Below are 225417 nucleotides of genomic sequence, written 5' to 3'. Positions count from 1 at the left end.
GAGGACGTCCGGGACTTCTTCCTCACCCTCGCCAAGGACGACCACCGGGTCTCCGCCCGCTGAGACGCCGCCGGCCGCGAACTCCGGCCCGGAGGTTCGCGGCCGAGCGGCAGGCCCCATCTCCGGCCGGCCCTCCCAGCGGTGGCGGTACTCGGAAGGTCAAGGAGACGAACGGAGGCGTTCGGTGAAGATGTGGTTGCGGTCCGCGCGGCTGCCCGGGGTGCGGCCGCGGCCCCAGCCGACGATGCGGCGGTAGTCGCCGAACGCGTCGGCCAACGCGCCCTCGTCGGTGTGCGGGGAGCCCGCCGGTGCCGGGCCGGAGAAGGGCGCGACGTAGAGGGCGTCCGTCGGGCAGTGGGCCTCGCACATGAAGCACGTCTGGCAGTCGCTCTGCCGGGCGATGACCGGAACGCCGTCGGGGCCGCGGTCGAACACGTCCGTCGGGCAGACCTTGACGCACACGTCGCACCGCACGCAGCGGTCCGCGCTCACCACTTCGATCATGCCGGCGACTCCTGGGGTTCGGCGGCCGTCCACGGTTCGTCCAGACCGCCGACGAGGTACCGGTGCTCGTAGCGCGGCAGTTGCGGAAGGTTCTCCAGCCGGTGCATGCCCCGGGACTCGGGACGGGCCAACGCGGCGCGGTAGCTCCATCGGGCGTGCGCCGTCATCGCGGTGGCCGACCTCGCGCGGAGGCGTTCGCGGCCGGTTCCCGCGATGCCCTGGGACGTGATCCGTTCCCACAGCGCGTCGAGGGAGGCGAGGGAGTCGCGAAGCCTGTCACGCGTCCGGAAGAGGTTGCGGTCGAGGGGCAGCACCTCGTCCTGCACGGCACGGATGACCGCCGCCGCGTCGAGCCGTCCCGGGCGCAGGCCCGCGCGTCCGGCCGGGACGGCGTGCGGGCGCGCCCGGCCCACCGCGAACCCTGCGGCGCCGCGGCCGGCCCAGGTTCCCGATGAGATCGCCCATGCCCCGTTGTAGGCGCCCCCTCCGCTGACGGCGCCGGACACCGGTTCCCGCGTCGCGACGTCACCGCCGGCGTACAGTCCGGGGACGGTCGTCGCGCAGTCGTCGTCGACGATCCGCAGGCCGCCCGTCCCGCGGACCGTGCCCTCCAGCACCATGCGCAGTTCGTACCGGTCGCGGAAAGGGTCGATCCCGGCCTTGTCCAGCGGCAGGAAGTAGTTCGGCTGGGCGTGCCGCATCGCCTCGTGGAGCTGCGGGGGCGCCTTGTCCAGCCGCGCGTAGACCTTCTCCCCCGCCGCGAGCCGCTCCGCGACGCGGATCCTGGCGCCGAGGGGATCCGGCACGTCGATCGGGGCGCCACCTTCGGTGTAGTACGTCGCGAACTGCATCATCAAGCCTTTGGTGTGCGAACCGTGCGCCGGGGAGAACGCGTAGGCGCTGGAGAACTCCATGCCGGACAGTTCGGCGCCCAGTTCGGCGGCCATCAGGTGTCCGTCTCCGGTGTCGACGTTGGTGCCGAACGCGCCGGAGAGGAACGCGCAGCCGCCCGTGGCGAGGACGACCGCGCCCGCGCGGACGGTCCAGGTCTCGCCGCCCTTCTGGCGGGCGATGCCGGACGCGCCGGCCGCGACGCCCCAGTCGTCCACGAGCAGCCGCAGCGCGGGATGGTGGTCGAGGATCGTCACGCCCGATCTGTGCACACGACGGCGCATCCGCTTCATGTACTCGGGCCCCTGGAGGCTGCCCCGCCGCTCGACGCCGCCCTCGTCGACGGGGAACGGGTATCCGAAGGAGGCGAGGTCGTCGACGCGGCGGTAGGTCTCGTCGAGGACCCGCGCCATGACGCGGCGGTCGGCGAGCCGGCCGCTCTGCTCGAAGCGCTCGTCGACCGCCCGTGCCCGATCCTCCGCGTCCGGCGGGACGTACCAGAGGTTGTTGCCGCCCGACGCGGTCGGCCCGCTGGTGCCGCAGTAGCCCTTGTCCGCGAGGACGACCCTGGCCCCGGCGCCGGCCGCGGCGAGCGCCGCCCACGCCCCGGCGGGTCCGCCGCCGAGGACGAGGACGTCGGTGTCCAGCCGGGTCACGGCCTGGCCCCGGGCGCGAGCCACGAGTCGAGCGTGTAGCCCTTCTTGATCAGCGCCTGCTGGACGAGGAACGCCTTGGTCCCTTCGAGCAGCTTCAGCCCCTCCGCGGGGAAGGGCTCGTCGGGCAGCTGGTCCTTCAGCGTCGTCTTGATCGAGATGTCGGCGGCGTAACCGCCGGTCTTGGCCACGTACGCGGTGTAGCCGGGCCAGTCGGCCTTGGCGGCCTGCACGGCCTTGGTCTCGGCCTTCTGCCACACCTGGACGATGTCCTTGTGCCCTGCCAGGTACTTCTCCGTCACCACGGTGACGGACGTCCCGAGCAGGTCGGGATGGTCGCGGGACGCGATGTCGATCGACTTGTAGCCCTTCTTCTCCTGCGCGGCCTGGTCGGCGGAGACCAGGCCGCCCGCGTCGATCGAGTTCTTCTCCAGCGCCGCGATGATCGCCGGCGTGTACATGTGGATGATCTCTTTCGGCTTCACTCCCGCCTGCTCCAGCGCGCCGAGCAGGTAGCGGTGGATGTAGGAGCCGGTCTGGACGCCGATCCGCTTGCCCTCCAGGTCCTTGAGGGACGCGGGCCCGCCGTCCTTCTTGGCGACGATCGCGGCGTCCAGTCGGACGGAGTTGAGCGACAGCAGCCGGGTGGGCAGGCCCTGCCCCCGGCCGATCAGGGCGGGGGTGTCGCCGTACTGGCCGATGTCCAGGGAGCCTCCGGCGAGGGCCTGGTTCAGGTCGGGGCCGTTCGGGAACGTCGCGACCTTGATCTTGGTGATGCCGGCGGCCTTCAGCTCCGGCAGCAGCTCGCCGCGCTGGTCGAGGAACCCGACGGCGCGGGTCAGCTTGTTGCCGACCCCCGACCCGATCACTCCGATGCGGAGCGTTCCGGAGCCGCTGTCGGCCTCGGAGGAGCCGCACGCCGTCGCGGCGAGGACGAGGAGGCCGGCGGCCAGAACTCGGGGAAATCTCACGGTGTTGCCTTTCGCGGGGGTCTGTCGGGTCGTGTTTCAGGAGGTGAGGGGGGCGCCCGCCCGGTTCAGCGACGGGCCGATCGCGAGCCTGGCCCCGGGGGTGCGTCCGCGGCCCCAGCCGATCTGCGCGCGGTAGGCGCCGAGGGTCCCGTCCGCGGCGAGCTCCGCCTCGTCCGGAGGCTCCGGCAGCGCGTGCGAGCGCGGGTCGACGAACAGGGCGTCGACCGGGCAGTACGCCTCGCACATGAAGCAGGTCTGGCAGTCGCTCTGCCGGGCGATGACCGGGATGCCGTCCGCGCCGCGGTCGAAGACGTTCGTGGGGCACACGTCCACGCACTTGTCGCAGGCGATGCACCGCTCCCGCGAGACGATCTCGATCACGACGCCACCGCCTCGGCCTCCGGACGCGTCCAGATGTCGTCGAGGCCGCCGGTGACGAGCCGGCGGTGCTGGGCCGGGTCCTGGTCCGGCAGGTCCTGGCGCTTGTGCATGCCCCGCGTCTCGGTGCGGGTGAGCGCGGCGCGGTACATCCAGCGGGCGTGCGCGGTCATCGCGGCGGCCGAGCGCGCCCGGACGATCCCGGCGCCCTCCTCGCGGAGCGTGCCGCGCAGTTGCCGCCACGTCCGGTCCAGGACGTCCAGTGCCGGGGTGAGGCGTCCGCCGTGCCGCAGCAGGTTCTTGTCGTAGGGCAGCACCTCGGCCTGGACGGCGGCGACGTAATCGGCGTGGCCTCCGGCCGCCGGGCCCTCCGGGCGGACGCCCGCCTCGCCGAGGGCGTGCACGGTCCGCGCTCCGGCTCGTCCGCCCAGTCCGGTGGCGTACCGGGCGGCGCCCTGCCCGGCCCAGGTGCCGGACGACATCGCCCACGCGGCGTTGTGGCTCCCGCCGCCGGTGAAGCCGCCGCAGATCAGCTCGCGGGTGGCGGCGTCCCCCGCCGCGTACAGGCCGGGCACCGTGGTGGAGCAGTCGGCGCCGGTGATCCGGATGCCGCCGGTGCCGCGGACGGTCCCCTCGGCGAGCAGGGTGACGGGGAACAGGTCCGTGAACGGGTCGATGCCCTGCCGGTCGAACGGGAGGAAGAAGTTCGCCTGCGCGAGCCGCATCGCCCGCTGGTCCTCGGGCGTGGCCCGGTCGATGCGGCACAGGACGGGTTCGCTGAGCAGCGTCCGGGCGATCACCGACCGCCCCCGCTGGCTGCCCGCCCCTTCCAGGACGGTCCCGTCCGCGTGGTAGAAGGTGGCGAACGAGTAGAACGCCGTCTTGGTCACGGACGTGAAGGCCGGGGCGATCGCGTAGGCGTTGGAGAACTCCATGCCGGACAGCTCCGCGCCCGCCTCCGCCGCGAACAGGGCGCCGTCCCCGGTGTTGACGTCGCAGCCCAGCGCCTTGCTGAGGAAGGCACATCCGCCGGTGGCGAGCACGACGGCGCCCGCCCGGACCCGGAACGGCCGGTCGTCCCGCAGGTGGTACCCGGCGGCGCCGGCGACGGCCCCGGCGCCGTCCGCGAGCAGTTCGGTGACGGGGCTGTGGTCGAGGACCCGCACCCCCGACCGGCGGACCCGCACGCGCATCCGCCGCATGTACTCGGGGCCCTGCAGGCCGCGCCTGATCTGGCGGCCGTTCCCGTCCTCCGGGAACGGGTACCTGGAGATCTCGGCCAGTTCGTTCATGTTGGCGTACGTCTGGTCGAGGACCCGGGCCATCCACCCGCGGTCGGCGAGGTATCCGCCGAGGGCCTCGCGGCTGGCCATGGCCGCCTCCCGGGCCTCCGGCTCCGGCTCGACGTACCAGACCCCGGTCCCCGCCGACGCCGTCGCGCCGCTCGTCCCGAGGTACCCCTTGTCGGCGAGGACGACGTCGGCGCCGGCCTCCGCCGCCTTGATCGCGGCCCACGCGCCGGCGGGGCCGCCGCCCGCGACGAGCACATCGGCGGTCAGGTCGGTCATGATGCCTCCTTGGCAGTCAGACGGTTCGTCGAGCGGAGCTGGTCGGTTGAATGGCGGTGGGTGGGGGCTGGAGGACGGTTCGCACTCCGAGCCCGTCGAGCAGGTCGCGCCGCAGCGCGATGAACCTCGGGTCGTCCAGCGACCGCGGCCGGGGAATCTCCACGGAGTACTCCCGTTCGATCCGGCCGTCCGCGAGCAGCAGAGCGCGGTCGGCGAGCAGGAGCGCCTCCTCGACGTCGTGGGTGACCAGCAGGACCGCCGGCCGGTGCTCGGCCCACAGGTCGGCGACGAGCGCCTGGGCGTTGAGCCTGGTGAGCGCGTCCAGGGCCCCGAACGGCTCGTCGAGCAGGAGCAGGTCGGGCGTCCGCACCAGCGCCCGGGCCAGCGCGACGCGCTGGGACTCGCCGCCGGACAGGGTGAGCGGCCACGCGTCGGCGCGAGCCGTCAGCCCGACCTCGGCCAGGGCCGCCTCGGCCCGCCTGCGCAGGTCGCGGCCTCGCAGGCCGAGGACGACGTTGTCCCACACCCGGCTCCAGGGCAGCAGGCGGTGCTCCTGGTAGACGACGGCGCGCCTGCCGGGGACGTCGATCTCGCCGCTCCCCTCGCCGTCCAGCCCGGCCAGCGCGCGCAGCAGCGTGCTCTTCCCGGAGCCGCTCGCGCCGAGCAGGGCGACGAACTCGCCGGGCGCGATGTCGAGGTCCACGCCGTCCAGGACGGCGCGCTCGCCGAACACCCGCCTGAGGCCGCGGACGCGCACGCCGCTCGCCACCGTCGTCGTCATCGCGCCACCAGCCCCCTCCGCCACGCCAGGGCCCGCCGCTCGACGAGCCGCACCAGCAGGTCCGTCGACACGCCGAGCAGCGCGTAGACCACGAGCACCAGGAAGACCGTGTCCATCTGCAGGAACTGGGTGGCCTGGTTGATGACGAAGCCGATGCCGCTGGCCGTCGCGGACTGCTCCACGACGACGAGCGTCAGCCAGGCGACGCCGAGCGACAGGCGCAGGCCGACGAGGATCTGCGGGAGCGCGCCGGGCAGGATGACCTTCCGGATGAGGCCGAGACGGCCGAGCCCGCAGGTGCGGGCCGACTCCACCAGCCGCTCGTCCACGCCCCGGATGCCATGGAACACGTTGATGTAGAGCGGGAACACGACGCCGACCGCGATCAGGCCGACCTTGGACGTCTCACCGATCCCGAACCAGATGATGAACAGCGGGACCAGCGCGAGGTGCGGAAGCATCCGGACCGCCTGGACGGGTGCGTCGATCACGTCCTCGCTGACCCTGAACAGCCCGGAGAGCAGGCCGAGGACGAGGCCGGCCGGCAGCCCGATCGCCAGGCCCTTCAGAACCCGCGTCAGCGAGACCCCGAGGTTCTGGAGCAGCGCGCCCGACGACACCATCTCCCAGCCGCGGACGGCGACGTCGCTGAGCGGCGGGGTCGTGCTGCCGAGCCAGCCGGCACGGGCGCCGGCCTCCCACAGGGCGAGGATGACGACGAGCCCGCTGACCTTGCGGACCCGGCGCAGCAGGGACAGCAGCACGGCGCCGGAACGGGCCGCGACCGCGGGCCGCGCCGCTTCGGGAATCGCCGAGCGGGGCGGATCGAGCAGATGGGTGGACACTGGGCACCTCCGGAAGAGGGGAACGGAAGGAAGGCGGCAGGGTCCCGGCGCAGGGGGAGGCCGGTGGAAGAAGGGGGCTCGCCGGTCAGTGGCGTCGACGCACGAAAGAGCGGCTCAACAGGACGCGCTGCACACGCGAAGGAGGTCGACGTGGCGTCTCGCCACCAGGACCTTCGCTGCGTTCATGTCCTCAGCATGCACTCGGCATCCGTCCCTGTGAAGCCCCCAAAAGACCGGCTTCACCTGCGAAGACGTCCGTTCGGAAGCGGTTTCCCGATAAAACCTACCGTTTTACCTGGGAATATGCCCGAGACGGACCTCGGCGCCGATCGCCTCCACGGTTACGCAGATCACACCGCCTGGGAAGCCCCGGGCGGGCGGACCGTGACACGCCCTTTACGGACCGTCCACCCGGCCCGCCCGCCTGCGAGCGAGCGCGGCGGACACCTGCGGGGCGACCAGGTCGGCCCATGCGCCGAGCACGTCGGCGGCGTCGGGGACCTGTGATTCCAGGAACGCCAGTCCCGGCGTCGGGACGGTCGCGCCCAGCTCCACCAGGAGCGGCCGCAGGTGCACCTCGACCGCCAGGGAGTGCCTGGGGTCGCCCATCACCAGGAGCGGCAGGGCCACCGTCGACGCGAGCGCGCCGCCGGGGAGGCGGTCGAGGAACACCTTGAGAAGGCCGGTGTAGGTGGCCTTGTAGGTGGGGCTCGCGACCACCAGCACGTCCGTGCCCGCGACGCGGTCCAGTGCGTCCCGCACCTGCGGCGAAGGGGTGGGACTGAGCAGTTCCGGCGCCTGCGACGACAGGTCGACGACCTGTGCCGCGCCCGTATGACCGACCCGCTCCGCGACCGCGGCGGCGGCGTCGAGCGCCACCTGCAGTGTGCGGGACCGCGGTCGCGGATTTCCCACGAGGACAGAGAGGCTCACGGCGACTCCTCCACTCGGATTCATGGCGCGGGGACGACCGCTGATGCGGCGGCCTGTCAGCCCAGTCTGCGGAAGGCGCTGGCGTGGAAGACCAGCGGGGGCACGTCGAGAGCGGCGTCCAGGTCGTGGACGCGGAAGACGACGATGTCGTGGTCGCCCGACCGGACCCGCTGCTCGACGGTGCAGTCGAACCACGCCGACGCGCCCTCGACGAGCACGCAGCCGCCGGCGGTCGAGCGCCACGCGACGCCGGCGAACCGGTCGCCGGTGCGGGCGCCGAGGCGCCGGCCGATGTGCTCCTGGTGGGCGCCGAGCACGCTGATGCCGATGCGGGGCAGCCCGCCCAGCAGCGGCCAGGTCGTGGAGGTGTGCGCGACGCACACCGACACCAGCGGCGGATCCAGCGACACCGGGACGAACGAGCTGGCGGCGATGCCGGCCGGACGGCCGTCCACGAGGCCCGCCACCACCGCGACGCCCGTCGGGTAGGCGCCGTAGACGCGGCGGAGCTCCGGTTCCACGGCCGTCATGCCGATGTCTCCTTGGGCAGGAAGGCGTTGAGCCCCGTGCCGGCACCGCCGGTGTCGTGGAACAGACCGTGCCGGACGAGGCGGGGAAGCACTCCTTCTCCGAACCAGTACAGCTCTTCCAGGTGCGGGTACCCGGACAGGACGAACTCGTCGATGCCGATGGCGGCGTACTCGGCGATCCGGTCGGCCACCTCGGTGTGCGAGCCGACGAGGGCCGTCCCGGCGCCGCCGCGGACGAGCCCGACCCCGGCCCACAGGTTGGGCGCCACCTCCAGCGCGTGGGGGTCGCGCCACGTGCCGTCGGCGCGAGCTCCCGCGTGCAGGTCGCGCATGCGCCGCTGGCCGGTGGATTCGCTGCGGGCCAGGACGGCCTGCGCGGCGGCGACCGTGTCCTCGCCGAGCGCGTCGACGAGGCGTCCCGCCTGCCGCCACGCCTCCTCGGCGCTGTCGCGGGTGATGACGTGCAGCCGGACGCCGAAGCGCGGTTTGCGGCCCCGGGCCGCGGCCAGCTCGCGTATCCGGTCGAGCTTGCGGGCGACGGCGTCGACCGGCTCGCCCCAGGTCAGGTAGACGTCGGCGTGCTCGGCCGCGACCGGCCCCGCCGCGTCCGACGAGCCGCCGAAGTACAGCGGCGGCACCGGGTCGGGCGTCGTCGGCAGGCGGGCCGCGTCGATGTCGAGGTGCGCACCGCGGTGGGTGACCGTCTCGCCGGCCCACAACCGCCGCACGACCGACAGGAACTCCCCGCAGCGGGCGTACCGCTCGTCCTTGGGCAGGTGGTCGCCGTAGGCGCGCTGCTCGTGGGCCTCGCCGCCGGTGACGACGTTCAGCGAGAGCCGCCCGGGCGCGTGCGCGCTGAACGTGGCGGCCATCTGCGCGGCGAGCGTCGGGCTGATCAGGCCGGGCCGGAACGCCACCAGGAACGCCAGCCGCTCGGACTCGCGCGCCAGCATCGCCGTCGTGAGCCAGGCGTCCTCGCACCACGCGCCGGTGGGGGTGAGCGCACCGGTGAAGCCGAACTCCTCGGCGGAGCGCACGATCGACGCCAGGTAGCCGATCGAGGCGCGGCGGTCGCCGGCGGCGGCCCCGGCAGGCTGGCCGTGCCCGCCGCCCACGACGGAGCGCGAGTCGCCGTAGGTGGGCAGGAACCAGTGGAACGTAAGGGTCACAGTGTGCCTTCCTTCTCCCGGCCCGCCTCGGGGGCCGGGCGTGGAACCGGGCTCAGAGCTGGCCGTGACGTGGCGGTGGGGTGCCCGACAGCAGCCAGCGGCCCACGTGCTGCACCTTCCAGCGGGCCGGGTCGTGGAGCGTGTGCGTGCGCGCGTCGCGCCAGTAGCGCGACAGGTTCGGCGAAGCGGCCGCAGAGCGCGTCCCGCCCAACTCGAACAGCGCGGACGACGCCTCCAGCGAGGCGCGGGCCGCGGCGACCCTCGCCACGGCCGTCGCCACCGACGCCCGGGCGGTGGCGCCGCCGGTGGGCTCGCGCTCGGCGGTGTCGACCGCGTCCGCGGCCTCGTGCAGCAGCGCCTCGGCGGCCCGGACGACGATCTCCACCTCGCCGGCCTGCTGGGCGACCAGCGGGTCCCCCGCCGCGGTGCCGGCACCGCTCTCGAACCACGGCCGCGCCTTCGCCACGGCGAGGACCGCGGCGCCGACGGCGCCGCGGGCGATGCCGGCGTCGATCGCCGCGTGCAGCACCTGCGCGCGGGCGCCGTAGGTGGTCGGCCCGTCGAAGAGAGGGCTGTACGGGACGACCTCGCCGTCGTCCACGCGCACGCCGTCGAGCCGGACCGTTCCACTCGCGGTGGTGCGCTGGCCCATGCCGTCCCAGTCGTCCTCGACCGTGACGCCTTCGGTGCCGCGGCGGATGTAGGCCAGCGCCTTGGGCGCGGCGCCGGTCGGCAGGGGCGCCTCGCCGGCGAGGACGGCCCGCACCACCAGCCAGTCCGCGAAGAGGGCGCCGGTGCTGTAGTACTTCTCGCCGTCGAGCACGTACCCGCCGTCCTCGCGGCGGCGCAGTGTCGTCGCGTCCTCGGCCGCGGTCCGCCCGCCCCGCTCGGACTGCGCGTTGGCGAAGCGGGCGCCGTCCAGCGCCTCGGCGAAGTAGCGCGCGTGCTGCTCCTCGGTGCCCTGGCGGCGCAGGGCCTCCAGGAACACGAAGTGGCTGTGCGGGATCTGGGCGATGCTGGCGTCGGCCGCGGCGAGCGTCCGGAACACCTCCGTGAGCGCGGCCACGCTCACCTCCGCCCCGCCGAACCGCGCCGGGACGGTGATGCCGAGCAGGCCGGACTCCGACAGCTCCGCGACCTCGGCGGCCGGCGGGCGCCGCTCGCGGTCGCGGTCGCCCGCCTGCTCGGCGAACGAGTCGGCGAGCTTGCGGGCGACCTCCACGGCCTCCTCGCCGGACTGGATCACGGGCGCGGTCGTCATCGGCCCGGTCCGGGGGAAACGGGTGCGGTCGTCGTCATGGGTCTCCCTTCGCGGGTCCGGTCCCGTGGCGGAGAATGGACGGGTCGCCACGGGACCGGAGTCACTCAGCGGTAGAGCGAGAACTGCGGGGCGCGCCGGTTCAGCGTCCAGTCCCCGACCTCGCGCGCCTTGTAGGCGACGGGGTCGTGGAGCGTGTGGGTGCGCAGGTTGCGCCAGTGCCGGTCGAAGCCGTAGGCGCTGGTGGTCGCCCGCGCGCCCTGGATCTCGAACAGGCGCGAGGCGGCCGCCAGCGCGACCTTCGTCGTCAGGTACTTCGCCTCGTAGACGGCGACGGCTGCCTCGGCGCGCTGCTCGTCGGTGAGCGACGGGCCGGTGTCCAGGGCCGCCTGGAGGGCTTCCCCGGCCCGGTCGGCGAGCAGTGCCGCGGCACGGATCTCGCTGCGGACCTCCCCCACGGTCTGCAGGACGTACGGGTCCTCGGCGGCGCTGTCCACGCCCGAGGTCTCCCACGGGGCCCCGCGCAGGCGCGTCCAGTCGAGGGCCTCGTCGAGTGCGCCCTCGGCCGTCCCTGTGTAGAAGTTGACGAAGGCGAGCTGCCAGTGCGGTGTGACGAGCGTCTGGTAGGCGGTGAGGGTGCGCCCGGTCAGGGGATCGGGACCGAGGATCTCCGCGCGGTCGACGCGGGTGCCGTCGAACTCGACGCCGCCGGAGTCGGTCAGCCGCTGGCCGATGTTGTCCCAGTCGCCGAGGGCGCGGAAGCCCTGCCGCCCGGCCGGCAGCGAGATGAAGACCAGCTCGCCCTCGTGGGCGGCGGTCACCGACAGGTGGTCGCCGAGGCTCGCGCCGGACGCGAACGAACGGCGCCCGTCGAGCCGGAACCCGTCCCCGGAGCGGGTCAGGACGAGGTCCGAGCCGCCGCGCGGGTTCTGCACACCGCCCCAGAAGAGCTTCTCCTGACCGTTGCGGCGCGACAACGCGTCGGCCTGCTCCGGAGTGCCGAACAGCGGCGCGATGCGGGTCTGCGCGTAGTGGTAGCCGATGAGGTGGGCGATCGAGGTGTCGCCGCGGGCGATCCTGCGGGTGATCAGGGACGCCTGCGCGTAGGACAGGCCGTCGCCGCCGTACTCGACGGGCTCCTGGACCTGCAGGAGGTCGTGCGCGCGCAGGAGCTCGACCTCGTTGCGCGGACTCCTGTTGGCGCGGTCGCGCTCGGCGGCGGTGGCGCGCAGCTCGGCGGCGACGAGGTCGGCGCGCCTCAGGGCCGCGGCGAATCGCTCGTCACGGCTCGGGTGGTCGGTGAAGGTCTGCTGCTCGGTGTTGACGGACATGCCTCTGCTTCTCCTCTTGGGATGCGGACCGGTCGTGGACGCGGGTCTCGCGACACAGCGCGCTGCAGGTCCTCAGCAGGTCGATGTGGCGGCGGCTGACCAGGCGCATGGGCGTGTCAGGACCCGGTCCGCGCCGGCTCGCCGCGTTCGGCGTCCGCGGCCTCCAGCTCGCGCACCAGCGGCAGCACGCGCGCGCCGAAGTACTCGACGTCCTCCAGGTAGTGCAGGAACCCGAGCAGGAACAGGTCCACGCCGAGGCGCTTGTAGGCGACGATGCGCTCGGCGATCTGCTCGGGCGTGCCGATCAGCCCGGTGCGGAAGCCGTCGTTGTACTGCACGAGGTCGGCGAACTCGGAGTCCTGCCACATGCCCTTGCCGTCCGAGGCGGACCGGCCCGCCTGCCTGACGGCCGAGCCGAAGCCCTCCACCGCCTCCCGGTCGGCCTTGGCGACGATCTCGCGCAGCACCTCGCGCGCCTCCGCCTCGGTGTCGCGGGCGATCATGAACCCGTTCAGGCCGAACCGCACCCGCCGCCCGTGCAGGACCGCCTCGGCGCCCACGTCGGCGATCTGCTCCCTGACGCCGTCGAAGTCCCTGCCGTTGCTGAAGTACCAGTCGGAGACGCGCCCCGCCATCCGGCGGGCACTGGTGGAGTTGCCGCCCTGGAAGATCTCCGGGTGCGGGCGGCCCGGCCCCGCGACGGGCTTCGGCCGCAGGTCGAAGTCGTGCAGGCGGTAGAAGTCGCCGCGGAACTCGGCGTGCTCGGACGTCCAGATCTCCCGCAGCACCCGGATGAACTCCTCGCTGCGCCGGTAGCGCTCGTCGTGCTCCAGCCAGGGCTCCCCGAGTTTGGTGAACTCGTCCTTGAACCACCCGCTGACGACGTTCACAGCGGCCCGCCCGCCCGAGAGATGGTCGGCGGTGGCGACGAACTTGGCGAGCACGCCGGGGTGCCACAGGCCCGGGTGGATCGCGGCGATCACCTTCAGCCGCTCGGTGGCGAGCAGCAGCGCGAGGCTGAACCCGGTCGACTCGTGCTGGTAGGCGGCCCCGTAGGACGCGATGTAGCGCACCTGGCTGAGGGCGTACTCGAACCCGTTGCTCTCGGCGAGGACGGCCAGCCGCCGGTTGTAGTCGTACCCCCAGTCCGTCCGCTGCTCGATCCCGCTCACGACCAGGCCGCCGCTGACGTTCGGAACCCAGTACGCGAACCTCAGCGGCTCCGCATGATTCTCGATATTCCCTACAGGCATAGTTAGGATTGTGCGCACCGTCCCGCCGCCGGTCAATGTGGCGTTCGCGACGGGGCGATAAGGGAAACCTGTCACCGCCGGAGGGCCCATGCGGATCGAACAGCTGGAATGCGTCGCGGCCGTCACGCGCCTCGGCTCCATGCGCCGGGCCAGCGAGGCGCTGCACCTGTCCCAGCCCGCGCTCAGCCAGACGATCAGCAACCTCGAACGCGAGCTCGGCGTCACGCTGCTCGACCGCCACCGCGCCGGCGCCCGGATCAGCGCCGGCGGCCGGGAGCTGCTGCCCTGGATCGCCGAGGTGCTGGACGCGGTGCACCGGCTCCGCGCGGCCGCCGACGACCAGGCCGGATCGCGGCAGATGATCCGCATCGGCACCGTGAACGCCGCGACCGTCCCGCTCGTCACGCCCGCGATGCGCGAGTTCCGCGCCGCACACCCCGCGACGCAGGTGGAACTGGTCACCGCCCAGCAGGCCGACATCCGCGACGCGCTGCGCGGCGGCGGACTCGACCTCGGCCTGATCAACGTCATCGAGGGCGACGACCCGCCCCCGGACCTCGCCGCCGTCGAACTGCTGCGCGGGCGCGCAGTCGTCTGCTGCCGCACCGACAGCCCGCTCGCCCGGCTGGACGCGGTGCCGCTCGACCGGATGCTCGCCGAACCCTTCGTCGCGATGCGGTCCGGCTATCTCATGCACCGCTACGTCCACCGCCTGCTGCGAGGGCGGGAGCCCGCGTTCGCCTACTCCGTCGACGGCGCCGAAATGGGCAAGGTCATGGTCGCCGAGGGGCTCGGCGTCACGCTGCTGCCCGACTACAGCATCGCCGACGACCCCCTCGAACTCACCGGCGTCATCACCCGCCGCCCCCTGGCCGCCGACGGGCCCGACGTCCTCCTGGCCGCCGAGCACGCCCGCACCCGCCACCTCCCCCACCACGTCCACCGCATGATCCGCCTACTCCGCACCCAGGCCGCCCGCCTCCATCCCGACCGCCACGCCGGATCACCCGGCGGCCGGCCGAGGGGCACCACATCAGACCGACCAGGAACTGCGTAGTTCGGTGGACATTCCTCCCTTTCACGTTAAATGTCAGATCTGAGCTTTTTTCGCCGGACAATGCCACTGTCACCGCAGCCCTGGATTTGGACTCGGATTGGCGATGAACATCTTGTCCGTGCGGTAGATTAATTTCCGCCAGGTGAAGCCAGACACGGCCTCGTGCACTGTCAGGCGGTGTCGAAACAGTTCACAAGGAGAATTTAGCCATGACTCATACCAATGCGTCCGCGCCGGTCTGGAGGAAGAGCAGCCGGAGCAGCGACCCCGACCTCGCGGTATGCGTGGAAGTGGCGTCGATCGGCAGCACCCGCGCCATCCGCGACTCCAAGGACCCCGAGGGCCCGCGGCTGTCGCTGTCCATGGACTCCTGGCGCTCGTTCATGGACGCGGTCAAGTCCGACGCCCTCCAGGGCTGAGCAGACGGAGGCGGAGGCGCGGATCCCGCGATGGACGTCGCGCCTCCAACCGGTGGCGAGACCACGTCACCGCAGGTCGAAGGCCCCGTTCTTGATGTCGTCCAACATCCTGCGTAAGACGGTCTTGGGAAGGACGATGGTCGTCCGGCACGGGTTCCTGCTGTCCCGAATGGCGCCGTACGACGCGGAGACGGCAAGGGAGACGCACCCTCCCGCCCCATCCGAGCCAGATCGCCTGCTCTTGCGCCAAGACGCCTTGTCCCAGTCTCCTTGACCGCCCATTACCTCTTCCGTCCTCGGGAGCATCGCGGTGGTTCTCGGTGAGAGAGGACGGCGCTGTCCGCGAGCCCGATCCCTCGGCGGCCGGATCGGCTGAATTCCCGCGACGCTCACGTGGTCGCCGACAATTACCGAAGATAAACAATCCGTGCGGGCATACAAATTTGCTCCCCTACTATACGTGGGGAGCATAGCCGTGTCCAGATCAAGAACTCTTCGTTCCAACGCCGTTCGAGACGTATCGCCGGGGTTTATCCATACCCAGCTTGACCGGCATTGAAACAGTCCCGAGTCAGGAGCAGGGGAACGTAAGGCGACCACGCTTCCGGCCCCCTGTTCGGTTTCGGCTCAGACCGGAATCGGATAAATATCGCAGTCCGCACGAACTCCCTCTTGCGCGGCCGTGGTGGCCGCATGCTGCGGTCCGTGCACCCTGCGCATGCCGTCGATGGCCCGCGCCGCCAGCACGTCGGCCTCCTGCTCCTCGCCCATGGCGCGCAGATCGAGCCCGAGGTTGAACATGCATGCGAGCGCGGTGGGGTGCTCCTCCCCGAGGACGCGGTGCGCCCGCTCCAGGGTCTCCCGGTCCCTCTCCATGGCCTCGTGGACATTGCCGATCGCGTAGTGGTCGCTGGCCAGGTTGATCGCGCAGACGATGCTGCGCGGATGATCGACACCGAGAACGCGGGCCAGAACGTCCAGTGCCGTCTCGTCCAGTTTCTTGGCCTCTTCGAGCTGCCCGTTCAGCCGGAGGGCGACCGCGAGATTGATGTTCGCGCTCGGTGTGTTGGGGTGGTCGGGGCCGAACATCCGCAGGAAGTTCTGCGCCGTCACGCGCGCGAGGTGAATCGAGTCGCCGAGCCTGCCCACCTGGCGCAGGTTCACCGCGTGATTCAGTGCGGCGGAGATCGAGCCGGGGTGATACCCCCCGTACCGCTCGTTGTAGCGTTCGAGCGCCTCGGTGGAGAGGTCGAGTGCGCGTTCGTGGTCACCCGCCTTGCGCTCCATGACGGAGAACGCCGTCAGGCTCTCGGCGAGACCGGCGAAGCTGCTGCCGAACGCCGACTCGAGACGCTGCGCGTTCTGCCGCGTCAGATCCCTGGCCACGTCGAAGTGGCCCAGCTCCATCTCGTCGACGGCGATCGCCGCCAGGGACGACAGGGTCCGGCCGTGGTTCTCCCCGAAGATGTTCATCAGGTGCCGGTAGGTCTGCCGATCGAGATCGCACGCCGCCCGGAAGTCACCGTTGAGCCGCAGGCTGATGGCGTAGAGATGTGCCTGCTGCAGCGTGATCGGGTCGTCCTCGCCGTACATGCGGCGCAGTGCCTCGAAGGAGCGCTTGTCGTATTCGAGAGCCTGCTGGAACTGCCCCAGGTAGCGCAGGTCGGCCGTCACGAAGCGCTGCGCCTCGATCGTGCGTTCGTCGTCGGCACCGTGCTCCTCGGCGCGCAGGTCGCGGACCCGGACATGGTGGCCGTACGCCTCCTCGAACCGTCCCTGCAGGCGGAGAGCGCGGCCGAGGTGGAGCATGGCCTCCTGCACCTGCTCGTTGCCCTCGCCCAGCGTCTCGGTCCAGGTCTTGACCGCGGTCTCCGCCAGTTCGAGGAAGCCCCGGTGGTCGCCCCACTGGAAGAGGAAGTCGATCTCGTTGAGGACGAGCCGGCGCGTCCAGGGATCGTCGAAGCCGACGATGCCCGAGTAGTGGACGTGCGGCAGCAGATCGGCATAGCGCCGCCAGTTCGCCGGCAGCGCCGGATCGCGCGGGTCGAAGTTGGCCATCAGCTGGTAGCCGCACCGGCGCAGTTCCTCGGCCTCCCCCGGAGGGATCTGCCCGACGAGGACCCGCTGCACCAGGCGGTGCAGCATGATCGTGTTGTGCTTGTGGCTGATCCTGGCCAGCGCGTACCGGTTGATCGCGCGGATCGCACGCCCTCGCCTGACCGGGTCCCCCAGGGCCTCGATCAGCTCCCGAGGACCGTCGACGTTGCGCGCGCCGGACAGCATCCGAAGCGAAATGGGTTCCGGTGCGAAGAAAGCACAGACCTGGAGTAGTTGCAGCGCCGCCGGATCGCTCGTCCGCAACCGGTCCAGCGAGACGTTCCAGGCCGCGGCGACCGGCAGCTCGTTGGCCACCAGTGCGGCGTCCGCCAGCAGCTCGGTCGCCTTCTCGTGCTTCTCCCGGAAGAGCTGCAGGTACTCGTCGACCGGCATGCCCGTCTCGGCGAGCCAGACCCCGGCCTGGGCGATCGCCAGCGGAAGGTCGCCGAGCACCTCGGCGAGCTCGTCCGCCTCGGCGTCGGCGAGCTCGGGCCCCCGGAGGCGGAGCAGTGCCTTGCTCTCCTCCCGGGCGAAGACGTCGACCTCAAGGGAGTTGGCGACCTTCGTCCACTCCTGGTTGCGGGAGGTGACGAGGATCTTTCCCGGACCGTTGGTCGGGAAGAAGTCCCGGACGTCGGGCAATTCCTCGGCATTGTCGAAGACCAGCAGCCAGTTGCGATAGGGGCGGCCCAGGCGCAGCGCCTCGCGGACGGCCGGCACCGCGACGTTGACCTCCTGGCTGACCGGCAGGTCGAGCTCGGCGGCCAGTTCGGCGAGATCCTGCTGGATCTGACCGGGCCTCTCCGATCTGATCCACCAAATAACATCATAATCCGCCATATGGCGATACACATATTCGATGGCTATCTGGGACTTGCCGACTCCGCCCATTCCATGCAAAGCCTGGGGCAGGACCGCCGTCGTTCCCTGCGAAAGACGCTCGTGCAGTTGCTCCAGCAACTCTTCCCGCCCGGTGAAACTGATGTTCTGGGGAGGTACGTTTCCCCAGACGGGCGGCGGCTCGTCCGCCTTGCGCCCGACTTTCTCCGGGATATCGCGAACTGTCACACCGACTCCAAGGTGGGGGGCCTTGACAATGTCCTCAGGTCCGGTGAGCGCGTCGAGAGCGGCGATGTCCAGCGATTGCATGGAGCCAGTCCTTCCCGCTTCCCCGGCGGCTCTATCCTGTCTATCCTGCATTTTCCCATAGTAGTGGTCAACCTTGTCGTGCAGCTTGGCGTCCAGCGCCCTGGCCGGCCTGAGATAGGGCCCCGCGAGAGCCCTGAAAACGTGGAGGACGGGGACGGCGAACGGCACGAGTTCGCGCGTCAATTCCGGCATTTCTCCCCGCTCCGGCGCGGTGACCATTCCGGCCAGATCGCGGAGCCCGGCGATGCGGTCGCCCAGGTGCAGGGCCACCGTCGTCAGCACCCGGGTCGTGTCGGAACGCCGCCCCCCGGCCAGGAGTTCGTCGCGGACCCCGGGAGCGAAGTCGAAGACGACCTCGTCCCGGGCGTCGGCCGCCGGCCCGGGCTCGGGCCCGACCCGGTGCAGCAGCCCGCTGCCGACCAGTTCGACCAGGTCCGAGGGCCGCGACTCCGGGAGCATGGTGCGCTGGACGAGCCGCATCACCGGAGCGTTCAAGGGCGCCGCGGCCAGATGCACCGCCAGCGCGTACACGGTCGGGCTGACCGCGGCGCGGAACCGCCGGACGATCTCGGTCGCCGACTCGTCCGTGGACGAGGCCTCCTCGGTTTCCGCCGTATCCGGTGCCCGGGTGGATTCCGGGGGCGCTCCGCAGACGGCGACCGCGCCGTACCAGTCACCGCGGCGCGCCGCCGCGAACCCCGCCCAGCCTGCGAGCTGCCCGGGGTCGAGCTCGATCACGGGCACATGGACGTGCGAACCGTCCGCGTGCCGGGCGCCGGTGCCGGGGTCGCCGCCGAACGGCGCCGCGGGATAGCGCGCGCGGTAGAGGCGGTTGGCGATCGCGGGGCCCGCCGTGTAGAGCTTGGCCGGCCGGGTGGTGAGGCCCGTACGCCGCCACTGGCGCCGGGCGAGCAGATTGATCACCACGATCGGAGCCTGGCGGCCCCAGCGGGCCAGCAGTCGCTGGGCGGCCCCCGAGTGCCAGGCGTCTCCGATCCCGTCCGTCAGCACGAAGATGAGCCGCCGGTCGCGGCGTCCCCGGGAGGTGAGCCCCTCGGCCGGGCGCGCGGCGGCCAGCGGCCCCGGCTCGCGCAGCGCCAGCGGGCAAGTCTCGCCGGTGTCGGTGTCGAGCAGGTGCGTGCGGATCATCCTGAAGGCGCCGACGGCCCCGAGGCAGTCGATGAACCGGTCGGTCGTCGGGCGGTTGAGGGCGGCCAGGCGCCCGTCGTCCACGACGACGTCGAGATCGAGCCAGCGTTCCGGGACGGGCCGTGTCTGGGGCAGCCAGAGCCCGTCCTGAACCGCGCGGACCGCGGTCGCCTCGGCGTCCAGTTCCACCTCGCCGCGGCGGGACTCGACCGCCCGTTTGAAGGGGCGGAGCGCCTGCTCGAGGCGGCGGCGGTCGGCCAGGGGCCGTACTCCGGCGAACGGGTCGCGCCGGACGGGGAGGAGGAGGCGAGCGGGTCCGGCGTGTCCGTTCAGGCCCGTCGCCTGACGTGGCCAGGGGTCCGGTGGGCCGTCGCTTGGGGACGTCCCGGAACCCGGCGCACGCGGAGTCCTGGTCGCGCTGGGCGGCGTCGCCTGTCCAGTGCCGGCGGGGGAGTCGCGTGAAGGCCCGTCCAAGCCGTCGCCCTCCGGAGGCCCGGCGCGGTCGGCGCCAGAGGATTCACCGCCTGCAGACCGCCCGGGGGCCTCGCGGGGTGGGCGGAGGGCGGCGGGGCCGCCCTCGTCCGCCGCCAGGGCGGCCGCGTTCATCTGCGCGGCCAGCCAGATGGCGTCGGAGACCTCGTGCCAGACGGGAGAACCGGCCGAGGCGTCGGGCCGTCCCGAGCCTCGCGCCGCTGGATCTCCGGTCCGCTCACTCACTCAGGCGCCACTTCCAACCGTTGCCAGATGAGATCGAGGAGCCGTTCCCAGCCGGTATCGGGATCCCGTGCCCCGGAGGTCGCGAGGTAGACGGCGTTGAGCAGTTGGTCCGCGGCGAGCCCGCGGTGGCTGCTGCGGTGCTCCAGGAAACTGCGGACCAGCCGCCGGGTGCGCTCGTCGGACCGCTCGGCGAAATGCGCCGCCACGATGTCGGCGAGCCGGGTCTCGTCGGGCTCTCTCATCGAGAACTGCAGACACCGGCGCAGGAACGCGGGCGGGAACTCCCGCTCACCGTTGCTGGTGATGACCACGATGGGGAACGCCCGGCAACGCACTCTCCCCCGCACGATGTCGGCCGTGCCGTCCGGATCGGCGGTGTGAACCTTCACCACGGGTTCGCGGGCGCTCACGCGGAAGAGTTCGGTGATTCCGTATTCGCCCTCCTCTAGTACGTCAAGAAGGTCGTTCGGTAGGTCTATGTCGCTTTTGTCGAGTTCGTCGATGAGGAGCACGCGGGGCAGCTCATGGGGCAGCAGCGCGGTGCCCAGCGGGCCGAGCCTGAGATAGTGCCCCACTCCGGCGTCGGTCAGCGCGGCGGAATCCGGATCCCCCTCGACCGGCGCCTCCGATAACTCCCCGGCCTGCCGCGCGAGCGCCCCGCGGCCGGTCGCGGCGTCCTGCGCCCGCCCGATCGCGTCGTATTCGTAGAGTCCGTCGCGCAACGTGCTCCGGCTGCCGATGGGCCAGCGCAGCACCCGGCCGAGCCCCAGCTCGCGGGTGATCCGGTAGGCGAGGGTCGACTTCCCGACACCCGGCTCCCCGGTGACCAGGAGCGGCCGCCGCAGGAACACCGCCGCGTTGACGGCGTCGACCTCCGCGGGGTCGGCCGGGCGCGGCCGGGCGCTGACGGGGCCGAGCCGGCGGACGAGGTCGCGCTCGTCACCGGGCGGAGGCGGGAGCGGCGGACCGCCGTCGAAGGCGCGCCACGGGGGCGGCGGGGGCAGCGCCGCGGCGAACCGTCCCTGCGGCAGGGGGCGCCCGGTGCCGCGATAGATCCACCATGCGGCGCGGGCGTCCGGGGCGGCGTCCCCCGGGCCGGCGGGCATGGGCGCGTCACGAGGGGAAGGGACCTCGGGCGGCTCGTCAGCGGCCATCGACGATGTCCCCTTCTGGTGTGGCTATGGGTTCTTGCGATGGATGTTCGAACTCGGGCAGAACCGGTGAGGGCCACCTTAGGTCGAGCATCCCCTCCGGGGCGCCACTTCGCAAGGTTTGGAAGGAGCGTGGAGCGACCACGCCCTTTTACGGTCACATCACGTCGACCGTCACGTCCGGGATGCCGGAGCACGAAGAGCACGGGCATCGTCCAAGAAGTGATTCGGGTCATCCCATAGGAGGGTTAACTCCAGAGCAGAGCGACCATTGCGGTCATCGGACGGCGCGTTTCCCCGGAGCCGTCTGATGTCGGTCGGCAGCGCCCTGATGTCGGGACGATCGACGACCTGCCGCACCGCCTCCCGCATTTCCGAAGCGAGCTGATCCGCCCGGTGCCAGAGCACCACGGGCACCCCCGCGCGCAGCGCCTTCCAGAGTTCGCTCCGGCCGGGCTCGCGGTCGGGCGGACCGCTCAGCACGCACGCGACGATCTCGCGGCTGCTCAGCAGCCGATCGCCCATCGGACGCGGATGGGCGGGCTCCCCCGCGGCGGCCCAGTAGGTGAGGCCGTCGACGGCGTCGACGAGCACCTGCCAGCGCTGACGCCACGCGCGGTGGAGACCCAGGGCGCGCAGCCTCTCCTGACTCCGGACGAGGATCTCGTACTCCGCGCCGAGCGGCGGCGGATCCGGCATCCCGGAGGCGTCGCGCGTCCACTGGTCCACATCGAGATTGATCATGTCCAGCGGCAGCACGAACTCCAGCACCAGGGAGTCGTCGAGTTCGTAGGCCCAGCCCCGCTCGGCCTCGTGGATCAAAGCGCCGACGCGCTCGCGCACCGCGCTCAGCGGGACCACCTGGTCCTCCCCCGGCTCGGGGCGCCATTCGAGCGGATGGATCTGCCGCCAGTGCGAGAGCCGGCACATGACCTCGTCCTCGACGAGATCCGGGAGCGGTTCGAGCTGGATGATGAGGTAGATGGGCTTGTCGGCGCGCGTCGCGAGCACCCCGGAACGGTCGCGCATGCGGTCGAGGTAGTCGGCCTGGGGGACGTCGCCGGCGCCGCGCAGCTGCTCCGTCTGCATCGCCAGCCAGTCGCGCAGCCTCTTGAGGCGCCATGCCTCCTCGGTCCCGGCGCTTCCCGCCGTCTGCCGTGTCTGCATGGTCTGCAGCAGCATCGCGACGAATATCAGGTGCGGCGAGGGTTTCCCGGGCGCCGTGTTGTGGTCGAGGAGCGCGGAGAACGCGTCCCAGGCGTCGGTGAGCCGGAAGGGCACGGTGGCGATGCTGTTTCCGGTCGCGGCCACGTAGAGGCGGGTGAGGGACGGTATCCGCAGGCCGGTCAGCAGGTCCTCGATCTGTGTCTCGACGACCGGCTCCAGGTGGGCGCGGACCGGGCTCAGCATGCGCTTCAGGCGCGCCACGGCCGCGGTCGGGCCGGCCACGAACTCGACCGCGCGGACCAGCAACTGCAGCCCGTCGGGTATCTCCCGGCACGCGAGCACGAGGTGGTAGAGGTGATACCTCGGCTGCGGCAGCTCGGGTAACAGCAGCGGGGCGCGCACGTGCTCACTGATGTAGTGGGCGACGATGGAGCGCCCCGGCGCCTCCCGCATATCCGGTATGTCGGTGAGCAGCGCGACGATCTCGGCGGTGGTCTGCTCCGTGCGGACCTGCTCCTGCGCGTGCCCCAGCGACAGCGCCGCCGGGGGCACCAGGGCGGGTGACCTCGTCTCGTCGTCCGTCATGCGCCGTCACCGCCTCCCCGCCCCCGGCCGTTCCGCCAGTCAATGTAGGCCGCGACCACCCGGTGGTTCTGCGTCGCCGGACACAATGGGATTTACCACACCTCCGCAAGGGGCGCCCATTCGGCGGAGCGGCCGATCGGCACGCTACTTGCCGGAGCGAGCGCCATGCGTGCACCCTTGGGGGCAATCCAATCGTTCAAGGGGCATCACAGGTCATGCGGAACGGCTCCGGCGAAGCGGGGACAGGCTGGACCCCGACCGGCCATTGCACGCTCTTCGTCTGCGACATCATCAGTTTCGGCAAACGCGCCGACCACGTGCAAAGCCATCTGCGAACCGTCTTATACGAGGCCCTCCGGAGCTGTTTCGAGGCGTCGGGCATGCCTCTCGCAGGCTGCTACCAGGAGGACCGCGGCGACGGTGTCATCGTCGTGCTGCCGCCGTCCTACGATCCGGCCCGCCTCGCCCACCCGCTGCCCGACCACCTGCGCGGTTCCCTCCGCAGGCACAACGAACTGTCCGCCGAACACGCCCGGATGCGGCTGCGGATCGCGCTGCACAGCGGGCCGCTCGAATCGGATGCCAACGGGATCGTCGGCACCACCGTCAACCACGTCAACCGGCTCCTGGACGCGCCGTCCTTCAAGGAGGCCCTCGCCGCGATGCCGGCCGACCTGGGGGTCCTGGCGTCCGACGAGTTCTACCGCGCGGTGATCCGGGAGGGTCGCGGCGCCATCGACCCCACGGAGTTCCAGCCGATCGACGTGCGTCTCAAGGAGACGGAGACCACCGCCTGGCTCTGCCTACGGGCAACGCGCTCGCCGGCGCCGGCCGGGAACGCCGCGCAAGCGCCCGCCCCGGTGGGACCGCTTCCGGTCAGCGGCACCGAACCTCCCGCCCCCGGCCTCGGCGCGGGCCCCCGGGCGGATCGGGCGGACGCCAACGGTCTCCCCGCCCTCTTCGAGATCGTCGACCGGCTCATGGACATTCCGCTGCTGACGACGGCCGAGGGCCGGCAGCAGATCGTGGACGCCCTGCGCAAAGAGATCGCGATCCGCGTGCCGCGCCGCACGCAGCCCCATCTGGACGTCCACTCGATCGTCCGCACATGCTCGGAGTTCCCCGGTGGACTCCAGGAGTTCCTCGCGCTGGTCCACGCCTACGCCGGCGAGTCGTCGCAGGTCCAGGCACTGGACGACACGGTCGCGAGGCTGACCGGACGCGCCCCCTGATCTCACCGCGGAAGCCGCCGCTCCCCGCCGAGCGGGCCGCCGGGTCACCAGGTCACGGGCAGCTCCAAGGGGCCGTGGAAGAGGGAGTCCGTCCGCCACTGGACGGCCTCCGGGGGGACGGCCAGGCGCAGGTCGGGGAAGCGCCGCACCAAGGCGGCGAGGGCCGTCCGCATCTCGGTCCGGGCGAGTTGGGCGCCGATGCAGAAGTGGGGGCCGTGGCCGAACGTCAGGTGCTTGTTGTCGGTGCGGCCGAGGTCCGTCACCTCCGGATCGGTGAACAGGGCCGGATCGTGGTTGGCCGCGAGCGCCGACACCGCGACCGTGCTGCCGGCGGGGATCGGCACACCGCCGACCTCCACGTCCCGGAGCGCCAGGCGCGGGGTGCCGACCGGCACCGACGGCACCGTCCGCAGCAGCTCCTCCACCGCCGTCGCCACCAGATCCGGATCGCGGTGCAGCGCGGCGTACATCTCGGGGCGTGTCAGCAGGGCGTACACGCTCCGGGCGAGCTGGTTCATCGTGGGCCCGTGCCCGGCGATCAGCAGGGTGATCGCGAGTCTGACCAGCTCGGGTCCGGTGATCGGCTCCTCGCGGTCGCGCACGGTCAGCAGTTCGCTGACCAGGTCGTCGGCCGGTTCGGCGCGTCTGGCCGCGACCAGTTCGACGAAGTAGCGCTGGATCGCGGCCCGGGCCCGGTCGATCTCCTGGGGGGAGTGACCGCGCAGCGCCATGATCGCCTCGGCCCAGCCGCGGAAGGAGTCGCGGTCCTCGCGCGGGACGCCGAGCAGCTCGCAGATGTCGGTGAGCGGCAGCGGCGCGCACAGGGCCCGGACCAGGTCGGCCGGCGCCCCGTCCGCGGCCATCTCGTCCAGCAGTCCGTCGACGACCTCCGCGATGCCCGGCCGCATGGCCTCGACGCGGCGGCGGTTGAACGCCTGGGCGACCGCCCGCCGAAGCCGGGTGTGCTCGGGCGGATCCATCTCGAACAGGACCCTGCTGGAGCCGACCGGCTCCTGCGGCTCCGCGGGTGTGCGGGGCAGGAACGTCGCGGCACTGCTGAAGGCCGGGTCGCACAGCACGTGCTGCGCCTCGGCCGCCCGGGTCACCGCGTAACCGACGTCGCCCGACAGCATCCGCGCGCGGGCGACCGGGCCGGGGGCGCGGATGTCATTGATCAGCGGCGGCGTCGACCGGTCGCCGGCCTCGTCCAGGTCGGTCGGCTCGATCATCGCTCGACCTGCCCGGTGCTGGACGCCCCGGCCGTCCCGCCGTTCTCGGCCGGGCCTGCGTGGGGGGCGTTGATGCGCGTGCGGGTCGCGCGGACCTTGGCGTCCAGGTCGCGGAGCGCGGCGGCGAGCCCCCGGTGCTCGGGTGAGGCGAGGAAGCGTTCGTGGGCGTCCTCGTCGGCCCAGTCGCTGATCAGGTGGTAGGTGCCGGGGTCGGCGAGGTCGCGCGACAGCGACTGGGTGACGTGCCCCGGGTGGCGGGCGGCGACGGCGGCCATCTGCCGCCAGGTCCGCTCGAACTCCGTGCCGCGCGCCTCGTCCACGCGGATCTCCAGCAGCAGCCGGTACGTCGCCTGCAGCCGGTCGTCCGACCAGTGGTAGAACTCCTCGGCCTGTGCATGGCGCATGGCCGGGCGGTCCCTGTCGTACGGGACGAGCAGCGTGGCGAGTCTGGCGTTGATATCGCGGAACCCGGGGTCGTCGCCGGCGGCGTACAGGGCCTTCTCGAACGACGCGTCTCCTTCGACCAGGTGGATGTACAGGTCGTGGAACGTCAGCAGAGTGCGGCGCGTGACGCCGATGCGGCGGGGCAGGTCGGTGCGGTCGTGCTCGCGGAACACCGCCGCGACGGCGTCCCGGTCGCCGGGCGCGATCTTCCGGATCATGACCGCCCGGTGGGTCGGGGGCGGGGCCTGGAAAAGCATGCTCGTCCTCCTTGACATCGGGGATCGGCGGGCCCGGTTCACCGGCGCCCGGTCACGCGGCCTCCACGGGGCGGCATTCCAGGACGGTCCAGTGGCCCTCCCGGGGACGGTCGACCAGCGCGAACCCGCATCGCGCCAGCAGCCGCCGCCACTCCCCCGGCCGCCGCTCCCGGCCGCCGAACAGCACGAGCATGTCGAGGTCGAGGAACTTGGCGTGGTCCCAGCGGTTCCCCTCCGCCACCACGTGCTCGACGATGAACAGCCGCGCCTCGCGGCGGTCCCCGATCGCCCCGCGCACGGCGGTCAGCAGCTCGGCGGCCCGCTCGTCCGGCCAGTTGTGCAGGACGGCCTTGAGCACGTACGCGTCGCAGTCGTCCGGCAGCGGGTCGGTGAAGAAGTCGCCGGCGATCCGGGTGACGCGCTCGGCGACCCCCTGGGCGTCGAGCACCTCCGCCGCGGCCTTGACGGCGTACGGCCGTTCGAACAGCACGCCCGACGCGTCCGGCGCCCGCCGCAGGGCCGCCGCGAGGAAGTGGCCCTGCCCGCCGCCGATGTCGGCGATCCGGCCGAACCGCTCGGGCCCGACGACGTCCAGGTGCCGTTCGGTCTCCCAGCGGCCCAGCGTGGTCATGGTGCGGTCGAAGCGGGCGCCGTCCTCGGGGTTGTCCTCGAAGAAGCGCCAGATGTCGGTGCCCAGCGTCGGGACCGTCGCGGGCTCGCCGGTGCGGATGCTGTGCGCCAGCGCCCCGAACGGCTTCGTCACGAACGACCGCGTGCTGTGCAGGACCAGAGGCAGCAGGCTGTAGGGGTCGTCGGCGCGCAGGCCGTCGCCCAGCGGTGTGCTCGCGAACCGTCCGTCCGGCTGCTCCTCCAGGATCCCGACGGAGGCGGCGCAGCGCAGCAGGCGGTAGAGCGCGTCCGGAACGGTGTCGGTGGCCGTGGCCAGTTCGGTGACGGAACGCGGCCCGGACGCGGTCAGATCAGCCACGCCCAGTTCCGCCAGCGTGCTCACCACCGCGGCCAGCCGCATCCCGCACGTCAGATACAGCAGGCGTTGCGCGTGGAGGTCGCCGGGCCCGTACCCGCCGGATCCGTCCGTGCCGGGGGCCTTGCGTGCACGGTCCTCCAGGACCGCCTTGATGTGCGCCATCTGCTCGACGGTGCCGCGGTTGATGCGGTCGCGCATCGCGTCCTCGCCGATCGGGGAGTCCGGCCTCATCGCGAACTCCTGCGTCCACCGCATCAGCACGCCGGCCGTCTGCTGGCGGTACTCCCAGGAGATGTTCATGAACACGAACGGCCCGGTCTCCACCCGGTGGGCGCGGACGGTGCGGGTCTCGGGGTCGGGGGTGCGCCGGGACACCCACGACCAGACGTTGCCCTGCTCGTCCGGGTGGGTGGTGAGCCGGAACATCACCGAGGGGCCGTCCCGCTCGATGATCTCCACGGCGGCGTACTCGGTGAACAGGTCCGGCCACCCCGCCACGTCGTTGGTGTGCTCCCACACCAGCTCCATGGGCGCGTCCACCAGGATCTCGTTGTCGGTGCTCACGGTCATCGCCGGGCCTCCCCGTCCCCCGTCGCGGCCTGGTTGAGGCAGCGGAGCATCTCGGCGGGCGTCCCCAGGGCGAACAGCCTGTCCTCGTCGAGTTCCAGGCCGAAGCGCTCGACCATCCGCGCGGAGACCTCCATCATCGCGACGGAGTCGTAGCCGAGATCGGTGAACGCGCGGTCGGCGATGTCGCCGGCGAGGTCGACTCCGTCGACCTCGCCGGCGCAGGCGCGCAGGACGATCACCAGGTCGGTCAGGGTTATCGGGCCGTCTTGGGCCATTTCAGCTCCTGGGGTCGGTTCCGGGAAGGGCATGGGGGGTCCGTGTGTCGCGTGGTTCGGCCGCGGCCGGGGTCACGCGCGGGCAGGCGGCCAGGACGAGGGCGCTGTTGAACCCGCCCTCGCCGCGCGCGAGGATCAGCGCATGGTCGATGCGGGCGGGCCGGGGGCGTCCGGTGACCAGGTCGAGTCCGTAGGACGGATCGGGCCGGACCTCGGCGGTCGGCGGGATCATCCCGTCGCGCATGGCCAGCAGGCAGGTCGCGACGTCGACGGCGGCGCCGCCCGCCGACATCCGCCCGGTCATCGCCTTGGGCGCGGTCACCGGCACGCCGCCGGCGCCGAACAGCCCGGCGAGCACCTCGGCCTCGACGCGGTCGCGCATCGCGCTCCCCGCGGCGTCCGCGAACACCACGTCGATCCGCTCGGGGGCGAGGCCGGCGTCGGCGAGGGCGAGCGCGGCGGCGTTGCGCAGCGTCGCCGGGCGGCTCGACCCCGGCGGCGGGTCCATCGTCGCGGCGTACCCGGCGACCCGCCCGTACCGGTGACGGGCGCCGCGGGCGCGGGCATGGCGCTCGCGTTCCAGCACGAGGATCGCGCCGCCCTCGGCGATGACATGTCCGGAGGCGTCGGCGGCGAAGGGGCGGTAGGCGCCGGCGGGGTCGTCGCCCGCGGACAGCTGCGGAGCGGTCGGCGCGTCCCGGCCGGCCGACATCGCGGTCACCCCCCACGAGCACACCGGGGCCTCGAATCCCCCGGTCAGCACACCGTCGGCGCCCTTGCGCAGCACCCTGCACGCCTGCCCGATCGCGTCCAGGCCGCCGGCCTGACCGCTGATCAGGACGCCGCAGGGGCCGCGCAGCCCGTGGCGGATGGAGATCTGACCGGTGTTGACCGCGTAGAACCACGCGTACGACTGGTACGCGCTGACCTTCTTCGGCCCCATCGACCACAGCTTGCGCAGCTCGTTCTCACCGAACTCGAACCCGCCGGCCGAGTTGGCCAGCACGACGCCGTACCGCAGCGACTCCTCGGGGGACGGTGACAACCCGGCGTCGGTGATCGCCCATTCGGCGGCGGTCAGGGCCAGCTGGGTGAGGCGGTCGGTCTGCGGCAGCAGCCGTCCCGGGAGGTGGTCGCGCGGAACGAATCCGGGGACCTCGCCGGAGAGCCGCACCGGGTAGCCGCTCGGGTCGAACCGGGTGATGGGCCCGATCGCGATGCGGCCGGTGAGCGTCGCCTCCCAGTGCCGCTCGGCGCCCAGGCCGCTCGGCGAGACCACGCCCAGCCCGGTGATGACCGCCTGGTCGTCCTCGGCGGCCGTCGCGGCCCCGGTCATCCCCGCCACCTTCCCGGGGCGCTGAGCACCATCGCGCTCTGGAAGCCGCCGAACCCGCTGCCGACGGTGAGCACCGTGTCGACCCGCTGCTTCCGTGCCGTCACCGGAACGTAGTCCAGGTCGCATTCGGGATCGCGATGCCGGAGGTTCGCGGTGGGCGGGACGAGGTCGTGCTCGATCGCCAGCGCGCTCGCCGCCACCTCGATCGCCCCGATCGCGCCGAGCGAGTGGCCCACCACCGACTTGATGGAGCTGACCGGCAGCCGGTAGGCGTGCTCCGGGCCGAGAGCGAGTTTGAAGGCGGCCGTCTCGTGCCGGTCGTTCTGCCTGGTGCCCGACCCGTGCGCGTTGATGTAGTCGACGCCCTCCACGGGGACGTCCGCCTCGTCCAGCGCCTTTCTGATCGCCGCCGCCATCTCGGCCCCGTCGGGCCGCAGCCCGGTCATGTGGAAGGCGTTGCTCCGGGACGCGAACCCGCGGATCTCCGCATGCACGTGCGCGCCCCGCCCGTGGGCCGCCGCGGCGTCCTCCAGCACCAGCATCGCCGCGCCCTCGCCGAGCACGAACCCCGCCCGGGTGGCGTCGAACGGGCGGCAGGCCCGCTCGGGATCGTCGTTGTCCGGGGACGTCGCCCGGATCGCGTCGAAGCAGGCCACCGTGATCGGGGAGATGGGGGCCTCGCACGCCCCCGCCAGCACCACGTCCGCTGCGCCGTCGCGGATGATCTCCACACCGTGCGCGACGGCGTCCAGTCCGGAGGTGCATCCGGTCGACACCACGCAGGCGGGACCCTCCGCGCCGACGTCCCACGCGACCTCGCGGACCAGGGACGTCGGGACGAGGTAGTCGGGCAGGTGCGGCGAGCCGTAGGACGGATCCACCACCGCGAGACGGCCGCTGTCGCTGACCACGCTGTACTCGCGTTCGAGCGAGACGGTGCAGCCGACCGCGCTGCCGACGACCACGCCGGTGCGGGCCGGGTCGAGGTCGCCGGACCGGAGCCCGCAGCCGGCCAGGGCCTCGCGCGCGGCGACGAGGGCGAACTGGGCGGCGCGGTCCATCCGGCGCCGCTGCCGGGGCGTCAGCCCGTGCCCCGCGGCGTCGAAGTCGATCTCCGCCGCCATCCGGGACCGGTACGGCCCCGGATCGAACACGGTGATCGTGCGGAAGGTGGGCGTCCCGCCGGTGACGGTCTCCCAGAAACCGCTCGTGCCCGGGGCGCCCGGCGTCAGGACCCCGATCCCGATGATCGCCACGGGGCGGGCCGGCCGCCCGCTCATGCCGGCTCCCGCGCGCCCGCCGCAGCGGAGAGGGCCGTGTCCACCGACGGCGGCGGCCCATCGCCGTGCGGCTCCGCGGTCTCCACATGGCCCATGTCGGGGCTCGGGGCCAGCGGCCCGAGGAACAGCACGGCCGTCACCGGACGGTCGCCCCGGTTCTCGTAGCGGTGCCGGGCACCACGGCGGATCAGCACCGACTCCCGGGCGTCCACGACCTGCTCGGCACCGTTGACGGTGAGGACGAGGCATCCGTCGGAGACGTAGACGTGCTCATCCGTGTACGGATGGTAATGCTCGCTGACCCGCTCCCCCGGCTGGAGTTCGAGCAGCGCCATGAGGCCCGCCGTCGTCCGGGCCGTGCCGGGCGACAGGAGCATCCGGATGCTGCCGCCGAGCCGGTGGTTCGGTTCGACCTCGCGGGCGCGGACCTTGACGGCTTCGAGGGCGGTCACGTTCCCTGGCCCCGCCTTCCGCTCAGCATCGGGCCGTCCGGGACGGGCAGCGCGACCGATTCGGCCCGCGTCTGATCGCTCTGCTCGACGGCGTGCGTTTCCTGGGACCTGGGGGTGCGGGTCATAGGGGGTTTTGTCCTTCCTGGTCGGCGCCGGCCCCTCGCCTTGTTCGGCTGCCGAGCGTGACCGGTACGCCTTTGGAGATCGATGGTGAGCGCCGTGTCGGGGCCTTCCCGCCGGGGGAGGCACGTGCGCTCGATCCGGGCTCGCTCCTTTCAGGGAACCGCGCGGACTCTCTTCTTTATAGCCAATAGCCAACGATCAATGACAAGGCATAGGTAGATTGTTGCGAGATCCTCGGAGGGCAGTTCTTCTGAAATCCGGATCGAGCGCGCCATCACGCCCCCACCCCCGAAGGGTGTTCATTTTCGGCCGTTTGCCCTACATGTCCCAGCCGGGCACCTTGCCAGACGACTACAGTTTCGCCGGATATACGGCTGACGGTGTCGCCGATCGCGACTACGTGGATCATCGCCTCTGACCTGGCGAGGAGGTCTCGCGATGGCATGCTGGACACGGGTGGATGCATGAGCCGACTCAAGCATCTCCCCGTAACCCAACGGCATTCGAAGGCACAGAAAGTCACAGGCGCAGGACTTTTGAGGAAATGGTCTCCACGTCACTGCCCAAGAAAGCTCCGCGCAGTGACGAAATACTTGGGTCGGCACGAAACCAGCCGCTCGAATAGGGATGGACGACCGGCTCTCCGCTGCGAGTCGCGGACCGAACGAGCAAGGGCGCCCGCCTGACCGTCACGCGGCGACGGCACACCGATAAGGGTGACCCGAGCGACGGGCGCCGGTGTGAGATCCAGAGTGATCTTGGGCGGCAGCCATGACCGCCGAGGGCCCGGAAATGACCGAAGACCAGGTGGACCTTAAAGCCGAGGCCCCCATTCCGCCCGGCTCTACGACTACATTCCCGGCAGCAAGGACAACTGTCCGGCGGACCGCGAGGCCGCGACGAGCGTCGCCGGACGCAGACGGTGGGCGGCGACGCCGGTCCCCGGTTCGCCGAGCGCTTTCACCGGCGTGGGCCGCTGTACGAGAATCGGGCGACCGCCGTGTGGAGGAGTGATCGAGTGAAGCCGTCCGTCCCGTATGTCATGCCCGAGGCGAGGGCGCAGGCCGTCGCCCTCGTCGCCGAGGGCGACGTGATTCCCGCCGTCAGGCTGATCCGGCAGGCCACCGGGCTGGGCCTCAAGGAGGCCAAGGACTACGTGGACGGTCTCAAGGGGGAGGCGTACGCCCGGACAGTGCCGGGCGACGTCCAGGCCAAGGCCCGCGCGATGATCGCTCAGGGCAGGTGGAAGGACGCGGCGAAGTTCGTCCGGCAGGAGACCTCCCTCGGGCTGAGGGCCGCCAAAGACTATGTCGACGCCGTCCGTGCGGGATGGATCCCCGCAGAGCCGCCCACGGACCGGCCCATGCTCTCGGAGCGGGTACGGGCCTTCAAGACCGCCGGCGACTACGAGTCGGCCTTGGCGCTCGTCTGCGCCGAGACCGGCATGGAGCGGGAGGAGGCGCGACGCTTCATCGACGCTCTCCGCTAGCCGGGACGCGCAACGCAACCCGCCTGGGTCGCCGACGGTCAGGCGGACGTCGCCAGGGTGGAGACGCCCGGTCCGGAGAGATCGTTCAGCGCCACGTTGCGGCCGGAGATCGCCAGGAGCAGCGAGAGGGCGGTTCCGCTCACTTCCGGGCCGTCACCGATCGCGAGGTCGGCGTCCGTCGCCGTCAGGCGGAAACGGGCCGTCAACTCCTTGGCTCCGCCGAAGGACGCCGGCGTGCGGGCCTGCAGGCGGAGCCCCCTGACGACCGCCTGCCGCGGGTAGGCGTGGACGATGCCCAAGGGCCTGCGGATGTCCTCGCCGTGGACGACCTCTTCGACGAGCCGGCTGTCGAGCGGCGCCGGAGGGGTCGCCCTGAGCGTCGCCACCTGGCGGAGCCGTTCCAGAGTCTCCTGGGGTGAGGCACCGCGTTCGCGCTCCACGCCTTGGGTGTTCTGACGGTCGAAGTCGAACCGGGCCCGAGCGAGGCGGACGACGAAACCGAAGCGGGTCGTGCGGGCCGTGTCGACCAGGTGGGCCACCACGTCGTGCACCGTCCACCCGTCGCACAGGGACGGTTCCTCCCACTGATCGGCATCGAGGTGCGAGAGGTCGTCGATCAGCGCCGCACGCTCCGCATGCACCATCGGCCACACATCGTTCTTCACGGCTTCTCCTTCGGTCACCGGCCGGTCCGCAATGAGGACCCGCGGCCCGGCGAGAACTCATCGCTCGGAGAGCCGACACCGCTGAAGCGAGCCGTGGCCTGCGGCTTCGCGGCCGGGCCGGGCGGAAGATGTGTCGCTTGACACACCGGATCGGCCCCGCCTAACCTCCCGTCAACCGACAGGCACAGACGAAGACACCCCTGTCAGTGGTCTTCGTCTGTGCCTTCAGTCATTCCCGGACCGCTGGCAAGGGTTTCAACCCCGAAAGGCGGCGGGCATGAACGACGGCCCTGCGAGCACGAGAACGGCGGTCATCCGCAGCGCGGCGGACGCGGCCGGCCTCATCGACACCCTCACGAGTCTGCGCGGCCGCGCGAACTGGATCTGGTTCCTGGCCCTGTCGGGCCTGTTCCTGGACGCCTACTCCAACGCGGCGCTGGGCGCGGGGCTGTCCCCCATGGTCGAGCAGCTGGATCTGTCGCCCACGCAGGTCAGCGTGCTCACCGCGATGGCCCCGGCCATCGCGATCGTCTCCAATCCCTTCGGCGGCTGGCTCGCCGCCCGGATCGGACGGATCAGGCCCCTGCTGATGACGAAGGTCATCTTCGGGATCGGCGCGGTCCTGACCGCGGTCGGCTCGGACTTCCAGACCGTCTTCGCCGGACGGGCCCTGGTGGGCGTCGCCTACGGCATCGACTTCGCCGTGGCGATGGCGCTGCTCGCCGAGTACACCCCGTCCTCGCTCAAGGGCAGGCTCAACTTCTGGCAGGGCGTCTGGTACCTGGCGACGACCACCAACCTCGCGCTCACGCTGCTGTTCTACAAGCTCGACGTCGGCTCCGACATCTGGCGGTGGTCGGTGGGCTCGGCGGTCGTCTTCGCCGCGGCGCTGTTCGTCCTCCAGATGGCCTTCCTGGTGGAGAGCCCGACCTGGCTGGCGTCCAAGGGCCGGCTGCGGGAGAGCGCCGCGAACCTGCGCCGCCTGTACGGAGTGAAGGCGAAGGAGGGCCCGCTGGACACCCCGCAGGCCCGGGAGGCGCGCCACCAGGTCGGCGTCCGGGACGCGGGGGTGCTGTTCCGCGGCGCTTACCTGCCCCGGACCGTGCTGTCGACGGTGATCTCCCTGACCCAGTCCATGCAGTACTTCGCCGTCGGCTGGTACCTGCCGGTGATCAGCCTGGAGCTGTTCGGCAAGGAGTTCGAGAAGGCGACCGCGGGCTCGATGGCGTTCAACGCGGTCGGCATCGCCGGCGGGTGCCTGTCGGCCTACTTCGGCCGCCGGCTCGGCCTGCGGGTGAGCTCGGCGGCCGGGTACGCCGTAGTGTTCGTCGCGCTGCTGGTCATGGGCGCGACCTTCAAGCAGCTCCCGATCGCGCTGGCCGCCGCGCTGCCGGTGCTGTTCATCTTCTTCCACTCCGCCGGCCCCGGCCCCAACGGCAAGTCGATCGCCGCGCTGTCGTACCGCAGCGACATCCGCACCCTCGGCACCGGCGTGACCGGGATGCTCGGCAGCTTCGGGTCGGTCGCGGGCCTGTACGTGTTCCCGCAGCTCCAGGCCGCGTTCGGGGTCGGCGCCAGCCTGATGGTCCTGTCGGCGGTGCCGCTGGTCGGCCTCGCCACCTGCGTGATCGTCAAGTGGGACCCGACGCGCGTCGCGGTGAACCTGGAAGAGGAGCCCGTCCGGCTGGAGCGGCGCGAAACGGTGCCGGTCTGAGCGCGGGGCCGGTCCGAACGCGCTGACGAGAGGAGTGTTTCGCAGATGATCAGAGAACGCCGGCGCGGCGTGCTGAGCATCGACGAGGGCACCACCGGGACCCGCGCCGCCGTCGTTCTCGACGACGGCGGCGCGGCGGCGGCCGCGTACCTGCCGATCTCGGTGCGCTCGCCCGACCACCTGCGCGTGGAGCAGGACGGGGCGGAGATCTGGGAGAACACCGTCCGGGTCTGCCGGACGGCCCTGGAGCGGGCGGCCGCGGACCGCGTGGAGATCGCGGGGGTGTCGATCTCCACGCAGCGCGCGACCGTGCTGCTGTGGGACGCGGTGACCGGTGAGCCGCTCAGCCCCGCCGTGGTGTGGCAGGACCGCCGCTACGCCGAGCGGCTGCGGGAGTGGGAGCCGGACTGGGACGAGCGTCTCGCCGAGCGCACCGGGCGGCCGGTCGGGTCCCGGGCCCCGCTGCTGTGGGCCGCCGAGGAGGTCGCCCGGAACGAGGAGGCGCGGCGGGCGCACGAGCGGGGCCGGCTTGTGTTCGGATCGATCGACACCTGGCTGGTGTGGAAGCTCACCCGCGGCGCCCGGCACGTCATGTCCGCGACGAACGCCGTCGCCGCCGGCGCCTACGACCTGCGGACCGGCGACTGGTACGGGCCCTGGGCGGACTTTCTCGGCTGCCCGCCCGACATCCTGCCGTCCGTCGTGGACGAGGACGGGGACTTCGGCTTCACCGACCCGTCCGTCCTGGGGGTGCGGCTGCCGATCCTGTCGGTCATGGGCGACCAGCACGCGGCGATGGTCGCGCTCGGCGCGCACCGGCCCGGCCAGGCGATGTGCGTGCACGGGACGGGCACGTTCCTGGACGCGGTCGCGGGCGGCCGCCCGCCCGGCCACCGCGACCGGGTGCCCGGCGTGCTGACCCTGGTCGCCTGGCGCTCGCGCGGCGTGCCGCTGTTCAGCCTGGAGGGGTTCGCCGCGACGACCGGCTCGGCGGTGCGCTGGCTCTGCGAGGAGATCGGGATGTTCGAGTCGCCCCGGCGGCTGACCGAACTGGCCGGCGAGCACTCGGGACCGTCCCGCGTGCGGTTCGTGCCCGCGCTGGCGGGGCTGCGCACGCCGGTCTGGGCGCCGGAGGCCACCGGGCTCCTCGCCGGGTTGAGCCTGTCCACCACCCGGGCCGAGCTCGCCCGGGGCGTCCTCGACGGTTTCGCGCACTCGGTGTGCGACCTGCTGGAAGGCGTGGAAAAGGCCATGGGGCGGCCCGTGACCGACCTCGTCTGCGGCGGCGGCCTGGCCGGCAGCGACGTCCTGATGTCCGCCCAGGCCGACCTGATCGGGCGCCCGGTGCGCCGGGCCCTCGCCCATGAGACCGCCAGCCTGCGCGGCACCGCCTACCTCGGCGGCGTGCGCGCGGGACTGTGGCCCGACCTCGCCTCGGCCGTCGCCGGGCTCGGCACCGACCCGGTGTTCGAGCCCGCGCTCGCCGACGGCGACCGCCGGGAGGCCCGCGCCGCGTGGCGCGACCTGCTGGCCCGCCATGTCCCCACCCACTCAACGAAGGAATCGACGTCGTGATCCGGCTTACCGAACGCAAGGCGAGGTCAGAGACGAGGAACGCGATCCGCCGCACCCCGCTGGCGCTGGACCGCGGCGCGCAGATCGAACGGCTCGCCGCCCAGCGGTTCGACGTGCTCGTCGTCGGCGGCGGCGTCACCGGCTGCTACACCGCCCTGGACGCCGTCAGCCGGGGGCTCCGGGTCGCGCTCGTGGAACGGGACGACTTCGCCTCGGGCACGTCCTCCAAGTCCTCGAAGATGGTGCACGGCGGCCTGCGCTACATCGAGCAGGGCAACCTGCCGCTGGTGCGGCGCTCGCTGCTGGAGCGGCAGCGGCTGCGCCGCAACGCCCCCCATCTGGTGCAGCGGCTCCCTTTCGTGTTCCCCGTGCTCACCCAGGACGGCGTGTTCGACCCGCGCATCGCCAAGGCGTTCGAGGGTCTGCTGTGGACCTACGACCTGGCGGGCGGCTGGCGCATCGGGCGGCTCCACCGGCGGCTCACGGTGCCGGAGGTCCTCGTCCGCGCCCCCCGCCTGCGCGCCGACCGCCTCAGGGGCGGCCTGCTCTACTACGACAGCCGCACCGACGACGCCCGCCTCACCCTGACCATCGCGCGGACCGCCGCGCACTTCGGCGCGACCGTCCTCAACGGCGCCGCCTGCCGCGGCCTGATCCGCGAGGGCGGGCGCGTGCGCGGCGCCACCGTCGGTGTCGACGGCCGCGAGGTCGACGTGCGCGCCGGGGTGGTCGTCAACGCGACGGGGGTCTGGTCCGACACGCTCGACGCGCTGTCGGATCCTGGCCACCGGCCGCGCGTCCGTCCCGCCAAGGGCGTGCACATCGTGGTGCCGTGGACCCGGCTGCCGATCGACGGGACCGTGACGGTGCCCGTCCCCGGCCGGGCCCGCCGCGCCACGTGCACCCGGTGGGGCGACGTGGTCGTGATCGGCACCACCGACACCGACTACGACGGGCCGCTGGACGAGGTGCTGTGCACGCGGGAGGAGATGGAGTACCTCCTCGACGGCGCCAACACGGCGTTCGACGCCGGACTGCGTGCGGACGACGTCGTCGGGTCGATCGCCGGGCTGCGCCCGCTGGTCGGCGGCAAGGAGGGCGCCACCCTCGACATGAGCCGCGACCACCGGATCGCCACCGACGCCCACGGGCTGGTCACCGTCACCGGCGGCAAGCTCACCACCAGCCGCCACATGGGCGAGCTCGTCGTGGACGAGGCACTGAAGGAGCTCGGCCGCAAGGCGCGCTGCCGCACCGTCCACCTCCCGCTGCTCGGCGGGGCGGGCTACGACGCGGAGGCCACCTCGGCGACCGGCGGGCTGGGCGCGCACCTGGGCGAGCGGTACGGCACCGAGGCCCGCTTCGTCGCCGATCTCATCGCCGAGGACGCCTCCCTCGCCGAGCCGGTGGTCGAGGGCGGCGGCCATCTGCGGGCCGAGGTGGTGTACGCGGCCCGGTGCGAACTGGCGCGGACCGTCGACGACGTGCTGTCGCGCCGCACCCGGATGCGGCTCTTCGCCCGTGACCTGTCGGTCAAGGCCGCCCCGGAGGTCGCGCGGCTGCTGCAGCGGGAGCTGGGGCTGTCCGATGAGGAGGCCGGGCGGCAGATCGAGGACTACGTCTCCGGCGTCGAGCGGGAGCGGACCGTACTGATGGAGGAACTCAGTTGATCAGCAGGCAGACCATCACCCACCCCTTCAACCGCGGGGACTACGTCGTCGGGGCGCCCACGCCGCCGCGCTGGGCGGCCGACTGCCCGCCCGGCGACGGCGAGGCGAGCCTGCAGGAGGGCGTGGCCCGGGTCCCCGAAGCGGTCGTCACCGAGCTGCGCGCGGCCGCGGCCGCGGTGCACACCGGCCGGGACGAGGTGGTCCGGCGGACCCGCGACTGGTGGGCGGGCACGTCCATCGGCGAGACCGACGGCCGCCCCGCCACCCCCGACGCGGTGATCGTCGAGGCGGCCGACGAGGAGCAGGTGGCCGCCGTGGTCCGGATCTGCGCCGCGCACCGCGTCCCGCTGACGGTGTCGGCGGGACGCAGCAACGTGCTCGGCGCGGCGCTGCCGGTGTTCGGCGGGGTCGTGCTGGACGTCTGCCGGCTGAACCGGATCCTGTCCTTCGACGCCGAATCGATGATCGTCGAGGTGCAGGCGGGGATGTTCGGCGACCTGTTCGAGAAGGAGCTCCAGGAGGTCCACGGCGCCACCGCGGGGCACTGGCCGTCGGCGTTCGCGATCTCCACGGTCGGCGGCTGGGCGGCCTGCCGCGGGGCGGGCCAGCTCTCCACCCGGTACGGCAAGATCGAGGACATGGTCGTGGGCCTGGACGTGGTCCTGCCCGACGGATCGTCCGCGAGCTACGGGACCTACCCCCGCGCGGCCGTGGGCCCCGACCTGCGGCAGCTGTTCCTCGGCTCCGAGGGCACGCTGGGCGTGATCACCCGGCTGCGGCTGCGGACCCACCGCCTGCCCGCCTACGGGTCGGGCCTGGCGTACGGGTTCGCCACGTTCGCCGACGGGCTGGACGCCTGCCGCGAGATCCTCCAGCGCGGCGCGACCCCGGCGGTGCTGCGCCTGTACGACGCGCACGAGAGCGGCACCCACTTCGGTGAGCCGGACACCAACCTGCTGCTGATCGCCGATGAGGGCGACCCGGTGCTGGTGGACGCGACGCTGGCCGTGGCCGAGGAGGTCTGCGCGGCCCGCGCGCCGGTCACGCTGGACGGCGGCGCGGTCCTGGCGCGCTGGCTCGACGAGCGGATGATCGTGGGCAAGTCGGGCGACGGGTACGCCAAGGGACCCGGTTTCGTCGCCGACACCTGCGAGATCGCGGCGCCGTGGTCGTCGCTCACGGCCCTCTACGACGAGGTGGTCGCGGCCGTCGAAGCCGTGCCGGGGACGCTGCGCGCCTCCGCGCACCAGTCCCACGCCTACACCGACGGGGCCTGCCTGTACTTCTCCCTGCGCGGCGACGTGGAACGCTCCCGCCGACGGGAGTGGTACCGGGCCGCCTGGGACGCCGCCAACGACGTCCTCATCCGGCACGGCGCCGCGATCAGCCACCACCACGGCGTGGGACTGCTCCGCTCGCCCTACGTGAGGCCCTCCCTGGGCAGCGGCTTCGGCACCCTCGCGGCGGTCAAGCAAGCCCTCGACCCGGAGGGGATCATGAACCCGGGGAAGCTGGGGCTGCCCGGGTTCTCCGAGGACCTCTGAGCATAAATAGGGTGATGTGATGGGTCTTCGTCCGAAACGTCCCGTTGACCGGCGGCTGCTGGCCGCGCTGGCCGAGCACCCGGTCATGGCCTCGATCGTCGGGGTCGCCATGGCCGGCCGGTTCGCCTCCCGGTCGGCGCCGCTCGGCATCCTGGCGTCGGTCCCGCTGGGCGATCTGGAGGCCACGGTGGCGGCGACCGTCGCCGCACGCAAGATCGTCTTCGTGAACATGGACTCGACGCCGGGCCTCGGGCACGACCCGGGCGCCCTGACCTACCTCAAGGGGATCGGGGCGATCGGGATCTGCTCCACCCGCGCGGCGATCATCGAGCGCGCGGGCGGGCTGGGCCTGCTGACCATGCAGAAGGTCTTCGTCACGGACCGATCGAACCTGCATCGCAGCGTGCAGTCCATCGGACGGTCACACCCGGACCTCGTCCAGCTCATGCCCGCGGTCATGCTGCGCTACATCGAGCGCGAGGCCCGGGATCTCGGCGTCCCGTACCTGGCCGCCGGTTTCGTCCAGGAGGAGGCGGACGTCTCCGAGGCGCTCCAGCACGGCGCCGCGGGCGTCTGCACCTCCGACGACGCCCTGTGGGACCTGCGCCGGTCCGCCCTGCGCGCGTCCTGATCCCTTTCCATCCGGCCGACGCGCCGGCCCGCCCCTGCCGCCATGCGGCGGGGCGGGCCGGTCGCGTCCGCACGCCCCGTACGGAAGGACCCTCGATGAAGCCGGGGACCCCCATCCCTCCCCCGCCGGCCGACACCGACGAGCCCGGCGTCCCCGCCCGCGGGAGGGGCGACCGCCGGTGGACGCGGGGTGGAGCGGCGCTGGCGCCCGCCCTGTTCGTCGTTCTGTGGAGCAGTGCGTTCGTGGCGGGCGTCCCAGGCGTCAAGGCGGCTCCGCCGTTGCTGCTGATGTTCGCGCGGTTCGCCGTCGCGGGAGTGCTGCTCGCCGCGTACGCCCTCGTCACTCGGGCCCGATGGCCGCGCGGGCGTGCGCTGGCGCACGTCGCCGTCACGGGGCTGCTCATCCAGGCGGTGCAGTTCGGCTGCTTCTACACCGCCCTCTCCCTGCACTACCCGGCGGCCGTGATCTCGCTGGTCCAGGGCCTCAACCCGGTGGTGATCGCGCTGGCGGCCCGGCTGCTCGGCGAGACCGTCACCCGGCGGCAGGCCCTGGGCTTCGCCCTCGGCGCGGCGGGCGTGGTGCTCGCGGTCGCCGACCGGGTGAGCCTGTCGGCCTGGGGCATCCCGCTGTGCCTGGCGGGCCTCGGCGGACTCAGCCTCGGGACCCTCTACCAGAAGCGTTTCGTCCCCGACATGGACGTCCGGACCGGGACCGCCACGCAGGTCCTCGTGAGCGCGGCGGCCGTGGGCCCGCTCAGCCTGGCCCTGGAGACCCCGCGCGTGTCGGACTGGACGGCGTTCGGTGGGTCGGTCGCGTGGATGGTGCTCGTCAACTCCATCGCGGCGTTCCTGCTGCTCAACAGCATGCTGTCGCGTTCGTCGGCGACCCGGGTCAGCACGGTGTTCTTCCTGACCCCGTCGGTGACGGCGGTGCTGGCCTGGCTGGTCACCGGCCAGGCGCTGCACTCGCTCGTGATCGCCGGCCTCGTGCTCGGCGGCGCCGGCGTCCTGCTCGCCGCCGGACGCCCCGACGCGGCGGACCCGCCGCGGCACGCGGGGCTGCGGGCGGCCCGGGGCGGTGCCGACGCCGGCCGGGCCGCCCGCGTGTCGCGGCCGCGGGTCAGCGGTAGTCGTTCTCCTTGAGTTCGACGACCCAGGCACGGCGTTCGGCGATCTTGCCGTCCCGCAGGACGAACACCTCCGCCATGGACATGCGCATCTCGCCGCCCGCGGCCCGCTCCACCGTCCCGGTGAGCTCCGCCATGACCACGTCCCCCTGCTCGACCATGCGCACGACCTCCAGGCGAGGCGGGTCGAGGAGCTCGGGCGGGCCGTCGATGGCCTTGTCGTAGGCCCCCTTGCCGGTCAGGTGGAAGGCGCCGAAGACCGTCCACTCGATGTCGTCGGTCAGGCAGGACAGGATCTGCTCGTGGTCGTTCCTGCGGAAGCCGTCCAGGTAGGTGGTGACGGTCTCGATATTGCGTGACATGGCCTTCTCCTTCGTTCCGGTCGCTGTTCGCAGGAGGCCGCCGTGCGGCCCCCTCGGATGTTGGTCGGAGCCGCCGGAGCGTTCTCGACATCACTCCCCCATCCGGTCGGCGGCCCCACGGTCGCCCGCCACCCGCGCCGCTCCTTCCCCGCGTCCGGACCGGCGCGGTCTCGACCTGTTCCCGCCCGCCATGCTCACACACGGCCCAGTGAAGCGAGCCACTCATACTTAGCCCTTGCGCTAACCATCGCCGGGCCACAATACTTAGCCTCATGGCACAGTATTCGCCAGAGCTGGACGGCGTGTTCGTCGCCCTCGCCGACCCGACCCGGCGCGCCGTGGTCCGGCGCCTCGGGCACGGGCCCACGAGCGTCGGCGACCTCGCGCGCGAGTTCCCCATGACCCTCCCCTCGTTCATGAAGCACGTGCGGACCCTGGAATCGAACGGGCTCATCCGCACCGTCAAGTCCGGCCGGGTGCGCACCTGCGTGCTCAACCGCGAACGGCTCGACCTCGTCGACGACTGGCTCGCCGAGCAGCGCCGCATCTGGGAGGGGCGCACCGACCGTCTCGAACAGTTCGTCACCGACCCGAAGGGGAAAGCCCCATGAATCCCGATCTCGACCTCGGCCTGGAGCGGATCATCCGCGCTCCGCGCGCGACCGTGTGGCGCGCCTGGACCGATCCGTCCCAGCTCGAACAGTGGTGGGTCCCGGCCCCCTCCCGTTGCCGGGTGGACCGTCTGGACACGCGGCCCGGCGGCGCGTTCGTCACGCGGCTGAGCGACGACGGGGCCGAGTTCGTCCCGCACATGGACGCGTGCTTCCTCGCCGTCGAGGAACCCCACCGGATCGTGTTCACCAACGCGATCGACAGCACGTGGCGTCCCGCGCACCCCGCACCGGTCGCGATGACCGCCACGATCACGATGGACGACCATCCGGACGGCACGGACTACAGGCTGGTCGTCCAGCACCGCGACCCCGATGCCCGCGCCCACCACAGCGCACTCGGCTTCGCCGACGGCTGGACGACGGTCGCCGGCCAGCTGGCCGCGTTCACGGAGAGGATCACCACACGATGAAGGTCGCCCTCTCCGAGTTCGTCACGCTCGACGGGGTCAGCCAGGGTCCCGGCTCGCCGGACGAGGACAGCACGGACGGTTTCACCCGCGGCGGCTGGCTCGTGCCCCACATGGACGCGACGTTCGTCCGGCGCGCCTCCGCGTGGCTCGGCCTCGCCGACGGCCTGCTCCTCGGCCGGCGCACCTACGAGGCGTTCGCGCGCGACTGGCCGAAGATCACCGACCCGGCCGACCCCTTCGCCGGACGGATGAACACGCTGCCGAAGTACGTCGTCTCCAACACCCTCACCGAGGGGACCTGGCATCCCACGACCGTGCTCGCGGGCGATCCGGTCCAGACGGTCGCCGACCTCAAGGCACGACCGGGGCGGGAACTCCAGATCCACGGCAGTTCCCGCCTGGCGGATTCGCTGCTTTCAGCGGGCCTGGTCGACACGCTCCGCCTCGTGGTCGCGCCCGTCGTGGTGCGAAGCGGTCGGCGCCTTCTGAACGCGCAGGGCACCCCGAACGGGCTGCGCCTCGTCCGCCACGAGGCCACTCCGGCGGGCCTGCTGCTCCTCGAATACGAGACGACCGGCCAGGCACTCCGAGGCCGGTACGAGGGAGTCGCGGCGTTCACCTAGAACGGAAGAGGACCGACCGCAGGCCGCGGCTCGACGGCCGCTTCGCGCGGGACCGTCGAGCCGCGGCCTGCCCTTTCGCTCAGCTGCTCTGGGAGCGCACGGCGACCCGGCGGATGAGCTGCACGTCGGTGAGCGGGCCCGTGGACGCGGCGAAGCCGAACTTGACGGTGTTCGGGACGGGCCTGGGAGCGGCGAACCTCAGCACCCGCTTGAAGCCGCCGCCGTCCCGGAAGTCGATGTCGACCGTCGCCACCGGATTCGGTCCGCGCGACACCGCCACGCGGACGACTCGCTTCACCGGCTCCAGCAGCCTTTCGGCCCGGCTCGGCGTGACGTTGGCGGGCATCGTCCTCAGGTCGCCGTGGAGGCGCCCGGGAAGCGACGACCGCCAGGGACCCCTGGTCGTCCTGTTCTTGGTGGTCGCGCCGAGCAGGCAGTATCCGGTGATGCCGTTCCCGGGGCCGCGCGCGGTCACGACGTTGGGGCCGGGGGCGGGCGGGCGGAACACCGTCCCGGCCGGGGAACGCCGCTCGCAGCCGTTCCCGCGCCCCTCTCCGTCGCCGAAGTAGTCGCCGAGCACATCGAGTCCGATGCCGAGGTACCCGCCGTCGACTCCGGGGATGAACTGCCCGCCGGCCCTGCCGCCCGGCAGTTTCTGGGCGTAACCGAGGCTTCCGCCGAACGCGCCCGGCGTGGTGAGACTCCGGGCGCCGTCGGTCAGGAAGAACGAGATCCCGTCGGCCGGAGCGCGTGTGGTGTTGCCGTACTGCCATTGCTCGAAGGTGACCTCCAGGCCGCCCCGCGCGGGAATAGGCGAGTCGAACAACGCGGCGCCGGTCTCCTCGAAGTGGGCGTCGGTGAGCTGGAGATATCCGCGCGATGCGGCGTCGCCCGGCGGCACGGGTCCGACCGGGTCCCGGCGGCACCCCCGGAGCGGATGGTTCGTGGCCTCCGCCGCGGCGTTCCCCCGACGCGCGCCCGTCAGGCAGGCCGCCCCGTACCCGACGAAACGCGAATCAGCGGTGGCTCTGGTGAACGATTCCTGGACCAGCACCGATCCCGGACGCCGGTCCGCCGCCGACGCGTGCCCGAATGACGCGACGACCGCGACGACACCGACCGCCGCCGTGATGCAAGCTCCCCGATGCCTCATGCCGTTTGCTCCCCACGGAGATCCGAAGCGATCTTTCTTCCGCGTTCATCTGAACACACGATCACGCCGAGATCTCCGCATTGCCGGTATCGCGGCAATACACGAAGTCATTCTTTACTGAAATGCATGGCATCCCATGAGATGGCCGGGCCTTCGCCACGAAAGCGGCGAACGGCGCACCGTTGAATCGCGCGACGACCATTTAGGCGATGGCCTGACGAAGCGAAGACCGCAGGGGAGGCGGCGGCTCAGGGCTTGCGGGCCAGTCCTCCTGAGCAGGACACCTCAGGGACGTCGTCTTGGCCGGGGTCGGGACGCCATCGCGTCACCGGCACGACCCCGGGTTCCAGCAGTTCCAGACCGTCGAAGTAGCCGACGATCTGCTCCTGCGTGCGGGGAATGTAGGGGACGGCGCCGCTGGCGGAGTTGTAGGTCCGGATGGCCTCGGTGTAGGCGGGGTCGCTGTCGGTGCCGTCGTAGACGGCCAGGTAGCTGCCGGACGGCAGTGCCGCCATGAGCCGGCCGACGATCGAACGGGCCTGGTCGTAGTCGCCCACCAGCCCCAGGATGCCCATGAGCATGAGCGCGATGGGCTTGTCGCGGTCGAGGGTGCGGGCGGCTTCGGCGAGGATGGCCTCGGGCTCGCGGACGTCGGCCTCGATGTAGTCGGTGGCGCCTTCGGAGGTGCTGGTCAGCAGCTTCCGGGCGTGCGTCAGCACCAGCGGGTCGTTGTCGACGTAGACGATGCGGGAGGCCGGCGCGAGCCGTTGGGCGATCTCGTGGGTGTTGTCCATGGTGGGCAGCCCGGTCCCGATGTCCAGGAACTGGCGGACGCCCGCCTCCCCCGCCAGGTACCGCACCACCCGCCGCAGCATCTGCCGGGACTCCCGGGCCATGGCGACCATCCCGGGGAAGACCGCGAAGATCCCCTCCCCGGCCTGCCGGTCGACGGGGTAGTTGTCGGTGCCGCCCAGCAGGAAGTTCCAGATCCGGGCCGAGTGCGGCACGGTGGTGTCGATCTCGGGTTGTGAGCTCATCGCGGACGGCCCCTGGGTTCTCGGGTTCCTTGCAGGCTCTTCTACCCACCTCCGCCCGGCTGAGCGCCGCCCGGAGGCGGAGGTATGTATGAGTGCTGTTATATTAGCGCTGTGACATCATCGGATCCGACCGCGACGCCGGGGCGGTGGCATGCGCTGCACACCCTGCTGACCGGCCTGGACGCCCAGATCGAATCCCTGTACACCGACCGAGGCATCCGGGGGGTCCGCCCCCGCTTCGCCTACCCCCTGATCCGGCTCGCGCATACCGGCCCGCTGACGATCCGGGAGCTGGCCGCCTCGCTGGACCGCTCCCACTCCGCGATGAGCCAGACGATCGCGGCGATGCGACGCGAGGGGCTGGTCGACTCCGAGCCCGGCACGGACGCCCGCACACGGCGCGTCACCCTGACCGACCGCGGCCGCGCCCTCGTCCCGTTCCTCGAGTCCGAGTGGCGCGCGACCGAGGCGGCGGTCGCCGAACTGGACGACGAGGTGCCCCACGCGCTCAGCGCCGTCGTCACCGAACTGGAGCGCGCGCTCGCCCGCCGGCCGATGAAGGAGCGGATCCTCTCCCACCTCGACGCGGCACCTCCCGGTCCGGCGCCCCCGGCGCCCTCCGCCCCGACCGAGCCGTAGCCGTGGCCTTGCGCGAAGGGCTCATCGACGTCCGGCCGCTGCGCGGGAGCCGGACGTTCCGCGACCTGTGGGTCGGGTCGTCGCTCGCCTCGATCGGCCAGCAGATCGCCGTCGTCGCCGTCCTGCAGCAGGTCTGGGAGCTGACCCGCAGCCCGCTGTGGACCGGGGCCATCGGTCTGGCCACTGGCGTTCCGCTGCTCGTCCTCGGCCTGGTCGGCGGATCGCTGGCCGACGCCGTCGACCGCAGGAGCCTCGTCCGCGCGGCCACCGGCGGCCAGGCCCTCGCGGCCCTCGCCCTCATGGTCCAGGCCGCCGCCGGAAACCGGTCGGTGACGCTGCTGCTGGCCCTGGTCGCCGCCGAGGCCGGCTGCGCGGCGCTCGGGGCGCCGGCCCGGCGCACCTTCCCCGTCCGGCTGCTGCCCGCCGACCAGGTCGCCGCCGGGCTCGCCCTGCAGAACGTCGCGTTCCAGGCGGCCATGCTCATCGGGCCCGCCGTCGCCGGGCTCGTGCTCGCGCAGTGGCGCTACCCCGCCGCTTACGCGATCCAGGCCCTGGCCACCGCCGCATCGATGATCGCCGTGATCCGGCTGCCCGCGATGCCCGCCCGGCGCGCCGACGACCAGCCGCCGGGGCGGGGGCGTCGCGGGCCGCTGCCGGGAGGGTGGCGGATCATCCTCCGGCACCCGGTCCTGTGGGGCTCCTTCGGCATCGACCTCGCCGCCACCGTCCTGGCCATGCCCATCGCGCTCTTCCCGATGATCAACGAGATCCGGTTCGGCGGCGATCCCCGGACCCTGGGGCTGTTCCTGTCCGCGATCGCGGTCGGCGGGCTCGGCGCCGGCCTGTTCTCGGGGGCGGTCACCCGCCTCCACCGCGGCGCCCTGGCCCAGCTCGTCGCGGCCACGGCCTGGGGCCTGGCCCTCGCCGGTTTCGGCCTTGCGGGGCCCCTCTGGCTCGCGCTGTCCTGCCTGGCGGCCGCCGGTGCGGCCGACACGGTGGCAGTGATCACCCGCGGCGCCCTGATCCAGATGGAGACCCCCGACCACTTCCGGGGGCGGGTCTCCTCGGTCGAGCACGTCATCGGCGTCGCCGGCCCCGAGATCGGCAATTTCCGCGGAGGGCTGCTCGCGTCCGTCACCTCCGCGCCGCTGGCCCTCCTGGCGGGCGGCCTGGCGGCCGCGGCCGCGGTCGTCTCCGTCGGCCTCGCCGATCCTCCCCTGCGCCGGCACCGGACGGACGCCCGGCACGGGGACGGGGACGGGGACGGGGACGCGCGACCGTCCACCGTGCCGGGCGACACCGTCTCGGCATGAGCCCGGCCCTGCTCGCGCGGGCCCGTGGGCTGCGCTTCCACCGGCGGGTTTCGCCTAGGGTCATGTCCGGTTGGCCTGAAACATGTCCACAACCTCATGGGCGGCGATCAGGGACGGCCGGACGGCGGCACGCGCGCATGCCGGGGCATGCCCCGGGCGGCCACGGAGATCACGGAGAAAGCGGGAGAGGGTCATGGACGTCGAGCGGACATCGCTGCCGGGCATCGGGTTGCGCCACGTGTTCACCACCGGGCGGGGGCGCCAGATCGGAGTGGTGTCGCACCGCACGGGCCGCCGCGATCTGGTGATCTACGACAAGGACGATCCCGACACCTGCGTGGTGTCGGTGGCGCTGGCGGCCGAGGAGGCCAACGCCGTGGCCGAGCTGCTGGGCACCGGCCGGGTGGTGGAACGGCTGGCCGAGCTGAACCGCCAGGTCGAGGGACTGGTGACCGAGCAGATCCTGCTGACGGCCGCCTCGCCGTACGCGGGTCGCAGGCTGGGCGACACCCGGGCCCGCACCCGATCCGGCGCCTCGATCGTGGCGGTGGTCCGCGACGGCGAGGTCATCGCCAGCCCGCGCCCGGACTTCGAGTTCCGCGCCGAGGACGTCGTGGTGGTGGTCGGCACCGACGAGGGCACCGCCGCCGTCGCGACCATCCTGCACGGCGGGTGAGAGGGCGATGCACGCCGCGACACAACTGATCGAACTAGGGGCGATCGTCCTGGCGCTGGGCCTGCTGGGCGCGGTGGCGGTCCGCTTCTCCATCTCCCCGATCCCGCTGTACCTGGTGGCCGGGCTGGCCTTCGGTTCGGGCGGCATCCTTCCGTTCGGCGCCAGCGAGGAGTTCGTCTCGCTCGGCGCCGAGGTGGGGGTGATCCTGCTCCTGTTCACCCTCGGGCTGGAGTACACCGCGGGGGAACTGGTCGGAACGCTGCGCACCTCGGCCCCGGCGGGACTGGCCGACCTGGTGCTCAACGCCGCCCCCGGGGTCGCGGTGGCGCTGATCCTCGACTGGGGGACGGTGGCCGCGGTGGCGCTCGGCGGCATCACCTACGTCACCTCGTCCGGGATCACCGCCAAGGTCATGGGGGACCTCGGCTGGCTGGGCAACCGGGAGACCCCGGCGGTGCTGTCGATCCTGGTGTTCGAGGACCTGGCGATGGCCGCCTACCTGCCGATCCTGACCGCGCTGCTGGCCGGGGCCTCGCTGGTCGCCGGGGCGACCACGCTCGGCATCGCCGCCGCCACCATCACCGCGATCCTGTTCGTCGCGCTGCGGCACGGCCGGCTGGTGGAGCGGTTCGTCGCCAGCCCCACCGACGAGGTGCTGCTGCTGAAGGTGCTGGGGCTGACCCTGCTGGTCGCCGGCCTGGCCCAGCAGCTGCAGGTGTCGGCGGCGGTCGGGGCGTTCCTGGTCGGCATCGCCCTGTCGGGACCTCTGGCCCACACCGCCCGCGACCTGCTGGCTCCGCTGCGGGACCTGTTCGCCGCGGTGTTCTTCGTGTTCTTCGGCCTGCACACCGACCCCGGCCAGCTGCCCCCCGTGCTGGGTGTGGCCGCGCTCCTCGCCGTGGCCGGGATCGCCACCAAGCTCGCCTCGGGCTGGCTGGCCGCCCGCCGTGCGGGCGTGGCCGCCCGCGGGCGCCTGCGCGCCGGCGCGGCGCTGGTCCCGCGCGGAGAGTTCAACATCGTCATCGCCGGGCTGGCCGTGTCCGACGGCATCAACCCCCGGCTCGGGCCGCTGGCCGCCGCCTACGTGCTGATGCTGGCCATCGCCGGGCCGCTGATCGCCCGTGGCGTCGAACCCTTCATCCGCTGGCGCGGCATACGCCCGCCCCGCACCCGGCCGGGCGGCGCACGCCGGAAGCAGGACTTCCCCCCGCCCGACGACGGCGCCGCCGACGACCTGGACGACGGGCAGGGGGACGTGGAGACCGAGGTCCGGCCACCGGTGCCCGGCCAGCACTGAACCGCGAACCGGCGTTTCAGCGCGGGGGCCGCGGAGGGGTGAAGGTGCACGGCAGGCGCTTGTAGCCGTTGATGAAGCCGGACATGAGCCGGTCGGGCTCCCCCGCGGCGATATCGGGCAGGCGGGTGAACAGCTCGCGGAACATCACGGTGATCTCTCGCCGTGCCAGGTTGGCGCCCAGGCAGAAGTGCGGGCCGGGGCCGCCGAACCCGACGTGCGGGTTCGGCGAGCGCGTGATGTCGAAACGGTCGGGGTCGGTGAAGACCGCCTCGTCGCGGTTGGCGGACCAGTAGAACAGCGTCACCCGGTCGCCCTTGCGGAAGGTGTGGCCGTTCATCTCGTGGTCGCGGGTGAGGTTGCGCCGCATGAAGATGACCGGGCTGCTGAAGCGCACGATCTCCTCGACGGCCCCGGCGATGCGTCCGTCGAAGTCGGCCAGCAGCAGTTCGCGCTGGTCGGGGTGCTCGGTGAACAGCTTCAGGCCGTGCGCGATCGCGTTGCGCGTGGTCTCGTTACCGGCCACCACCAGCAGCAGGAAGAACGTGGCGAACTCGCGCGGGGTCAGGCGTTCGCCGTCGACGTTGGCGTTGACCAGCGCCGAGGTCAGGTCGCCGGTGGGGGCGGCCCTGCGCTCCCGTCCGAGCCGGGACGCCAGTCGGTGCAGCCGCCACCCCGCCGACGCCACCGTGCCCAGCATGCGCAGCGTGCCGAGCCGGCCCAGCTTCGGGATGCCGTCCCTGTACTCGACGGTGGCGCCCACGTACTCGGGGTCGCTGTAGCCGACGATGATGTTGGTCAGCTCCACCACCCGCCGGTGGTGCCGGGCGGGGATGCCGAGCATGTCGCAGATGACCTCGACCGGCAGCCGCGCCGCCGCCCCGGACACGAAGTCGCCGCCGCCGGCCTCGACCAGCTCGTCCACGATCCGGGCGGCCCGCCGCGCGATGTCGTCCTCGGCCTTGGCGAGCATCTTGGGGCTGAACGCCCGGGAGACGATCCGGCGGATCTTGGCGTGCCGCGGGTCGTCCATGTCGATCATCGAGTTGAAGAAGCCGTCCATCCAGCGCGGCATGTCGGCCGGGCTGGTGGCGCTGGGCTCGCTGCTGAACACCTCCGGGTGGCGGCTGGCCTCCGTCACGTCGGCGTGGTGGACCAGCGCCCAGGACCCCGGGCTCTGCCCCAGGAAGGGGAGCTTCGGCAGGGTGAAGAACACCCGCCCCGGCTGGGCGCGCAGGAGCGCGAACGCCCGGGCCCGCTCTTCCAGCGGCCGGGTCCAGAACCGCAGATCGCTCAGGTCGATGTCCGCCAGCGTCGGCTGCGGGGGGATCTCCGTGGCCACCGGGCCTCACGCTCCCGTCTCGTCGTGACCAAAGTTCTGGTGAGGCAACACACCAGAAATATCTGGTGTGTACCGTCTCCAGATTCACGGAGGAAGTCAAGGGATGCGGCAGAATCGGGGCTGTGACGTCCCAGCCCCCTCGCGCGCGCCCCTACGGCGGCGTGCCCGCCGACCAGCGCCGGGCCCGCCGCCGGGCCGCGCTGCTGGCGGCCGGGCTGGAGCTGCTGGGCACCCAGGGATGGGCCGCCACGACCGTCCGGAAGGTGTGCGCCGAGGCCGGGCTCAACGACCGCTACTTCTACGAGAGCTTCCCGGACCGCGACGCCCTGCTCCTGGCGATCGTCGACGAGCAGGTCGCCCTGGGCACCGACGTGATCCTGTCCGCCGCCCGCCGGGCGCCCCGCCACCCGCAGGCCCGCACCCGCGCCGTGGTGACCGCCGTGTTCGGCTTCCTGACCACGGACCCGCGCCGGGCCCACATCCTCACCCACGCCTTCCCCTCCTCCCCCCTGCTCCAGCGGCGGCGGATCGAGATCATCCGGACCATGGCCGCGATCTTCGCCGCCCAGACCCACGAGACCCTCGACCAGGTCCCGCTCCCCGACGTCGACGTGGAACTGACCGGCCTGACCCTCACGGCCGGCCTCTGGGAGCTGTTCACCACCTGGTTCCGCGGAGACCTGGACGTCGACCGCGACCACCTGATCGACTACACCGTCGCGCTCGTGCTGAGCACCGTCGAGCTGGCCGCGCCCCTCCACCACCACCTCCGCTGACCCGGAACGGCGCGGTTGTGACGCACCGCACTCGCGCCGGTGTTACGAACAAGCCGCCTGCGGTGTCCTGTGGACGACCCATCCTGACGGAGGAGGCGGACATGAAAGTGATCGTGGCAGGCGCGGGATACGCCGGGACGCTCGACGGCGGCGGGGACGAGCGGGGCCGCGTCATCGTGGACGAGTACCTGCGCAGCGTGACCGACCCGCGGGTCATCGCCGGCGCCCTTCCCGAGGCGAGGTGACCGGCCGCCGGCCCGGGCGCCGAGCGCACAGGAAAGGATGAAGCCATGAGCGACCACCCCGCGGACCCGGCGACCGAGGCTTTCGTCGCCCACCGCAACCTGCTCTTCACCGTGGCCTACGAGATGCTCGGTTCCGCGGCCGACGCCGAGGACGTCCTCCAGGAGACCTGGCTGCGGTGGGTCAAGGTCGACCTTGAGCAGGTGCGCGACCGGCGCGCCTACCTGGTCCGGATCACGACCCGGCAGGCGCTCAACCGGTTGCGCACGATGACGCGCCGCAAGGAGGCCTACGTCGGCCCCTGGCTGCCCGAGCCGCTGCTCACCTCGCCGGACGTGGCGGAGGACGTCGAACTCGCCGAGAGCATGTCGATGGCGCTGATGCTCGTCCTGGAAACGCTGGCGCCGACCGAACGCGCCGTCTTCGTGCTGCGCGAGGTCTTCGACGTCGGCTACGAGGAGATCGCGGCCGCGGTCGGCAAGAGCCCCGCGGCCGTCCGCCAGATCGCCCACCGCGCCCGACGGCACGTCGACGCCCGCCGTCCCCGTGAGGCGGTGTCGCAGGCCGAGACCCGGGCGGTCCTGGAGTCCTTCCGGCGCGCGCTCGACACCGGGGACCTGCAGGGGTTGCTCGACGTCCTCGCCCCCGACGTCGTGATGGTGGGTGACGGCGGCGGCCTCAAGCAGGCGGCGCTGCGGCCGGTGACCGGCGCCGAGAAGGTGGCCCGCTACATCGTCGGCGGCACCGGCAGGGTGCCGAGCACGGTCACCGTCGAGCAGACCGTGGTCAACGGCAACCCGGCGCTCGTCATGCGGCTGGACGGCGAACTCGACGGCGTGCTGGCGGTCCGCGTCGAGGACGCCCGCATCACCGGCCTCTACTACGTCCGCAATCCCGAGAAGCTGACCCGCGTCGAATCCGAGACCTCGCTGACCCTGCGATGAACACCGGCGGCGAGCCGCCGGCAGGGGCTCCGGCGGCTCAGGCCGGCGGCGGGTCGGGGAGCAGCCGGTCGAGGAGGTGCGCGACGGTGATGACGCCGATCATCGGCGCGTCGGTGCGGTCGGCCTCGCCGCTGACCGCGACGACGGGGCTGCGGTCGGCCGCCATGACGCTGGCGATCTCCATGACGGTGGCGTCGGCGTCGACGACGGGCAGCGCCCTCCGCCCCTCGACGAGCAGATCGGCGACGCGCTTCTCGCCGAGCCTGGCGCACAGCATGTCGGCGTGGCGCTCGTCGTAGACCCGGGCCAGGGCGGGGTCGTCCCGGACGTGCGGCGGGATGATGGACCGCAGCAGCTGCGAACCCGGGATCACCGCGACGGGCCTGCGACCGGGGTCGACGACGATCAGCCCGGCGAGCCGGTGCTCGGCCACCAGCCGGGCCGCGTCCAGCGCGCTGCTGTCCGGCGTGACGGTCGGGTACTCGACGGCGAGGTCTCGTGCGCGCACGGCTCCAACGTAGCCGTCATCGCCTCGATCCGGCCGGGGGGCGGGGGTCGAGCGGCGGAGACGCCGCCGTCAGCGTCGCCGGCCGGCGCCTCAGGACGGGCTCAGCGGTCGGGGACGTCCGGATCCTGGGGGGCGGTGTGGAGGTCGAAGACGACACGGCGCAGGTCGTCGATGACGTCGTCCAGGCCGGTCAGAGCCGCCCGGACGCGCTGGGTGGTCCAAGGGTCCTGGATGCGGGCCAGGGCGCCGTTCAGTTCGAGGCCGATGCCGAACAACCGGCGGGTGATCTGGTCGGCCAGGTCTTGGGCGATCCGCTGCGCGTCACGCGATCCGCACAATCGCCCGGGCGCAGGTGACGGATAGGTCATCCCTCTGCCCTCTGCACGGGGAGCGAACGATACACGCAGGATCATTCCCGGAGCCATGCCCCGGACCACGCCCGCGAAGTATGAGTTTGTGGACCTTTTGTCAATTCTGTCTGCATTTGTGAGTTCGGATGGAGTGCCGAAGGTCCCTCGAACCCGGGACAGCGGCCCCTGCCCGTGCCTCCGCGTCCCGGGAAAGGCTGGACACACCGACAGGGGGAGGGATCGGCCATGAACGATCATGAAAGGACGGGCACCGTCCTGGTCGGGTACGACGGGTCGCCCGTCGCGGACGAGGCGATCCGCTGGGGAGTGCGGGAGGCTCTGTTCCGCCGCCTGCCCCTCACGGTCTGTCATGCCTGGCACTGGCCCTACCCGCTGCGCCAGCCGGACAAGGACACGCTGGAGGTCCTGCGCGGCGCGGGCGCGATCGTGGCGGACGAGGGCGTCCGCCAGGCCCACGGCCTCGCCGAGGGCCTGGACGTCCGCTGGCGTCTGGAGCGGGGGTGGGCCTCGGCCGTGCTGCTGGAGGCGTCGCGCGAGGCCGCCCTGGTCGTGCTCGGCTCGCGGGGGCACGGCGGGTTCGAGGGACTGACGGTCGGCTCCACCGCGGTCCAGGTGGCGTCCCATGCCGACCGCCCGGTCGTCGTCGTCCGGCCGGACCTGCCGCCCGCCCCCCAGGGCCGCGAGCGGCTGGTGGTGGGCGTGGACGGCTCGACGGGCGGCGAGTCGGCCATCGGCTTCGCCTTCGAGGAGGCCGCGCTGCGCGGCGCCTCGGTGACGGCCGTGTGCAGCTGGTGGGACCCGGCCGCGTTCCGCGGGCCGGACCGCGTCCCCTTCAGCGATCCCCAGGTGATCAGGCGCGAGGCGAGGGCGCGGTTCGAGGAGGACGTCGCGGCCTGGCGGAGCCGGTACCCGCGGGTGCCGCTCGAGACCGAGTTCGTGGTCGACACGCCGCGGCAGGCCCTGGTCGGCGCCGCCCGCGACGCGGCGCTGCTGGTGATGGGCGTGCGCGGAATCGGCTCGGGACCCCAGACGCTCCTGGGCCCGGTGACCCAGGCCGCGCTGCTGGAGGCGCCCTGTCCGGTGGCGGTCGTGCCCGCCGAGCGAGCCGGGCGGCGGAGGGCCGCGGAAACCGCGGGTGCCTCGGCGCGCGGCGGGACGGGCTGAGGAACGGCAGGCGTCCGTCCGGGCGGCTGGTGGGGATGGTCTCGATGCGCGACCCGCTCGCGCCGGAGACCTGGGCGGCCTGAGGTCCGCGAGACCAGCCGGGCGTGCGCGCGTCATACGGGCCGGGCGAGCAGCCGGCCGGCCCCGGCCTCGGTGACCGGCGCGAAGTCCAGGTAGAAGTCGCTCGCGGTGACGAAGAACACCGGCGAGAGCGGGCACACCACCTCGTCGGCGACGGTCCGCAGATGGTCGACGGTGGCGGGCGACGCCGCGGGCACGGCGAAGACGACCCGCCCGGCGCCCTGGGCCCGGGCCTCCCGGCACGCGACCTCGGCGGCGAAACGGCAGGCCGCGCCGTCGTCGACGACGATGACGTCGCGGCCGGCCGGCGGGGGCCCCAGACGCCTCCCGCGCAGCCGGAGCCCGAGCGCCCGCGCCTCGACGCGGGCGTCCCGCTCCAGCTCCCCGATCTGCGCCTCCCCCGCCCCCGCCCGCCGGACGGCCTCCTCGTCCAGGACGCGCGCCGGGCCCTCCGCGACCGCGCCCACCAGGACACCGGGAGGTCCCGGCACGACGAGCTCGCGCACGACGAGCACGTCCAGCGCGCAGCCGAGCGGCGCGGCGGTCTCGGCCGCCACCGGGACACCGCCCCCGTGCAGCCCCAGGATCCGGACGTCCGCGCCCGTGTACCGCCGCAGACAGGTGACGAGCTGCCGTCCCGCGTCCTGCCGATCGGAGTACATCACCCCACCTCGCTCGCCGACCGTTCACTCACCGGCATTCACGAAGGTCCCGCGAACTGGGCGATGTCCTTGCTCGCGACCCCCTGGAGCCGGTCGGCCAGATCGGCCAGCGCCCGGCTCACGGCGAGCTCGTCGCCGATCTCCGGAACCTCGCGGTCGACCGGGTTCCGGCGCGCGTGCCCGCGCCCTGTGGACTTCCTCTCGCCGCCGCTGAACAGGATCGCCTGCGCGACGGTGTCCATGCCGTCCTCGGTGATGTAGAGCTCGACGCTCCACTCCTTGGCCTTCATGACGAATCTCCTTCGCTCGGCCGTTCACCCTCCATCGTCGGAAGGCGGCCGGAGCCGGCCTAGGGGCGGAAGTCCCGAATTCAATGATCAGACTGTCCGAAGCGTGTCCGCGGACGCCCCCACGCCGGCGCTCTATCGGGGCCCGCCGACGACGGCCACCGGGCACTCGGCGTGGTGGATCACCCCGTGGCCGATGGAGCCGAGCCGGAACAGGCCCCAGCGGTGGTGGTGCGCGCCGACGACGACCAGGTCCGCCGTCCGCGACGCCCTGGTCAGCTCCGACACCGGGTGCCCGACGAGGACGTCGTTGGCCACACCGACCAGCGGATACCTCTCGCGGAGCGGAGCGTAGGCCTCGATGACCCGCGCCCGCCGCTCGTCGTTCAGTCGCTCCTCGTCGAGGGCGTATCCGGGTTCGTCCATGCCCGCGCAGAGCTGCCATGCGTGCACGACGCGCAGCCGCGCCCCGCGGGCGGCGGCCGCGTCGAAGGCGTACCTGAGCGCCTCCCCCGGCTCCTCGGCGACGTCGTAGCCCACGACGACCTCACCGCGGCCGGCGGCGCCGTCACGCACGATCACCAGCGGGACGGCGGCCCGCCCCGCCATGCGCAGGGCGACCGAGCCGAGCAGGAGCCCGGCGAAGCCGCCGTGCCCGCGGTGCCCGAGCACCAGCTCGAACGCCTTCTCCGCCTCGTCGCGCAGCGCGTCCGGCGTCGCGTCGACGACCAGCGCGGTCGTCACCCGCAGCTCCGGCCGGCGCTCCAGGACGCGGCTCTCGGCCTCCAGCAGCACGGCCTGCCCGGCCGGTGAGGTGCGTTCGCCCGCGTCCGGCGGGACGAACCGGTGGACCTGGTACGGCCAGATCTCCGCCGCGTGGACGATGTGCAGCGGCCGGTGCCGCAGCGCCGCCTCGCCCGCCGCCCAGTCGACGGCCCGGTCCGCGGCGGCGGACCCGTCGGTCCCCACGACGATCGGTGCGGACATGGCTCCTCCGAAGATCACGCGTCCTCTCACGGCCTGCTTCCAGCCTTCGCGGACGGTCCGGCACGAGCCAGGGACCAAAGGTCCGCCGCGGCGGGGACCTTCGCCGCCGGAGAGGGCGCCGGTAGCCGCTCCTTGGGCCCAAAGGCCCATAGGGAGGGGAAATTCGCCTCTGCCCCCGGACGGACCCTCGCACGAGCCTGGTGGTATCGGCAGGAGGCTCGCGATGAAGCAGACGTTCAGGCTCGGCACCTTCCGGGGGATCTCCGTCGGAATGCACTGGTCCGTTCTGGTGATCATGTTCTTGATCGCCGAGATCCTCGCGCGCTCGGTGCTGCCCACCGCCGCCCCGGCCGCGCGCTGGACGGCGGCCGTGCTGGTCGCCGTGCTGTTCATGGGCTCGCTGGCCGCGCACGAGTTCGCGCACGCGCTGGTCGCCCGCCGCCACGGCGTGCGGGTCGGCTCGATCACGCTGTGGGCGCTGGGCGGCCTCGCGGAACTGGACGGCGAACCCGCCACCGCCCGCGCCGATCTCCAGATCGCCGGGGTCGGCCCGCTGGCCAGCGCGGCGGCCGGGGCGGCGTTCGCCGGGGCCTGGGCGGCCGGGCACGCGCTCGGCGCCCCCGTCATCGTCACCGCCTCGCTGAGCTGGCTGGCGGCGAGCAACATCCTGATCGCGGTGTTCAACCTGCTTCCGGGAGCGCCGCTGGACGGCGGGCGCATCCTGCGCGCGCTGCTGTGGGGCCGCCGCGGCGATCGCGCGAGCGCGACGCGCAGCGCACAGCGCGCCGGGATGGTGCTCGGCCAGGCCATGATCGGCGCCGGTCTGCTGGTGCTGCTGCTGTCGAGCTGGTTCAACGGGCTGTGGCTGGCCGTGGTCGGCTGGTTCATCGCCGGCTCGGCGCGGGCGGAGGCGCGCTGGACGGACCTCCGCGAGGCCGCGAAGGGCCTCCGGGTCGCCGATGTCATGACGCGCGACCCCGACCACGGCTGGGCCTGGCAGCCCGCGTCCGCGTTCGTCCAGGACGTGGCGGCGCGGTCCCGCCAGACGGTGTTCCCGGTCGTGAGCGTGTCCGGCGACCCCGTCGGCGCCGTCACGGTGGACCGGCTGGCCCGCGTCCCGAAGCAGGAGACCGGCGTCACGCTCGCCGATCTGAGCGTCCCGCTCGGATCGGACCGGATCGTCGGCCCCGAGCAGCCCGTGGACGACCTGCTCCAGATGGCGCCCGTCGCGGGCGGCCTCGTCGCGGCCGTCGCCGCGGACCACCACCTGCTCGGGATCGTCACCACCGACGACCTCCAGCGGATGATGCGCCAGACCGGGCTCCGCCGCGGCAGCCCGGCCCCCGCCTGAGACTCGGGCCTCCGCCCGGACACGGCGATCCCGTCGGCGGCACGCGCCGCCGACGGGATCGGTCGGTATCAGTGGGCGGGAACGACGGCGACGGGGCACTGCGCGTGGTGGATGACCCCGTGGCGGGTCGGGCGCCGGCGTTCTTCGAGCGGAGCCGTCCCGGCCCGCCGGACCTTGGCGGGGGCGACGCAGGACCTAGGTCCCTGGCGGCGGGCCGCCCGAGAAAGGAGCCTTAGGGCATTCGGGAAAGGCCCAGGGGGAAGGCATGAGCACGCAGGGGATCCGGCTGGAAGCGTCCGGGGAGCTCGTCACGTCGATCGAGGACGATGACGGCGGGACGTCGCGCGTGACGGCCCGCGGGGAGCTGGACATCGCCTCGTCCGCCGCGTTCGGGATCGAGCTGGCCAGGCTCATCGGCGAACGGGGACCCGACGTCGTGGTCGACGTCTCCGGCCTGACCTTCTGCGACGCGCGGGGCCTGGCGGCGCTCGTCGCCGCCGACGGGCTGGCGCGCCGCCGCGGCGGCGCCGTCACCCTGACCGGTCCCCGCCCGCAGATGGCGAAGATCCTGCGGCTCACCGACCTCGACCGCCGGTTCGCGCCGGCCTGCACGTCCGTCCGTTGAAGCGGCCCCGCGCGGGGTCCCCGGACGGGCGAGAGAAACCCGGAACGACTGCCGCAGGTACCCCTACCCCGTACTAGCAGGCGCATCGTCCGCCGAGCGAGCAGCACGTCACGGGCATGGTCCCCTTCCTGACGCTTGCGGTTTCGGATATACCCCCCTAGGGTAAGCCGGACTCAGGGATACCCCCTAAGGGTAATTTGTGGAGGGGATATGTCCGCTCGTTCCGTGCCGCCCGCCACCCGCCGGTGGTGGGCCCTGGCACTCATCGCGACCGCCCAGTTCATGGTGATCATGGACACCTCGATCATCGGGGTGGCGCTCCCCCGCATCCAGGACGACCTGGGCTTCTCCCAGGAGGACCTGTCCTGGGTGTTCAACGCCTACGTCGTCGCCTTCGGCGGCCTGCTCCTGCTCGGCGGCCGCCTGTCGGATCTGCTCGGGGCCCGCCGGCTGTTCTCGGCCGGCTGGGTGGTCCTGCTCGCCGGCTCCGCGGTGGCCGGTGCCGCCGGCACCGTCCCCGTCGAGCTGACCGGCCGCGCCCTGCAGGGCGTCGGCGCGGCGCTCATCGCGCCCGCCGCGCTCACCCTGCTGATGATGCTGTTCGGCTCCGAACCCCGCGAGCTGACCAAGGCGCTGTCGCTCTACGGCGCCGCGGCTCCCGCCGGGGGCACCGCAGGGGTGTTCCTCGGAGGCGTCATCACCGAGTACGCGGCCTGGCCGTGGGTCTTCTACATCAACATTCCCATCGCCGTACTCGCGCTGGCCGCCGCGCCGGCGCTGATGCCCGGAGGCGCCGGGAGCGCCCGCGGCTCGGTGGACGTGGTCGGCGCGCTCACCGTGACCGCCGGGCTCGGCGCCCTCGTCTTCGCCGTCGTCCGCGCCCCCGAGGTCGGCTGGGACGCGGCGCCGACCTGGGCCGTACTGGCCGGCGGACTCGTTCTGCTCGGCGCGTTCCTGGCCCTCCAGGCGTCCCGCCGCACCCCGTTGATGCCGCTGTCGATCTTCCGCGCGCCGAACCTGGGCGCCGCGAACATCGCCCAGCTCCTGCTCGGCGGCGCGTGGATCCCGATGTGGTTCTTCCTGAACCTCTACCTGCAGCGGGTCCTCGGGTACAGCGCCTTCCCCTCCGGTGCCGCGCTGGTCCCGATGACCGCGCTGATCATGCTCGGGATGATCGTCCTGGCGCCGCGGGTGCTCGGGCGCATCGGCCCCAAGGCCGCCATCGTCACCGGGCTGCTCGTGCTGGCCGCCGGCATGGGCTGGCTGGCGCTGATCCGCCCGGACGGGAACTACTGGGTGGACGTCCTGCCCGCCTCGCTGGTGGCGGCGCTGGGCATGTCGCTGGCCTTCATCCCCTCCCTGGGCACCGCGCTGTCGGCCGCCCGTCCGGAGGAGGGCGGCCTGGCGTCCGGCATCGTCAACACCAGCTACCAGGTCGGTTCGGCCCTCGGCCTGGCCGCGATGACCGCCATCGCCGCCTCCTTCGGCGCCGACCGGCTCGGCGACGTGCGCGCGCTCACCGACGGCTTCTCGGCGGCGTTCGCCGGCGCGGCACTGGTCGCGCTGGCCGGCGCGGCTCTGGCCGCCGCCACCCTGCGGACCCCGCGCCCCGAGCGTGCGCCCGCGCCGCAGGCGGAGCACGAGAAAGCACCAGGGCACTGACGGGCACGTCCGGGGGCCGCTGAAGGCGGCCCCCGGAGCCCGTTCGGAGAGACCAGGCAGAGGGCGCGCCTTCGCTCAGGTCGCGTGGACGACCGCGACCGGGCAGGGCGCGTGGTGGATCAGGGCGTGGCTGACCGAGCCGAGCAGCAGGCCGCGGAACCCGCCGAGGCCCCGCGATCCGACGACGAGGAGGCGCGCCTCCTCCGCGGCGTTCATCAGGACCTCGCGCGGCGGCCCGATCACGACGTCGAACTCGACCTTCACGTCGGGGTGGAGCTCGCGCGCCGGGATCATCAGCCGGGCCAGCCTGGCCGCGGCGGCGTCCCGCAGCCCGGCCTCGTCCACCAGCGGAGGGACGTCCTTCTCGGGGACCGCCTCCCAGGCGACGACGGCGTGCACGTCCCAGCCGTGCGCGCCGGCCTCGGCGAAGGCCATCGCCAGTGCTTCGCGCGACACCGGCGAACCGTCCACTCCCACGACGACGTGCCCGTGCACCTGCTCCGGCGGCGGGACGAGGTCGCCGCGGACGATCACGACCGGGCAGGGGGCGTGCGCGGCCACCTGCGCGCCGACGGAGCCGAGCACCAGTCCGACGAACCCGCCGAGCCCCCGCGGGCCGAGCACGATCATGTCCGCGCCGTGTCCGGCCTCGATCAGCCGGGCGGCCGCCTGCCCCCGCGCCAGCACCCCCCGCACGCTCAGCTCCGGCGCCGTCTTCCGGACCTGCTCGACCCCGTTGCCGAGGTTCTCCTCGGCAACGGCCCGCAGGTCGACGACCGGCATGGCGATCGGGCCGCCCCCGACGTAGACGTCCCACACGTGGAGCACGGTCAGGGGCAGGCCCCGGGTCCGGGCCTCGGCGGCGGCCCACTCCAGTGCCTGCACACCGCCGGTGGAGCCGTCGTAGCCAACGACCACACCGGTGATCGGCTCGTCGTTCATGTGCGAACTTCCCTTCAAGGTTCCTGCCTGGTCGGCTCCAGCCTCGCCTGCCGGTGACGTCGCTCAGGAGGGGCGACGGTCCGCAGGAGGCGGGACCTTCGGCCCCTCTTCCGCCGCCGGCCGGCACAAGTCAGCGCGGAGACGAGCAGTCGACTTCCCTCAGCGGCGGGAAGCATTTCCCACCGTTTCTCCGCGGTTCTTTCCGCCGCGTCCCGGCGCGATCGAAATAGACGGAGAATGTAGGGCCGGCCGATGCGGGCAGGCGCAGATTCCTCATGCCGGCTGCGTCACCACCGCGATCGGGCAGACCGCGTTGTACAGCAGCCACTGCGCGACCGAGCCGAACGCGGGATGCGCGGCCCCGACCACCAGGAGACGCGCCTCCTGCGCGGCCTCCCGCAGCGCCTCGGGCGGGGGCGCGAGGGGGTTCTCCGGATGCGTGAGGACGTCCGGGTGCCGCTCCTCGATCACCGCCACGGCCCGCTCCACCGGATCGTGGACCGTCGAGCGCCGGAGCGCGGCACCCGGCGACGCCGCGCCCTCGGCGCCCGAGTAGACGATCTTCAGGGGCAGCTGCCGCGACTCCGCCTCGCGGGCGGCGAACGAGAGCGCGCCGTCCGCCGCGGGCGAGCCGTCCACCACGACCACGACCGGCCTCGGCTCCCCGGGCCGGGGCAGCGCGCCGACGCCCCTGACCACGATGACCGGGCAGCGCGCGTGCATGGCGACGTGCGCGGCGACCGAGCCGACCGGCACGCGCGCCAGCCGCCCGAGCCCGCGGGACCCGAGCACGAGGAGCTCGGCGCCGGCCGACAGCTCCGTGAGGCGCTCCGCCGCCGATCCCTCCTCCGACACGGGCCTGACCACGACCCCGGCCGTGCGCTGCCGGGCGCACTCGACGCCGTGGGCCAGCACGTGCTGCGCCGCCTCGTGCAGAGACCGCCGGCCCGCCTCCTCCAGTTCGGGGGCGACTCCCTGGTAGGGCCAGTGCCACGCGTGGCACAGCGCCAACGGCGATCCGCGCAGCTCCGCCTCGTCCAGCGCCCAGTCCAGCGCCTGCATGGCGTGAACCGATCCGTCGAATCCGACGACCACTTCGCGTGCGCCGCCTCGGTCAGACATCGCGAACCTCCGTGCCGGAACCGATGCGCCCGTGAACGCGTTTCCCGGCCAATGGCCGGGAAACGGCGTCCGCACAACGTGAGAGGGGCGGGAGAAGCCCTCCGCCGCTTAGGCAGCGTTTCGAGATGGACGGTGCGTGGTCTCCCACTTCTCCGTCCCTTTCTGCTCGACTTCCCTCGCCCGATTACATTCCACCTCGCCGCGGGCGTCCGGACCAGGGACGAAAGTCCTTCGTTCGCCTCAGGCCCGGGACGTGGGCGGCGAACCGGTCACCGGAGGAGCCGAAGGTCCCCGCGGCGGGCCCGGTCGGCCTCCGCGCCCTCCGCACCCTCCGCCCCGGCGAACTCGCGGCGGGCGACGCGCCGGCGGAGCTCATGGAACTGCCTGTGCTGCATGATGAAGTGCGCCGGCTCGCCGAGGATCCAGGTGAACAGCCGGTTCGCTATTGAAGGCACCCCGCGGCCGCGCGTCCGGACGATCAGCCGCGTGCACCCGTCGGGCAGCCGGCGGAGGTGGAAGGCCCAGATCCCGTCCGCAAACGCCCGCGGCATCGCTCCGCGCGGGTCGAACGACCTCCCGGACGGCAGTTCCAGGTCGCTCCGCAGCACCAGGGTCCTGCCCGGATCGAGGACCTCGACGCGGAAGTAGCTCGCCCCGCTCGGGACCGTGGGCACGCGGTCGCCCACCGCCAGGTCCTGCCACTCGGGGACGATGCGGTCCGTGCTCGAACGCCCGCCGTTGTCGAACAGGTCCCAGCTGTACCAGCCGGCCCGTCCGCATCCCATCTGCACCAGCCACGGCCAGACCGCCTCCGGCGGCGCGGGCAGCGAGGCCGCCATGGTGGACCGGCTCGTCGCGTTCTCGATCAGCTCGTCGCTCGGATACGACGTGGCCGCCTCCGTGTCGGTGGCCCCCCAGGACAGGAGAGCGGGGCGGAGCGCGGCCGCATAGGCGGCGGTCGCGCCGCAGGCGAGCGCGGTACCGCGCACCCTCATGCTCATCACGTTTCCTCCCCTGTCGATGACCGCTCTGTTCCACGCTGGCGAGCAGCGGCCCGGCTCCGCAGAGTCCTTGGCCACGTCGGCCAGGGACGTTCGTCCTTCTGACCCGAGCGCGCTGGCGGCCCGACCCCAAAAAAGGGACCTTTGGGCCGCGTGGCGAGGACATCGGTCCGTGGTGCGCGGCCCATCTCTGGGAAAGGCTGCCGGTATGAGCCGTTCCGGGCGACTTCCGAGGTCGTTCGGTCATCGACCCGGGGAGCAGGCATGAAGGCTCCGGACGCCAGGACACGCGCGGACCGCCTGCGGCGCCGCTGCGGGTTCGACGACAACGCCCTGCGCCGGAAAGTGGATCGGACCCAGTGGCGCGTCGGGCTGCTTCTGCTGCTGCTCTTCCTGGTCGTCACCCCGGTCGCCTGCGCCCACGTCGTCTGGTCCGTCCACGCCGCGGGGGTCCGCGCCGAACGGTACGAGGCCGCGACACGCCACCGGGTCGACGCGACGGTGGTCGGGGCCACGCCGCTGCAGTCCGGGCGCGAGGTCACCGTGATCTGGACCGGTGCGGACGGCGCTCCGCACACCGGCCGGTACACCAGCTGGCGCGCGACCGCGATCGGCGAGCACCGCGTGCTCTGGACGGCCCCCGGCCACAGCCTGGAGGAGGTGGGCCCGCGGAAACACGCGCGGACGGTCGGTGACGACGTGTCTTCCGCCGCGGCGGTCGTGGCGGTGACGGGCCTGCCGTTGCTCACCGTCTACCTCATGGTCCGCTGGGGTTGCGACAAGCGCCGCTACCGGCAGTGGGACGAGGAATGGGCGGACTTCGACCGCCGCTCCCGTTCGGCCTAGCAGGCCCGGGACGCCACGCCGGAGGCGCACGATGCAGCGGATGAACACGCTGGACGCGGGGATGTTCTTCGCCGAGAACGACACCCCCTCCAGATCGGGTGACCGTGTTCGAGCGCCCCGCGCCCGGCCCGGTCGGTCAGGCCCCCAAGGTCACCGGTCGTCGGGACCTTCGTCCCCCGGCCCGGAAGGGCCCGGCGGGGTAGGGCAGAGGGGAAGAACCGGTTCTTCCACCCTGAGGAGCGGCGCTCTCGTGGATCTCAACTCGCCCGGCCGCACGCTGCGGATCGGCGGCCGTCCCCTCCCCGTCGTCGGCCCCGCCCGCATGTACGTCTGCGGGATCACCCCGTACGACGCGACCCACCTCGGCCATGCGCGCACGTTCGTCTGGGCCGACGTCGCCGCGAGGGTCCTGCGGCACGCCGGCGGCGAGGTGCGCGTGTGCCGCAACGTCACCGACGTCGACGACGTGCTGGACCAGGCCGCGCACCGAGCGGGCAGCCCGTACGACAGCTTCGCCGCCGTCCAGCAGTTCTACTTCGAACGCGATCTGGAGGCCCTCGGCGTCCACGCCGTCGACCACCAGCCCCGCGCGCACAACCATGTCGGCGAGGTCGTCGCACTCGCCCAGGGCCTCCTCGCCTCCGGCCACGCGTACATGCGGGACGGCGCGGTCTACTTCCGCGGCGGCGAGGTCCCGGGGCGCGCCGGCCTCGACGCCGGCCGGGCACGCGAACTCCTCGCCGAGTACGGCGACGCGCCCGACGACCCCGGCAAGGAGGACCCGTTCGACGTCGCGCTCTGGCGGCCGTCGCGGTCGGGCGAGCCGGCCTGGCCCAGTCCCTGGAGCGCGGGACGGCCCGGCTGGCACGCCGAGTGCTCCGCGATGGCCATGACGACCTTCGGCCCGGCACTGGACCTGCACGCCGGCGGCGTCGACCTGCGGTTCCCCCACCACGCCTACGAGGCCGCCATGGCCGAGGCGCTGACCGGCGTGCGGCCGTTCTCCCGGGCCTGGCTGCACGTCGGGACGGTCTGCCGGGACGGCGCCAAGATGGCCAAGTCCACCGGCAACCTGGTGCTGGTCTCCGATCTGATCCAGGACCACCCGGCCCCGGCCGTCCGGTTCATGCTCCTCGCCGAGCCCTGGGCGCAGGAGTGGGACTACACGCCCGACGCCCTCGAACGCGCTGCGGCCGCCCTGGACCGCCTCCTCGCCGCGGCGGGGCGTGGCCGCTCCTCCCCCGCGGCGGAGGCCGCCGTAACGCGGGCCCTCCTGAACGACCTCGACGTCGGGACGGCGCTCGACGTGGCGGAGCAGGAAGGCGGCCGGACCGCTCGACTGGTCACGCGGATCCTGGCCCTCGGCTGAGTACGCGGCGACCCCAAGACCGCGTCCGAGGGACCACTCGTTCCGGGTGGACCTCAATGGCCGTCCCGCTCAGGGCCCACGCCGCGGCGGCCTTGATGCCGGAGGCGATCAGCCTGGCCGGCACCCGGCTGCGCGCCCGCGTGGAGAGCACGGCCCGGTAAAGGACACCCGTACGGCGCGGCGGTGATTCAGCGCTGGGGCCCCATCTGCGGGTCTTCGGCCTCCGAGCTCGGAAGGGTCACGCGGAACAGCGTGTGCTCCCCCTCGACGAGTTCGGCGCGGCCGCCGTGGGCGGCGGCCACCGCCTGGACGATGGCCAGTCCGAGACCCGTGCCGCCCGCGCTGCGGGACCGGCCCTGGTCGGCGCGGACGAACCGCTGGAAGATCTCCTCGCGCAGGCCGGCCGGGACGCCGGGACCGTCGTCCTCCACGTCGAGCCCCACGGCGTCCTCCCGGACCGCGAGCCGCACGGTGACGTGGGTACCCGGGGGCGTGTGGGCGCGCGCGTTGGCGAGCAGGTTGGCGACCAGCTGGTGGAGGCGCCGGGCGTCCCCGGTGACGGTCACCGGTTCCTCCGGGAGCACCAGTTCCCAGCGGTGCCGGGGGCCGGCGGCGCGGGCGTCGGCGGTGGCGTCCAAGATGATGCGGGTCAGGTCCACCGGGCCCGTCTCCAACGGGCGGCCGGTGTCCAGGCGGGCGAGGAGCAGCAGGTCGTCGACGAGTTCGGACATCCGGACCGACTCGGCCTCGATGCGCCCCAGCGCGTGCCGCACCCCCGCCGGAACGGGCTCGGTCGTGCGCAGGGCGAGTTCGGCGTGACCGCGGATCGCGGCGACGGGGGTGCGCAGCTCGTGGCTCGCGTCGGCGGCGAAGCGGCGGAGCCGCTCCTCGCCGGCATGCCGGCGGGCCAGCGCGTTCTCGACGTGGCCGAGCATCCGGTTCAGCGCGGCGCCGACCTGCCCGACCTCGGTGCCGGGGTCGGTGTCGGGGACGCGCTCGGGCATCGCCACCTCCCCGCTGGCCAGCGGCAGCTCGGTGACCCGGGACGCGGTCGCGGCGACCCGCCGCAACGGGCGCAGGGCCAGTCCGACCCAGGCCGCCGCCGCGATCCCGGCGGCGGCGAGCACGGCCGCGAAGACGATCGCCTCCACCAGGATGACGCGGTGCAGCGTCTCCTCGGCGGGACGCACCGGCAGCCCGGTGACCAGGACGTCCCCGTCGTCGCCGCGGACCGCCATCACCCGGTACTCCTCCAGACCCGAAAGATCGAGCGAGCGCGCCCGGCCATCGGGCGTGAGGGCGGCCAGGGCGCGCCGGTCCGCCGCGTCGAGCGGCACGGGCTCGTCGGAGCTGTCGCGCACGACCGCGGCCTGCGTCACCGTCCGGCCGAACAGCCGCGCGCCGAACGTCCCCGGCGCCTGCCCTCGGGTGTCCGGACGGTCGTCGGCGTCATGGCGCCGCTCGTGTTCGAGGCTCGCCGGGAACCGCCCGCCGGACGCGGTCAGCTGCTCGTCCAGCCGCCCCATGAGGAACCGGTCGAGCGCGGTCGCGGTGGCGATGCCCACGGCGAGGCAGCTCAGCGCCAGCAGGACGAGCAGCCCGGCGGTGAGCCGGGCCCGCAGCGTGCGCGGGCCCCTCACGAAGCCCCCGTCCCAGGTTTCAGCACGTACCCGACGCCGCGCACGGTGTGGATCATCGGCGTCCGGCCCGCGTCGATCTTCTTGCGCAGGTAGCTGATGTACAGCTCGACGACGTGGGCCTGGCCACCGAAGTCGTAGGCCCAGACGCGGTCGAGGATCTGGGCCTTGCTGAGGACCCGGCGCGGGTTGCGCAGGAGGAACCGCAGCAGCTCGAACTCGGTGGGCGTCAACTCCACGACCTCGCCGTCGCGGGTCACCTCCCGGGCGTCCTCGTCCATGGCCAGGCCGCCGACGGTGAGCAGCCGGCCGGCGTCGACCTGCCGTGCCATGCCCGCCCTGCGCAGCAGCCCCCGCAGCCGCGCCAGGACCTCCTCCAGGCTGAACGGCTTGGTCACGTAGTCGTCGCCGCCTGCGGTGATGCCGGCGATGCGGTCCTCGACGGCGTCCTTGGCGGTCAGGAACAGCACGCACACGTCGGGCGTGTCGGCGCGCAGCCGCCGCAGCACCTGCAGGCCGTCGATGTCGGGGAGCATCACGTCCAGCACGACGGCGTCGGGGTGGAAGTCGCGCGCGGCGGCGAGCGCGCCCGCGCCGTCGCCCGCCGTCCGCACCGCCCAGCCCTCTGAGGCCAGCACGCGCGACAGCACCTCCGCCAGGTCCGGTTCGTCGTCGACGACGAGGACCCGCACGGGCGTCCCGTCGGCCCGCCGCAGGCCCGCGACCGCGGGTTCGTCCTTTGTCATGGTCCGGCCAGCATCCCTCTCCAACCTCTGCCTTCCCTCTGAAAAGGCTCTGAGAGGCGCCTTCTCCCATGCTGTCAGAGGGAACTCAGAAACTGCGCTGGCAGGGTGGCCGCCATGACGACGACCAGGTATGACATCATGCGGCCGTCCCCGCAGGTCAGGCGGCCGTCGTGGCGCCTCCCACACGGGTGGCCGCAGGTGCTGGTCCACGCCGGGGCGGTGGCGGTGCTGGCGCTGTGGTGGCGGAGCACCGGCCCGGTCACCGGCCTGGACGGCTGGCTGACGGAGGCGGGGCGCGTCACCGGGCTGCTGGCGGGATACGGGTGCGCCGTCCTGCTGGCCCTGATGGCCCGCGTGCCGGCGCTCGAACGGGGCGTGGGCACCGACCGGCTGGCCCGCTGGCACGCGATGGGCGGCCGGTACACCGTCTGCCTCGTGCTGGCGCACGCCCTCCTGATCATCTGGGGGTACGCGGTGACGGCCCGTACCGACATCGTCCACGAGACGGCGACGGTGGTCGTCGACTACCCCGAGATGCTCAGGGGCACGGCCGGGTTCCTGCTCCTCCTCGGCGTCGGGATCACCTCCGCCAGGGCGGCCCGGCGGCGGCTGAGCTACGTGACGTGGCACTACCTGCACTTCGCCACCTACCTGGCCGTCTTCCTGGCGTTCTCGCACCAGCTCGCCAACGGCGCCCAGTTCGCCGGATCGCCCTGGGCGAAGGCGGCCTGGTACACCCTGTACATCGGCGTCGCCGTCGTCCTCGCCTGGTTCCGGTTCCTGATGCCCGCCGTGCGCGGGATCCGGCACGGCCTGCGTGTCACCGCCGTCCACGCCGAGGCGCCCGGGATCGTCTCGGTCTACATGAGCGGCCGCCACCTGGACGAACTGCGCGCCGAACCGGGCCAGTTCTTCCGCTGGAGGTTCCTCGCCCCGGGCCTGCGGTGGACGGCCAATCCCTACTCGCTGTCCGAGCCGCCCCGCGGGCACCGGCTCCGGATCACCGTCAAGGCCGCCGGGGGCCACAGCCGGGCGCTGGCCCGGCTCCGCCCCGGGACGCGGGTCTGGGCGGAGGGGCCCTACGGCGGGTTCACCGGGGCGCGGCCGGACCACGACCGGGCCCTGCTGATCGCCGGCGGCGTCGGCATCACCCCGCTGCGGACGCTGTTCGAGACCCTGCCCGGCGACGTGACCCTCGTCTATCTCGCCCGCCGGCCCGAAGATCTGGCCCTGCGCGGCGAACTGGACGAGATCGCCCGCCTCCGCGGCGCCCGCGCCCACTACTTCGTCGACGAGCCGTCCCACTACTCCCTGTCGCTGGACGGCCGTGCGCTCGGCGGCCTCGTCCCCGACATCCGGCACCGGGACGTCTACCTGTGCGGGCCGCCCGGCATGATGGCCGCCGCCCGGCGCGCGCTCAGGCAGGCCGGCGTGCGACGCCGCCACGTCCGATCCGAATCCTTCGAGTTCTGAGAGGACCGGACCACATGCGCCGAGCCCTGTTCACAACGAGCGCGACGATCGCGGGGGTCGTGCTGCTGCTGTCGTTGAAACCGCACCAGCAGGAGGACTCCGCCACGCCGCCGCCCACCGCGGGCGGCGCGACGAGCAGGGGGACGAGCAGCGGCACGAGCGGCGGAGCGAACCCGGCGAACGGGACCTACCGGGGACAGAGCGTCGACACCCGCTACGGCCCGGTCCAGGTCGAGATCACGATGTCGGGCGGGCGCCTCAGCGCCGTCCGCGTCCTTCGCTCCCCGTCGGAGAACGGCCGCGACCGCGAGATCGCGTCCTTCGCCCTCCCGCAGCTCACCGAGGAGGCCCTCGCGGCGGGCGACGCACACATCGACGCCGTCTCCGGCGCCACCTACACCAGCGAGGGTTACATCACCTCCCTGCAAAGCGCCCTGGACCGTGCCCGTGGCTGAGGGGATCCGCCACGTCGAGCACGTGATGGGGACGGCGTTCTCCTTCGACATCCGCACGCCGCGCTCGCCGTCCGTCACCGCGGCCCTCGCGCGGGCCGTCGCCTGGCTGCACCACGTCGACCGCGTCTTCTCCCCCTACCGCCCCGACAGCCAGGTCACGCGCCTGGCGGACGGCCGCGTCGGGGTCGGCGGATGCGATCCCGAGGTCGCGGAGGTCCTGCGCCTCGGCGCGGAGTTCGAACGGATCACCGGCGGCGCGTTCACCTGCGAACCGGGGGGCCGGCTCGACCCCAGCGGCGTGGTCAAGGGCTGGGCGATCGAGCGGGCCTCGACAATCCTCCACGACGCCGGCGCGCACGACCACTGCGTGAACGGCGGCGGCGACGTGCAGGCGCGCGGCGAGGCCGGGCCCGGAGACCCGTGGCGGATCGGCATCGCCGACCCCCGCGACCGGAGCGGGCTCATCGCCGCCGTCTCCGGTCGCGACATCGCCGTCGCCACCTCGGGCACCGCCGAGCGCGGCCGGCACATCCTCGACCCCCGCACCGGCCGTCCCGCCACGGGCCTCGCCTCCGTCACGCTGGTCGGGCGCCACCTCACCGAGGTCGACGCGCTCGCCACCGCGGCCTTCGCCATGGGCGGCGCGGCCCGCGCCTGGGCGGAGGCCCGCCCAGGGATCGAGGCGTTCGGCGTGACATCCGGGGGCCGCCCGTGGTGGACGCCCGGCTTCGAGGACATCGCCCTGCTTCCTTGCGATCTGGCGTGAGGGTCGCGGTCGGGACGAAAGGACCGTCGCCGTCGAGGCGGGGACGAAGGTCCCTACGGTCGAGCGGGCACGCGATCGACGCTGGAGTCGGCACCGTGGCCGCCACCGGGGCGGCTCGCCGAGCTTAAGGAGCTTCGCGATGGCGAGGCAGATCTCCCATGGTTCGTCCGCCCTGGCTCTGGAGCACCGCGTCGCGGTGCTGGAGCGGCAGGTGGCCGCGCTCGCCGAAGCGGCCCGGCTGCTGGCCGCCGCCGTGGAGGACGCTCCCCTGGACACCCCCGACCACGACGAACCGGCGCCGACGGCAAAGCGGGCGCATGAACTGCTCCTGCTCCCACCGCTCACGCCCGCCGCCGGGCACTGACCCCCGATCTGAGGCTCTCGCAGACCGCCGGTGGTCATGGCGAGGGAATTCACGGGCGACACGGTAGAACAACACGCGGTGGCCCTGGTTCAGACGCCGTGAATAGGTGCCCAAATTGTCTTCTCTGCACCTTTTGGGCCACGAAACGAATACCTACGAGTCGATCAGAAGGCGGCGATCCACAGGGCGCGTTTCTCGCGGCGAGGAATACAACCGACACATCCCCCTGACCCGGCGGATCAGAATACTTCCGGCGCGACTTCTAGTTCAGCCCGAAGGTTCCTGCGAGCCTTACCGGACAGGGTTACTGGGTCGGTCAGGCGCGGCGGCTAAGGATGAAACACGTGAAGCTGGAGTACATCTAGCAGCGTCGGTTGTCCGTCCGCCAGCGCCGTCGGTGTGATCGCTTCCGGCATACCCAAGGGCAGTGCGCCCTACAGACAAAGGCGGAGGCGATCCCGTGACGAAAAACCGGAATGCGATCCTGTGGGGGGCCTGCCCGCAGAACCTGTCCGGCTCCGACTTCGCCGCGAAAGACGCCGCGTACGGGCCGCTGACCATCCGCCGCTCCTACGAGCCCGCCGCTGCAGGCATGCCCACGTCCTGGGCGGCGTGCAACGCCGGTGTGGACGTCGGGAAGCGGGCCAGCTGCTGGAGCGGAAAACCCTCGATCACCGCGATGGCCGGCCGAAGCCTGGACGCCCAGACGCTGAGGTTCCTCCGGTCCATCCCCAAGAGCCATGTCGCGTTCGTGTCGATCTGGCACGAGGGCGACGGAAAGATCCGCAACGGCGCCTTCCGCCTCGCGACGTACACGGCGGCCTTGAAACGCTTCTGCCAACTGGTACGTCAGGTGCAGTCGGAGGGCTGGACGCACCTGTACACGATCCAGATCCTCACCACCTGGTCAGGGACCTCACCCAAGGCCGGCAGCACCTATGCCGACACCTGGCCGGGCGGCGGGCTTGTGGACGTCCTCGGCGTGGACGGCTACTCCCACGTCGGCAGCGGCCCCACCCTGTGGGGACCGGCCGTGAGGTTCGCCCGCTCCAAGAACATCCCATGGGCGGTCCCGGAGATCGGCTACGGCAGAACCGGCACACGAAACGTGAACTGGATGAAAGACCAGGTCGCCTACCTGACCACGACGGCGGCCGGCGGCGAGCACACGAGGTGCGCATTCGCATGCTGGTTCGACACCACCGGGCCCATCTCGACCCCCACCCCCGGGAAAGTGCCGGCCTGGACCGCCGCGGCCAAGACCGCCTCGCGGAACTATCACAGCGATCACACCGACTTCGTACTCTGACAGGAATATGAGTGGCTATTCCGCTGCTCGGGGGCGCTGCCAATTGATCTGCTTGTTCAGGCTGTCTCCAGTGTCACCTCGACCATTGGAGCTTTAATGGATCGGCATGACCACTACCAGCGGTTATCACCCCCACTGATCGCGCCTGCTCGTATCGCTCCTTACGGTCGGCTGGAAGCCGGGCTCAACTGGGAGTAGGCGCTCCCCAAGCGCCCGATCGCGATCGGTTCGCGTTCGCGTTCGCCCCGTCCCCGGTCAGAGAACCCCTTGGAGCGACAGGCCATGACCACGCGCATGCCTGCAGGCGACACATACGGCGGCACACCCAACCACAGCGACGAACCCGACCACAGCGACGCGCCCAGCCGAGACGACGCCGGCCGGGCCCGCCGGGGCAGCGACTACGCGGTGCTGTCCCGCGAGGTGAAACGCGCCGGGCTGCTCGCCCGGCGTCCCGGCTACTACGGGATGAAGATCGCGACGAACCTGCTGCTGCTCGCCGCCGGATGGGCGGCCTTCGCGCTGATCGGCCCGTCCTGGTGGCAGCTTCTGGTGGCGGCGTTCCTGGCTGCCGTGTTCACCCAGACCGCGTTCCTCGGCCATGATGCGGGCCACCAGCAGATCTCAGATTCCAAGCGGGTCAACGACCTGCTCGGACGGTTGCACGGCAATCTGCTCGTCGGCCTCGGCTACGGATGGTGGGTCGCCAAGCACAACCGGCACCACGCCCACCCGAACCAGGTCGACCGCGATCCCGACATCGGCACCGGCGCGATCACCTTCACCCGCGAGAGCGCTCGGGCCCGGCGCGGCGCCGGTGCCTGGCTGGCCCGGCACCAGGCATGGCTGTTCTTCCCGATGCTGCTCCTGGAAGGGCTTCACCTGCACCTCGCGGGGGTCCGCTCCCTGTTCGGCCGTGGCCCGGCATCGCACGCGACCACCTCCGGGAGGTCCCGGTCGGTTGAGGGCGGCCTGTTGCTCGCTCACGCGGGCGGGTACCTCACCGCCCTGTTCTGGGTGCTTTCCCCCGCTCAGGCCGCAGGTTTCCTCCTCCTGCAGCAAGGGCTCTTCGGGCTCTATCTGGGCTGCTCCTTCGCTCCCAACCACAAGGGCATGCCGATCTTCGCAAAGGACCACAGGTCCGACTTCCTGCGCCGCCAGGTCCTGACCGCCCGCAACATCCGCGGCGGCCCGCTCACCGACTTCGCGCTCGGCGGACTGAACTACCAGATCGAGCACCACCTCTTCCCGTCCATGCCGCGCCCCAATCTTCCCCGCGCCCAAGCCCTCGTGCGCGCCTTCTGCACCCGCCATGACATCGCCTACTACGAGACGACCCTCACCAACTCCTACGCCCAGGTCTTGCGGCACCTGCACGCCGTCGGCGGCCCCCTACGCCCGGAATCGGAGTACTGATCCAGAAGCCAACGCGTCGCGGCCCCGAAGAGAGGGAGACATTTCATGGACAACGACATGAGGGTCGCCGCCATGGCCTCGCGTGTGCCCACCAGCCCGAACGGCTCGGCACCGCACTGCGAGCACGTGGACGGGTTGACGCCCGTCACTCCACGATCACGCGGCTGCCCGGCGTGCGGGGAACACGGGGGCGGGTGGGAGGCTCTCCGGATCTGCCTGATCTGCGGCTGGGTGGCCTGCTCCGACGACTCGCCGCGCCAGCACGCACAAGCGCACTACCAGGAGACCGACCATCCGGTCACCGCGGCAATGGGTCCGGAACCCACCTGGCGATGGTGCTACGTCCACGAACGCAAGGTCTGACAAATCCGTCCACACCACTTTCACCGGTCGGCGACCCGCCGAGCCGAGCCGCTCAGGATCCTGGGAACCCAACTGCCCGATCAGGCCCTGATCCACCCGCCCCGGACCGCCGCCCTTCACAGGCCACCGCGGCGTCCGCCTGAATTCGGTGGCCAGGGTGCGATTGAGGCTTTCGGTATGGCCGTTGGCAAGGGGCAGCGGGGCCGGGTGGACTTCTGTCGGGCGCCGAGTTGGGTGCAGGCCTGCTGGAACCTGACTTGGCTCAAATTAGTGCGCACCGCGGTCGTGGATGCGGGTGAGGGCATCGCGGAGGTCGTCGGGTAGCGGGTCGACGGCGGTGAGGGTGTGCTCGCCGGCCTGGATGTTGATGGTGCGGTAGCGGCGGGTGGTGCGCACGAACTTCTTGATCGACCAGCCGGTGGTCTGCTCGATCCACCTGCTGACGGCCAGGGCGGCGAACACGACCGTCAGGTGTGCGTCGATCGACTCGCGCTTGTGGTGGTAGATCGGCCGCGCACGTAGGTCGTGTTTAGACGTTCGGAACGACTTCTCGATGTGGAACAGTCGGTGGTAGGCGTCGATCACGAACTCGGCGGTGACGTCCGGGAGGTTGGTGACGTAGCCTTTGAGGCCGGCAAGGGCGCGTGCCTTGGCTTCCAGGGTCCGGTTGACACTCTTGGTGGCGCCGGTGAGCTGGATGAACCGGTTGCGTTTGACCGCGGTCTTGCCGGCGACGGCCTGCTCGGCCTTGGCGACCTGTTCGTCGATGCCGTGCAGGGTGCGCCGAGCCCGGTCCGCCCGGTACTGGTATTAGATGATCTGGTCGCGGCGCTGGTCCTTGGGGCCGGCAGGCCAGGGCTGGGTGAAGATGTGCCCGTCGGGGATCTGCTCATCCGGGTGCTCGTGGCGCCACGCCTGGACCACGTACGGCACGTCGGGTATCCGCGCGCCGAGGATGAACGACAACCCCGCGGCCTCGATGGCCTGCTGGTTGGCCGCAGAGATCATGCCAGCGTCGGCCACGACCGTGACATCAGCCAGCTGGTGGGCATCCATGAACGCACGGATGGTCGGCAGCATCGTAGTGGTCTCGCCCCGGTTGCCCTCGAACGCGTTAGCCATCAACGGAAACCCGCTTGCGTCGGTGAGCAGCCCGATCGTGATCTGCGGCTCCAGGCGGCGTTCTTTGGAGAACCCGGGCTCACGGAACCCGTCCCCGGCATCGGTCTCGAAGTACAAGGTGGACACATCGTAGAGAACCAGTGACGCCGGCCCCAGATCAGCGGTGCGGGCGCACGCCGCGGCCAACTTCTGCCGCCAGGACTCTTTCGCGAACGCGGGCAGACGCCGCTTGAGGGTCGCGTACGCCGGCGGGTCGAAACCTGCCTCCTCGACCACCCGCAGACTGTCCAGCTTGCTGGTCGGCTCGACGATCCGTGCCAGCACCAGTAATCGGAACACCTCGTCACCACCAGCGGCCTCCTCGAACCCCAACAGCTGGTAGGCGTGGCCGAGCGCGTCCCACAGGTACCCCATCCGCGACGACGTGATCGCAAGCGGCCCACCACCAGCACCACTGCCGGCCTGCAACGCCGCGAAGTCCGGGCCAAAGTCGAGCTCGGGCTGCCCCACAGCCAGACGCTGCCTCGCCACCGCCTTGAGCGCCTCCAACGCCGCATCGTCATGCGCCGAGCCGATGTGCTCGATGTCCCGCGACCCGCGACGCGAGGAGTGCACGATCTGCACCGCCCTGGCCCCCGACGCCGTCTTCACCGTGCGCACATACGCCACGAGAGACAGCCTAGAACCGGCCGCTTAGTGCGCAGATTTTCGCCGTTCACACGACGAAACCGCAGCTCAACAGCCAGCACCCTACCCAAGATCAGCGATCTTGAGCCAAAGTCAGGTAAGGTGACGGAATGGTCATGCGGGTGGCGGTTCCCGTGCTGCCGTGCCGAGATGTGCAGGCAGCGCGGTCGTACTTTACGGACGTGCTCGGATTCGACACCATATTCACCTGGGAGACCCCACCTAGCTACGCGGCCGTGATCCGCGACACCGCTGAGTTCCACCTGTACGCCGAAAGCAGCGTCGGCCCGGCCAGGGTGACGGTTGTCGTCGACGACGTCGATTCCTGCCACGACGAGCTGCGCGCCCGCGGCGCCGACATCGTCGAGCCACTGGCTGACCGGCCCTACGGGATGCGCGACTTCAACGTACGGACACCCGATGGGCACTTGTTGATCTTTAGCCAGCCGCTTACCGAGTACGGGTGACCATCAGCGGACCAGCCGGAAGAATGACCGGACCTCGTCGACGAACAACGCCGGCTGCTCGAACGCCGCGAAGTGGCCGCCCTTGCCGGGCTCGTTCCAGTACCGGATGTTCGGGAACCGGCGCTCCGCCCACCGCCGAGACGGGCGCTGCAGCTCCTTGGGGAAGACCGAACAGCCGGTGGGTACGGTCACCGGCGCGCCGGCCGACCCGGAGATCTATCCGTTGACCTGCCGGAGGCTTTCCCAGTACAGCCGGGCGGATGAGGCACCGGTGCCGGGCAGCCAGTAGAGCATCAGGTTGTCGAGCAGCTCATCCCGGGTAATAACCCGATGCAGGTCGCCACCGGAGTCGGTCCACGACCAGAACTTCTCGACGATCCAGGCGCAGAGGGCGGCCGGCGAGTCGACCAGCCCGTAGCCGACCGTCTGCGGCCGGGTCGACTGCTGCGCCGAGTATCCGGAGCCCCATTCGTCCGCCTCCCGCAGTGTCGCGAGCGCCGCCCGCTCGGCACCGGTGAGGTCGTCCAACGTGGCCGGATCGGGCGGTGCGAGCGGCGGCATGAGATGGATGCCGACGACCCGATCGGGTTGCCGTTGACCGATGCTCGTGGCGATGCTGGTGCCCCAGTCGCTGCCCTGGGCGCCGAACCGCCGGTAGCCGAGCCGGGCCATCAGCTCGCACCACGCGTCGGATATCCGCTCGATCCCCCACCCCGGCGCGGCCGGCTTGTCGCTGAAGCCGTAACCGGGAAGCGATGGGCAGACCCCTAGAACCGGCCGCTTAGTGCGCAGATTTTCGCCGTTCACACGACGAAACCGCAGCTCAACAGCCAGCACCCTACCCAAGATCAGCGATCTTGAGCCAAGTCAGGGCGGGGCCGGGTGGACTTCTGTCGGGCGCCGAGTTGGGTGCAGGCCTGCTGGAAGGCGGCCGGGACGCGGTACTTCTCGGCCGGCGAACGTGGGCGGGGCTCAAGTCGAGTTAGGCATCCGGTTGATCGGCGCCCTACAGCAGCAACTCACAGCGGACCCAAGCCCGCCGCTCCTGGCTCGAGTACTACAACACCACATGCCCCCACTCGGCCCTGGGCGGCAAGCCACCCATCACCCGACTGTCACCACCAGCCGGGAGGAGGCTGAAGGACGTGAGCTTTGCCTACCGCCGGGCGGGCCATGGACCGTGGAACAGGTCCTGGCACTGCCCGAGGACCTGAGCAAGCGCGTCGAACTCGTCGGGCCCAACTGAGAGATCTTCATCAACGCGATGCCGCTGATCTTCCTGCCGCTCATCTCCAGCGCGTTCGTTCCGGCTCCAGAGACGGCGCACTCCGACAGCGCGTCGGGGTACGCCGTCCTTTCGGCGTGCTCACCCACGTGAGCGGGAGGTGATGGGGAAATCGAAATAGGTGTCCGGATACGGTTCGTCGGCCAGCGTGTAATGCCACCACTCGCAGTCGTATGCGGTGAAACCGCAGGCCTCCATGAGGGCACGGAGGTGCTGGCGGTTTCTCGCTTCGGCTTGCGTGATCCCTTGTGCTCCATGGTGGGAGAGGGGATCCATCAGGTCATGACCACCGCCCATGGGGACGATCTCCTGGGAAGCGAGGTCGTAGAGCGTGAGGTCGACGGTGCTGCCCCGGCTGTGACCCGACTTGGCGGCGACGTATCCCCGCTCGAACATCTCGGCCCGGCTGATGTTCGGATAGTGCCGTCTCTTCGTGAGGCCGTCTTCCGGCTGCTCTGACCAGCGCACGAAGCAGTCGACGGCGCGCTGCGGGCGGTAACCGTCCCAGAGAAGCAGGCCGAAGCCCTGGGTCTCGGCCTTCTCACGCGCGCGTTCCAGGGCTTCGCACAGCGCCCTCGTACCGACGATCCGATTGGCCAGATACCCGTCCACGGGCTTGCCGGTGAAGTTGTCCCAGGTGGCGTACTTGGCGTCCCAGCGAATTCCGGATGTTCCAGATGGAAGCTCATCGATAAAGACGAAGTCGTCCTTCATGGCTCTTTCCACATTCACCGGCTCTTCCCCGTCAAGGCCAAGGACAGGACCCGGTCGAGGACTTCACCGAGCGGCATTCCTGCGGCCGCCATCATCCGCGGATAACGGCTGTACGACGTCATGCCGGGGAAGGTGTTCACCTCGTTGAGGACCACTGCTCCGTCCTCCGTGAGGAACATGTCCACCCGTGCGAGACCGCTGCACCCCAGGGCGCGATATACAGCCTTGGCCGTTTCCTGGACGAGCAGGCGCGATTCCGCCGGGATGTCGGCGGGAACGATCGCCGTCGAGTTGTCGGAACCGGTCTCCGGTGCGTCCTCCTGATGGATCCGGAAGAATCCGTGGGAGAGCGCGATCCGGTCCACCTCGCCCGCCGTCAGGTCGAGTTCGTTGCCCAGGATGGCGCATCCGATCTCGCTGCCGACGACGGCCTCCTCGATCAGCACCTTCGCGTCGTACCGTCGTGCGGTCTCCACCGCGCTCTGCAGTTCTTCTGGCCGGGACACCTTGGTGACTCCGAAGGACGAGCCCGAACGCGCCGGCTTAACGAACACCGGATAGGTGAACTGCGCGGGGTCGATGTTCTGGGCGGCCGCGACGGTCCAGAAATTCGGCGTGGCGATTCCCGCGCTTCTGGACACGATGTAGGCGAGGGATTTGTCCATGCACAGTGCGGAACTCTGTACATCACAGCCCGCGTAGGGGATGCCGGAGAGATCAAGGAGCCCTTGCATCGCACCGTCCTCGCCGCACTTGCCGTGCAGCACGGGCAGCACGACGTCGAGGGGGATGATCTCGTACCGCTCCTGCCCCTGTTGCTGGACGAGCAGTCCGTGCACGGTGCTGTCCGGTGACAGTGCAGCGGGACGGGAGTCGCCGTTCTCCCACTCCGCGTCGGGGCCGTCGCAGAGCTTCCAGGCGCCGCCCTTCGTGATACCGATGTAGAACGGTTCGTACTTCTCTGCGTCGAGATTCCGGGCGATCTGTTGTGCGGACTTGATGGAAATGGGGTGCTCTTCGGAGCGTCCGCCGAATATGATTCCGACCTTCAGCTTATCCATGCTGGTTCTCGCCTTCGAATTTCAGACAGTTGGCGATGGAATTCTCGACCGTGTCACGCAGGGCGTGGTCCGTGTAATAGGCGGTGTGTGGGCTGATGAGCACGTTCGGCAGCTCTTGCAGCCGCAGCAGCGACTTGCTTTCCATGGGCCTGGTGCGACAGTCGGCGTAGAAGATTCCTTCTTCACCCTCGACGACATCCAATGCCGCGCCGCCGAGCCTGCCGCTTTCCAGTGCCGATACCAGGGCCCCGGTGTCGACGAGCTCCCCACGTCCGGTATTGATGATCAGTGCGCCCTGTTTCATCTGCTCGATACGCTGCCGGTTCAGCAGATGATATGTATCCGGGGTGAGCGGTGTGTGGAGCGTGACCATGTCGCTCTGATGCAGCAACTCCTCGACAGAGACGTATTCGGCAGGGGTCTTGGGGCGATTGTCGTGGGCGAGTATCCGGCAGCCGAAGCCCCGCAGCCTGTCCACCACCGCGGCGCCAATGCTGCCTGTGCCGATCACACCAACGGTCAGATCGCGCAGTTCCTTGCCGCGCACTTCGTTCAGCCGGTAATCATGCGCTTCCACACGCCGGACGATGGATTTCGCGTCGCGCACCGCCATCAGCATCAGCATCAGCGTGAAATCGGCCACGCTGTCCGGCGAGTAGCTGACGTTTCCCACGCTGATGCCGACGTTGCCCGCGTATTCCACATCGATGTGGTTGCACCCGATGCTCCGCGTAGAGATGTACATCACGCCGGCTTGGCCAAGCGCAAGAAGAGTGCCGTTTGTGATGTGAGTCTTGTGGCCGACGCTGATGCATCGGCTTCCGGATGCCAGCGCGCTATTGGCTTCGGAGGCCGGTGCGTCTGTGATGATCAGTGTTACGCCGAAGCGAGGTGCCAGCTCTCGGAACAAGACGGCCTCATCTGGGCCGCACCCATAGATGGTGATTCGAGGCGGTTCCCTGTAGGTCATGCCTGCAGTCAAGACGACATGGTGTTGCCGAAACGTATGCGTTTCTCGATATGCCGGCGATACGCTGCGGCGCCTTGACTGGGGGCATGACCTACAGGGAAACAGCATGATCCCCCTCAGCCTCGCCGAGATCGCCAAGGTCGTCGGCGGCAGGGTCGCGGGAGACGACTCCGTGACAGTGACCGCGCCGGCCGTGCTCGACGGCCGGCAGGCAGAGCCGGGCGGCCTCTTTGTCGCCTTCACCGGCGAGCACGTCGACGGCCATGACTACGCCGGCCAGGCAGGCCGGGCCGGCGCGGTGGCCGTGCTCGGCTCCCGGCCCACGCCGCTGCCCACCCTCGTCGTCGAGGACCCCCAGGCCGGCCTGCAGGCGCTCGCCACCCACGTCGTGGCCCGGCTGCGCGACGGGCTGACCGTTGTCGGACTGACCGGCTCCCAGGGCAAGACCAGCACCAAGGACCTGCTGGAAGCCGTGCTTTCGAGTACGGCGCCGACGATCGCCACGATCGGCTCGCTCAACAACGAACTCGGCGTGCCGCTCACCATGTTGCGCGCCGACGCGGCCACCCGGTTCCTCGTCCTTGAGATGGGAGCCCGCCACATCGGCGACATTGCCGAGCTCACCGGCTTGGTCGCGCCCGACATCGCCATCGTCCTCAACGTCGGCCAGGCCCACCTCGGCGAGTTCGGGTCGCGCGCGGCCATCGCCAGGGCCAAGGGCGAACTGGTGCAGGGGCTGGTGCCCGGCGGCACCGCCGTCCTCAACGGCGACGATCCCCGGGTGGTCGCGATGCGCTCGCTTACCGAGGGTCCGGTGCTGACCTTCGGCCGGGCGGACCGCGCCGACGTGCGGGCGCTCGGCCTGGCCCTGGACCGGCTCGGCCGGCCGTCCTTCACGCTGCGGACCACCGACGCCTCGGCTTCCGTCGCACTGCCGCTCGTGGGCGCCCACCAAGCGCTCAACGCGTCGGCCGCCGCGGCGGCGGGGCTGGTGGCCGGTGTCCCCCTCGATGTGGCCGCGGCGGCGGTGGCCACCGCTTCGCTGTCGAAATGGCGCATGGAGCTGCGCGAACTCGCCGGTGGGGCGATGCTGCTCAACGACTCCTACAACGCCAACCCCGACTCGAACCGCGCCGCCCTGGACGCGCTCGCGGCGATCGGGGGTGGGCGCCGCATTGCCGTCCTCGGGGAGATGCTCGAGCTGGGTGAAGCCAGCGAGGCCGAGCACCGGGCCGTCGGTGAGTACGCCGCCGCCCGGGCCGACGTGGTGGTCGCGGTCGGCGAGGCCGCCCGGCCGATCGCCGACGGCGCGAGAACACGGGCGGTGGTGCCGGCCGATAAGGACGCGGCCGCCGATATCACCGGTGGCGGCGACACCACTCTGGAACTGCTGAACATCAACACCTACGACATCGCTGTCATCGACCGCGACATCCCCGGCCCTCCCGGCGACGAGATCGCCAAACGGCTCGTCCCCTCCGGCAGCGGCATGCCGATCCTCATACTCACCGCCGCCGACCGTCTCGACGACGGGGCCCCCGGGTTCGAAGTCGGGCTGACGACCACCTCACGCAGCCCTTCGAGTTGCAGGAGTTCGTGCTCGGTCTCAGAGCACTCGACCGCAGACGTCCACACACCAGGCCACCCCTGCGAGAGATCTCAGGCCTGCGCCTGGATCCGTTCCGCCGCGAGGTCTGCCGAGACGACCCCTACGTCGCACTCGCCTGGAAACAGATCGCCGTCCTCGAAGTCCTCGTCGCCGCCGAAGGCGGTGTCGTCAGCGCCGAAGAAATCCTGGTACTCGCGTGGGATGAGAACGCAGACCCATTCCCCAACGCCGTACGCGTCACCGCACGTGGGGGCGGATCGTGGATAGGCAGCCCGGGCTGAGCGTTCGACTCAGACTCACCCTCAGCTACGCCGGATTCCTCATGCTGGCCGGCGGTCTACTGCTCGCCGCCATGGGAGTATTCCTCCTACGACAGGGGTGGCTGCAAACCAACACCGAGGGGGCATGGACGGCAACTCCGGGCACCGACTTCGTGCGCGGTTTCGCCCCAATGGCAGCCGCAGTAATGGTATTTCTCCTGGTATTCGGGCTCCTGGGAGGTTGGTTTCTCGCCGGCCGCATGCTCGCCCCGCTGAACTGCATCACCGACGCCACCCGCACGGCCGCGACCGGATCACTCTCCCATCGCATCCAGCTGCCGGGCCGCCAGGACGAGTTCCGTGAACTCGCCGACGCCTTCGACACCATGCTCGCCCGGCTCGAAACACACGTCGCCGAACAGCAGAGATTCGCAGCCAACGCCTCGCACGAACTGCGCACCCCACTCGCGATCTCGAAGGCACTTCTCGACGTGGCCCACAACGATCCGACACACGACTCCGGCAGGCTCGTCAACCGTCTTCGCGCCGTCAACACTCGCGCGATCGACCTCACTGAAGCGCTGCTCCTGCTCAGCCGCGTCGACCAGAGGTCCTTCGCCCAAGCACCCGTCGACCTGTCTCTGCTCGTAGAGGAGGCCGCCGAGACACTCCTCCCGCTCGCCGAGAAGCACGGTGTCATCATTGAGACCTCCGGCGACATCGCCCCGGCTTACGGCTCGCAGGCGCTCCTGCTGCAGCTGACGACGAACCTCGTGCACAACGCGATCGTGCACAACCTGCCCGAGCAGGGCACCGTGTGGGTCACGACCAGCGCCGGCCCCAAGACCGCGGTCCTCACCGTCGAGAACACCGGCGAGAAGCTCTCCCCACATTTGGTCCCGACACTCACCGAACCGTTTCAGCGCGGCACCGGACGCATTCGCGGCGACCACGCGGGTGTCGGCCTCGGCCTGGCCATCGTCAAGACCATTACTCAGGCACACGACGCGACACTCACCCTCACCCCGCGCCCCGCCGGCGGGATCCGCATCACTGTGGAACTACCGGTGGCAGCCCCGCACACGGACAGGTAGCGAGTCAGGGATTTGATCCGAGGATATCGAATCTATTCGGACGCTCCGGAAGCCTTCTCCGGACACCCTGCACGACCAACATTGACACCGCACCGCACCGCCGAAGCAGATGGGATGCTCGTGACCAGCGACATCAACCGTGCCCCGAACACCCCGTTCCGCCTGATCGTGACTGGTGGTGGGACGGGCGGCCACACCTACCCGGCACTCACCGCGATCCGCGCGCTGCGCGAGCGACTCGCCGGTGAGGGGCGCGCTTTGGAGGTGTTGTGGATCGGTACGGCGGAAGGTTTGGAAGCGCGGGTCGCCCCGGCCGAGGGAATCCCGTTCACCACCGTGGCCACCGGCAAGATCCGTCGCTCGTCGAATCCGCTGAAGCTGCTCGGACCGGCCAACGTCAAGGACATGGCGCGCGTGCCGCTCGGGGTCGCCCAAGCCCGATCGAAGATCGCCGAGTTCGCCCCGGACGTCGTCCTGGCCACGGGCGGGTACGTCGCCGTCCCGGCCGGTCTGGCGGCCCGGCTATGTCGTCGGCCGCTCGTGCTGCACGAGCAGACCGTGCGTCTGGGACTGGCGAACCGCAAGCTCGCCGGGGCGGCAACACGGATCGCGGTGTCTTCGGAGTCGACGCTGGAGCTGCTGCCAAGTCAGGTACGCGCGGCCGCCGTGGTCACGGGCAACCCGGTGCGGCCGGAGATTCTCAACGGCAACGCGGACAAGGCCGTCACCGCCTTGGGCCTGAGCGGTTTCGACCGAGGTCTCCCAACCCTGTACGTCACGGGCGGCGCACAGGGCGCACAGCAGATCAACACTCTGGTGGCCCGGGCGCTGCCGTGGCTGCTGGAGCGGGCCAATGTCATCCATCAGTGCGGGCCGGGCCATGTGGAGCAATTGGCCTCCCTCACAGTGCAGTTGCCGCGTCAGGCGCAGGCCCGCTACTACCGGACGGGGTATATAGGCGGCGAGCTGCCGGACGTGCTCGCCCTGGCCGACGTCGTCGTCTCGCGCAGCGGGGCAGGCACGCTCGCGGAGTTGACCGCGCTGGGAAAAGCCGCGGTGTTCCTTCCACTCGCCTCCTCGGCAGGCGACGAGCAGACCCACAATGCCCAGCATTTGGAGGAGGCGGGCGCAGCCGTCACGCTGACCGGCGAGGTGAGTGCGGACAGGTTGCGGCAGGCGCTCGGCCCGCTGCTCACAGACCCGATCCGGCGCGCGGACATGGAGGAGGCCGCCCGCGCGCACGGCCGGCCTGATGCGGCGCAACGGCTCGTTGACGTGTTGCTGGACGCCACGCGTTCTGCCCCATAGGGAGGACGAACGCCTGGCCCGACTCGAAGCCATCGAGCGGATCACACCACAAGCAGCCCGCCGATCGACTCACACAGCGACGAGCCGGACCTATTCCCCACGGAGCTTGGTCATGCCATCGACGTCGGAGGTCAGCATGACTACCGGGCGCTACTGACGCGGTGCGAACGCGGCCAGGGAAGCGTCGATCGCGTACATACGACCGACCAGCCCGGCGTTCATCTATGCCCGGACCGGCGGGTCGGTCAAGACCGAACAGGACCCCCTGGATCGCTCGCCGGTCAGCCGGATGGCCCCGATGATCGCCGCGATCGAGCATCTGGAGAAGGCCGTGCTGGGCGCCGTCTGGACCGAAGGGGTCGTGCTGCGCTACGGGGGCGTTCTACGGATCCGGCACGTCCATGGCACCAGGCTCAGCGCAGCTCAAGGCGCTCTTCCCGCGATCGCCCGCGCCCTCGGCCCGCCCCGCGTCCGGGCCGCCGAGCAGGACGTCCGCACAGTGTGAGGGGTCACACCGCCCGGTCGAGGGTTTCGGGGGCGGCCTCGGCGAGCCGGGTCTGGGTCGCCTCCAGGCGGCCCACGACCTGCTCGGCGAAGCGGCGCGTCAGCTCGTACCCGAGCGACGGGTCGACCGCGCTCAGCGTCCGGACCAGCCGGCCGTCGAACTCGATGGCCTGGACGGGCGTGCTCGCGAACGCGCCGAACCGCCAGCGGTGCGGACGGAACAGCCATGACCAGCCCACCACCGATCCGGGCCCGAAGGTGTCGATGACGAGCGTCCCGCCCTCGGGGACGTGCAGATCGACGGCCACGCTCCCGTCGAGGAGGAGCCAGAACCGCTCCGCCGCGGCGGACTCCGCGAACATGCGCCGTCCCGCGGGGATGTCGGTGTGCCGGGCCGCCTTCGCGAGCCTGGTCAGGTCCAGGCTCCGCATACCGTCGAAGAACGGCTCTCCGGCCAGATCGGCCGCGGTCACCATGCTCACTTGGCTCGCCTACCTTCGGTGTTCTTCGCCGCCCGGCGTCATCCGAACCACTGCGGGACGATCGTGACCGTGCAGGGCGCGTGCTTGAGCAGCGCGTCGCTCGTCGCGCCGAGCGTCAGAGGCCTGACGGCGCCGGTGCCTCGCGCGCCCACCACCGTCAGCGTCGCCTCCTCCGCCGCCTCCAGCAGGGCCTCACGGGGCGATCTGAGCACCAGCGACGTCGTCGCCTGGACGAAGGGGTTCTTGACCAGCCAGGGCGCGACCGCCCGTTCCAGCACCGCTCCGCACACGTGGCGGAGCTTGTCCTCATCGTCGAACAGCGACAGGTCGCCATCGGGGACGGCGCCGGGCTCCCAGCACCCGTACACCGCGCGCAGCCGCCAGCCGCGCAGCACCGCCTCCTCGAATCCGAACGCCAGCGCGGCGTCCGCCCCCGGGGAACCGTCCACGCCCACGACCACCAGACCGTCGCGCGGGGCGGCCGAGCGCACGACCGCCACGGGGCGGTCGGCCCGGGCCGGCACCCGCAGCGCCGTGGACCCGACGTGCATCTCCTCCGGCGGGTGCGAGCCGATGACGATCAGCTCGGCGTCCGGCCCCTCGTTCAGCAGCGCCCCGGAGGGGCCCCCGGTGGCCAGCCGCCTGCGCACCTTCAGAGCGGGAGCCAGGTCATGCGCCAGCGCCACACCGTGGTCGAGCATGTGCTCCGCCATCCGGCGGACGATGGTCACGCCCTCGCGGTCGATGTGACCGACCGGGTACGGCCACCGCCAGGCATGGCACACCGTCAGCGGCACCCGCCGGAGCCGGGCCTCCTCCACCGCCCAGCGCAGAGCACGCTCGCTCTCGCTCGTTCCGTCGTATCCGACGACCACGTGGCTCATGACGCACTCCTCATCGGTCCGCCTTCATTGCACCGCCCGCCGCGCCCCCTCCCCAGGGCCGAACGACCCTCGGCGACGGGACCTCCGGCGCCCCGCTCAGGCGGCCGTGAGCTCGCTCTCCAGGCGCACGCCGATGCGCGGGGTGTCGAGGATCGAGTTGTGGACGGTGCAGGCCATGACGGCCGCCATCAGGCCTCCCACGTCCCGGTCGGGCAGCCGGACGGGAGGCCGCAGGCGCAGCTCCACGTGCGACACCCGGGCGGGGCCCTCCGGGCTCATCGCGTACTCGACGGCGACCTCCAGCCCGTTCGCGGGCAGGCAGCGCGCCTTCAGGTAGCGCCGGGCGTGGTGCGCGGTGCACGCGGCCAGGGACGCCACGAACAACTCGACCGGCGTCGGCCCGGCGTCCATTCCTCCCCCCATGTACGGCTGGTCCACGTGGATCACGTGGTCGCGGACGATCACCGCGAAGGCGTCGTCCTCCCGGTGGACGACCAGCATCTCGCTCATCGGTGCCACCTCCTCTGCTGGCGGTTCCTCGCTTGGCCCCAGTTTCGATTTCGGGAGTCTCCGCAGGTAGAGCCGAAGGTCCTGCCGGAAGTCCCGGGGCCAGGTGAGGTACCTCACGCACAGGCGGATACCCCCTGGGGTATGTTGGGCGCCGGAGGTGGAAGGTGGAGGAGCATCTGGAGATGGACGCGACCGCCCTGGCGGACGCGCTGACCCGGCTCCGGCGGGCGCACGGCCAGCTGGGCGGGGTGATCTCGATGATCGAGAACGCCGACGACTGCGAGCGGGTGCTGACCCAGCTGGCGGCGGTGTCCAAGGCGATCGACCGGGCCGGCTTCAAGATCATTTCAACCGGGCTGCGGCACTGCCAGGCGGCGGCCGACCGCGGCGAGAAGCCGCCGATCAGCGCCGAGCGCCTGGAGAAACTCTTCCTCGCCCTTTCCTGAAGACGGCGGGAGGGCCTCCCCTCATCGGGCGATGAGGGGGTACGACCATGGCCGCGATCTGACCGACGGATACCCCCGGGGTATAAGGAGTGAACGCAGATGGTAGATGTCCAGGTAGTCGAGACCTCGTCCCTGGGCGACCGCAGCTATCTCGCCCACGACGGGCGGGTGGCGCTGGTGGTCGACCCGCAGCGCGACATCGACCGCTTCCTGGCGCTGGCCGGGCGGCTGGACGTCCGCATCACGCACGTGGCCGAGACCCACCTGCACAACGACTACGTCTCCGGCGGGCTGGCGCTGGCCAGGGCGACCGGAGCGGCATACCTGCTCTCGTCCGACGAGGGCGTCGAGTTCGAGCGGACCGCGCTGTCCGACGGCGACGAGGTCGCCCTCTCCGACGCGCTGTGCATCCGCGCCGTGGCCACCCCCGGGCACACCTTCCACCACGTGTCCTACATCCTGTCCGGTCCCGACGGACCGGAAGGGGTCTTCACGGGCGGGTCGCTGCTGTTCGGCACCACCGGCCGCACCGACCTCCTCGGTTCCGAGCACGCCCACCTGCTCGCCGAGCGGCAGCACGCGTCGGCGCGCCGGCTGGCCGACCAGCTGCCCGACGGCGCGCACGTCTGGCCCACGCACGGCTTCGGAAGCTTCTGCTCGGCGAGCCAGTCCGACGCCGCGTCCTCGACCATCGGCCGGGAGCGGAGGGCCAACCCGGCGCTGCGGCTGGAGGCCGACGACTTCGTCACCCAGACCCTGGACGGGCTCGACGCCTATCCCGCCTACTACGCGCACATGGGGGTCCGCAACAGCGCCGGCGCCGGCCTGCTCGACCTCACTCCCGCCCGGACCGCCGACCCCGCCGAGCTGCGCGACCGCATCGCGGCCGGGGAATGGGTCGTCGACCTGCGCTCCCGCAAGGCCTTCGCCCAGCGGCACCTGGCCGGGACCCTCAGCTTCGGCCTGGACGGCGCGATGGCGACGTGGCTCGGCTGGCTGGCGCCGTGGGGCGCGCCCCTCACCCTGCTCGGCGACGGCCCCGAGCAGATCGCCGCCGCCCAGCGGGAGCTGGCGCGCATCGGCATCGACCGCCCGGCCGCGGCCTCCTCCGGGGAGCCCGAGCAGTGGGCCGGCGGCGACGCCGCCCGGCTGCGGGCGACGCCCGTCGCGACGTTCACCGACCTGGCCGCCGTCCGCTCCGGCCGCCTCCCCCGGCACCTGCCCGCGCCGGACGTCGTGCTGGACGTGCGCATGACCAACGAGTGGAGGGCCGGACACATCGAGGGCGCCGTCCACATCCCGCTGCCCGAGCTGACCGCCCGGCTGGGCGAACTGCCCGACGGAACCATCTGGGTGCACTGCGGCTCCGGCTACCGGGCCGCCGCCGCCACCAGCCTGCTCCAGCGGGCCGGACACCGGACCGTGCACATCGACGACGCCTACGCCGAAGCCGCGCCCGCGGGCCTCACCATCACCGACCACTGACCCGCACCGACCAGCACCGACCCCCCATCACCACGACACGCGGGAGAACACTTCGTGACCACCTCGCCCACCGTCGACGTCCCCGCCCTGCGCGAACTCCTGGACTCAGATGACCGGCCGCGGCTCATCGACGTCCGGACGCCGGGCGAGTTCGAGACCGGCCACATCCGAGGCTCCTACAACGTGCCTCTCGACCTGCTGCGCGAGCACCGCGCCGAACTGCGCGCCCACCTCGACGAGCAGGTGGTGCTCGTCTGCCGCTCCGGGCAGCGGGCCGGCCAGGCCTCGCAGGCGCTGGCGACCGCGGGCCTGCCCGGCCTGCGCGTCCTGCACGGCGGCATCGGCGCCTGGCAGGCCGCGGGCCGGCCGGTCGCCGCGGGACGCTCCCGCTGGGGCCTGGAACGCCAGGTCCGCCTGGTCGCCGGCTCGATCGTGCTCGGCTCGGTCCTGGCCAGCACGACCGTCCCGCGCGCCAAGTGGCTCGCCGCGGGCATCGGCGGCGGCCTCGCCTTCGCCGCCCTGTCCAACACCTGCGCCATGGGGATGGCCCTGTCCAGGCTCCCCTACAACCGCGGGCCGAAGTGCGACATGGACGCCGTCCTGAGCGCCCTGGCCTCGGACCGCGCATGACCCGAAGTCCATGTCCGCCAGGGAGATGAGGACATGCTGACCGCGCTCGTCCTCGGTGCTCTCATCGGCATCCTGCTGGGGCTGCTCGGCGGCGGCGGCTCCATCCTCGCCGTCCCCGCCCTCGTCTACGGGGCGGGCCTGCCGCTGGCCTCGGCGGTTCCGGCGTCCCTGCTGGTCGTGGGCATCTCCTCGGCCACGGCCGCACTGCCCCGCGTCCACGCCGGGCAGGTGCGCTGGCGGATCGCCGGCGTCTTCGGCGCCGCCGGAGCGGTGGCCGCCTTCGGCGGCGCCGCCCTGAACCGCCTCCTGCCCGACCAGGCCGTCCTGCTCGGCTTCGCCGCGCTCATGGTGGCGGCCGGCTGGCGGATGCTGGCCGGAGGCGACCGGCTGGGCGGGGCGTGCGCCCTTCCCGGCGGCGGCATCGACTGGCGCTCCTGCCTGCCCAAGTCGATCGGCGCCGGTGCGGCCGTCGGCGTGTTGACCGGTCTGTTCGGCGTCGGCGGCGGCTTCCTCATCATCCCGGCCCTGGTCGTCGGGCTCGGCCTGCCGATGGCCGCCGCGGTCGGCACCTCCCTGGTCATCGTGGTGGTCAACTCGATCGCCGGCTTCGCCGCGCACGCCGGGGACGCGACGCTGGACTACGGCGTCATCGCGGCGTTCACCCTGGCCGCCGTCGCCGGTTCGCTCACCGCCGCCCGCCTCGCCCGGCGCCTGGACGCCGACCGGCTGCGGCGCTGGTTCGCCTACCTGGTCTTCGCCGTCGCGGCCTTCGTCGCCGCGCAGGCCGTCCTGCATCCGGGAGCCACCGGATGATCTCGCCGCACCGAGCGGTGCCCGGATCGGGCCGAAAGTCCCGGTTCGGGGGGACGCTCGGCACTGACCCGCGGAACGTCCCGGGCGGGAGGGTGGGGGTGACTGAGGAGGTCGCTGATGTGGGTCGTGCCCGAACAACGGTCCGTCGTCGTCGGAGTGGACGGTTCCCCCAACTCCATGGCCGCGTTGCGCCGGGCCGCCCGCGAGGCGTCCGAACGCCACGCGCGCCTGGACGTGGTCCGCATCATGGAGCCCGGCGACGCCCCGGCGCGGCGCCCGTTCCACGCGATCCGGGAGTGGCTGCGGCTGCGCCGCCTGGTAGCCCGCCTGATCCCCCGCTCCCGGCACCTGACCACCCGGCTGCGCGTCCTGCACGGGGAGCCGGGCGTGGTGCTGGCCGAAGCGGCCGCGCGTGCCGAGCTGCTGGTGGTCGGCGCCCGGGCGCACTCCGAGCACGGCAACCCGCTCGGCGGCGACACCGTCCCGGTCGTGCGGGAGCGGGCGCGGTGCGAGGTCGTGATCTGCGCGGACCAGGGGGCCACCGCCGGCGAGAACCTCTGAGGCCCCGCGGCGAACCCGGGAGGGAAGTCATGAAACGACGCGCAGTCGGGGACGTCATGACCCGGCGCGTCGTGACGGTCTCCGAGGACACCGGCTCCGCCCCCTGCCCGAGGGCATGAGGCCTATGGAGGACGCCGCCGTCGCCGAGACCCACATCGGCGTGGTCTTCTTCGCCGGAGACCGCGCCTACAAGCTGAAGAAGCCGGTGGATCTGGGATTCCTGGACTTCAGCACCCGTGAACTGCGCGAGCGCGCGTGCCACGAGGAGGTCCGGCTGAACCGGCGGTTCGCCCCGGACGTCTATCTCGGCGTCGCCGACGTGCACGGGCCCGACGGCGGCGCCTGCGACCACCTGGTCGTGATGCGGCGGATGCCCGCCGAGCGGCGCCTGTCCACCCTGGTCAGGGTCGGCGCGCCGGTGCGGGACGCGCTGCGCGACACGGCCCGGATCCTGGCCGCCTGGCATGCCAGGGCGCCGCGCGGCCCCCGCATCGCGGCCGAGGAGACCCGCGACGCCGTCCGGGGCCGCTGGCACGACAGCTTCGAGCAGGTCCGGCCCTTCCAGGGCGCCGTCCTGGACGCCGGGACCGCCGCCGAGACCGAGGACCTCGCGGACGAGTTCCTCGCCGGCCGTAAGCCCCTGTTCGACGCGCGCATCGCCGACGGCCGCGTGGTCGACGGGCACGGCGACCTGCTGGCCGGCGACGTCTTCTGCCTGGACGACGGTCCGCGGATCCTCGACTGCCTGGAGTTCGACGACCGGCTCCGCTATCTGGACGGTCTGGACGACGCCGCGTTCCTGGCGATGGACCTCGAACGCCTGGGCGCCCCCGAGCACGCCGAACGCTTCCTCGGCTGGTACGCCGAGTACGCCGCCGACCCGGCCCCGTCCTCGCTCCGCCACCACTACGTGGCCTACCGCGCCTTCGTCCGCGCCAAGGTGGCGTGCCTGCGCCACGACCAGGGCGCGCCGGACGCGGCCGCCGATGCCCGCGCCTACACCGACGTCGCGCTGCGCCATCTGCGCGCCGGCCGCGTCGGCCTGATCATGGTGGGCGGGCTCCCGGGCACCGGGAAGACCTCCCTGGCCGGCGCGCTGGCCGACCGGCTCGGCTGCACGGTGCTCAGCAGCGACCGGATCCGCAAGGAGCTCGCCGGGCTGGCGCCCGCCGACCCGGCGGCCGCGCCCTACGGCTCCGGCATCTACACGCCGGAATGGGGCCGGCGCACCTACCGCGAGATGGCCGGGCGCGCCGCCCGGCTGCTCCAGTTGGGCGAGACGGTCGTCCTGGACGCCTCCTGGACCTCCACGGCCGACCGGGAACTCCTCGCCGCCGTCGCCGAGCAGGGGCACGCGCACCTGACGGCGCTGCGCTGCGAGGCACCGGAGTCCCTCTGCGCCGAGCGGATGCGGACCCGTCCCCGGGGCCCCTCAGACGCCGACGCGGGCATCGCCGCCGCCATGCGCGCGGACTCCGCGCCCTGGCCCGGGGCGGCCGCCGTCGACACCGGCGGGGCCCTCCCCCGCGCCGTCGACCAGGCCCTCGCCGCCATCCGCGGCGCGGGTCCGCCGGACCGTTCTCCGGCATCGCGTCCTGCCTGACCCGCCCTGCCGCATGACCCGCCCTGCCGCATGACCCCCGTCCGGCCGCCAGGACGGGGACATGCGTACGAGGGGCGCTCGCAGGGAGCGCCCCTCGTCTCGCGGATCAGGTCACTTGAGGAAGGGGAGGCGCTTGACCAGGCGGGTCCCGCCCCACCAGCGGCCGAGGCCCAGGGTGTCGCCTGCGCTGACCAGGGCCAGTCCGACGATCAGGATGGCGTAGACCAGGTGGTCGTCCATGAAGGGGTTGTTCTCCGGGGGCAGGACCGCCGACCACATCATCAGCAGCAGGGCGGCCCCCGCCGCGGCGGCGATCCGCATGCCCACGCCCAGGATGAGGGCGGCGCCGATGCCGCCCAGACCGATCATGAACAGCCAGTCGGCCCAGCCCGCTCCCGCGATGTCGTGGTAGAGGTCGGCGAACGGCCCGGCGGGCGAGTGCGCCAGGAACCCCTCGGTGGGGCTGCCGCCGTCGATCCACGCCTTGGCTGCGGGGGTCTCGTGGCCCAGTCCGAAGGTCTTGTCCACAAAAGCCCACAGGAAGACCCAGCCGAGCGCGAAGCGCGCTGCGGCCCAGGCATAACGGGCGGCGTGCGACTCGGTCAGCGGCCGGGGGGTCACCACCCGGATCAGGGTGTCCCGCCCCACGTGGGTCTTGTGCTCGGAGAGTGCCATCGCCACTCACCTTCCATCGCATCGATGATCTCGTCACCCATGACTCAATCCTGAACCGCCCTTGGCCTGTAGGTACCTTCGGCGCACGATCGGCGGGACCTAGGTCCCGCGTGCCGCGGGCAGAAGGACCCGGGAGGTCCCTCCCGCGAGGGGCTTCCGCCTCTGCGGCCGTCGAGGGCCCGATGCGTAGCGTCGTGATGGAAGGAAGGCGAAGGGACGGCGTCATGGGAGCGACGACCATGCGAACACGGACCGGCCACTGGACAGCACGGATCGACCGCCGGCGTCGCAGTTGCGGCTTCGACCGCAACGACCTGCGGCGCGATGTGGACCGGATCCAGTGGCGGCTCGGGCTGCTGCTGCTCATCGTCTTCCTCAGCGCGACACCTCCGCTGCTCACCCATGCCGTCCAGTCCGCCTACGGCTCGGGGGTGAGGGCCGAGCGCCAGCAGGCCGCCACGCGGCATCGCGTCGAGGCCACCATCGTGAGGGTGCGGGACCCGGGGGGACGGCGCACGGTCACGGTCGCCTGGACCGACCCCGACGGGACGCGGCGGACCGACGACTACACGACGTGGCGGGGAGCCGCTGTCGGGGAGCGCCTCATCCTGTGGGCCGGGCCCGGCGGCGTCTCGATCACGCCGCCCCGCCGGCACGCGCAGACGGTCATCCACACCGCGGTGGCCGGGACGGGCGTCGCCCTCGCCACGGGACTGCCCGCGCTCTGCATCTACGGGCTAGTCCGGGCGTGGTACGACCGGCGCCGCTACCAGCTGTGGGAGGCCGAGTGGGCGCGCCTCGACAACCACCGCATCGGCCCCTGACCCTGTCAGCCGGGCCGCAACGGGGTCAGGCGGGCTTGAGCGGGACGCGCCAGACCAGCACCGTGCCGCCCTCCGGGCGCCGCCCGGCGGTGCACGTGCCGCCCAGGTCCTCGGCACGGGCCTCCATGTTGCGGAGCCCGCTGCGGCGGCCGCCTTCGGTGATGCCGACGCCGTTGTCCTGCACCCGCACCGTGACGTCGTCCCCGACGTCGATGTTCAGGGACGTCTCGGTGGCGTGGGCGTGCCGGGCCACGTTCGACAGGGCCTCCCGCACCACCGCGAGGAGCTGCTCGCCGATCTCCTCGTCGACCGAGGTGTCCAGCAGGCCGTCCAGCCGCACCGAGGGCGCGAACCCCAGGTGCTCCGCCGCCCTGTCGGCCAGGGCGTGCACCCGGCTGCGCAGCGACGTCTCGTCGGTCTCGGGGCCCTGCAGCGCGAAGATGGACGAGCGGATCTGCCGGATGGTGTCGTCCAGGTCGTCCACCGCCCGCTGCACCCGGACGGCGACCTCCCGCTTCTGCGTGATCTTGATCGCCGCCATCAGCCCCATCGCGGTCGCGAACAGCCGCTGGATGACGGTGTCGTGCAGGTCCTTGGCGATCCGGTCGCGGTCCTCCAGCAGCACCAGCCGCTCGGCGTCCCGGCGGCGCTCGGCGAGCTCCAGGGCCACCGCCGCCTGCCCCGCGAACGCCTCCAGCAGCCGCTGCGTCCCCTCCGAGAACAGCGCCCCGCCCGGCGGGTTGACCACCGAGAGGACGCCTCGCGCCGACGAACCGAGCCCGAGCGGCACGACGAGCAGCGGACCGATCGGCATCCGCGTGGGCAGGTTCGCCTCGCGCGTCGCCTTCTCCCCGTCGACCAGCCGCAGGGAGGTTCCGTCGGTGTACACCGGCCCGGCCACCGAGTGCTCCAGCGGCACCCGCAGCCCCTCCACATGGTCGGCGCCCTCCCCGCGTGCGGCCTCGACCACGAACTGCCGGCTGCTCTCGTCCACCAGCGCCACGGTCGCGAGGTCCGCCTCGGCGATCTCCTGCGCCCGCTGCGCGACCAGGATGGTCACCTCGTGCGGGTCGGTGCCCGACAGCAGCGCGGTGGAGATCTCGGCCGACGCCTCCAGCCACCGCTCGCGCCGGCGCGTCTCCTGGTACAGGCGGGCGTTCTCGATCGCGACGCCGGCGGCCGTGGCCAGCGCGATCACCACGACCTCGTCCTCCTCCTCGAACTGGCCGCCGCCGGCCTTCTCGGTCAGGTAGAGGTTGCCGAACACCTCGTCCCGCACGCGGATCGGGACGCCCAGGAACGTCCGCATCGGCGGATGGTTGGACGGGAATCCGCTGGAGGCGGGGTGGTGCCCGAGGTCCGGGAGCCGTAGCGAGCGCGGCTCCCGGATCAGCAGACCCAGGATCCCGTGCCCGTGCGGCCAGTGGCCGATCGCCTCGATCTCCTCGTCGCTGACGCCCACGGTGACGAACTGCACCAGGTGCTCGCCCTCTTCACCGATGACGCCGAGGGCGCCGTAACGGGCGTCGACGAGGGTGGTGGCCGCCTCGGTGATCCGCCGCAGCACCGACTCCAGATCCAGTTCGCTGCCGATCGAGACCACGGCCTCCAGCAGCGCGTGCACGCGGTCACGCGTCGATCGCGCCGCCTCCAGCCTCGACTGCAGCTCCGACAGCAGGTCGTCCAGCTGCAACTGCGGCAGGATCATCCGCGCCTTGTCGGGGCCGGCGCCCGAATCATGAGCCACGGATCCAGTATTACCCTGCGTGCGGCGAGAAGTCAGGTCAGGGACCTTAGTCCCTGATGACCTTGGTCACCGATGCTCCACGCTGGACGTTATGCAACTCGACCACAGCGGCATGGAGATCCTCGGTGACGAGGAGTGCCGGTTCCTGCTGCGCCGATCGAAGATCGGCCGGATCGTGTTCACGCTCCAGGCTCTGCCCACCGTGCAGCCGGTGAACTTCGTCTTCGACGGCGAGCACATCGTGGTGAAGACGTCGACGGCGTCACGGCTGGCCACCGCCGCCTCCGACACGATCGTCGCCTTTGAGATCGACGACATCGACACGGCGGCCGGCAGCGGCTGGTCCGTCGTCACCGTGGGGCCGGCCCGCCGCGCCACCGAGCCCGCCGAGATCGCCCGGCTCTCCGCTCTTCCGCTGCGGAGCTGGGCGCCCGGCGAGCACGACCGGTTCATCGTCATCCGGCCGCAGCTCATCACGGGGCGCCGCATCCCCGAACGCGCCCCGCTCAGGGCTCCACGACCATGACGTCGGCGAGGGGCCGGCGGACGGTGTCCAGGCCCTCCCCCTCCGGTGCCCCGATGCGCAGGAGCATCTGCGGGTAGGCGTCCCGGCAGAACTGGGCGCGGATGAAGGCGCGCAGCTCCGGCACTTCGAGCGCCTGGGTGTGGAAGGCGGCCGCCAGATCGCTCTCGGCCGCCCTCAGCAGCGCCCGCTGGAGCGCCCCGCCCGTGCGCAGCCAGTCGGCGGGACCGTCGCCGTCCGACACCAGGAGCAGCGCCACTCCCGCCGCGGCCCCCTCCTCCGGGTGCGCGGGCTCCGCGCCCCATCCCTGGCCGCGCGCGAAGTCGCGGGCGGCGAAGTGCGGCCTGGTCTCGGGAGCCTGCCTGGGGTAGGCGCCTTCCTGGACGCCGTCCCTGCGGGCCGTCCTGGGCGAGGGCGCCCAGCGGCCGATCTCCGTCGAGTACGCGGGCGTGCGGCGCTGGATGTGCTCGGCCGCGTCGGTCAGGGCGGCCAGGGCCCCCTTGACGTTCCGGTCGACGGCCTCGATCAGCCGGGCGCCCTCGCGCTCGACGTCGTACCGCATGGCCGTGAGGATCCCGGCGGGGACGGTCTCGGGGCGGAACGCGCCCCGATGGCTGCGCCGGCGCCGGATCTGCGCGTGCTCCCGGAGGGTCTGCCGGTCCGCCGGCTCGTCGGGCTCCAGGTTCACGTCGGCGAGCAGGTGCGGGCGGTCCGGATCGGGCAGCAGCAGCACGACGGGGTCGTAGCCCTGCGCGCGCAGCGACAGCTTGAGGTTGTAGAGCGCCGCCCCGCAGCTGATCAGCATTTCCCGGCCGTTCGGATCGGCGACGCCCAGGCGGCGGTCCGGGTCGGCGCGCAGGCTGACCCGCGAGCCGCGTACGCCGAACCGCCATGGCTGGGTGTTGTGCACCGAGGGCGCCCACAGTGCGTCCTCGACGGCCCGCCGCATGTCATCTGCGATGTCCGCAGAGGCCCTGTACCTGGTTTGCATGAATCGCTCCTTTCCTCGCCTTCACCCCACCAGCGATCCCCGCACCCGCGGCAGGGCCGAAGGTCCATCCCGGGCGGGCACAGGGACGCGCGCCGGATCGGGACGTTGGTCCCGCGGGCACGGGACGTCCGCGGGCTGGGGGCCGGTCCGGCGGCGGGGTAGCGTCCATTCCGTCACCGCCGCACGAGGAAACGAGAGCCATGACCGCCCAGACGCCAGCGAACGCGGGTACGATCCGGGTCTTTCTGATGGACGACCACGAGGTCGTCCGCCGCGGGGTGGCCGCGCTGCTGTCCGCCGAGGACGACATCGAGGTCATCGGCGAGGCCGGCACCGCGGCCGAGGCGCTGGCGCGGATTCCCGCCGTCCGGCCCGACGTGGCCGTCCTGGACGTGCGCCTGCCCGACGGGGACGGCGTGAGCGTCTGCCGCGAGCTGCGTTCCCAGCTGCCGGAACTGGCCTGCCTGATGCTGACCTCCTTCGACGACGACGATGCCCTGTTCGAGGCGGTCATGGCGGGGGCGTCCGGCTACGTCCTCAAGCAGATCCACGGCTCGGACCTCGTCGGCGCCGTCCGCACCGTCGCCACCGGGCAGTCCCTGCTCGACCCCCGCAGCACGGCCCGCATGCTCGAACGGCTCCGCACCCGCCAGGAGAAGAACGACCCGCTCAAGGGCCTGACCGAGCAGGAGCGCCACATCCTGGAGCTCATCGGCGAGGGCCTGACCAACCGGCAGATCGGCGAGCGCCTCTTCCTGGCCGAGAAGACGGTCAAGAACTACATCTCGAACATCTTCGCCAAGCTCGGCATGAGCCGCCGCACCCAGGCCGCCGCGCTGGCCGCGCAGCTCAAGGCCGACGGCGCCCACTCCAGGCGCGGGCGCGACTGAGCCCTGGCCCGGCCGGGTCCCTGGGGGGCGGCCGGGCCAGGCTTCTCGCACCACGGACCAAGTCACGATGACCAGCCCGCCCGCGTGGACGGGGACATGTGGTCCGTCCATCGTCTTCCATCTCCGGATCTCCAAGGGTCGCGACCCCGCGGCGCGGCGGTCAGAGGCGTGGGTCCCCCCGCGACGGGACCTTCGGCCCTGATCCGTGCCCCCGCATGCGCGCAATCTTGTGGGGCAGGAGGTGCGACATGAACATCGGCTACGACCTCGCGGCCGCCGTTTCCGGCGGACGGGGCCGCGGCGGAGGCAGCGCCCGGACCGGGCGCTCGGCCGGGCCGCGATGACGACGGCTCCCGCGCCCTACCGCAGGCCGGCCGAAGACGTGGTGCGCGACCTCGGCGGTCACGCCTCCGACGGGCTGACCTCCGCCGAGGCGGCGCGACGGCTGGAGCGGGACGGGCCCAACACGCTTCCCGCCGCGCGCGGGCCCGGCCCGGTCGTGCGGTTCCTCCTGCAGTTCAACAGTCCGCTGATCTACGTGCTGCTGGTGTCGGCGGCGGTGACCGGACTGCTCGGCGAGCACGTGGACGCGCTGGTGATCCTCGGCGTGGTGGTCGTCAACGCCGTCGTCGGATTCGTCCAGGAGTCGCGCGCGGAGAAGGCGCTGGGCGCGCTGGCCGCCATGGCCCCTACCGCGGCGCTGGTCGTCCGGGACGGCGCGGCCCGGCGCGTGCCGTCGGCCGAACTGGTGCGCGGCGACCTGGTCAGGCTGGAGGCCGGCGACAAGGTCCCGGCCGACCTGCGGCTGCTGCGCGCCGACGAGTTCGCCGTGGACGAGTCGGCGCTCACCGGCGAGTCGGTGCCCGTCGCCAAGGACACCGCGGCGCAGGACGAGGCCGCCCTCGCCGACCGCACCGGCATGGCCTTCTCCGGCACGCTGGCGACGGCCGGGAGCGCCGCGGGCCTGGTGGTGGCGACCGGAGCGGACACCGAACTCGGCGGCATCCACCGGCTGGTGCAGGGCACCGGCGCGGTCCAGACGCCCCTCACCCGCAAGATCACCCACTTCAGCAAGATCGTGACGGTGGCGATCCTCGCGCTGGCCGCGCTGACCTTCCTCATCGGCGTGCTCCGCGGGCGCGGCGCGACCGAGATGCTCACCGCGGCGGTCGCCCTCGCGGTCGGCGCGATCCCCGAGGGGCTGCCCGCGGTCGTCACGATCACCCTCGCGCTCGGCGTCTCCCGCATGGTCCGGCGCGGCGCCATCGTCCGGCACCTGCCCGCCGTCGAGACGCTCGGCAGCACCACCGTCATCTGCACCGACAAGACCGGCACCCTCACCCAGAACCAGATGACCGTCACCGCCGTCACCGCCGGCGGGCGCGACTACACCGTCACCGGCACCGGGTACGCGCCCACCGGGACGATCCGGCGGGACGGCCGGGAGGTCGACCCCGCCGCCCACCCCGCGCTCAGGGAGACGCTGCTGGCCGGTCTCGGTTGCAACGACGCGCAACTGCACCGCCGAGACGGCTGGCACATCACCGGGGACCCGACCGAAGGCGCCCTGCTGACCAGCGCGGCCAAGGCCGGGCTCGACGGAGCGCCGGACCGCGTGGCCACGCTGCCGTTCACCGCCGAGCGCCGCTACATGGCCACCCAGCACGAGGACGGCGCCGTCTACGTCAAGGGCCCCGTCGAGCGGCTCCTGGAGCTGTGCGAGGACGCCGCCGGCCCGGACGGCGCGCCCGTCCCGCTCGACCGTGCGGCCGTCACCGCGCGCGCCGAGGCCTACGGCGGTCAGGCGTTGCGCGTGCTGGCCTTCGCCCGGGGACGCGCCGGCGGCTCCGGTCTGGACGAGCCGCCCCCGCTGACCTTCCTCGGCCTGCAGGCGATGTTCGACCCGCCCCGCGAGGACGCCGCCCGGGCCGTGCGGACCTGCCACGACGCCGGCGTCCACGTCAAAATGATCACCGGTGACCACGCCGCCACCGCGCGCGCCGTCGGGGCGCGCGTCGGCCTGGACGGCGAGGTGATGACGGGGGCCGAGCTCACCGAGGGCGTCTCCGCCGAGCGCGTCCAGGACACCACCGTCTTCGCCCGCGTCTCCCCCGAGCAGAAGCTCCGCCTCGTCCAGATCCTGCAGGACCGCGGGCACGTCATCGCGATGACCGGGGACGGGGTCAACGACGCGCCCGCGCTCAAGCAGGCCGACATCGGCGTCGCCATGGGGCGCTCCGGCACCGACGCCGCCAAGGAGTCGGCCGACATGGTCCTCACCGGTGACGACTTCGCCTCGATCGAGAAGGCCGTCGAGGAGGGGCGCGGCGTCTTCGACAACCTGGTGAAGTTCATCGTCTGGGCGCTGCCGTCCAACATCGGGCTCGGGCTCGTGCTGGTCGCCGCCATCGTCGCGGGCACGGCGCTGCCCGTGCTGCCGCTGCAGGTCCTCTGGCTGAACATGACCGCGGTGCTCGTGCTCGGCCTGCCGTTCTCCGTGGAGCCGAAGGACGAGCACATCATGCGCCGCCCGCCCCGCGACCCGTCGCTGCCGCTGCTCACCCGCGCGATGACGCTGCGCATCCTCGTGGTCTCGGCGATCCTGCTCGCCGGCGCGTTCGGCCTCCAGCACTGGGAACGCGCCCACGGCGCCACGCCCCAGGTCGCGCAGACGATCGTCGTCAACGTCTTCGCGCTGACGCTGCTCACCTATCTCTTCAACTGCCTGTCGCTGGACCGGCCGCTGCTGTGGCACGGCGTCCGCCGCAATCCCTGGGTCGGCGCCAGCGTCCTGGCCCTCGTCGCCGTCCAGGCGCTCTACACCTACGCGCCCTTCATGAACGACCTGTTCCATTCCGCCCCGCTCGGCGGCGGCGCCTGGGCGCGGATCGTCGTCATCGCCGCCGTCTCCTACGTGGTGATCGAGATTCTCAAGTACGTCCAGCGGCGCGCCGATCCGGCCCTCCGGCACGGAGGCGGGGGACGTTCGCCCCTGCCGGCGGCCGGCGTCCGGGAGGAGCCTGGAGGCGGAGGCGAGCCTGCCGGCCCGGAGGAGGAGCCATGACGTCGAGCCCAACGCTGGAGCAACGCGCCGTCGCCGAGCTGATGAGCCGCGACCTGCTCACCATCGCCGCGGACGAGTCCGTGATCATGGCCTGGGAGCTGATGTGCCGGGCCGAGATCCACCACCTGCCGGTCACCGACGTCGAGGGCGGCTTCCTCGGCGTCCTGGACGCCCAGACCCTCACCTCGGCCTGGGACGCCACCGTTCTCCGCGAGGCCCGCCGCCCCGTCACGTCCCTCCTGCCGTCCCGGCCGCCCGCGACGGTGCGCCCGTCGGCGACCGTCGCCGAAGCGGCCCTGACCATGCTGGAGTCGGACAGGGACTACGTGGCGGTGACGGACGAGCACGGCGCCCTGGCCGGCCTCCTCACCGCACGGGACCTGGTCTGCGCCCTCGCCGGGGTGCAGCGCGAGATCCCGGCGCGGACCGGAGGCATGCCGTCCCTGTACCGGATCGAGCCCGTGCTCCCCCGCGGGACCCCGGCCCCGCACCCGGGCCGGAGCAACATCGGCCCGGACTGATCCCGCAGGCGGCCGCCCACGGCGAGGTCCGCGAGCGGTCGCCCCCTCAGGTGGCGCTCTGGGCGGTGTGCCGGGGCGCCGGGACGATCGCGACCGAGCAGGGCGCGTGGTGCAGCATGGCCGAGCTGGTCGCCCCCAGCAGCAGCGGGTCCAGGCCACCGGTGCCGCGATCGCCCACCACGAGCAGATCGGCGCGTTCGGCGGCGTCCAGCAGCGCCTCACGGGGCCGCTCCAGTAGCGGCGAGACGTCCACATGGACCTTCGGGTACCGCCGCTGCCAGGGATGGACGACCCGCTCCAGCATCGCGGCCCGCGCCTGGAACAGCTCGGCCTTGTCGGCGAACAGGGGCAGGTCGCTCTCGGGCACGGCGCCCGGCTCCCACGCCCCGTGCACCACGCGCAGGTCGCACTCGCGCAGCGCGGCCTCCTCGATGGCGAAGCCGACCGTCGCGTCCGCGCACTCGGACGCGTCGACGCCGGCCACGACGGGGCCCCGGCCACCCCCGCCCCGGACGGCGACCACGGGACGGCGGGTCCGCGCCGGGAGCTCCATCGCCGTCGAGCCCACGGGCAGCCGGTGCCGCTCGTGCGAGCCGACCACGATCAGCTCCGCGTCGTCGGACTCGTGCACCAGCGTGTCGCAGGCGGGCTCCCGCCTCAGCAGCGTGCGCACCTTCCCCTGCGCACCGAGGTCGCGTGCGCGGCGCGCCCCCTTGCGCAGGAGGTTCTCCCCCGCCCTCTGGAAGATCGCCTGCACACCGGCGTCCACGTGACCGCTCGGGTACGGCCAGTGCCAGCAGTAGCACAGCAGCAGGTCGAGCCCCCGCAGGCGCGCCTCCTCGACCGCCCAGCGCAGCGCGGGGTCGTTCTCCCCGGTCCCGTCATAGCCGAACAAGACGTTCGACCTCTGAGCCCTCGTCAGCGCTGCCATCCGTCCGACCCCCTTCCTCGAGCAGAGGTCCCGACTTCAGTCTCGGCCGGTCGGAGCCCGCGAGGCAGGGGCCGAAGGTCCCGCCGCGCCGGGTCGTCCGGGGCGATGCCACGCCATCTGAGCCTGACCTTTCGAACGGCCCTGCTCGGAGGGGACGGACGGCGTCCGGCCGTGTGACTTTGGCCCCCTGCCTCCCACCGCGGGCGGCGCGGAGGATGGAGACATGAAGGAGGAAGCCATGAGGAGCGAGGGCGAGGCCGCGGACCTCACACGAGCGGAGTGCCTCCGCCTCATGAGCACCGCCACCGTCGGCCGGATCGTCTTCACCGAACAGGCGCTGCCCGCCGTGGCGCCGGTGGGTTTCGTCGTCGACGGCGAGGACGTGGTCATCTCGGTGCCGCGCGGCTCCAGGCTGGTCACCGCGACCCGCGGCGCGATCGTGGCCTTCCAGGCCGATGACCTGGACTCCACCGGCCGCACCGGGTGGTCGGTCACGGTCATCGGACGGGCACGGGTCGCCCGCGATCCCGGCGACCGCGCCCGCGAGGCCCTCCGGCCCTGGAAGGCCGGAACGGGCGCGGAGTTCATCCTGGTCTCCTGCCGAAGGATCACCGGCCAGCGCGTCAGGGCGGTCCCGGCCGGCGACCGCGAGACCGCCGCCTGAACGGCCCTCGCCGCCCGGCATCGGCCGTCCATCGCGAAAGGCCCGGCGGTCGCCGGGCCTTTCGCGATGAACCGTCCGTGTCCGATGTCCCGCTCACGGCGCGGGGGCGCCCGCGGCGGGGACGACGGCGACCGGGCAGTGCGCGTGATGAAGGAGCCCGTGCGTCACCGCGCGCCTGCGCGGCACGGTCAGCCCCTCGCGCGGGTGCGAGCCGGCGACCACCAGGTCGACCTCGCGGGACGTGGCGACGAGCGCGGCGGCGGGGTTGTCCTGGACGATGTCCTCCACGACCTCCACGCCGGGGAAGCGCTTGCGCATCGGCGCGTGCGCCTCGATGACGCGCCACCGGGCCCGCTCCTCGACGCCACGGGCGTCGAGGTCCTCTCCGGGCTCGTCCCGGCGCGCCCCGAACGGCCACGCGTGCACGACGCGGAGCCTGGCCTCCCGTGCCGCGGCGGCCCGGAAGGCGTACTCCAGGGCGGCGGAGTCGTCGCCGAGACCGATGCCCAGGGCGACCTCGCGGCGTTCGGCGTCCGGTTCGCCGCGCACCACCACGACCGGGCAGGCGGAGTGGCGGACCGCGCCCAGTCCCACCGAGCCGAGGACGAGCCCCGCGAATCCGCCGAGACCACGGCAGCCCACCACCAGCTCGAACGCCTCCTCGGAGTGCTCGGCCAGTGCCCGGACGGTGCGCGCGGACGCCAGTTCCACGCTCACCGGCACCTCCGGCCGCCGGGCGTGGGCGACGCGCTCGGCGGAGGCCAGCACCTCCCCGCCCTCTCGTGACAGCGAGACCACCTCGCCGGGGGCGGTGTTGAGCGGGACGTCGAACCCCCACCGCTCCACCGCGTGCACGATCTTCAGGGCGCGCCCGTACCGGGCGGCCTCGTCCGCCGCCCAGGCCACGGCCCTTTCGGAAGGGACGGAGCCGTCGGCTCCGACGATGATCGGATCGGACATGGTCCACTCCTCCTCGCTTGCCCCGGCGGACGTCCCGCCGGTCACCGGTCGATGGGCACCACCACCACGGGGCAGTGCGCGTGGTGCAGGACCGCGTGATTGACCCGGCCCAGCGCCATGCCGATCCGGCCCGTCCGGCGAGCGGCTCCGACCACCACGAGGGCGGCCGACCGCGACGCCTCGACGAGGGCCCGGCCCGCCGCCCGGTCCGAGACGAACTGCTCGACCCGGACGTCCGGATGGTGCTCGCGCAGGCCCGCCAGCGCCTCCGACAACTCCAGGTCCTCCATCACCCGGCGGCGGGGGGACCCGAACTCGCCGCCCGCGGCGTGCAGCGCCAGGATCCCGGCGCCGCGCGAGGCGGCCTCCTCGAAGGCCCAACCGGCCATCGCGCTCTCGCCGGGGCGGTCCTCGATCCCGACCACGATCTGGGCCGGGGCCTCGGCGGGGTGGGGCGCCTCCCGCGGCACCACCAGCACCGGGCAGCGGGCGTGCGCGGCGGTGTACAGCCCGACCGACCCGAACAGCAGGCCCTCGAACCCGCCCAGGCCGCGCGACCCCACGGCCACGAGGGCCGCGTTCCCGCTGCTCTCGACCAGCGCGCCGCCCGGGTCCGTCCGGACCAGCCGCGTCGTGACGTCGAGGTCGGTGTGCGCCTTCAGCATGTACTGCCGCGCTTCGCCGAGCAGATCCTCCCGCTCGGCGACCAGCCGGCGCAGCGCGTCCTTCGGGAGCGTGCCGTCCTCCACCAGCGCGCGGGAGGCGTGCACCAGTTCCAGGGGCCTGTGGTGCCGGACGGCGTAGTCCGCGGCCCAGTCGAGGGCCCGCCAGGCGTGGGCGGACCCGTCGATGCCCACGATGATCTGGGTCGGCATGGCCTTCCTTTCCTGGTCGCCGGGGCGGTCGCGGACGGCCGCACCGGGTTCAGCGGGTCAACACGACTTCGAGCGCGCCGGCCGCCTCGTGCCCGAGGATCCGCCCGTCGGTCACCGCCGGGACGTCTCCCTTGAGGATGTGCAGGTCCGTGCCGCAGATGGTCACCGCGTCCACCCGCACCACGGCGTCGCCGTCCGCGACGATCTCGGGCTTGGGCACGTCCTCCCAGGACTTCCGGCCGGGCCCGTGGTACACCAGAGCTCGCATCGCGAGCCTCCCTCGTCGGTCCTCAGGTTCGTTACCAGAGTCGAACGGGGGCGACGGCGGCGGCAGGGCCTAACGTCCCGGGGCGCGGCCCCAACGTCCCGGCGCGTCCGGCGCCGCGGGCCCGTGGGCCCGGCCGGACCCTTCCACCTGGCCTCGGCCGGCGCGCGAGCTCAGCGGCACATCGCGGCGATGAGGTCCGAGAAGTGCGGGAACTCCGTCCGCGCGGCGGTCAAGATCTCGGCGGGCGCCCGGCGTCCCGGGGCGTGGCGTTCGGCGATCGCGAGGAAGGCGTCGTTCGGCTCCTCGGGAGGGTCGGGGTCCTCGAACGCCTCCGCGGGCCCGAGGCCGGCGGCGAACAGCCAGAGCAGGTCGCCGAGATCGCGCGCGATCACGCCGCGGTCGCCCTCGGAGCCGAGGTAGACCACGGGCTGGCCGACGACCGGCACGCCGGGCCGCACCAGCCAGAAACCGGCGTAGTCGCCGGCCCCGGTCGAGCCGAAGAAGCGGAACTGGCCGCCGTCCGCGTCCGGGTTGCCGGTCCACAGCCGGAACCACCACGCCGTCCTGGCGGGGTCCTCGAAGCGGTCGTACGGTTCGAAGTCGCAGCCGCGCCCTTCGTCGGTCTCGTCGTCCCACTCCCATTCGAAGCCGACCGCGGCCACCTCGGCGAGGGCGGGGGGCAGCGCGAGATCCTCACGCGTATCCGTCACCCCGGCAGACTAGGCGATCTTCGCCGCCCGCGGGTACCGGGAGCCGCGGGTCAGGGCGAAGGCGGCGCCGCGCGGCCGGCACGCGCCCGGAACCGGTCCGGGGCCGGGCGCTCGCCCGACGCCTCCTCGGCGATGACCCGGCCGAGGAGCGGCGCGAACTTGGCGCCGTGCCCGGAGCACGGGGAGGCGACCGTGATCCCGCCGGCGCCGTCGACCACGAAGTCCTCGGTGGGGGTGTTGGTGAACAGGCAGGTCGTCTCCGCGTACGGCTCGGGGACGACGCCGGGCAGGGCCCGCCGGACGTAGGCGACGATCCGTTCACGGTTGGCCGGGTCGATCGCACCGGTCTGCGCGGCAGCGCTCCGGATCGGCCGCCCGCCGTTGAACTCGGCCACCTTCTGTCCGCTCCGGCCGTCCGGGAGGGCCGCGTCGCGGCCACCGGGCAGGCCGTAGACCAGCGTGTCCGAGTCCTTGTGGATGAACGTCGGCCACGGTTCCCCTGGAACGTCACGGTAGGGGAAGTGGTAGGCGTTCTCCTGCATCACCTGGAGTGGCGGGAAGGCCGCCAGCAACGAGTCCGGCAACGCGAGGTCGCCGAGCAGGTCGGGCAGCCAGCCGCCGGCGGCGACGACCACCTTCTCGGCCTGCTCCGCCCGCCCGTCCGAGCTCACCACCCGTTGGCCGGTGCCCACCCGCTCGACCGACACCACCGGACGGCCGGTCTCGACCCGGGCGCCCTCGGCCCGCGCCAGCCGCAGCATGGCCTCCACCGCGGCCTCCGCATCGACAACACCGGCGGCCGGGTGCCACAGCACGTCGCCTCCGCCGTCGCCGAAGCGGAACTGGGGCCAGCGCGCGGCCGCCTCGGCGGCGGTGAGCAGCTCGTGCTCGACGCCGACCCTCGCCAGCACCGCGGCCAGCGCCGCCGGGTCCCGCGCCGCCCCGGCGTCCAGGGAACCCGTGCGGGTGACGAGCCGCTCGCCGGACAGACGCTCCAGCTCCCGCCACTCGCGCCGTGCGTCGACGACCATCTGGACGTAGAACGGGTCGGCGTAGCCGTACCGGAGGATCCGCGCGGATCCGTGGGAGCTGCCCTCGGCGTTGGCCGGCGTGCGGCGCTCCAGCACCGTCACCTCGTGCCCGCGCCGGGCCAGCTGCCAGGCGGTCGCGGCCCCGACGAGGCCGGCCCCGACGACGACGTACGTGCCCATCGTGATGCTTCCTTCCCAGTGCGTCCGGTTGCCGGGAACCCGTTCGCTCCGCTGTCGCATCGAGCCCTCATCGGGTCGCGGTCGCATCACCGTAGGGTTGGTGCGGTGGACAGCGATAGGTTCGTCGCCGGATTCGACTACCCGATGTTCGTCGTGACCACCGTCGATCCCGGCACCGGGACGCGGGCGGGCTGCCTGGTCGGATTCACCACGCAGACCAGCATCGACCCGTTCAGGTTCCTGGTGTGCCTGTCCCGGCGCAACCGGACCTACCGCACGGCGAAGGCGGCGACGGTCCTCGCCGTGCACGTCCTCGGACGCGGTGAGGAGCAGCAGAAGCTGGCGGCCCTCTTCGGAGAAGGGACCGGTGACGAGATCGACAAGTTCGCCCGCTGCTCCTGGCGGCCGGGCCCCGAGGGCGTGCCCCTGCTCACCGGCGCCGACCGCCGCCTGGTCGGCCGCATCGTGGAGCGCGCCGACCTCGGCGACCATGTCGGGTTCCTCCTGGCCCCGATCGACGTGACGATCGGAGCCGAGGCGCCCCCGCTCACCTTCCAGGGCCTGCCCGACCTGGAACCGGGCCACGAGGCCGGTTGACGGGTCGCTTCTCCAGGCGGCTGCCATGGGGCAGGGTGACGGCCAGGATGTTGCTCGGCGTGTCCAGCTCCATGCGGTGCCAGCGTCCGCGCGGGACGATGGCGGCGGTCCCGGCCGTCAGCCTGATCTCTTCCTCCCGCTGCCCCGGTTCGTCCGGACGGAGATAGAGGCGGATCTTCCCGATGAGGCAGGACACGACCTCCTCGGCCTCGGGATGGACCTCCCAGTGGTCGGCGTGGACGTCGGCGTCGGTCTTCGCGTGGAAGGCCGTCAGCCGCCATCCGCCCCGTTCGGGATCGAACGCGCGCGGCTCGGCCTGGATCTCCCCGCCGGGGTGGAGGTGGAGAAAGCAGGAGAACAGATCGATGGGAGTGACGGTCATGCCGGGACGTCCTTTCTGTGGCGATCGGCTGAGCGGCGAGGGCACCACCGGTCAGTCCCGGACGGTCAACAGGTCGCGGGCGTCGGTCTGCTCGGCCTGCTCGGTCTGCTCCGCCTGCGACGGCGCCGCGGTCCGGCGCAGCACGGTGAGGGCGACGAGAGCGGCGGCGGTCAGGAGCACGGCGCCGATGGTGAGGGCGAGCGCGTAACCGTCGTTGAGGGCCCGGGGCGTCGGGACGCCGCCGGTGCGGTGCTGCGCGGCGGTGCCGAGGGCGGCCAGGCCGAGGGAGGCGCCGATCTGGCGCGAGCTGTTGAGCAGCGCCGAGGCGGTGCCGGTCTCGCGCGCCGCGACGCCGGCGGTGGCGATGGACACGAGGGGCGCCAGGCAGAGCCCGAAGCCCACGCTGGCGACGATCGAGGGCCCCAGCACGTCGGTGGCGAAGGCGCCGTCGGAGCTGATCATGCCGAACCAGGCGAACCCCGTCGCCGTGAGCAGCCCGCCGACGACCAGCAGGGTCCTGGGGGCCAGCCGATAGCCGAGTCTGACGGCCAGGACCGAGCCGGCGAGCACTCCCAGCGCGAACGGCAGGAACATGGTCCCGGTCAGCGCGGCTCCGTGCCCGAGGACGCGTTGCAGGTAGAGGGACATGAAGTAGAAGGACGAGGCCATCGCGGCTCCGACCAGGAGGTTGAAGGCGTTGGCGCCGGCCACCGAGCGGTTGGAGAACAGGCTCAGCCTGATCAGCGGGTCGCGGGCGGTGGTCCGCTCCAGTCGGAGGAACGCGGCCAGCAGCGCGGCGGCGACGGCCAGGGTCGTCAGCGTGACGGGCGAGGTCCACCCGTGCCGGTCCGTGCGCACGATCCCGAACACCAGCAGGCTCATGCCCGCGGTGGCCAGGACGGCGCCGAGGACGTCCGGACGGCCGCTGCGGTCCGGGGGCGGGCCGGCCGCGACCCCGCGCCAGGCCAGCGCCAGCGCGCCGGCGGCCATCGGCACGTTCACCAGCATCACCCAGCGCCAGCCCGCGTACTCGGTGAGCACGCCGCCGATCACGACGCCGAGCGCGCCTCCGGCGGCGTTCGTCGCGCTCCAGATCCCGAAGGCCCGGACCCGCTCCCGACCCGAGGGGAACGTCGCGGTCAGCAGCGCGAGCGCGGCCGGCGCCAGCGCCGCGGCGCCGACGCCCTGGGCGGCGCGGGCGGCGACGAGATGGCCGGGTTCCTGGGCCAGCCCACCGGCGAGGGACGCCAGGCCGAACAGGCCGAGCCCGAGCAGGAGGACGGGTTTGCGGCCGTACCGGTCGGCGGCCTTGCCGCCCAGCAGGAGCAGCCCGCCGAAGGAGAGGGCGTACGCGTGGATCACCCAGGTCAGGCCGACCGCGCTGAACCCGAGGCCGGCCGCGATCTGCGGGAGCCCGACGTTCACCACCGACAGGTCCAGCGACACCATGAACTGCACGACGGCCACCGCGGCGAGCGTGACCCCGGGGCGGACTCCGCCCTTGTCTTCGATCGTGTGCATGCCTGACATCGTGGTGTTCGAGGAGGTCAGCGCACATCGGACGCGGGATGGCCTTTCGCCCTGACGCCCGGGGCGTACGATCGGCGCCACTGCACCGCAGGATGTAGAAGTCTCTCCGCCGCTCTGCGGAGGAATCTCACCGGAAACGGTCCTAATCTGCACGGATGAGCTCCATGAACCGATGGCGGCCGGTCGCCCAGGACGGCATGCTCGCCGTGGCGATGGCCCTCTTCCTGTCGGTCGTCGTGGCCATCACACCGCACGCGGGCGCGTTCGACCTCGCCGCCGCCCTGGCCGGCTCGCTCGCGCTCGTCGCCTGGCGGCGGGCGCCCCTGGTGGCACTGGTCGTCAGCGCGGGCTGCATGCTCGCGCTCGCCGCGCACGTCCGGCCGGGCCCGGCCGCCGCCTTCCCGGTCATCGTGGCCGTGTTCGCCGCGTTCAGGGCGGGCCACCGGCTCGCCACGGCGCTGGTGGGCGCCGCCTTCCTGGGCGCCGGCCTGGTGGTGCGGCTGCCCAGCGCCGACGGGTCCCTGCGCGATCTCCAGAGCCTCTCGCTGCTGGTCGGATGGTTCGTGGCGGCCGGCGTGACGGCGACGGTGACCCGGCACCGGCAGGCCTACCTCGAAGAGGCCGAGCGGCGGGCCGCCGAGGCCGAGCGCACCCGCGAGGAGGCGGCCCTGCGCCGTGCCGGCGAGGAGCGGCTGCGCATCGCCAGGGAGCTGCACGACTCCCTCACGCACAGCATCTCGATCATCAAGGTCCAGGCGGGGGTGGCCGTCCACCTGGCGCGCCGGCGCGGCGAGGACGTGCCGCCCGCCCTGCTGGCGATCCAGGAGGCCAGCGGCGACGCCATGCGCGAGCTGCGCGCCACGCTGGAGGTGCTTCGCGACGCCGACCAGCCCGACGGCGAGTCCCTCGCCAGCGGCCTCGACCGGCTCGACGACCTGGTGGAGCGGGCCCGCTCGACCGGGCTGCCGGCGACGGTGACGATCTCCGGCACGCGGCGCGACCTGCCCGCCGAAGTGGACCGGGCCGCGTACCGGATCGTCCAGGAGGCGCTCACGAACGTCGCCAGGCACGCGGGCGGCGCGGCAGCGGCGGTGCGCGTCGACTACGCGGGCGGGGAACTGGTCGTGCAGGTCGACGACGACGGCAAGGCCGATCCGGACGCGCCGCCCGTCCCCGGCACGGGCCTGCTCGGCATGCGCGAGCGCGTCGCGGCGCTCGGCGGGCGGCTGCGGGCCGAGCCCCGTCCCGAGGGGGGCTTCACCGTGCGCGCCGAGCTTCCCCTGGGAGATCCCTCGTGATCCGCGTGCTGCTCGTGGACGACCAGGCCCTCATCCGCGGCGGCTTCCGCGCCCTGCTGGAGATCGAGGACGACATCGAGGTGGTGGCCGAGGCCGCGAACGGCGAGCGGGGCGTCGCGCTCGCCGCCGAGCACCGGCCCGACGTCGCCCTCGTCGACGTCCAGATGCCGGTGATGGACGGCATCGAGGCGACCCGGTTGATCGCCGCCGACCCCCGGCTGAGCGGCGTCCACGTCGTGATCCTCACCAACTACGGCCTCGACGAGTACGTCTTCAACGCGCTGCGCGCCGGCGCCTGCGGGTTCATGGTCAAGGACACCGAGCCCGAGGACCTGGTGCAGGGCGTCCGGGTCGCGGCCCGCGGCGACGCGCTGCTGTCTCCCGCGATCACCCGCCGCCTGATCGGGGAGTACGTCGCGCGCCGCCCCGAGCCCGCACCCGAGGGGCTCGACATGCTCACCAAGAGGGAGCGCGAGGTCACCGTGCTGGTGGCGAGGGGCCTGTCGAACGACGAGATCGCCGCCCACATGGTGATCAGCCCGGCCACCGCGAAGACGCACGTCAGCAGGGTGCTGGCCAAACTGCACGTCAGGGACCGCGCCCAGCTCGTCGTGTTCGCCTACGAGTCCGGCCTCGTCAGCCCGCGGCGCGGCTGACCCCGCCCGGCCTCATTCCCGGCGCAGGGACTTGACGGCCTCGTCGGCGGTGGGGTGGAAGGCGAAGACCTGGTCGAGCCCGGTGATCTCGAAGACCCGGGTGAGGTCGGGGTTCAGCCCGGCGAGCACGATCCTGCTCTGGGCCGCCTGCGCCCGGCGGTAGCCGGCGATGAGCACCGTGATGCCGGTGGAGTCGCAGTAGTTCAGCTCCGTCACGTCGAGCACGGCGCCGCCGCCCGAGGCCAGCGGCAGGGTCTCCAGGGCCTCCCGCAGGCGGGGGGCCGTGTGGTAGTCGAGGTCTCCCGCCACGCGCAGGACGGGGACCTCGGCCTCCTCGGACGGGAGGTTGACGGTGAAGGTGTGGTCGGTCACCGAAGAGGCTCCTGTCCGGACGGTTCGAAGCGGCGGGGCACGGAGAGAGCCAGCAGTGCCGTGTCGTCGCTGACTCCCGCGCCCAGTTCCGTGAGCAGTTTATGGACGTTCGCCAGCAGATTATCCGCTCCTTCGAAGGGCGTGCTGGTCAGATGGGCGATGAGGCCCTCGTCGCCCAGCATCGCCCCGTCTGGGGTGCGGGCCTCGGTGAGGCCGTCGGTGTACAGCAGGAGGGCGTCGCCGGGGGCGAGGCGCAGGTCGGTCTGCGCGAAGTGCGGTTCGGGCAGTATCCCGACGAGCTGCCCGCCCGGTGTGTCGACGGCTTCGACCGTGCCGTCCGCGCGGACCACCAGGGCGGGCGGATGGCCGCCCCCGGCCAGCGTGACGGCGAAGGAACCGTCGGGTTCGGGGGCCAGGACCCCGAACAGCGCGGTGCAGAAGCGGGGGTCGCTCTGGTACTCCCCCTTGAGGACGGCGTCGAGGTTGCCTAGCGCGGCGCAGGGGTCGGGCTCGTAGATGGCGGCGGCGCGCAGGGTGTAGCGGGTGAGGGACGTCAGGGCGGCGGCCTCCGCGCCCTTGCCGCACACGTCACCGAGGAAGAACGCCCAGCGGCCGCCGTCCAGGGGGAACAGGTCGTAGAAGTCGCCGCCGACCTCGTCCTGGGAGACCGGGTGGTACGCGCCGGCGGCGTCGAGGCCGGGGACCCCCGGCAGGGCGGGCGGAAGAAGGGTGCGCTGCAGGGTGCGCACCAGGCGCTCGGCTCTGGTGCGCATGGCCCGCTCGGCCGTGATGGTGCAGATCGACGACAGCCGTCTTTCCAGCTCCTGGGCGACCAGGGTCGCCAGGTCGCCCAGGATGGCGAGCTGCGCCTCGGACGCGTCACGGGGACGGGTGTCCAGCACGTTGACGGTCCCGAGGCGGTGGCCGTCCGCGGTGGTGATGGGGGCGGCCGCGTAGAAGCGCACGCCCATCTCGCCGCGGACGAGCGGGTTGGCGGCCGTCCTCGGGTCGGTGAGCGCGTCCGTGACGACATAGGCGGTGTCGTGCTGGATGGCGGAGGCGCACAGCCCGGGGTCGCGGTCGATCTGCGACACGCCGTGCAGGCCGTGGGCGGCCTTGAACCAGATGCGGTCGCTGTCCACGATGGCCACCGTGGCGACCGGCGCGTCGCAGCTGCGAGCGGCCAGGGAGGCGATGGTGTCGAACGTGCCGTCGGGCGGGGTGTCGAGTATCCGGTAGCGGCGGACGGCCGCGAGCCGCTCCCGTTCGGCGGCGAGAGCGGACACGGGTTCGAGGTGGCGGGCAGGCACCGTCACCGTCACCTCCTCTGGTCGGGGCCGGGCGGCGGCAGTCCCGCCAGAAGCAAGGCTTTACCCTGTTTGGTCTACTTATCACTTTGGTCATGGTCTGGCTGGACGGTGGTGCCAGGGGGAGGCGGCACGCCACGGGCCGCGCGGCCGGACAGACTTCCAGGCGCCGCGAACACGGTTGTTGCCTCCGCGATATCCGGGGTAAAGGCTTGGCCATCCGGGTGCAGGGCGTTTGCGGCGTCCGCCGGATTCGGTCGGTGATCACCTGAGCGAAAGAGGGGTGTGGTGGCGCTTTCGGACGACGCCGGGCGTCCTGAGGAGGCCGGGCGAGAGCCGCGGGCGGGGGTCGGCCTGTTCTCCGCCGACGGCGAGATCGGCCCGGACCTCGCCGCGGTCGACTGGGCGGCGACGCCGCTCGGCCCCCCGGAAGGCTGGCCGCAGAGCCTGCGGACGGCGGTCGACATCCTGCTGTCGTCCAGGTTCTCGATGTGGATGGCCTGGGGGCCGGAGCTGACGTTCTTCTGCAACGCCGCCTACCGCCGCGACACCCTCGGCCGCAAGTACCCGTGGGCGCTGGGCCGACCGGCCCGCGAGGTGTGGACCGAGATCTGGGACGACATCGGGCCGAGGATCGACACGGTGCTCGGGACGGGGGAGGCGACCTGGGACGAGGCGCTGCTGCTGTTCCTCGAACGATCGGGATACCCCGAGGAGACCTACCACACCTTCTCCTACAGCCCGCTGCGCGACGACACCGGCGACGTGGTCGGCATGCTGTGCGTGGTCAACGAGGAGACCGAACGGGTCATCGGCGAGCGGCGGATGACGACACTGCGGGAGCTGGGGTCCGACCCCAGCGTGATCCGGACGGAGGAGGAGACGCTCGCCTTCGCCGACCGGCAGCTCGACCGCAACCGGAAGGACCTCCCCTTCACGCTGACCTACCTGTTCGAGGACGGCGGCACGGCGCGGCTCGCGGGGGCGACGGGCGTCTCCCGCGACCATCGGGCCGCCCGCGCCGAGCTGGCAGCAGACGAACCGCACGAAATCTGGCCCGCGGCGGCGCTCGCGCGGGGAGAATCGGTGCTGATGCAGCTCGATGATCCTCAGTTCGGGGTCCTGCCCTCCGGTGACTGGACCCAGCCGGCCGCCCAGGCGCTGGCGGTGCCGCTGCCGCGGCAGGGCCGCGCGCCGTACGGGTTCCTGGTGGCCGCCCTCAACCCGTACCGCCAGCTGGACGAGGCCTACCGCGGCTTCGTGGAACTGACCGCCGGGCACATCGCGGCGGGGATCGGCAGCGCCCGCAGCTACCAGGTCCAGCGGCGGCGCGCCGAGGAGCTCGCCGAGCTCGACCGCGCCAAGACGACGTTCTTCTCCAACATCAGCCACGAGTTCCGCACCCCGCTCACCCTGATCATGGGTCCGGTGCAGGAGCTGCGCGCCCGCCTGGACGACACCGACGAGCAGGCGCGCCGGGAACTGGACGTCATCCACCGCAACGGGCTGCGCCTCGGCCGTCTCGTCAACTCCCTGCTGGACTTCTCCCGCATCGAGGCCGGCCGGATGCAGGCGCGCTACGAGCCGGTCGACCTGCCCGAGGTCACCGCCGAGCTGGCCAGCGTCTTCCGCTCAGCCGTGGACAGGGCCGGCCTGGGGTTCGACGTCGAGTGCGACCCGCTCCCCGAGCCGGTGTACGTCGACCGCGACATGTGGGAGAAGGTGGTCCTGAACCTGCTCAGCAACGCGCTGAAGTTCACCTTCGACGGGGCGATCCACGTCCGGGTGGGCGTCGAGGACGGGCTGGCGCAGGTGACGGTGGCCGACACCGGGGTCGGGGTCGCCGAGGACGAGGTGCCACGGCTGTTCGAGCGCTTCCACCGGGTCGAGAACACCCGTGCCCGCTCCAACGAGGGCAGCGGCATCGGCCTGGCCCTGGTCAAGGAGCTCGTCGGCCTGCACGGCGGGACCATCACCGCCACCAGCAACGAGGGCGAGGGCACCCGCTTCACCATCCGGCTGCCGTTCGGGGCCGACCACCTGCCCGCCGGCGCCGTCGCTCCGCCGCGCTCCTCCACGGCGGCGTCGGTCACCGCCGACCCCTACGTCCAGGAGGCGCTGCGCTGGCTTCCCGCCGAGCATCCCGGCGGCGGGGACCCGAACTCGACCGACCCGACGCCCGCCGGCCCCGTCTCCGCGCCCGAGGTGGCGGCCCGGGTACTGGTCGCCGACGACAACGCCGACATGCGCGAGTACCTCAGCCGGCTGCTGCGCGGCGCCGGCTACGAGGTCGACGCCGTCGCCGACGGCCGGGCCGCTCTGGAGGCGGTCCGCGAGACCGCCGTCGACATGGTGGTCAGCGACGTGATGATGCCGTACGTCGACGGGCTGGAGCTCGTCGCCGCGCTGCGCGGCGACCCGCGCACCGCCGCCCTGCCGGTGCTGCTCCTGTCGGCCCGCGCGGGGCAGGAGGCCTCGATCGAGGGCCTGCGGGCGGGCGCCGACGACTACCTGCTCAAGCCCTTCGCCGCCGCCGAGCTCCTGGCCCGCGTGCGGGCGAGCGTGGAGCTGGCCCGGCTGCGCGGGCACCACGCCCGGTGGCGCACCGCGCTGGTCGACTCCCTGCAGGAGGCGTTCTTCGTCTGCGACGAGGACGGCGCCGTCATCGAGTTCAACACGGCCTTCACCGACATCCTCGGGTATGACGCCGCCGGGCTCCCCTACCCCCCGCGGCCTCCCTGGTGGCCGGACGAGAAGACCGACCTCGAAGCGCACCGGCAGGTCGCCGAGGACTTCGGCGGCATGCTCGGGCGGGAGCGCGGCACCTTCGACGTCCCCGTCAGACACCGCGACGGCCACCGGGTCTGGGTCAGCGTCGCCTTCAACCACGTCCACGACCCCGAGACCGGGCGGCGGGTCATCGTCGGCACCTTCCGGGACATCACCGCCGACCACTACGCCATCCAGCGCGAGAGCGCCCTCGCGGCCCTCAGCATGCGCCTCACCGAGGCCGTCAACCTGCCCGACACCCTGGCCGGCGCGCTGGAGGAACTGCGGGACCTCTGGCACGCCGAGCGGGTGCTGGCGGCCGTCTTCGCCGGCGGGCCCCCCGGGCTGACCTCGACCGAGCCGGGGCTGACCTGGCAGGACCTGCCCGAGGAGCGCCGCAGGGACCTGGCGGCGCTGCGCGAGCACCCGACCCTCACGCCCGTGGCCGAGCACACCGCCGCGATCACGCTCGAACATCCCCACGGCAACCTCGTCCTCTGGATCGACCTGAACGAGCGGCGCCCCTTCACCGACCAGGACCGGCTGCTGTTGTCCCTGCTCGCCGGGCGTCTCGCCCAGGGGCTGTCCCGCGCCAACCTCATCGACCAGCAGCGCGAGACCGCCCTCGCCCTGCAGCGCTCCATCCTCGGCCCGTCCGAGCTGCCCGTCGGGTTCGCCGTCCGGTACGAGCCCGCGGCGCGGCCGCTGGAGGTCGGCGGCGACTGGTACGACATCTTCGCCCTCCCCGACGGCCGCATCGGCATCATCGTGGGCGACTGCGTCGGCCGCGGGCTGGAGGCGGCCACCGTCATGGGCCAGCTGCGCAGTGCCTGCCGGGCCCTCCTGCTCCAGGACGCCGCCCCCGCGCGGACCCTCACGGCCCTCGACCGCTTCGCCGCCGGCATTCCCGGAGCCCGGTGCTCCACCGTCTTCTGCGGCGTCCTCGACCCGGCGACCGGCGACCTCACCTACTCCAGCGCCGGGCACCCGCCCGCCATCCTCGCCGGGCCCGACGGCACCACCCGGCTGCTCGAAGGCGGCAGGTCCGTCCCGATCGCCGTCGGCTCCCCCCGGCCCCGGCCCGACGCCGCGGCCACCGTCCCCGCCCGGGGCACCGTGCTGCTGTACACCGACGGTCTCGTCGAACGCCGCCGCCACTCCCTGAACGAGGGCATCGAGCGGGTCGGCCACGCCGTGCAGGACGGCGGCGAGCGCGGGGTGGACGAGCTCGCCACCCACATCATGACGAGCCTGGCCCCGCCGGACGGCTACGACGACGACGTCGCGCTGATGCTGTACCGGCACCCCGCGCCGCTGGACGTGAGCTTCCCCGCCGAGTCCTCGCAGCTCGCCCCGCTCCGGGAGGCGCTGCGCGGGTGGCTCGCCCAGTGCCAGCTCCCCCGCCGCACCGCCCAGGGCGTCCTGGTCGCCGCCGGCGAGGCCTGCGCGAACGCCGTCGAGCACGGCCGGCCCGCCGCCGGCGTGCACACCGTCCGGCTGCGTGCCGAGGCCTTCGTCGACCAGGTGCACCTGACCATCGCCGACACCGGCCGCTGGAAGCCTCCCGGAGGCGGCGCCGACCTCAACCGCGGACGCGGCACCGCGCTGATGCGCGCGCTGATGAGCAGGCTCACGATCACGCCCGGACCGGACGGCACCACCGTCCACATGCACACCAGGATTGGCGCATGAGCACTCCCCTGACCCTCACGACCGCCCGGCGCCCGGACGGGGGAGCGCTCGTGACGGCCGCCGGCGAGATCGACATGAGCAACAGCGGGTCCCTCGACGCCGCGCTGGACACCGCGCACGAGAACGGGGGCAAAGTCGTCCTGGACCTCACCGCGGTCGAGTACCTTGATAGCGCGGGGCTGAGCGTCCTGTTCGCCCATGCCGACCATCTCGAACTGGTCGCTCCGCAGCTCCTGGAACCGGTGCTGACCCTCTCCGGGCTCCCGGAGCTGGCCACCGTCCACCTCACCTCGCCCGACGCCGCACAGCCCGGGGCCGACCACGCCTGATGGCCGCGGCGCACCGGCGGCGCCGGGCCCCGACCCACACAGAAAGCGGAACGACGTGGAGGCAACGCCATGGCCGAGGTGACCGGCCACGCGCGGGACGGCTGGACAGTGATCACGATCACCGGGGATCTGGCACTGGACACCGCGCAGCAGGCCGAGCAGCACATGCGGCGACTGCGCAGCGAGCACGGCGAGCACCTGGTGCTCGACCTGAGCGGCCTGCGGTACGTCGACTCGGTGGGCCTCAGCCTGCTGATGCGGTTCTACCTGGCCGCCGAGGGACGCGGGGGCAGCGCCGTGCTGGCCGGCCCGCTGCAGGACGCGGTGCGGCGCGTCCTGCAGATCACGCACGTCGACGAGCGCCTGACCATCCACCCGACCCTCGACGCCGCGCTGGCCGAGTCGCTGCCGCCGGGCGCCGGCCTGCGGAACGGCTGAGCCCGGAGTCAGGCGCCGGGAACGATAACGCACCAATATTGTTACAGGAAATTTTATTCCGCAAAGACTGCTCGTATGATGTCGCCCTGAGCACGACCTGCCCCTCTGGCGGCGGAGCCCGCCGACCGGCGGCTCCCGCGCCCCCCGGCGGGGAGAAGGCGGACGCGGGAAGGCGAGGCGGGCGGATGGAGAGCGCACCGAGACGGCGCGACGACAAGCCGTGGACGTTCCTGACCAACCACGCACGGGTTCTGATCGCCATCGCGCGCGACCCGGGCCTGCGGGTCCGCGACGTCGCCCAGGACATCGGCATCACCGAGCGCGCGGCCCAGCTGATCATCACGGATCTGGAGGAGGCGGGGTACCTCACCCGCACCCGGATCGGACGCCGCAACCGCTACACCGTCAACGCCGACCGCCCCTTCCGGCATCCCGCCGAAGCCGACCACGACGTCCAGGCCCTCATCGAACTGTTCACAGGCCGTGGCGCGTCCCCCGGCGCGGCCCGGCCTTCGCGCGGCGCCACCGGCGCTCCCGCGCCGGCGCGGAGCCTGTAGAAAGTGCGGAGCGGCAGCAGAGCCGGCCGGACGGGCCGCGGGCTCCGGTGCGTTCCGGTCGCGGCCGGGCAGGTCACGCGGGACTCGGATGCATCGCGGAGCGAGGCGCCGCGGTCGCATATTTGCCATAAGGCAACTACTATCGGCGCGGCACCGGCGGGGCGGAGGGGGAAGGGTGGTGGACGGACTGATGTCGCAGGGTCTTGAGACTACCGGCCTTGAGCCGACCTCTTCCGCGCCGTCCGGACCGCGCGCGCCGCTCGCGATCACCGGCGCCGCCGACGGCGGGCCGGAGCTCGGGCCGCTGCGGGTGCTGCTGGTGGAGGACGACGCCGCCGACGCGCTCCTGGTGGAGGACACGCTCGCCGACACCGGACTGCGGGCGTCGCTGCAGTGGGTGCGTTCGCTTCCCGAGGCGCAGGGCCCGTTGTCGGCGCACTCCACGCCCGACTGCGTGCTGCTGGACCTGCACCTGGGCGAGTCGCAGGGCCTGGCGGTGCTCCGGCAGGTGCTGGAGTGGGCGCCGGGTGCCGCGGTGGTGGTGCTGACCGGGCTCGCGGAGTCGCAGGCGGGCACCGCGGCGATGGCCGCCGGCGCGCAGGACTACCTGTCCAAGGACCAGCTGGAGGCGGATCGGCTCGGGCGGGCGATCCGGTACTCGGTGCAGCGGCGCCAGGTCCAGCAGGCGGTCGCGGCACTGCAGGTCCAGCGGATGCGGGCCCAGGAGAACGCCCGGCTGGAGCGCGGGTTGCTGCCGCGCCCGAGGGTGTCCAATCCGCGCCTGCGGGTCGTCTCGCGGTACCGGCCGGGACGGGCGCACTCCCTGCTCGGCGGCGACTTCTACGACGTGGTGGAGACCGGCGACGGCCTGGTGCACGCGGTGATCGGGGACGTGGCGGGGCACGGTCCCGCCTCGGCGGCCCTGGGCGTCAGCCTGCGGGTGGCGTGGCGATCGTTCGTGCTCGCCGGGACCCGTGGAGCGCGGGTGGTCGAACTCCTGGAAGAGCTGCTGGCCGGAGAGGACGGCGGCTCCGAGATGTTCGTCACCCTCATCACGGCGACCCTGTTCCCCGACCGGCCCGTGGCGCGGGTGGTGCGGGCCGGGCACCACGGGTTCCTGCTGCACGGGAACGGCGAGGTCCGGCTGATCGAGCCGCCGGGAGGGCTGGGTGTGGGCATGGTGCCCGGGCTGGCCGGCTGGCGCGAGCACGAGGTCCCGCTGCCGCCGGGGGGCTCGCTCGTCCTGTTCACCGACGGCCTGTTCGAGGGCCAGATCGACGCCGAAGGCCGGCGCCTCGACCTGACCGGCCTGCTCCAGCTCGCCCGGGGCCACCGCACGCTCTCCCCCGACGACTTCGTCGACACACTCATCACCGACGTCGAGGCGGCTTCGCTCCAGCACGGGGGCCTGGCCGACGACGTCGCCGTCATTCACCTTGGATGGACCCCCACATGAGCACACCGCCCCCGACGGTGCGGGACGCCGAGACGGCCGAATCCGCCGATCTCGCCGCACCGGCGCCGGCGAGCGGCCCCCCGCAACGGCGGGGACTGACCGTCCGGACATGGTTCATGCTGGCCGCGCTGCTGATCGTCGCGCTCACCGTCACCGGCGCCGTGGTGGTCCACACCTTGCTGGAGGACACCGCGCGGGCCTCGGACCGGCTGGTGGACAGGATCGCACCGGCACAGGTCGAGGCGAGCCGGATGCAGATGGCCATGCTCAACCAGGAGACCGGCGTGCGGGGCTACGCCCTGGCGGGCGACCGGCAGTTCCTGCAGCCCTATACCGACGGGCTGGCCACCGAACAGGAGTCCTTCGCGCGGCTGCAGCGGCTGCTGGCCGACGAGCCCGAACTGCGGGCCGACCTCGACGCGATCCAGCGGGCCATCGGCGCGTGGCGCCGCGACTACGGCGGCGTCGTCATCGACCAGGTCCGTGAGCAGGGGCCCGGCGGCGAGGCCGCCGCCATCGCGGCCCGGGGCAAGCCCGCCTTCGACGAGGTCCGCGCGACCTGGGCGGTCCAGACCCGCCACCTGAGCCAGGTCCGCGCCGAGAGCCGCGCCGACCTGCGCCACACCCGCATGATGCGGGACTGGACGCTGACCGCCCTGTTCATCGCGCTGCTGGTGACCGCGGCGCTGCTGGCGCTCCTGCTGCACTACGCCGTGGACCGGCCGCTGCGCATGCTCCGTTCCGCTTCACGGCGGGTCGCCGACGGCGACTTCACCCATGTCATCGGTGCGCACGGCCCCGCCGACGTGCGCGATGTGGCCCACGCCGTGGAGGCGATGCGCGGCCGGATCACGATGGCGCTGGAGCAGTCCACCGAACGCGAGCGCCTGCTCCAGAGCCAGACCGCGGAGCTGGACGCGCAGACCGTGGAGCTGCGCCGCTCCAACGCCGAACTGGAGCAGTTCGCCTACGTCGCCAGCCACGACCTGCAGGAGCCGCTGCGCAAGGTCGCGTCGTTCTGCCAGATGCTGGAGCGCCGCTGCTCCGACCAGCTCGACGACCGCGGCCGCCAGTACATCGCCTTCGCGGTGGACGGCGCCAAACGCATGCAGGTGCTGATCAACGATCTGCTGACCTTCTCCCGGGTCGGCCGACTGCACCAGCACCAGCGGACGCTCCCGCTGGGCGAGCCGCTCGACCAGGCGCTGGCCAACCTCGACGGAGCCGTCAGCGAGGCCGGCGCCCGCATCGAGAGACCCGACGATCTGCCGGAGCTCACCGCGGATCCCACGCTCATGGTGATGCTGTGGCAGAACCTGATCGGCAACGCGGTCAAGTTCCGCTCCCCCGACCGCGACCCGGTCGTCCGCGTCACCTGCGAGCGGGAGGACGGGCACTGGCACCTGACCGTCACCGACAACGGCATCGGCATCCCCGCCGAGTACGCCGACAAGATCTTCGTCATCTTCCAGCGGCTGCACAGCCGCGACGCCTACGCCGGCACCGGCATCGGCCTGGCCCTGTGCAAGAAGATCGTCGAGTACCACGGCGGCCGGATCTGGCTCGACCCCGACCGCGAGGAAGGCTCCCGCTTCCACTTCACCCTCTCGGCCGAGGACGAATCCGCCGCGCCCGCCGACGCGGCGACCCTCGATGACGCCCCGGCCGGCGGGCCCTCGGACGGCGCCGGCGCATCCGCCGCCGGCACGTCCGACGGCGACGTTCCCTCCTCGACCACCGACCTCCAAGGAGCCAGTTCGTGACCAGCACCGCCGTCCAGCCCATCACCGTCCTGCTGGTCGAAGACGACCCCGGTGACGAGCTGATGACCCGCGAGGCCTTCGAGCACAACAAGGTCGGCAACACCCTGCAGGTCGTCCGCGACGGCGCGGAGGCCCTGGACTTCCTGTACAAGCGGGGGGACCACGCCGGCGCGCCCCGCCCCGACCTGGTCCTCCTCGACCTCAACCTGCCCAAGCGCGACGGCCGCGAGGTCCTCGAAGAGATCAAGTCCGACCCGGAGCTGGCCTCCATCCCGGTGGTGGTGCTGACCACGTCGTCGGCGGAGGAGGACATCCTGCGCAGCTACAAGCTGCACGCGAACGCCTACGTCACCAAGCCCGTCGATTTCGACCAGTTCATCAAGGCCATCCGGCAGATCGACGACTTCTTCGTCACCGTCGTCCGCCTCCCCACCCGCCACTGACCCCGCCCCCCGCTCCCTCGCCGCACGTCGAGACCGCCGCGTGATTGGCGGGGCGCGGCGGGGGTAACGGGCTCGGGTGTTCTTCGACGGCTTCACGTTGGATCAGGTCGACGTCGGCGAGGTCACGCTGAGGGTGCGGCACGGTGGGACGGGGCCGCCCGTGCTGCTGTTGCACGGCCATCCCCGCACGCACGCCACCTGGCACAAGGTCGCGCCGCTCCTCGCGGACCGGTTCAGTGTGGTGTGCCCGGACCTGCGCGGATACGGGAAGTCGTCCAAGCCGCCGACCGACGCCGACCACTCGCCGTACTCCAAGCGCGCGATGGCCGGGGACATGGTCGCCCTGATGCGGGCGCTCGGCCACGACGCGTTCGCCGTCGCGGGCCATGACCGCGGGTCCCTCGTGGCGTTCCGGACGGCGATGGACCATGCGACCGCGGTCACCGCGCTGATCCCCATGGACGGACTGCCGGTGGTCGAGCACCTGGAGCGCTGCGACGCCCGTTTCGCCGCGCAGTGGTGGCACTGGTGGTTCTTCGGGCAGACGGACCGACCGGCGGAGCGGATCATCAGCGCCGACCCCGACGCCTGGTACTCCGCGACCGGCGAGCACATGGCCCCCGAAGCCTGGGCCGACTTCCGCGAGGCGATCCACGACCCGGCGACCGTGCACGGCATGCTGGAGGAGTACCGGGCCGGTCTGGGCATCGACCGGAGGCACGACGAGGACGACCGCCGCGCCGGCCGCCGCGTCCGGTGCCCGACGCTGGTGCTGTGGTCCGCCCGGGACGACCTGGAGGAGCTCTACGGCGATCCGGTGCGGATCTGGCAGGCGTGGGCCGACGATGTCCGCGGCAGTCCCATCGACTCCGGCCACCACATGGCCGAGGAGGCCCCCGAGTCCGTGGCCGGCGCGATCGGCGCCTTCCTCGACCGTCATCTCCGCTAGGACCCTCGCGCGGCGCATTGCGATGTGCTTGCGGCCCGTGGGCGAGACCGGTCAGGAATCGAGAAGCGCGGCTGAAGGAGCCGCGGCTAGCGTGATCGGCATGGACATCACCATTCACACGAGCTTCCTCCCGCACGACGACCCGGACGCCTCGCTGGCCTTCTACCGCGACGCGCTCGGCTTCGAGGTCCGCAACGACGTCGGCGGCGGCAGGATGCGCTGGATCACGGTCGGTCCGCCCAAGCAGCCCGACACCTCCATCCTGCTGGCGCCGCCGGCCACCGATCCCGGCATCACCGACGACGAGCGCCGCACCATCGCCGAGATGATGGCCAAGGGGACCTACGGCTGGATTCTGCTCGCCTCCCCCGACCTCGACGACACCTTCGACAGGGTGCAGGCCGCGGGGGCCGAGGTCGTCCAGGAGCCGGTCGAGCAGCCGTACGGGTTGCGCGACTGCGCGTTCCGCGATCCCGCCGGCAACCTGATCCGCATCCAGGAGCTGCGCTGATCCCTGCGGAACCGCGGCTCCGGACCGGGTGCGCTGTCCGGTCCCGCGTGTTCCCCGCCCGCTCCAGAGCGCTGAATCCGAGTCGGGTGGTTGAGGCCTGTTCATAGAAACTTGGCGGCTTTGTATCGACTACGCCGATTCGCAAGGTCATCATGACGGCTGGTCGCCCTCGATCCCGGCGCGCTCCGGGTCCGGGGGAAATCGTCCCCTTCGGGACGCACTCGTTCGTAGGAGGTACCTGTGCTCATGCAGCGCTCCCGGCCGTCCTGGACGAAACGAGCCGCCGTCACCCTGGTGGCCGCGACGTGCGCGACGGGCGTCACCGCCACCGTCCCGGCAAGCGCGACGGTCTACGGCTCCTGCACGATCTCACGCTGCTCCGACGGCCGGTACGCCGCCTCGGTGTGGGGCGGGAAGGGATGGCCGTCCAGCTCAGGCTGGTACTCCTGGCCGGACGGCCTGTACAACTACACCGGCGGCGTCTACCACAACTACGACGGCCAGCTCCCGGCCGGCGCGTCCTACCACGAGTACGACGTCTACTCGCGGACGAAGGGCTCCTCGCGCGACGCCTACCGGATCGTCCACAGCAGTACCGGCACCGTCTACTTCTCGCCGGACCACTACTCCAACTTCTACAAGCTCTCCTAGCGACGGGACCCGTCCGATGACCTCGCTGCCACCCTGGCTGACGCTGACCAGCGATCCGGTGCGGGCGGGCGTCGACGGGCACGCGTGCCGGACCCGCGCCGCCTTCTTCCACGAGGCGGCGCGGGCCCTCGGCTTCCCGGACTACTTCGGGCACAACTGGGATGCGTTCCTGGACTGCCTGCGCGACCTCGACCGTCCCGCCCTCACCGTGGAGCGCGCCGACGAACTCCTGTCGGAGGAGGACCCGCGGCAACTCGCGATCCTTCTGGAGATCCTGGCCCGGAGGAAGGTGCCCACGACCCTCGCGGCCGCCTCCGATCGCATGCCCGCCCTGCGCACCCGCCTGGCCGCCACCCTCCCCTGACCTGGTTCCGCCTCATGGGCGGAGCAGCCGGCCGACGCTCCCGCGGGCCAGGAAGGCGAACGGGCGAGAACCTCCCCGTCGCCAGAATGGATAGGGTTCCTCACTGCTGCACTTCCGGCCGTCGAGATGGTAGGAGCGTCGCTGGTGCGAACGCGTCTGCTCGCACAGGTACGGGATCGGGTCAACCGGTTCAATGCCGAGCGTGATGCGACTCTGGTCCTGGCCCCCCGAGCCGTCGCCGACGCGGTGGATCTGATCTGCTCGGTCCCGGACCCGGTGGACGACGTCGAGGTCGCGCAGGCGGCGGGATGGCTGTTCTGGCTCCGCTTCGCCGCCCGCGGTTCGGCCGAGGGCGAGTCGGACCTCACCGTCGCCCTGGAGCTGCTCAATCCGGTGTACCGGCAGGTTCCGGCCGGGGTCCCCCCGTTGATCGGCGAGCTGTTCGACGGCGAGCCCCCGTCCGCCCCGGACGGCGGCGGGCTGCTGGCCCGCCTCGGCCGCATGCTCTACCGGGACACGCTCGCCGCGGAGGACGCCGGCGTCCTGGACCGGGCCGTCGCGCTGTTCCGGCTGGCGGCCGCGGCCACCGGGCCGGAGCACGCCGAGTACGGCCGCTGCCGGACCAATCTCAGCAGCGCGCTGCTGACCCGGTTCGAGCGGACCGGAGCGCCGCCGGACCTGGAGGAGTCGATCACGTTCGGCCGGGCGGCGGTCGAGGGCGCCGGACCGGGCGAACCCGATGGCGCCCTCTACCTGTCCAACCTCGGCAACGCCCTGCTGACCCGATTCGAGTACCTCGGCGGCGAGCCTGACCTCGACGCCGCGATCGCGGCCGGTAGGGCCGCGGTCACCGGCTGGCCCGACCACCCCGACCGCGCCGCCATGGCGTCCAACCTCGACCTTGCCTTACGGACCAGGGAGGCGCTGCTCCACCGGGTGACCGGCGCGGACGAGCTGATCGACCTGGCACGGGACGCGGTGATCACGACCTCGCCCGACCACCCCGCGCACGCCGGGCAGCTGTCTCAGCTCGGCCACGCGCTGCTGGCCCGGTTCGAACGCGCCGGGGACCCGGCGGATCTGGACGAGGCGGTCGAGGCCCATCGGGAGGCGGTGGCCGTCGCCGCGCCGCAGGACGCCGAGCGTGCCGCCTCGCTGTCCGACCTCGGCGACGTCCTCCGGATCCGGTTCGTCCAGACGGGCGATGAACTGGACCTGGCAGACGCGGTCGAGGCGGGACGAGCCGCAGTGGCGGCGACCCGCGCCGACGACCCCGATCTGTGCGGACGTCAGTCCAACCTCGCCAACGCCCTGTGCGAGCTGCACCGGCGCACCGGCGGCCGGAAGGAGCTGGACGAGGCGGTCGCGCTCGCCCGGCGGGCCGTGGCCGCCACTCCGGCGGATGGTCCCGAACGTCCCTCGTACCTGTCGAACCTGTGCGACATCCTCCGCATGCGGTTCGAGCGCACCGGGCAGGAGGCCGACATCGACGAGGCGGTCGAGGCCGGCCGCGCCGGGGTCGCCGCCGCGCCGCCCGGCCATCCGCACCTCCCGGCCTACCTCGGCAACCTCGGGGCGGCCTCGCTGTCCCGGTTCCGCGGCACCGGCGGGCAGGCGGACCTGGACGAGGCGGTCGACGCGCTCCGGATGGCGGTGGCCGCCGCGCCGGACGCGAGCCCCCACCGCGGGACGATGCTGGCGAACCTGGGCGGCGCGCTGCAGGTCCGGTTCGACTCCGTGCGGCGCCGCGAGGACCTCGACGAGGCGATCGACACCTGTCGCGAGGCGGTCCTCGCCACTCCGGCGGACCATTCCAGCCGGGGCGTGCGCCTGTCCAATCTCGGCGCGGCCCTGCAGGCCCGGTTCTCGATCAGCGGGGAGCGGGCCGACATCGACGAGGCGGCCGAGACCGCCCGGGCCGCCGCCGCGGCCGTCCCGGACGGCCACCCGCGCCGTGCCGGCGTCCTGTCGAACCGCGCGATCGTCCTGCACCGGCGGTACGAGCACACCGGAGAGGCGGCGGACGTGGACGCGGCGATCGGCGCCGCCCGCGCCGCGGTCGCCGCCATCGCCCCCGACCATCCCGACCGCGCCGGCTACCTGGCCAACCTGGGCGGGGCGCTCGGCGCCCGGTCCACCCTGACGGGCGCCGGACCGGATCTGGACGAGGCGATCGCGGCGTGCCGGGAAGGAGCGGCGACCGAAGCCGCCCCGCCCCGCGTCCGCGCGGTCGCGGCCGCTCGCTGGGCCAGGCTCGCCGCCGAGGCCGGACGGTGGGAGGAGGCCGTAGTCGGTTACGCGGCGGTCGCAGACCTGATGGGGCGCACGGTCCCCCGGGGCCTCGACCGCCGCGACCAGGAGATCCTCCTCGGCGACATGGGCGGGATCGCGTCGGACGCCGCCGCCTGCTGCGTGCGCGCCGGGCAGGTCGAGTCCGGAGTCGAACTGTTCGAGCAGGGACGCGGGCTGCTGCTCGGCCAGGCGCTCGACACCCGCACCGACCTCACCGCGCTCTCCGAGCGGCACCCGGACCTGGCCGGACGGTTCACCGCCCTCTGCACGGAGCTCGACCGTCCCGCGCCCGCGGCGGGGGTCCCCGGCAGCGGCGCCGTCCCTGCACCCCAGGGATCGGTGGAACGCCGCGCCACGGCCGCGGCGTTCGACCGGCTCGTCGCGGAGATCCGGGAACTGCCCGGATTCGATCGCTTCCTGCGCCCGCCCACCGTCCCCGACCTCGTTCCGGCCCGCGGTCACATCGTGATCGTCAACGTGTCGGACTTCGGATCGCACGCGCTGGTCCTGCACGCCGACACCGGCGCCACGGCCGTGCCGCTGCCCGCGCTCACCCCTGACGCGGTGGTGGCGGAGGTCGGCGCGTTCCTGGCGGCGGTCGAGGAGATCGGTGCCAAGGAGGTCCGGTCGTGGGCGGCCGGGCAGCGCCGGATGTCGCGGACGCTCGAATGGCTGTGGGACGCGGTGGCCGGTCCGGTGCTCGACCACGTCGGTATCGGCGGGCCGCCCCAGGACGGCGCACCGTGGCCGAGGCTGTGGTGGTGCCTGTCAGGGCTGATGTCGTTCCTCCCGGTGCATGCGGCGGGGTACCACGGCACCATGGCCGACGCGGCCCCGGAAACGGTCGTCGACCGGGTCGTGTGCTCGACGGCCCCGACCGTCCGGGCCCTGGCCCACGCGCGCCGCGGCTCGACGGACGCGGTGCGGCCCGGCGATGACCGGGCGGTCGCCGTGGCGATGCCCCGCACGCCCGGTACTCGGTCCGACCTGCCGGGGGCGGAGTCCGAGGCGGCCCTGATCGGCCGGCGCTTCCCGGGCCCGGTCGACGTCCTCACCGGCTCGTCCGCCACCCACGAGGCGGTGCTCGCGGCGCTGCCGAAGGCCCGGTGGGCGCATTTCGCCTGCCACGGGCACAGCGACCTCGCCGACCCGTCGTCCAGCCACCTCCTGCTGGCCGACCACCAGACCCGGCCGCTGACGGTGACGGACCTCGCCGGGCTCCGCCTGGACGGCGCCGAGCTCGCCTTCCTGTCGGCCTGCTCGACCGCCCGGCCGGGTGCACGCCTCGCGGACGAGGCGATCCACCTGGCGTCGGCGTTCCAGCTCGCCGGCTACCGGCATGTGATCGGCACCCTGTGGCCGATCGGTGACCGGCACGCCGTCGACATCGCCGACCTCGTCTACACGGCCGTCGCCGACGGCGGAGACGTCGCCGGCGCGGTCCACGCCGCGACCCGCCAGATGCGGGACCGATGGCCGGACTACCCCTCGGTGTGGGCGTCGCACGTCCACGTCGGCGCCTGACCGGGCCGTCCGTACTACGGAGCGGGCCTCCCGAAAGGGCGGCCCAGCAGGATCTCCGCCGCCTGCCGCGGGTAGTCGTCGTCGTCCGGCACCATGAGCAGGTCACGTGACGTGCCCGGTCTTCTGCCGGGAAGGCCATGGCAGTGGACGACGAAACGCGACGGGCCGGAGCCGGCGCTCTCCTCGACCGGCATGTTCTCCCTCGTCTCGAAGAGGAACCGGCCGTCCGTGACCGTCACGAGAGCGATGCCATGCGCTCGCGCGAAGGCCACGGCGCCGCTCTGGTACGTGGCGGTGGACACCATGACGCCCTTGTGCGCGCCGATGCTCTGGACCTTCTGGTGGAGCACCTGCACCAGCTCGCGCTTGATCGGGTTCCGGTGGTGCTTGGCCTCGACCACGACCAGGAAGTCCATGCCCGCGAACCGGTAGCGGACGGTCGCGTCGAGATCGTAGGTCCCGTCGGAGCCGGCCACCTTCTCATGCAGCGTGACGGTCAGCCCGCTCACGTGCGGGGCGGCCGGTCCGAGCAGCCGATCGGCGACGAACTCCTCGAATTCCGCAGGGGTGATGTCGGGCCGGGGGCGGGCCGCGGTCGGCGGCGCCGTCCGGATCTCCTCCTCGCTCACGGTCGGATCCTACGAGTTCACCGCCCCCGCTCGCTGATCCACGCGGCGATCGGGGCGCGGGAGGAGTGGGCGAGCTTCGCGAGGATGTGCTCGACGTGCGCGTCGGCGGTCCGTTCCCCTGGGACGGCGGACGAGTCAGGCGTCCCGTTCGACCAGGAAGACGGGACGGTCGGAGTCGGGGGACGCGGTCGCCTCCGGGCCGGTGTCGAAGGCGTCGCGGACGAACGGCACGACACGGTACTTGTGGCGGTAGGCACTGACGATCCGGTGCTTGCGGTCGTCGTCGATCTCGGTGAGGCGCACCTTGCGGAAGCGTCGCCCGCGACCGAGTTCGGCCCGGCCGCCGGAGCGGGCGTTGCGGACCCAGTGGGTCTCACCGAAGGGCGAGACGAGCCACTGCCGGCCGTCGAGTTCCAGAAGCGCCACCGGAGTGGTGCGGGGCAGGCCGCTGCGACGTCCGCGAGTGCGCAGCAAGACGAGGGGGCCCATCGGAAGGCCCCAGGCCAGCAGCCGGAAAGGCACCCGGTTCATCCGCGCCAGCCGCGGCGGAAGGGCGGCACCGGTCATGATCGCTCCCGAGCCGGTGCGATGCCGCCCGGCCGCCGCCGCGCCCCACCGCTCCGCCAGGACGCCCGGCCCGGTCCGCGGTTCGCCGTCTCCGCACGCATCGCCCACCTCCACGTTCCACTTTAACCGGTGAAATTTCCTCCGTTTAATCATGGCATGCCGAGGAGCTCCCACGCAAGAGTAAATGGAGGCTGTATCTCCGTTTGCGGGTGACACTCCGACCTGCCTGGAGCCGCTTCGCGCGGGTCGAGGCCGCTCGAACCGGTTTCGGCGGCGTGCTGGACGGCCGGCTCGGAGGTCCGCATCACCGGTAGCGTCGGGGCATGCGGCTTCATGTGGGGTGCGCGATGTGGGCTCACGCGCGGTGGCAGGGACGGTTCGTCCCTCCGTCGCTGCCTTCGGGCGAACGGCTGCGGGCCTATGCGAGCTGGTGCAACGCGGTGGAGGGCAACACCACCTTCTACGCGACGCCCGCGCGGAGCACCGTGGAGTCGTGGGCGGAGCAGACCGGGCCCGGCTTCCGGTTCGTGATCAAACTCCCGAAGACGGTCACGCACGAGCGGCGGCTCGCCGGGGCCGAGGAGGAACTGCGGGCGTTCCTCCACGCGATCGAGCCGCTCCAGTCGCGGGCGCACGCGTTGTGGGTGCAGCTCCCAGGCTCCTTCGGCCCCGGTGACCTCGGGACGCTGGCGACGTTCCTGCGCAGGCTGCCCACGGCGCACAGGTACGCCGTCGAAGTGCGTCACCGCGCGTTCTTCGAGGACGCGGGATCCGTGCGCGACCTTGAGCGGGTCCTGTCCCGCGCCGGGGCCGAGTGGGTCCCGTTCGACACGACCGCGTTCTTCCAGAGCCGTCCGACCAGCGACGCCGAGCGGGACGCCTGGACGAAGAAGCCGCGGGTGCCGCGCAGGGCGGAGGCGCTCACGGAGCGTCCCATCGTCCGCTACCTCGGACGGGACGACACCGAGCGCACCGTCGAGGGCTGGCGGTTCTGGGTCGGGCGCGTCGCCGGATGGCTGGCCGAGGGACGCTCGCCGACCGTGTTCGTCCACACGCCGGACAACGCCGACGCGCCCGAGCTCGCCCGGCGCTTCCACGACGAGGTGAGGGCCCGCGTCCCCGGGTTGGAGCCGCTGCCGGAGCCCGTCCCCGCGGAGCCGCCGACGCTGTTCTGACCGGTCAGCCGGGCTCCAGCATCGCCCGGGTCGCCTCCTCGACGATGTCGCGCATGGCGCGTTCGGCGTCCTCCGCGTCGCCGGACTGCACGGCCTGCGCCACCTCGGCGTGCCAGCGGATCGCGACCGGCTCGGGGTGCGCGGGCATCAGGTCGTGGTGGGTGCGGCCGGCCAGGACGGCGGCGACCACGCCGCTCAGCGCGCCCATCATCTCGTTGCCGGACGCCTCCAGGAGCGTCCGGTGGAAGCGGATGTCCGCGGCCAGGTAGGCCTCCAGGTCACCGGACCTGCCGTGCACCGCCATCTCCATGACCGCGCCGGTCAGCGCGCCGCACTGCGCCGGCGTCGCATTCCGGGCGGCGAGCGCGGCGGCCACCGGCTCCAGCCCGCGGCGCAGCTCGCCGAGGGAGCGCAGCTGCTCCTCCCGGCCGTCGCCCTCGAGCCGCCAGCCGATGATCTGCGGGTCGAAGACGTTCCAGTCCGGGCGGGCGGCGACCGTCACACCGACCCTGCGGCGGCTCCTCACCATGCCCATGGCCTCCAGGACGCGGATCGCCTCCCGGACCACCGACCGGGACACCGCGAACCGCGCCTCCAGCTGCTCGATCCGCAGCACCTCGCCCGCGGGCAGCGCGCCGGACGTGATCAGCATGCCGAGCCGATCGAGGACGCTGCCGTGCAGGCCCGCCGAGGGGGTCTCCACCATGCGCCAATCATCACACGAAGCCAGACAAGCCCCGACAAAGATACGATTTTATGGAGCTATCCCTTGTTAACGGCAGGTTATAGCGGCCACACTCGGGCGACCATCATCGTTCACTCCGGCTCCCAGGAGGATGACGCATGCACCCGATCGTGCTGGCCGCGGCGCCGGCGGCGTCGAGCGGGAGGCTCGTGCCGGCCGCGCTCGCCGGCATCGCCCTGATCGTCGTACTGATCACCTACTTCAAGGTGCACCCGTTCCTGAGCCTGACCCTCGGCTCGCTGCTGGTCGGGATCATCGCGGGGCTGCCGGTCGCCGACACCGTCGACGCCTTCGTCAAGGGGTTCGGCGACACCGCCGCCGGGGTCGGCGCGCTGATCGCGTTCGGCGCGATGTTCGGCAAGCTCCTGGCGGACTCCGGCGGCGCCGACCAGATCGTCGACACGATCATCGGGCGTACCGGGCGCCGGTTCCTGCCGTGGGCGATGGCCCTCGTCGGGGCGCTGATCGGGCTGCCGATGTTCTTCGAGATCGGGCTCGTCCTGCTGGTGCCGGTCATCCTGCTGGTGGCGCGCCGCGCCCAGATGTCGATCATCGCGGTCGGGATCCCCGCGCTGGCGGGCCTGTCCGCGATGCACGGGCTGGTCCCGCCGCACCCGGGGCCGCTCGTCGCGATCGACAACCTCAAGGCCGACCTCGGCCTCACGCTCGCCCTCGGCATCGTCGTCGCGCTCCCCACCATCGCGCTGTCCGGCCCGGTGTTCGCCCGGTTCGCGTCCCGGTGGGTGGACGTCCCGGCGCCGGAGCTCTACGTCACCGGCGCCGACGAGCGGGACACCGAGGACCACGCCGCCGTGGACGGCAAGCCGCGGCGGCGCCCGTCCTTCCCCGTCACCCTGTTCACCGTGCTGCTCCCGGTCGTGCTGATGCTGGGCAAGGCCGTCGCCGACATCACCCTGGACGAGGGCGGTCAGGTGCGCACCGTCCTGGACAACCTCGGCACCCCGCTGGTGGCGCTGATCATCGCGGTCGTCGTCGCCATGTTCACCTTCGGTCTCGGCTCCGGCATGGACCGGGAGGGGATCGCCTCCTCGCTTGCCGGGTCGCTGCCGCCCATCGCCGGCCCGCTGCTGATCGTGGCCGCCGGCGGCGGCTTCAAGCAGACGCTCGTCGACACCGGGATCGGCGATCTGGTCGCCGACTGGGTCAAGGACAGCGACCTGTCGGTGCTGTTCCTGGCGTGGCTGGTCGCCGTGCTCATCCGGCTCGCCACCGGCTCGGCGACGGTCGCCACGGTCACCGCGGCCGGGATCCTCGCGCCGCTGGCCACCACGCTCGACAGCGGTCAGACGTCGCTGCTCGTCCTCGCGATCGGGGCCGGCTCGCTGTTCTTCTCCCACGTCAACGACGCGGGATTCTGGCTGGTCAAGGAGTATTTCGGGCTCAGCGTCGGGCAGAACATCAGGACCTGGTCCTTGATGGAGACCGTGATCTCGGTGTCCGGCCTGGTGTTCGTCCTCCTGCTGAACCTGGTGGTGTAGCCATGACCTATCCCGATGCCCGCTACTTCGGGGACGGCGGCGAGAACAGCGGGACGTTCCGTCCCGCCGGGGCGGCGCCCGACCTGCTCATCGGCGCGGCCGACAGCGACCGCGTCCACCGCGGGACGCGGGTGCACTATCTGGGCACCGGCGGCTCGACGAACGGCGCGTTCGGCCTGTACCGCTGGGAGATGGGCCCGAAGCCCTCCGGTCCGATGCCGCATTTCCACCGGACGATCACCGAGTCGTTCTACATCCTGTCCGGGACCGTCCGGCTGCACGACGGGACGGGCTGGAAGGACACCTCGGCCGGCGACTTCCTCTTCGTCCCCGAGGGCGGCGTGCACGGCTTCCGCAACGAGTCGGGCGAGCCTGCGGCGATGCTCCTGCTCTTCACGCCGGGGGCTCCTCGCGAGGCCTACTTCGAGGAGCTCGCCGAGATCGCCGCGACCGGGCGGCGGCTCGGCGACGAGGAGTGGACGGACCTCTACCGGCGCCACGACCAGTACATGGTGTGACGCCGGTCCGGGCGGCCTGAGAGCCGCCCGGACGATCCGTCCCTCCCGCGGCTACCCGCCGATGAAGCCCTTGGACTTCAGCCACGTCTCGGCGACCTCCTCCGGCTGCTTGCCCCTGATGTCGACCTCGCCGTTGAGCTCCCGCAGGACCGAGTCGGTGAGCGCCGCGGCGATCGGGTTCGCGATCTTCTCGATGGCGGGATCGTCCCTGTAGACGGACTCGCGGACGGTGAGGGCGGGGTTGTAGACGGGGAAGAACTTCTTGTCGTCCGGTACCGGGGTCAGGCCGAGCGCCTTGATGCGCCCGTCGGTGGTGGCGACCTCGCCGAAGGCGCACGGCTCGCCCTTCCCGACGGCGTCGTAGATGGCGCCTTCGGCCAGCGTCGCCACGTCCGACTTCGGCAGGCTGAACCCGTAGGCCTTCTGCAGGCCGGGCCACCCGTCGCTGCGTCCCGCGAACTCGCTCGCCACGCACGTGGACGCCTTCGACGGGTCGGTCTTCGCCAGCCTCGCGTAGCCCGACAGGTCCGCGATCCCGAGCTGCCGCATCGTCGTCGTCTTCACCGCCAAGGCGTAGGTGTTGTTGGCGGGCGCGGCGGCCAGCCACTTCACCTTGTTCTTCGCGAGATCCTGCTCCGCGACGGCCGCGTACTGCCGAGCCGGGTCGCCGATCGGCTCGGTCTGCTTGAGGTAGTTGACCCAGGCGGTGCCCGTGTACTCCCAATAGAGGTCGATGCTGCCGGAGGTCAGCGCGGCCCGCGTGGTGTTGCTGCCCTGGAGTCCGCACTTCTCCTTGACGGTCGCGCCCGCAGAGCGCAGCGCGAGGGCGGTGACCTGGCAGAGGACGAGCTGCTCGGTGAACTCCTTGGACCCGACGGTGAGGGTGACGCCCTTGAGCGAGTTGCCCTCGGCCAGGCTCCCGGCCTTGGCGTCGGTGCCGGTGGAGCTGAAGCAGCCGGCGGTCAGGGCGACGGCGGCGAGGGACGCGGCGAGGGACGCGGCGGCGGGGAGCTTGCGCATGGTGGATCTCCTGGTGGGGTTCAGAGGCCGCGGGGGCGCAGGACGAGCTCGACGATGCCGATCAGCCAGTCGGCGGCCATCGCGAGCACGGCGGTCAGGACGCTTCCGGTGAGCAGGATCGGAGTCCGGTTGAGGGAGATGCCGGTGTTGATGAGGTCGCCGAGCCCGCCCGCGTTGGTGAACGCGGCCAGCGTCGCGCTGCCCACGTTGAGGATCACCGCGACCCGGACGCTGGCGAGGATCACCGGAACGGCGAGCGGCAGCTCGACGCGGAACAGGACCGCCGTCCTGGACAGGCCGATGCCGCGCCCCGCCTCGATGAGGGACCGGTCGACGCCCTGCAGGCCGACCATCGTGTTGCGCAGAACCGGCAGAGCCGACACCAGGATGAGCGCGATCACCGCCTTCTGGAAGCCGATGCCGACCGTGACGGCGAGCAGGACGAGCACCCCGATCGACGGGACGGCCTGGCCCACGTTGGCGAGCGCGAGCAACGGCGCCGACAGCCGGTTCGGCCCCGGCCGGGTCACCAGCACGCCGAGCGGGATCGCGATCGCGAGGACGAGCGCCGTGGACACCGCGACCAGCTTGATGTGCTGGAGGAACTGATGGGTGATCTCGGACCGGTCGAGGGATCTGCGCTCGATCGCGTCGAGGTCCAGGCCTCGCACGTAGAGATAGAGCGCCGCCGACACGGCGACGAGGAAGACGGGGGTGACCAGGAGCCCGGCGAGGGAACGCCCGGCGGCCTCGTCGCCGGGCCTCGTCCGCTCCGGCACCGCCGCGACGGTCATGACCGCGGCTCCGGGGTCCGCCGGACGATCGCCGACCACGAGACCGCGCCCGCGGGGCGTCCGTTCTCGTCCAGGACGGTGGCGGTCTCCGCCCCGGCGCGGAGCATCGCATCGAGGGCCTCGTACAGGGACTGGTCCGCGCGCACGGTCGCGGCCGGAGCGCCTTCCGCGGCGGGCGCCAACTCGATCGAGCCGACCTCGACGAGCCGCAGCCGCCGCATCGCGGCGCCTGCCCCGACGAACTCCGCGACGAACCCGTCGGCCGGCTCGGCGAGGATCGCCGCGGGCGTGTCGTACTGCACGAGCTTCGCGCCCTGTCCGAGGATCGCGATCCGGTCGCCGAGCTTCAGCGCCTCGGTGAGGTCGTGGGTGACCAGGACGATCGTCTTGCCGATCCGGGCCTGCAGTTCCAGGAACGCGTCCTGGAGCCGCTCGCGCGTGATGGGGTCGAGTGCGCCGAACGGCTCGTCCATCAGCATCGCGGGCGGGTCGGCGGCGAGAGCACGGGCGACCCCGACGCGCTGCTGCTGCCCGCCGGACAGCTCCTTCGGGTACCGGCCGCGGTACGTGCCGGGATCGAGGCCGACCATGTCGAGCAGCTCGTCGACACGGGCGCGCACGCGCCTGCCGTCCCAGCCGAGCGTCCGCGGGATGAGCCCGACGTTCGCGGCGATCGTCATGTGCGGGAACAGCCCGACCTGCTGGATCACGTAGCCGATCCGGCGGCGCAGCCGGTCGGCGTCGACCCGGGTGACGTCCTCCCCGTCGAGCAGGATGCGGCCCGAGGTCGGTTCGATCAGCCGGTTGATCAGGCGCAGCGTGGTCGTCTTGCCGCAGCCGGACGGGCCCAGCAGCACGACGATCTCCCCGTCCCGGACGCTGAGCGTGAGATCGCCGACGGCCGGGGCGTCCTGCCCGGGGTACCGCTTGGTGACGCCCTCCAGCCGGATCATCTCCCGTCCGGGCGGGGCGGCCTGCGTGGTCTCGGTCGCGGCGGGTTCGGTCATCGCAGCCCCCTGGAGGTGGTGAGCCGGGACAGCAGGACGAACAGCGCGTCCAGGACGAGCGCCAGGACGGCGACGCCGAGCGTTCCGGCGAGAGTGTCGTTCAGCGCGTTGGCGCCGCCGATGCGGGACAGCCCCCCGAAGATCAGCTCGCCCAGCCCGGGCCCGGCCACGGCGGCGGCGATCGCCGCGATCGCCACCGTCATGATCGTGGCGACCCGGACGCCGGTGAGCAGGACCGGCCAGGCCAGCGGCAGTCTGACCCGCAGCAGCCGGCTCAGCGGGCTCATCCCCATCCCCCGCGCCGCCTCCTCCACCGCGCTCGGCACGCCGTCCAGCCCGGTGATGGTGTTGCGCAGGATCGGGAACACCGCGTACAGCGCCAGCGCGGTGATGGTGGGGGCCAGGCCCAGCCCGAACAGCGGGATGAGCAGGCCGAACAGCGCGAGCGAAGGAACGGTCAGCATGGTGCCGGTGACGCCGAGGGCCAGCCCCTTCGCCCTCGGCCGCCCCTCCACCGCGACGCCGAGCCCGATCCCGACCACGGCCGCGATCGCGACGGCGATCAGGACGACCTCGGCGTGCTCGCCCATCATCCGGGCGATCGTGGGCCAGCGTTCGGAGAGGTACTCGGAGAAGCTCATCGCCGCCTCCCGTCACCGCGCGCGGCGGCAGGAGCCCGGGCAAGGACGGTGGGTTTCGCGTCTCCCATACCTCAGAGGCTGCCTACGGATGATCAGTCTGGCAATAACAGATCGGTGAGACCGAACGCTCGGACGCCTCCGCACCGCCGCGGCACCCGCCCGACGGCGGCCCTCACCATCGCCGTGCCCGGGCACCGACCCCTTCACGACGAAGTGGATTCAGCTGGGCGGTCCCCGCGGCAGGCGGGGGCTGGGCAGGCGGCGCGGGCCGTCCGACACTGGTGACGCCCCACCGAAAGGAGCCCCAAGTTGCCCTACGCCTACGATCCGGAACTCCTCCCGTGGATCCCGCGGATCCCGCGTCTGTCGATCGTCGACATCGAGCAGACCCGCCGGGACGAAATGGACATGTTCGCCGGCATGCCGAAGTACGTTCCGCCCGCTCCGTTCGAGACCCGCGACCTCACCGTTCCCGGACCGTCGAACGCACCGGACGTCCTCATCCGCGTCTACGCGCCGGCGAACCGGGCGGGCGTCCTCCCGGGGCTCGTCTACATCCATCCAGGCGGATTCGTCCTGGGCGGCATCGGCATGTCCACTGACGACGCGGCCGCCATCGCGGTAGAGGTGGGCGCCGTGGTGGTGTCCGTCGAGTACCGGCTCGCTCCCGAACACCCCTTCCCGGCCGGGCTTGAGGACTGCTACGCCGCCCTCACCTGGACGGCGGCGAACGCCGCCGACCTCGGGATCGATCCGGACCGACTGGCGGTGGGCGGCGAGAGCGCGGGCGGCGGGCTGTCCGCGGCCGTCGCCCTGCTCGCCCGCGACCGGGGTGGTCCCCCCTTGTGCTTCCAGCTCCTCGGCGTCCCGGAGCTGGACGACCGGCTCGACACCCCCTCCATGCGCGCCTTCACCGACACACCGATCTGGCACCGCCCCAACGCCGAGCTGAGCTGGGACTACTACCTGGGCAAGGGCGTCCGCGGCACCGACGGCGTCTCCCCGTACGCGGCTCCCGCCCGCGCCGAGGACCTCTCGGGGCTGCCGCCCGCCTACGTCACGGCCTGCGAGTTCGACCCGCTGCGCGACGAGGGCCTGGCCTACGCGCAGCGACTGATCCAGGCAGGCGTCCCGACCGAACTCCACCACTACCCCGGTACCTTCCACGGCTCCACCGTGATCACAGACGCCCGCGTGACACAACGCATGACGACCGCCCGCACAACCGCCCTCCGCCACGCGCTACACCCCACCCCGTAACCCCAGCACCAAGCACCCCTTCCCGGCACCACCCACAGAGCCCACAAGCCACCACCCCACCCGACACGCGTGCGCAGACGACGAACTCCACCGCCTCAAAACGCGACCTCGCCATCGACTCCCTCACCGTCGCCCCCTCACCGTCGCCCCCTCACCGTCCGCCTCGGCGCCTACCTCCTCCACGCCACCGACAGCCCCTTCCGCAGAGCGGAAGAATCCCCCTCGCCCATGAGACCAACCCGCAAGGATCCAAGACCCCGCCCCGCAACGCCCCGCGAGCGCCCCTTCCTTCGCCCAAGCATCAAGCGCCGACAACCAGCAAGCTCCGTCCGAACCCCCGGGATGGACGCGGCCCTCCGCTTCCCAGGGCCGCGCCCATCCCCGGCCCCACAAACCAAGCAAAATCAACGCCAGGCCAGTAGTCGCGCGTTGTGCGGGGCGGGGGTGAGCCCGAGGGGCGCGCTTTGGCGTGCGCTCTCGGGAGGGGCGCGACTGCTTGGCTTTTCTGCGGCGTCACACCCTGCGGCTAGCCTCTGGGCATGGCATCGCGCCCCTACCACCTGGTCATAGACTCTCGGGAGCCGTCCGCGCTCGCCGAGTTCCGCGCGGGTTTCCTCGATCAGCCGGTCCTCTTCCGCCCGAACGACGTGGTGATGGTCGGCGCGACCGCTCACGCCCGTCCCGGGCTGAGCCTCGTCCGCGATGCCAGCACGAAGACCGCGAAGAACCGGTTGCAACGAGAGCTTGACCCGGACGACCGAGAGGCCGAAGTGCGGCGCATCCTCGCCCTTGGTGCTCGCAGCGCCGGCGTCGGCCAGTCCACCGACCTGCCGTGGGCCGTGCTTGCGGGCCCCGAAGGCAATGAGTTCCATGTGTTGCGCCCTCACGTCTCCCCCATCGAATAGCTTTCCCGTGTCCGCCTACAGAATGCGAAATTTGCGATGAACGACTTTGATGCTTTGAATCGGATCCGAGAGATCTGCATGTCGTTGCCAGAGGCGACCGAGAAACCTTTCGGCGGTCACACGGCGCCCTCCTTCCGTGTTCGCGACAAGCTGTTCGCGATGACCTCCGAGGACGGCCTGTCTCTGACGTTCAAGGCCGGGCCCGGCGTGCAGGACGCTCTGGTCGCAGAGGCGCCCGAGCGTTTCTTCGTCCCGAAGTACGTGGGCGTCAAAGGCTGGATCGGCGCACGGCTCGACGTCGACCATGACTGGGACGAGATCGCCGAACTGATCCAGGACAGTTACCGTCTCATAGCCCCCAAACGCCTGGTGAATCTCCTCGACAACGGATAGCCCCTGCCAACTTGATGAATGCCGGCAACTTCTGGCGTTCAGCGTGGTCGGCGTTCCAGGCGCGCCAGGCGGGCGGCCATGTGCTCCATCGTGGCGTTGTCGGGCTGCCAGCCGCGCTGGAGCAGCGCTGTCAGAAGGGCGCCCAGGTAAGGGGCGGGGCGGGTCAAGAAGCTCTTGGTGACGGGGATGACGTCCCAGCCCATCTCTTTGGCGAGCCAGTCTCGGCGGCGTGCGTCGTGGGTCCTGGCCACTCGGCCGGTGTGGTGGCGTTCGCCGTCGTATTCGAGGCCGACGCGAAATTCGCGGTAACCGAGGTCGATGTAGAGCCAGCGACCTTGCGCGCCCAGCACGGGAATCTGTGTCTCAGGGAGCGGGAACCCGGTGTCCACGACGGCGACGCGGATCCAACTCTCTCCGGGGGAGGCCGCGCCACGGTCTCCGAGGCGGAGAATCTGGCGCAGCCGTTTGTTGCCGCGATATCCCCGAAGCGTCCGGGCCATCGCGGCGAGTTCCTCAACGTCCACGTCTCGCCGCAGGAACTGGTCAAGGGCAGCGACCGCCTCATAGCGAGGGAGCCAGCGGGCGCAGTCGAGTGCAGTGCGGGTCGGGGATGTGAGGCGTACATCGGATTCCTTCACTACGTGTTCGGGCGGCACTTCGACGCTGTCGGCGGTGACAGGGGACGGCTCCGGTGGAGCCTCGGGGGTTCGGGGAGTGATGAGTTCGACGTCCCAGTCGAGCTCGTTCACTCCCGGAGGTAAGACGTCCAGGCCCCATATCCATGCAGCCGTTCGCCGCGCGATGACGACTTCCTGGGGAAGGAGACTGCTCAACGCTGCGGCGCGTGCGGCAAGGCCGCTCCCCCTGACGGGTACGACATAGGCGTCTGGTCCTATGGGGATGATCGAGTCGGCGGCCGTTCGTTTCCAGGTGAGGGTGAATCCGTCCATGGGACTGATGATGCCTGGCCCGGCGGTTCCGGACGGGCCACCGCAGGAATGTGGATAACTTTGAGTTATCCCAGTTCAACGCATTAGTCGCGGTGCTCGCGGCCTGGCGGTTCTTCGTCCGGGGCGAGTGGCGCCGGCGTTGCGGAGACCGCCTCCGTCGCCCACACGGCCATGCGGTTGACCAAGTCAGGAGTGGCCGCCACCTCGGCGTGGCCGAAGGACGGTTCTATCCACAGTTCCTTCGGATCGGACGCCGCCTCATAGAGCTGGTGGCCGTGTTCGACGGGAAAGAACGGATCCGCGGCCCCGTGGACGACCAGCAGCGGCACCGGCGCGATCCGTCCGGCGACCTCGTGTGGTGCCTCGGGAACCGGATCCCAGCCCTTGGACGAGATTCGTGTGCGGCGCGCCAAGCGGACCGCCATCCGTCCCGCGCGTCGTTCGATCACCCAGTGCACCCGCCGCATCGGCACCGTCCCGCGGTAGTACCAGCGTGCGGGCGCACTGACCGAGACCACTGCGTCCACCCCGCCGTGCAGGGCCGCATACCTGACGACGATGGCACCGCCCATGGAGAACCCCGTCAGGACGATCCGCTCGTATCCCCGTCGGCGGGCCGCCGCGACCGCCGCGGCGACGTCGAGCACCTCGCGGTCGCCTACCGTGGAGTGGCCACCGGACCGGCCGTGCCCGCGGAAGTCGAGCCCGATCACGCCGCCGTGCCGGCCGAGGGCCGCGGCGATCCGGCGTAACGCGGGCTGGCGCCACGAACAGGTGAAACCGTGCGCCAGGATGAAGCAGACCTCACCGTCGAAAGACGTGTGACCTGCGTCGATTCGGACACCGTCACCGGTGTAGAGGGTGAGCGGTTCGGGAGTCACCACGCCTCAATGATCGCGCATCGGCTGCGAGGGCTCGAAAAAACGTGGCCAGGCCCGTCGGAGAAGCGGCCCGCCGAGCGATGGAGGGGTATGAACCACCCGGGACAGCTGGAGCCCGACCCGGGGCCGGCCCTGCTCGATCTCTACGACACGGCCCTGCCCGAGGTCTACGGCTACCTGCTGCCCCGGTGCGGCCGGCGCGCCCTGGCCGAGGACCTGACCGCCGAGACCTTCCTGGCCGCCGTGGAGGCGCTGCGCAAGGAGCCTCCCCCGGTGCTGTCGGTCGCATGGCTCGTCGGCGTGGCGCGGCACAAACTGGCCGACCACTGGCGCCGGGCGGCGCGGGAGCAACGCGGTCTCCAGGCCTTGGACGGGGGCGTCCTGGACGCCGCGGAAGACCCGTGGGACGAACGCCTGGACGCCCTCGTCGCCCGAGACGTCCTCGACACGCTGGCGCCTCACCACAGGGCAGCCCTGACGCTGCGCTACCTCGACGGGCTGCCCGTCCCGCAGGTCGCCGAACATCTGGGCCGGACGCTTCACGCGACCGAGGCGCTGCTGACACGGGCGCGCAAGGCCTTCCGGCGGGCCTACACCGACCACTGTCCACCAGGGAGACGGGTCCCCGGGCACCCCGGCGGAAAGGAGGGCCACGATGACTGATCCGCTGGAGGCTCTCCGCACGCCGGTCGTCCCAGTCGATCCCGACCCGGCCTTCGCGGCGCGGCTGCGTGAACGCCTGCGGCGCGCGCTGCTGCAACCCACAGGAGAAACCATGACGACGACCACCGTTCGTGAAACGCAGGCCGAGGTGCGGTCGCTCACCCCCTACCTGTGCGTCGACGACGGCCGGCGCGCCCTGCGCTGGTACGCGGAAGCGTTCGGTGCCGAGCTCCGGGGCGAGCCGATGGTGATGGAAGACGGACGTGTCGGTCACGCCGAGCTCGTCATCGGCGACTCCGTCCTGATGCTCGCCGACGAGTGGCCGGAGAGCGGCCTGCTCGGGCCGAAGGCACGCGGCGGCCCCAGCCAGTCGCTCTACCTGAACGTCCCCGACGTGGACATCGTCTTCTCCCACGCCGTCGAAATGGGGGCCGTCGCCCATCGCCCCGTGGCCGACTACCCCTACGGCCGCAATGGCGTTGTGATGGACCCGTTCGGCCACCGCTGGGTCATCGCAGGCCCCCCGCTGCCCGCACGTCCGCGGCTACGGCACGGCGACGTCGGATACGCCTCGGTCTGGGTCCCCGACGTGGACCGCGCCGCCGCCTTCTATGGCTCCGTCCTCGGCTGGCACACGGTCCCCGGAGGCGCGGAGGCCGGTCGTCGCGTTGAAGGACTGCCCGAACAGCACATCGGTCTCTTCGGCGGGCAGGAGCACCGCACCGTCTACCTGGCCTTCGCGGTCGAGGACGTCCACGGAACCGTCCGGCAGATCCGCGATGCCGGTGGTGACGCCCAAGAGCCGACCGACGAGCCTTTCGGTGTCAGCGCCATGTGCACGGACGACCAGGGCCTGCGCTTCTCGGTCTACCAGCCCGCGGAGGCGGTCAGTCCCGTCGAGGGCCGGCTCGCGGAAGCAGCGGGGCTCACCGCTCACCACGGCGAGATCTCCTACCTCACCATCGGCGTCCCCGACATCGCCCGTGCACGCTCCTTCTACGGCGAGGTGCTGCACTGGGAGTTCACGCCGGGCCACACGCCGGGCGGCTGGAGCGTCCGCCTCGGCGGAACGGAGGTCCGCCCCATGACGGGTATGTACGGTGGCGCCGACCATCCCGTGGTGGTCCCGATGTACACGGTCGACGACATCGAGCCCGCCGTCGCCCGCGTCCGCGAGGCCGGCGGCACCGCTACCGACCCCGCCCGACAGCCCTACGGCGTCACCTCCGAATGCACCGACGATCAAGGGAGCCGCTTTTACCTGGGCCAGCACTGACGTCCCGCCCCGAACGCGATTCCCTTCCCTCCTCCCTCACTACCGACGCCTTACACCACCTCTCGCCCGGGCGCGAAGTCCGAGTTCAGCGACCCATGGGTGTCCCTAGGGAAATGACGGGTTAGGTATGTGTCCGCCGGACTGGGCTGAAAGGACAGGGTGCTGGGTAGAAATCGAATGTGTCTGGTGGGCTGGTTGGTCGACGGGCTTTAGCGTCGGATTGGCTGGTATGGACAGCGAAGAGCGCGCGCTTGGGGTGAAGGCACGCCGTACGCGGCGAGCCTCCGAGCGCGCAGCGACAACGCGGCTGCCTGAAGGTCCCGAAGCCCCTGCGACGGCCTCGGAGTGCAGGCCCGGGGCCGAGGAGTACGCGCGGCAGGCGATGGTCTCATCGGCGGGAGCCCACGACCGCGCCGCGTTGCTCCTGGAGGAGATGGCCACCGTCCACCCCGAAGAGGCCGAGTTGCACCTCCAGTCAGCCGCGCGCCACCGCCGATGGGCAGACAATGACAGGAGACTGGCCCGGCAACACGCACCAGGCGGCAGCGAAATCGACGCCACCTGACCACAGGCTTTTCCGTTGGCAGCACGCCCTTACGGCGGCACGGCGTCGCAGGGGGCCAAGGTATCTCGGCGCTCCACCGCACCGCCGTCCCGCACGACTTCACCTGGTCCGATCGTCTGGCTCGCGCCCCGTGTCTCGGCGATCGAGTGCGCGACCTCCGCCGTCCTCCACGCCGATCCGGTGATCAGCGCCGCGACGACCTTGGCGACGGCGATACCGAGGTTGGCGACGGCGATGCCTGGTCTTTCGGCTTGCCGGGGTCCGCCTTGTGACGGTCGGGGGTAGAGCGCTTAGGTAGGGAGGGGTCATGTAAGGATCCGGTTATCTCTCTGGGAGGTCCTGGTGCGGGTTGGGGTTCTGCTCAACGAGCGGGGCGGCGTCGAGGCGCTGGGGAAGCTGGCGGACGATGTGCGGCGTGCGGTGGACGACGGGTTCTCCTCGGCGTGGATGTCGCAGATCTTCGGGTTGGACGCGCTGACCGCGCTGGCCGTGGCGGGCAGCGGGGTGTCCGGCATCGAGCTCGGGACGGCGGTCGTGCCCACGTATCCGCGGCATCCGGCCGTGCTGGCGCAGCAGGCGAGGACGACCGCGCTGGCGCTGCGGGGGCGGTTCACGCTCGGCGTCGGGCTGTCCCACCAGATCGTCATCGAGGAGATGTACGGATACGACTTCGGCAGGCCGCTGCGGCACATGAACGAGTACCTGTCGGTGCTGGCGCCGCTGCTCGAAGGGGAGAACGCCTCCTTCACGGGCGAGACGCTGCGGGGCAACGTCGGGTTGAGCGTGCCGAACGAGGGGCGGGTGCCGCTGCTGCTGGCGGCGCTCGGCCCGAAGATGCTGAAGCTGGCGGCGGAGCGGGCGGACGGGACGGTGCTGTGGATGACCGGTCCTGGCACCGTCCGCGAGCACATCGTGCCGACCATCACGGCGGCGGCCGAGGCGGCCGGACGGGACGCGCCGCGCGTCGTGTGCGTCCTGCCCGTGTGCGTCACCGGTGACGTGGAGCGCGCGCGGGAGCAGGCCGGGGAGACGTTCGAGGTGTACGGGGTGCTGCCGTCCTACCGGGCGATGATGGACCGGGAAGGCGTGGCGGGGCCGAAGGACCTTGCCGTCGTCGGGGACGAGGACGCGGTCGCGGCGAAGCTGGAGGAGCTGTCCGAGGCGGGCGTCACCGACTTCGTCGCCGCCGAGTACATGCCCGGCGACCGGCGCACCCGGGAGTTCCTGAAGACGGTCACGGCGAAATGACCTCGTAGAGGTTGCCGCTGGCGTCAGAGAAGTAGAGGCCGCGGCCGCCGAGCGGGTGGTTCTCGTCGACACGGCCGTTGTCGGCGTGGGCGGGGCCGTCGCCATAGGGGATCTCACGGGCGTCGAGGCGGTCCACGACCGTGTCGAAGGTGACGGCGTCCACGTCGAAGGCCAGGTGGTGGCCCTGCGGGTAGGCGACCGTCATGAAGTCGAGGGTGAGGCCCTCATTCACCCGGATCGGGACGAAGTGGCGCGCGTGCGGGTGCGGGCCGGTGTACTCCAGGCCCATGACGGCGGCGAAGAAGCGGGCGGCCTCGTCGTTGTCTGCGGCCGTCACGATCGCGTGGTTCAGGGTGATCGTCATGCTGTGTTTCCTTCCTTGAGAGCGCCGTGCAGGAAGACGTCCAGGTACTCCTCGACGGAGAGGGGCTGCGCGTCGGGGGCGGCGGCGGGCCGGGCGCGGCTGAACACGAAGCCCAGGAACAGGCTCGCGATCTGCTCGACGGGTAGGCGCAGCCGGTCCCGTTCGGGTTCGAACAGCTCGGCGAGCGCTTCGCAGGTGCGGGTCATGGCGGCGGCACGGTCGGGGCCGGGCTCGCCGGAGCCCGGCACGCGGCGCTCGCGCCGGCCGGTGGCGTGCAGAGCGCCGATCACCAGGCCCATGCGGGCGAGGTAGGCGTCGATCGCGGCGGCGGCCTCGGCAAGCCGCGCGGGCAGCGGCTGGTCGAGCGGGATCGCGCCGATCTCGGCGAGGACGAGGTCGGTCCGCAGTGCCTCGGCGACGCAGGCGTCCAGCAGTTCGTCCTTGTCGGCGAACACGCGGAAGATCGTCGCCTCGCCGATGCCCGCGGCGCGGGCGATCTGGGCGGTGGTGACGGCCATGCCGTGCTCGGCGACGAGCGGCAGCGCGGTCCGGATGATCATTTCGCGGCGCTGTTCCGGGCTCATCCCGGGGGCGCGCCGGCGGACCTTCTCCTCCATGTCCGCCACCGTACGGAGTGAGTACTCACTCCGTCAAGACCGAAGTGAGTACTCACTCCGCACAATCCGACAGATCAGCATTCGGTGGCTGATACCGTTGCGATGCTGCGCGCCAGGAGCGAAGTCCGGTGGAAAATCCGGCGCTGTCCCGCAACTGTGGTGCCCCTCTCGAAGTGGCCGAGCCAGGTCGCCTCCTCGCGCGCCGACGATTGTCGACCTCGTGGAAGGGCGATCCGTCCTGACGGGCCGCGGCTTCCCTGCAACCAGGAGGCTCCTGTGAGACCCGTACGCACCTTGGGCGCGGCGATGGCGATCGGCATCGTCACGTTCGCCGCCACCGCATGCGGCGGCGACGACGGCAAGACCGGCGGCACGCCGGACGGGAACACCATCACCGTTCAGGCCGCCAACGGAGCCGTGGCCGTCCCGGCCAAGCCGAAGCGCATCGTCTCCCTGTCCCCCACGCACACCGAGACGCTCTTCGCCATCGGCGCCGGACCGCAGGTGGTCGCGGTGGACGACTACTCCAACCACCCGGCCGGCGCCCCGCGGACGAAGCTGTCGGGCTTCAAGCCGAACGCCGAGGCGATCATCGCCTACAAGCCGGACCTCGTCGTGCTGTCCGACGACCTGGACGGCATCGTCAAGTCGCTGGAGAAGGTGAAGGTCCCCGTCCTGCTGGAGCCGGCGGCGACGAACCTGGACGAGGCCTACGACGAGATCGGCGACCTCGGGCAGGCCACCGGGCACCAGGCCGAGGCCAAGAAGGTCACCGACGGCATGCGCGCGGACATCCAGAAGACGGTCGCCGCGTCGTCCAAGGCCAAGGGCCTCACCTACTACCACGAGCTGGACAACCAGCTCCACTCGGTGACGTCCAAGACCTTCGCGGGCCAGGTGTACGCGCTCTTCGGCCTGCAGAACATCGCGGACAAGGCGGACAAGGCGTCCGGCGGCTACCCGCAGCTGTCCCGCGAGTACCTGCTCAAGCAGGACCCCGACCTGATCTTCCTGGCCGACACCAAGTGCTGCGGGCAGAACGCCGCGGCCCTCACCAAGCGCCCCGGCTGGTCGGACCTGGACGCCGTCGGCCACGGCGGCGTGGTGGAACTCGACGACGACATCGCCTCCCGCTGGGGGCCGCGCCTGACGGAGTTCGTCAAGGCGATCGGCGACGCGGTCCAGAAGGTTCAGTGACCGCTGCCGCCGAGGACGCCCGCCCGTGAGCAGGCGCCGACCGCACACCGGGGACGTCCCGGCCGACGCCGAGGACGCGGACGGGACGTCCCCGGACGTCCGCACAGGTCCCAAGGACGTCTCCAGGCAGGGGCGGGCACCCGAGGTCTCCTGCGACCGCGGCGATGCGCCGCCCGAGGCGACGACGCACCCCGGGGGCGTCGTCCCCTCGGGCCTTGACGGCTCACCCCCCGGCCGGCAGGGCCAGGCCAGGCTGCGGCCACTGCCGCTGGCGGTGGCGGTCGGGCTGCTGCTCGCGACGCTGCTGGCGGGGGTGCTGGTGGGGTCGGCCGGGCTGCCCGTCGGCGGGGTCCTGAAGGCGCTGGCCGACAGGATCCCGTTCGTGCACGCCGACAGCGGGTTCGGCGTCATCGACGAGAACGTGCTGTTCCAGCTGCGGGTGCCGAGGGCCCTGATGGCGGCACTGGTCGGCGGGATGCTCGCCGTCGCGGGCGCCGGGTACCAGGGAGTGTTCCGCAACCCGCTCGCCGACCCGTACCTGCTGGGCGCGGCGGCGGGGGCGGGGGTCGGGGCGACGCTGGTCATCGCGCTCGTGCCGGGCGACCCCGGGTACACGGTGCCGCTCGCGGCGTTCGTCGGCGCGATCGGCGGGGTGGCGCTGGCCTACGTGCTGGGCAGCGTCGCGACGGGGCGCGGGAACGGGACGGCGACGCTGGTGCTGGCCGGCGTCGCGGTGTCGTCCTTCCTCGCCGCGGTGCAGACGCTGATCCAGCAGATGAAGTCGGAGGAACTGCAGCGGATCTACTCGTGGATCCTCGGCGGGGTCGGATCGGCCGACTGGCACCAGCTGGCGCTCGTCTTCCCGTACGCGCTGGTCTCCACCGTGGTGCTCCTCGCCCACGGCCGGCTCCTGGACGTGCTGAGCGTCGGCGACGAGGAGGCGGCCTCGCTCGGCCTGTCGGCGGCGCGGGTCCGGCTGACGGTGCTGGTGGCGGCGTCGCTGGCGACGGCGTCGGCGGTCGCGGTGAGCGGGCTGATCGCCTTCGTCGGCATCGTCGTCCCGCACGTGGTGCGGCGGCTGGCGGGCGGGTCGTACCGGATCGTGCTGCCGCTGTCGCTGCTGGGCGGCGCGGCGTTCCTGGAGGTGGCCGACCTCGTGGCGCGGACGGTCATCAGGCCCGGGGAGGTCCCGCTGGGCGTGGTGACGGCGTTCGTCGGCGGGCCGTTCTTCGTCGCGGTGCTGCGCGCGTCCCGCCGGCAGGTGGAGACGTGACCGTCTCGGTGCGGGGCCTGGACGTCGCGCTCGGCGGGCGCCGGGTGCTGAAGGGCGTGTCGCTGGAGGTCCCGGCCGGGTCGTGGACGGCGGTCATCGGGCCGAACGGCGCGGGGAAGTCGACGCTGCTGCGCGCGGTCCTCGGCCTGGTGCCGTCCCATGGCGAGATCAGCCTCGCGGGCGCGGACCTGCAGTCGCTCAAGCCGAGGCAGCGCGCCCGGCTCGTCGCCTACGCCCCGCAGAGCCCGAGCCTTCCAGTGGGCATGACGGTGTACGACTACACCCTGCTGGGGCGCTCCCCCTACATCCCGCATCTGGGCCGGGAGAGCGCCCGCGACCGGGCCATCACCGGAGAGGTCCTCGACCGGCTAGGCCTCACCCCCTTCGCGTCACGCCCCCTGGACCACCTCTCCGGCGGTGAGCGGCAGCGCGTGGTGCTGGCCCGCGCCCTCGCGCAGCAGACCTCGGTGCTGCTGCTGGACGAGCCGACGACCGCGCTCGACATCGGCCACCAGCAGCAGGTGATGGAGCTGATCGACCGGCTGCGGCTGTCGGACGGGCTGACCGTGGTGACCACGATCCACGACCTGACGCTCGCCGGGCAGTACGCCGACGGGCTCGTCCTCATCTCGGGGGGACGGGTGGCCGCGTCGGGCCCGCCCGGCCTGGTCCTCACCCGCGACGCGGTCGAGGAGCACTTCGACGCCCGCGTGAGCGTCACCCCCGGGCCGGGCGGCCGGCCGATCCTGTCGCTGGAGCGTCCGTGAACCTCGAAACGGTGTGGCGGGTGGAGGACGGCAGGCGGCTCGCCTCCACGGTGTGGCGGGCCGGCCGCGGCCATCGGATGATCTCCTCGGCGATGCTGGGCGGCGGCATCGGCCCGGCCCGCTGGGTGCTGAACGCCCAGGTGCCCGGCGCCTACGCGCGCACCGACCCGGTCGCGCACCTCGCCGAACTCGCGGCGGCGGGCGGGCTGGAGGGCCCCGGCGTCGGGATGCTCACGGCTGCCTCGGTGGCGCGAACGGTGCGGCGGGACGGGGAGGGCGTGCGCGTGTCGGCGACGGTCGGGCTGCGCGTCCCGACCTGGGCGGCCTCCCCCGCCGGGGCGCCCGATCCCGAACTGGCCCCGCTGGACGGGGACGCGACGCCGGCCTGGAAGCCCGGGACGATCAACATCGTGGTCGCAGTCCCCGTCCAGCTGAGCGACGCGGCGCTGGTGAACGCGGTCGTCACCGCGACCGAGGCCAAGACGCAGGCGCTGCTCGAAGCGGGCTTCCCCTGCACGGGCACGGCGTCCGACGCGATCTGCGTCGCGGCCGCGGCCGGCGGAACGCCGGAGGTCTTCGCCGGGCCCCGCTCCACCTGGGGCGCGCGGATCGCACGGACCGTGCACGCCGCCGTCCGCGCCGGGGCCCTGGACTACGCCTCCCGTCTGGAGGCACGCGGCTAGCCGGCCGCCGTACCACCCCGGTGCGGTACGGCGGCCGGTCTCAGGGCCAGTGCAGTGTGGGGGTTGGGCCTCACCTCCTACCTGTGCGTCGCGCCTCCGGCATGACGGTCAGCCGGCGTGGGGAAGGCGATGCCCGTTGTGTCCACCGTGCCCGTTGCGGCGCAGGGGGTCGGTGGCGAGCGGGTCGCCGCCGTCCAGCAGGGACCCGTTCATCGGCGGCAGGGAGTGCAGGCCGGTCGGCGGCTCCCGGTCGACGGCGGGGCGCGGCCCGGCCGGGCCGGGGTCCGCGCGCCCCTCCGACAGCGCGGTGAGCGCGTCGACGCGGCGGCGCGCGCGCTCGGCCTCGGCGCGGGCGGCGTCCCGCTCGGCGGTCAGCGCCCTCACCGTGGCGCGCAGCTCCTCGACCGCGCGGGCGAGCTGCCAGTTGTGCCGCTCCAGCTCGCTGGCCCGTGCCTGGATCTGGTCGCGGTCGGCCACGGCCTGCCCCCGCTTGGCCTCGGCGTCGCGGACGGCGGAGCGCAGGTCCTCGGCGGCACGGGTGGCGGCGGCGGCCTCGACGCGCTGCCCCTCGACGAGGGTGTCGGCCTCCGACAGCCGCCCGTGCAGGGTGACGAGTTCGGCGCGGGCGCTCTCCAGGGAGGCGAGCAGCTCGCCCTCCCGGGAGGCCATGCGGTCGCGGTCGCGCTCGGCGGCGATGCGGGCGGCGCCGGCGCCGTCGGCGTCGTCTTCTGCCTCCTGGCGCTCCCGCCGCGCGGCGTCCCGTTCGGCCGCGAGCCGTTCGGCCTCGGCGCGGGCGGACGCCGCCTCCTGCTCGGCGGCCTCGGCGCGGGCGCGGGCGGTGGCCGTCTCGCGCCACGCCACCTCGGCCTGCCGCTGGGAGGCGTCGCGCTCCCGCTGGGCGATCGCGACGAGCCCGGCGGCCTCGGCGCGGGCCTCGGCGATCCGCCGCTCGACGCCCGCCACGCTCAGCTCGGAGATCAGCGACCCGGCGAGCCGGTCGGCGAGGCCCTCCAGCCGGTCGACCATCTCCCACGTCCAGGCGACCTGGCCGGTGAGTCCGGGCGCCTCCAGCCCGCGCTCCCGGCTCTCGCGCGCCGCCCGCTCGCACGTGCCGTCGCCGTCCTGGCAGTAGCGGACGGTGCGGGCGCCGCGCACCGGCTGCGGCACGGGCCGTCCGCAGCCGGCGCACGGCCAGACCGCGACCGGGTCACCGAGGCGTGCGATCCCGGCGCGGTCGTCTTCGGGGGCCGGCGGCTCCCCCGCGCCGCCCGGCGGGACGTCCGGCAGCGCACCCGAGGACCCGCGCGGACGCGCCGGGTCGTCCCCCTCGGCGTAGGCGGCAGGGTCGGTGATGACGGGAAGGTCGGTCTGCGTCGGGGCGGCGGGGGTCGGGGCGACGTTGTCGAACGGGGCGACCTTCTGGTCTTCCATGTGCGGTTGTACGCACCATGGCCCGGAGGCGTTCGACGTTCCCGGCGACGAGTTGACTCCCGGCCGTCCGGCAGGCTCAGTCCGCGCGTTGGCCCAGGTAGGCCTCCCGCACGCGGCGGCGGCTGAGCTTGCCGGACGGGGTGCGCGGCAGCGATTCGCGGAATTCCAGGCGCCGGGGGTGCTTCAGTTTCGCCAGCCGGGGGGCGCAGTGCGCGAGCAGTTCGGCGGCGAGCCCCTCTCCCGGTTCGGCGTCCTCGGCGGGCTCGACGAGCGCGACGACGCGTTGCCCCCAGTCGTCGTCCGGGACGCCGATGACGGCGACGTCGGCGACCGCCGGGTGCTGGAGCAGGACGGACTCGATCTCGGCGGGATAGACGTTGACCCCGCCGGAGATGATGAGGTCGGTGCGGCGGTCGCTCATGTAGAGCCAGCCGTCCTCGTCGAGGTGGCCGAGGTCGCCGGGGGTGTAGTAGTCGTCCCGCATGGCGGCCGCGGTCTTGGCCGGGTCGCCGTGGTACTCGAAGCCGGGCTGCCCCGTCGCGTAGATGAGGCCGGTCTCCCCCGGCGGCAGCTCGGCCCCCTCCGGATCGAGGATCCTGATCCGCACGCCGTCGACCGCGCGCCCGACGGTCCCGGGACGGGCGAGCCACTCGTGCGGGGTCGCGACGACGACCGGGCCGCTCTCGGTGGAGCCGTAGTACTCGTAGAGGACGGGCCCCCACCACTCCATCATCCTCTGCTTCGTCTCCACGGGGACGGGTGCGGCGCTGTGGTACACCTGGCGCAGCGTCGACAGGTCGTACCGGGCGCGGACGCCGTCCGGCAGGGCCAGCATCCGGTGGAACATCGTCGGCACCATGAACGTGTTGGTGACGCCGTGCCGCTGGACCAGTTCCAGGGTGTGCTCGGGATGGAACCGCGGGGCGACGACGACGGCGTGTCCGAGGTTCAGCGCCATCATCGCGTGGACGCAGGGCGCGGAGTGGTAGAGCGGTCCAACGGCGAGGTGCACCTCGTCGCCGGGCTCCAGCCCGAGGTGCCTCCCCAGCGTCCGCCGCATGATGTCCATCAGCACCTCGGGCGCGATGTCGAGCAGCGGCCGCCGGACCCCCTTCGGTCGCCCCGTCGTCCCGGAGGTGTACAGCATGACCGAGCCCATGCGCCGGCGGGCGGGCGGTTCCGCGCTGCCCGTCGCGCAGAGCGCGGCCATCGACCCGTACCCGTCGCCGGCGTCGACGCTCACCCGTCCCTCGGCCGGGACGCCCGCCTCGTCGGCCGCGCCGGACACCGCCTCGGCCAGCGCGCTCTCGGTGATGACGGCCTTCGCGCCGCTGTCGCCCAGGATGTAGCCGATCTCGGGCGCGGTCAGGTGGCGGCTCACCGGGACCAGGTACAGGCCCGACTGGACCGCGGCGAGCAGGACGGTGAGGAACTCGGGCCGGTTGCCGAGGACGGTCGCCAGAGTGTCGCCGGGGCGCAGCCCCATCCCGGCCAGTGCGTTGGAGAGGCGGTTGACCTCGGCGAGCAGTTCGCCGTAGGAGATCGGTACGCCCGGGGCCAGCACGGCGGGACGGTCCGGGTCGTTGCGCGCGATCTCGTAGAAGCCGACACCCTCGACGCCCATGCGGGTCTCCTCCGTGCGGGACCTGAAACCGAATCCTGTTCGACCATCTGATCCGGGGGGCGCCGGGAGAGTCAAGGTCATCCGCGGCCGGGCCGCCCGCGGCGGGAAAGATCGTCCGATGCAGGACAGGCCTTTTCCATGACCTTGCTCGTCCCGGCAATTATCATTGGCCGTCAGATCGAAGGACGATACATCGTGCTTTCCGCGGCGACGGAGCCGGAATGAGTGAGTCGGGCAACGGGAACTCTGACGCGCCGCTCGACCGGCTCGTGCGCGCGGCGGTTCCCGGCCTGATCGTCGGCGTGGTCTCCGGGCTGATCGCCAACCAGGTGCTGAAGCTGGTCGACGCGGTCGGCTGGCTGCAGACCGTCCTGCCGCTGACCGTCCTCGCCCTGGTGATCGTGGCGGTGTCGGTGGCGCTGTTCCGCTCCGAGCGGGCGGGCGCCGCGCTGAAGCGGCTCTCCAGGACCCTGCCCTGGAACGCCGAGGCGGTGGCGTGGGCGTGCGCCGGCGCGGCGGTCATGGCGGCGGTCCTGCTCGCGTGGACGGGCGTCGCCTCGCTGGCGGAGCACGCGCGGCCGTGCGGGCAGCCTCTGGAGCTGCGGGTCGTCACCACGCCGGAGACGCTCACCTCGCTGCGCGACGCCGCGAAGGGCTTCGAGGAGGACAGCGAGGAGCGGGGCTGCCGGGAGTACAGCGTCACCGTCGCGCCGGAGCCGGAGTTCGTGCAGCTCTCCGAGGCGTTCGGGCGGTTGTGGCGGCGCAGCGAGCCTCCCGGCGGCGAGGCGGCGCCGGCGCCGCAGGACGAGCGGCTGTACGGCCCGCAGCCCGACGTCTGGATCCCGTCGTCGACGGCCGAGTTCGACTACGTGGAGAAGAGCCCGGACCAGGTCCGCAGGGCGCAGGGCGCCGGTGCCCCGAGCCCGGGCCCGCCGGCAAAGGCCGATCCGGTGTTCACCACGCGCGGCTCGCTGGGGTCGTCGCCGATGGTGCTGGCCCTGTTCGGCGGCGACCACGCCCAGGTGGAGGACACGGCCATCAAGCCGCCGCAGCAGCGCACCACCGACCTGCTGCGGCGCTTCGCCAGGGCGGGCGTGGAACTGCGCGAGATCGCCCGTCCCGTCCCGGAGACGTCGGCCGCCGCCCTGGCGGTGACGCCCGTGCTCTACGGCGCCCTTCCGGGCAAGGACCAGCAGGACGAGGAGTTCGCCGAGCCCACCGACCTGGTGGCGCCGGACGCGGTGACGCTGCTGTGCAAGGCCCGCCAGGGCGCCCACCCGCCGGACCGCGTCGCCTTCGCCGTTCCCGAGCAGGTCGTCAGCGACTACGACGCGGGACGGCTCAAGAAGCAGTGCGGCGCCGCGGACGCGCCCGGCGCCGGGGGCGAGTGGACGCTGTACCCCTACTACGCCGAGGACCTGCCGTCGCTCGACCACCCGTTCATCCAGGTGACGTGGCGCGGCCAGGACACGCGGGAGCGCGACGCGGCCGTCACCGCGTTCCGCCGGTGGCTGACCCGCCATCCGCTCACCCGGCAGGGCCTCCGGGACGACAAGGGCGCCATGCCGTCCGCGCATGAGGGCGACTCCGCCCGCCACGACCTGACGGCGCTGTGGACCCTGCTCGGCCCCAACATCATCCCGAACCGGATGGAGCCGAATCCGCTGAGGCCGGCGGCCGGCGACCGCAGCGGGAAGTACGTGGCCGAAAGCCTCCAGCGCGTCGCCGCGGCCCGTCCCCCGGCCTCGGTCTCTCTCATGCTGGACGTGTCGGGGTCGATGGGTCGTCCGGCCCGGGGCCGCGACACCCGTCTGTCGCGAAGCGTCTCCTTCCTGCAGAGCCTGGTGGCCCAGCTGCAGAGCCGCGACAGCGCGGGACTGCGGGTGGCGTCGAAGAAGAAGCCGCCCGACAGCCCGTACACCTTGGAGAACGTGCGGCTCGCCGGGACGGGCCCCGTCCAGAAGAACCGCATCACGAGCCACCTCCAGGCGGTCGCGACCGCCGGTGGCGACGTCGCGCTCGCCGACATGATCGGCAAGGCCGACGTGGACCCGGGGTCGAACCTGGTCGTCGTCACCGACGGGCAGTCCCCCGGGACCAACGGCCCCGGTTCGTCCCCCGGCGAGGCGGCCGCGAAGTTCCGTGACCGGCACCGGGACGTGCGGGTGACCGTGGTGCTGACGGGCCCGTCGGGCTGCGGCGCCTCCCCCGTCAAGGAGATCGTGGACGCGTTCGGCCCCTCCGGCGGCAAGGGCTGCGTGTCGCTGACGGGCGCGCCGGAACCGCAGCAGGCCGCCCAGCTCCTCTCCGACCTGCGATGAACGGAGGGCCATGACGCGACGGCGGCGATGGTCCTTGCCCCACGGGCGGACGGCCTGGCTGAGCGCCGTGGGCGGGGCCGCGGCGACGCTGGTCTGCGCCCAGGCGCTGGCCTTCTGGCCGGGCTCCTCCTACGAGGCCCTGCCGTCGCACTGCGACCGCTCGGAGCTGGTCGTCGCGGGCGGCACCGACGTCAGCCTGAACAGCCAGCGCCGCCAGCTGATCCAGAAGTGGAACACCGGCGGCAACCCGCACGCCACGCTCGTGGAGATCGCGGAGTCCACCGACTCCCAGCACAGCCAGATCAAGGCGATGCAGGAGTCGCGCGGCTGCGGCTACGACGTGCTGATCATGGACAACACCTGGACGGCGGAGTTCGCCGCGGGCGGCTACCTCCGGCCGCTCGACGACATCGGCAACCGGAGCGACTTCTTCCCCGCCGCACTGGAAACCGGAAAGTGGCACGGGAAGCAGTACGCCGTCCCGTTCAACGTCGACGTCGGGCTCCTCTACCGGCGTGACGGCGCGCAGGCCCCGCGCGACTGGCCGCATCTGCTCGGCTCCGGCGTCGCGATGCAGCTCGACGACTACGAGGGGCTTACGGTCAACGCGCTCGAAGCCGTGTGGAACGACGGTGGCGGCGAGCTGCTCACCGGTGAGAGGCGCCCGGATGAGAAGACGTTGCGGACGAGAGTGTTCCCGGCGTTGAAGAGAATGGCGGCGCGCGCCTCCGACCCGGAGCCCGGCACGCGTACGGGCGGCCCGTTGACGGCGTCGCGCTCCTACGACGAGCAGAAGAGCATGGAGGCGTTCATGGCCGGGGCGCCGCTGATGCGGAACTGGCCGTACGCGTTCTCCACGCTCGCGACGGAACCGGGGATGCGGGACGGGACGCGCCTGCGGTACGCGGTGGCCGCCCTGCCCGGCCACACCGTCCTCGGAGGCCAGAACCTCGCCGTCTCCAAGTACTCCCCTCACCCGGACACCGCGCTCAGGCTGGTGGAGTATCTGAGCGGGACCGAGAGCCAGAAGCTGCTGTTCTCGTGCGGCGGTTTCGCGCCGGGACGCTACAGCGCGCTCGGGCTGCGCCCCGGGCGGCACGCCGCCGCCGACGTGCAGGTGCGGAGCTGCTCGGCCTTCACTCAGGAGCGCCTCGATCCCGGCGACGTCGAACTCGACCAGGCGCAGCTGACCGAGCTGGGGACGGCCGTGGTGAACGCCCTGGACAGGGCGCGGCCCCGTCCCGCCACGCCGCACTACAGCACGTTCACCGGCACGTTCCGCGGGTGCGTGCAGAAGCTCTTCGACCGGACGGGGACGGACGCCGAGACGTTCGCCAGGGCCGTGGGGCGCTCGCTCGACGGGCGCACGGCGTCCTGCTGACCGTGCTCGGCTAGCGGACGCCTTCGAGTGCCGCGCGGGCCATGCCGTGCAGGAGGCCGGCCATCGCTGCGCGGTCGAGCCCCTGCACGGCGCTGCGCGGGGTGGAGTTGAGCAGGCCGAAGCAGGCATGGACGGCGGCGCGGGTGCGCTCGTCCGGCGGCCGGGGGCTGAGGCGGCGCAGGACGGCGACCCACTCCTCGACGTAGGCGCGCTGGAGCCGGCGGATGCGGTGGCGCTGCGGCTCGGGGACGTTGTCCAGTTCCCGCTCCTGCACGGTGATCAGCGCGGGGTTGTCGAGGGCGAACGCGATGTGCCAGCTCAGCAGCGCGTCGAGGGCGCGCCCGGGGTCGGGGTCGGCGGCGCGGCGCAGGCCCTCGGCGAGCAGCCGCTCGCTGATGTCGAGGAGCATCTCGGCGAGCACCGCCTCCTTGCCGCTGAAGTGGCGGTAGAGGGCGGGGCCGGTGAGCCCGACGGCCCGGCCGAGGTCGCCGATGGACGCCCCGTGGTAGCCGCGGCGCGCGAACAGCTCGGCGGCGGCGCCGAGGATCTCGGCCCTGCGCGGGTTGGGCGGGCCCGGCGGCGCCTCGGCGGGGTGGGACGTCATGCGGCCCAGTCTAGACTAGAGTTGTTAACGACCGTTAACATCAGCATTGTTAATGAACGTTAACTGGGAAGGGGGGTCATGAGCGGACCCGAGATCGGCTCGCGCGCCGACGTCGCGGGCGAGGCGTTCAAGGCGAGCGCCGCGCACAACGAGGCGCTCGTCGCGGAACTGCGCGACCGCGTCGACCGGGCGGGCCGCGGCGGACCCGAGCGCGCCCGCGAGCGGCACGTGGCGCGCGGCAAGCTGCTGCCCCGCGACCGGGTCGACACGCTCCTGGACCCCGGCTCGCCCTTCCTGGAACTGTCGCCGCTGGCCGCGAACGGCATGTACGGGGACGAGGCGCCGGGCGCGGGGATCATCACCGGCGTCGGGCGGGTCTCCGGCCGCGAATGCGTCGTCGTCGCCAACGACGCCACCGTCAAGGGCGGCACGTACTACCCGGTCACGGTGAAGAAGCACCTGAGAGCGCAGGAGGTGGCGCTGCACAACCGCCTCCCCTGCCTCTACCTGGTCGACTCCGGCGGCGCGTTCCTGCCGCGCCAGGACGAGGTGTTCCCCGACCGCGAGCACTTCGGCCGCATCTTCTACAACCAGGCCACGATGTCGGGCCGCGGCATCCCGCAGATCGCGGCGGTGCTGGGCTCCTGCACGGCGGGCGGCGCCTACGTCCCGGCGATGAGCGACGAGGCCGTCATCGTCCGCGGCCAGGGAACGATCTTCCTCGGCGGGCCGCCGCTGGTGAAGGCCGCCACCGGCGAGGTCGTGACGGCGGAGGAGCTGGGCGGCGGCGAGCTGCACGCGCGCACGTCCGGCGTGACCGACCACCTCGCCGAGGACGACGCGCACGCGCTGCGGATCGTCCGGGACATCGTCGCCACGCTGGGTCCGCGCGAGCCGCGCCCGTGGGAGGTCGCGCCGCCCGAGGAGCCGGCCGCCGACCCGTCCGAGCTGTACGGGATCGTCCCGCCGGACTCGCGCACCCCCTACGACGTGCGCGAGGTCATCGCCCGGATCGTGGACGGCAGCCGCTTCCAGGAGTTCAAGAAGGAGTACGGCGCGACGCTCGTCACCGGGTTCGCGCGCGTCCACGGGCACCCGGTCGGGATCGTCGCCAACAACGGCATCCTGTTCGGCGAGTCGGCGCAGAAGGGCGCGCACTTCATCGAGCTGTGCGACCGGCGCAGCGTCCCGCTGGTGTTCCTGCAGAACATCACCGGGTTCATGGTCGGGCGCGAGTACGAGGCGGGCGGCATCGCCAAGCACGGCGCGAAGATGGTGACCGCCGTCGCGTGCGCCCGCGTCCCGAAGTTCACCGTCGTGATCGGCGGCTCGTTCGGCGCCGGCAACTACGCGATGTGCGGCCGGGCCTACTCGCCGCGCTTCCTGTGGATGTGGCCGAACGCCCGCATCTCGGTCATGGGCGGCGAGCAGGCGGCGAGCGTCCTCGCCACCGTCCGCCGCGACCAGATGGAGGCGCGCGGCGAGGAGTGGCCCGCCGAGGAAGAGGAAGGGTTCAAGGCGCCGATCCGCGAGCAGTACGAGGCGCAGGGCAACCCGTACTACTCGACGGCGCGGCTGTGGGACGACGGGGTGATCGACCCGCTCGACACCCGGCGCGTGCTCGGGCTCGGGCTGTCGGTCGCGGCCAACGCACCGCTGGAGCCGGTCGGCTACGGCGTCTTCCGGATGTGAGGGTGTTGATGTTCGACAGCGTCCTGGTCGCCAACCGCGGGGAGATCGCCGTCCGCGTGTTCCGCACGCTGCGGCGGCTCGGCATCCGGTCCGTGGCCGTGCACACCGGGGCCGACGCCCTGGCGCGCCACGTCCGGGAGGCGGACGAGGCCCTGCTGATCCCGTCGTACCTGGACATCGAGGCGGTCATCGCGGCCGCCCGCGACGCCGGCGCGTCGGCCGTGCACCCCGGATACGGGTTCCTCGCCGAGAACACGGCGTTCGCGCGGGCGTGCGGCGAGGCGGGGCTGGTGTTCATCGGACCGCCGGCCGGGGCGATCGACGCCATGGGCGACAAGATCCGCGCGAAGCGGACCGTCGCGGCGGCCGGCGTCCCCGTGGTCCCCGGGCGGGACGAGCCCGGCCTGTCCGACGCCGAACTGGAGGCGGCGGCCCTGGAGGTCGGGCTGCCGGTGCTGCTCAAGCCGTCCGCGGGCGGCGGCGGGAAGGGCATGCGGCTCGTCCGGGACGCCGCGGACCTGCCGGAGGCGATCGCCTCCGCCCGGCGGGAGGCGCGCGGCTCGTTCGGCGACGACACGCTGCTCGCCGAGCGGTTCGTCGAGAACCCGCGGCACATCGAGATCCAGGTCTTCGCGGACGCGCACGGCGGCGCCGTCCACCTCGGCGAGCGCGAGTGCAGCCTCCAGCGCCGGCACCAGAAGATCGTCGAGGAGGCGCCGTCCCCGCTGCTGGACGCCGCCGCGCGCGAGCGGATGGGCGCCGCCGCCGTGGCCGCCGCGCAGGCCGTCGGGTACGTGGGGGCCGGGACGGTCGAGTACATCGTCTCGGCCGACCGCCCCGACGAGTTCTTCTTCATGGAGATGAACACCCGGCTCCAGGTCGAGCACCCCGTCACCGAGCTCGTCACGGGGCTCGACCTGGTCGAGCTCCAGCTCCGGGTGGCCGCGGGAGAGCCGCTGCCGTTCACGCAGGACGGGGTGCGCCTCGACGGGCACTCCATCGAGGCCCGCGTCTACGCCGAGGACCCGGCGCGCGGCTTCCTGCCCACGGGCGGACGGGTGCTCGCCCTCGGCGAGCCCGAGGCCGCGCGGGTCGACTCCGGGCTGGACGTCGGAACGGAGGTCGGCGGCTCCTACGACCCCATGCTCGCCAAGGTCATCGTCCACGGCGCCGACCGCGCCGAGGCGCTGCACAGGCTCGACCGCGCGCTCGCGTCCTACACGCTGCTCGGCGTCCCGACGAACGTCGCGTTCCTGCGCGCCCTGCTGCGGCACCCCTCGGTCGTGACGGGCGACCTGGACACCGGCCTGGTCGAGCGCGCCCTGGACGAGCTGGTCGCGGGCGCGTCCGTTCCGCCCGAGGTGCTCGCCGCCGCCGCGCTGGAGCGGATGCTCGACCTGGAGTCCGGCGACGACCCGTGGGACGTCCCGGACGGCTGGCGGCCCGGCGCCCACGCCTGGGCGCCGTGGATCATCACCCCGTCCGGCGGCGACCCGGTCGAGGTCCGCGTCCAGGGCAGGGCGGGGTCCGCGCGCGTCGCCGTCGGCGGTGAGCCGCCGGTCGCCGCCTCGCTCACCAGGCCGTTCACGCTGACCTACGGTGGAAGGACGACCTCGTTCGCCGGCGCCCGGGACGGGCGCACCCTGTGGCTCGGGCGCGACGGGCACGCGTGGGCGCTGAGCGAGCACGTCCGCGCCGAGGGCGGGGCCGACGCCGCCGCCGCGGGCGACGGCGTGCTGCGCAGCCCGATGCCGGGCACGGTCCTGGCGGTCAAGGCGGCCGAGGGCGACCGCGTCGAGGCCGGGCAGCCGCTCGTGGTCGTCGAGGCGATGAAGATGGAGCACACGGTCACGGCGCCGCTCGCCGGCGTCGTGGCGAAGCTGCCGGTCCGCGCGGGCGCGCAGGTCGCCCTGGACGCGGTGCTGGCCGTGATCGAGGAGGCATGACGGTGCCGGTGGTTCCCCTCTCCGGCCTTCCCGAGCGGGTCACGATCTACGAGGTCGGGCCGCGGGACGGGCTGCAGAACGAGAAGGCGATCGTCCCCGCCGAGGTCAAGGCGGAGTTCGTGACCCGGCTGGCGGACGCGGGGCTGCGCACGATCGAGACGACCAGCTTCGTCCACCCCAAGTGGGTGCCGCAACTGGCGGACGCCGAGCAGTTGCTCGACATCCTGCCGCGCTCCCCCAGGCTGCGGTACCCCGTCCTCGTGCCGAACGAGCGGGGCCTGGACCGGGCGCTCGCCAACGGCGTCACCGAGATCGCGATCTTCGGCAGTGCCACCGAGACCTTCGCCCGCCGCAACCTGAACCGCACCGTGGACGAGTCCCTCGCGATGTTCGCCCCGGTCGTGGAACGGGCGCGCGCCGAGGGCCTCTGGGTGCGCGCCTACGTGTCGATGGTGTGCGGCGACCCGTGGGAGGGCGACGTCCCCGTGGAGCAGGTCGTGTCCGTCGCGTCCCGCATGATGGACATGGGCTGCTCCCAGCTCAGCCTCGGCGACACCATCGGCGTCGGCACGCCCGGCCAGGTCACCGCGCTCATCGAGGCGCTGACCGAGGCGGGCGTCGGCACCGACCGGCTCGCCGTCCACTTCCACGACACCTACGGGCAGGCGCTGGCCAACACCCTCGCCGCGCTCCGCGCGGGCGTCACCGTCGTGGACGCCTCGGCGGGCGGCCTCGGCGGCTGCCCGTACGCCGAGAGCGCCACCGGCAACCTGCCCACCGAGGACCTCGTCTGGATGCTGAACGGCCTCGGCGTCGAGACGGGCGTCGACCTCGCCGGGCTCGTGTCCACGAGCCGCTGGATGGCGGGCCGCCTGGGCCGTCCCAGCCCGTCCCGCGTAGTGCAAGCCCTGTCACCTGAATCGGAGTAACCAATGATCGACTTCACGCTCGGCGAGGAGCAGGAGGAACTACGGCGCACGGTCGAGCAGTTCGCCCGCGAGAACGTCGCCCCGGTGATCGGGGACCTGTACGAGCGCGGCGAGTTCCCCTACGAGATCGTCGCCGCGATGGGGAAGATGGGGCTGTTCGGGCTCCCCTTCCCGGAGGAGCACGGCGGCATGGGCGGCGACTACTTCACGCTCTGCCTCGCCCTGGAGGAGCTGGCGCGCGTCGACTCGTCCGTCGCGATCACCCTGGAGGCCGGGGTGTCGCTGGGCGCGATGCCGATCTACCGGTTCGGGTCCGCGGAGCAGAAGGAGCGGTGGCTGCCGCCGCTCACCTCCGGCGAGCGGCTGGCCGGCTTCGGGCTGACCGAGCCGGGCGGCGGGTCGGACATCCCCGGCGGCATGCGCACCACCGCCCGGCTGGACGGCGACTCCTGGGTGATCAACGGGTCCAAGGCGTTCATCACCAACTCCGGCACCGACATCACCGCGTTCGTGACCGTGACCGCGTTCACCGGCGACGGCGAGATCTCCACGATCCTCGTCCCGAACGGGACCCCGGGCTTCACGGTCGGGCGCAAGTACTCCAAGGTCGGCTGGGCGGCGTCCGACACGCGGGAGCTGTCGTTCGACGACGTCCGCGTCCCGGCCGAGAACCTCGTCGGCGAGCGGGGCCGGGGGTACGCCCAGTTCCTGCGGATCCTGGACGAGGGGCGCATCGCGATCGCCGCGGTGTCGGTCGGCCTCGCCCAGGGCTGCGTGGACGAGTGCCTGCGCTACGTCCGCGAGCGGGAGGCGTTCGGCAAGGAGATCGGCCGCTACCAGGCGATCCAGTTCAAGGTCGCCGACATGGAGACCCGGGCGCACACCGCCCGGCTCGCCTACTACGCGGCGGCCGCGAGGATGCTGGCGGGCGAGCCGTTCAAGAAGGAGGCCGCCATCGCCAAGCTGGTGGCCTCCAACGCCGCCATGGACAACGCCCGCGACGCCACGCAGGTCTTCGGCGGTTACGGCTTCATGAACGAGTACGCCGTCGGCCGATTCTACCGCGACGCGAAGATCCTGGAAGTGGGCGAGGGCACCTCGGAGGTGCAGCGCATGCTGATCGCCCGCGCCCTCGGCCTCCCGCCGTCCTGACGCGCACCGCGCCCGGCGGCCCCCGATGCCGCCGGGCGCGCCTCTCCGCGCAACGCCGGGTTCCCGCCGGTGGCGGAGCCCGGCGCGGTAAGGTCGGCGGATGCTGCTGCGCGCCTACGGGATCGCTCGCTCACTGGTCATGTACCACGGAATTCCGGGCAGGCACCGGCGCGCGTCGCGCCTCTACGGAGAGTTCCTCGGGCCCGACGACATCGCGTTCGACATCGGCGCGCACGTGGGCGGCCGGGTGCGGGTGTGGCGGGGGCTCGGAGCGCGCGTCGTCGCGGTGGAGCCGCAGCCCGACTGCCTGCGCGTCCTGCGCCTGTTCTTCGGCCGCGACCGCGGCGTCGTCCTCGTGCCGGGCGCCGCCGGCGCCGAGCCCGGACGGGCGCACCTGGCCCTGTCCACCGCGACGCCGACGGTGTCCTCGATGTCGCCCGGCTGGATCAAGGCGGTGACGACGGACCGCGGCTTCGCCCGCGTCCGCTGGGACCGCTCGATCGGCGTCGACGTGACCACGCTGGACGAGCTCATCGCCGTCCACGGCGTGCCGGCCTTCTGCAAGATCGACGTCGAGGGCTTCGAGGCGGACGTGCTGGCGGGGCTGTCCCGGCCGCTGCCCGCCCTGTCGTTCGAGTACGTGCCGTCCGCGCACGACGCCTCCCTGGAGGCGTTGGACCTCGTGGACCGGCTGGGCGACTACGTCTACAACTACTCCCCCATCGAGACGATGCGGCTGGCCAGCCCCCGCTGGCTCGATGCGGCCGAGCTGCGGCGGCGGCTGGAGAGGATCCGCCCGCGCGGGCGGTCGGGTGACATCTACGCGCGTCTCCGCGAATCCGGCAGGCCCTGAGCCGCGGTCCGGCTCAGCCGGAGGACGTCACGAAGGCGGCGAGCCGGGCTTCCACATCCTCACGAGGCAGCTCGCGAAGGCTGACCCTTGATTCCAGCGCCTCGTGCAGGACCGGGTACATGTTCGTCGGGGACCACTGGGCGTGGATCGATCTCTCGTCCAGGAACAGGGTGGGAAGGCCCCCGACCACGGGGACCGCTTCGAAGGGTGCGGAACCGGGGAAGAACATCGCCGGCGCCCCGCCGGCGCCCGGGTAGTGGAACCCGATCCGCTGGTGCTCGATCAGCTCTTGCGCCTCCTGGTGTTCCTGCGGGGTCAGGCCCTGGTTCCGCGCGTACCGCACGAGCGCGGGGTCGGTCGGCTCGGCTCCGAGGTAGCCGGGGCCCGCATGGCGTTCGAGAGCGTCCTGGGCGAGCGCGAAGAAGTGGTACATCCGGTCCTGGACGCCGGTCAGGCCGACGACGAAGCCGCGCCGGCCGCGCGGGTCGAGCAGCAGGATCTCCCGGCCGTCCAGAAGGGCGAGCACCTCGCGGACGTAGTAGAGGGTCTCGTAGTGCTCTTCCAGTTCGTCCACCAGCGGCGCTACGTGGGGCCGGGCGCGCAGACGCCGCCGCGCGCCCTCGTCGCGGCTGAGCATCGTCATGGCCGCAAGGAGGACGAAGGGCAGGGTGTGGTGGGCGCGGACGAGGTCGGGAGACACCCGGAACAGCTCGTCCTGCGCGCTCACCCCGCCCTGCACCACGAACTCCTTCGCCAGGCCCAGGTAGCGCTCGGTCATCTCCATGACCGCGTCGACCGGGACCGTCACCGAGCCGCCCCGCTCGACGAGCACCCCGCACACGAAGGCCATCATCCCCGCGCGGAAGACGTCGCCGGCCCCGAGCGAGGCGGCCAGTTCCGCCATGGCGGCGTCGACGTCGGTGATGGACCCGAGGAACGCCTGCACCTCGTCCCGGCCGATCAGGTCGGTTCCGGCCCGGCATTCGCCCAGGTCACTCGACTGCCGGACGAACTGCGCGATCCCCACCGTCTGCGACATTCGATCATGCTAGCGGCGGACGGGCCCCGAGCGCCGCGCCTTCGGCGAGGGGCCGTTCTCCTTCGCGACCGCTTCGCGGACGGCGGGGGCGATCTCCTGCCCCCAGCGGGTGACGGAGGCGAGGTCCTGCGTCCCGCCGCTGGGCGAGAAGAGGGTGAACCCGGACGCGCCGTGCTCCAGGACCGCTCCGGTCAGCTCCTCGGCCCACTGCTCGGGGGAGCCTCCGATCCAGCGTCCGTCGCGGTCGCGCGTGGCGGGCAGCGGCCGGTCGGTCACGCGTCCGGGCAGATTGAAGATCGTGCGTATCTCGCGCGGGTCGCGGCCCACAGCCGCGGCGGCCTCGTCGATCACCGGCCGCGACGTCCGGTAGCGCTCGCTGAGCCAGTCCGCGGCGTGGCCGGGGATCCAGCCGTCGGCCACCCGGCCGGTCGCGGCGAGGGACCTCGGGCCGACCGACCCGGTCCATACGGGCGGCGCGGCCACGGGAGCCGGCTCGATCTCCTCCACCCGGTAGTGGCGGCCATGGTGGGTGACGGGCGGGCCGCCGCCGGCCAGCTTCCTGACCAGGACGATCGCCTCTTCGAAGGCGTCCACCGCCGCACCCGGCGACAGCCGCGGCACGCCCATGTCGGAGATCCGATCCCACAGCCCGCCCGCGCCCATGCCGAGCACGACGCGGCCGCCGGAGAGCGCCGACAGCGACGTCACCGTCCGCGCGAGCATGGGAGCCGGCCGGGTCGGCAGGTTCGTGACGTTGGCGAAGCCCGCGATGCGCTCGGTGCGGCCGAGGACGAAACCGATGGCGGCGTAGGCGTCCAGGCGTTCACCGAGGTAGGGGTGGTCCGACAGGGAGAAGTGGTCCAGGCCGTCACGGTCGGCCTGCTGGGCCATGCGCAGCAGGCCGGCCACGTCCTCGACGCCGGAGTGCGCGCCGAACCCGAACAGGGGCAGGCCCTCGCCGCCGGCCGCAATCGAAGTACTCATCATTCCGCGCTCCGCACTACAGAGTTACAGTTCGTATCACGAACCATATTAGTTCGTAGCGCGAACTGCAATCCTTCCGGCGGAAGGCCTCAGCGCCTGCGGGCCGCCCCATCGTCGGGTTCGGCGAACACCACCGGGACCTGGTTGTCCAGCACGACGCGGCCGAGCAGATCGGCGAGGGCGCCGCGCTCGGCGTCACTGAGCCCCTTCGGCAGCCGGTCGATCCGCCGGCAGGTCTCGGCGTAGAAGTCCTCGACGAGCCGGCTCCCCTCGGGGGTCAGGGCGACCCTCACCGCGCGCAGGTCCCGCGGGTCGGGCTCGCGCCGGACCAGGCCGTTGCGCTCGGTGCGGTCCACCAGGCCGGTGAGGCTCGACTTGGCCAGCCCCAGCGTCGCGCCCAGTTCTCCCATCCCCAGCGGCCGCGCCATCAGCACGCACAGCAATTGCCCCTGCTGCGACGTGATGCCGTACTCCCGCGCCGACTCGCCATAAACGGCGTTCACGAGAAACGCGCCTCGCACCAGCGCCGCCACGACACCGATCCGGCCCTCGTCTTCTTTGCCCACGCGACCAGGGTATCCCGGCAGTTCGCGCGACGAACTACCGCGCCGCCACCCCGCGCGCCCCGTCGGCCCCCACGCGACCGTCAGACGATAGCTTGACAGCTAAGGCTCTTAGCTTTAAGTTGGCTAACGTCGTTAGCCAACGTTCGGAAGGGCCGTCATCGTGAGCGCAGCCGCCACCCGGGGCAAGGTCTCCGGCATCCGCACCGTCCGCCGCGCCGCGTGGTCCGCCGGCGCGCTCTTCTGGACGGCCTTCGCAGTCCTCGAAGGCGTCAACCACGGGTGGCTCGCGGCGATCCTGGCGGTCGCCTTCTTCATCGCCCCCGACCTGACCTTCCTCGCCGGGCTGCGGGACGCCGCCACCACCGAGCGCGGCCGGCTCTCGCCGCGCGCCGTGCCGTACTACAACGCCGCGCACCGGGCCCTGGTGCCGTTCGCGCTGATGGTGGTCTACACGGTCACCCCTGTGACCTGGGCTCCGCTGTTCGCGGGCCTGTGCGGCTGGATGGCCCACATCTCCGTCGACCGCGCCTTCGGCTACGGCCTCCGCACCAAGGAAGGCTTCCAGCGCCACTGACCCCAGGCCCGGGTCGACGAAGATCCGGCCGGCGGGTTCCCCCTCCCGGGAGAGCCGGCCGACCGGCAGGGTTCATGCCGTGCGTCACACCGGGTTCGAGGCGCTGTCGAAGGAACACTCGCGTCTGCTAGAAAATCCCGGACCCTTCCAGGCCCGACGACGGGTGGCACATGGAACCCCTGCATCCCGGAGATCCCCGGCGGATCGGACCGTACGAACTGGAGGCACGGCTGGGCGCCGGCGGCATGGGGCAGGTGTTCCTCGGGGTCTCGCCCGGCGGCCGCGGCGTCGCCGTCAAGGTCATCCGCGCCGAGCACGCCGAGGACGAGCGGTTCCGGAGGCGGTTCGCCCGCGAGGTCGAGGCGGCCCGCCGGGTGGGCGGGTTCCACACCGCGCAGGTCGTCGACGCCGACCCGGAGGCCGACCCGCCGTGGCTGGTGACCGCGTTCGTCCCCGGGTCGACCCTCCGGGAGGTGGTCGCCGAGCACGGGCCGCTCGATCCGGACGCGGTCCGGGCGCTCGCGGCGGGGCTGGCCGAGGGCCTGGCCGCGATCCACGCGTGCGGGCTCGTGCACCGCGACCTCAAGCCCGGCAACGTCATCATGGCGGCGGACGGGCCCCGGATCATCGACTTCGGCATCGCCCTCGCGACCGACGCGACCGTGCTGACCTCGCACAACGTGGTCGTCGGCACCTACGCCTACATGTCGCCGGAGCAGGTGCTCGGCGAGATGCCCGGCCCTCCCGGCGACGTGTTCTCACTCGGCTGCGTGCTCGCCTACGCGGCGACCGGCGGCGGCCCTTTCGACGCCACGTCCATCCCGGCGATCGTCCACCGCGTCCTGCACGAGGAGCCCGACCTGCCGGGGCTGCCCGGCGACCTGAGCAACATGATCGCCGCGTGCCTGGTCAAGGATCCCGGGCGGCGGCCCGCGCTGGACGCGCTCATCAGCGCGCCGCAGAGCATCGAAGCCCCCGCTCCTGCACCGGCGGGCCCGTCCCTCCCGGACGACGACGCGGTCGGCACGCACGCGAACGCGACGCGCGTCGCGACCCGGCAGCAGGACGCCCCGGCCGTCGCGCCGGCCGGCCCGGCGCCCGTCCGCCGGCGGGCGCTGCTCATCGGCGCGGGCGCCGTCACGGCGGTCGCCGCCGCGGCCGTCCCGGCCGCGCTGTTCCTGACGAGGGGGGACGGAAGGCAGGAGGCGGCGCCCCCGGCGCCCGCCCCCCGCCCGAAGGGCCTGGTCTCCCCCAGCGGGTCGCTCACCGCCCCCGGTGTCAAGACCCTCAACGAGGTCGCCATCACCGCCGACGGCCGGACCGTCGCCGCCGGGGGCCTGGACTCCACGATCACGCTGTGGGACGTCGCGACCGGACGCGTCCTCCGGACGATCGAGAAGACGGGATGGGTGAGCGCGCTGGCGTTCAGCCCGGACGGCCGGTCCTTGGCGAGTTCCTGCAGCACCCCCGGCCTCCTGCTCGTCTGGGACGCGGCCACCGGCCGCCTCAAGGTGAACGTGCGGAGCGGCGAGTTCGGCCTGAACTCGCTGGACTACAGCCCGGACGGCCGCACGATCGCGGGCGCCAACCCCGACGCCCGGCTCTTCGACGCCGCCACCGGCCGCGGGCTGGCGTCGTTCGACCTGCGCCACAGCGGCGTCAACGCGATCGCCTACAGCCCGGACGGCGGGCTCGTCGCGGTCGGCGTGGACGGGTACCACGACAAGCCGCCCGGCAAGACCGTCCAGCTCCTCGACGGCCGGACGCTTCGCAAGCGCGGTCAGCTGGTCGGCCACACCTCGAACCTCACCGGCGTGGCGTTCAGCCCCGACGGGAAGCGGCTGGCCAGCAGCGGCGCGGACAAGACCGTCCGCCTCTGGGACCTCGCGTCCCGGCGCGCCGTGCGCGTCATCAAGGCGGGCGAGGCGACGGTGAAGGACACGAGGTTCTCCCCGGACGGCTCGTCCGTCCTCGCCGCCTGCTCGGACCGGACCATCCGGATCTGGAACGCCGCCACCGGCGTGCTCACCGCGACGCTCGTCGGCCACTCCCAGCCCGTCGAGCGGATCGCCCTCACCCCGGACGGCCGGACCGTGGCCGGCGTGGGCGGCACCAAGGCCGACGGCACAGTGACCCTTTGGAAGGTCTGACCCTTGGATCCGCTCCGCAGTGACGACCCCCGCCAGGTCGGCCCCCACCGGCTGGACGGGCGGCTGGGCGCCGGCGGCATGGGCGAGGTGTTCCTCGGCTCCTCACCGAGCGGGCGCAGGGTCGCGGTGAAGGTCGTCCGCGCCGAGTACGCCGCCGATCCCGGGTTCCGCAAGCGGTTCGCCCGCGAGATCGAGGCCGCCCGCAAGGTCGGCGGGTTCCACACCGCGCAGGTCGTCGATGCCGACCCTGAGGCCGTGTCGCCCTGGATGGCGACCGCGTTCGTGCCCGGCCCGTCCCTGAGGCAGGTGGTGGCGCGCCAGGGGCCGCTCGCGCCGCCCGCGGTCCGCGAACTGGGCCGGGGGCTCGCCGAGGGCCTGGCCGCGATCCACGCGTGCGGGCTGGTGCACCGCGACCTCAAGCCCGGCAACGTCATCATGGCCCCGGACGGCCCCCGGATCATCGATTTCGGCATCGCCCGCGCGTCCGACGCGACCGCGCTGACCTCGACCGGCGCGGTCGTCGGCACGTTCTCGTTCATGTCGCCCGAGCAGGTGCGCGCCGACGCCACCGGCCCGGCGAGCGACGTGTTCGCGCTCGGCTGCGTGCTCGCCTACGCCGCGCTCGGCCGCGGCCCGTTCGACGCGCCGACCATCCCCGCGATCGTCCACAAGATCATCGGCTCGCCGCCGAACGTCGCCGGCCTCACCGACCCTCCCCTGCGCGACCTGATCGTCCGATGCCTGGAGAAGGAACCCGCGCGGCGGCCGTCCGTCCAGGAGATCCTGACCGGGCTCCCCACCGAACCGTCGCGCCGGGTGCCCCGCCGCGCGTTCCTTCTCGGCGGAGCGGCGGTGGCGGCGACCACCGCCGTCGCCGTCCCGGCCGTCCTGCTGTGGCCCTCGGACGTGCCGGCCGAGCGGAACGTCCCGAAGACCCCGATCGGCGTCCCCACCGGCCTCGTCCTGCCGAGCTCGGAGGTCGCGCTCTTCGACGTGGCGTTCTCCCCCGACGGCAGGTCCCTGTGGGGGGCGGGCTTCTCCTCGATCCTGCGCTGGGACCTCGCAACTGCCCAGGTCACCAGCCGTGAGATGAAGGACACCGACCAGACCTACCGGCGGCCCATGGTCTTCAGCCCGGACGCCGGGACCCTCGCCACCGGCGGCGCCGACGGAGCCGTCCACCTCTGGGACGTGGCGTCCGGGCGCATCCGCAAGACCTTCACCGGAGCGCGGGGCGTCCAGGCGCTCACGTTCGGCCCGGACGGCCGGTCGCTCGCCGTCAGCGGCGGAAACGGCCCCGGCCACGTGCAGATCTGGGACACCGTCACCGGGAAGACCGTCCGGATGAAGGCCGACTACTACGCCAACGCCCTCGCCTTCTCCTCGGACGGCAGGACACTCGCCGGCGGCCGGTCCTACTCCGGACGCTTCACCCTCTGGAACGTCTCGGACGGCGGCGGCACCGAGGTCTCTCCCCTCAACGCCACCGAGGTTCCGTGCCTCGCCTTCAGCCCGGACGGAGAGGTCGTCGCGGCCTCCACCGGCGGCTACTACGGCTACGAACTCCGCAACGCGGACGACGGACGGCTCAAGACCAGCATCAGGGACCTTAAGGGCGAGGTCCAGGCCCTCGCCTTCAGCCCGGACGGCGGCACCCTCGTCACCGCCGACAAGAAGAACATCCGCCTGTGGCACGTCCCGACGGGCCGCAACACGGCGACGCTCCCGGGCGACGCCGACGAAGAGCAGTCCGTGACCTTCTCCCCCGACGGCCAGAGCTTCGCCACCACCAGCGGCGCCGGCACGACCCACCTCTGGACCTTCGCCCCCGCCTGACATCCGGGAGCGTGCCGTGACCGTCCTCATGGCTCACCGACGGGCGCTGGCAGGGGGCGGCGCCCCTGGATGGCGACCCGCCGCAAGCCGATCGCGGCCGCGATCCCGGCTACCGTCGCCGCCCCTGCCAGGAAGCGCCATTGGTGCTTCGCGCGGCGTTCTACCCGTGCATAGGGCTTGGTGGAGAACGAGACGAGTTCGTAGCGGGACGCCCACACCCCGGGCAGGGCCTTCTGCAGCGCGAGCTCGGTCTTCCGGGTGAACGTGAACACCGGGGAGGCGACCCTGTCGCGCATCTCGACGAAGTTGTCAAGCGCCATCCGCGCGATGGCGTCGGCGTTGTCCTTGCGCTGCTTCTCGTACCGCGGCAGGGCGAGTTCCCAGGTGCCGGCGGTCTCGGTGAGGCAGCGGTCGAGTTCGACGACGTCCTCGAAGGCGCAGTTGGCGCCCTGCCCGTAGAACGGGACGATCGCGTGGGCGGCGTCGCCGATCAGCGCCGTCCGGCCGCCCGGCACGTGCCATGTGTCGCACCGGACGGTGCCGAGCCTGCCCACGGGATTGCCGAGATAGTCCTCCACCAGGCCGGGAGAGAGCGGCGGCAGGTCCGGATAGCGGGCTTCGAAATGCTCCTTCACGGCGGCCGGGGTGTCGAGCGAGGCGAAGCCCGACGGGCCCCTGTACGGCCAGAACAGCGTGCAGGTGAACGACCGGTCGGGGTTGGGGAGGGCGATCATCATCGCGTTCCCGCGCGGCCAGATGTGCAGCGCTTCGGGGTCCAGGGCGAACGCGCCGTCCACCGCGGAGATGGTCAGTTCCTTGTATCCGTGGTCGAGGAACTCGACGTCCTCCCGGATCACGCCGGCCGCCACCAGTTGCGCGCGGGTGGCCGATCCGGCGCCGTCCGCGCCCAGCACCACCGACGCGCTGACGCCTACCGTGCCCTCGGAGGTCTCGAACCGGAGCTCGCCGGTCACGGGGGCGAGGCCGGTGAGCCGGTGGCCGAAGTGCAGCGTCACGCCGTCCGCCGCCTCGGCGGCGTCGATCAGCGCGTTGTTGAGCGCGCCCCGGCTGATCGAATTGATCGCCTTGTCGCCGTCCCGGCTGTACGGCTGGAAGTCCCGGGGCCCGGCCACGGGGTGGATCATCCGTCCGCGCATCGGCAGGGCGTCCGCCATGACCTGCTGCTCCAGGCCGACACGGCGGAGGGCGTCCAGGCCGCGTTCGGACAGGGCGAGGTTGATGGAGCGTCCGCGCTCGCCGTCGCCGACGCGCGGGTCGGGCCTGCGCTCGTATAGGGAGACCTGATGGCCGCGCCTGGCGAGATAGCAGGCGAGGAGGGATCCGGTGAGCCCGGCTCCGACCACGGCGATGTCGACCTTCGTCATCCTTGCTCCCCTACATGTACGTGCGGGCCGACCACAGCTCCGGGAAGACCTCCCTGGCCATGCTGCGCTGGAGCCATTGGATCCCGTTCGAGCCGCCGCTGCCCGCCTTCGCGCCCATCGCGCGGCGGACCGACATCAGATGCTGGTAGCGCCAGTCGCCGAAACGCTCGGCGACGTCGGTCAGGGCCTCGCCGAGCATGCGGAGGTGGTTGTCGGGTCCGGTGTCCGTGTAGACCTCCACCCAGGCGCCTTCGACCGCCGGGTGCGGCTGGTGTTCCTGGGAGTGGTCCCGGCCGAGCAGGTCGGCGGGGATGTCGTGGCCCTTCCGGGCGAGCAGGGCGACGGTGTCGTCCCAGAGGCTGGGTGCGCGCAGCGCCTCCGTCAGTTCCGCGTGGACGTCGGGCTGCCGTCTGAACGGCCGGACGAGAGACGCCGTCCTGAGCCCCAGCAGGAACTCCAGGTGCCGGTACATCGCGGACTGGAAGCCCGAGCCTTCGCCCAGCTTGTCGCGGAAACGGTTGAAGTCGGTCGGCGTCATCCAGCGCAGGCCGCGCCAGCCCGCGTTGAGCCCCTCCAGGTGCAGGGAGGCCCTGCGCAGCGGCGGGAGGGCGCCCCACACGTCGTCCTCCCGGATCAGGCGCTGCCCTTCGCGCAGTTCATGGCGGAGGAGCCCGAAGTACAACTCCATCACCTGGCTGATCACCAGGAACGACATCTCTCCGGGATCGTCGCTCAGCGTCTGCTGAAGGGTGTGCAGGGTGCCGGCGTGGATGTAGGCGTCGTACGGCACCCGGCCGGTGAACGCCAGGGTGGGCTCTCCCCCGCCGGCGGCGGCGCGGTCGACGCGCTCCTGCTCCGTCACCGGGCAGACGGAGGGTTCGAGGTCGGTGTTCACCGGTGTCCCTTCTGCGAGTCTCTGCGGTCTGCGCCGGCGTCAGCCGGCCTGGGCGGCGGCGGGCTGCGGCTCGCGCAGCGGGAAGTGGCACGCGGCCGAATGGCCCGGATCGAAGCCGCGCAGCACCGGTTCCTCCTCGGCGCACCGGGCCTGCGCGCGCGGGCAGCGGGTGCGGAAGCGGCAGCCGGACGGCGGGTCGAACGGGCTGGGCATCTCGGCGTCCATGCCGTCCTGGTCGCCGGGAGGTTCGGCGGCCGGGTCCGGTTCGGGGATCGCGGCGATCAATCCGGCGGTGTACGGGTGCGCGGAGCGCAGGTAGATGTCGTCCGGGGAGCCGATCTCGACCAGCTTGCCCAGGTACATCACTCCGACCGTGTCCGCCAGGTAGCGGACGACGGTCAGGTCGTGGGAGATCACCACGTAGGTGAGCCCGTGCTTCGCCTGGAGCCGCCTCATCAGGTTGAGCACCTGGGAGCGGATCGAGACGTCGAGCGCGCTCACCGGCTCGTCGGCCACGATCACACGGGGGTTGAGCGCCAGCGCGCGGGCCAGCGCGATGCGCTGCCGCTGTCCGCCGGAGAACTCGTGGGGGTAGCGCTCCAGCACGCTGTGCGGCAGGCCGACCTCGTCCAGCAGGTCGCGGATCGCGGCCGACTGCTCCCTCGCCGAACCGATCCCCTGGGCGGCGAACGGCTCGCGCAGGATCGCGCCGATCCGCATGCGCGGGTCGAGCGCGTCGAACGGGTCCTGGAACATCATCTGGAGGTTGCGGCGGTGTCGGCGCAGCCCCCGCCCGCGCAGCCCGCCGAGCTCGGCTCCGAGGGCGGTGACACCGCCGGACGACGGCTTCTCCAGCGCGACGATCATCCGGGCGAGGGTGCTCTTGCCGCAGCCGGACTCCCCGACCAGCCCGAACGTCCGGCCCGGCTCGACCTCGAACGACACCCCGGACACGGCCTTGACGCCGCGCCGCGCACCGCCCCGCAGCGACCTGCCCGCGGCGTACTCCCTGGCCAGGTCGTCGACGGCGAGCACCGGTCCGGCCGGCCGTTGCGGCGCGTCCGCGGTCTCCGGCGCGGTCTCCGCGTCGGGCGCGGCCGGCGCGGTCGCGCCGAGCGGTCCGTCGACCGGGTTCCAGCACGCCAGCGCGTGCCCCGGCCGCTCCTCGGCGAGCACCGGCTCCTCGCTCCGGCAGCGGTCGGTGGCGTGCGCGCACCGGGCGGCGTAGCGGCAACCCGCGGGCGGGTGGGCCAGGTCCGGCGGGGAGCCGGCGATGGAGTAGAGGGCCTGCCCGCGCGGCTGGGTCAGCCGCGGCGTGCAGGCCAGCAGGGCCTGCGCGTACGGGTGCCGCATGCCCGTGAACAGCTCCCCGGTGCGGGCGCTCTCGACGATGCCGCCGGCGTACATGACGCTGACCCGGTCGGCCCACTGCGCGATCACGCCCATGTCGTGGGTGATCAGCAGCATGGCCATGCCGAGCCGGTCCTTCAGATCGTGCAGCAGCCGGAGGACCTGCGCCTGGACGGTCACGTCGAGCGCCGTCGTCGGCTCGTCCGCGATCAGGACCTTCGGCTCGCAGGACAGCGCCATGGCGATCATGACCCGCTGCCGGAGCCCGCCGGACAGCTCGTGCGGGTACTGGCCGAGCCGTTCGGCGGGCCGGGCGATGCCGACCAGCGCGAGCATGTCCAGCGCCCGGTCTCGGGCCTCCTTCGGGCTCGCGCCGCGGTGCAGCCGGACCGGCTCGGCGACCTGGTCGCCGATCGTCTTGGTGGGGTTGAGCGACGTCATCGGATCCTGGAAGATCATGGCGACCTCGTTGCCGCGGATCCGCTGGTAGTGCTTCTCCGGGAGGCCGACCAGCTCCCGTCCGGCCAGCTTGATCGACCCCCCGGCGACGCGTCCGCCGGGCGGCAGGAGGCCCATGACTGAGAGCCCGGTCATCGACTTCCCGCATCCGGACTCCCCCACCAGCCCGAGGGTCTCGCCCCGGCGCAGGCGCAGGTCGACGCCGCCGACCACGCCGACGTCCGACTTGCGCAGCCGGATGGTGGTGGACAGGCCCTCGATCGCCAGGACGCGGTCGTCGTCGGGTGCCGGACGGATGTCGGGGTTCATGTGCGACCTTCCTGCGTGGGCGGGCATCAGCGCCGCCTCAGCCGTACGTCGATCGAGTCGCGCAGCGCGTCCCCGACGAAGTTGAACGCCATGACCACCAGGACGAGGCAGGCGCCGACCGGGTAGATCAGCCACCAGGAGCCCGCCAGCAGGTAGGACACCCCCGCGGACAGCTGCGTCCCCCACTCGACGTCCGGGTAGTTGAGCCCGAAGCCGAGGAAGCCCAGCAGCGAGACCGCGATGATCGCGTCCGCGACCTGGAAGGTGATGTTGACGATCACCACGCCCAGCGCGTTCGGGATCAGGTGCCGGGCGACGATCCGCGCCTTGGTCGCCCCCATCACCGTCGCCGCCGCGACGAACCCGCGCGAGCGCAGCGTCAGCACCTCGGCCCGGACGAGACGGGCCGGCGCGAGCCAGGAGAACGCGCCCAGGATCAGGCTCAGCGACAGGACCGTGGAGCTGAACCGGGTGGCGACGATCAGCACGATGAACAGGAACGGGATCGACAGCAGCGTGTCGACCACGCGCATCATGAACCCGTCCACGACACCGCCGGCGAGCCCGGCGATCGTGCCGTACAGCGTGCCGATCCCGGTGGCGATCAGCGCCGCGAACAGCCCGATCTGGAGCGACGCCCGGCCGCCCAGCATGATCCGGCCGAGCACGTCGAAGCCCTGCGCGTCGGTGCCGAGCGGGTGCCCGCCGCCCGGCGCCAGCAGGCTGCTCACCGGGTCGACGGTGACCTGGTCGGTCGCGTACAGGTACGGCCCGGCGCCGCAGAACAGGACGAAGAAGACGATGATGCCGAGGCCGATGACGGCGAGCCGGTTCTGCAGGAACGCCCGCGCGGTGAGCCGCCATCCGCTCGTGGTCTCCGGGAGGCGCGCTCCGCGGTCGTCCCGCACGGTGCGGGGCGCCGTGCCGCCGGTCTTGTCGGTCACGGATTCGGTCATGCGCGCCGCGTCCTCGGGTCGGTGGCCGCCACCAGCAGGTCCGCCACCAGGTTCCCGAGGACGGTCAGGGTCGCGGCGACCAGCGTGTAGCCCAGCAGGACGGGATAGTCCTGGTTGTTCAGGCCGTTGAAGAAGAGCAGCCCCAGTCCCGGGTAGTTGAAGACGGACTCGACCACCAGGTTCCCCGCCAGCAGCAGCGGGATCGACATGCCGATCAGGGTCACCAGCGGCACGCAGGCGTTGCGCAGCAGGTGCCGGGTGAGCACCAGGCGCATGGACAGGCCCTTCGCCCGCGCCACCCTGATGTAGTCCTGCGCGAGCTGGTCGAGCGCCGCGGACCGCTGGTACCGGGAGTACATCGCGACCGTGACCCCGGTCAGCGTCAGCACCGGGAGCAGCATGGCGCGCGGCTCGGTGAAGATGACGAAGTTGGAACTGGACTGCGCCGCCTGGGCCGGCAGCAGGCCCAGCCCCATCGCGAAGAGCTGGATCAGCAGCATCGCGAGCAGGAACACGGGCATCGAGTAGGTGACGAAGGTGATCGTGGTCAGCACGTTGTCGCCGACGCTGTTGCGCTTCACCGCCTGGAAGACGCCGAGCGGGACGGCCACGCAGATCGCGAGGGCGAGCGCGACCGCCGACAGCATCGCCGTCCGGCCGGCGTTCTCCGCCAGCAGCGCGTTCACGCTCTGGTTCAGCTTGTAGGAGTGGCCGAGGTCGCCGTGGAGCAACCGGCCCAGGTAGTCGAAGTACTGGATGGCGAGCGACCGGTCGTAGCCGTGCTCCCGGTCGAAGGCGGCCACCGCCTCCGCGCTCGCCTGGACGCCGAGGATCGCCCGGCCGGGGGAGCCCGACATCCCGTGCAGCAGCAGGAAGGTGATCAGTGAGACGCCCAGGATCACGATCGCCGACGTTCCCAGCCGCCGCAGCACATACTGGACCACGCCCTTGCCTCCTTTCTCTCGATGGCCGTCTCCGGCTCCGGCGGGCCCGGCTACTTCAGGTACCAGTACTCGGGGGTGAGCACGCTGGCCGGCAGGTTGGCGAAGGAGTCGGACGGGCCGGACAGCGTGTCCTTCCAGGCCCAGATGGTGTGGGCGTTCGGCAGCCACAGCACCGGCAGGTCGGTCCGCAGATGCTCGATCTCGGCCTGGACGGCCTTGCGGTCGGCGCCGTGCACCGAGTCCCGGATCAGTTCGTCGGTCTTGGGGTCGCTGTAGGCGCCGACGTTGCCCGAGCCCTTGGTGTCGAAGACGCCCGACATGGTCGGGTACGGCTTCGTGCTGAAGCCGCCCCAGGTCGACATGGCCCACTCGCCGGCCTTCGAGGGCGCCGCGGGCACGTTGAAGTTCTGGATCAGGAAGCTGAACGTCTTCGGCGCGACCGTGACCGTCACGCCCAGCTTGCGGGCCGCCGAGGCGAACGCGGTGCTCACCGCGCTGTGCAGCTGCGGCTCGCTGCGGTAGAAGAGGTTGAACTTCAGCGTCTGCCCCCGCGGGATCCCGGCTCCGCACTGCGACGGCCCGGTGCCGGGGCGCTCGCACGTCGTGCCCCCGTCCGGCACCACCTTCCAGCCGTGGTCTTCGAGGAGCTTGCGGGCGGCGGCCGGATCGTAGGGGTACGGCGCGGTGGCGACGTTCCCGGACACGTAAGGCGAACTCGCCGGGGCGGGGCCGTAGCTCTCGACGGCCGCGCCGTTGTACATCCCCTTGCTGGAGATGTACCCGGGCTGGTCGATCAGATGCTGCAACGCCTGCCGGATGTAGTGCTGGGCGTAGAGCTTGTCGACGTTGCCGGTCGTGTCCTTGAAGTTGAGCATGATGAAGCTGAAGCCCAACCTGGGCGCACCGTAGACGTGGTAGCCCGCGGCCTTGAGCGCCGCCACCTGCCCGACATTGTTCTGGTCGACCGTGGCCACGGTCAGTTTGCCGCTGAGGAGCTGGTTGAACTTGGCCGTCTCGGAGGTGAACGGCCGGAAGTTCAGCGTCTTGATGTGCGGTCTCTGCGGCCCGGCGTACGCCTCGTTGGCGGTCATCGAGTACGCGTTCGTGGTCACGTCGAAGCTGCTCAGCCGGTACGGGCCGTTCACCGTCCGCCACAGCGGGTTCGTCGCGAACGTGGCCGGGTCCCGCGACGCCTTGTCGAGGTAGGCGTAGATCGCCTTGGCGTTCTCGGGCGAGGAGTGGTCGAGGATCGGCCCATCGGCCGACGTGCGGGACCACTGGTCGGCCGGGAGCGGGATGATGGAGGTCAGCTGGTTGGCGGTGAACCATTCCGGGTTGTACGCCTCTTTGAGCTTCAGCGTCACGGTGCTCTTCGAGGTCGCCTCGACCCCGGCGATGCTGTCGGGGAACTGGCCCGGGGTGTAGTCGGCCCAGTTGGCCGGGCTCTTCTTGAGCGCCGCCTTCACCAGGTCGATGAAGAAGACCACGTCATCGGCCTCGACCGGGTTGCCGTCGGACCACTTGTAGCCATCGCGCAGCTTGATGGTCACGGTCTTGTTGCCGTCGGAGAACTCCGGCAGGGCGGCCAGGCTGAGCGATTCGTCGACCTTGTGGCTCGCGCCCTGCGGGAACCAGTAGAGCGGCCGGTACATGAGCCGCTGGAACTGGTAGGTCACGAAGGTCGAGTTGAACGCGCCGGGCACGACCGGCAGCATGTAGAACGGTCCGGCCCCCGGCTGCTGCCCGATGTCGATGGCGCCGCCGTCCTTGGGCGTGCCGGTCTGCGCGGGCAGCGACCCGAACGTCTTGGCCCCCGGCTTCTGGGCGGTGGACGTCGCGCCGCCGCTGCACGCCGCGAGCGGCAGGAGCGCGACCAGCGCCCCGGCGAGGAGCGGGAGGCGCCGCATGGCTCCGCCTCTCGTGAAGAGTGTCATCGGCCCCAGACCGCCTTTGCGTAGTGGTGAAAGTTCAGGCCGAGGATCTTTTCGATCCGGCTCGCGGAGTAGCCGCGCTCCGTGAGCAGCCGCGCCAGCTCCCGGAACTGGTCGACGCCGCGCAGGTCGACGACGAACGGGTAGGTGTCGCTCCGCTCGCCGGCCGCGGACGCGCCGGCCGCCCGGCGCCGCGCCACCTGCTCGGCGAGCCGGTCGCGGTAGGCGTCCAGGTCGTCGATGGCGGTGATCGTCCCGTCGGTGCCGATGCCGACGTGGTCCTCGCCGCAGACGTTGACCGCGTGCGCGATGTGCTCCACGACGTCCGCCGCCGTGGCGTGCCCGGACGCGTTGAGGAACGGCATGAAGTAGATGCCGACGAAGCCGCCCCGCGAGGCGACCAGCCGCAGTTCCTCGTCGGTCTTGTTGCGCGGCAGGTCCACGAGCGCGCGGCAGCCCGTGTGGTTGATCGAGACGGGCTGCGCGGAGATCCGCGCCGCCTCCAGGCAGGTCCGTTCGCCGCTGTGCGAGAGGTCGACCATGAGGCGGTGCTCGTTGAGGGCGGCCACGACGTCGCGCCCGAGCGGCGTCAGCCCGCGGTTCTCCGGCGCCATCGAGCCGTCGCCGATCTGGTTCGCCTGGTTGTAGGTCAGCTGGACGACCCGGACGCCGAGCCCGGCGAACGTGCCGATCCGCTCGGCGCGGTCCTCGACGGCGGCGGCGTTCTGGAAGCCGTAGATGATGCCGATCCTGCGTTGCCGCTTCGCCTCGGCGAGGTCCGCGGCCGTGTCGATCCGCATCAGGTCCCGCGGGTGGGAGCCGATGATCGCGTCCCAGGTGCGGATCTCGTCCAGCGTGTGCTCGTAGGGCGGAAGGTCGCCCATCGTGTAGCCCAGCGTCACGTTGATCGCGGTCACGCCGGAGGCGTGCGCGTCCGCCAGCGTGCGCGCGTCGACGGTCAACTGCTCGCTGGTCTGGACGAGCGCACCGGACGCGGTGAGCGACGCCGGGGCGTTCGGGTTGTCCAGCCCGCCCAGCGCGTTGACGACGATGAAGTCCGCGATGTCGACGCTCACGCCGGCGTCCCCTCCTCGATGGTCGCGCCGGCCCTGGTGGCGGACGCGCGGTCGTAGTCGGCCCGGTCGTGGCGCCGTCCGCGCTTGACCGTCGTGATGACGCCGCGGAGATGGTCGATGTCCTCGTGCGGGTCGTCGGAGACGATCAGGAGGTTGGCGAGCATGCCGGGACGGACGGCGCCCATCGTGTGCTCCAGCCCCACGCCGGCCGCTCCGGCGAGCGTGGCGGCGCGGATCACCTCCCGCGTCGGCATGCCCATCGCCTCCACCAGGTAGCGGAGCTCGTCGTGGAGAGACGGGTACGGATCGCTCGGCGGGGACTCGTAGTCGGTGCCGGTGCAGATCGTGACGCCCGCCGCCCGCGCGCGGCCGATCAGCCGCCGCATGACGTCCGGCGCGAGTTCGGCCGCGCCCGGCGCGCTGGACGGGATCCTGGCCGTGAGGCTCGCGGTGGCGTCGAGGATCGTGCCGCGGCGGCGCATGTCGTCCAGCAGCCCGTCGACGGCGTCCGCCGGCGCGGCCATGAAGCGCTCGTAGGCGTCCGCGAGGTGCTCGCGCTGCTGCCGGTACGCCACCGGCCGGTCGCCGGCGAGATCGTAGGCGAGGTAGTGGGCGTGCGACACGACGTCGACCCCGGCCGCGACGACGTCGCGGGGCATCGCGGGGAAGACCGCCGCGTGCGCCCACACCCGCATGCCCTGCCGATGCGCCTCCTCGGTGATGCGGGCCACCAGTGCCGGCGCCAGGTCGGCGTAGACCTTGATGGCCGTCGCCCCGGTGCCGCGCGCCATCGCGACGGCCAGCCGAAGGTCGGTCCCGTCGTCGATCGCCTGCATCCAGGCCGTGGCGCCGGGGGTCGCCCCCTGCGACACCTGCCAGGTGCGCGGGTCGTCGAAGAAGCCGGGACCTGCCATCAGCGCCGCGTTGTGGACGTCGGGGCCGGGGATCTCGCCGACCAGCGCGGCGCGCGCCAGGTCGGCCATCTGCCGCAGGTCGCCGGCCATCTCGCGGATCGCGGTGACGCCGCCGTACAGCTGCCGCCTCATCAACGCCTCGGCCTGCTCGCGGTTCGGCGGCGTCGACAGGTGCTGGTGGGTGTCGATCAGGCCCGGCAGCAGGAACGCGCCCCGCAGGTCGACGGTCTCGGCGCCGGACAGGTCCGAGGAGCGGAGTTCGCCCTCGGGCGCGACCGCCGCGATCGTCGGGCCGTCCGTCACCACCGCCATGCCGTGCCGCGCGGGGGCGCCGGTCCCGTCGATCAGCGACACGCCGCGGTAGAGCACGACCTGCCCTGGTACGGCGGCGGCGAAGGGGGTGGGGGCCGGGTCGTTGCCGGCGATCGGTCGTTCGTCTCTGTCCACCATGGCGATCGCCCTGTCTCCGTTCTCGAGCCTCGCGAGGTGAGGGGGGTGCCTAGTCGATGTGTTACATACACCGTAACAACTGTTACAACATTAGCAACGTCTGATAATGTGCGTCAAGCATCGGAAAACGCTCAACGCCAGTGGAGGGAAGTTGCCCAGACCGGCCAGCTCTGCCGTGGACAAGGCCCTGGACCTCATCGAGACCGTCGTCCGGGCCGACCGCCCGCTTCGACTCAGCGAGCTGGCGAACGAGGCGGGGATGCACCGCGCCACCGCCTACCGCATCCTTCTCGAGCTGGTGCGGCGCGGCTGGATCATGCGCAGCGAGGACCGCTACCTGCCGGGCCCCGTCGTGCTCCAGTTCTCCCAGGCCGCGGCCGCGAACTCACTGGTGGTGCTGAGCCGGCCGGTGCTCCAGGCGCTGTCCGACCGGACCGCGATGATGGTGAACCTGCAGGTGCTCGAACCGGACGGCGGCCGGGTGATCGACGTCGTCCGGCCGCCGCGGCTCGCGATGATCACCGATCTGCTGGGCGAGCTGCTGCCGATCCACAAGTTCGCCGGCCCCCTCGCCCTGGTCTCCGCGCTGGACGAGGCCGCCCGGATCCCCTACCTGCGGGCCGCGGAGGAGCAGGGACACCCGGCGGCCGCCAGGGCCGACCTGCTGAAGGAGATCGACCGGACCCGGCGCACCGGCTTCGCGCTGGAGCGCGGGCGCAACGAGGAGGTCATCGCCTCGGTGAGCCGCGCGGTGCTCGCCGGCGGCGGGCGGCCCATCTGCGCCGTCACGATCGTCGGCCTGGACAGCGAGTTCGACGACGCCACCCTCGAGAAACTGCAGGACGACCTCACGTCCGCCACGGCCGAACTGGAGGGCGCGCTGAGCGGCACGGGCGACGGAGCCGGCGATGACTGACCCCGCGGGCGGCGGAGTCCTCGTCCTCGACCGGGAGCAGACCAGGGCCGCGTCGCCGCCGGACGCGGTGCTGGCGGCGGTGCGCACCGCGCTCGTCGCCGTCAGCCGGGGCGACGTCTCCGCCCCGGCGCGCGTCGCGGCCCGCTCGGCGCATGGGCTGCTGGGCGCGATGCCCGGATACGTTCCGCAACTCGGCCTCACCGCCAAGCTCGTGTCGGTCTTCTCCGCGGGCGGCCGCGGCTCCCACCGCGGCATCGTCGCCCACTTCGACGCGGAGACCGGCCGCCCACTGGCGATCATGGACGCCGAGGCGATCACCGCGGTGCGCACCGCGGCCACCGCGACCGCCGCCATGCTGGCCCTCGCCCGGCCCGGCGCCACCCGGTTCGCCGTGATCGGCACCGGCGCGCAGGCGCGGGCCCAGCTCGCCGTCCTCGCCGCGATGGACGCCGCGGAGGTCGTGGTCGGCGCGCGCGACCAGGAGAAGGCGGAGCGGCTCGTCGCGGACCTGTCCGCCGGCTCCGCCACCGGCATCGAGGCGGCGGTCAAGACGGCCGACGTCGTCTTCTGCTGCACGTCCAGCCGGGAGCCCGTGGTGCGCCGGTCCTGGCTCGCCGACGGAGCGCATCTCAGCTCGGTCGGCGGCTCCGACGGCCCGGAGTTCGACGCCGAGACCCTGCGGTCGTCATCGCTGTTCGTGGAATGGCCGGGCGCCGTGACCGAACCTCCACCGGCCGGCGCCTGGGAACTGCAGGGCACCGACCCGTCCGCGGCCACCCTGATCGGCGCCGTCCTCGACCGCCGCCACCCGGGCCGCCGCTCCGCCACGGAACTGACGCTCTTCAAGTCGACCGGACACGCCGCACTCGACGTCGCCGCCGCCTCGGTCGCCTACCGGGGAGCCCGCGACCGCGGACTGGGCATCACCGTCAACCTCTGACCCGGTGAGCGGCGAAGTACTTCCTCCCGGGGGCGATGAGTTCGGGGACCGGCGACGGTCTGCCTCTCCGACTCGCGAAGGAAGGAGTGCGGTGTCGCGTCTGTCACACTTGGTCGGCCTCGGGGACGGTGGAGGCGGGAGCGCGGACGGCGCGGAGCAGGGCGGATTTGTCGGACCCCGCTGGAATACTCCCGGAGCGCTCGAAGTTTAATCGTTCGCGAAAGTGTCAGTCGCTGCAGTATTTTGCGGCAGTACCCAGGCGAGCCATGAGCGAGCCCTGACACCCCTGAGCAACGAGACCACGGCCCCCGCGTGCCCACATGCGGGCCTGACGATTGGAAGAGAGTTGACCGCTCCCGCATCTCCCAAGGTGGCGGACGGCCCGCTGAAGGAACCCGGCGCCGGAGGAGGACTGGACCGCGGTGTGCTCGCCACGGCCATGGTGGTCGTCCTCGGGGCGATCATGTCCATCCTGGACGTGACCGTCGTCAACGTCGCGATCAACGACCTGGCGAAGGAGTTCGAGACCTCGCTGGCGACGATCCAGTGGGTCGCCACCGGCTACACCCTGGCGCTGGCCACCGTGATCCCGATCACGGGATGGGCCTCGGCCCGGTTCGGCACCAAGCGCCTCTACATGGTCTCGATCGGGCTGTTCGTCATCGGTTCGATGCTGGCGGGCCTCGCCTGGTCCGCCGAGTCGCTGATCGCCTTCCGGGTGCTGCAAGGCCTGGGCGGCGGCATGATCATGCCGGCCGGCATGACGATCCTGACCCAGGCGGCGGGGCCGCAGCGGGTCGGCCAGGTGATGAGCATCGTCGGCGTGCCGATGCTGCTCGGCCCGATCCTCGGCCCCATCATCGGCGGCTACCTCGTCGACGATGTGTCGTGGCGGTGGATCTTCTTCATCAACCTGCCGATCGGCATCGTCGCGCTGGCGCTGGCGGCACGGATCCTCAAGCGGGACGAGCCGAAGCCGGCCGAGCGCCTCGACTTCATCGGGCTGCTCCTGCTGTCCCCCGGCCTGGCCTCGCTGATCTACGGCGTGGCCAAGGGCGCCGAGATGAAGGACTTCCTGAAGACCGGCTCTCTCGGCTTCTGGGCGGTCGGCGCCGTGCTGGTGCTCGGCTTCGTCGTCCGCGCGCTGAAGGCCGAGAACCCGCTGATCGACCTGCGGCTGCTCAAGCGGCGCTCGGTGGCGGCCGCGTCCGGCACGATGCTGCTGTTCATGATGGCGTTCATGGGCGCGATGCTGCTGCTGCCGCTGTACTACCAGACCGTCCGCGGCGAGGGCGCCCTGCAGTCCGGCCTGCTGCTGGCCCCGCAGGGCCTCGGCGCGATGATCACGATGCCGATCGGCGGCAAGCTGACCGACCGGATCGGCCCCGGCCGGGTCGTGCTGGTCGGGATGGTCGTCGTGGTCCTGTCGGTGTCGGGCTTCGCCTCGATCCTGGAGGCCGACACCTCCTACTGGGCCCTCGGCGGGACCCTGTTCGTGATGGGCCTCGGCATGGGCATGACGATGATGCCGACCATGGCGGCGGCCATCCAGACGCTCGTCCACGACGAGGTGCCGCGGGCGAGCACGATGCTGAACATCATCCAGCAGGTGTCCGCGTCCATCGGCACCGCGATGATCTCGGTGCTGCTGGCCAACCGGCTGACCTCCGAGCTCGGCGGCGGGGGCGGCGGCGAGATCGGCAGCACCGAGAAGGTGCCGCCGGCGATCATGCAGAAGATCGCCGGGCCGATGGCCGACGCGTTCCAGCACACCTACTGGTACTCGGCCGGGCTGCTGCTGCTGGCGTTCCTGCCGGCGCTGCTGCTGCCGCGCAGGAAGCCGGACACCCCCGCGGTGGACGCGCCGATGCCGATGCACTAGAACGCCCCTGGCGCGTTCCAAACCCCGGTCGGCCCCTGAGGGGGCCCGGCCGGGGTTTGGCCGTTCAGGGCCGTCTCAGGCCGTGGCAGGACGTTCGTCCGCCCAGTACTCGTCCTTCAGCAGCCGCTTGTAGAGCTTGCCGGTCGGGTGCCGGGGCAGCTCGGCGCGGAAGTCGACCGAGCGCGGGCACTTGTAGTGGGCCAGCCGGTCGCGGCAGTACGCGATCAGCTCGGCCTCCAGCGCGGGGCCGGCGTCGTCCATGGACGGCGGCTGGACGACGGCCTTGACCGCCTCCCCCATCTCGGCGTCCGGGACGCCGAACACCGCGACGTCGGCGACCTTCGGATGCACCGCGAGGACGTTCTCGGCCTCCTGCGGGTAGATGTTCACCCCACCGCTGATGATCATGTAGGCGCGGCGGTCGGTGAGGTAGAGGAAGCCGTCCCCGTCCACGTGGCCGACGTCGCCGAGGGTGGTCCAGCCGCGCCCCCGGGGATCGCGGGACGCGGCGGTCTTGGCCTCGTCGGCGTGGTACTCGAACTCGGGGCCGTTGCCGAAGTAGAGCGTGCCGGGCTCCCCCGGCGGCAGTTCCCGGCCGTCCTCGTCGCAGACGTGGACCTCGCCGAGGATGGGGCGACCGACGGTGCCCCTGTGGGCCAGCCAGTCCTCCGAGTTCGTGTAGACGAAGCAGTTGCCCTCGGTGCCGGCGTAGTACTCGTGCAGGATCGGCCCCCACCAGGCGATCATCTGCTCCTTGACCGGGACGGGGCAGGGCGCGGCGGCGTGCACGGCGCAGCGCAGCGACGACACGTCGTAGCGGGCGCGGGTCTCCTCCGGGAGCTTGAGCATCCGGATGAACATGGTCGGCACCCACTGGCTGTGCGTGACGCGGTACTTCTCGACGGCGGCGAGGGCCTGCTCGGCGTCGAACTTCTCCATCACGACGACGGTGGCGCCGAACCGGTGGAAGTTGAGCGAGTACCGCAGCGGCGCCGCGTGGTAGAGCGGCGCCGGGGAGAGGTACACCGAGTCCGCGTCGGGCTGGAAGAGGAACGACAGGAGCTGGTACAGCGTCCCGCCCTCGCCCATCGGGGCCTTGGACAGGGCCGGTTTCACGCCCTTGGGGCGGCCGGTCGTGCCGGACGAGTAGAGCATGTCCGCGCCCTCGCACTCGTCCTCGATCGGCGTGGGCGGGTGCTGGGCGACGCGCTCCTCATAGGAGGCGTAGCCGGGGGCCGTGCCGCCGAGCATCAGGCGCAGCGGGACGTCCGGCGGCGACTGCGCGGCGGCCTCCATCGCGGCGCTGGTGATGAAGACCTTCGCCTCGCAGTTTCCCGCGATGTAGGCGAGCTCGTCGGGCTGGAGGCGCGAGCTGATGGCGGTGTAGTACAGCCCGGACCGCTGCGCGGCCCAGGCGACGGCCAGGTAGAGCGGGTGGTTCTCCAGCATGAACGCGATGTGGTCCCCCGGCCGCAGCCCCTCCGCGCGGAGCAGCTGCGCGAGCCGGTTGGACTCCTCGTTCAGTTCCCGGAAGGTGACGACCCGCCCGGAGCCCGCCATGACCACAGCGGGCTTGTCGGGCGTCCGAGCGGCGATCTGCCCCAGGTACATGGCCGCAACCTACCTGGCCGGACCGGTAAATGGAATCCCGTTCGGTTTGCCGGCCGGTCAGACGAGCATGTGGTCGAAATCACCGTCCTTGGCTCCCCCGACGAACGCCTCCACCTCCTCGCGCGTGTAGACGAGGATCGCTCCCTCGGGGTCCCTGGAGTTGCGCACGGCGATCTCCCCGTTGGGGAGTTCCGCCATCTCGACGCAGTTGCCGGATGGGTTGCTTCGCCGGCTCTTCTGCCAGACGAGCCCGCCGCACCGGACGTCCGACATCTGGTGGCCGTCCATCATCGCCCCCTTTAGGCGTCTCGGTCCCCCTGTCCCAGGAGACCGCGATCTCGCCCCACCCCACACCATGGTACGAGATGCACGTGCATTCGTTCTTGCATTGGTTCATGCAGACGGTCTTGCATCTGCACGACTTGGGGAGCAAGATAGCGAACGCTCGCCGGTGACCAACCCGCACGCCTCTGAGGTTTGACCATGACCGTTGACCAGGCAGACGACGTCGCAGCCCCCGCCACCATGGGGGGCGGGCGGCCACGGCACTTCTCGGCCGTCCACTCGCCCTGGCCGGACGCCCCGCAGATGACGCTCGGCCCGAACGTTCCCGCGGGGGCCGCGCGCGGCCCGGCCGCGGCCCCCGGTCTCGCCGGGCTCTGGCCCGCCCCGCACGCGGGCGCGCCGCGCACGGCCCGCCGGGTGCTCCCGGCGGAGATCACCGCACCCCGGTCGGCTCGCGAGTTCACCCAGGTCACGTTGGACGCCTGGGGCATGACCGACGACGCCGGGGACGTGGTCGTCGCCGTGTCGGAGCTGGTGACCAACGCGCTGCGGCACGGCCTGGAGGGCCTTCCCCAGCCGCTGCCGCTGTGCCCCATCCAGCTCGTCCTGATCGGCCATCCGAGGCGGCTGGTCGTGTCGGTGACCGACCCGGGCGCACGCGCGCCCGAGCCGGTGCCGACCGAACCCGACCGCTGCGCGGAGGGCGGCCGGGGCCTCGTCGTCGTCGGCGCGATCAGCGACTCCTGGGGCTGGGCGCGCCTGGCGACCGGGGGGAAGGCGGTCTGGGCCGCCTTCGACCTGCGGTTCAGCCCTCCAGGGCAGTAGGAGCCTGTTCGGCGGCGGCCGAGCGCGCCGGGTTCTCCAGCTCGCTGAGGAACTCCTGCGCCCACCGGTCCACGTCGTGCTCGATGACGCGGCGGCGCATGACGCGCATCCGCCTCGCCTGCTCGGCGGGCTCGGCGTTCAGCGCGGCCATCAGAGTGCCCTTCAGGCCGTCGATGTCGTACGGGTTGACCTGGAAGGCGCCGCGCTTCAGCTCGGCGGCGGCCCCGGTGAACTCGCTGAGCACGAGCGCGCCCCGCAGGTCCTTGCGGCAGGCCACGTACTCCTTGGCCACCAGGTTCATGCCGTCGCGCAGCGGGGTCACCACCATCACGTCCGCCGCGAGGAACAGCGCGGCCAGCTCGGCGCGGTCATACGAGCTGTGCAGGTAGTGGATGACCGGAAACCCGATCTCGCCGTGCTCTCCGTTGATCCGCCCGACGAGCTGCTCGATCTCCTCCCGGAGCAGCTGGTACTGCTCGACGCGCTCCCGGCTCGGCGTCGCGATCTGCACGAACACCGCCTGCCCGGGCTTGATGTGGCCCTCTTCGACCAGCTCCCCGAAGGCCTGGAGCCGCTGCGTGATGCCCTTGGTGTAGTCGAGCCGGTCGACGCCCAGCAGCACGGTGGCGTCGCCGAGGTCGGTGCGGATCTCCTGCGCCCGCTCCAGCACGTCCTCGCGCCCGATCAGGTCGTTCAGCTCGCCCACGTCCACCGAGATGGGGAACGCGCGGGCCCGCACGACGCGGTCGTCCCAGAAGACGTCCTGCTTCGCGAAACGGGCGTCCAGAAGGCGCCGGCAGAGCCGCACGAAGTTCGCCGCCGCCCCGGGGAGCTGGAAGCCGACCAGGTCGGCGCCGAGCAGCCCCTCCAGGATCCGCCGCCGCCACGGCAGCTGCCAGAACAGCTCCACCGGCGGGAAGGGGATGTGCAGGAAGAAGCCGATCCGCAGGTCCGGACGCAGCTCGCGGAGCATCTGCGGGACGAGCTGGAGCTGGTAGTCCTGCACCCAGACGATGGCGTTCTTCGAGGCGACCTTCGCCGCCGCCTCGGCGAAGCGCCGGTTGACGCGGACGTAGGCGTCCCACATCGCCCGGTCGTAGACGGGCGTGGCGACGACGTCGTGGTAGAGCGGCCACAGCGTGGCGTTCGAGAAGCCCTCGTAGTAGAGCTCCACCTCCTGCGCGGACTGCGCGATGGGGTGCAGCGACATGCCGTCCTCCTCGAACGGCTCCAGCTGCTCGTCCGGCGCGCCCGTCCAGCCGATCCACGTGCCCTTCCTGCGCCTCATCACCGGGGCGATCGCGCTGACCAGTCCGCCCGGACTGCGCCGCCAGCGCGGGACGCCGTCGGCTCCGACATTCCGGTCCACCGGCAACCGGTTGGCCACCACAACGAACTCACTACCGCGCGACACTTTGCGACCCGCCTCTCCAGGACACTCTCAGCGCTCACTCATGCCCACATACGGTCAACGGGAACATCTTGTCATTTCGACGCAAAGGACCCGAGACCGAAAAGGGGGATGTCAGGCGCGCGGGGCGGCCTGGAGGAGGGATTGGATCGGGCCATATTCCTTTCCCGGCAGGTGACCCCTGTTGAACCACGAGTCACGCGGCGCCGGCGGCGGAGAGAAAGAGTTACCCAGATCACACTCGCGGGCACCGTCCGCGTCGTGGCAGGTACCCCGTGGGGGCATCCGCCGTCTCCTTCGCCGAAAACTAGAATCGCGGCATGGACAGTGCGGGGGACCCGCTCGACCCACGGGAGCTGCGCGCCTGGATCGCCTTCCTGACGGCCGGCCACCTGATCGACCACGAGATCGAACGCCAGCTCAAGCGGGACGGCGGGCTGTCGCACCCCGAGTTCGAGGTGCTGGTGCGGCTCCGGTCCGCCGAGGGCAACCGGCTGCGCATGTCCGACCTCGCCCGCGAGGTGATGGTGTCCAAGAGCCGCCTCACCTACCAGGTCACCCAGCTGGAGCGGGCCGGGTTCGTGAAGCGCACGGCCTGCGAGTCCGACCGCCGATCGGTGTGGGCGGAGCTGACCGACGAGGGCGCCGCGGCGCTCGGCAGGGCGCGCCCGGGGCACCGGCGCGTCGTCCGCGAGGTCTTCGTCGAGGTCCTCGCGCCGGAGGAGATCGAGCTGCTCGGCGACGCCCTCGGCCGTGTCGCCGACCGCCTGCGCCACCGGTAGGTCGCGCCGGGCTAACGTGACCGGAGGCGGAGACCACCAGCGGGGGGACCATCGCATTGCGCGACTTCGGGGGGATCGTCGAACGCTCGCCCGCGCGGGTCGTCCGGCCCGCGTCGGCGCGGGAGGCCGCGGCCGCGATCCGCGAGGCCGCCGCGCAGGGCCTGGAGCCGGTGCCGCGCGGCCTCGGGCACTCCACCTACGGGCAGTCGCTGACCTCGGGCGTCTCGCTCGACCTCGGCGGGCTGGCGGGCGTGCGCGAGGTCGGCGCGGACCGCGCGGTCGTCGGCGCGGGGACGAGCTGGCGCGCCGTCCTGGCGGCGACGCTGCTGCTCGGGCTGACCCCGCCCGTCCTGACCGACCTTCTCGACGTCACGGTCGGCGGGACGATCTCCGCGGGCGGCCTCGGCGGAACGTCCCACCGGTACGGGACGCAGGCCGAGAACGTCCTCGCGCTGGAGGTCGTCGTCGACGGGGAGCCCGTGATCTGCTCCCCCGACGTCCGCCCGGACGTCTTCGACGCGGTGCGCGGCGGGCTCGGCCGGCGCGGCGTCATCACCGAGGCGACGCTGCGGCTCGTGCCGGCACCGGATCGGGTGCTGAGCTGCTCGGTCCCGTGCCGGGACGCCGCGGACCTCCTGCGCTTCCAGCGCGAGACGCCGGCTGAGCACATCTCGGGCCAGGTCAAGCCCTCGGAGACCGGCTGGACGTACGAGGCCAAGGCCGTCCTGTACGGGCCGGGCGAGCCCCCTGCCGGCACGGCGGAGACCGAGGAGCTCTCCTACGCCGAATTCGCCGACCGGATGCGTCCCGACGTGGAGGAGCTGATCTCGCTCGGCGAGTGGGCGCGCCCGCACCCGTGGGGCATCGTCCTGCTTCCCGGCTCCGCCGCCGCGGCGGTGATCGGGTCGACGGTCGCCGGCATGACCGTGGCGGATCTCGGCCTCAGCGGAGCCATCGTGGTCAAGGCGCTGCGGGTCGGCCATGTGCCGATGCTCGCGGCGCCTGACGACCCCGTCCTGTTCGGCGTGCTGCGCGCCGCCTCGCCGGGGTGCGCGTCCGTCGCGGAGATGCTCGCCGCCAACCGGGCCCTGCTCGACCGCGCCGAGGCGGTCGGCGGCGTCCGCTACGCGATCGACTCCGTCCCGCCCGCCGCGGGGTAGGCCGACTGGAAGGCGAGCCGACCGTCGGCCCCCGCGGCGATCCGGTCGCAGATGTCGTCGAGGTCCATGAAGGCCTCCCATTCCGCCTGGCCGGACGCGGCGGCGAGCACCTCCACGAGGCGCTGTTCGAGGCGGGTGACGCGCTCGGCCTTCCAGATCGCGTCGGCGAGGCTGACGAGCAGGTCGTCGACGCCGATGCCCGGGTCGTCCCAGGACGCGTGGGTGCGGGCGAAGCGCGCCAGGCGCTCCTCGACGCCCCGCTCCCGGAGCAGACCGTGCCCGGCGCGCTCGTGCTCGGCGCCCGGGCCGGACAGCTCGGCCGGGTGGAGCGCCTTGCCGATGTCGTGGGTGGCCGCGCCGAACAGCACGGCCTCCGCGTCCACGGCGAGTCCGGGGTGGCGCCGGCTCATCCAGTCGACCAGCTCGGCGGCCACGTCGTGGACGGCCCGCAGGTGGGCGGCCAGGCGGGGCGGGGCGTCGAGGTCCTCCAGGAGGCGGGCGGCCCGTTCCGGCAGCGGACGGAGCCCGGGTTCGGTCAGCGCGCGGCGCAGGATCGGTGACGGCATCCCGGCACCGTAGCGGCTCCCAGTACGCCCCCTACCGCGCCAGCGCGATGACCTCCGCCCCGGGCAGCCCGGCGAGGGCCTTGCCCGGAAGGAGGATCTTCGATCTGCGCAGGCCGCTGCCGATGACGACGTGCGGAGCGGCGGCGACGGCCTCGTCGACGAGGAGCGGCCAGCCCGCGGGAAGGCCGATCGGCGTGATGCCGCCGTACTCCATGCCGGTCAGGGACGTGGCGTCGGCCATCGGCGCGAAGGAGACCTTCCGGGCGCCCAGGTGCTTGCGGACCACGCCGTTGACGTCGGCGCGGCCGGTCGCGAGGACCATGCAGGCGGCGTGGGCGACCTCGCCGCCGCGCTTGGCGGCCACGACCACGCAGTTGGCGCTGACGTCGAGGGGGACGCCGTAGCGCTCGCAGAACGCCGCCGTGTCGGCGAGGTCCGGGTCGATCCCGGCGGTCTCCGCGCCGGGAAGACCGCCGATCGCCGCGGCCACCGGATCGGCCAGCAGATCGCGTCGTTCGTTCGCCGGTTCCCAGTCGAGCGTGCCGACCATGTCTCGTCCCCTCTCGTGATGCCCCCACCCTGCCACGGTCTTGACGGCTGGGCCGCGCGCGTGGTCCAGTGGCTCATCCACTCAGCCTCTGGAGGTTACCGGTGCCGTCCTCCCCGATCCCCCGCGACACGGTCGTCGACGCGCTCGTCGACCGGCTGCGCGACGACGTGCTCGGCGGCCGCTACCCGCCCGGCTCCTACCTGCCGCCGGAGCGGGACCTGGCCGCCGGCTACGCGGTCACCCGGACGTCGCTGAAGCACGCGATCGTCCGGCTCGCGCAGGCCGGCCTGCTGGAGACGCGGCACGGCGTGGGGACGCGGGTCCGCGACTACGAGCGGCTGGGCGGGCCCGAACTGCTGCCGATGCTGGTCAGCACCGTCGGGACGGCCTGGATGGCGGAGATCTTCGAGGTGCGGCGCGAGGTCGGCGCGCAGGTCGCGGCCAAGGCGGCGGTCCACGCCACCGGCGAGCAGCGGGCCCGGTTGCGGGAGCTGGCCGCGCGGGTCGGGGACGCCGCCGGAGGCGACGAGGCCCAGCTGGCCGAGTGCGAGGTCCACCGGGTCATCGCGGCGGCCACCGGCAACCGGGTCTACGGGTTCATGGTCAACGCCCTGCTGAACGCCTACCTCGCCGTCCGGGAGGCCTTCACGCACGCCTTCGCCGACCCGGCGGCGGCCGCGGACCGGCTCGCGCCCCTGGTCGAGGCCCTGTGCGACGGCGACGCCGCGCGGGCGCGCGAGGCGGCGGGCGCGTACTTCACCGAGACCGAGTCGATCATGCGGGGCTCGCGATGAGCGCGCGGCGCACGGTCTTCGGCGAGGTGATGGAGGGGTCGCTGCGGCTCGCCGGAGAGGACCGCGACCGTCCGATGCGGCTGGAGCTGGCCGCCGACCTGCCGGGCGTGCTGCGTCCCTGGGGCGATGTGGAGGGGGCGCTGACCGGACGCGTCCGTGTGCCGGACTGGGCGGACGACCCGGGGGCGTCCGGACGGCTGCGGGTGGCGCCCGTCGCGGCGCGCCGGATCCGCTACACGCTGGGCTTCACCGCCGGCGACGGGCGGCGGCTGCGCCTGGACGGCTGGAAGACCGTCAGCCCGCGGCGCCCCGTCCGGTCGATGACGCTCCTGCCGCTCACGGTGACCGACGAGGACGGGGCCGTGGTCGGTGAGGCTCGGCTGCGCTTCGACCTGCGCCGCGATCTCGTCCGCTTCCTCGGCGGCTTCCGTTTCCCCGGGCCCGACCCCCTGCGGTCGCGCTGGCGCGGACAGCCGGGGCGGCTGGAGGTCTGGTACACGACGCTGACCGACCCGGTGACAGGGACGGGCGTCTGGCTCCACCACGAACTGGTCGCGCCGGCCAAGGGCGCGGCGGACGCGGGCACAGCGCGGGCGCACGGCTGGGCCGCCGTCTTCCCGCCCGGCGAGGCGCCGGTGCTCGCGCGGTTCGGCCCGGAGCGGTGGAGCCCGCCGGAGGACGCGGCGTTCGCCGCCGGGCCCGTCGAGCAGGCCGACGGGCGGCTCACCGGCACGGCCGGGACCGTCACCTGGGACCTGCGCGAGTCGGGTGGCGGCCGGCCCCTGTACACGTTCCCGCGCTGGGCGTGGGAGTCGGAGCTCCTTCCCGCCGCGCAGATCGTCCCGAGGCCGGCCGCGACGTACGACGGCGTGGTGCGGTTCGGCGACCGCGTCCTCGAACTGGAGGCCGCGCCCGGAGCGTCCGCCCGCATCTACGGCCACGGGAACGCGCGCCGCTGGGCGTGGCTGCACGCCGATCTCGGCGGCGGCGACGTGTGCGAGATCGTGGCGGCGGTGTCGACGCGTCCGGGGATGGACCGGCTCCCTCCGCTGCCGTTCGTCCGGCTCCGGGTCGACGGCACCGACCTGGCCTCCGGCGACCCGCTGCTCGCGGCGATGCGGTTGCGCGCCGACATCGGCCTGCCGGCCTGGACGGTCCACGGCCGCATCGGCGACCGGCGCGTGCACGTGCGGGTGACGCTGCCGCCCCGGGAGACCGTCTCCGTCGACTACGCCGACCCGGACGGCGCCCCGGCCGTCTGCCACAACTCCGAGCGCGCCGACGTCCGGATCGTGTTGGCCCGGCGGGCGGGGCGCGGCTGGGAGACCGAGCGCGAATGGCGGCTGGACGGCACCGGGCACGCGGAGGTGGGGCTGCGATGAGCGCGATGACCGGAACGGTCGCGGCGCTGCTCGGCATCGAGGACCCCGGCGACCTGGCGCGGGTGTCCGCCCGCGCGGAGGCCGTCGGCCGGGCGCTCCCGGCGCCCGCGCGGCTCGGCCTGCGCGCCGGCGCGGGCACGCTGGACGCGCTGTCCCGGCTCGCCACCGGACACCCGCTGGACGGCCTGGACGCCGACCGCCGCGACGCGTTCTGCGCCCTGCTGACCTCCCGCGAGCCGGCGGCGCGGCTCGTGGAGGCGCTGAAGATCCCCCTGCTGCTCGCCGCCGGCACCGAGCTGCTGCCGCTCCCCCGGCCGGCCGGCGACCCGCGCCCCGACGCGCCGCTGGACTGCACGCCGTCGGAGGGCTGGCCGGCGTGCTCGACCGCCGACGCCGTCGTGATCGGGTCGGGCGCCGGCGGCGCGATGGCGGCGCGGACCCTCGCCCGGCGCGGCATGTCGGTGGTGGTCCTGGAGGAGGGGCGGAGGTTCACCGTCGCCGAGTTCCGCGACCGCCCGCCCCTCGACCGGTTCCTCGACCTGTACCGGGACGGCGGCTCCACCGTCGCGTTCGGCCGCCCGCCGGTGCTGCTGCCCCAGGGCCGCGCGGTCGGCGGGACGACCGTCGTCAACAGCGGGACCTGCTACCGGACGCCGGACCGCGTCCTGCGCCGGTGGGCGGGGCTGGGCGTCCCGGTCGGGGACTTCGGCGACCACCTCGACGAGGTCGAGGCCACGTTGAGGGTCGCACCGCAGCCGATCGGGCCCCTCGGCCGCAACGGCCTGCTCGCGCTGAAGGGCGCCGAGCGGCTCGGCTGGCGCGCGGGGCCGCTGCGCCGCAACGCTCCCGACTGCGTGGGCAGCGGGCAGTGCGCCGCCGGTTGCCCGCACAACGCCAAGTACGGCGTCCATCTGAACGCGCTCCCCCAGGCCTGCGAGGCGGGAGCGCAGATCGTCTCCCGGGCCCGGGTCGAACGGATCCTCGTCGAGCGCGGCACCGCCACCGGTGTGCGCGCGCGGCGCCCGGACGGAACGGCCTTCGAGGTCCTCTCGCCCCGCGTCGTCGTCACGGCCGGCGCCCTGGAGACGCCGCTGCTTCTGAGGCGGTCGGGCATCGGCTCGCATCCCGGGTTGGGACGCGGTATGGCCGTCCACCCCGCGACGAACATCGCCGGGAGGTTCGCCGAGCCGGTCGTTTCCTGGTCAGGGGTGATGCAGAGTGTCGGCGTCGAGGAGCTGCACGCGGACGGGATCCTCATCGAGGCGACCGCCAGCCCGCCCGGCATGAGCTCGTTCCCCCTGCCGGGCGCGGGACGGGCGCTGCGCCGCGCGCTGGAGGGCGCCGACCGCCTCGCCGTGCTCGGCGCGATGATCGCCGACGCCCCGTCCGGCCGCGTGCACGGCGCCCGGCACCGCGCGCTCGTCCGCTACGACCTGGCCCGGGAGGACGCGGCACGGCTGCGCCGGGCGCTCGTCGCGATGGGCCGGATCCTGTTCGCGGCGGGCGCCGAGGAGGTCCTCACCGGCCTGCCCCGCCGCCCGGTCGCCCGCGACGAGGCCGAGCTCACGCACGCCGTGGCGATGGCGTCCGCCGGCGACCTGCACCTGGCCGGGTTCCACCCGACCGGGACGGCGCGGCTCGGCGCCGACGCGGCGAGGGCGCCGGTGGACCCGTCCGGGCGGCTGCGCGGCGTCCGGGGCGTGCACGTGGCCGACGCGTCGGTCCTGCCGACCTGCCCCGAGGTGAACCCGCAGCTCACCATCATGGCGATGGCGCTGCGGATCGCCGAGGGGATCGGGTAGGCGCCGCCGTCAGGAGCCCAGGTACCGCAGGACGGCCAGGACGCGGCGGCTGTACCCGGTCGCGTGCGACAGGTCGAGCTTGTCGAAGATCGCGTTGACGTGCTTCTCGACGGCGCTCTGGGAGATGTGGAGGTGGGCGGCGATCGAGGCGTTGGTGTGCCCCTGCGCCATCGTGTCGAGGACGTCCCGCTCGCGCGGGGTGAGGCGCGCCAGCGGGTCGCCCTGCGCGCCGTGCGCGGCCAGCAGCCGGCGCACCACCTCCGGGTCGAACGCGGCGCCGCCCCCGCCGACGCGCTCCAGTGCGTCGAGGAACTCGTCGACCTGCGCGACCCGGTCCTTCAGCAGGTAGCCGACGCCCGCGGTGTCCGCGATGATCAGCTCGGCGGCGTAGCGCTTCTCCACGTACTGCGACAGGACGAGCACCCCGACGTCCGGCCAGCGCCGCCGGATCTCCAGGGCGGCGCGCAGGCCCTCGTCGGTGTGGCTGGGCGGCATCCGGACGTCGACGACCACGACGTCGGGCGGGCCGGCGGCCACCGCCGCGATCAGCGCGTCGCCGTCGCCGACCGCCGCCTCCACCCGGTGGCCCTCCTCGGCGAGCAGCCGCACCAGGCCCTCGCGCAGCAGCGTGGAGTCCTCGGCCAGCATCACCCGCACGGCAACTCCGCGGTGATCACGGTCGGGCCGCCGCGCGGGCTGTCCACGGCGAACGTCCCGTCCAGCGCGGCCACCCGGCGGGCCAGCCCGGCGAGCCCGCCGCCGCCCGGGTCGGCTCCCCCGCCCCCGTCGTCCTCGATGCGCACGCCGATCATTGTCGCCGATCCCGCCACGGCCACCCGCACCGACGCGGCACCGGAGTGCTTCGCGGCGTTGGTGACGGCCTCGCAGACGACGAAGTACGCCGCGGTCTCGACCGCGTGCGGGGGCCGGCCGGGGACGTCGTACTCGATCGCCACCGGCAGCGCGGACCGCTCGGCCACGGTCTCCAGCGCCGCCCGCAGCCCCTCGCCGTCCAGCGCCGCCGGGTAGACCCGCCAGGTGACCTCCCGCAGGTCCGCGAGCGCCCGCTGCGACTCCTCGTGCGCCTGCCTCAGCAGCTCGGCCGCCCGCTCGTCGTCGCCGGCGCGGCGGGCCCGCCCGATCAGCATGCCGAGCGCCACGAGCCGCTGCTGGACGCCGTCGTGCAGGTCGCGCTCGATGCGGCGGCGCTCGTCGTCCACCGCGTCCACCACCTGCGCCCGCGTCACCGACAGCTGCGCGATGCGGCGCTCGTACTCCTCCAGCGGGCTCGGCCCGAGGCAGCGCCTGGCCACGCTCCGCTCCATCGCCGCGACCCCGACCAGGCCCTGGACGGCGAGGAAGAGCAGCACCACGCCCGCGACGGCCGTGTAGAGGACGATCCACCAGGTCGGCGGGATGTCGTCCATGTGGTCGCCGGTGATCCACCAGCCCACCGCCAGCCGGACCGCGGCCGCCGCCCCGTAGGCGAGCAGCAGCAGGATCACGCCGCCGAGCAGCCCTACCGGCACCCGCAGTACGAGGTAGGCGAGCGCCTTCAACGGGCCGTACCGGACGGCCCGGTCCTCGCCGAGGAACGCCCGGAGCCTCCAGAGCTCCAGCTCGGCCAGGAGTTCGGCGCCGTCCGCGACGGCCGCGGGCACCTTCCGGCGCCCGCGCGAGAACGCCATCGAGTACGCCATCAGGACCGCCGCCACCGCCAGCAGCACCAGTTCCGCCCCGGCCGTGACCGCGCCGAGCAGCAGGCCCGCCGCGGCCCGCGCCGCCGCGCGCGGGCCGCCGCGCGGCACCTCAAAAGTTGCGATCACGTTCGAGTTCTCTCGCCTCCACTCGACGACCCTCTCGCCTCCGCTCGGTGCACCCCCGGCCCCGGGCGCCGCGCGGACCTGCGCGACTTCACGATACGTACGGCGACGAACGCCAGCGCCGCAAGCCCGACCAGCACGACCACGGCCTTGGAGTAGACGCCGACGTACTCCTCCACCGTCCGCCAGTTGTCCCCGAGCCCGTACCCGGCCAGCACGAACACCGTGTTCCACAGCAGGCTGCCGAGGGCGGTGTAGAGCAGGAACGTCGCCATCCTCATCCGCTCCACCCCGGCCGGGACGGAGATCAGGCTGCGGAAGATCGGGATCATCCGGCCGAAGAACACGGCCTTGGCGCCGTGCCGGGCGAACCACGCCTCCGTCCGGTCCAGGTCGTCGAGCTTGAGCAGCGGCAGCCGCGCCACCAGCGCGCGGATCCGGTCCCGTCCGATCAGCGCGCCGATCCCGTACAGGGCCAGCGCCCCGGCCACGCTGCCGGCCGTCGTCCACGCCAGCGCCGCCACCAGGCTCATCCGGCCCTGCGCGGAGGCGAACCCCGCCAGGGGGAGGATCACTTCGCTCGGCAGGGGCGGGAACAGGTTCTCCAGCGCGATCGCCAGCCCCGCCCCGGGCGCGCCCAGCTTGTCCATCAGGTCCGTCGCCCACCCCGCGACACCCCCCGCGGGCCCGCTCCCGGACGCCGCGTACATCGTCTCGATCATGTACACGACGCTAGGAACCGGGGCGCCGCGCCGCCATGGAGCGCACCGCCGGGCGGTCCGGCCGCGTGCCGCACCCCCTGCCCTGCGGAAAACCGCACCCCGACCGCGCCGAAAGCCCGGACGGGGAAGGGGATCCGTCCTACTGTTGGATCACCGCCGTCGCCCGTTCAGGGGATCAGGGCGCACAACAGAAGGAGCCGCGCGCGTGGCCGACGACCTCCCCGAGAACGCACCTCCGGGCATCGACCCCTCCACGCCCACCTTCGCGCGCGTGTACGACTACTTCCTCGGCGGCAAGGACAACTTCGCCGCCGACCGCGAGGTGGCCGACATGGTGATGCAGCTCGTGCCGGAGGCCCCCGTCGTGGCCCAGGGCAACCGGGTCGCCATCGAGCGAGCGGTGACCTACATGGCCCGCGATCTCGGGATCGACCAGTTCGTCGACATCGGGTCGGGGCTGCCCACGTCGTCCAACGTGCACCAGTTCGCCCGGGCGGCCAACCCGGACTCGCGGGTGGTGTACGTCGACAACGACCCGATCGTGCTGGCGCACGGGCGGGCCCTGCTGACCGAGACCGGCGTCGCGACGTTCATCCAGGGCGACCTGTACGAGCCTGAGAAGATCTTCACCGACCCCGCGCTGACCAGGCTGCTCGACCTGTCGCGCCCGGTGGGCATCGTGCTGGCCGCGATCATCCACCACGTACCGGACGAGCGCGACCCGGCCGGGGTCGTCCGGGAGCTGCTCCCGTTCCTGGCGTCCGGCAGCCACGTCGTGCTCACCCACCTGCACGACTCGGGTGACGACCCGCGCGTCGAGGAGGCCAAGCGCATCCTGCAGTCGGGGCTCGGCGGGTCCTACTTCCGGCACTCCTCCGAGGTCGAGCGGTTCATGGAGGGCCTCACGATCCTGGAACCGGGGGTGGCCCACGTGACCGAATGGCGGCCCGCCGGGCCCGCCGGGCCGCTGGAGCACCCGCTGCACACCCAGATGGTCGCGGTGCTCGGCCGGAAGGACTGATCAGCGGATTCAGCGGAGAGTGAAACCGGTTCCGCCGGCGGCCGCCGGCGGAGGAGGCTCGGAGGCCCGATTCCCGCAGGCTGCGCGGTTACGGACGGCCTCGCCCCCGGTTTCGGACCCGAGCCCGGTCATGATCCAGGTAAAATGATCTTTTCGATCGACTTTTCCGTTGTTGTGCCTTTCTTGTAGCGTTCGCAGCGCTTTGTGAAGTGCATTCATGATCGGACTTTCCCGCCACAAGATCATCTGAGGACGCCGCGATGCCCCTGGCGACAGGCCTGGCCGCGGCCGCGCTCGTGGGCCTGCTGACGCTCCTGGCCACCGCGCGGCGCGGCAGGTTCCGCGACCGATCGAACGATCGGCACCCCGAGTCGCTGACGGCCGTCCTCGACCCGGGGGACGAGGAGTACCTCGCCTGGCTGGCCGACCACCACTGGCCGGCGGACGAGTACCTCGACCTGGAGCACGAGTGGCGGATCGAGCTGGAGTTCGGCGAGCCGGCGGCCCACTACGAGTCGCCGCTGTGCCCCCGGTGCGACCTGCGCCGCGAGGACGTCTGGCCGTGCCCCGCGTGCGGCAGGCTCCTGCACTCCTCCTGCGGCCACGGCATGCGGCGCCGCGCCGTCGAGCGCCCCTACCGGACGCACGGCACCAACTCCGAGGCGGTCGTCGCCGAATGGATCTGCACGGACTGCACGGCCGTCGTCGGCCTGGACGTGGACCACGGCGGTGAACCGGACGGGGGCATCTTGCGGTGAATCGCCCCTGATTGCCCGAGCTTCGGGGTGTTCACACGTGGCCGAGGGTAAAAATCTCGCCATCCACTTGCATATTTCGGACGCGGCGCGGCAGGCTGCAATATGTCCCTAATCACGTGGGACACCTGTGGAGGAACCCTGTGACCGCCGAACACCACACCATCTGCCAGCACGAGCCGCCCTGTCCGCAGCCGGACGACCTCGACCGCGAGGCCGCGCGCATCATCGCCGCCCACCCCGAGCAGGGGTGGAACCTTCTGTGCAACGGCGTCGTCGTCTTCGACGACACCGGCGAGCTCCTTCCCGACGGGCGCGTCATCGCCCCGCACCGCCCCACCACCGCCGCCTAGAGCCCACGCCCCGTCCCGGCACGATCGTCCGATCATGTGCCGGTCGTCCCCGACGCCGGGCGAGCTCCCGCCGCCCGGGACGCCGCGGGCACGCCGTGCGGACGCCTCTGGCCCTCCGCGGAAACGGCCATCTGCCGCAGGTCCCCCACGTCAGCGATGAACCGCTGCTCGTCCTCGACCGCGCCGTCCCTCCGCCCGGGAGCCGAGATCCTCCACTCCCCTCGGGCCACCGCCGCCGCACCACTCCGGCGGCCGCCGGGCTCGGTGACGCTCTCCCGGCCCCGGCCCATGCCGAGACCACCTTTCCCCGCCTTCGTGAGGCGACCACCACCGGACTCCAACCCGCGTGCCAAACCCTGGCAGCGCGCGACGAAAGCCCGCGTGTCGTGGCGCCCCCGCGCGAGGATCGCGCGCAGCCTTGGAGAGGCGATCGACAGGGCGAGGCGATCCCAGGTGAACCTCGCCCGCTCGCGCGGGCGACCGCATGAGACGCCATGCACGGTTCGTCTCCATCGATTCGCCTGTCGGACTCCCATCCGGCGGGCGATCCCGGTAGCGTTCAACTGTTTTGCTACTTACGCAACAATCATGCGGAACTCGACCGCGGAAGGACGGTGTGGTGTGGTCACAGTCCTGGTCCTCGCGTCCCTGGTCGCCCTGTTCGGCCTCTTTCTACCGAACATCCTCCACCCCATGCCGCCGCGCCCCGCCCCGGAACCGCCGCGGCCCGCCCCGGAGCCGCGGCATCCCGCCCCCGAGGCGCTGCGCACCGTCCCGCCCCCTGCGCCCGCCGCCGGCCCTCCCGGCCACCCGGAGTCCATGACCGCCGAGCTGGACCCGGGCGACGAGGAGTACCTCGCCTTCGTGGCCGACGAGCTCTGGCCCGACGACGAGTACCTGGAGCTGGAGCACACCACCGACGGCGAAGAGGAGTCCGGCGGCAGCAGCATGCGCATGTGAGCGGGCAACCGGTGGTGGACCGTTCCGAAAGTACAGCGGGACGGTGCCCGGGCCGGGGCGCCGGTGAACGCGCGACCGGCTACGGGGTGGGGAGGGGAGCGCCGGTCTCCAGAAGCGTCTTGAGGCCGGACAGGACGTGCGGCCAGCCGTGCCGGGACATGCCGAGCAGCACCTCGCCGCTCTGGTGGACGACGGTCAGCCTCACCGCCTCCCCGACGGGTTCGAGCTCGAACGCCACCGCGGAGCGGGGTTCCCGCAGGAGCCGGGCGCGGGTCTCCTCGTCCACGCCGGTGGACCGCGCCCACTCGGGCGTGAAGGTGTGCCAGGTGTAGGCGAGGCGCCGGCCCGGCTCGGCTTCGAGGACGACCTGCTCGGGGTCGGACGTCGTCGCGCCCTCCTCGTGCCAGGTGACGGCGGATCCGGGCCTCCAGTCGGTCTCGAAGGCGACGCCCCAGTAGCGGCGGGTGAAGGCCGGGTCGGTGAGCGCCTCCCAGAGTCGCTCCGGCGTGGTCTTGATGTAGGTCGTGTAGACGAACTCGTTCCCGGTCATCGCGTCCTGTTCCAGCTGGCCTGGCGTCTTCTAGGGCTTGCGGCCTACGGCGCCGTAGGCGTCCACGGCCTCCGGCTCGGCCGCGTCCGGCCGCCAGTGCGTCACCGGGACGATGCCGGGCTCCACGAGTACCAGACCGTCGAAGAAGCCCCCGATCTCCTCGGGCGTCCGCAGGACGAGCTGCGCGTTGCCCGAGGCGTTCCAGACGTCCACGATGCGGTCGGACGCCTCTCCGTGCACGACGTTCGTCCCGTCGTACATGGCGAAGTAGCTGCCGGAGGGCACCGCGTCCATGAGCCGCCGCACGATCCGGTACGCCTGGTCGTCGTCGGGGACGAACTCCAGGATGCCCATCAGCGTGAACGCGACCGGACGGCTGAAGTCGATCGTCTCGGCGGCGGCCTCCAGGATCGCGTCCGGGTCGCGAAGGTCCGCGTGGATGTAGGCGGTGCTCCCCTCGGGCGTGCTGGTGAGCAGGCCCTTCGCGTGCTCCAGTACCAGGGGGTCGTTGTCGACGTAGACGATCCTCGACTCGGGGGCGGCGCGCTGGGCGACCTCGTGGGTGTTGTCCACCGTGGGCAGCCCGGTGCCGATGTCGATGAACTGGCGGATCCCGGCCTCGGCGGCCAGGTGCCACACCACCCGGTTCAGGAAGAGCCGGGAGGCCCGGGCCAGGCGCGCGACGTCCGGCAGCATCCCGAGGATCTGGTCCCCTACCTCGCGGTCCACCGGATAGTTGTCCTTGCCGCCAAGCCAGTAGTTCCAGATGCGCGCCACATGCGGGACGCTCGTGTCGATGCCGGGCCCGGGTCGCTGCTCGCTCATGCGCCACCCCCTCGGCCGATCCCTTCCCGCCAGGGGCGAAGGTCAGTCATCGTCGTCCGCCTCCTCGGCGACGACCCTGCCGGTCGCGGCGTCCACGACGACCTCGTGCTCGGTCCCGCCGGCACCGGTCACGTCGACCTCCCAGACCGCCCTGCCGCCGTCGCGGTCGAAACCGACGGAGGTCGCGTGGCCGGGAACGGCCTTGAGCGCCGCGGCCGCCGCGCCCGCCACGGTGGCCTTCGCGTTGCGCAGCGCGGCGGCCTCGCCCCTGTCGTCCTCGTCCTGCTTCTCGGGGCGGTCGGCCACGACCTTGCCGCTGCCGGAGTCGATGACGACCTTGCGCGCGGCGCCGTCACCGGTGAGGACGTCGACCTCCCAGACGGTCGTGCCGTGCTCGCCGTCCAGCTCGATCTCCTGGACCTTCCCGGGGACGGCCCTCAGCGCCGTGTCCGCGGCCTGCGTCAGCGAGACGGCCGTCCGCGCGGGGCTGTCGCCGGACGGCGAGCCGCCCTCGCCGCCGTCCGCGGCGGCGATCGCGGCCGTGGCTCCGCCGGCGGCGAGCGCGCCCGCGGCGACCAGTGTGACCAGCAGGCCGCGGCCCGCGACCATGCGCCGTGCGTCGAACCTCATCGGAACTCCCATCTCCGGGTGTCGTGCCGGCCTCTCCGGCCGCACCTTCCGCCCTGACGATGCCGGGCTTTCCTGTAGCGCCGCTGAAGCAACCTGAAGCCGTCTTCAGGTGGGGTTTGGCAGGCTGTGGGGATGCGCCTGCTGATCGTCGAGGACGAGAGACGCCTGGCCGCCTCGCTCGCGCGGGGGCTGACGGCCGAGGGGTTCGTGGTCGAGACCGTCCACGACGGAGCCGAGGGGCTGCACCGGGCGCTCGGCGGCGGGTACGACCTGATCCTCCTCGACATCATGCTGCCCGGGATGAACGGCTACCGGGTGTGCGCGGCGCTGCGCGCGGCGGGCGACGAGACGCCGATCCTGATGCTGACCGCCAAGGACGGCGAGTACGACGAGGCGGAGGGCCTGGACACCGGCGCGGACGACTACCTCACCAAGCCGTTCTCCTACGTGGTGCTGGTGGCCCGCGTCCGCGCGCTGCTGCGCCGCCGGACGCGGGGCGCGGCGCCCGCCATCGTGCTCGGCGACCTCAGGGTCGACCCGGCGGCGCGGCGCGTGTACCGGGGCGAGGCCGAGGTGGAGCTGACCGCCAAGGAGTTCGCGGTGCTGGAGCACCTGGCGGCGAACGCGGGCCGGGTCGTGTCGAAGGCGCAGATCATCGAGGCGGTCTGGGACCTCGCCTACGACGGTGACCCCAACATCGTCGAGGTGTACGTGAGCGCGCTGCGCCGCAAGCTCGACCTCCCGTTCGGGCGCCGGTCGATCACGACGGTGCGCGGCGCCGGATACCGGCTGGCCCGGGACGGGGGCGCCTGAGATGGCCCGCCGCCCGGCGTCCGTCCGCGCCAGGACGACCCTGGGCGCGACCGCCGTGGTGGCGGTCGCGCTCGTCGCCGCCGGGCTCGCGGTGGTGCTGCTGCTGCGCTCGAACCTCGGCGGGCAGGCCGACCTCAAGGCGGAGGTGGCGGCGCGCGAGGTGGCCTCCCAGCTCGCCGCCGGCACCCCGTTCGCGGCGCTCGACCTGCCGGACGGGGAGGACCGGCCCGTGCAGGTCGTGGACGAGGAGGGCCGGGTGCGGGCGGCCAGCGAGGACCTGCGGCGGATTCACGGGACCGGCTCCCCCGGCGTGCGGCCCGGGCGGCCCCCGTCGGGCGACGATGACGACGGCGATGACGACGATCCGGCGCGCGGGGAGGTGTCGGGCGGCGACCCGGAGTTCTCCACGGGCCGCGCGACCGTCGACGACCGCACGGCCGACTACCGGTTCGCGGCGGTCGAGGTGACGACGCCGCGGGACGAGACCGTGACCGTCTACGCGGGCGCCGACCTGGCCGCCGCCCGGGACGCGGTGGGCACCGCCGTCCGGGCGATGCTCGCGGGACTGCCGCCCCTGCTCGCGGTCGTCGCGGGGGTGACGTGGCTGGTCACGCGGCGGGCGCTGCGTCCGGTGGAGGCGGTCCGGGCGGAGCTGGCCGAGATCACCTCCTCCGGCGACCTGGCCCGGCGGGTGCCCGTGCCGGAGGCGCGGGACGAGATCGCCGGGCTGGCCGCCACGACGAACGCGACGCTCGCCGCGCTGGAGGAGTCGGTGGCGCGGCAGCGCGGGTTCGTCGCGGACGCCTCGCACGAGCTGCGCAGTCCCATCGCCTCGCTGCGCACCCAGTTGGAGGTCGCCGCCGCGCATCCGGAGCTGCTGGACGTCGGCGGGCTTGTCGAGGACGTCCTGCGGCTCCAGCGGCTGGCCGCCGACCTGCTGCTCCTCGCCCGCATCGACGCCGGGGACCGTCCGCCGGCCAGGCCCGTCGCGCTCGGCGGGCTCGTCGGGGAGGAGCTGGAGCGCCGCGCGGCGGGCGACCGGATCACCGTCCAGGCGTCGATCGAGGCCGATCCGCGGGTCATGGGCGTGCCCGGGCGGCTGTCGCGGGTGGTCGGCAACCTGCTCGACAACGCCCAGCGGCACGCGTGCTCGGCGGTCCGGCTCTCGGTGGGCGAGGAGGCGGGCACGGCGGTGGTGCGGGTCGCCGACGACGGGCCGGGGGTGCCGCCCGCCGACCACGAGCGGATCTTCGAGCGGTTCGTGCGGCTGGACGACGCGCGCAGCCGGGACGAGGGCGGCGCGGGTCTCGGGCTGGCCATCGCCCGCGACCTGGTGCTGGCGCACGGCGGGGACCTCGCCGTGCGCGAGGCCCCCGGCGGCGGCGCGCTGTTCGAGGTGCGGCTGCCGGCGGTCTGAACCGGCTCCGAGGGCCGGTCGCCGCCGGGGGCTACTTCAGGAGCTGGCGGGCCATGACCATGCGCTGGATCTGGTTGGTGCCCTCGTAGATCTGGGTGATCTTGGCGTCGCGCATCATCCGCTCCACCGGGAACTCCCGCGTGTACCCGTACCCGCCCAGCAACTGCACCGCATCAGTGGTCACATCCATCGCCACATCCGAGGCCAGCGTCTTGCACGCCGACGACACGAACGTCAGATCCGGCACACGCTCACCCCCCATCGCCCGCTCGGACTTCACCGCCGCGTGATACGTCAACTGCCGCGCACCCTCCAACCGCATCGCCATATCGGCCAGCATGAACTGCACACCCTGGAAATCAGCGACCGCCCGACCGAACTGCCGCCGCTGCTTGACATACCCCACCGCGAAATCCAGCGCCCCCTGCGCGATCCCCAACGCCTGCGCCGCGATCGTGATCCGCGTATGGTCCAACGTCGCCAACGCCGTCTTGAACCCCGTCCCCTCAGCCCCGATCATCCGATCCGCCGGAACCCGCACCCCCTCCAGGACCACCTGACGCGTCGGCGACCCCTTGATCCCCAACTTGCGCTCCCTGGCCCCGAACGACACCCCCGCATCGGTCTCGGAATCCACCACGAACGCCGAGATCCCCCGCGCCCCCGCACCCGGCTCGGTCACCGCCATCACCGTGTAGAACCGCGACACCCCCGCATTGGTGATCCACATCTTCGCGCCGTCCAGCACCCAGTGATCCCCATCACGCACCGCCCGCGTCCGCATCCCCGCCGCGTCCGACCCCGCATCCGCCTCCGACAACGCATACGAGAACATCGCCTCCCCCCGCGCCACCGGCCCGAGAAAACGCTCCCGCAACCCCTGCGACCCCGCCAGCAGAACCGGAACCGTCCCCAGCTTGTTCACCGCCGGAATCAACGAAGAAGACGCGCACACCCGCGCCACCTCCTCGATCACGATCACCGTCGCCAACGCATCCGCCCCCGCACCCCCGTACGATTCGGGCACGTGCACCGCATGCAGACCATTGGCCACCAGAGCGTCCAACGCCTCCTGCGGGAACCGCGACTCCTCATCCACCTCCGCCGCGAAAGGAGCAATCTTGGCCTCGGCCAGCTCACGCACCGTCCGCCGCAACAGCTCATGCTCCTCAGACGGCGCGTACGCGGGAAAGTCGCTCATCGTTCCTCCAGGGGTGCCGGGGGTGCGGGGCCGATGTTTTGACGGCCAATATTTGGACGCCAAATTAAGCGAGCGGGCGGGCGCCGTCAAGGCGGTCGCAGGTGGTCACAGGTGGCGCAGCAGCAGGGCGAGCGCCGGGTTGTCGTTGCCGCGCCGCCAGGCCAGGCTCAGCTCCACCGGGGCCGGATCGGGCAGCTCGACGGGCCGGAACACCACGCCCGCGTAGCGGAGGCGGGCCGCCGCCGCGGGCACGAGCGCCAGCCCCCAGCCGCAGTTGACCAGCGCGAGGATGCTGTGCACCTGGCTGAGGTACTGCGCGTACACGGGCGAGACGCGGGCCTCCCGGAACAGGCTGACCAGCAGTTCGTGGAAGTAGCGGGCCTCGACGGGCGAGTACATGAGGAACCGCCGCCCGTCGAGGTCGGCGAGGGGGACCGGGCCGTCCCCCACCGCCAGGGGATGGCCGCGCGGAACCGCGGCGAGCAGGGGCTCGCGGTCGGCGGGGCGCTCCTCCAGGTCGGGGTCGCTCACCGGCGGCCGGACGAGCCCGAGGTCCAGACCGCCCTCGGCGAGGGCGCGCACCTGATCGCGGGTGACCATCTCGCGCAGCACGATCTCCACGTCCGGCAGCGCCGTCCGGGCGGCCTCCAGCACCCGGCCGAGCGTCGCGTGGGCGCTCGCGGCGGTGAAGCCGAGCGTGATCGTCCCGGCCTCGCCCGCCGACACCTGCCGGACGGACATCGCGGCGTGGTCTGCCTGCTGGAGCAGCCGTCGGGCCTCGACGAGGAACGCGCGCCCGGCCGGGGTGAGGCGCACCGAGCGGTTCGTCCGGTCGAACAGCCGCACCTTCAGCTCGTTCTCCAGCAGCTGGATCTGGCGGCTGAGCGGCGGCTGCGTCATGCGCAGGCGCCGGGCCGCGCGGCCGAAGTGCAGTTCCTCGGCGACGGCCACGAAGTTCGCGAGCTGGGTGAGCGTGAACATCGATTCGCTTCGGGTATCAGTGGATGCGTTATCTGTGTTGGACCTGGATCGATCGACCATCCTAGCCTCGGGGCATGAAGCAGACCGCGCCCGACGAGATCGCCCGGCGGCTCGGGTCCGGGCTCCTGTCGTTCCCCGTCACCCACTTCCGCGACGACCTGTCGTTCGACGAGGACGCCTACCGCGCGAACATCGCCCGCCTCGGCGGATACGACGTGGCGGGCCTGTTCGCGGCGGGCGGGACGGGCGAGTTCTTCTCGCTGACGCCGGACGAGGTCGGCCGGGTCGTGCGCGCGGCGGCCGCGGAGGCGCCGGAGGGCGTTCCGGTGGTCGCGCCCGCCGGGTACGGGACGGCGGCGGCGGTGCGGATGGCCGAGGACGCCGAGCACGCGGGCGCCGACGGGATCCTGCTGTTCCCGCCCTACCTCACCGAGGCGCCGCAGGAGGGTCTGGCCGCGCACGTCCGGGCGGTGTGCCGGGCCACCCGCCTCGGGGTGACGATCTACAGCCGCGGCAACGCCGTCTACCAGGACACGACGGTCGCCGAACTGGCCGACGCGTGCCCGAACCTCGTCGGGTTCAAGGACGGCGTCGGCGATCTGGAGCTGATGACGCGGATCCGGTCCCGTCTCGGCGACCGCCTCGTCTACGTCGGCGGGCTGCCGACCGCCGAGACGTTCGCCCTCCCCTACCGGGAGATGGGCGTCACGACGTACTCGTCGGCGATCTTCAACTTCGTCCCGGAGTTCGCGCTGGCCTTCCACGCCGCCGTCCGCGCCGGCGACCGGGAGGGCGTCCACCGGCGGCTGGCGGAGTTCGTCCTGCCGTACTGCGAGATCCGCAACCGCCGCATGGGCTACGCGGTGAGCATCGTCAAGGCGGGCATGCGGGTCACCGGTCGGCCCGCCGGACCCGTCCGCCCTCCGCTGACCGACCTGACCGGGGACGAGACCGCACGGCTCGCGGAACTCGTGAAGCGGGTGCGCTGAGATGGCGGGCTCCCCCGCCGGTGAGGCCGTCCTTGACCGGGTCGCCTGGATCGAGCTGTCGTCGGTCACGCTGCCGCTCGCCGCCCCCGTCAGCGACGCGAAGGTGCTCACCGGGCGGCAGCGCCCACTGACCGAGGTGGTGTTCCTGTTCGCCGAGATCGGCACCGAGCAGGGCCAGGAGGGCATCGGCTTCGGGTACTCCAAGCGCGCCGGCGGCCCCGGCCAGTTCGCGCACGCCGCCGAGATCGCCCCCGCCGCCGTCGGCGAGGATCCGAGCGACATCGGCAGGATCGGGACGAAGCTGGCCTGGGCGGGGGCGTCGGCCGGGCGCGGCGGTCTCGCCGCGCAGGCGATCGCCGCCATCGACATCGCGCTGTGGGACCTGAAGGCCAGGCGCGCGGGCCTGCCGCTCGCCAAGCTCCTCGGCGCGCACCGCGACTCCGTCCGCTGCTACGACACCGCGGGCGGGTTCCTCAGCGCGCCACTGGAGGAGGTGCTCGACCACGCGACCGCGTCCGCGCGGGCCGGGATCGGCGGCGTCAAGATCAAGGTCGGGCATCCCGACCACGCCGAGGACCTGCGCCGCGTCGCGGCCGTCCGGGAGAGGCTGGGCGACGGGTTCCCGCTCATGGTGGACGCCAACCAGCAGTGGGACCGGCCGGCCGCGCGCAGGATGGGACGCGCGCTGGAGGAGTTCGGCCTCACCTGGATCGAGGAGCCCCTGGACGCCCACGACGCCGAAGGCCACGCCGCGCTGGTGCGCACGCTCGACACCCCCGTCGCGACCGGGGAGATGCTGACCAGCGTCGCCGAGCACTGCGAGCTCATCGACAGGGGCGCCGCCGACGTGCTCCAGCCGGACGCTCCGCGCATCGGCGGCATCACCGGCTTCCTGAAGGTCGCCGCGCTCGCCGACCACCGGCATCTCCAGCTCGCCCCGCACTTCGCGATGGAGATCCACCTCCATCTGGCCGCAGCGTACCCGTCCGAGCCGTGGGTGGAGCACTTCGACTGGCTCGGCCCGCTGTTCGACGAGCGGCTCACCATCGAGGGCGGGCGGATGCACGTCCCGCCCCGTCCCGGTCTCGGCATCACGCTCAGCGAGCAGGCCCGCGCCTGGACGACGCGGCGGGCCCTCGTGGGCGCCCGTCCCTGACGCACACCGCCGAACGAGCTGCTGGAGCAGGGGTCGAACCTGCATGACGTGATCCAGAATCACGCATCCTGCCCTTGGATGATCCAGCACGGGTGCCCGCCGGCGGGCGGTGGCGTCCGCCCGCCGTGGGCACGGGGAGGACCGGCCGGGGGTCGTTACTCCCGCCGGTCCAGTCCAGAGCCGCACCCGGGAATCGAACCCGGTTCTGCTGGTTGGAAGCCAGCCGCCTCACCATTCAGGCCTGTGCGACGCGCGGAGCCCGAAAAAGGGGCTCCGTTCGGTGGCCATCCGAGGAGTCGAACCTCGTCCTCCCGGGTTTCGACCGGGCGCTCATCCGCATGAGCCTGAAGGCCGTGGATCGGGCCGGACTCGAACCGGCATCCTCCCGCTTGCAAGGCGGGCGCTCTTCCCATTGAGCTACTGACCCTGAGGAAAACGAAAGGCCGCCGGGATCTCTCCCTGACGGCCTCCGGCGGAGCCTGACGGCCCTATCCAGAGGCGTTTCCGATAAAGGCGGAGCCCTGACCCGCCCCGGACCCGAGGGGCTGCCGGGCCTGCCGGGCGATGGTCGTGACCATGGCCGCCGCCCCCTCTCGTCCGCTTCCGATCTTTTCCATGCCCCTATGGTGCGGGGCGCCGCTCGGGCACGCAACGCTTTTTCCATGCGACCGCCCCGGGCCGTTCGGGGAGAATCGGCCCGGGGCGAGTCGGATATGCGTCACGCCGCCCCGCGGCGGCTGCGGCCGCGACCGGGGGTCAGCAACCGCCCCAGAACACGGAACGGCAGGGTCACGACGCTGATGATCGTCCCGACAATGGCGCTGATCGCTGCGCTGATGCGGCGCATCTGGCTTCACTCCTTCGGCTCGGTCCTGACCGACCGATACCCGCCTGGGGAGTTTTACACCGGCTTTGCTCCGACAATGACGGTGGCAGAGAACCTCTCGGACGTCGCGACCGCGGCCGCGAGGCCGCCGGCCTCCACGGCGGCGACGGCGGCGACGGCCTGCCGCTCGCTCGTCTCGAACAGCAGGCGGCCGCCCGGGGCGAGCCACCGCGAGGCCCCGGCGGTGACGCGGCGCAGCACGTCGAGGCCGTCCGGCCCGCCGTCGAGCGACGAGCGCGGCTCGTGGTCGCGCGCCTCCGCCGGCATGAGCGCGACGTCCCCGGTCGGGACGTAAGGGACGTTGGCCAGCAGGACGTCGACCCGTCCGCGCAGCTCGCCCGGGACGGGGTCGAAAAGGTCGCCCTCGTGGGCCGTGCCGCCGTACGGCGCGATGTTGCCGCGGGCGCAGCGCACGGCCGCGGGTTCGATGTCGGCCGCGTGCAGGACGCACTCGCCCACACCGGAGGCGAGCGCGGCTCCGAGCGCGCCCGAACCGCAGCACAGGTCGAGTATCACCGGCTGGGGCGGCGCGAGGGCGTGGGCCCGCCGGACGAGGAACTCGGTGCGGGGCCGGGGCACGAAGACCCCGGGTCCGACCGCGATCCGCAGCCCGCAGAACATCGCCCAGCCGAGGACGTGCTCGAGCGGCTCGCCGGCCGTGCGCCGCTCCACCATGGCGGCGGCTTCGCCGGGGGTGCGGGCGGTGGAGAGGATGAGCCGCGCCTCGTCCTCGGCGAACACGCAGCCGGCGGCGCGGAGGGTGGAGACGATGGCGGGCTCGGTGAAGGGTTCTGTCATAGGAGTCCGCAACTTTATCCGGACACCGCGACGTTCCGCGCGTTCGCGGCATCGCCGGCCCAGCGCGACAATGGAGCATCGTCCAGGAGCCGGGGGGCAGGAGTGTCGGACAGATCGGATCTGAGGGCCGACTGCGCCAGCTGTTTCGGCCTGTGCTGCGTGGCGCTCCCGTTCGCCAGGTCCGCCGACTTCGCCATGGACAAGGACGCGGGCGAGCCCTGCCGCAAGCTCCTGGCCGACTTCCGCTGCGGCATCCACGCCGACCTCCGGCGGAACGGTTTCCCGGGCTGCACGGTCTTCGACTGTTTCGGCGCCGGTCAGAAGGTGTCGCGGAAGACCTTCTCCGGTCGGGACTGGCGCGGGGACCCGGAGGTCGCGCGCCGCATGTTCGCGGTGTTCCCCGTCATGCGGCAGCTCCATGAGCTGCTCTGGTACCTGGACCAGGCCGCGGCGATGCCGTCCTCCGGCCCGATCCGCGACGAGCTGCGGCGGGCGTCCGGCGAGGTCGACCGCCTCACCGGGGGCGGCCCCGGCGAACTCGCCGAGGTGGACGTCCAGGCCGTCCGGGAGAGGGTGAACGGCCTGCTGTCGCGGGCGGGAGAGCTCGCCAGGGCCGGTGTCCCCGGACGCGGGAAGAACCGGCGGGGGGCGGATCTGATGGGGGCGAGACTCAAGGGGGCCGACCTGCGCGGCGCCGATCTGCGCGGCGCGTACCTGATCGCCGCCGACCTGCGGGGCGCGGACCTGCGGGTCGCGGACGTGACCGGTGCGGACCTGCGGGACGCCGATCTGCGCGGCGCCGACCTCACCGGGTGCCTCTTCCTGACCCAGGCGCAGCTCGACTCGGCGCGCGGCGACGCGGCGACGCGCCTGCCGCCTGCCCTGGCGCGGCCCGCGCACTGGATGACTCCCACCGCCTGATCTTGTTTAGCCGCCCCGTCAAGGGGCATTTCCGCCTCCCAAAGGGCATTTTCCGCAGCGCACGTCGTCGGGGGGTCGCGTGGTGCGGGTCACATGGTGGGGCACGGGCGCCGTGGCGCTCGTGCTGCTGGTCCTCGGCGCCGGGCTTCCCCTGTTCGACCGGGCCCTCGGGACCCGCGGGCAGCCGCTGGCGCCCGGCACGGTGGTGTCGGTCGGGACGGAGCGCGACGGCGTCCGCCCGGTGACGTTCTCGGTCACCTCTCCCGGCTGGGTTCTGAACCGGGGCGCCACCTCCCTCGCCAGCAGCGCCGAACTGCTCAGCGGCGACGTGGTCTTCGATCTCAGCGTGGTGGTCCCGCTGGGCTCGGCGGACGCGCGGGCGCTGTGGGGCGGCCTCGGGCGCATCGTCGCCGCGGGCGGGCGCACGCGCCTCGGGACGGGGCCCGTCCCGTTCACGACCGCGCAGGGCCTGACCGGGCTGACGGGACGGCTCGCCGGGCGCGAGCGCGTCGGCACGGCGACCGTCTTCGCCAAGGGGACGCTCGGCGCGGCGGTCACGGCGACGGGCCCGCCGCAGACCTTCGGCGACGCGGCCCCGCAGGTCGAGGCGATGGTGCGGTCGATCCGGATCACGGCGCCATGGGGATGACCCGCGGCGGCCTGGCGTCCCGTCCCGCGTTCTGGCTGTGGGCGGCGGCGTGCCTGCTCGGCGCCTGGATCGCGCTGCGCGGGATCGGCGCGCACGTCGCGGCGTTCCCCGGCGGCGCGATCGCCGGGGTGGTGCTGCTCGCGCCGGCGCTGGCCGGCGGGGTGTGGTCGGTGCGGCGGTTGCATCCCGTCCGCTCGCCGCCGCTCGGCTACGCGCTGATCGCGGTGGCCTGGGGCGGGCTGGCCGCGTTCGGGACGGCGCTGCCCGCCAACGCGGCGTTCCAGGCGATCGTCGGGAAGACGGCGGGGCCGGGCTTCAACGCGGCGTGGGGCGCGTCGATCGCCGCTCCGGTGGACGAGGAGATCCTCAAGCTGCTCGGCGTCGCGGCGCTGGCGCTGATGGCGCCGGCCGCGGTCCGCGGGCCGCTGGACGGCTGGAGCTACGGCGCGCTGTCGGGGCTGGGCTTCCAGTTCGCGGAGAACTTCCTGTACGTCCTGAACACGATCGTCCTGACGGGCGCCACGCACGACGCGAACGCGGCGTTCTTCTCGTTCGGCACCCGGGTGGTCTGCGGGGCCTGGTGGAGCCACTGGGCGATGACCGCGGTCGGCGGCGCGGGCCTCGGCCTCCTGATCGGGCGGGCCTCCAGAGCGCACCTGACCGCCGCGGTGGGCGCGTTCGTCCTGGCGATGGCGCTGCACTCGTGGTGGGACGCCCCCGTCCTGTCCGGGCTGGCGCTGATGCCGGTGAAGGGCGCGCCGATCCTGGTGGCGGCGGTCGTCGCCTACCGCCTGTCCAGGCGCCGCTACCTCTCGCACTTCCGCCGCACGGTGCACGCCGAGACGAGGAACGGCGTCCTCGTGCCGGGCGAGGGCCATGTGCTCGCGTTCCGCAAGTGGCGCAGGAAGGAGGAGTGGGGCGTGCCGGCCGGGGAGTCGCGCCGGCTGCTGGAGCGGCTCCGGGCCGCCGAACTCGCCCTCATCGAGGACGGCCTCGGCGGCCTGGAACCGGACCCGCTGGCCGCCGAGCGGCTGCGCACCGACATCCGCGCCCTGCGGGGCGACCTCAGGGCGTCCGGCGCGAACGTGCGCGTGGCCTGACGGCCAGGACGCAGGCGCAGACGGCCGCGCAGACGGCCGCGGCGACGAACAGCGCGTAGGCCGGGTCGCGGGAGCCGTCCCCCGCGCCGACCGGCGCGAACGCCCCCATGATCGCGACACCGAGGGTGGCGCCGAGCTGCCGGACGGCGTTCAGCAGGCCCCCCGCCGCGCCCGCCGCGCCCTCGGGGGCCGCGGCGACGACCATCGTCGCGAGCGCGGGCAGCGCGAACGACACGCCGAAGCCGGTGCACAGCAGGCCCGCGACGAGCGGCGGGTAGGACGCGCCGCCCAGCAGCACGGCGCCGAACAGCACTCCCCCGGCGGTCAGCAGGCCAAGGCCCGCGAGGACGGGGCGGCGCGGACCGGTCCGCGCGACGATGCGCCCGGTGAGCAGCGGGTTGAACGCGAACGGCAGGGTCATCGGCAGGAACGCCAGGCCGGTCTGGAGCGGCGTCAGCCCGAGGGCCTGCCGGAACACCAGCGGCAGCACGAACAGCACGCCGGTCATGACGAAGTTGACCGCGGCGCCGGCCGCCAGCGCGGCGGGCATCCCGGGCGCCCGCAGCACCGCCGGGACCAGGACCGGCGCCGCGCTCCCGCGCTCGCGGACCGCGAACGCCGCGCCGGCCGCGACCGCGCCGGCCGCCGAGACGGCCGCGTGGACACCCGACCCGCCGCCGAGGGCGATGAGGGCGTCGGTCAGGAGCCCCAGCGCCGCGCACGCGAGGAGCTGGGCCGCCGCGTCGAGGCGGCGGGTTCCGCGCGGGCAGCGCACGGCCCGTCCCGCCGCGAGCGCGAGGACGGCGGCGGCGAGCGGAACGTTGACCAGGAAGATCGCGCGCCAGCCGGCGAGGCCGACCAGGGCGCCGCCCGCGACGGGCCCGGCCGCGAGCGCGGCGCCGCTGGTCGCCGCCCACGTCGCCACGGCCCGGGCGCGCTCGGCGGGCGCGGGGTACAGGCGGACGATCATCGCCATGGACGCGGGCACGCAGGCCGCGGCGGCGGCGCCGAGGAGCGCGCGCAGCGCGACGAGCGTCCACAGGTCCGGTGCCGCGGCGCACAGCAGCGACCCGGCGCCGAAGGCCGCGACGCCCGCGCGGAAGACGCGGTGCGCGCCGTACCGGTCGGCGACGGCGCCCGCCGACAGCAGCAGCGCCCCGAACACGACGGTGTAGCCGGTGACGGCCCACTGCAGGCCCGCGACCGTCCCGTGCAGCGAGTCGGCCAGGTCGGGTTCGGCCACCGACAGGACCGTCGTGTCGAGCAGCACCATGAAGTAGCCGAGTGAGATGCCGAACAGGGCGGGGCCGCGACTCCTGGGGGCCGCGTCCGCCGGTGCGGGTGAGAGAACCGAGCTCATGGCGCCCCAGTCTGGGAATCCGCGCCGCCGGGCTCCACCGGCGGAGCCGCACGCCGCGTTCGGAATATCCGAACGGACGGCCCCTGTTGCCACCGGCATGGAACTGCGCCAGCTGCGGACGTTCGAGGCCGTCCTCACCCACCGGACCGTCACCGACGCCGCCAACGCGCTCGGCCTCGCGCCGTCGTCGGTGTCGGAGCAGATCCGCGCGCTGGAGGCGTCGCTGGGCGTCCCGCTGTTCCACCGCGGCCCGAAGGGCATGCGGCCGACCGAGGCGGGCGAGCGGATGCGCGGATGGGCGCGGCGCCTGCTGCGGCAGGCCGAGGAGGCCCGCCGCGAGGTGACCGGGGAGCAGCCGGTGCTGCGGCTCGGCGCGCTGGAGTCGATCGCCGCCGCGCACGTCCCCGGCGTCCTGGCCAGGCTCGCCGAGCGGCGGCCGGGGCTGCGGGTCGAGGTCCGGTCGGACGCGGCCCGCGACCAGCTCCTGGACGCGGTCGCCGCCGGGGACCTGGAGGCCGCACTGCTGCTGGACGCCGGCGAGGACGTGGGCGGCCTCGGTTTCACGCCGCCGCCGGCGCCACTGGACTTCGTCGACGTGGAGCCGGTACCGCTCGCCCTCGTCGCCGCGCCGGACCACCCTCTCGCCAGGGCGCCGCGCCTGGCCGCCGGCGACCTGCGCGGCGAGAGGCTGCTGGTCAACGTGCCGGCGTGCTCGTTCTGGATGGCCGGCGAGCGGCTCCTCGGCTCCGCCGTCGAGCGGGTCAGGGCGGGCAGCGTCACCGTGATGGCGTCCTGGGCCGAGCAGGGCCTCGGCGTCGCGCTGCTCCCCGAGTTCGCCGTCCGCGACCGGCTGGCGGCCGGAACCCTCGCCCGGCTCGCGTTCGACGCCCCCGACCTCGGCCTTCGCCTCGTCTGGCGGGCCGACCGGGAGGCCGTCCCCGGCATGCGGGAGATCCTCTACGCGGCCAGTGCCTGACCGACCGCACCGCCGCCGCGCGGCGTTTGCCCCCACCCGCCCCGGGTAGCCGCCCAGGGGGGAGATCATTGTTCGGCCGGGGAGCACGCTATGGCAGGACGAAACGGGCGCGGAACCGCGAAGGCCGAGCGGGTGCAGAAGCTCTTCTGGGGGGTCAACGACCGGCTCGGGTCCACCGAGTTCCTGGACCGGAACATCCGCAAGGCGTTCCCCAAGCACTGGTCGTTCCTGCTCGGCGAGATCGCGCTCTACTCGTTCGTCGTCCTCGTGCTCACCGGCGTCTACCTGACGCTGTTCTTCCACCCGAGCGGCAGGGAGATCGTCTACGACGGCTCGTACGGCCCGCTGAAGGGCGTCAGGGTGAGCGAGGCGTACGCCTCCACCCTGCACCTGTCGTTCGACGTGCGGGGCGGGCTGCTGATGCGGCAGATCCACCACTGGGCGGCGAACGTCTTCGTCGCCGCGATCTGCGTCCACCTCATGCGGATCTTCTTCACCGGGGCGTTCCGCAAGCCGCGGGAGATCAACTGGGTGATCGGCACGACGCTGTTCGTGCTGGCCGTCGCCGAGGGGTTCGCCGGGTACTCGCTGCCGGACGACCTGCTGTCGGGCACCGGCCTGCGGATCTTCCAGGGCATCCTGCTGTCGGTCCCGCTCGCCGGGACGTACGCGGGCCTGTGGGCCTTCGGCGGGGAGTTCCCCTCCGCGGAGGAGTTCATCCCGCGGCTGTTCACGGTGCACATCCTGCTCGTCCCCGGAATCCTGCTGGCCCTGATCACCGCGCACCTGATGATCCTCTGGCACCAGACCCACACGATCTTTCCGGGCAGGGGGCGGCGGGAGCGGGCGGTGACCGGGGAGCCGACCTTCCCGCACTTCGCCGCGCAGAGCACGGCCTACTTCCTCTACACGTTCGGCGTCCTGGCCGGACTGGCGGCGTTCTTCCAGATCAACCCGGTCTGGCTGTACGGCCCCTACGACCCGGACCAGGTGTCGTTCGGCTCCCAGCCCGACTGGTACGTCGGGTTCCTCGAAGGCTCGCTGCGCATCATGCCGCCCCTGTCCACGACCGTCGCCGGGTACACCGTCTCCTGGAACGTACTGGTCCCGGCCGTCCTCCTGCCCGGCGTGTTCTTCACGCTCATCGGCCTGTACCCGTTCGTGGAGCGCTGGGCCACGGGGGACGAGCGCCTGCACCACCTGCTGGACCGGCCGCGCAACGCCGCGACCAGGACCGCGATCGGCGCCGCCGCCATCGCCTGGTACGGCGACCTGCTGGCGGCCGGCGGCAACGACTACGTCTCCGCGACCTTCAAGATCCCGCTGTTCTGGACGACCTGGTTCTTCCGCGCCGGGTTCTTCGTCCTCCCGATCGCGGCCTTCGTCGTCACCCGCCGCGTCTGCCTGAGCCTGCAGCGCCGCGACCTGCGGACGCGCGAGGAGGGCGTGGAGAGCGGCCTGATCTCGCTGACGCCGGACGGGGGGTTCCGGGAACGGCGCGAGCGGCCGTCCGAGGAGGCTGAGGCGCTGCTGGAGGCCCGGCGGCCGGGCGAGCTGGTCGCGCCCTACCCGCACCACATGATCCCGCTGCCGACGCCGGACCGGGCCCGTACGCAGCTCCGGACCCGCGCCAACCGCTTCTACCTCGACTACCAGGCCGAGTCGCACGGCGGCGGCCAGGGCGACCTGCGGAAGGACTCCTCGGAGGACGGCCACGGCGAGTGACCGGCGCGCCCCCTCAGCCGGACCATCCCGGCGGGGGAAGCGCCGGCTCGGCCGCCTGTGGCGGTTCCTTCGGCGGGTAGTGCAGGTCGAACGCGGGGCGCGAGGAACGGATGTGCGGCATCGCGGTGAAGTTGTGGCGGGGAGGCGGGCAGGAGGTCGCCCACTCCAGCGACCCGCCCGCGCCCCACGGGTCGTCGGTCTCGACGCGCTCGGCGTGCCGCCAGGACCACAGCACGTTCCACAGGAACGCGAACGTCGAGGCGCCCAGGACGAACGAGCCGATCGACGAGACGAGGTTCAGCGTCGCGAACTGGTCGGGGTAGTCGGCGTAGCGGCGCGGCATGCCTTCGGCGCCCAGCCAGTGCTGGACGAGGAAGGTGGTGTGGAACCCGGCGAACAGCGTCCAGAAGTGGATCTTCCCCCAGGTCTCGTTCAGCATCCGTCCGGTCATCTTCGGCCACCAGAAGTAGAACCCGCCGAACATCGCGAACACCACGGTGCCGAACAGGACGTAGTGCAGGTGGGCGACGACGAAGAAGGAGTCGGTGAGGTGGAAGTCCATGGGGGGCGAGGCGAGGATGACCCCCGTCAGACCGCCGAACAGGAACGTCACCAGGAACCCGACCGCGAACAGCATGGGGGTCTCGAAGGTCAGGTGCCCCTTCCAGAGCGTCCCGACCCAGTTGAAGAACTTCAGGCCGGTCGGCACGGCGATCATGAACGAGGTGATGGAGAAGAACGGCAGCAGCACGCCGCCGGTGGCGAACATGTGGTGCGCCCAGACCGTCATCGACAGCCCGGTGATCGCGATGGTGGCTCCGACCATGCCGAGGTAGCCGAACAGCGGCTTGCGGCTGAACACCGGGATGATCTCGGTGACGATGCCGAAGAACGGCAGGGCCGCGATGTAGACCTCGGGATGGCCGAAGAACCAGAACAGGTGCTGCCAGAGCAGCGCCCCGCCGTTGGCGGGGTTGTAGATGTGGGCGCCCAGCCTGCGGTCGGCCTCCAGCGCGAACAGCGCCGCGGTCAGCACCGGGAAGGCGATGAGGACCATCAGGCTGGTCAGCAGCACGTTCCAGGTGAAGATCGGCAGCCGGAACATCACCATGCCCGGGGCGCGCATCGCGATGATCGTGGTGATCATGTTCACCGAGGTCAGGATCGTCCCGAGGCCGGACAGGATCAGCCCCATGGCCCACATGTCGCCGCCCTGGCCGGGCGAGTACGTCTGGGCGGACAGCGGGGTGTAGGCGAACCAGCCGAACGCGGGGGCGCCGCCCGGCATGACGAACGAGGCCAGCACCATGAGGGCGCCGAACAGGAACAGGTAGTAGGTGAGCGCGTTCATCCGTGGGAAGGCCACGTCCGGCGCCCCGATCTGCAGCGGGACCAGCACGTTGGCGAACCCGGCGAACAGCGGGGTGGCGAACAGCAGCATCATGATCGTGCCGTGGACGGTGAACAGCTCGTTGTAGGCGTGGTTGCTCACCACCTGCCTGCCGGGCTCCAGCAACTCGGCCCGCATCACCATGGCCATCAGCCCGGCGGCGAGGAACATCGCGAACGACGTCCCGAGATAGAGGTAGCCGACCATCTTGTGGTCGGTCGTCGCCAGCACATGGCCGACCCTCGTTCCCTTGCGATGCCGCGCGAGCGCGTCGGCGACGCTGGTCTCCTGCCGCCCCTGGACGGTCGTCATCCACCCCTCCCCCCACGTCCGACCCCATCCGGCCACTTGCCGCGCACACCGGTTTCAAACGCGGCGTGAAGGGACCCGGGCCATGGCGCGGTGCTCCATGTCAAGAGCGCCGAAAGGTGTGAACCGCAAATCCACGGGCCGATGGCCTGGGGATCGTGCGAGGGATGAAGGCGCGAACTTCGGGAAGGCGCACCGGAAAGGCACGTTCAAAGGAGCTCCCCCCGGTGCGAAACGAGAAGCTCACCCCTCGGGCCCGCGAGCCCGCCGAACCCGCGCGCGTGCAGGACGTCGACAGGCGGGCAGGTGTCGCGGCCGCACGGGACGAGGCCGCCCGCGCGCTCGACCGGCTGGACGCCGCGCGCAGGAGGACGGCGCGGGCGCGCCGCAGGACCGGCGCCGGCACGCCGCCGCCCGCGGACGAGCAGAGGCTCGCGGAAGCCGCGCACGCGCTGGCGGAGGCCGCACGCGAACTCGCCCGGCTCGTCCGCGACCACGCCCCGCGGCCCGCCACCGGAGCGGGGACCGGGGAACGGACCGGGCGCCCGGTCGGCGACGGGCCGCTCGTGACGCTCGACCTGGCCCACCGCGTCGGGCCCGGCTGGCGGCTGTACCAGTTCTCGACCGCGGACCGGGACGCCCACCGCTGGCATCTGCGGCACGACGGGCACGCCACCGGGATCGTGACGCACGTCCTGAACCTGCGCGGCCACAGGGCGGGCTGGGAGGCCCACGACGCCCGCGGGTTCCGGCTGCGCCCGGAACCGGGGCCGGACGCCTACCCGCCCGCCGCGCCCTCCCTGTGGTCGACCAGGACGGCGGCGGTCCGCGCCGTCGCGCAGGCCCACCGCTGCCCCTGACGGCCGGCGCGGACGTTTCGCCCCAACCGCCCGGGTAGGGCCGCCTGCGACGGAGTCGGTCCCACCGGAGGAGCACGATGAAGGCTGTCACCTGGCACGGCAAGCGCGACGTCCGCGTCGACGAGGTCCCCGACCCGGAGATCAAGGAGTCGAACGACGCGGTCATCCGGGTCACCTCGACCGGCATCTGCGGTTCGGACCTGCACCTGTACGAGGTGCTCGGGCCGTTCATGAGCGAGGGCGACGTCCTCGGCCACGAGCCGATCGGCGTCGTCGAGGAGACCGGGCCGGACGTCACGCACGTCAAGCCCGGCGACCGCGTGGTCATCCCGTTCAACATCTCGTGCGGGCACTGCCACATGTGCGGCCTCGGGCTGTACGCCCAGTGCGAGACGACGCAGGTCCGCGAACAGGGCACGGGCGCGGCGCTGTTCGGCTACACGCGGCTGTACGGGCAGGTGCCGGGCGGGCAGGCCGAGTACCTGCGGGTGCCGCAGGCCCAGTTCGGGCCGATCAAGGTGCCGGAGGGGCCACCGGACGAGCGGTTCGTCTACCTGTCGGACGTGCTGCCCACTTCCTGGCAGGCGGTGGCCTTCGCCGAGATCCCCGAGGGCGGCTCGGTCACCGTCCTCGGGCTCGGCCCGATCGGGCAGATGTCGGCCCGCGTCGCCCGGCATCTCGGTCACCGGGTGATCGCGGTCGACCTCGTCCCGGAGCGGCTGGAGATGGCGCGCCGGCACGGCGTCGAGGTGATCGACGCCTCCGACGCCGACGACGTGCCGGACGCGGTCCGGCAGCTCACCGGGGGGCGCGGCACCGACTCGGTGATCGACGCGGTCGGGATGGAGGCGCACGGATCCCCCGGCGCCAAGCTCGCGCAGGCCCTCGCCGGGCTCATGCCGGGCGACTCCGCCGCGCCGCTCATGACGCGCGTCGGGGTGGACCGGCTCGCGGCGCTCACCACCGCCGTCGAGGTGGTGCGGAGGGCTGGGACGATCTCCATCAGCGGCGTGTACGGCGGCATGACGGACCCGCTGCCGATGATGCGGATGTTCGACAAGGGCATCACCCTGCGGATGGGCCAGGCCCACGTCAAGCGCTGGATCGACGATCTGATGCCGCTCGTCGCCGACGACGCCGACCCGCTCGGCGTGATGGACCTCGCCACGCACCGCTGGCCGCTGGAGAAGGCGCCGCAGGCGTACGAGATGTTCCAGAAGAAGCGGGACGGCGCCATCAAGGTGCTGCTGCGGCCGGGCACGTGAAGCCGCCCGCGAGGTGATCGCGGACCGGGGCCGCCCGCCCTAGGCTTTCCGGCACGTCTTCGGGCGTGCCGATGACCGAGGCTCTGGAGGTGGACCCGATGCACCCGTTCCGCGCCGCCATTGAGACAGGCGACCTGGACGCCCTCCCGGCGCTGCTGGCCGAGGACGTGACGTTCCTCAGCCCGGTGGCGTTCGCGCCGTACGAGGGACGTGCGACGGCCACCGCGATCCTGCGCGCGGTGACCCGGGTCTTCTCCGACTTCCGCTACGTCCGCGAGATGGCCGACGGCCGCGACCACGCGCTGGTGTTCAAGGCGCGCGTCGGCGACCGCGAGGTGCACGGCTGCGACTTCCTGCATCACGACGACGCCGGGCTCATCGACGAGTTCTGCGTCATGGTCCGGCCGCTGTCGGGCGCGCAGGCGCTCTCGGACGCGATGGCGGTGCAGTTCGAGACCGTCAGACGCGAAATGGGCCTCACCTGACACCCGAATCCCACCAGGCGTTCCCGAACTGCACACGGGTCTCCTTCAGGCGCTCAGGGGCGGGGGGAGGGGGGCGTCCTCGGCGCGGCGGCCTTCGTGCTCCAGGCGCGTCAGCCTGGCCGAGGTGAGGGCGGCGCGGAACAGCTGGAGGCCGCGCGCGGAGCTGGGGTCGACGCCGGACAGGTCCCGGATGCGGTCCAGGCGGTAGTGCAGGGTGCGGCGGTGGATCCACAGCTCCCGCGCGGCGCGCTCGCGGTCGAGGTTGCAGGCGAGCAGGACCTCCAGCGTCCGCCGCAGGTCGGTTCCGGCGTCGAGCGGGAACAGCACGGCGGCGAGCCGGCCGCGGATCGCGGGCTGCCCGAGGATCGCCAGCTCGACGAGCAGTTCGTCGGCCCGGTAGGGGCGGTCCTCGGCGTCCGGGATCGCCTTGGCGATCGTCAGGACGCGGGAGGCCTCCTCCAGCGCGGCCGGGATGTCGGCGATGCCGCGCCGGTAGGACTCGGCGGCGTGCACCGGGCCGCGCGAGCGGGCGGCGAGGCCCGCGGTGAATTCGGCGGCCAGGTTCTCGGCGTGCAGTGGTTCGGCGGCGGGGAACAGCACGACGAGCCCCGCCGGATCACCCGAGTACAGCACGCCCTCCCAGGACTCCAGGCGCTCGCTCTCCCGCTGCCAGTCCTCTGCCGCGAGCGCGGGTGCCTCGCACCGCAGGACGAGGTAGGCGGGCGCGAGACGGACGCCGGCCGCGTCGGCGATGGCGCCGGCGGGCGCGCCGTCGATCAGGGTCTCGGCGAGGAGCCGGCGCAGCGGGCGCGACCTCGTCCCCTC

General features: G+C 72.6%; 217 protein-coding genes, 3 tRNA genes and 2 pseudogenes (2 of these 222 cut by a window edge). 114 read left to right on the top strand and 108 right to left on the bottom strand.

Features of this window, described 5'->3' with window-relative positions; translation table 11 throughout:
- Positions 1 to 63: the 3' portion of an epoxide hydrolase family protein gene (locus BJ999_RS16960; protein ID WP_179834194.1), read on the top strand. The gene continues 1044 nt to the left of window position 1, outside the view; 63 of the gene's 1107 nt are visible here — the last part of the coding sequence; its start codon lies off the left edge, out of view; the stop codon is at positions 61 to 63.
- A 96-nt stretch (positions 64 to 159) separates the two neighbouring features.
- On the opposite strand, the gene BJ999_RS16955 is transcribed toward BJ999_RS16960, so the two are convergent.
- The 13 genes from BJ999_RS16955 to sfnG all read right to left on the bottom strand — a co-directional run bounded on the left by BJ999_RS16955 (position 160) and on the right by sfnG (position 13065).
- On the bottom strand, positions 160 to 504 hold the full coding sequence (locus tag BJ999_RS16955) for a 4Fe-4S dicluster domain-containing protein (RefSeq protein WP_179834193.1): 345 nt from the start codon (positions 502 to 504) through the stop codon (positions 160 to 162).
- Positions 501 to 2075, bottom strand: coding sequence for an FAD-binding protein (locus BJ999_RS16950; protein WP_229810448.1), 1575 nt, complete (start codon positions 2073 to 2075; stop codon positions 501 to 503). Before BJ999_RS16950 ends, BJ999_RS16955 begins: the two co-directional genes overlap by 4 nt.
- Positions 2048 to 3019 (bottom strand): ABC transporter substrate-binding protein, encoded by a 972-nt coding sequence (locus tag BJ999_RS16945; protein WP_179834192.1) that lies wholly within the window; start codon positions 3017 to 3019, stop codon positions 2048 to 2050. The genes BJ999_RS16950 and BJ999_RS16945 overlap by 28 nt, the downstream gene beginning before the upstream one ends.
- A 36-nt stretch (positions 3020 to 3055) precedes the next feature.
- Positions 3056 to 3400 carry a 4Fe-4S dicluster domain-containing protein gene (locus BJ999_RS16940; RefSeq protein ID WP_179834191.1) on the bottom strand — a complete coding sequence of 115 codons (345 nt, stop codon included), beginning with the start codon at positions 3398 to 3400 and terminating at the stop codon, positions 3056 to 3058.
- On the bottom strand, positions 3397 to 4965 hold the full coding sequence (locus BJ999_RS16935) for an FAD-dependent oxidoreductase (RefSeq protein ID WP_179834190.1): 1569 nt from the start codon (positions 4963 to 4965) through the stop codon (positions 3397 to 3399). The genes BJ999_RS16940 and BJ999_RS16935 overlap by 4 nt, the downstream gene beginning before the upstream one ends.
- 16 nt (positions 4966 to 4981) lie before the next feature.
- On the bottom strand, positions 4982 to 5746 hold the full coding sequence (locus BJ999_RS16930) for an ABC transporter ATP-binding protein (RefSeq protein WP_179834189.1): 765 nt from the start codon (positions 5744 to 5746) through the stop codon (positions 4982 to 4984).
- Positions 5743 to 6591, bottom strand: coding sequence for an ABC transporter permease (locus BJ999_RS16925; protein ID WP_229810449.1), 849 nt, complete (start codon positions 6589 to 6591; stop codon positions 5743 to 5745). Before BJ999_RS16925 ends, BJ999_RS16930 begins: the two co-directional genes overlap by 4 nt.
- 396 nt (positions 6592 to 6987) lie before the next feature.
- A complete protein-coding gene (locus BJ999_RS16920; protein WP_179834188.1) occupies positions 6988 to 7524 on the bottom strand; it encodes an NADPH-dependent FMN reductase in 537 nt (178 codons plus the stop codon).
- Between the two features lie 56 nt (positions 7525 to 7580).
- Positions 7581 to 8054: a flavin reductase family protein gene (locus tag BJ999_RS16915; RefSeq protein WP_179834187.1), complete on the bottom strand. Its 474-nt coding sequence runs from the start codon at positions 8052 to 8054 to the stop codon at positions 7581 to 7583.
- The gene (locus tag BJ999_RS16910; protein WP_179834186.1) at positions 8051 to 9223 is read right to left on the bottom strand and encodes an LLM class flavin-dependent oxidoreductase; all 1173 of its coding nucleotides are present in this window, start codon (positions 9221 to 9223) and stop codon (positions 8051 to 8053) included. The genes BJ999_RS16915 and BJ999_RS16910 overlap by 4 nt, the downstream gene beginning before the upstream one ends.
- A gap of 52 nt (positions 9224 to 9275) precedes the next feature.
- Positions 9276 to 10484 (bottom strand): SfnB family sulfur acquisition oxidoreductase, encoded by a 1209-nt coding sequence (locus tag BJ999_RS16905; protein ID WP_179834185.1) that lies wholly within the window; start codon positions 10482 to 10484, stop codon positions 9276 to 9278.
- A 104-nt stretch (positions 10485 to 10588) separates the two neighbouring features.
- A complete protein-coding gene (locus tag BJ999_RS16900) occupies positions 10589 to 11812 on the bottom strand; it encodes an acyl-CoA dehydrogenase family protein (protein ID WP_179834184.1) in 1224 nt (407 codons plus the stop codon).
- Between the two features lie 116 nt (positions 11813 to 11928).
- The gene (gene sfnG / locus BJ999_RS16895; RefSeq protein ID WP_179834183.1) at positions 11929 to 13065 is read right to left on the bottom strand and encodes a dimethylsulfone monooxygenase SfnG; all 1137 of its coding nucleotides are present in this window, start codon (positions 13063 to 13065) and stop codon (positions 11929 to 11931) included.
- An 88-nt stretch (positions 13066 to 13153) separates the two neighbouring features.
- Between sfnG and BJ999_RS16890 the strand changes: the two genes are divergently transcribed.
- Positions 13154 to 14122, top strand: a complete 969-nt coding sequence (locus BJ999_RS16890) for a LysR family transcriptional regulator (protein ID WP_179834182.1) — start codon at positions 13154 to 13156, stop codon at positions 14120 to 14122.
- 209 nt (positions 14123 to 14331) lie between these two features.
- Positions 14332 to 14541, top strand: a complete 210-nt coding sequence (locus BJ999_RS16885; RefSeq protein ID WP_179834181.1) for a DUF397 domain-containing protein — start codon at positions 14332 to 14334, stop codon at positions 14539 to 14541.
- Positions 14542 to 14607: 66 nt separating this feature from the next.
- On the opposite strand, the gene BJ999_RS43995 is transcribed toward BJ999_RS16885, so the two are convergent.
- The 4 genes from BJ999_RS43995 to BJ999_RS16865 all read right to left on the bottom strand — a co-directional run bounded on the left by BJ999_RS43995 (position 14608) and on the right by BJ999_RS16865 (position 22556).
- Entirely contained in the window at positions 14608 to 14823 is a 216-nt protein-coding gene (locus tag BJ999_RS43995) for a DUF397 domain-containing protein (protein ID WP_420838224.1), read from the bottom strand.
- A gap of 345 nt (positions 14824 to 15168) precedes the next feature.
- On the bottom strand, positions 15169 to 19653 hold the full coding sequence (gene fxsT, locus BJ999_RS43570; protein ID WP_179834179.1) for an FxSxx-COOH system tetratricopeptide repeat protein: 4485 nt from the start codon (positions 19651 to 19653) through the stop codon (positions 15169 to 15171).
- Positions 19650 to 20807, bottom strand: coding sequence for an AAA family ATPase (locus BJ999_RS16870; protein WP_229810450.1), 1158 nt, complete (start codon positions 20805 to 20807; stop codon positions 19650 to 19652). Before BJ999_RS16870 ends, fxsT begins: the two co-directional genes overlap by 4 nt.
- 171 nt (positions 20808 to 20978) lie before the next feature.
- Positions 20979 to 22556, bottom strand: coding sequence for a VMAP-C domain-containing protein (locus BJ999_RS16865; protein WP_179834178.1), 1578 nt, complete (start codon positions 22554 to 22556; stop codon positions 20979 to 20981).
- A 380-nt stretch (positions 22557 to 22936) separates the two neighbouring features.
- On the opposite strand from BJ999_RS16865, the gene BJ999_RS16860 reads away from it, so the two are divergent.
- Positions 22937 to 23788 (top strand): effector-associated domain 2-containing protein, encoded by an 852-nt coding sequence (locus tag BJ999_RS16860; RefSeq protein WP_179834177.1) that lies wholly within the window; start codon positions 22937 to 22939, stop codon positions 23786 to 23788.
- A gap of 44 nt (positions 23789 to 23832) precedes the next feature.
- On the opposite strand, the gene BJ999_RS16855 is transcribed toward BJ999_RS16860, so the two are convergent.
- Genes BJ999_RS16855 through BJ999_RS42980 form a run of 8 tightly spaced genes read right to left on the bottom strand, consistent with a single transcriptional unit; the run spans position 23833 to position 30744 of the window.
- Positions 23833 to 25017, bottom strand: coding sequence for a cytochrome P450 (locus tag BJ999_RS16855; RefSeq protein WP_179834176.1), 1185 nt, complete (start codon positions 25015 to 25017; stop codon positions 23833 to 23835).
- The gene (locus tag BJ999_RS16850; protein ID WP_179834175.1) at positions 25014 to 25718 is read right to left on the bottom strand and encodes a TcmI family type II polyketide cyclase; all 705 of its coding nucleotides are present in this window, start codon (positions 25716 to 25718) and stop codon (positions 25014 to 25016) included. The genes BJ999_RS16855 and BJ999_RS16850 overlap by 4 nt, the downstream gene beginning before the upstream one ends.
- Before the next feature lie 52 nt (positions 25719 to 25770).
- Positions 25771 to 27276, bottom strand: a complete 1506-nt coding sequence (locus BJ999_RS16845) for a methyltransferase (RefSeq protein ID WP_179834174.1) — start codon at positions 27274 to 27276, stop codon at positions 25771 to 25773.
- Positions 27273 to 27551, bottom strand: a complete 279-nt coding sequence (locus tag BJ999_RS16840) for an acyl carrier protein (protein WP_179834173.1) — start codon at positions 27549 to 27551, stop codon at positions 27273 to 27275. Before BJ999_RS16840 ends, BJ999_RS16845 begins: the two co-directional genes overlap by 4 nt.
- A 1-nt stretch (position 27552) precedes the next feature.
- Positions 27553 to 28887, bottom strand: coding sequence for a ketosynthase chain-length factor (locus BJ999_RS16835; RefSeq protein WP_179834172.1), 1335 nt, complete (start codon positions 28885 to 28887; stop codon positions 27553 to 27555).
- Complete coding sequence (locus BJ999_RS16830; protein ID WP_179834171.1) at positions 28884 to 30167, bottom strand: beta-ketoacyl-[acyl-carrier-protein] synthase family protein; 1284 nt, start codon at positions 30165 to 30167, stop codon at positions 28884 to 28886. Before BJ999_RS16830 ends, BJ999_RS16835 begins: the two co-directional genes overlap by 4 nt.
- Positions 30164 to 30619: a cupin domain-containing protein gene (locus BJ999_RS16825; protein ID WP_218935092.1), complete on the bottom strand. Its 456-nt coding sequence runs from the start codon at positions 30617 to 30619 to the stop codon at positions 30164 to 30166. The genes BJ999_RS16830 and BJ999_RS16825 overlap by 4 nt, the downstream gene beginning before the upstream one ends.
- Positions 30616 to 30744 carry a hypothetical protein gene (locus BJ999_RS42980; protein ID WP_268247833.1) on the bottom strand — a complete coding sequence of 43 codons (129 nt, stop codon included), beginning with the start codon at positions 30742 to 30744 and terminating at the stop codon, positions 30616 to 30618. Before BJ999_RS42980 ends, BJ999_RS16825 begins: the two co-directional genes overlap by 4 nt.
- 1016 nt (positions 30745 to 31760) lie before the next feature.
- Between BJ999_RS42980 and BJ999_RS16815 the strand changes: the two genes are divergently transcribed.
- A complete protein-coding gene (locus BJ999_RS16815; protein ID WP_179834170.1) occupies positions 31761 to 32231 on the top strand; it encodes a hypothetical protein in 471 nt (156 codons plus the stop codon).
- Positions 32232 to 32269: 38 nt separating this feature from the next.
- On the opposite strand, the gene BJ999_RS16810 is transcribed toward BJ999_RS16815, so the two are convergent.
- Positions 32270 to 32896: a maleylpyruvate isomerase family mycothiol-dependent enzyme gene (locus BJ999_RS16810; RefSeq protein WP_218935091.1), complete on the bottom strand. Its 627-nt coding sequence runs from the start codon at positions 32894 to 32896 to the stop codon at positions 32270 to 32272.
- Positions 32897 to 33173: 277 nt separating this feature from the next.
- On the opposite strand from BJ999_RS16810, the gene BJ999_RS16805 reads away from it, so the two are divergent.
- From BJ999_RS16805 to BJ999_RS16780, 6 genes are all read left to right on the top strand, one after another.
- Positions 33174 to 34610: an MFS transporter gene (locus tag BJ999_RS16805; protein ID WP_179834169.1), complete on the top strand. Its 1437-nt coding sequence runs from the start codon at positions 33174 to 33176 to the stop codon at positions 34608 to 34610.
- 45 nt (positions 34611 to 34655) lie between these two features.
- The gene (locus BJ999_RS16800; RefSeq protein ID WP_179834168.1) at positions 34656 to 36185 is read left to right on the top strand and encodes an FGGY family carbohydrate kinase; all 1530 of its coding nucleotides are present in this window, start codon (positions 34656 to 34658) and stop codon (positions 36183 to 36185) included.
- Positions 36182 to 37855: a glycerol-3-phosphate dehydrogenase/oxidase gene (locus BJ999_RS16795; protein ID WP_179834167.1), complete on the top strand. Its 1674-nt coding sequence runs from the start codon at positions 36182 to 36184 to the stop codon at positions 37853 to 37855. The genes BJ999_RS16800 and BJ999_RS16795 overlap by 4 nt, the downstream gene beginning before the upstream one ends.
- A complete protein-coding gene (locus BJ999_RS16790) occupies positions 37852 to 39399 on the top strand; it encodes an FAD-binding oxidoreductase (protein ID WP_179834166.1) in 1548 nt (515 codons plus the stop codon). Before BJ999_RS16795 ends, BJ999_RS16790 begins: the two co-directional genes overlap by 4 nt.
- 19 nt (positions 39400 to 39418) lie before the next feature.
- Positions 39419 to 40030: a glycerol-3-phosphate responsive antiterminator gene (locus BJ999_RS16785; RefSeq protein ID WP_179834165.1), complete on the top strand. Its 612-nt coding sequence runs from the start codon at positions 39419 to 39421 to the stop codon at positions 40028 to 40030.
- A 95-nt stretch (positions 40031 to 40125) separates the two neighbouring features.
- Positions 40126 to 41172, top strand: a complete 1047-nt coding sequence (locus tag BJ999_RS16780) for a DMT family transporter (protein ID WP_179834164.1) — start codon at positions 40126 to 40128, stop codon at positions 41170 to 41172.
- On the opposite strand, the gene BJ999_RS16775 is transcribed toward BJ999_RS16780, so the two are convergent.
- A complete protein-coding gene (locus tag BJ999_RS16775; RefSeq protein ID WP_179834163.1) occupies positions 41150 to 41518 on the bottom strand; it encodes a nuclear transport factor 2 family protein in 369 nt (122 codons plus the stop codon). The genes BJ999_RS16780 and BJ999_RS16775 overlap by 23 nt on opposite strands.
- A 272-nt stretch (positions 41519 to 41790) precedes the next feature.
- Between BJ999_RS16775 and BJ999_RS16770 the strand changes: the two genes are divergently transcribed.
- Genes BJ999_RS16770 through BJ999_RS16760 form a run of 3 tightly spaced genes read left to right on the top strand, consistent with a single transcriptional unit; the run spans position 41791 to position 43225 of the window.
- The gene (locus BJ999_RS16770) at positions 41791 to 42129 is read left to right on the top strand and encodes an ArsR/SmtB family transcription factor (protein WP_179834162.1); all 339 of its coding nucleotides are present in this window, start codon (positions 41791 to 41793) and stop codon (positions 42127 to 42129) included.
- Positions 42126 to 42602 carry an SRPBCC domain-containing protein gene (locus BJ999_RS16765; RefSeq protein ID WP_179834161.1) on the top strand — a complete coding sequence of 159 codons (477 nt, stop codon included), beginning with the start codon at positions 42126 to 42128 and terminating at the stop codon, positions 42600 to 42602. Before BJ999_RS16770 ends, BJ999_RS16765 begins: the two co-directional genes overlap by 4 nt.
- A complete protein-coding gene (locus BJ999_RS16760; RefSeq protein WP_179834160.1) occupies positions 42599 to 43225 on the top strand; it encodes a dihydrofolate reductase family protein in 627 nt (208 codons plus the stop codon). Before BJ999_RS16765 ends, BJ999_RS16760 begins: the two co-directional genes overlap by 4 nt.
- A 79-nt stretch (positions 43226 to 43304) precedes the next feature.
- Here the strand turns inward: BJ999_RS16760 and BJ999_RS16755 are convergent, their stop codons facing one another.
- On the bottom strand, positions 43305 to 44378 hold the full coding sequence (locus tag BJ999_RS16755) for an L-type lectin family protein (RefSeq protein WP_179834159.1): 1074 nt from the start codon (positions 44376 to 44378) through the stop codon (positions 43305 to 43307).
- A 248-nt stretch (positions 44379 to 44626) separates the two neighbouring features.
- Positions 44627 to 45415 carry an SAM-dependent methyltransferase gene (locus tag BJ999_RS16750; RefSeq protein WP_179834158.1) on the bottom strand — a complete coding sequence of 263 codons (789 nt, stop codon included), beginning with the start codon at positions 45413 to 45415 and terminating at the stop codon, positions 44627 to 44629.
- A 111-nt stretch (positions 45416 to 45526) separates the two neighbouring features.
- On the opposite strand from BJ999_RS16750, the gene BJ999_RS16745 reads away from it, so the two are divergent.
- The 4 genes from BJ999_RS16745 (at position 45527) to BJ999_RS16730 (ending at position 49340) form a co-directional block, all read left to right on the top strand.
- Complete coding sequence (locus BJ999_RS16745) at positions 45527 to 46054, top strand: MarR family winged helix-turn-helix transcriptional regulator (protein ID WP_229810451.1); 528 nt, start codon at positions 45527 to 45529, stop codon at positions 46052 to 46054.
- A 2-nt stretch (positions 46055 to 46056) separates the two neighbouring features.
- Positions 46057 to 47367: an MFS transporter gene (locus tag BJ999_RS16740; RefSeq protein WP_179834156.1), complete on the top strand. Its 1311-nt coding sequence runs from the start codon at positions 46057 to 46059 to the stop codon at positions 47365 to 47367.
- Between the two features lie 193 nt (positions 47368 to 47560).
- A complete protein-coding gene (locus BJ999_RS16735; RefSeq protein WP_179834155.1) occupies positions 47561 to 48043 on the top strand; it encodes a cation:proton antiporter regulatory subunit in 483 nt (160 codons plus the stop codon).
- A 7-nt stretch (positions 48044 to 48050) separates the two neighbouring features.
- Complete coding sequence (locus BJ999_RS16730; protein ID WP_179834154.1) at positions 48051 to 49340, top strand: cation:proton antiporter; 1290 nt, start codon at positions 48051 to 48053, stop codon at positions 49338 to 49340.
- A 16-nt stretch (positions 49341 to 49356) separates the two neighbouring features.
- Here BJ999_RS16730 and BJ999_RS16725 read toward each other — a convergent pair whose 3' ends face one another.
- Positions 49357 to 50679 (bottom strand): cytochrome P450, encoded by a 1323-nt coding sequence (locus tag BJ999_RS16725; RefSeq protein WP_179834153.1) that lies wholly within the window; start codon positions 50677 to 50679, stop codon positions 49357 to 49359.
- A gap of 122 nt (positions 50680 to 50801) precedes the next feature.
- On the opposite strand from BJ999_RS16725, the gene BJ999_RS16720 reads away from it, so the two are divergent.
- From BJ999_RS16720 to BJ999_RS16710, 3 genes are all read left to right on the top strand, one after another.
- A complete protein-coding gene (locus BJ999_RS16720) occupies positions 50802 to 51455 on the top strand; it encodes a TetR/AcrR family transcriptional regulator (protein ID WP_179834152.1) in 654 nt (217 codons plus the stop codon).
- Between the two features lie 101 nt (positions 51456 to 51556).
- Positions 51557 to 51700 (top strand): hypothetical protein, encoded by a 144-nt coding sequence (locus BJ999_RS16715; RefSeq protein ID WP_179834151.1) that lies wholly within the window; start codon positions 51557 to 51559, stop codon positions 51698 to 51700.
- A gap of 45 nt (positions 51701 to 51745) precedes the next feature.
- Positions 51746 to 52642 carry an RNA polymerase sigma-70 factor gene (locus tag BJ999_RS16710; RefSeq protein WP_179834150.1) on the top strand — a complete coding sequence of 299 codons (897 nt, stop codon included), beginning with the start codon at positions 51746 to 51748 and terminating at the stop codon, positions 52640 to 52642.
- Between the two features lie 37 nt (positions 52643 to 52679).
- Here BJ999_RS16710 and BJ999_RS43565 read toward each other — a convergent pair whose 3' ends face one another.
- A complete protein-coding gene (locus BJ999_RS43565) occupies positions 52680 to 53150 on the bottom strand; it encodes a CBS domain-containing protein (protein WP_179834149.1) in 471 nt (156 codons plus the stop codon).
- Positions 53151 to 53251: 101 nt separating this feature from the next.
- Positions 53252 to 53488 (bottom strand): histidine kinase, encoded by a 237-nt coding sequence (locus BJ999_RS16700; RefSeq protein ID WP_179834148.1) that lies wholly within the window; start codon positions 53486 to 53488, stop codon positions 53252 to 53254.
- Positions 53489 to 53746: 258 nt separating this feature from the next.
- On the opposite strand from BJ999_RS16700, the gene BJ999_RS16695 reads away from it, so the two are divergent.
- A complete protein-coding gene (locus BJ999_RS16695; protein WP_179834147.1) occupies positions 53747 to 54685 on the top strand; it encodes a universal stress protein in 939 nt (312 codons plus the stop codon).
- 113 nt (positions 54686 to 54798) lie between these two features.
- On the opposite strand, the gene BJ999_RS16690 is transcribed toward BJ999_RS16695, so the two are convergent.
- The 3 genes from BJ999_RS16690 to BJ999_RS16680 all read right to left on the bottom strand — a co-directional run bounded on the left by BJ999_RS16690 (position 54799) and on the right by BJ999_RS16680 (position 56702).
- On the bottom strand, positions 54799 to 55428 hold the full coding sequence (locus BJ999_RS16690; RefSeq protein ID WP_179834146.1) for a phosphoribosyltransferase: 630 nt from the start codon (positions 55426 to 55428) through the stop codon (positions 54799 to 54801).
- 38 nt (positions 55429 to 55466) lie between these two features.
- Positions 55467 to 55718: a DUF1876 domain-containing protein gene (locus BJ999_RS16685; protein ID WP_179834145.1), complete on the bottom strand. Its 252-nt coding sequence runs from the start codon at positions 55716 to 55718 to the stop codon at positions 55467 to 55469.
- Positions 55719 to 55850: 132 nt separating this feature from the next.
- Positions 55851 to 56702: a universal stress protein gene (locus BJ999_RS16680; RefSeq protein WP_179834144.1), complete on the bottom strand. Its 852-nt coding sequence runs from the start codon at positions 56700 to 56702 to the stop codon at positions 55851 to 55853.
- A gap of 223 nt (positions 56703 to 56925) precedes the next feature.
- On the opposite strand from BJ999_RS16680, the gene BJ999_RS16675 reads away from it, so the two are divergent.
- The 3 genes from BJ999_RS16675 (at position 56926) to BJ999_RS16665 (ending at position 60340) form a co-directional block, all read left to right on the top strand.
- Entirely contained in the window at positions 56926 to 58053 is a 1128-nt protein-coding gene (locus tag BJ999_RS16675) for a site-2 protease family protein (RefSeq protein WP_179834143.1), read from the top strand.
- 265 nt (positions 58054 to 58318) lie between these two features.
- Positions 58319 to 58678 (top strand): STAS domain-containing protein, encoded by a 360-nt coding sequence (locus tag BJ999_RS16670; protein ID WP_179834142.1) that lies wholly within the window; start codon positions 58319 to 58321, stop codon positions 58676 to 58678.
- A gap of 210 nt (positions 58679 to 58888) precedes the next feature.
- Complete coding sequence (locus BJ999_RS16665) at positions 58889 to 60340, top strand: MFS transporter (protein WP_179834141.1); 1452 nt, start codon at positions 58889 to 58891, stop codon at positions 60338 to 60340.
- Positions 60341 to 60415: 75 nt separating this feature from the next.
- On the opposite strand, the gene BJ999_RS16660 is transcribed toward BJ999_RS16665, so the two are convergent.
- The 3 genes from BJ999_RS16660 to BJ999_RS16650 form a co-directional block, all read right to left on the bottom strand.
- Positions 60416 to 61282: a universal stress protein gene (locus tag BJ999_RS16660; protein ID WP_179834140.1), complete on the bottom strand. Its 867-nt coding sequence runs from the start codon at positions 61280 to 61282 to the stop codon at positions 60416 to 60418.
- Between the two features lie 273 nt (positions 61283 to 61555).
- Complete coding sequence (locus BJ999_RS16655; RefSeq protein ID WP_179834139.1) at positions 61556 to 62404, bottom strand: universal stress protein; 849 nt, start codon at positions 62402 to 62404, stop codon at positions 61556 to 61558.
- A 269-nt stretch (positions 62405 to 62673) separates the two neighbouring features.
- Positions 62674 to 63405: a hypothetical protein gene (locus BJ999_RS16650; protein WP_179834138.1), complete on the bottom strand. Its 732-nt coding sequence runs from the start codon at positions 63403 to 63405 to the stop codon at positions 62674 to 62676.
- 264 nt (positions 63406 to 63669) lie between these two features.
- On the opposite strand from BJ999_RS16650, the gene BJ999_RS16645 reads away from it, so the two are divergent.
- Together BJ999_RS16645 and BJ999_RS16640 are read left to right on the top strand one after the other, a co-directional pair.
- Positions 63670 to 64251, top strand: a complete 582-nt coding sequence (locus BJ999_RS16645) for an Rv1733c family protein (protein WP_179834137.1) — start codon at positions 63670 to 63672, stop codon at positions 64249 to 64251.
- A 250-nt stretch (positions 64252 to 64501) separates the two neighbouring features.
- Complete coding sequence (locus BJ999_RS16640; RefSeq protein ID WP_229810452.1) at positions 64502 to 65620, top strand: class I tRNA ligase family protein; 1119 nt, start codon at positions 64502 to 64504, stop codon at positions 65618 to 65620.
- A 188-nt stretch (positions 65621 to 65808) separates the two neighbouring features.
- Here BJ999_RS16640 and BJ999_RS16635 read toward each other — a convergent pair whose 3' ends face one another.
- The gene (locus BJ999_RS16635; RefSeq protein WP_179834136.1) at positions 65809 to 67260 is read right to left on the bottom strand and encodes a sensor histidine kinase; all 1452 of its coding nucleotides are present in this window, start codon (positions 67258 to 67260) and stop codon (positions 65809 to 65811) included.
- Complete coding sequence (locus BJ999_RS16630) at positions 67257 to 68003, bottom strand: response regulator transcription factor (RefSeq protein WP_276514110.1); 747 nt, start codon at positions 68001 to 68003, stop codon at positions 67257 to 67259. The genes BJ999_RS16635 and BJ999_RS16630 overlap by 4 nt, the downstream gene beginning before the upstream one ends.
- Positions 68004 to 68117: 114 nt before the next feature.
- On the opposite strand from BJ999_RS16630, the gene BJ999_RS16625 reads away from it, so the two are divergent.
- From BJ999_RS16625 to BJ999_RS16595, 7 genes are all read left to right on the top strand, one after another.
- Positions 68118 to 69476 carry a ferredoxin reductase family protein gene (locus tag BJ999_RS16625; RefSeq protein ID WP_179834135.1) on the top strand — a complete coding sequence of 453 codons (1359 nt, stop codon included), beginning with the start codon at positions 68118 to 68120 and terminating at the stop codon, positions 69474 to 69476.
- Between the two features lie 14 nt (positions 69477 to 69490).
- Positions 69491 to 69931: an FMN-binding protein gene (locus BJ999_RS16620; RefSeq protein WP_179834134.1), complete on the top strand. Its 441-nt coding sequence runs from the start codon at positions 69491 to 69493 to the stop codon at positions 69929 to 69931.
- A complete protein-coding gene (locus tag BJ999_RS16615; RefSeq protein ID WP_229810453.1) occupies positions 69924 to 70697 on the top strand; it encodes an FAD:protein FMN transferase in 774 nt (257 codons plus the stop codon). The genes BJ999_RS16620 and BJ999_RS16615 overlap by 8 nt, the downstream gene beginning before the upstream one ends.
- A 139-nt stretch (positions 70698 to 70836) precedes the next feature.
- Positions 70837 to 71061 carry a hypothetical protein gene (locus tag BJ999_RS16610; protein ID WP_179834133.1) on the top strand — a complete coding sequence of 75 codons (225 nt, stop codon included), beginning with the start codon at positions 70837 to 70839 and terminating at the stop codon, positions 71059 to 71061.
- Positions 71062 to 71521: 460 nt separating this feature from the next.
- A complete protein-coding gene (locus tag BJ999_RS16605) occupies positions 71522 to 72370 on the top strand; it encodes a glycoside hydrolase family 26 protein (RefSeq protein WP_179834132.1) in 849 nt (282 codons plus the stop codon).
- A gap of 282 nt (positions 72371 to 72652) precedes the next feature.
- A complete protein-coding gene (locus tag BJ999_RS16600) occupies positions 72653 to 73786 on the top strand; it encodes a fatty acid desaturase family protein (RefSeq protein WP_229810454.1) in 1134 nt (377 codons plus the stop codon).
- Between the two features lie 45 nt (positions 73787 to 73831).
- Positions 73832 to 74149, top strand: a complete 318-nt coding sequence (locus BJ999_RS16595) for a UBP-type zinc finger domain-containing protein (RefSeq protein ID WP_179834131.1) — start codon at positions 73832 to 73834, stop codon at positions 74147 to 74149.
- Between the two features lie 267 nt (positions 74150 to 74416).
- On the opposite strand, the pseudogene BJ999_RS16590 reads toward BJ999_RS16595, so the two are convergent.
- Positions 74417 to 75940, bottom strand: a pseudogene (locus tag BJ999_RS16590) (IS1634 family transposase).
- A 128-nt stretch (positions 75941 to 76068) separates the two neighbouring features.
- On the opposite strand from BJ999_RS16590, the gene BJ999_RS16585 reads away from it, so the two are divergent.
- Complete coding sequence (locus BJ999_RS16585) at positions 76069 to 76425, top strand: VOC family protein (protein WP_053731577.1); 357 nt, start codon at positions 76069 to 76071, stop codon at positions 76423 to 76425.
- A gap of 3 nt (positions 76426 to 76428) precedes the next feature.
- On the opposite strand, the gene BJ999_RS41295 is transcribed toward BJ999_RS16585, so the two are convergent.
- The 5 genes from BJ999_RS41295 to vanH all read right to left on the bottom strand — a co-directional run bounded on the left by BJ999_RS41295 (position 76429) and on the right by vanH (position 80455).
- Complete coding sequence (locus BJ999_RS41295; RefSeq protein ID WP_207709950.1) at positions 76429 to 76617, bottom strand: alpha/beta fold hydrolase; 189 nt, start codon at positions 76615 to 76617, stop codon at positions 76429 to 76431.
- Between the two features lie 24 nt (positions 76618 to 76641).
- Entirely contained in the window at positions 76642 to 77262 is a 621-nt protein-coding gene (locus tag BJ999_RS16580) for an alpha/beta fold hydrolase (protein ID WP_218935090.1), read from the bottom strand.
- 529 nt (positions 77263 to 77791) lie between these two features.
- Positions 77792 to 78424 (bottom strand): D-Ala-D-Ala dipeptidase VanX, encoded by a 633-nt coding sequence (gene vanX, locus BJ999_RS16570; RefSeq protein ID WP_179834130.1) that lies wholly within the window; start codon positions 78422 to 78424, stop codon positions 77792 to 77794.
- 14 nt (positions 78425 to 78438) lie between these two features.
- A complete protein-coding gene (gene vanA / locus BJ999_RS16565; RefSeq protein ID WP_179834129.1) occupies positions 78439 to 79485 on the bottom strand; it encodes a D-alanine--(R)-lactate ligase in 1047 nt (348 codons plus the stop codon).
- Entirely contained in the window at positions 79478 to 80455 is a 978-nt protein-coding gene (vanH, locus tag BJ999_RS16560; protein WP_179834128.1) for a D-lactate dehydrogenase VanH, read from the bottom strand. Before vanH ends, vanA begins: the two co-directional genes overlap by 8 nt.
- On the opposite strand from vanH, the gene murF reads away from it, so the two are divergent.
- The 4 genes from murF (at position 80454) to BJ999_RS16535 (ending at position 85231) form a co-directional block, all read left to right on the top strand.
- A complete protein-coding gene (gene murF, locus BJ999_RS42965; protein WP_218935089.1) occupies positions 80454 to 82331 on the top strand; it encodes a UDP-N-acetylmuramoyl-tripeptide--D-alanyl-D-alanine ligase in 1878 nt (625 codons plus the stop codon). The two genes, vanH and murF, sit on opposite strands and share 2 nt — an antisense overlap.
- A 55-nt stretch (positions 82332 to 82386) precedes the next feature.
- On the top strand, positions 82387 to 83418 hold the full coding sequence (locus BJ999_RS16545) for a sensor histidine kinase (protein ID WP_218935088.1): 1032 nt from the start codon (positions 82387 to 82389) through the stop codon (positions 83416 to 83418).
- A gap of 114 nt (positions 83419 to 83532) precedes the next feature.
- Positions 83533 to 84726 carry a UDP-N-acetylglucosamine--N-acetylmuramyl-(pentapeptide) pyrophosphoryl-undecaprenol N-acetylglucosamine transferase gene (locus BJ999_RS16540; protein ID WP_179834126.1) on the top strand — a complete coding sequence of 398 codons (1194 nt, stop codon included), beginning with the start codon at positions 83533 to 83535 and terminating at the stop codon, positions 84724 to 84726.
- Between the two features lie 298 nt (positions 84727 to 85024).
- Positions 85025 to 85231 carry a hypothetical protein gene (locus BJ999_RS16535; protein ID WP_179834125.1) on the top strand — a complete coding sequence of 69 codons (207 nt, stop codon included), beginning with the start codon at positions 85025 to 85027 and terminating at the stop codon, positions 85229 to 85231.
- Between the two features lie 4 nt (positions 85232 to 85235).
- Here the strand turns inward: BJ999_RS16535 and BJ999_RS16530 are convergent, their stop codons facing one another.
- From BJ999_RS16530 to BJ999_RS16520, 3 genes are all read right to left on the bottom strand, one after another.
- Positions 85236 to 85706 (bottom strand): Crp/Fnr family transcriptional regulator, encoded by a 471-nt coding sequence (locus BJ999_RS16530; protein ID WP_229810471.1) that lies wholly within the window; start codon positions 85704 to 85706, stop codon positions 85236 to 85238.
- Between the two features lie 44 nt (positions 85707 to 85750).
- Positions 85751 to 86596 (bottom strand): universal stress protein, encoded by an 846-nt coding sequence (locus BJ999_RS16525; protein ID WP_179834123.1) that lies wholly within the window; start codon positions 86594 to 86596, stop codon positions 85751 to 85753.
- A gap of 96 nt (positions 86597 to 86692) precedes the next feature.
- On the bottom strand, positions 86693 to 87106 hold the full coding sequence (locus tag BJ999_RS16520; protein WP_179834122.1) for an OsmC family protein: 414 nt from the start codon (positions 87104 to 87106) through the stop codon (positions 86693 to 86695).
- A 182-nt stretch (positions 87107 to 87288) separates the two neighbouring features.
- Between BJ999_RS16520 and BJ999_RS16515 the strand changes: the two genes are divergently transcribed.
- The 6 genes from BJ999_RS16515 (at position 87289) to BJ999_RS16490 (ending at position 92644) form a co-directional block, all read left to right on the top strand.
- Positions 87289 to 87552 (top strand): metal-sensitive transcriptional regulator, encoded by a 264-nt coding sequence (locus BJ999_RS16515; protein WP_173392307.1) that lies wholly within the window; start codon positions 87289 to 87291, stop codon positions 87550 to 87552.
- Between the two features lie 99 nt (positions 87553 to 87651).
- Positions 87652 to 89037: an MBL fold metallo-hydrolase gene (locus BJ999_RS16510; protein WP_179834121.1), complete on the top strand. Its 1386-nt coding sequence runs from the start codon at positions 87652 to 87654 to the stop codon at positions 89035 to 89037.
- A gap of 54 nt (positions 89038 to 89091) precedes the next feature.
- Complete coding sequence (locus BJ999_RS16505; RefSeq protein ID WP_179834120.1) at positions 89092 to 89667, top strand: rhodanese-like domain-containing protein; 576 nt, start codon at positions 89092 to 89094, stop codon at positions 89665 to 89667.
- 33 nt (positions 89668 to 89700) lie between these two features.
- Complete coding sequence (locus tag BJ999_RS16500; protein WP_179834119.1) at positions 89701 to 90480, top strand: sulfite exporter TauE/SafE family protein; 780 nt, start codon at positions 89701 to 89703, stop codon at positions 90478 to 90480.
- A gap of 117 nt (positions 90481 to 90597) precedes the next feature.
- The gene (locus BJ999_RS16495) at positions 90598 to 91041 is read left to right on the top strand and encodes a universal stress protein (RefSeq protein ID WP_179834118.1); all 444 of its coding nucleotides are present in this window, start codon (positions 90598 to 90600) and stop codon (positions 91039 to 91041) included.
- A gap of 124 nt (positions 91042 to 91165) precedes the next feature.
- Positions 91166 to 92644 carry a bifunctional aminoglycoside phosphotransferase/ATP-binding protein gene (locus BJ999_RS16490; protein WP_218935087.1) on the top strand — a complete coding sequence of 493 codons (1479 nt, stop codon included), beginning with the start codon at positions 91166 to 91168 and terminating at the stop codon, positions 92642 to 92644.
- A 111-nt stretch (positions 92645 to 92755) separates the two neighbouring features.
- Here BJ999_RS16490 and BJ999_RS16485 read toward each other — a convergent pair whose 3' ends face one another.
- Complete coding sequence (locus BJ999_RS16485; protein ID WP_179834116.1) at positions 92756 to 93319, bottom strand: DoxX family membrane protein; 564 nt, start codon at positions 93317 to 93319, stop codon at positions 92756 to 92758.
- Positions 93320 to 93558: 239 nt separating this feature from the next.
- On the opposite strand from BJ999_RS16485, the gene BJ999_RS16480 reads away from it, so the two are divergent.
- The gene (locus BJ999_RS16480; RefSeq protein ID WP_179834115.1) at positions 93559 to 94143 is read left to right on the top strand and encodes an Rv1733c family protein; all 585 of its coding nucleotides are present in this window, start codon (positions 93559 to 93561) and stop codon (positions 94141 to 94143) included.
- Between the two features lie 25 nt (positions 94144 to 94168).
- On the opposite strand, the gene BJ999_RS16475 is transcribed toward BJ999_RS16480, so the two are convergent.
- Positions 94169 to 95890: a sensor histidine kinase gene (locus BJ999_RS16475; protein ID WP_229810455.1), complete on the bottom strand. Its 1722-nt coding sequence runs from the start codon at positions 95888 to 95890 to the stop codon at positions 94169 to 94171.
- A gap of 91 nt (positions 95891 to 95981) precedes the next feature.
- Between BJ999_RS16475 and BJ999_RS16470 the strand changes: the two genes are divergently transcribed.
- The gene (locus BJ999_RS16470) at positions 95982 to 96416 is read left to right on the top strand and encodes a pyridoxamine 5'-phosphate oxidase family protein (protein ID WP_179834114.1); all 435 of its coding nucleotides are present in this window, start codon (positions 95982 to 95984) and stop codon (positions 96414 to 96416) included.
- Here BJ999_RS16470 and BJ999_RS16465 read toward each other — a convergent pair.
- A complete protein-coding gene (locus BJ999_RS16465; RefSeq protein ID WP_229810456.1) occupies positions 96397 to 97404 on the bottom strand; it encodes an Acg family FMN-binding oxidoreductase in 1008 nt (335 codons plus the stop codon). The two genes, BJ999_RS16470 and BJ999_RS16465, sit on opposite strands and share 20 nt — an antisense overlap.
- Before the next feature lie 200 nt (positions 97405 to 97604).
- Here BJ999_RS16465 and BJ999_RS16460 point away from each other — a divergent pair, with 200 nt between their 5' ends.
- The 3 genes from BJ999_RS16460 (at position 97605) to BJ999_RS16450 (ending at position 101879) form a co-directional block, all read left to right on the top strand.
- Positions 97605 to 98294: a response regulator transcription factor gene (locus BJ999_RS16460; RefSeq protein WP_179834113.1), complete on the top strand. Its 690-nt coding sequence runs from the start codon at positions 97605 to 97607 to the stop codon at positions 98292 to 98294.
- A 340-nt stretch (positions 98295 to 98634) separates the two neighbouring features.
- A complete protein-coding gene (locus BJ999_RS16455) occupies positions 98635 to 101358 on the top strand; it encodes a cation-translocating P-type ATPase (protein WP_179834112.1) in 2724 nt (907 codons plus the stop codon).
- Positions 101355 to 101879, top strand: a complete 525-nt coding sequence (locus BJ999_RS16450) for a CBS domain-containing protein (protein ID WP_179834111.1) — start codon at positions 101355 to 101357, stop codon at positions 101877 to 101879. Before BJ999_RS16455 ends, BJ999_RS16450 begins: the two co-directional genes overlap by 4 nt.
- 46 nt (positions 101880 to 101925) lie before the next feature.
- On the opposite strand, the gene BJ999_RS16445 is transcribed toward BJ999_RS16450, so the two are convergent.
- Positions 101926 to 102810, bottom strand: coding sequence for a universal stress protein (locus tag BJ999_RS16445; protein ID WP_179834110.1), 885 nt, complete (start codon positions 102808 to 102810; stop codon positions 101926 to 101928).
- 238 nt (positions 102811 to 103048) lie between these two features.
- Between BJ999_RS16445 and BJ999_RS16440 the strand changes: the two genes are divergently transcribed.
- Positions 103049 to 103474, top strand: a complete 426-nt coding sequence (locus BJ999_RS16440) for a pyridoxamine 5'-phosphate oxidase family protein (RefSeq protein WP_179834109.1) — start codon at positions 103049 to 103051, stop codon at positions 103472 to 103474.
- 93 nt (positions 103475 to 103567) lie between these two features.
- Here BJ999_RS16440 and BJ999_RS16435 read toward each other — a convergent pair whose 3' ends face one another.
- The 5 genes from BJ999_RS16435 to BJ999_RS16415 form a co-directional block, all read right to left on the bottom strand.
- Positions 103568 to 104434 (bottom strand): universal stress protein, encoded by an 867-nt coding sequence (locus tag BJ999_RS16435; protein WP_179834108.1) that lies wholly within the window; start codon positions 104432 to 104434, stop codon positions 103568 to 103570.
- 41 nt (positions 104435 to 104475) lie between these two features.
- Entirely contained in the window at positions 104476 to 105309 is an 834-nt protein-coding gene (locus tag BJ999_RS16430) for a universal stress protein (protein ID WP_179834107.1), read from the bottom strand.
- Between the two features lie 49 nt (positions 105310 to 105358).
- Complete coding sequence (locus BJ999_RS16425; protein WP_179834106.1) at positions 105359 to 105577, bottom strand: alcohol dehydrogenase catalytic domain-containing protein; 219 nt, start codon at positions 105575 to 105577, stop codon at positions 105359 to 105361.
- A 170-nt stretch (positions 105578 to 105747) separates the two neighbouring features.
- Positions 105748 to 106287 carry an SMI1/KNR4 family protein gene (locus tag BJ999_RS16420; protein WP_229810458.1) on the bottom strand — a complete coding sequence of 180 codons (540 nt, stop codon included), beginning with the start codon at positions 106285 to 106287 and terminating at the stop codon, positions 105748 to 105750.
- Positions 106288 to 106337: 50 nt separating this feature from the next.
- Positions 106338 to 107498: an FAD-dependent oxidoreductase gene (locus BJ999_RS16415; RefSeq protein ID WP_179834105.1), complete on the bottom strand. Its 1161-nt coding sequence runs from the start codon at positions 107496 to 107498 to the stop codon at positions 106338 to 106340.
- Between the two features lie 105 nt (positions 107499 to 107603).
- On the opposite strand from BJ999_RS16415, the gene BJ999_RS16410 reads away from it, so the two are divergent.
- Positions 107604 to 108095, top strand: a complete 492-nt coding sequence (locus BJ999_RS16410) for a flavin reductase family protein (protein ID WP_218935086.1) — start codon at positions 107604 to 107606, stop codon at positions 108093 to 108095.
- Here BJ999_RS16410 and BJ999_RS16405 read toward each other — a convergent pair.
- Both BJ999_RS16405 and BJ999_RS16400 read right to left on the bottom strand, forming a co-directional pair.
- On the bottom strand, positions 108046 to 108477 hold the full coding sequence (locus BJ999_RS16405; protein ID WP_179834104.1) for a cupin domain-containing protein: 432 nt from the start codon (positions 108475 to 108477) through the stop codon (positions 108046 to 108048). The two genes, BJ999_RS16410 and BJ999_RS16405, sit on opposite strands and share 50 nt — an antisense overlap.
- A gap of 51 nt (positions 108478 to 108528) precedes the next feature.
- Positions 108529 to 109998 carry an MFS transporter gene (locus tag BJ999_RS16400; protein WP_229810459.1) on the bottom strand — a complete coding sequence of 490 codons (1470 nt, stop codon included), beginning with the start codon at positions 109996 to 109998 and terminating at the stop codon, positions 108529 to 108531.
- 164 nt (positions 109999 to 110162) lie between these two features.
- Between BJ999_RS16400 and BJ999_RS16395 the strand changes: the two genes are divergently transcribed.
- Entirely contained in the window at positions 110163 to 111305 is a 1143-nt protein-coding gene (locus BJ999_RS16395) for a sensor histidine kinase (RefSeq protein WP_179834102.1), read from the top strand.
- Positions 111302 to 111961 carry a response regulator gene (locus BJ999_RS16390; RefSeq protein ID WP_179834101.1) on the top strand — a complete coding sequence of 220 codons (660 nt, stop codon included), beginning with the start codon at positions 111302 to 111304 and terminating at the stop codon, positions 111959 to 111961. Before BJ999_RS16395 ends, BJ999_RS16390 begins: the two co-directional genes overlap by 4 nt.
- 12 nt (positions 111962 to 111973) lie before the next feature.
- Here the strand turns inward: BJ999_RS16390 and BJ999_RS16385 are convergent, their stop codons facing one another.
- Positions 111974 to 112333, bottom strand: a complete 360-nt coding sequence (locus BJ999_RS16385; protein ID WP_179834100.1) for an STAS domain-containing protein — start codon at positions 112331 to 112333, stop codon at positions 111974 to 111976.
- The gene (locus BJ999_RS43555) at positions 112330 to 113649 is read right to left on the bottom strand and encodes a PP2C family protein-serine/threonine phosphatase (protein ID WP_218935085.1); all 1320 of its coding nucleotides are present in this window, start codon (positions 113647 to 113649) and stop codon (positions 112330 to 112332) included. Before BJ999_RS43555 ends, BJ999_RS16385 begins: the two co-directional genes overlap by 4 nt.
- 279 nt (positions 113650 to 113928) lie before the next feature.
- On the opposite strand from BJ999_RS43555, the gene BJ999_RS16375 reads away from it, so the two are divergent.
- From BJ999_RS16375 to BJ999_RS43550, 12 genes are all read left to right on the top strand, one after another.
- Positions 113929 to 118101 (top strand): SpoIIE family protein phosphatase, encoded by a 4173-nt coding sequence (locus BJ999_RS16375; RefSeq protein ID WP_229810460.1) that lies wholly within the window; start codon positions 113929 to 113931, stop codon positions 118099 to 118101.
- Positions 118098 to 118430 carry an STAS domain-containing protein gene (locus tag BJ999_RS16370; RefSeq protein WP_179834099.1) on the top strand — a complete coding sequence of 111 codons (333 nt, stop codon included), beginning with the start codon at positions 118098 to 118100 and terminating at the stop codon, positions 118428 to 118430. The genes BJ999_RS16375 and BJ999_RS16370 overlap by 4 nt, the downstream gene beginning before the upstream one ends.
- Positions 118431 to 118499: 69 nt before the next feature.
- Positions 118500 to 118868: an STAS domain-containing protein gene (locus BJ999_RS16365; RefSeq protein ID WP_179834098.1), complete on the top strand. Its 369-nt coding sequence runs from the start codon at positions 118500 to 118502 to the stop codon at positions 118866 to 118868.
- Positions 118869 to 119053: 185 nt separating this feature from the next.
- The gene (locus BJ999_RS16360) at positions 119054 to 119425 is read left to right on the top strand and encodes a helix-turn-helix transcriptional regulator (protein WP_179834097.1); all 372 of its coding nucleotides are present in this window, start codon (positions 119054 to 119056) and stop codon (positions 119423 to 119425) included.
- 178 nt (positions 119426 to 119603) lie between these two features.
- Positions 119604 to 120881, top strand: a complete 1278-nt coding sequence (locus tag BJ999_RS16355) for a PP2C family protein-serine/threonine phosphatase (RefSeq protein WP_229810461.1) — start codon at positions 119604 to 119606, stop codon at positions 120879 to 120881.
- Positions 120878 to 122644, top strand: a complete 1767-nt coding sequence (locus BJ999_RS16350) for a sensor histidine kinase (protein WP_179834096.1) — start codon at positions 120878 to 120880, stop codon at positions 122642 to 122644. The genes BJ999_RS16355 and BJ999_RS16350 overlap by 4 nt, the downstream gene beginning before the upstream one ends.
- Positions 122641 to 123087 (top strand): response regulator, encoded by a 447-nt coding sequence (locus tag BJ999_RS16345; protein WP_179834095.1) that lies wholly within the window; start codon positions 122641 to 122643, stop codon positions 123085 to 123087. Before BJ999_RS16350 ends, BJ999_RS16345 begins: the two co-directional genes overlap by 4 nt.
- Positions 123088 to 123163: 76 nt before the next feature.
- Positions 123164 to 124036: an alpha/beta fold hydrolase gene (locus tag BJ999_RS16340; RefSeq protein ID WP_179834094.1), complete on the top strand. Its 873-nt coding sequence runs from the start codon at positions 123164 to 123166 to the stop codon at positions 124034 to 124036.
- Positions 124037 to 124136: 100 nt separating this feature from the next.
- Positions 124137 to 124547 carry a VOC family protein gene (locus BJ999_RS16335; RefSeq protein WP_179834093.1) on the top strand — a complete coding sequence of 137 codons (411 nt, stop codon included), beginning with the start codon at positions 124137 to 124139 and terminating at the stop codon, positions 124545 to 124547.
- Between the two features lie 246 nt (positions 124548 to 124793).
- Positions 124794 to 125198: a ribonuclease domain-containing protein gene (locus BJ999_RS16330; RefSeq protein WP_179838591.1), complete on the top strand. Its 405-nt coding sequence runs from the start codon at positions 124794 to 124796 to the stop codon at positions 125196 to 125198.
- Positions 125199 to 125214: 16 nt separating this feature from the next.
- Positions 125215 to 125562: a barstar family protein gene (locus BJ999_RS16325; protein WP_179834092.1), complete on the top strand. Its 348-nt coding sequence runs from the start codon at positions 125215 to 125217 to the stop codon at positions 125560 to 125562.
- A gap of 144 nt (positions 125563 to 125706) precedes the next feature.
- Positions 125707 to 129378, top strand: coding sequence for a CHAT domain-containing tetratricopeptide repeat protein (locus BJ999_RS43550; RefSeq protein ID WP_218935083.1), 3672 nt, complete (start codon positions 125707 to 125709; stop codon positions 129376 to 129378).
- A gap of 14 nt (positions 129379 to 129392) precedes the next feature.
- On the opposite strand, the gene BJ999_RS16315 is transcribed toward BJ999_RS43550, so the two are convergent.
- Both BJ999_RS16315 and BJ999_RS43545 read right to left on the bottom strand, forming a co-directional pair.
- Positions 129393 to 130007: a restriction endonuclease gene (locus BJ999_RS16315; RefSeq protein ID WP_179834090.1), complete on the bottom strand. Its 615-nt coding sequence runs from the start codon at positions 130005 to 130007 to the stop codon at positions 129393 to 129395.
- Positions 130008 to 130142: 135 nt separating this feature from the next.
- Positions 130143 to 130688, bottom strand: coding sequence for a nitroreductase family deazaflavin-dependent oxidoreductase (locus BJ999_RS43545; protein WP_218935082.1), 546 nt, complete (start codon positions 130686 to 130688; stop codon positions 130143 to 130145).
- Positions 130689 to 130897: 209 nt separating this feature from the next.
- On the opposite strand from BJ999_RS43545, the gene BJ999_RS16305 reads away from it, so the two are divergent.
- A complete protein-coding gene (locus BJ999_RS16305; protein ID WP_179834089.1) occupies positions 130898 to 131749 on the top strand; it encodes a DUF72 domain-containing protein in 852 nt (283 codons plus the stop codon).
- 4 nt (positions 131750 to 131753) lie between these two features.
- Here BJ999_RS16305 and BJ999_RS16300 read toward each other — a convergent pair whose 3' ends face one another.
- Positions 131754 to 132455 carry a FadR/GntR family transcriptional regulator gene (locus tag BJ999_RS16300; protein WP_179834088.1) on the bottom strand — a complete coding sequence of 234 codons (702 nt, stop codon included), beginning with the start codon at positions 132453 to 132455 and terminating at the stop codon, positions 131754 to 131756.
- A 137-nt stretch (positions 132456 to 132592) separates the two neighbouring features.
- On the opposite strand from BJ999_RS16300, the gene BJ999_RS16295 reads away from it, so the two are divergent.
- Positions 132593 to 133993, top strand: coding sequence for a GntP family permease (locus BJ999_RS16295; RefSeq protein ID WP_179834087.1), 1401 nt, complete (start codon positions 132593 to 132595; stop codon positions 133991 to 133993).
- A gap of 2 nt (positions 133994 to 133995) precedes the next feature.
- Positions 133996 to 134511: a cupin domain-containing protein gene (locus BJ999_RS16290; protein WP_179834086.1), complete on the top strand. Its 516-nt coding sequence runs from the start codon at positions 133996 to 133998 to the stop codon at positions 134509 to 134511.
- Between the two features lie 51 nt (positions 134512 to 134562).
- Here the strand turns inward: BJ999_RS16290 and BJ999_RS16285 are convergent, their stop codons facing one another.
- From BJ999_RS16285 to BJ999_RS16270, 4 genes are read right to left on the bottom strand one after another with little or no spacing between them, the layout of a single operon-like run.
- Positions 134563 to 135531, bottom strand: coding sequence for a glycine betaine ABC transporter substrate-binding protein (locus BJ999_RS16285; RefSeq protein ID WP_179834085.1), 969 nt, complete (start codon positions 135529 to 135531; stop codon positions 134563 to 134565).
- 20 nt (positions 135532 to 135551) lie between these two features.
- Positions 135552 to 136325 (bottom strand): ABC transporter permease, encoded by a 774-nt coding sequence (locus BJ999_RS16280; protein ID WP_179834084.1) that lies wholly within the window; start codon positions 136323 to 136325, stop codon positions 135552 to 135554.
- Complete coding sequence (locus BJ999_RS16275) at positions 136322 to 137332, bottom strand: ABC transporter ATP-binding protein (RefSeq protein ID WP_218935081.1); 1011 nt, start codon at positions 137330 to 137332, stop codon at positions 136322 to 136324. Before BJ999_RS16275 ends, BJ999_RS16280 begins: the two co-directional genes overlap by 4 nt.
- Positions 137329 to 137973: an ABC transporter permease gene (locus BJ999_RS16270; protein WP_179834083.1), complete on the bottom strand. Its 645-nt coding sequence runs from the start codon at positions 137971 to 137973 to the stop codon at positions 137329 to 137331. The genes BJ999_RS16275 and BJ999_RS16270 overlap by 4 nt, the downstream gene beginning before the upstream one ends.
- 309 nt (positions 137974 to 138282) lie before the next feature.
- Here BJ999_RS16270 and BJ999_RS16265 point away from each other — a divergent pair, with 309 nt between their 5' ends.
- From BJ999_RS16265 to BJ999_RS16255, 3 genes are all read left to right on the top strand, one after another.
- Complete coding sequence (locus BJ999_RS16265; protein ID WP_179834082.1) at positions 138283 to 139233, top strand: alpha/beta hydrolase; 951 nt, start codon at positions 138283 to 138285, stop codon at positions 139231 to 139233.
- A 539-nt stretch (positions 139234 to 139772) separates the two neighbouring features.
- Positions 139773 to 140138, top strand: coding sequence for a VOC family protein (locus tag BJ999_RS16260; protein ID WP_179834081.1), 366 nt, complete (start codon positions 139773 to 139775; stop codon positions 140136 to 140138).
- Positions 140139 to 140174: 36 nt separating this feature from the next.
- Positions 140175 to 140531, top strand: a complete 357-nt coding sequence (locus tag BJ999_RS16255) for an MmcQ/YjbR family DNA-binding protein (protein ID WP_179834080.1) — start codon at positions 140175 to 140177, stop codon at positions 140529 to 140531.
- Positions 140532 to 140569: 38 nt separating this feature from the next.
- Here BJ999_RS16255 and BJ999_RS16250 read toward each other — a convergent pair whose 3' ends face one another.
- Complete coding sequence (locus tag BJ999_RS16250) at positions 140570 to 141481, bottom strand: hypothetical protein (RefSeq protein WP_179834079.1); 912 nt, start codon at positions 141479 to 141481, stop codon at positions 140570 to 140572.
- Between the two features lie 83 nt (positions 141482 to 141564).
- Complete coding sequence (locus BJ999_RS16245) at positions 141565 to 142365, bottom strand: alpha/beta hydrolase (RefSeq protein WP_179834078.1); 801 nt, start codon at positions 142363 to 142365, stop codon at positions 141565 to 141567.
- Positions 142366 to 142452: 87 nt separating this feature from the next.
- Here BJ999_RS16245 and BJ999_RS16240 point away from each other — a divergent pair, with 87 nt between their 5' ends.
- The 3 genes from BJ999_RS16240 (at position 142453) to BJ999_RS16230 (ending at position 146114) form a co-directional block, all read left to right on the top strand.
- Positions 142453 to 143025, top strand: a complete 573-nt coding sequence (locus BJ999_RS16240; protein ID WP_179834077.1) for an RNA polymerase sigma factor — start codon at positions 142453 to 142455, stop codon at positions 143023 to 143025.
- Positions 143018 to 144301, top strand: coding sequence for a VOC family protein (locus BJ999_RS16235; protein ID WP_179834076.1), 1284 nt, complete (start codon positions 143018 to 143020; stop codon positions 144299 to 144301). The genes BJ999_RS16240 and BJ999_RS16235 overlap by 8 nt, the downstream gene beginning before the upstream one ends.
- Positions 144302 to 145208: 907 nt before the next feature.
- On the top strand, positions 145209 to 146114 hold the full coding sequence (locus tag BJ999_RS16230; protein WP_179834075.1) for an LLM class F420-dependent oxidoreductase: 906 nt from the start codon (positions 145209 to 145211) through the stop codon (positions 146112 to 146114).
- Here BJ999_RS16230 and BJ999_RS16225 read toward each other — a convergent pair.
- Entirely contained in the window at positions 146101 to 146478 is a 378-nt protein-coding gene (locus BJ999_RS16225; RefSeq protein ID WP_179834074.1) for a VOC family protein, read from the bottom strand. The genes BJ999_RS16230 and BJ999_RS16225 overlap by 14 nt on opposite strands.
- Complete coding sequence (locus BJ999_RS16220) at positions 146475 to 147095, bottom strand: TetR/AcrR family transcriptional regulator (protein ID WP_229810462.1); 621 nt, start codon at positions 147093 to 147095, stop codon at positions 146475 to 146477. Before BJ999_RS16220 ends, BJ999_RS16225 begins: the two co-directional genes overlap by 4 nt.
- 276 nt (positions 147096 to 147371) lie before the next feature.
- Here BJ999_RS16220 and BJ999_RS16215 point away from each other — a divergent pair, with 276 nt between their 5' ends.
- From BJ999_RS16215 to BJ999_RS16200, 4 genes are all read left to right on the top strand, one after another.
- Positions 147372 to 148292, top strand: coding sequence for an ABC transporter substrate-binding protein (locus BJ999_RS16215; RefSeq protein WP_229810463.1), 921 nt, complete (start codon positions 147372 to 147374; stop codon positions 148290 to 148292).
- A gap of 253 nt (positions 148293 to 148545) precedes the next feature.
- Positions 148546 to 149565, top strand: a complete 1020-nt coding sequence (locus tag BJ999_RS16210) for a FecCD family ABC transporter permease (RefSeq protein WP_179838586.1) — start codon at positions 148546 to 148548, stop codon at positions 149563 to 149565.
- Positions 149562 to 150332, top strand: a complete 771-nt coding sequence (locus BJ999_RS16205) for an ABC transporter ATP-binding protein (protein WP_179834073.1) — start codon at positions 149562 to 149564, stop codon at positions 150330 to 150332. Before BJ999_RS16210 ends, BJ999_RS16205 begins: the two co-directional genes overlap by 4 nt.
- Positions 150329 to 151015, top strand: coding sequence for an adenosylcobinamide amidohydrolase (locus BJ999_RS16200; protein WP_229810464.1), 687 nt, complete (start codon positions 150329 to 150331; stop codon positions 151013 to 151015). The genes BJ999_RS16205 and BJ999_RS16200 overlap by 4 nt, the downstream gene beginning before the upstream one ends.
- A 108-nt stretch (positions 151016 to 151123) precedes the next feature.
- Here the strand turns inward: BJ999_RS16200 and BJ999_RS16195 are convergent, their stop codons facing one another.
- A complete protein-coding gene (locus BJ999_RS16195) occupies positions 151124 to 152446 on the bottom strand; it encodes a chromosome segregation ATPase (RefSeq protein ID WP_179834072.1) in 1323 nt (440 codons plus the stop codon).
- A gap of 76 nt (positions 152447 to 152522) precedes the next feature.
- Positions 152523 to 154070: an AMP-binding protein gene (locus BJ999_RS16190; RefSeq protein ID WP_179834071.1), complete on the bottom strand. Its 1548-nt coding sequence runs from the start codon at positions 154068 to 154070 to the stop codon at positions 152523 to 152525.
- A 221-nt stretch (positions 154071 to 154291) separates the two neighbouring features.
- Here BJ999_RS16190 and BJ999_RS16185 point away from each other — a divergent pair, with 221 nt between their 5' ends.
- Positions 154292 to 156391, top strand: a complete 2100-nt coding sequence (locus tag BJ999_RS16185) for a vWA domain-containing protein (protein ID WP_179834070.1) — start codon at positions 154292 to 154294, stop codon at positions 156389 to 156391.
- 10 nt (positions 156392 to 156401) lie between these two features.
- Positions 156402 to 157772 (top strand): extracellular solute-binding protein, encoded by a 1371-nt coding sequence (locus BJ999_RS16180; RefSeq protein WP_179834069.1) that lies wholly within the window; start codon positions 156402 to 156404, stop codon positions 157770 to 157772.
- Between the two features lie 10 nt (positions 157773 to 157782).
- Here BJ999_RS16180 and BJ999_RS16175 read toward each other — a convergent pair whose 3' ends face one another.
- Positions 157783 to 158376, bottom strand: a complete 594-nt coding sequence (locus tag BJ999_RS16175; protein WP_179834068.1) for a TetR/AcrR family transcriptional regulator — start codon at positions 158374 to 158376, stop codon at positions 157783 to 157785.
- Between the two features lie 78 nt (positions 158377 to 158454).
- Between BJ999_RS16175 and BJ999_RS16170 the strand changes: the two genes are divergently transcribed.
- From BJ999_RS16170 to BJ999_RS16150, 5 genes are all read left to right on the top strand, one after another.
- Positions 158455 to 160068 carry a carboxyl transferase domain-containing protein gene (locus BJ999_RS16170; RefSeq protein ID WP_179834067.1) on the top strand — a complete coding sequence of 538 codons (1614 nt, stop codon included), beginning with the start codon at positions 158455 to 158457 and terminating at the stop codon, positions 160066 to 160068.
- Positions 160069 to 160076: 8 nt separating this feature from the next.
- On the top strand, positions 160077 to 162014 hold the full coding sequence (locus tag BJ999_RS16165) for an ATP-binding protein (RefSeq protein ID WP_179834066.1): 1938 nt from the start codon (positions 160077 to 160079) through the stop codon (positions 162012 to 162014).
- Positions 162011 to 162943 carry a hydroxymethylglutaryl-CoA lyase gene (locus BJ999_RS16160; protein ID WP_179834065.1) on the top strand — a complete coding sequence of 311 codons (933 nt, stop codon included), beginning with the start codon at positions 162011 to 162013 and terminating at the stop codon, positions 162941 to 162943. Before BJ999_RS16165 ends, BJ999_RS16160 begins: the two co-directional genes overlap by 4 nt.
- Before the next feature lie 3 nt (positions 162944 to 162946).
- A complete protein-coding gene (locus BJ999_RS16155; protein ID WP_179834064.1) occupies positions 162947 to 164095 on the top strand; it encodes an acyl-CoA dehydrogenase family protein in 1149 nt (382 codons plus the stop codon).
- A gap of 100 nt (positions 164096 to 164195) precedes the next feature.
- Complete coding sequence (locus BJ999_RS16150) at positions 164196 to 164948, top strand: FkbM family methyltransferase (RefSeq protein ID WP_179834063.1); 753 nt, start codon at positions 164196 to 164198, stop codon at positions 164946 to 164948.
- Positions 164949 to 164961: 13 nt separating this feature from the next.
- Here BJ999_RS16150 and BJ999_RS16145 read toward each other — a convergent pair whose 3' ends face one another.
- The 3 genes from BJ999_RS16145 to BJ999_RS16135 form a co-directional block, all read right to left on the bottom strand.
- On the bottom strand, positions 164962 to 165987 hold the full coding sequence (locus tag BJ999_RS16145) for a hypothetical protein (protein WP_179834062.1): 1026 nt from the start codon (positions 165985 to 165987) through the stop codon (positions 164962 to 164964).
- A 9-nt stretch (positions 165988 to 165996) separates the two neighbouring features.
- Positions 165997 to 166971 (bottom strand): LLM class flavin-dependent oxidoreductase, encoded by a 975-nt coding sequence (locus tag BJ999_RS16140; RefSeq protein WP_179834061.1) that lies wholly within the window; start codon positions 166969 to 166971, stop codon positions 165997 to 165999.
- Positions 166972 to 167060: 89 nt separating this feature from the next.
- Positions 167061 to 167537: a MarR family winged helix-turn-helix transcriptional regulator gene (locus BJ999_RS16135; protein WP_179834060.1), complete on the bottom strand. Its 477-nt coding sequence runs from the start codon at positions 167535 to 167537 to the stop codon at positions 167061 to 167063.
- 160 nt (positions 167538 to 167697) lie between these two features.
- Here BJ999_RS16135 and BJ999_RS16130 point away from each other — a divergent pair, with 160 nt between their 5' ends.
- The 3 genes from BJ999_RS16130 (at position 167698) to BJ999_RS16120 (ending at position 172097) form a co-directional block, all read left to right on the top strand.
- Positions 167698 to 168111, top strand: a complete 414-nt coding sequence (locus tag BJ999_RS16130) for a DUF4260 family protein (protein ID WP_218935080.1) — start codon at positions 167698 to 167700, stop codon at positions 168109 to 168111.
- A gap of 170 nt (positions 168112 to 168281) precedes the next feature.
- Positions 168282 to 170261 carry a WD40 repeat domain-containing serine/threonine protein kinase gene (locus BJ999_RS16125; protein WP_179834059.1) on the top strand — a complete coding sequence of 660 codons (1980 nt, stop codon included), beginning with the start codon at positions 168282 to 168284 and terminating at the stop codon, positions 170259 to 170261.
- Positions 170262 to 170264: 3 nt separating this feature from the next.
- Positions 170265 to 172097, top strand: coding sequence for a WD40 repeat domain-containing serine/threonine protein kinase (locus BJ999_RS16120; RefSeq protein ID WP_179834058.1), 1833 nt, complete (start codon positions 170265 to 170267; stop codon positions 172095 to 172097).
- Positions 172098 to 172123: 26 nt separating this feature from the next.
- Here the strand turns inward: BJ999_RS16120 and BJ999_RS16115 are convergent.
- From BJ999_RS16115 to BJ999_RS16080, 8 genes and pseudogenes are all read right to left on the bottom strand, one after another.
- Positions 172124 to 173509: pseudogene (locus BJ999_RS16115) on the bottom strand (FAD-dependent oxidoreductase); the annotation flags it as partial.
- Entirely contained in the window at positions 173493 to 174377 is an 885-nt protein-coding gene (locus BJ999_RS16110) for a tryptophan 2,3-dioxygenase (protein WP_179834056.1), read from the bottom strand. The pseudogene BJ999_RS16115 and the gene BJ999_RS16110, both read right to left, overlap by 17 nt.
- Positions 174378 to 174416: 39 nt before the next feature.
- Positions 174417 to 176495: a dipeptide ABC transporter ATP-binding protein gene (locus BJ999_RS16105; protein WP_179834055.1), complete on the bottom strand. Its 2079-nt coding sequence runs from the start codon at positions 176493 to 176495 to the stop codon at positions 174417 to 174419.
- 26 nt (positions 176496 to 176521) lie between these two features.
- Complete coding sequence (locus BJ999_RS16100; RefSeq protein WP_179834054.1) at positions 176522 to 177451, bottom strand: ABC transporter permease; 930 nt, start codon at positions 177449 to 177451, stop codon at positions 176522 to 176524.
- Entirely contained in the window at positions 177448 to 178395 is a 948-nt protein-coding gene (locus tag BJ999_RS16095; RefSeq protein ID WP_179834053.1) for an ABC transporter permease, read from the bottom strand. Before BJ999_RS16095 ends, BJ999_RS16100 begins: the two co-directional genes overlap by 4 nt.
- A gap of 50 nt (positions 178396 to 178445) precedes the next feature.
- On the bottom strand, positions 178446 to 180302 hold the full coding sequence (locus BJ999_RS16090) for an ABC transporter substrate-binding protein (RefSeq protein ID WP_179834052.1): 1857 nt from the start codon (positions 180300 to 180302) through the stop codon (positions 178446 to 178448).
- 23 nt (positions 180303 to 180325) lie between these two features.
- On the bottom strand, positions 180326 to 181402 hold the full coding sequence (locus BJ999_RS16085; protein WP_179834051.1) for a dipeptidase: 1077 nt from the start codon (positions 181400 to 181402) through the stop codon (positions 180326 to 180328).
- Positions 181399 to 182766: an amidohydrolase family protein gene (locus BJ999_RS16080; RefSeq protein ID WP_179834050.1), complete on the bottom strand. Its 1368-nt coding sequence runs from the start codon at positions 182764 to 182766 to the stop codon at positions 181399 to 181401. Before BJ999_RS16080 ends, BJ999_RS16085 begins: the two co-directional genes overlap by 4 nt.
- 175 nt (positions 182767 to 182941) lie before the next feature.
- Here BJ999_RS16080 and BJ999_RS16075 point away from each other — a divergent pair, with 175 nt between their 5' ends.
- The 3 genes from BJ999_RS16075 to BJ999_RS16065 all read left to right on the top strand — a co-directional run bounded on the left by BJ999_RS16075 (position 182942) and on the right by BJ999_RS16065 (position 186504).
- Positions 182942 to 183682, top strand: a complete 741-nt coding sequence (locus BJ999_RS16075) for an IclR family transcriptional regulator (protein ID WP_218935079.1) — start codon at positions 182942 to 182944, stop codon at positions 183680 to 183682.
- Positions 183675 to 184622 (top strand): ornithine cyclodeaminase family protein, encoded by a 948-nt coding sequence (locus BJ999_RS16070; protein ID WP_179834048.1) that lies wholly within the window; start codon positions 183675 to 183677, stop codon positions 184620 to 184622. The genes BJ999_RS16075 and BJ999_RS16070 overlap by 8 nt, the downstream gene beginning before the upstream one ends.
- 346 nt (positions 184623 to 184968) lie before the next feature.
- Entirely contained in the window at positions 184969 to 186504 is a 1536-nt protein-coding gene (locus BJ999_RS16065; RefSeq protein ID WP_229810465.1) for a DHA2 family efflux MFS transporter permease subunit, read from the top strand.
- 75 nt (positions 186505 to 186579) lie between these two features.
- Here BJ999_RS16065 and BJ999_RS16060 read toward each other — a convergent pair whose 3' ends face one another.
- Both BJ999_RS16060 and BJ999_RS16055 read right to left on the bottom strand, forming a co-directional pair.
- A complete protein-coding gene (locus tag BJ999_RS16060; RefSeq protein WP_179834047.1) occupies positions 186580 to 188115 on the bottom strand; it encodes an acyl-CoA synthetase in 1536 nt (511 codons plus the stop codon).
- A gap of 57 nt (positions 188116 to 188172) precedes the next feature.
- Positions 188173 to 188403, bottom strand: a complete 231-nt coding sequence (locus tag BJ999_RS16055; RefSeq protein ID WP_179834046.1) for a DUF397 domain-containing protein — start codon at positions 188401 to 188403, stop codon at positions 188173 to 188175.
- Between the two features lie 195 nt (positions 188404 to 188598).
- On the opposite strand from BJ999_RS16055, the gene BJ999_RS16050 reads away from it, so the two are divergent.
- Complete coding sequence (locus BJ999_RS16050; RefSeq protein ID WP_179834045.1) at positions 188599 to 189225, top strand: ATP-binding protein; 627 nt, start codon at positions 188599 to 188601, stop codon at positions 189223 to 189225.
- Here BJ999_RS16050 and BJ999_RS16045 read toward each other — a convergent pair.
- A complete protein-coding gene (locus BJ999_RS16045) occupies positions 189206 to 190612 on the bottom strand; it encodes an alpha,alpha-trehalose-phosphate synthase (UDP-forming) (protein ID WP_444541853.1) in 1407 nt (468 codons plus the stop codon). The genes BJ999_RS16050 and BJ999_RS16045 overlap by 20 nt on opposite strands.
- A gap of 344 nt (positions 190613 to 190956) precedes the next feature.
- Between BJ999_RS16045 and BJ999_RS16040 the strand changes: the two genes are divergently transcribed.
- Together BJ999_RS16040 and BJ999_RS16035 are read left to right on the top strand one after the other, a co-directional pair.
- Positions 190957 to 191418, top strand: coding sequence for a MarR family winged helix-turn-helix transcriptional regulator (locus BJ999_RS16040; protein ID WP_179834043.1), 462 nt, complete (start codon positions 190957 to 190959; stop codon positions 191416 to 191418).
- Positions 191419 to 191474: 56 nt separating this feature from the next.
- The gene (locus tag BJ999_RS16035) at positions 191475 to 192578 is read left to right on the top strand and encodes an FAD-binding protein (RefSeq protein ID WP_179834042.1); all 1104 of its coding nucleotides are present in this window, start codon (positions 191475 to 191477) and stop codon (positions 192576 to 192578) included.
- Here BJ999_RS16035 and BJ999_RS16030 read toward each other — a convergent pair.
- On the bottom strand, positions 192542 to 193144 hold the full coding sequence (locus BJ999_RS16030; RefSeq protein WP_179834041.1) for an HDIG domain-containing metalloprotein: 603 nt from the start codon (positions 193142 to 193144) through the stop codon (positions 192542 to 192544). The genes BJ999_RS16035 and BJ999_RS16030 overlap by 37 nt on opposite strands.
- A 31-nt stretch (positions 193145 to 193175) precedes the next feature.
- On the bottom strand, positions 193176 to 193694 hold the full coding sequence (locus BJ999_RS16025) for a YbaK/EbsC family protein (protein ID WP_179834040.1): 519 nt from the start codon (positions 193692 to 193694) through the stop codon (positions 193176 to 193178).
- A 101-nt stretch (positions 193695 to 193795) separates the two neighbouring features.
- Here BJ999_RS16025 and BJ999_RS16020 point away from each other — a divergent pair, with 101 nt between their 5' ends.
- The 3 genes from BJ999_RS16020 to BJ999_RS16010 are packed head-to-tail and all read left to right on the top strand — an operon-like array spanning position 193796 to position 197672.
- Positions 193796 to 194488, top strand: a complete 693-nt coding sequence (locus tag BJ999_RS16020; protein WP_179834039.1) for a FadR/GntR family transcriptional regulator — start codon at positions 193796 to 193798, stop codon at positions 194486 to 194488.
- A complete protein-coding gene (locus BJ999_RS16015; protein WP_218935078.1) occupies positions 194485 to 195870 on the top strand; it encodes a hypothetical protein in 1386 nt (461 codons plus the stop codon). Before BJ999_RS16020 ends, BJ999_RS16015 begins: the two co-directional genes overlap by 4 nt.
- Positions 195867 to 197672: a GMC family oxidoreductase gene (locus BJ999_RS16010; RefSeq protein ID WP_179834038.1), complete on the top strand. Its 1806-nt coding sequence runs from the start codon at positions 195867 to 195869 to the stop codon at positions 197670 to 197672. Before BJ999_RS16015 ends, BJ999_RS16010 begins: the two co-directional genes overlap by 4 nt.
- Before the next feature lie 9 nt (positions 197673 to 197681).
- Here the strand turns inward: BJ999_RS16010 and BJ999_RS16005 are convergent, their stop codons facing one another.
- Genes BJ999_RS16005 through BJ999_RS15995 form a run of 3 tightly spaced genes read right to left on the bottom strand, consistent with a single transcriptional unit; the run spans position 197682 to position 200217 of the window.
- A complete protein-coding gene (locus BJ999_RS16005; protein ID WP_179834037.1) occupies positions 197682 to 198329 on the bottom strand; it encodes a response regulator in 648 nt (215 codons plus the stop codon).
- A complete protein-coding gene (locus tag BJ999_RS16000) occupies positions 198320 to 199498 on the bottom strand; it encodes a sensor histidine kinase (RefSeq protein WP_229810466.1) in 1179 nt (392 codons plus the stop codon). Before BJ999_RS16000 ends, BJ999_RS16005 begins: the two co-directional genes overlap by 10 nt.
- A complete protein-coding gene (locus tag BJ999_RS15995; RefSeq protein ID WP_229810467.1) occupies positions 199495 to 200217 on the bottom strand; it encodes a DedA family protein in 723 nt (240 codons plus the stop codon). Before BJ999_RS15995 ends, BJ999_RS16000 begins: the two co-directional genes overlap by 4 nt.
- Positions 200218 to 200422: 205 nt before the next feature.
- Here BJ999_RS15995 and BJ999_RS15990 point away from each other — a divergent pair, with 205 nt between their 5' ends.
- From BJ999_RS15990 to BJ999_RS15975, 4 genes are all read left to right on the top strand, one after another.
- On the top strand, positions 200423 to 201238 hold the full coding sequence (locus BJ999_RS15990) for an SAM-dependent methyltransferase (protein WP_229810468.1): 816 nt from the start codon (positions 200423 to 200425) through the stop codon (positions 201236 to 201238).
- Between the two features lie 260 nt (positions 201239 to 201498).
- Positions 201499 to 201996, top strand: a complete 498-nt coding sequence (locus tag BJ999_RS15985) for a hypothetical protein (protein WP_179834035.1) — start codon at positions 201499 to 201501, stop codon at positions 201994 to 201996.
- A 161-nt stretch (positions 201997 to 202157) separates the two neighbouring features.
- Positions 202158 to 202346: a DUF5999 family protein gene (locus BJ999_RS15980; protein WP_179838579.1), complete on the top strand. Its 189-nt coding sequence runs from the start codon at positions 202158 to 202160 to the stop codon at positions 202344 to 202346.
- A gap of 621 nt (positions 202347 to 202967) precedes the next feature.
- Positions 202968 to 203306 (top strand): hypothetical protein, encoded by a 339-nt coding sequence (locus BJ999_RS15975; RefSeq protein ID WP_229810469.1) that lies wholly within the window; start codon positions 202968 to 202970, stop codon positions 203304 to 203306.
- Between the two features lie 79 nt (positions 203307 to 203385).
- Here BJ999_RS15975 and BJ999_RS15970 read toward each other — a convergent pair whose 3' ends face one another.
- From BJ999_RS15970 to BJ999_RS15960, 3 genes are read right to left on the bottom strand one after another with little or no spacing between them, the layout of a single operon-like run.
- Entirely contained in the window at positions 203386 to 203856 is a 471-nt protein-coding gene (locus BJ999_RS15970; RefSeq protein ID WP_179834034.1) for an SRPBCC family protein, read from the bottom strand.
- A 30-nt stretch (positions 203857 to 203886) separates the two neighbouring features.
- Complete coding sequence (locus BJ999_RS15965; RefSeq protein ID WP_179834033.1) at positions 203887 to 204681, bottom strand: SAM-dependent methyltransferase; 795 nt, start codon at positions 204679 to 204681, stop codon at positions 203887 to 203889.
- 42 nt (positions 204682 to 204723) lie between these two features.
- Positions 204724 to 205311: a PepSY domain-containing protein gene (locus tag BJ999_RS15960; protein WP_179834032.1), complete on the bottom strand. Its 588-nt coding sequence runs from the start codon at positions 205309 to 205311 to the stop codon at positions 204724 to 204726.
- Between the two features lie 132 nt (positions 205312 to 205443).
- Here BJ999_RS15960 and BJ999_RS15955 point away from each other — a divergent pair, with 132 nt between their 5' ends.
- Together BJ999_RS15955 and BJ999_RS15950 are read left to right on the top strand one after the other, a co-directional pair.
- Complete coding sequence (locus BJ999_RS15955) at positions 205444 to 206124, top strand: response regulator transcription factor (protein ID WP_179834031.1); 681 nt, start codon at positions 205444 to 205446, stop codon at positions 206122 to 206124.
- Position 206125: 1 nt separating this feature from the next.
- Positions 206126 to 207541 carry a sensor histidine kinase gene (locus tag BJ999_RS15950; protein WP_179834030.1) on the top strand — a complete coding sequence of 472 codons (1416 nt, stop codon included), beginning with the start codon at positions 206126 to 206128 and terminating at the stop codon, positions 207539 to 207541.
- A gap of 31 nt (positions 207542 to 207572) precedes the next feature.
- Here the strand turns inward: BJ999_RS15950 and BJ999_RS15945 are convergent, their stop codons facing one another.
- Both BJ999_RS15945 and BJ999_RS15940 read right to left on the bottom strand, forming a co-directional pair.
- On the bottom strand, positions 207573 to 208742 hold the full coding sequence (locus BJ999_RS15945) for an acyl-CoA dehydrogenase family protein (protein WP_179834029.1): 1170 nt from the start codon (positions 208740 to 208742) through the stop codon (positions 207573 to 207575).
- A gap of 105 nt (positions 208743 to 208847) precedes the next feature.
- A complete protein-coding gene (locus BJ999_RS15940) occupies positions 208848 to 209723 on the bottom strand; it encodes a LysR substrate-binding domain-containing protein (RefSeq protein WP_179834028.1) in 876 nt (291 codons plus the stop codon).
- A 74-nt stretch (positions 209724 to 209797) separates the two neighbouring features.
- On the opposite strand from BJ999_RS15940, the gene kdgD reads away from it, so the two are divergent.
- Together kdgD and BJ999_RS15930 are read left to right on the top strand one after the other, a co-directional pair.
- On the top strand, positions 209798 to 210712 hold the full coding sequence (gene kdgD / locus BJ999_RS15935) for a 5-dehydro-4-deoxyglucarate dehydratase (RefSeq protein WP_179834027.1): 915 nt from the start codon (positions 209798 to 209800) through the stop codon (positions 210710 to 210712).
- A gap of 1 nt (position 210713) precedes the next feature.
- Positions 210714 to 211868: an L-talarate/galactarate dehydratase gene (locus BJ999_RS15930; RefSeq protein ID WP_179834026.1), complete on the top strand. Its 1155-nt coding sequence runs from the start codon at positions 210714 to 210716 to the stop codon at positions 211866 to 211868.
- 18 nt (positions 211869 to 211886) lie between these two features.
- Here BJ999_RS15930 and BJ999_RS15925 read toward each other — a convergent pair.
- The 5 genes from BJ999_RS15925 to BJ999_RS15910 form a co-directional block, all read right to left on the bottom strand.
- Positions 211887 to 211957 (bottom strand) — tRNA-Gln (locus BJ999_RS15925).
- Between the two features lie 89 nt (positions 211958 to 212046).
- Positions 212047 to 212118 (bottom strand) — tRNA-Gly (locus BJ999_RS15920).
- 104 nt (positions 212119 to 212222) lie between these two features.
- Positions 212223 to 212295, bottom strand: a tRNA-Ala gene (locus tag BJ999_RS15915).
- A 291-nt stretch (positions 212296 to 212586) separates the two neighbouring features.
- Positions 212587 to 212715, bottom strand: a complete 129-nt coding sequence (locus BJ999_RS42955) for an LPFR motif small protein (RefSeq protein ID WP_258939140.1) — start codon at positions 212713 to 212715, stop codon at positions 212587 to 212589.
- 54 nt (positions 212716 to 212769) lie between these two features.
- Positions 212770 to 213552, bottom strand: a complete 783-nt coding sequence (locus BJ999_RS15910) for a putative protein N(5)-glutamine methyltransferase (RefSeq protein WP_179834025.1) — start codon at positions 213550 to 213552, stop codon at positions 212770 to 212772.
- Positions 213553 to 213711: 159 nt separating this feature from the next.
- On the opposite strand from BJ999_RS15910, the gene BJ999_RS15905 reads away from it, so the two are divergent.
- The 3 genes from BJ999_RS15905 (at position 213712) to BJ999_RS15895 (ending at position 216222) form a co-directional block, all read left to right on the top strand.
- Positions 213712 to 214473 carry a pentapeptide repeat-containing protein gene (locus tag BJ999_RS15905; protein ID WP_229809933.1) on the top strand — a complete coding sequence of 254 codons (762 nt, stop codon included), beginning with the start codon at positions 213712 to 213714 and terminating at the stop codon, positions 214471 to 214473.
- 79 nt (positions 214474 to 214552) lie between these two features.
- Entirely contained in the window at positions 214553 to 215122 is a 570-nt protein-coding gene (locus BJ999_RS15900; protein ID WP_179834024.1) for a hypothetical protein, read from the top strand.
- Positions 215113 to 216222 (top strand): PrsW family intramembrane metalloprotease, encoded by a 1110-nt coding sequence (locus tag BJ999_RS15895; protein ID WP_179834023.1) that lies wholly within the window; start codon positions 215113 to 215115, stop codon positions 216220 to 216222. Before BJ999_RS15900 ends, BJ999_RS15895 begins: the two co-directional genes overlap by 10 nt.
- On the opposite strand, the gene BJ999_RS15890 is transcribed toward BJ999_RS15895, so the two are convergent.
- The gene (locus BJ999_RS15890) at positions 216188 to 217582 is read right to left on the bottom strand and encodes an MFS transporter (RefSeq protein ID WP_218935077.1); all 1395 of its coding nucleotides are present in this window, start codon (positions 217580 to 217582) and stop codon (positions 216188 to 216190) included. The two genes, BJ999_RS15895 and BJ999_RS15890, sit on opposite strands and share 35 nt — an antisense overlap.
- 97 nt (positions 217583 to 217679) lie before the next feature.
- Between BJ999_RS15890 and BJ999_RS15885 the strand changes: the two genes are divergently transcribed.
- Both BJ999_RS15885 and qcrB read left to right on the top strand, forming a co-directional pair.
- Positions 217680 to 218558, top strand: coding sequence for a LysR family transcriptional regulator (locus tag BJ999_RS15885; RefSeq protein WP_179834022.1), 879 nt, complete (start codon positions 217680 to 217682; stop codon positions 218556 to 218558).
- Between the two features lie 90 nt (positions 218559 to 218648).
- Complete coding sequence (qcrB, locus tag BJ999_RS15880) at positions 218649 to 220283, top strand: cytochrome bc1 complex cytochrome b subunit (RefSeq protein WP_179834021.1); 1635 nt, start codon at positions 218649 to 218651, stop codon at positions 220281 to 220283.
- Between the two features lie 13 nt (positions 220284 to 220296).
- Here the strand turns inward: qcrB and ctaD are convergent, their stop codons facing one another.
- Positions 220297 to 221985: an aa3-type cytochrome oxidase subunit I gene (gene ctaD, locus BJ999_RS15875; RefSeq protein WP_179834020.1), complete on the bottom strand. Its 1689-nt coding sequence runs from the start codon at positions 221983 to 221985 to the stop codon at positions 220297 to 220299.
- Positions 221986 to 222209: 224 nt separating this feature from the next.
- Here ctaD and BJ999_RS15870 point away from each other — a divergent pair, with 224 nt between their 5' ends.
- The 3 genes from BJ999_RS15870 (at position 222210) to BJ999_RS15860 (ending at position 224592) form a co-directional block, all read left to right on the top strand.
- A complete protein-coding gene (locus BJ999_RS15870; RefSeq protein WP_179834019.1) occupies positions 222210 to 222842 on the top strand; it encodes a hypothetical protein in 633 nt (210 codons plus the stop codon).
- Positions 222843 to 222919: 77 nt separating this feature from the next.
- Positions 222920 to 224107 (top strand): zinc-dependent alcohol dehydrogenase, encoded by a 1188-nt coding sequence (locus tag BJ999_RS15865; RefSeq protein WP_179834018.1) that lies wholly within the window; start codon positions 222920 to 222922, stop codon positions 224105 to 224107.
- A 98-nt stretch (positions 224108 to 224205) separates the two neighbouring features.
- Positions 224206 to 224592: a nuclear transport factor 2 family protein gene (locus BJ999_RS15860; protein ID WP_179838575.1), complete on the top strand. Its 387-nt coding sequence runs from the start codon at positions 224206 to 224208 to the stop codon at positions 224590 to 224592.
- A 45-nt stretch (positions 224593 to 224637) separates the two neighbouring features.
- Here the strand turns inward: BJ999_RS15860 and BJ999_RS15855 are convergent, their stop codons facing one another.
- Positions 224638 to 225417, bottom strand: the 3' portion of a protein-coding gene (locus tag BJ999_RS15855) for a PucR family transcriptional regulator (RefSeq protein ID WP_179834017.1). The gene runs 426 nt beyond the window's last position; 780 of the gene's 1206 nt are visible here — the last part of the coding sequence; its start codon lies beyond the right edge, outside the window; it ends in the stop codon at positions 224638 to 224640.

The sequence above is a fragment of the Actinomadura citrea genome (assembly GCF_013409045.1).
In the GTDB taxonomy this organism is placed as follows: domain Bacteria; phylum Actinomycetota; class Actinomycetes; order Streptosporangiales; family Streptosporangiaceae; genus Spirillospora; species Spirillospora citrea.
The sequence above is the reverse complement of the archived record's forward strand: the minus strand, read 5'-3'. Positions and strand labels throughout refer to the sequence as shown.

Bases quoted from the DNA above. Each gene is read 5' to 3' on its own strand.
- BJ999_RS16865 (WP_179834178.1), bottom strand. From the start codon at position 22,556: ATGACGGACGACGAGACGAGGTCACCCGCCCTGGTGCCCCCGGCGGCG.
- BJ999_RS16735 (WP_179834155.1), top strand. From the start codon at position 47,561: ATGGACGTCGAGCGGACATCGCTGCCGGGCATCGGGTTGCGCCACGTG.
- BJ999_RS16830 (WP_179834171.1), bottom strand. From the start codon at position 30,167: ATGAGCGGGCGGCCGGCCCGCCCCGTGGCGATCATCGGGATCGGGGTC.
- BJ999_RS16915 (WP_179834187.1), bottom strand. From the start codon at position 8,054: ATGACGGCCGTGGAACCGGAGCTCCGCCGCGTCTACGGCGCCTACCCG.
- BJ999_RS16300 (WP_179834088.1), bottom strand. From the start codon at position 132,455: ATGGTGGAGACCCCCTCGGCGGGCCTGCACGGCAGCGTCCTCGATCGG.
- BJ999_RS15985 (WP_179834035.1), top strand. From the start codon at position 201,499: ATGCCCCTGGCGACAGGCCTGGCCGCGGCCGCGCTCGTGGGCCTGCTG.
- BJ999_RS16190 (WP_179834071.1), bottom strand. From the start codon at position 154,070: ATGGGCGTCGAGGGTGTCGGCTTCTACGAGATCGCGCGCAACGACCCG.
- qcrB (WP_179834021.1), top strand. From the start codon at position 218,649: ATGGCAGGACGAAACGGGCGCGGAACCGCGAAGGCCGAGCGGGTGCAG.
- BJ999_RS16125 (WP_179834059.1), top strand. From the start codon at position 168,282: ATGGAACCCCTGCATCCCGGAGATCCCCGGCGGATCGGACCGTACGAA.
- BJ999_RS16510 (WP_179834121.1), top strand. From the start codon at position 87,652: ATGGTAGATGTCCAGGTAGTCGAGACCTCGTCCCTGGGCGACCGCAGC.
- BJ999_RS16525 (WP_179834123.1), bottom strand. From the start codon at position 86,596: ATGAGCCACGTGGTCGTCGGATACGACGGAACGAGCGAGAGCGAGCGT.
- BJ999_RS16595 (WP_179834131.1), top strand. From the start codon at position 73,832: ATGGACAACGACATGAGGGTCGCCGCCATGGCCTCGCGTGTGCCCACC.
- BJ999_RS16360 (WP_179834097.1), top strand. From the start codon at position 119,054: ATGGAGAGCGCACCGAGACGGCGCGACGACAAGCCGTGGACGTTCCTG.
- BJ999_RS16800 (WP_179834168.1), top strand. From the start codon at position 34,656: ATGATCAGAGAACGCCGGCGCGGCGTGCTGAGCATCGACGAGGGCACC.
- BJ999_RS16665 (WP_179834141.1), top strand. From the start codon at position 58,889: ATGTCCGCTCGTTCCGTGCCGCCCGCCACCCGCCGGTGGTGGGCCCTG.
- sfnG (WP_179834183.1), bottom strand. From the start codon at position 13,065: ATGCCTGTAGGGAATATCGAGAATCATGCGGAGCCGCTGAGGTTCGCG.
- BJ999_RS15865 (WP_179834018.1), top strand. From the start codon at position 222,920: ATGAAGGCTGTCACCTGGCACGGCAAGCGCGACGTCCGCGTCGACGAG.
- BJ999_RS43995 (WP_420838224.1), bottom strand. From the start codon at position 14,823: ATGGGCGGTCAAGGAGACTGGGACAAGGCGTCTTGGCGCAAGAGCAGG.
- BJ999_RS16450 (WP_179834111.1), top strand. From the start codon at position 101,355: ATGACGTCGAGCCCAACGCTGGAGCAACGCGCCGTCGCCGAGCTGATG.
- BJ999_RS16670 (WP_179834142.1), top strand. From the start codon at position 58,319: ATGAGCACGCAGGGGATCCGGCTGGAAGCGTCCGGGGAGCTCGTCACG.
- BJ999_RS15940 (WP_179834028.1), bottom strand. From the start codon at position 209,723: ATGTTCACGCTCACCCAGCTCGCGAACTTCGTGGCCGTCGCCGAGGAA.
- BJ999_RS16645 (WP_179834137.1), top strand. From the start codon at position 63,670: ATGAAGGCTCCGGACGCCAGGACACGCGCGGACCGCCTGCGGCGCCGC.
- BJ999_RS16755 (WP_179834159.1), bottom strand. From the start codon at position 44,378: ATGAGGCATCGGGGAGCTTGCATCACGGCGGCGGTCGGTGTCGTCGCG.
- BJ999_RS16930 (WP_179834189.1), bottom strand. From the start codon at position 5,746: ATGACGACGACGGTGGCGAGCGGCGTGCGCGTCCGCGGCCTCAGGCGG.
- BJ999_RS16765 (WP_179834161.1), top strand. From the start codon at position 42,126: ATGAATCCCGATCTCGACCTCGGCCTGGAGCGGATCATCCGCGCTCCG.
- BJ999_RS16625 (WP_179834135.1), top strand. From the start codon at position 68,118: ATGACGACGACCAGGTATGACATCATGCGGCCGTCCCCGCAGGTCAGG.
- BJ999_RS16025 (WP_179834040.1), bottom strand. From the start codon at position 193,694: ATGGTCGGCACGCTCGACTGGGAACCGGCGAACGAACGACGCGATCTG.
- BJ999_RS16435 (WP_179834108.1), bottom strand. From the start codon at position 104,434: ATGTCCGATCCGATCATCGTCGGAGCCGACGGCTCCGTCCCTTCCGAA.
- BJ999_RS16255 (WP_179834080.1), top strand. From the start codon at position 140,175: ATGAACGACTTTGATGCTTTGAATCGGATCCGAGAGATCTGCATGTCG.
- BJ999_RS16440 (WP_179834109.1), top strand. From the start codon at position 103,049: ATGAGGAGCGAGGGCGAGGCCGCGGACCTCACACGAGCGGAGTGCCTC.
- BJ999_RS16070 (WP_179834048.1), top strand. From the start codon at position 183,675: ATGACTGACCCCGCGGGCGGCGGAGTCCTCGTCCTCGACCGGGAGCAG.
- BJ999_RS16955 (WP_179834193.1), bottom strand. From the start codon at position 504: ATGATCGAAGTGGTGAGCGCGGACCGCTGCGTGCGGTGCGACGTGTGC.
- BJ999_RS16060 (WP_179834047.1), bottom strand. From the start codon at position 188,115: ATGTACCTGGGGCAGATCGCCGCTCGGACGCCCGACAAGCCCGCTGTG.
- BJ999_RS16225 (WP_179834074.1), bottom strand. From the start codon at position 146,478: ATGACGATCACCCTGAACCACGCGATCGTGACGGCCGCAGACAACGAC.
- BJ999_RS16175 (WP_179834068.1), bottom strand. From the start codon at position 158,376: ATGACGTCCCACCCCGCCGAGGCGCCGCCGGGCCCGCCCAACCCGCGC.
- BJ999_RS16770 (WP_179834162.1), top strand. From the start codon at position 41,791: ATGGCACAGTATTCGCCAGAGCTGGACGGCGTGTTCGTCGCCCTCGCC.
- BJ999_RS16180 (WP_179834069.1), top strand. From the start codon at position 156,402: ATGACGCGACGGCGGCGATGGTCCTTGCCCCACGGGCGGACGGCCTGG.
- BJ999_RS16485 (WP_179834116.1), bottom strand. From the start codon at position 93,319: ATGGCACTCTCCGAGCACAAGACCCACGTGGGGCGGGACACCCTGATC.
- BJ999_RS16010 (WP_179834038.1), top strand. From the start codon at position 195,867: ATGAGCGCGATGACCGGAACGGTCGCGGCGCTGCTCGGCATCGAGGAC.
- BJ999_RS16465 (WP_229810456.1), bottom strand. From the start codon at position 97,404: ATGCAAACCAGGTACAGGGCCTCTGCGGACATCGCAGATGACATGCGG.
- BJ999_RS16480 (WP_179834115.1), top strand. From the start codon at position 93,559: ATGCGAACACGGACCGGCCACTGGACAGCACGGATCGACCGCCGGCGT.
- BJ999_RS16285 (WP_179834085.1), bottom strand. From the start codon at position 135,531: ATGCGCAAGCTCCCCGCCGCCGCGTCCCTCGCCGCGTCCCTCGCCGCC.
- BJ999_RS16900 (WP_179834184.1), bottom strand. From the start codon at position 11,812: ATGTCCGTCAACACCGAGCAGCAGACCTTCACCGACCACCCGAGCCGT.
- BJ999_RS16610 (WP_179834133.1), top strand. From the start codon at position 70,837: ATGGCGAGGCAGATCTCCCATGGTTCGTCCGCCCTGGCTCTGGAGCAC.
- BJ999_RS16530 (WP_229810471.1), bottom strand. From the start codon at position 85,706: ATGGTGACCGCGGCCGATCTGGCCGGAGAGCCGTTCTTCGACGGTATG.
- BJ999_RS15960 (WP_179834032.1), bottom strand. From the start codon at position 205,311: ATGAGGTTCGACGCACGGCGCATGGTCGCGGGCCGCGGCCTGCTGGTC.
- BJ999_RS16400 (WP_229810459.1), bottom strand. From the start codon at position 109,998: ATGCACACGATCGAAGACAAGGGCGGAGTCCGCCCCGGGGTCACGCTC.
- BJ999_RS16460 (WP_179834113.1), top strand. From the start codon at position 97,605: ATGACCGCCCAGACGCCAGCGAACGCGGGTACGATCCGGGTCTTTCTG.
- BJ999_RS16685 (WP_179834145.1), bottom strand. From the start codon at position 55,718: ATGAAGGCCAAGGAGTGGAGCGTCGAGCTCTACATCACCGAGGACGGC.
- BJ999_RS16250 (WP_179834079.1), bottom strand. From the start codon at position 141,481: ATGGACGGATTCACCCTCACCTGGAAACGAACGGCCGCCGACTCGATC.
- BJ999_RS16840 (WP_179834173.1), bottom strand. From the start codon at position 27,551: ATGGCCCAAGACGGCCCGATAACCCTGACCGACCTGGTGATCGTCCTG.
- BJ999_RS16545 (WP_218935088.1), top strand. From the start codon at position 82,387: ATGCTGGCCGGCGGTCTACTGCTCGCCGCCATGGGAGTATTCCTCCTA.
- BJ999_RS16695 (WP_179834147.1), top strand. From the start codon at position 53,747: ATGAACGATCATGAAAGGACGGGCACCGTCCTGGTCGGGTACGACGGG.
- BJ999_RS16105 (WP_179834055.1), bottom strand. From the start codon at position 176,495: ATGAACCCCGACATCCGTCCGGCACCCGACGACGACCGCGTCCTGGCG.
- BJ999_RS16495 (WP_179834118.1), top strand. From the start codon at position 90,598: ATGTGGGTCGTGCCCGAACAACGGTCCGTCGTCGTCGGAGTGGACGGT.
- BJ999_RS16350 (WP_179834096.1), top strand. From the start codon at position 120,878: ATGAGCACACCGCCCCCGACGGTGCGGGACGCCGAGACGGCCGAATCC.
- BJ999_RS16540 (WP_179834126.1), top strand. From the start codon at position 83,533: ATGCTCGTGACCAGCGACATCAACCGTGCCCCGAACACCCCGTTCCGC.
- BJ999_RS16155 (WP_179834064.1), top strand. From the start codon at position 162,947: ATGATCGACTTCACGCTCGGCGAGGAGCAGGAGGAACTACGGCGCACG.
- BJ999_RS16260 (WP_179834081.1), top strand. From the start codon at position 139,773: ATGGCATCGCGCCCCTACCACCTGGTCATAGACTCTCGGGAGCCGTCC.
- BJ999_RS15910 (WP_179834025.1), bottom strand. From the start codon at position 213,552: ATGACAGAACCCTTCACCGAGCCCGCCATCGTCTCCACCCTCCGCGCC.
- BJ999_RS15970 (WP_179834034.1), bottom strand. From the start codon at position 203,856: ATGACCGGGAACGAGTTCGTCTACACGACCTACATCAAGACCACGCCG.
- BJ999_RS15945 (WP_179834029.1), bottom strand. From the start codon at position 208,742: ATGAGCGACTTTCCCGCGTACGCGCCGTCTGAGGAGCATGAGCTGTTG.
- BJ999_RS42955 (WP_258939140.1), bottom strand. From the start codon at position 212,715: ATGCGCCGCATCAGCGCAGCGATCAGCGCCATTGTCGGGACGATCATC.
- BJ999_RS16680 (WP_179834144.1), bottom strand. From the start codon at position 56,702: ATGTCCGCACCGATCGTCGTGGGGACCGACGGGTCCGCCGCCGCGGAC.
- BJ999_RS16295 (WP_179834087.1), top strand. From the start codon at position 132,593: ATGCACCCGATCGTGCTGGCCGCGGCGCCGGCGGCGTCGAGCGGGAGG.
- BJ999_RS16630 (WP_276514110.1), bottom strand. From the start codon at position 68,003: ATGACAAAGGACGAACCCGCGGTCGCGGGCCTGCGGCGGGCCGACGGG.
- BJ999_RS16220 (WP_229810462.1), bottom strand. From the start codon at position 147,095: ATGGAGGAGAAGGTCCGCCGGCGCGCCCCCGGGATGAGCCCGGAACAG.
- kdgD (WP_179834027.1), top strand. From the start codon at position 209,798: ATGAAGCAGACCGCGCCCGACGAGATCGCCCGGCGGCTCGGGTCCGGG.
- BJ999_RS16535 (WP_179834125.1), top strand. From the start codon at position 85,025: ATGATCGCCGCGATCGAGCATCTGGAGAAGGCCGTGCTGGGCGCCGTC.
- BJ999_RS16335 (WP_179834093.1), top strand. From the start codon at position 124,137: ATGGACATCACCATTCACACGAGCTTCCTCCCGCACGACGACCCGGAC.
- BJ999_RS15890 (WP_218935077.1), bottom strand. From the start codon at position 217,582: ATGAGCTCGGTTCTCTCACCCGCACCGGCGGACGCGGCCCCCAGGAGT.
- BJ999_RS16330 (WP_179838591.1), top strand. From the start codon at position 124,794: ATGCAGCGCTCCCGGCCGTCCTGGACGAAACGAGCCGCCGTCACCCTG.
- BJ999_RS16100 (WP_179834054.1), bottom strand. From the start codon at position 177,451: ATGACCGAATCCGTGACCGACAAGACCGGCGGCACGGCGCCCCGCACC.
- BJ999_RS16785 (WP_179834165.1), top strand. From the start codon at position 39,419: ATGGGTCTTCGTCCGAAACGTCCCGTTGACCGGCGGCTGCTGGCCGCG.
- BJ999_RS16835 (WP_179834172.1), bottom strand. From the start codon at position 28,887: ATGACCGGGGCCGCGACGGCCGCCGAGGACGACCAGGCGGTCATCACC.
- BJ999_RS16090 (WP_179834052.1), bottom strand. From the start codon at position 180,302: ATGCGGCGCCTCCCGCTCCTCGCCGGGGCGCTGGTCGCGCTCCTGCCG.
- BJ999_RS16730 (WP_179834154.1), top strand. From the start codon at position 48,051: ATGCACGCCGCGACACAACTGATCGAACTAGGGGCGATCGTCCTGGCG.
- BJ999_RS16845 (WP_179834174.1), bottom strand. From the start codon at position 27,276: ATGACCGTGAGCACCGACAACGAGATCCTGGTGGACGCGCCCATGGAG.
- BJ999_RS16365 (WP_179834098.1), top strand. From the start codon at position 118,500: ATGGCCGAGGTGACCGGCCACGCGCGGGACGGCTGGACAGTGATCACG.
- BJ999_RS16655 (WP_179834139.1), bottom strand. From the start codon at position 62,404: ATGTCTGACCGAGGCGGCGCACGCGAAGTGGTCGTCGGATTCGACGGA.
- BJ999_RS16270 (WP_179834083.1), bottom strand. From the start codon at position 137,973: ATGAGCTTCTCCGAGTACCTCTCCGAACGCTGGCCCACGATCGCCCGG.
- vanX (WP_179834130.1), bottom strand. From the start codon at position 78,424: ATGAAGGACGACTTCGTCTTTATCGATGAGCTTCCATCTGGAACATCC.
- BJ999_RS16030 (WP_179834041.1), bottom strand. From the start codon at position 193,144: ATGCCGTCACCGATCCTGCGCCGCGCGCTGACCGAACCCGGGCTCCGT.
- BJ999_RS16585 (WP_053731577.1), top strand. From the start codon at position 76,069: ATGGTCATGCGGGTGGCGGTTCCCGTGCTGCCGTGCCGAGATGTGCAG.
- BJ999_RS16600 (WP_229810454.1), top strand. From the start codon at position 72,653: ATGACCACGCGCATGCCTGCAGGCGACACATACGGCGGCACACCCAAC.
- BJ999_RS16850 (WP_179834175.1), bottom strand. From the start codon at position 25,718: ATGCTTTTCCAGGCCCCGCCCCCGACCCACCGGGCGGTCATGATCCGG.
- BJ999_RS16455 (WP_179834112.1), top strand. From the start codon at position 98,635: ATGACGACGGCTCCCGCGCCCTACCGCAGGCCGGCCGAAGACGTGGTG.
- BJ999_RS16650 (WP_179834138.1), bottom strand. From the start codon at position 63,405: ATGAGCATGAGGGTGCGCGGTACCGCGCTCGCCTGCGGCGCGACCGCC.
- BJ999_RS15860 (WP_179838575.1), top strand. From the start codon at position 224,206: ATGCACCCGTTCCGCGCCGCCATTGAGACAGGCGACCTGGACGCCCTC.
- vanH (WP_179834128.1), bottom strand. From the start codon at position 80,455: ATGACCTACAGGGAACCGCCTCGAATCACCATCTATGGGTGCGGCCCA.
- BJ999_RS16905 (WP_179834185.1), bottom strand. From the start codon at position 10,484: ATGACGACCGCGCCCGTGATCCAGTCCGGCGAGGAGGCCGTGGAGGTC.
- BJ999_RS16690 (WP_179834146.1), bottom strand. From the start codon at position 55,428: ATGTACTCCGATCGGCAGGACGCGGGACGGCAGCTCGTCACCTGTCTG.
- BJ999_RS16660 (WP_179834140.1), bottom strand. From the start codon at position 61,282: ATGAACGACGAGCCGATCACCGGTGTGGTCGTTGGCTACGACGGCTCC.
- BJ999_RS16305 (WP_179834089.1), top strand. From the start codon at position 130,898: ATGCGGCTTCATGTGGGGTGCGCGATGTGGGCTCACGCGCGGTGGCAG.
- BJ999_RS16715 (WP_179834151.1), top strand. From the start codon at position 51,557: ATGAAAGTGATCGTGGCAGGCGCGGGATACGCCGGGACGCTCGACGGC.
- BJ999_RS16170 (WP_179834067.1), top strand. From the start codon at position 158,455: ATGAGCGGACCCGAGATCGGCTCGCGCGCCGACGTCGCGGGCGAGGCG.
- BJ999_RS16240 (WP_179834077.1), top strand. From the start codon at position 142,453: ATGAACCACCCGGGACAGCTGGAGCCCGACCCGGGGCCGGCCCTGCTC.
- BJ999_RS16325 (WP_179834092.1), top strand. From the start codon at position 125,215: ATGACCTCGCTGCCACCCTGGCTGACGCTGACCAGCGATCCGGTGCGG.
- BJ999_RS16885 (WP_179834181.1), top strand. From the start codon at position 14,332: ATGACTCATACCAATGCGTCCGCGCCGGTCTGGAGGAAGAGCAGCCGG.
- ctaD (WP_179834020.1), bottom strand. From the start codon at position 221,985: ATGACGACCGTCCAGGGGCGGCAGGAGACCAGCGTCGCCGACGCGCTC.
- BJ999_RS16185 (WP_179834070.1), top strand. From the start codon at position 154,292: ATGAGTGAGTCGGGCAACGGGAACTCTGACGCGCCGCTCGACCGGCTC.
- BJ999_RS16515 (WP_173392307.1), top strand. From the start codon at position 87,289: ATGGACGCGACCGCCCTGGCGGACGCGCTGACCCGGCTCCGGCGGGCG.
- BJ999_RS15885 (WP_179834022.1), top strand. From the start codon at position 217,680: ATGGAACTGCGCCAGCTGCGGACGTTCGAGGCCGTCCTCACCCACCGG.
- BJ999_RS16855 (WP_179834176.1), bottom strand. From the start codon at position 25,017: ATGATCGAGCCGACCGACCTGGACGAGGCCGGCGACCGGTCGACGCCG.
- BJ999_RS16430 (WP_179834107.1), bottom strand. From the start codon at position 105,309: ATGCCGACCCAGATCATCGTGGGCATCGACGGGTCCGCCCACGCCTGG.
- BJ999_RS15895 (WP_179834023.1), top strand. From the start codon at position 215,113: ATGGGGATGACCCGCGGCGGCCTGGCGTCCCGTCCCGCGTTCTGGCTG.
- BJ999_RS16760 (WP_179834160.1), top strand. From the start codon at position 42,599: ATGAAGGTCGCCCTCTCCGAGTTCGTCACGCTCGACGGGGTCAGCCAG.
- BJ999_RS16275 (WP_218935081.1), bottom strand. From the start codon at position 137,332: ATGACCGAACCCGCCGCGACCGAGACCACGCAGGCCGCCCCGCCCGGA.
- BJ999_RS16165 (WP_179834066.1), top strand. From the start codon at position 160,077: ATGTTCGACAGCGTCCTGGTCGCCAACCGCGGGGAGATCGCCGTCCGC.
- BJ999_RS16805 (WP_179834169.1), top strand. From the start codon at position 33,174: ATGAACGACGGCCCTGCGAGCACGAGAACGGCGGTCATCCGCAGCGCG.
- BJ999_RS16160 (WP_179834065.1), top strand. From the start codon at position 162,011: ATGACGGTGCCGGTGGTTCCCCTCTCCGGCCTTCCCGAGCGGGTCACG.
- BJ999_RS16890 (WP_179834182.1), top strand. From the start codon at position 13,154: ATGCGGATCGAACAGCTGGAATGCGTCGCGGCCGTCACGCGCCTCGGC.
- BJ999_RS16280 (WP_179834084.1), bottom strand. From the start codon at position 136,325: ATGACCGTCGCGGCGGTGCCGGAGCGGACGAGGCCCGGCGACGAGGCC.
- BJ999_RS16780 (WP_179834164.1), top strand. From the start codon at position 40,126: ATGAAGCCGGGGACCCCCATCCCTCCCCCGCCGGCCGACACCGACGAG.
- BJ999_RS16870 (WP_229810450.1), bottom strand. From the start codon at position 20,807: ATGGCCGCTGACGAGCCGCCCGAGGTCCCTTCCCCTCGTGACGCGCCC.
- BJ999_RS16415 (WP_179834105.1), bottom strand. From the start codon at position 107,498: ATGGGCACGTACGTCGTCGTCGGGGCCGGCCTCGTCGGGGCCGCGACC.
- BJ999_RS16425 (WP_179834106.1), bottom strand. From the start codon at position 105,577: ATGCGAGCTCTGGTGTACCACGGGCCCGGCCGGAAGTCCTGGGAGGAC.
- BJ999_RS16520 (WP_179834122.1), bottom strand. From the start codon at position 87,106: ATGAGCGAGATGCTGGTCGTCCACCGGGAGGACGACGCCTTCGCGGTG.
- BJ999_RS16140 (WP_179834061.1), bottom strand. From the start codon at position 166,971: ATGAGTACTTCGATTGCGGCCGGCGGCGAGGGCCTGCCCCTGTTCGGG.
- BJ999_RS16620 (WP_179834134.1), top strand. From the start codon at position 69,491: ATGCGCCGAGCCCTGTTCACAACGAGCGCGACGATCGCGGGGGTCGTG.
- BJ999_RS16145 (WP_179834062.1), bottom strand. From the start codon at position 165,987: ATGTCGCAGACGGTGGGGATCGCGCAGTTCGTCCGGCAGTCGAGTGAC.
- BJ999_RS16015 (WP_218935078.1), top strand. From the start codon at position 194,485: ATGAGCGCGCGGCGCACGGTCTTCGGCGAGGTGATGGAGGGGTCGCTG.
- BJ999_RS16080 (WP_179834050.1), bottom strand. From the start codon at position 182,766: ATGGTGGACAGAGACGAACGACCGATCGCCGGCAACGACCCGGCCCCC.
- BJ999_RS16370 (WP_179834099.1), top strand. From the start codon at position 118,098: ATGAGCACTCCCCTGACCCTCACGACCGCCCGGCGCCCGGACGGGGGA.
- BJ999_RS16675 (WP_179834143.1), top strand. From the start codon at position 56,926: ATGAAGCAGACGTTCAGGCTCGGCACCTTCCGGGGGATCTCCGTCGGA.
- BJ999_RS15930 (WP_179834026.1), top strand. From the start codon at position 210,714: ATGGCGGGCTCCCCCGCCGGTGAGGCCGTCCTTGACCGGGTCGCCTGG.
- BJ999_RS15965 (WP_179834033.1), bottom strand. From the start codon at position 204,681: ATGAGCGAGCAGCGACCCGGGCCCGGCATCGACACGAGCGTCCCGCAT.
- BJ999_RS16040 (WP_179834043.1), top strand. From the start codon at position 190,957: ATGGACAGTGCGGGGGACCCGCTCGACCCACGGGAGCTGCGCGCCTGG.
- BJ999_RS16195 (WP_179834072.1), bottom strand. From the start codon at position 152,446: ATGGAAGACCAGAAGGTCGCCCCGTTCGACAACGTCGCCCCGACCCCC.
- BJ999_RS16500 (WP_179834119.1), top strand. From the start codon at position 89,701: ATGCTGACCGCGCTCGTCCTCGGTGCTCTCATCGGCATCCTGCTGGGG.
- BJ999_RS16235 (WP_179834076.1), top strand. From the start codon at position 143,018: ATGACTGATCCGCTGGAGGCTCTCCGCACGCCGGTCGTCCCAGTCGAT.
- BJ999_RS16405 (WP_179834104.1), bottom strand. From the start codon at position 108,477: ATGACCGTCACTCCCATCGATCTGTTCTCCTGCTTTCTCCACCTCCAC.
- BJ999_RS16935 (WP_179834190.1), bottom strand. From the start codon at position 4,965: ATGACCGACCTGACCGCCGATGTGCTCGTCGCGGGCGGCGGCCCCGCC.
- BJ999_RS16150 (WP_179834063.1), top strand. From the start codon at position 164,196: ATGCTGCTGCGCGCCTACGGGATCGCTCGCTCACTGGTCATGTACCAC.
- BJ999_RS16470 (WP_179834114.1), top strand. From the start codon at position 95,982: ATGCAACTCGACCACAGCGGCATGGAGATCCTCGGTGACGAGGAGTGC.
- murF (WP_218935089.1), top strand. From the start codon at position 80,454: ATGCCTGCAGTCAAGACGACATGGTGTTGCCGAAACGTATGCGTTTCT.
- BJ999_RS16395 (WP_179834102.1), top strand. From the start codon at position 110,163: ATGAGCTCCATGAACCGATGGCGGCCGGTCGCCCAGGACGGCATGCTC.
- BJ999_RS15995 (WP_229810467.1), bottom strand. From the start codon at position 200,217: ATGATCGAGACGATGTACGCGGCGTCCGGGAGCGGGCCCGCGGGGGGT.
- BJ999_RS16775 (WP_179834163.1), bottom strand. From the start codon at position 41,518: ATGTCACGCAATATCGAGACCGTCACCACCTACCTGGACGGCTTCCGC.
- BJ999_RS42980 (WP_268247833.1), bottom strand. From the start codon at position 30,744: ATGACCCGCACCCCCAGGTCCCAGGAAACGCACGCCGTCGAGCAGAGC.
- BJ999_RS16750 (WP_179834158.1), bottom strand. From the start codon at position 45,415: ATGAGCTCACAACCCGAGATCGACACCACCGTGCCGCACTCGGCCCGG.
- BJ999_RS16860 (WP_179834177.1), top strand. From the start codon at position 22,937: ATGCCTCTCGCAGGCTGCTACCAGGAGGACCGCGGCGACGGTGTCATC.
- BJ999_RS16290 (WP_179834086.1), top strand. From the start codon at position 133,996: ATGACCTATCCCGATGCCCGCTACTTCGGGGACGGCGGCGAGAACAGC.
- BJ999_RS16050 (WP_179834045.1), top strand. From the start codon at position 188,599: ATGACCGTTGACCAGGCAGACGACGTCGCAGCCCCCGCCACCATGGGG.
- BJ999_RS15950 (WP_179834030.1), top strand. From the start codon at position 206,126: ATGGCCCGCCGCCCGGCGTCCGTCCGCGCCAGGACGACCCTGGGCGCG.
- BJ999_RS15955 (WP_179834031.1), top strand. From the start codon at position 205,444: ATGCGCCTGCTGATCGTCGAGGACGAGAGACGCCTGGCCGCCTCGCTC.
- BJ999_RS16445 (WP_179834110.1), bottom strand. From the start codon at position 102,810: ATGGCAGCGCTGACGAGGGCTCAGAGGTCGAACGTCTTGTTCGGCTAT.
- BJ999_RS16055 (WP_179834046.1), bottom strand. From the start codon at position 188,403: ATGGACGGCCACCAGATGTCGGACGTCCGGTGCGGCGGGCTCGTCTGG.
- BJ999_RS16710 (WP_179834150.1), top strand. From the start codon at position 51,746: ATGAGCGACCACCCCGCGGACCCGGCGACCGAGGCTTTCGTCGCCCAC.
- BJ999_RS16490 (WP_218935087.1), top strand. From the start codon at position 91,166: ATGGAGGACGCCGCCGTCGCCGAGACCCACATCGGCGTGGTCTTCTTC.
- vanA (WP_179834129.1), bottom strand. From the start codon at position 79,485: ATGGATAAGCTGAAGGTCGGAATCATATTCGGCGGACGCTCCGAAGAG.